The sequence below is a fragment of the Roseibium sp. RP-7 genome (assembly GCF_053005225.1).
The window spans coordinates 287,196-514,791 of sequence record NZ_JBRKQA010000001.1; the positions used below are offsets into that span (position 1 = coordinate 287,196).

The 227,596-nt window shown below is 59.9% G+C and carries 213 protein-coding genes, 1 tRNA gene and 1 other RNA gene (1 of these 215 running past the window's edge); 121 read left to right on the plus strand and 94 right to left on the minus strand.

Annotated elements, in window-relative coordinates; translation table 11 throughout:
• The 3 genes from ACVDG9_RS01245 to ACVDG9_RS01255 all read right to left on the minus strand — a co-directional run.
• Positions 1-646, minus strand: the 5' portion of a protein-coding gene (locus tag ACVDG9_RS01245; protein WP_447237108.1) for a hypothetical protein. It extends 374 nt beyond the left edge of the window; only the first 646 of its 1,020 coding nucleotides appear in the window; its start codon is at positions 644-646; its stop codon lies beyond the left edge, outside the window.
• Positions 643-1,218, minus strand: coding sequence for a LemA family protein (locus ACVDG9_RS01250; protein WP_447237109.1), 576 nt, complete (start codon positions 1,216-1,218; stop codon positions 643-645). The genes ACVDG9_RS01245 and ACVDG9_RS01250 overlap by 4 nt, the downstream gene beginning before the upstream one ends.
• 121 nt (positions 1,219-1,339) lie before the next feature.
• Positions 1,340-2,050, minus strand: a complete 711-nt coding sequence (locus ACVDG9_RS01255; protein WP_447237110.1) for an autoinducer binding domain-containing protein — start codon at positions 2,048-2,050, stop codon at positions 1,340-1,342.
• 193 nt (positions 2,051-2,243) lie between these two features.
• Here ACVDG9_RS01255 and ACVDG9_RS01260 point away from each other — a divergent pair, with 193 nt between their 5' ends.
• Together ACVDG9_RS01260 and ACVDG9_RS01265 are read left to right on the plus strand one after the other, a co-directional pair.
• Positions 2,244-3,542: a sodium:solute symporter family transporter gene (locus ACVDG9_RS01260; protein WP_447237111.1), complete on the plus strand. Its 1,299-nt coding sequence runs from the start codon at positions 2,244-2,246 to the stop codon at positions 3,540-3,542.
• A 95-nt stretch (positions 3,543-3,637) separates the two neighbouring features.
• Positions 3,638-4,105, plus strand: coding sequence for a hypothetical protein (locus ACVDG9_RS01265; RefSeq protein ID WP_055657093.1), 468 nt, complete (start codon positions 3,638-3,640; stop codon positions 4,103-4,105).
• 23 nt (positions 4,106-4,128) lie between these two features.
• Here the strand turns inward: ACVDG9_RS01265 and ACVDG9_RS01270 are convergent, their stop codons facing one another.
• The 5 genes from ACVDG9_RS01270 to ACVDG9_RS01290 form a co-directional block, all read right to left on the minus strand.
• Complete coding sequence (locus tag ACVDG9_RS01270; RefSeq protein WP_367020919.1) at positions 4,129-4,272, minus strand: hypothetical protein; 144 nt, start codon at positions 4,270-4,272, stop codon at positions 4,129-4,131.
• On the minus strand, positions 4,269-6,515 hold the full coding sequence (locus ACVDG9_RS01275; RefSeq protein WP_447237112.1) for a xanthine dehydrogenase family protein molybdopterin-binding subunit: 2,247 nt from the start codon (positions 6,513-6,515) through the stop codon (positions 4,269-4,271). The genes ACVDG9_RS01270 and ACVDG9_RS01275 overlap by 4 nt, the downstream gene beginning before the upstream one ends.
• Before the next feature lie 12 nt (positions 6,516-6,527).
• Positions 6,528-6,974, minus strand: coding sequence for a (2Fe-2S)-binding protein (locus ACVDG9_RS01280; RefSeq protein ID WP_447237113.1), 447 nt, complete (start codon positions 6,972-6,974; stop codon positions 6,528-6,530).
• Positions 6,975-7,268: 294 nt separating this feature from the next.
• A complete protein-coding gene (locus ACVDG9_RS01285; RefSeq protein WP_447237114.1) occupies positions 7,269-8,636 on the minus strand; it encodes an MFS transporter in 1,368 nt (455 codons plus the stop codon).
• Positions 8,620-9,333, minus strand: coding sequence for a RibD family protein (locus ACVDG9_RS01290; RefSeq protein ID WP_447237115.1), 714 nt, complete (start codon positions 9,331-9,333; stop codon positions 8,620-8,622). Before ACVDG9_RS01290 ends, ACVDG9_RS01285 begins: the two co-directional genes overlap by 17 nt.
• Positions 9,334-9,772: 439 nt before the next feature.
• Between ACVDG9_RS01290 and ACVDG9_RS01295 the strand changes: the two genes are divergently transcribed.
• Positions 9,773-10,615 carry an alpha/beta fold hydrolase gene (locus tag ACVDG9_RS01295; RefSeq protein WP_447238274.1) on the plus strand — a complete coding sequence of 281 codons (843 nt, stop codon included), beginning with the start codon at positions 9,773-9,775 and terminating at the stop codon, positions 10,613-10,615.
• Between the two features lie 48 nt (positions 10,616-10,663).
• Here ACVDG9_RS01295 and ACVDG9_RS01300 read toward each other — a convergent pair whose 3' ends face one another.
• The 3 genes from ACVDG9_RS01300 to ACVDG9_RS01310 are packed head-to-tail and all read right to left on the minus strand — an operon-like array spanning position 10,664 to position 13,798.
• A complete protein-coding gene (locus ACVDG9_RS01300) occupies positions 10,664-12,760 on the minus strand; it encodes a PAS domain-containing sensor histidine kinase (protein ID WP_447237116.1) in 2,097 nt (698 codons plus the stop codon).
• A 14-nt stretch (positions 12,761-12,774) separates the two neighbouring features.
• Positions 12,775-13,146, minus strand: coding sequence for a response regulator transcription factor (locus tag ACVDG9_RS01305; protein WP_022999083.1), 372 nt, complete (start codon positions 13,144-13,146; stop codon positions 12,775-12,777).
• Complete coding sequence (locus tag ACVDG9_RS01310; protein ID WP_022999082.1) at positions 13,136-13,798, minus strand: response regulator transcription factor; 663 nt, start codon at positions 13,796-13,798, stop codon at positions 13,136-13,138. Before ACVDG9_RS01310 ends, ACVDG9_RS01305 begins: the two co-directional genes overlap by 11 nt.
• Positions 13,799-13,962: 164 nt before the next feature.
• On the opposite strand from ACVDG9_RS01310, the gene ACVDG9_RS01315 reads away from it, so the two are divergent.
• From ACVDG9_RS01315 to ACVDG9_RS01340, 6 genes are all read left to right on the plus strand, one after another.
• A complete protein-coding gene (locus tag ACVDG9_RS01315; RefSeq protein WP_447237117.1) occupies positions 13,963-14,823 on the plus strand; it encodes an alpha/beta fold hydrolase in 861 nt (286 codons plus the stop codon).
• A 228-nt stretch (positions 14,824-15,051) separates the two neighbouring features.
• Positions 15,052-15,501 carry a DoxX family protein gene (locus ACVDG9_RS01320; protein WP_055657103.1) on the plus strand — a complete coding sequence of 150 codons (450 nt, stop codon included), beginning with the start codon at positions 15,052-15,054 and terminating at the stop codon, positions 15,499-15,501.
• A 127-nt stretch (positions 15,502-15,628) separates the two neighbouring features.
• Positions 15,629-16,738: an alpha/beta fold hydrolase gene (locus tag ACVDG9_RS01325; RefSeq protein WP_447237118.1), complete on the plus strand. Its 1,110-nt coding sequence runs from the start codon at positions 15,629-15,631 to the stop codon at positions 16,736-16,738.
• A gap of 102 nt (positions 16,739-16,840) precedes the next feature.
• The gene (locus ACVDG9_RS01330; RefSeq protein WP_447237119.1) at positions 16,841-17,728 is read left to right on the plus strand and encodes a DMT family transporter; all 888 of its coding nucleotides are present in this window, start codon (positions 16,841-16,843) and stop codon (positions 17,726-17,728) included.
• Between the two features lie 197 nt (positions 17,729-17,925).
• Positions 17,926-19,131: an efflux RND transporter periplasmic adaptor subunit gene (locus tag ACVDG9_RS01335; protein ID WP_447237120.1), complete on the plus strand. Its 1,206-nt coding sequence runs from the start codon at positions 17,926-17,928 to the stop codon at positions 19,129-19,131.
• A 15-nt stretch (positions 19,132-19,146) separates the two neighbouring features.
• Positions 19,147-22,314: a multidrug efflux RND transporter permease subunit gene (locus ACVDG9_RS01340; RefSeq protein ID WP_447237121.1), complete on the plus strand. Its 3,168-nt coding sequence runs from the start codon at positions 19,147-19,149 to the stop codon at positions 22,312-22,314.
• 118 nt (positions 22,315-22,432) lie between these two features.
• Here ACVDG9_RS01340 and ACVDG9_RS01345 read toward each other — a convergent pair whose 3' ends face one another.
• The 6 genes from ACVDG9_RS01345 to ACVDG9_RS01370 all read right to left on the minus strand — a co-directional run bounded on the left by ACVDG9_RS01345 (position 22,433) and on the right by ACVDG9_RS01370 (position 26,859).
• Positions 22,433-22,828, minus strand: coding sequence for a (R)-mandelonitrile lyase (locus ACVDG9_RS01345; protein ID WP_022999075.1), 396 nt, complete (start codon positions 22,826-22,828; stop codon positions 22,433-22,435).
• Between the two features lie 28 nt (positions 22,829-22,856).
• The gene (locus tag ACVDG9_RS01350) at positions 22,857-23,495 is read right to left on the minus strand and encodes an NADPH-dependent F420 reductase (protein WP_447237122.1); all 639 of its coding nucleotides are present in this window, start codon (positions 23,493-23,495) and stop codon (positions 22,857-22,859) included.
• A gap of 50 nt (positions 23,496-23,545) precedes the next feature.
• Positions 23,546-24,307 carry a carboxymuconolactone decarboxylase family protein gene (locus ACVDG9_RS01355; protein ID WP_022999073.1) on the minus strand — a complete coding sequence of 254 codons (762 nt, stop codon included), beginning with the start codon at positions 24,305-24,307 and terminating at the stop codon, positions 23,546-23,548.
• Between the two features lie 112 nt (positions 24,308-24,419).
• Entirely contained in the window at positions 24,420-25,316 is an 897-nt protein-coding gene (locus ACVDG9_RS01360; protein ID WP_055659269.1) for a LysR family transcriptional regulator, read from the minus strand.
• Positions 25,317-25,403: 87 nt separating this feature from the next.
• Positions 25,404-26,414, minus strand: coding sequence for a PQQ-dependent sugar dehydrogenase (locus tag ACVDG9_RS01365; protein ID WP_447237123.1), 1,011 nt, complete (start codon positions 26,412-26,414; stop codon positions 25,404-25,406).
• Entirely contained in the window at positions 26,404-26,859 is a 456-nt protein-coding gene (locus tag ACVDG9_RS01370) for a (R)-mandelonitrile lyase (protein WP_447237124.1), read from the minus strand. Before ACVDG9_RS01370 ends, ACVDG9_RS01365 begins: the two co-directional genes overlap by 11 nt.
• A 379-nt stretch (positions 26,860-27,238) precedes the next feature.
• Here ACVDG9_RS01370 and ACVDG9_RS01375 point away from each other — a divergent pair, with 379 nt between their 5' ends.
• Together ACVDG9_RS01375 and ACVDG9_RS01380 are read left to right on the plus strand one after the other, a co-directional pair.
• Positions 27,239-27,592: a cyclophilin-like fold protein gene (locus ACVDG9_RS01375; protein ID WP_197923149.1), complete on the plus strand. Its 354-nt coding sequence runs from the start codon at positions 27,239-27,241 to the stop codon at positions 27,590-27,592.
• A 185-nt stretch (positions 27,593-27,777) separates the two neighbouring features.
• Positions 27,778-28,530, plus strand: coding sequence for an SDR family oxidoreductase (locus ACVDG9_RS01380; protein WP_031268692.1), 753 nt, complete (start codon positions 27,778-27,780; stop codon positions 28,528-28,530).
• 63 nt (positions 28,531-28,593) lie between these two features.
• Here the strand turns inward: ACVDG9_RS01380 and ACVDG9_RS01385 are convergent, their stop codons facing one another.
• A complete protein-coding gene (locus ACVDG9_RS01385) occupies positions 28,594-30,072 on the minus strand; it encodes a winged helix-turn-helix domain-containing protein (protein ID WP_447237125.1) in 1,479 nt (492 codons plus the stop codon).
• Positions 30,073-30,314: 242 nt separating this feature from the next.
• Between ACVDG9_RS01385 and ACVDG9_RS01390 the strand changes: the two genes are divergently transcribed.
• Together ACVDG9_RS01390 and ACVDG9_RS01395 are read left to right on the plus strand one after the other, a co-directional pair.
• Positions 30,315-31,793 carry a pyridoxal phosphate-dependent decarboxylase family protein gene (locus ACVDG9_RS01390; protein WP_447237126.1) on the plus strand — a complete coding sequence of 493 codons (1,479 nt, stop codon included), beginning with the start codon at positions 30,315-30,317 and terminating at the stop codon, positions 31,791-31,793.
• A 154-nt stretch (positions 31,794-31,947) separates the two neighbouring features.
• Complete coding sequence (locus tag ACVDG9_RS01395; RefSeq protein ID WP_447237127.1) at positions 31,948-33,300, plus strand: amidase family protein; 1,353 nt, start codon at positions 31,948-31,950, stop codon at positions 33,298-33,300.
• A gap of 49 nt (positions 33,301-33,349) precedes the next feature.
• Here the strand turns inward: ACVDG9_RS01395 and ACVDG9_RS01400 are convergent, their stop codons facing one another.
• Genes ACVDG9_RS01400 through ACVDG9_RS01410 form a run of 3 tightly spaced genes read right to left on the minus strand, consistent with a single transcriptional unit; the run spans position 33,350 to position 36,050 of the window.
• Entirely contained in the window at positions 33,350-34,351 is a 1,002-nt protein-coding gene (locus ACVDG9_RS01400) for an adenosine kinase (protein ID WP_152508716.1), read from the minus strand.
• Between the two features lie 32 nt (positions 34,352-34,383).
• Complete coding sequence (locus ACVDG9_RS01405; protein ID WP_022999063.1) at positions 34,384-35,274, minus strand: prephenate dehydratase; 891 nt, start codon at positions 35,272-35,274, stop codon at positions 34,384-34,386.
• Between the two features lie 29 nt (positions 35,275-35,303).
• Positions 35,304-36,050: a 3-deoxy-manno-octulosonate cytidylyltransferase gene (locus ACVDG9_RS01410; protein ID WP_447237128.1), complete on the minus strand. Its 747-nt coding sequence runs from the start codon at positions 36,048-36,050 to the stop codon at positions 35,304-35,306.
• Positions 36,051-36,235: 185 nt separating this feature from the next.
• Between ACVDG9_RS01410 and ACVDG9_RS01415 the strand changes: the two genes are divergently transcribed.
• From ACVDG9_RS01415 to ACVDG9_RS01445, 7 genes are all read left to right on the plus strand, one after another.
• Positions 36,236-36,787, plus strand: coding sequence for a c-type cytochrome (locus ACVDG9_RS01415; protein ID WP_022999061.1), 552 nt, complete (start codon positions 36,236-36,238; stop codon positions 36,785-36,787).
• A 157-nt stretch (positions 36,788-36,944) separates the two neighbouring features.
• Positions 36,945-38,366, plus strand: a complete 1,422-nt coding sequence (locus tag ACVDG9_RS01420) for a diguanylate cyclase (protein WP_447237129.1) — start codon at positions 36,945-36,947, stop codon at positions 38,364-38,366.
• A 109-nt stretch (positions 38,367-38,475) separates the two neighbouring features.
• Complete coding sequence (locus ACVDG9_RS01425) at positions 38,476-40,356, plus strand: extracellular solute-binding protein (protein ID WP_447237130.1); 1,881 nt, start codon at positions 38,476-38,478, stop codon at positions 40,354-40,356.
• A complete protein-coding gene (locus tag ACVDG9_RS01430; RefSeq protein ID WP_447237131.1) occupies positions 40,353-42,248 on the plus strand; it encodes an extracellular solute-binding protein in 1,896 nt (631 codons plus the stop codon). The genes ACVDG9_RS01425 and ACVDG9_RS01430 overlap by 4 nt, the downstream gene beginning before the upstream one ends.
• A gap of 63 nt (positions 42,249-42,311) precedes the next feature.
• Entirely contained in the window at positions 42,312-43,436 is a 1,125-nt protein-coding gene (locus tag ACVDG9_RS01435) for a microcin C ABC transporter permease YejB (RefSeq protein ID WP_022999057.1), read from the plus strand.
• Positions 43,437-43,439: 3 nt separating this feature from the next.
• Positions 43,440-44,708: an ABC transporter permease gene (locus ACVDG9_RS01440; RefSeq protein WP_022999056.1), complete on the plus strand. Its 1,269-nt coding sequence runs from the start codon at positions 43,440-43,442 to the stop codon at positions 44,706-44,708.
• A 10-nt stretch (positions 44,709-44,718) separates the two neighbouring features.
• Positions 44,719-46,350, plus strand: a complete 1,632-nt coding sequence (locus tag ACVDG9_RS01445; protein WP_447237132.1) for an ABC transporter ATP-binding protein — start codon at positions 44,719-44,721, stop codon at positions 46,348-46,350.
• A 93-nt stretch (positions 46,351-46,443) separates the two neighbouring features.
• On the opposite strand, the gene ACVDG9_RS01450 is transcribed toward ACVDG9_RS01445, so the two are convergent.
• From ACVDG9_RS01450 to ACVDG9_RS01480, 7 genes are all read right to left on the minus strand, one after another.
• Positions 46,444-46,986 (minus strand): hypothetical protein, encoded by a 543-nt coding sequence (locus ACVDG9_RS01450; RefSeq protein ID WP_447237133.1) that lies wholly within the window; start codon positions 46,984-46,986, stop codon positions 46,444-46,446.
• Positions 46,987-47,172: 186 nt separating this feature from the next.
• Positions 47,173-47,787: a hypothetical protein gene (locus tag ACVDG9_RS01455; protein ID WP_447237134.1), complete on the minus strand. Its 615-nt coding sequence runs from the start codon at positions 47,785-47,787 to the stop codon at positions 47,173-47,175.
• 182 nt (positions 47,788-47,969) lie between these two features.
• Positions 47,970-49,235, minus strand: a complete 1,266-nt coding sequence (locus ACVDG9_RS01460) for a SulP family inorganic anion transporter (protein WP_447237135.1) — start codon at positions 49,233-49,235, stop codon at positions 47,970-47,972.
• A gap of 180 nt (positions 49,236-49,415) precedes the next feature.
• Entirely contained in the window at positions 49,416-50,630 is a 1,215-nt protein-coding gene (locus ACVDG9_RS01465; protein WP_229005502.1) for a lytic murein transglycosylase, read from the minus strand.
• 66 nt (positions 50,631-50,696) lie between these two features.
• Positions 50,697-51,275, minus strand: coding sequence for a histidine phosphatase family protein (locus ACVDG9_RS01470; RefSeq protein ID WP_447237136.1), 579 nt, complete (start codon positions 51,273-51,275; stop codon positions 50,697-50,699).
• On the minus strand, positions 51,275-52,225 hold the full coding sequence (gene nudC / locus ACVDG9_RS01475; RefSeq protein WP_447237137.1) for an NAD(+) diphosphatase: 951 nt from the start codon (positions 52,223-52,225) through the stop codon (positions 51,275-51,277). Before nudC ends, ACVDG9_RS01470 begins: the two co-directional genes overlap by 1 nt.
• 162 nt (positions 52,226-52,387) lie before the next feature.
• On the minus strand, positions 52,388-52,807 hold the full coding sequence (locus tag ACVDG9_RS01480) for an HIT family protein (protein WP_022999048.1): 420 nt from the start codon (positions 52,805-52,807) through the stop codon (positions 52,388-52,390).
• Between the two features lie 131 nt (positions 52,808-52,938).
• Here ACVDG9_RS01480 and ffs point away from each other — a divergent pair.
• From ffs to ACVDG9_RS01495, 3 genes are all read left to right on the plus strand, one after another.
• Positions 52,939-53,036: signal recognition particle sRNA small type (ffs, locus tag ACVDG9_RS01485), an RNA gene on the plus strand.
• A gap of 134 nt (positions 53,037-53,170) precedes the next feature.
• Positions 53,171-53,431, plus strand: a complete 261-nt coding sequence (locus ACVDG9_RS01490) for a hypothetical protein (protein WP_022999047.1) — start codon at positions 53,171-53,173, stop codon at positions 53,429-53,431.
• Positions 53,418-53,816 carry a hypothetical protein gene (locus ACVDG9_RS01495; protein WP_055657163.1) on the plus strand — a complete coding sequence of 133 codons (399 nt, stop codon included), beginning with the start codon at positions 53,418-53,420 and terminating at the stop codon, positions 53,814-53,816. The genes ACVDG9_RS01490 and ACVDG9_RS01495 overlap by 14 nt, the downstream gene beginning before the upstream one ends.
• Before the next feature lie 13 nt (positions 53,817-53,829).
• On the opposite strand, the gene ACVDG9_RS01500 is transcribed toward ACVDG9_RS01495, so the two are convergent.
• Positions 53,830-54,150: a hypothetical protein gene (locus tag ACVDG9_RS01500; protein WP_055657165.1), complete on the minus strand. Its 321-nt coding sequence runs from the start codon at positions 54,148-54,150 to the stop codon at positions 53,830-53,832.
• 164 nt (positions 54,151-54,314) lie between these two features.
• Here ACVDG9_RS01500 and ACVDG9_RS01505 point away from each other — a divergent pair, with 164 nt between their 5' ends.
• The 3 genes from ACVDG9_RS01505 to recR all read left to right on the plus strand — a co-directional run bounded on the left by ACVDG9_RS01505 (position 54,315) and on the right by recR (position 57,396).
• Positions 54,315-56,225, plus strand: coding sequence for a DNA polymerase III subunit gamma/tau (locus ACVDG9_RS01505; RefSeq protein WP_447237138.1), 1,911 nt, complete (start codon positions 54,315-54,317; stop codon positions 56,223-56,225).
• An 89-nt stretch (positions 56,226-56,314) separates the two neighbouring features.
• Positions 56,315-56,635: a YbaB/EbfC family nucleoid-associated protein gene (locus tag ACVDG9_RS01510; RefSeq protein WP_006935456.1), complete on the plus strand. Its 321-nt coding sequence runs from the start codon at positions 56,315-56,317 to the stop codon at positions 56,633-56,635.
• A 152-nt stretch (positions 56,636-56,787) separates the two neighbouring features.
• The gene (gene recR / locus ACVDG9_RS01515) at positions 56,788-57,396 is read left to right on the plus strand and encodes a recombination mediator RecR (RefSeq protein WP_022999043.1); all 609 of its coding nucleotides are present in this window, start codon (positions 56,788-56,790) and stop codon (positions 57,394-57,396) included.
• Between the two features lie 48 nt (positions 57,397-57,444).
• Here recR and ACVDG9_RS01520 read toward each other — a convergent pair whose 3' ends face one another.
• Complete coding sequence (locus ACVDG9_RS01520; RefSeq protein ID WP_447237139.1) at positions 57,445-58,191, minus strand: class I SAM-dependent methyltransferase; 747 nt, start codon at positions 58,189-58,191, stop codon at positions 57,445-57,447.
• Positions 58,192-58,374: 183 nt separating this feature from the next.
• Here ACVDG9_RS01520 and ACVDG9_RS01525 point away from each other — a divergent pair, with 183 nt between their 5' ends.
• The 8 genes from ACVDG9_RS01525 (at position 58,375) to ACVDG9_RS01560 (ending at position 65,584) form a co-directional block, all read left to right on the plus strand.
• The gene (locus tag ACVDG9_RS01525) at positions 58,375-59,055 is read left to right on the plus strand and encodes a sulfate transporter family protein (RefSeq protein ID WP_022999041.1); all 681 of its coding nucleotides are present in this window, start codon (positions 58,375-58,377) and stop codon (positions 59,053-59,055) included.
• Positions 59,056-59,185: 130 nt separating this feature from the next.
• Positions 59,186-60,121 (plus strand): glutaminase, encoded by a 936-nt coding sequence (locus tag ACVDG9_RS01530; RefSeq protein WP_022999040.1) that lies wholly within the window; start codon positions 59,186-59,188, stop codon positions 60,119-60,121.
• A 277-nt stretch (positions 60,122-60,398) separates the two neighbouring features.
• Complete coding sequence (sdhC, locus tag ACVDG9_RS01535; protein ID WP_055657171.1) at positions 60,399-60,797, plus strand: succinate dehydrogenase, cytochrome b556 subunit; 399 nt, start codon at positions 60,399-60,401, stop codon at positions 60,795-60,797.
• Positions 60,798-60,807: 10 nt separating this feature from the next.
• Positions 60,808-61,191: a succinate dehydrogenase, hydrophobic membrane anchor protein gene (gene sdhD, locus ACVDG9_RS01540; RefSeq protein WP_022999038.1), complete on the plus strand. Its 384-nt coding sequence runs from the start codon at positions 60,808-60,810 to the stop codon at positions 61,189-61,191.
• 5 nt (positions 61,192-61,196) lie between these two features.
• Entirely contained in the window at positions 61,197-63,023 is a 1,827-nt protein-coding gene (gene sdhA / locus ACVDG9_RS01545) for a succinate dehydrogenase flavoprotein subunit (RefSeq protein ID WP_055657173.1), read from the plus strand.
• A 12-nt stretch (positions 63,024-63,035) separates the two neighbouring features.
• The gene (locus ACVDG9_RS01550; protein WP_031268686.1) at positions 63,036-63,881 is read left to right on the plus strand and encodes an FkbM family methyltransferase; all 846 of its coding nucleotides are present in this window, start codon (positions 63,036-63,038) and stop codon (positions 63,879-63,881) included.
• A gap of 59 nt (positions 63,882-63,940) precedes the next feature.
• Positions 63,941-64,723 carry a succinate dehydrogenase iron-sulfur subunit gene (locus ACVDG9_RS01555; protein WP_031268685.1) on the plus strand — a complete coding sequence of 261 codons (783 nt, stop codon included), beginning with the start codon at positions 63,941-63,943 and terminating at the stop codon, positions 64,721-64,723.
• Positions 64,724-65,584, plus strand: a complete 861-nt coding sequence (locus ACVDG9_RS01560) for a nucleotidyltransferase domain-containing protein (protein ID WP_447237140.1) — start codon at positions 64,724-64,726, stop codon at positions 65,582-65,584.
• A gap of 27 nt (positions 65,585-65,611) precedes the next feature.
• Here ACVDG9_RS01560 and ACVDG9_RS01565 read toward each other — a convergent pair whose 3' ends face one another.
• The gene (locus ACVDG9_RS01565) at positions 65,612-66,436 is read right to left on the minus strand and encodes a class I SAM-dependent methyltransferase (protein WP_208993819.1); all 825 of its coding nucleotides are present in this window, start codon (positions 66,434-66,436) and stop codon (positions 65,612-65,614) included.
• Positions 66,397-67,587 (minus strand): Rossmann-fold NAD(P)-binding domain-containing protein, encoded by a 1,191-nt coding sequence (locus ACVDG9_RS01570; protein WP_447237141.1) that lies wholly within the window; start codon positions 67,585-67,587, stop codon positions 66,397-66,399. Before ACVDG9_RS01570 ends, ACVDG9_RS01565 begins: the two co-directional genes overlap by 40 nt.
• Positions 67,588-67,836: 249 nt before the next feature.
• Here ACVDG9_RS01570 and creD point away from each other — a divergent pair, with 249 nt between their 5' ends.
• From creD to ACVDG9_RS01595, 5 genes are all read left to right on the plus strand, one after another.
• A complete protein-coding gene (gene creD, locus ACVDG9_RS01575; protein ID WP_447237142.1) occupies positions 67,837-69,303 on the plus strand; it encodes a cell envelope integrity protein CreD in 1,467 nt (488 codons plus the stop codon).
• Between the two features lie 178 nt (positions 69,304-69,481).
• Positions 69,482-69,865 (plus strand): VOC family protein, encoded by a 384-nt coding sequence (locus ACVDG9_RS01580; protein WP_447238275.1) that lies wholly within the window; start codon positions 69,482-69,484, stop codon positions 69,863-69,865.
• Positions 69,866-69,899: 34 nt separating this feature from the next.
• Positions 69,900-70,277 carry a VOC family protein gene (locus tag ACVDG9_RS01585; protein ID WP_447237143.1) on the plus strand — a complete coding sequence of 126 codons (378 nt, stop codon included), beginning with the start codon at positions 69,900-69,902 and terminating at the stop codon, positions 70,275-70,277.
• A gap of 306 nt (positions 70,278-70,583) precedes the next feature.
• On the plus strand, positions 70,584-71,228 hold the full coding sequence (gene msrA, locus ACVDG9_RS01590; RefSeq protein ID WP_022999028.1) for a peptide-methionine (S)-S-oxide reductase MsrA: 645 nt from the start codon (positions 70,584-70,586) through the stop codon (positions 71,226-71,228).
• Between the two features lie 137 nt (positions 71,229-71,365).
• Complete coding sequence (locus ACVDG9_RS01595; protein ID WP_022999027.1) at positions 71,366-71,887, plus strand: hypothetical protein; 522 nt, start codon at positions 71,366-71,368, stop codon at positions 71,885-71,887.
• A 29-nt stretch (positions 71,888-71,916) separates the two neighbouring features.
• Here ACVDG9_RS01595 and recQ read toward each other — a convergent pair whose 3' ends face one another.
• The 3 genes from recQ to ACVDG9_RS01610 form a co-directional block, all read right to left on the minus strand.
• Complete coding sequence (gene recQ / locus ACVDG9_RS01600) at positions 71,917-73,806, minus strand: DNA helicase RecQ (RefSeq protein WP_022999026.1); 1,890 nt, start codon at positions 73,804-73,806, stop codon at positions 71,917-71,919.
• Positions 73,807-73,961: 155 nt separating this feature from the next.
• Positions 73,962-74,855 carry a lysophospholipid acyltransferase family protein gene (locus tag ACVDG9_RS01605; RefSeq protein ID WP_022999025.1) on the minus strand — a complete coding sequence of 298 codons (894 nt, stop codon included), beginning with the start codon at positions 74,853-74,855 and terminating at the stop codon, positions 73,962-73,964.
• 117 nt (positions 74,856-74,972) lie between these two features.
• On the minus strand, positions 74,973-75,350 hold the full coding sequence (locus ACVDG9_RS01610; RefSeq protein ID WP_022999024.1) for an MAPEG family protein: 378 nt from the start codon (positions 75,348-75,350) through the stop codon (positions 74,973-74,975).
• Positions 75,351-75,582: 232 nt separating this feature from the next.
• On the opposite strand from ACVDG9_RS01610, the gene ACVDG9_RS01615 reads away from it, so the two are divergent.
• From ACVDG9_RS01615 to ACVDG9_RS01625, 3 genes are all read left to right on the plus strand, one after another.
• Complete coding sequence (locus tag ACVDG9_RS01615) at positions 75,583-76,038, plus strand: arsenate-mycothiol transferase ArsC (RefSeq protein ID WP_447237144.1); 456 nt, start codon at positions 75,583-75,585, stop codon at positions 76,036-76,038.
• A 100-nt stretch (positions 76,039-76,138) separates the two neighbouring features.
• Positions 76,139-76,660, plus strand: coding sequence for a protease inhibitor Inh/omp19 family protein (locus tag ACVDG9_RS01620; protein ID WP_022999022.1), 522 nt, complete (start codon positions 76,139-76,141; stop codon positions 76,658-76,660).
• Between the two features lie 74 nt (positions 76,661-76,734).
• Positions 76,735-77,517 (plus strand): DUF7662 domain-containing protein, encoded by a 783-nt coding sequence (locus ACVDG9_RS01625; protein WP_022999021.1) that lies wholly within the window; start codon positions 76,735-76,737, stop codon positions 77,515-77,517.
• A 303-nt stretch (positions 77,518-77,820) separates the two neighbouring features.
• Here ACVDG9_RS01625 and ACVDG9_RS01630 read toward each other — a convergent pair whose 3' ends face one another.
• Positions 77,821-78,378, minus strand: a complete 558-nt coding sequence (locus ACVDG9_RS01630) for a GrpB family protein (protein ID WP_447237145.1) — start codon at positions 78,376-78,378, stop codon at positions 77,821-77,823.
• Between the two features lie 172 nt (positions 78,379-78,550).
• Between ACVDG9_RS01630 and zapE the strand changes: the two genes are divergently transcribed.
• The 11 genes from zapE (at position 78,551) to ACVDG9_RS01685 (ending at position 94,014) form a co-directional block, all read left to right on the plus strand.
• Positions 78,551-79,708 (plus strand): cell division protein ZapE, encoded by a 1,158-nt coding sequence (gene zapE / locus ACVDG9_RS01635; RefSeq protein WP_031268680.1) that lies wholly within the window; start codon positions 78,551-78,553, stop codon positions 79,706-79,708.
• Between the two features lie 173 nt (positions 79,709-79,881).
• On the plus strand, positions 79,882-80,844 hold the full coding sequence (gene mdh, locus ACVDG9_RS01640; protein ID WP_022999018.1) for a malate dehydrogenase: 963 nt from the start codon (positions 79,882-79,884) through the stop codon (positions 80,842-80,844).
• 75 nt (positions 80,845-80,919) lie between these two features.
• Positions 80,920-82,119, plus strand: coding sequence for an ADP-forming succinate--CoA ligase subunit beta (gene sucC / locus ACVDG9_RS01645; RefSeq protein WP_075281685.1), 1,200 nt, complete (start codon positions 80,920-80,922; stop codon positions 82,117-82,119).
• Positions 82,120-83,028 carry a succinate--CoA ligase subunit alpha gene (gene sucD / locus ACVDG9_RS01650; protein WP_077291000.1) on the plus strand — a complete coding sequence of 303 codons (909 nt, stop codon included), beginning with the start codon at positions 82,120-82,122 and terminating at the stop codon, positions 83,026-83,028.
• Positions 83,029-83,234: 206 nt separating this feature from the next.
• On the plus strand, positions 83,235-86,222 hold the full coding sequence (locus ACVDG9_RS01655; protein WP_022999014.1) for a 2-oxoglutarate dehydrogenase E1 component: 2,988 nt from the start codon (positions 83,235-83,237) through the stop codon (positions 86,220-86,222).
• 64 nt (positions 86,223-86,286) lie between these two features.
• On the plus strand, positions 86,287-87,813 hold the full coding sequence (odhB, locus tag ACVDG9_RS01660) for a 2-oxoglutarate dehydrogenase complex dihydrolipoyllysine-residue succinyltransferase (protein ID WP_447237146.1): 1,527 nt from the start codon (positions 86,287-86,289) through the stop codon (positions 87,811-87,813).
• A gap of 136 nt (positions 87,814-87,949) precedes the next feature.
• A complete protein-coding gene (locus ACVDG9_RS01665) occupies positions 87,950-88,564 on the plus strand; it encodes a LysE family translocator (protein ID WP_022999012.1) in 615 nt (204 codons plus the stop codon).
• A gap of 47 nt (positions 88,565-88,611) precedes the next feature.
• On the plus strand, positions 88,612-90,030 hold the full coding sequence (gene lfb1, locus ACVDG9_RS01670; RefSeq protein ID WP_447237147.1) for an LIC10280 family protein: 1,419 nt from the start codon (positions 88,612-88,614) through the stop codon (positions 90,028-90,030).
• Between the two features lie 22 nt (positions 90,031-90,052).
• Positions 90,053-90,811 (plus strand): SDR family oxidoreductase, encoded by a 759-nt coding sequence (locus ACVDG9_RS01675; protein ID WP_447237148.1) that lies wholly within the window; start codon positions 90,053-90,055, stop codon positions 90,809-90,811.
• Positions 90,812-90,853: 42 nt separating this feature from the next.
• A complete protein-coding gene (gene lpdA / locus ACVDG9_RS01680) occupies positions 90,854-92,257 on the plus strand; it encodes a dihydrolipoyl dehydrogenase (RefSeq protein ID WP_447237149.1) in 1,404 nt (467 codons plus the stop codon).
• Between the two features lie 407 nt (positions 92,258-92,664).
• Positions 92,665-94,014 carry a hypothetical protein gene (locus ACVDG9_RS01685; RefSeq protein WP_447237150.1) on the plus strand — a complete coding sequence of 450 codons (1,350 nt, stop codon included), beginning with the start codon at positions 92,665-92,667 and terminating at the stop codon, positions 94,012-94,014.
• Between the two features lie 99 nt (positions 94,015-94,113).
• Here ACVDG9_RS01685 and ACVDG9_RS01690 read toward each other — a convergent pair whose 3' ends face one another.
• Positions 94,114-94,533, minus strand: coding sequence for a MerR family transcriptional regulator (locus tag ACVDG9_RS01690; RefSeq protein ID WP_447237151.1), 420 nt, complete (start codon positions 94,531-94,533; stop codon positions 94,114-94,116).
• 84 nt (positions 94,534-94,617) lie between these two features.
• On the opposite strand from ACVDG9_RS01690, the gene ACVDG9_RS01695 reads away from it, so the two are divergent.
• A complete protein-coding gene (locus tag ACVDG9_RS01695; protein ID WP_447237152.1) occupies positions 94,618-95,256 on the plus strand; it encodes a cation efflux transmembrane domain-containing protein in 639 nt (212 codons plus the stop codon).
• A 22-nt stretch (positions 95,257-95,278) separates the two neighbouring features.
• Here the strand turns inward: ACVDG9_RS01695 and ACVDG9_RS01700 are convergent, their stop codons facing one another.
• The 3 genes from ACVDG9_RS01700 to ACVDG9_RS01710 form a co-directional block, all read right to left on the minus strand.
• Positions 95,279-96,232, minus strand: a complete 954-nt coding sequence (locus ACVDG9_RS01700; protein ID WP_209170401.1) for a metallophosphoesterase — start codon at positions 96,230-96,232, stop codon at positions 95,279-95,281.
• Between the two features lie 173 nt (positions 96,233-96,405).
• Positions 96,406-96,639 (minus strand): hypothetical protein, encoded by a 234-nt coding sequence (locus ACVDG9_RS01705; protein ID WP_447237153.1) that lies wholly within the window; start codon positions 96,637-96,639, stop codon positions 96,406-96,408.
• A gap of 119 nt (positions 96,640-96,758) precedes the next feature.
• Positions 96,759-97,163 carry a hypothetical protein gene (locus ACVDG9_RS01710; RefSeq protein ID WP_055657199.1) on the minus strand — a complete coding sequence of 135 codons (405 nt, stop codon included), beginning with the start codon at positions 97,161-97,163 and terminating at the stop codon, positions 96,759-96,761.
• Between the two features lie 124 nt (positions 97,164-97,287).
• Between ACVDG9_RS01710 and ACVDG9_RS01715 the strand changes: the two genes are divergently transcribed.
• Complete coding sequence (locus ACVDG9_RS01715) at positions 97,288-97,797, plus strand: GNAT family N-acetyltransferase (RefSeq protein ID WP_055657201.1); 510 nt, start codon at positions 97,288-97,290, stop codon at positions 97,795-97,797.
• On the opposite strand, the gene ACVDG9_RS01720 is transcribed toward ACVDG9_RS01715, so the two are convergent.
• The gene (locus tag ACVDG9_RS01720) at positions 97,794-98,753 is read right to left on the minus strand and encodes a tyrosine recombinase XerC (protein WP_447237154.1); all 960 of its coding nucleotides are present in this window, start codon (positions 98,751-98,753) and stop codon (positions 97,794-97,796) included. The two genes, ACVDG9_RS01715 and ACVDG9_RS01720, sit on opposite strands and share 4 nt — an antisense overlap.
• A gap of 262 nt (positions 98,754-99,015) precedes the next feature.
• Positions 99,016-99,669, minus strand: a complete 654-nt coding sequence (gene fsa / locus ACVDG9_RS01725; protein WP_022999000.1) for a fructose-6-phosphate aldolase — start codon at positions 99,667-99,669, stop codon at positions 99,016-99,018.
• A 277-nt stretch (positions 99,670-99,946) separates the two neighbouring features.
• Here fsa and ACVDG9_RS01730 point away from each other — a divergent pair, with 277 nt between their 5' ends.
• The 6 genes from ACVDG9_RS01730 to ACVDG9_RS01755 all read left to right on the plus strand — a co-directional run bounded on the left by ACVDG9_RS01730 (position 99,947) and on the right by ACVDG9_RS01755 (position 107,571).
• A complete protein-coding gene (locus tag ACVDG9_RS01730) occupies positions 99,947-102,142 on the plus strand; it encodes a primosomal protein N' (protein WP_447237155.1) in 2,196 nt (731 codons plus the stop codon).
• Positions 102,143-102,611: 469 nt separating this feature from the next.
• Positions 102,612-103,172, plus strand: a complete 561-nt coding sequence (locus ACVDG9_RS01735; RefSeq protein WP_022998997.1) for a F0F1 ATP synthase subunit delta — start codon at positions 102,612-102,614, stop codon at positions 103,170-103,172.
• Positions 103,172-104,701: a F0F1 ATP synthase subunit alpha gene (atpA, locus tag ACVDG9_RS01740; protein ID WP_022998996.1), complete on the plus strand. Its 1,530-nt coding sequence runs from the start codon at positions 103,172-103,174 to the stop codon at positions 104,699-104,701. The genes ACVDG9_RS01735 and atpA overlap by 1 nt, the downstream gene beginning before the upstream one ends.
• A 31-nt stretch (positions 104,702-104,732) precedes the next feature.
• A complete protein-coding gene (locus tag ACVDG9_RS01745; RefSeq protein ID WP_062490793.1) occupies positions 104,733-105,617 on the plus strand; it encodes a F0F1 ATP synthase subunit gamma in 885 nt (294 codons plus the stop codon).
• A gap of 25 nt (positions 105,618-105,642) precedes the next feature.
• The gene (gene atpD / locus ACVDG9_RS01750) at positions 105,643-107,067 is read left to right on the plus strand and encodes a F0F1 ATP synthase subunit beta (RefSeq protein ID WP_022998994.1); all 1,425 of its coding nucleotides are present in this window, start codon (positions 105,643-105,645) and stop codon (positions 107,065-107,067) included.
• Positions 107,068-107,160: 93 nt separating this feature from the next.
• The gene (locus tag ACVDG9_RS01755; protein WP_022998993.1) at positions 107,161-107,571 is read left to right on the plus strand and encodes a F0F1 ATP synthase subunit epsilon; all 411 of its coding nucleotides are present in this window, start codon (positions 107,161-107,163) and stop codon (positions 107,569-107,571) included.
• 161 nt (positions 107,572-107,732) lie between these two features.
• On the opposite strand, the gene ACVDG9_RS01760 is transcribed toward ACVDG9_RS01755, so the two are convergent.
• From ACVDG9_RS01760 to ACVDG9_RS01790, 7 genes are all read right to left on the minus strand, one after another.
• Entirely contained in the window at positions 107,733-111,107 is a 3,375-nt protein-coding gene (locus ACVDG9_RS01760; protein ID WP_447237156.1) for a PAS-domain containing protein, read from the minus strand.
• A 396-nt stretch (positions 111,108-111,503) separates the two neighbouring features.
• Positions 111,504-111,710, minus strand: coding sequence for a hypothetical protein (locus tag ACVDG9_RS01765; RefSeq protein WP_022998990.1), 207 nt, complete (start codon positions 111,708-111,710; stop codon positions 111,504-111,506).
• Positions 111,711-112,001: 291 nt separating this feature from the next.
• Positions 112,002-113,618, minus strand: coding sequence for an NTP transferase domain-containing protein (locus tag ACVDG9_RS01770; RefSeq protein ID WP_447237157.1), 1,617 nt, complete (start codon positions 113,616-113,618; stop codon positions 112,002-112,004).
• Complete coding sequence (locus ACVDG9_RS01775; protein WP_447237158.1) at positions 113,615-114,310, minus strand: XdhC family protein; 696 nt, start codon at positions 114,308-114,310, stop codon at positions 113,615-113,617. The genes ACVDG9_RS01770 and ACVDG9_RS01775 overlap by 4 nt, the downstream gene beginning before the upstream one ends.
• Positions 114,311-114,313: 3 nt before the next feature.
• Complete coding sequence (locus tag ACVDG9_RS01780) at positions 114,314-114,940, minus strand: LysE family translocator (RefSeq protein WP_447237159.1); 627 nt, start codon at positions 114,938-114,940, stop codon at positions 114,314-114,316.
• 17 nt (positions 114,941-114,957) lie between these two features.
• Positions 114,958-115,293, minus strand: coding sequence for an XdhC family protein (locus tag ACVDG9_RS01785; RefSeq protein WP_022998985.1), 336 nt, complete (start codon positions 115,291-115,293; stop codon positions 114,958-114,960).
• 244 nt (positions 115,294-115,537) lie between these two features.
• Positions 115,538-117,148: a phosphoenolpyruvate carboxykinase gene (locus ACVDG9_RS01790; RefSeq protein WP_447237160.1), complete on the minus strand. Its 1,611-nt coding sequence runs from the start codon at positions 117,146-117,148 to the stop codon at positions 115,538-115,540.
• 501 nt (positions 117,149-117,649) lie between these two features.
• Here ACVDG9_RS01790 and ACVDG9_RS01795 point away from each other — a divergent pair.
• The 15 genes from ACVDG9_RS01795 to ACVDG9_RS01865 all read left to right on the plus strand — a co-directional run bounded on the left by ACVDG9_RS01795 (position 117,650) and on the right by ACVDG9_RS01865 (position 138,397).
• Positions 117,650-118,348: a response regulator transcription factor gene (locus ACVDG9_RS01795; protein WP_031268674.1), complete on the plus strand. Its 699-nt coding sequence runs from the start codon at positions 117,650-117,652 to the stop codon at positions 118,346-118,348.
• A 103-nt stretch (positions 118,349-118,451) separates the two neighbouring features.
• Complete coding sequence (locus ACVDG9_RS01800; RefSeq protein ID WP_055657219.1) at positions 118,452-120,269, plus strand: sensor histidine kinase; 1,818 nt, start codon at positions 118,452-118,454, stop codon at positions 120,267-120,269.
• Complete coding sequence (locus tag ACVDG9_RS01805) at positions 120,266-120,733, plus strand: HPr kinase/phosphorylase (RefSeq protein ID WP_447237161.1); 468 nt, start codon at positions 120,266-120,268, stop codon at positions 120,731-120,733. Before ACVDG9_RS01800 ends, ACVDG9_RS01805 begins: the two co-directional genes overlap by 4 nt.
• Positions 120,734-120,869: 136 nt before the next feature.
• On the plus strand, positions 120,870-121,274 hold the full coding sequence (locus ACVDG9_RS01810) for a PTS sugar transporter subunit IIA (protein ID WP_022998980.1): 405 nt from the start codon (positions 120,870-120,872) through the stop codon (positions 121,272-121,274).
• A 7-nt stretch (positions 121,275-121,281) separates the two neighbouring features.
• Positions 121,282-121,566, plus strand: a complete 285-nt coding sequence (locus ACVDG9_RS01815) for an HPr family phosphocarrier protein (protein WP_022998979.1) — start codon at positions 121,282-121,284, stop codon at positions 121,564-121,566.
• Between the two features lie 105 nt (positions 121,567-121,671).
• Positions 121,672-122,979, plus strand: a complete 1,308-nt coding sequence (locus ACVDG9_RS01820; protein WP_447237162.1) for a class I SAM-dependent methyltransferase — start codon at positions 121,672-121,674, stop codon at positions 122,977-122,979.
• A gap of 205 nt (positions 122,980-123,184) precedes the next feature.
• On the plus strand, positions 123,185-124,573 hold the full coding sequence (ahcY, locus tag ACVDG9_RS01825; RefSeq protein WP_022998977.1) for an adenosylhomocysteinase: 1,389 nt from the start codon (positions 123,185-123,187) through the stop codon (positions 124,571-124,573).
• 312 nt (positions 124,574-124,885) lie between these two features.
• Positions 124,886-127,330, plus strand: a complete 2,445-nt coding sequence (locus ACVDG9_RS01830; protein WP_022998976.1) for a PAS domain-containing sensor histidine kinase — start codon at positions 124,886-124,888, stop codon at positions 127,328-127,330.
• An 8-nt stretch (positions 127,331-127,338) separates the two neighbouring features.
• The gene (gene tsaE, locus ACVDG9_RS01835; protein WP_447237163.1) at positions 127,339-128,865 is read left to right on the plus strand and encodes a tRNA (adenosine(37)-N6)-threonylcarbamoyltransferase complex ATPase subunit type 1 TsaE; all 1,527 of its coding nucleotides are present in this window, start codon (positions 127,339-127,341) and stop codon (positions 128,863-128,865) included.
• 39 nt (positions 128,866-128,904) lie between these two features.
• A complete protein-coding gene (locus ACVDG9_RS01840; protein ID WP_031268670.1) occupies positions 128,905-129,639 on the plus strand; it encodes a nucleotidyltransferase family protein in 735 nt (244 codons plus the stop codon).
• Between the two features lie 2 nt (positions 129,640-129,641).
• Positions 129,642-132,788 carry a double-strand break repair protein AddB gene (gene addB, locus ACVDG9_RS01845; RefSeq protein WP_447237164.1) on the plus strand — a complete coding sequence of 1,049 codons (3,147 nt, stop codon included), beginning with the start codon at positions 129,642-129,644 and terminating at the stop codon, positions 132,786-132,788.
• On the plus strand, positions 132,758-136,291 hold the full coding sequence (gene addA, locus ACVDG9_RS01850; protein ID WP_447237165.1) for a double-strand break repair helicase AddA: 3,534 nt from the start codon (positions 132,758-132,760) through the stop codon (positions 136,289-136,291). The genes addB and addA overlap by 31 nt, the downstream gene beginning before the upstream one ends.
• Positions 136,292-136,376: 85 nt before the next feature.
• Positions 136,377-136,697, plus strand: coding sequence for a thioredoxin (gene trxA, locus ACVDG9_RS01855; protein ID WP_022998971.1), 321 nt, complete (start codon positions 136,377-136,379; stop codon positions 136,695-136,697).
• A gap of 145 nt (positions 136,698-136,842) precedes the next feature.
• Positions 136,843-137,466, plus strand: coding sequence for a nucleotide exchange factor GrpE (gene grpE / locus ACVDG9_RS01860; RefSeq protein ID WP_022998970.1), 624 nt, complete (start codon positions 136,843-136,845; stop codon positions 137,464-137,466).
• A 310-nt stretch (positions 137,467-137,776) separates the two neighbouring features.
• Positions 137,777-138,397, plus strand: a complete 621-nt coding sequence (locus tag ACVDG9_RS01865; RefSeq protein WP_062490769.1) for a trimeric intracellular cation channel family protein — start codon at positions 137,777-137,779, stop codon at positions 138,395-138,397.
• Positions 138,398-138,810: 413 nt separating this feature from the next.
• On the opposite strand, the gene ACVDG9_RS01870 is transcribed toward ACVDG9_RS01865, so the two are convergent.
• The 5 genes from ACVDG9_RS01870 to ACVDG9_RS01890 all read right to left on the minus strand — a co-directional run bounded on the left by ACVDG9_RS01870 (position 138,811) and on the right by ACVDG9_RS01890 (position 142,536).
• Positions 138,811-139,719, minus strand: a complete 909-nt coding sequence (locus ACVDG9_RS01870; RefSeq protein WP_055657231.1) for an ornithine cyclodeaminase — start codon at positions 139,717-139,719, stop codon at positions 138,811-138,813.
• A 15-nt stretch (positions 139,720-139,734) separates the two neighbouring features.
• A complete protein-coding gene (locus ACVDG9_RS01875) occupies positions 139,735-140,100 on the minus strand; it encodes a lipopolysaccharide assembly protein LapA domain-containing protein (RefSeq protein WP_022998966.1) in 366 nt (121 codons plus the stop codon).
• Positions 140,101-140,164: 64 nt separating this feature from the next.
• The gene (gene ihfB, locus ACVDG9_RS01880) at positions 140,165-140,464 is read right to left on the minus strand and encodes an integration host factor subunit beta (protein WP_006940254.1); all 300 of its coding nucleotides are present in this window, start codon (positions 140,462-140,464) and stop codon (positions 140,165-140,167) included.
• Between the two features lie 15 nt (positions 140,465-140,479).
• On the minus strand, positions 140,480-141,466 hold the full coding sequence (sppA, locus tag ACVDG9_RS01885; RefSeq protein WP_062490767.1) for a signal peptide peptidase SppA: 987 nt from the start codon (positions 141,464-141,466) through the stop codon (positions 140,480-140,482).
• Between the two features lie 146 nt (positions 141,467-141,612).
• Positions 141,613-142,536 (minus strand): MurR/RpiR family transcriptional regulator, encoded by a 924-nt coding sequence (locus tag ACVDG9_RS01890; protein WP_055657235.1) that lies wholly within the window; start codon positions 142,534-142,536, stop codon positions 141,613-141,615.
• A 169-nt stretch (positions 142,537-142,705) separates the two neighbouring features.
• Between ACVDG9_RS01890 and ACVDG9_RS01895 the strand changes: the two genes are divergently transcribed.
• The 3 genes from ACVDG9_RS01895 to ACVDG9_RS01905 are packed head-to-tail and all read left to right on the plus strand — an operon-like array spanning position 142,706 to position 145,577.
• Positions 142,706-143,215, plus strand: coding sequence for a TRAP transporter small permease (locus ACVDG9_RS01895; RefSeq protein ID WP_022998963.1), 510 nt, complete (start codon positions 142,706-142,708; stop codon positions 143,213-143,215).
• Positions 143,212-144,495: a TRAP transporter large permease gene (locus ACVDG9_RS01900; RefSeq protein ID WP_022998962.1), complete on the plus strand. Its 1,284-nt coding sequence runs from the start codon at positions 143,212-143,214 to the stop codon at positions 144,493-144,495. Before ACVDG9_RS01895 ends, ACVDG9_RS01900 begins: the two co-directional genes overlap by 4 nt.
• A 35-nt stretch (positions 144,496-144,530) precedes the next feature.
• Positions 144,531-145,577: a TRAP transporter substrate-binding protein gene (locus ACVDG9_RS01905; RefSeq protein WP_296601659.1), complete on the plus strand. Its 1,047-nt coding sequence runs from the start codon at positions 144,531-144,533 to the stop codon at positions 145,575-145,577.
• Between the two features lie 160 nt (positions 145,578-145,737).
• Here the strand turns inward: ACVDG9_RS01905 and ACVDG9_RS01910 are convergent, their stop codons facing one another.
• The 6 genes from ACVDG9_RS01910 to ACVDG9_RS01935 all read right to left on the minus strand — a co-directional run bounded on the left by ACVDG9_RS01910 (position 145,738) and on the right by ACVDG9_RS01935 (position 151,541).
• The gene (locus ACVDG9_RS01910) at positions 145,738-146,166 is read right to left on the minus strand and encodes an FKBP-type peptidyl-prolyl cis-trans isomerase (RefSeq protein WP_022998960.1); all 429 of its coding nucleotides are present in this window, start codon (positions 146,164-146,166) and stop codon (positions 145,738-145,740) included.
• 235 nt (positions 146,167-146,401) lie between these two features.
• Positions 146,402-147,400, minus strand: a complete 999-nt coding sequence (locus ACVDG9_RS01915) for an isopenicillin N synthase family dioxygenase (RefSeq protein ID WP_168686492.1) — start codon at positions 147,398-147,400, stop codon at positions 146,402-146,404.
• 110 nt (positions 147,401-147,510) lie between these two features.
• Positions 147,511-148,914 carry an amidohydrolase family protein gene (locus ACVDG9_RS01920; protein ID WP_447237166.1) on the minus strand — a complete coding sequence of 468 codons (1,404 nt, stop codon included), beginning with the start codon at positions 148,912-148,914 and terminating at the stop codon, positions 147,511-147,513.
• Positions 148,911-149,762: an ABC transporter permease gene (locus ACVDG9_RS01925; protein WP_286189231.1), complete on the minus strand. Its 852-nt coding sequence runs from the start codon at positions 149,760-149,762 to the stop codon at positions 148,911-148,913. Before ACVDG9_RS01925 ends, ACVDG9_RS01920 begins: the two co-directional genes overlap by 4 nt.
• Positions 149,762-150,541 (minus strand): ABC transporter ATP-binding protein, encoded by a 780-nt coding sequence (locus ACVDG9_RS01930; RefSeq protein WP_062490764.1) that lies wholly within the window; start codon positions 150,539-150,541, stop codon positions 149,762-149,764. The genes ACVDG9_RS01925 and ACVDG9_RS01930 overlap by 1 nt, the downstream gene beginning before the upstream one ends.
• Positions 150,542-150,548: 7 nt before the next feature.
• Positions 150,549-151,541: an ABC transporter substrate-binding protein gene (locus ACVDG9_RS01935; RefSeq protein WP_447238276.1), complete on the minus strand. Its 993-nt coding sequence runs from the start codon at positions 151,539-151,541 to the stop codon at positions 150,549-150,551.
• A 397-nt stretch (positions 151,542-151,938) separates the two neighbouring features.
• Here ACVDG9_RS01935 and ACVDG9_RS01940 point away from each other — a divergent pair, with 397 nt between their 5' ends.
• The gene (locus ACVDG9_RS01940) at positions 151,939-152,433 is read left to right on the plus strand and encodes a nucleoside deaminase (RefSeq protein WP_447237167.1); all 495 of its coding nucleotides are present in this window, start codon (positions 151,939-151,941) and stop codon (positions 152,431-152,433) included.
• A gap of 43 nt (positions 152,434-152,476) precedes the next feature.
• Here the strand turns inward: ACVDG9_RS01940 and ACVDG9_RS01945 are convergent, their stop codons facing one another.
• Positions 152,477-152,956: a MarR family winged helix-turn-helix transcriptional regulator gene (locus ACVDG9_RS01945; RefSeq protein ID WP_447237168.1), complete on the minus strand. Its 480-nt coding sequence runs from the start codon at positions 152,954-152,956 to the stop codon at positions 152,477-152,479.
• Positions 152,957-153,224: 268 nt separating this feature from the next.
• Here ACVDG9_RS01945 and ACVDG9_RS01950 point away from each other — a divergent pair, with 268 nt between their 5' ends.
• Positions 153,225-155,156 (plus strand): FAD-binding monooxygenase, encoded by a 1,932-nt coding sequence (locus ACVDG9_RS01950; RefSeq protein WP_447237169.1) that lies wholly within the window; start codon positions 153,225-153,227, stop codon positions 155,154-155,156.
• A 67-nt stretch (positions 155,157-155,223) separates the two neighbouring features.
• Here ACVDG9_RS01950 and ACVDG9_RS01955 read toward each other — a convergent pair whose 3' ends face one another.
• The 4 genes from ACVDG9_RS01955 to aroA all read right to left on the minus strand — a co-directional run bounded on the left by ACVDG9_RS01955 (position 155,224) and on the right by aroA (position 159,652).
• The gene (locus ACVDG9_RS01955; RefSeq protein ID WP_447237170.1) at positions 155,224-155,520 is read right to left on the minus strand and encodes a hypothetical protein; all 297 of its coding nucleotides are present in this window, start codon (positions 155,518-155,520) and stop codon (positions 155,224-155,226) included.
• 183 nt (positions 155,521-155,703) lie between these two features.
• A complete protein-coding gene (rpsA, locus tag ACVDG9_RS01960) occupies positions 155,704-157,401 on the minus strand; it encodes a 30S ribosomal protein S1 (protein ID WP_031268654.1) in 1,698 nt (565 codons plus the stop codon).
• A gap of 272 nt (positions 157,402-157,673) precedes the next feature.
• Entirely contained in the window at positions 157,674-158,300 is a 627-nt protein-coding gene (gene cmk, locus ACVDG9_RS01965; protein WP_022998949.1) for a (d)CMP kinase, read from the minus strand.
• The gene (gene aroA, locus ACVDG9_RS01970) at positions 158,297-159,652 is read right to left on the minus strand and encodes a 3-phosphoshikimate 1-carboxyvinyltransferase (RefSeq protein ID WP_022998948.1); all 1,356 of its coding nucleotides are present in this window, start codon (positions 159,650-159,652) and stop codon (positions 158,297-158,299) included. Before aroA ends, cmk begins: the two co-directional genes overlap by 4 nt.
• 324 nt (positions 159,653-159,976) lie before the next feature.
• Between aroA and ACVDG9_RS01975 the strand changes: the two genes are divergently transcribed.
• From ACVDG9_RS01975 to ACVDG9_RS02010, 8 genes are all read left to right on the plus strand, one after another.
• Positions 159,977-160,375 carry a TIGR02300 family protein gene (locus tag ACVDG9_RS01975; RefSeq protein WP_062490752.1) on the plus strand — a complete coding sequence of 133 codons (399 nt, stop codon included), beginning with the start codon at positions 159,977-159,979 and terminating at the stop codon, positions 160,373-160,375.
• A 151-nt stretch (positions 160,376-160,526) separates the two neighbouring features.
• Positions 160,527-160,602 (plus strand) — tRNA-Ala (locus tag ACVDG9_RS01980).
• Positions 160,603-160,985: 383 nt separating this feature from the next.
• Positions 160,986-161,519 (plus strand): GtrA family protein, encoded by a 534-nt coding sequence (locus ACVDG9_RS01985; protein WP_447237171.1) that lies wholly within the window; start codon positions 160,986-160,988, stop codon positions 161,517-161,519.
• 10 nt (positions 161,520-161,529) lie between these two features.
• Positions 161,530-162,318, plus strand: coding sequence for a glycosyltransferase family 2 protein (locus ACVDG9_RS01990; RefSeq protein WP_022998945.1), 789 nt, complete (start codon positions 161,530-161,532; stop codon positions 162,316-162,318).
• A gap of 10 nt (positions 162,319-162,328) precedes the next feature.
• Entirely contained in the window at positions 162,329-163,267 is a 939-nt protein-coding gene (locus tag ACVDG9_RS01995) for a lysylphosphatidylglycerol synthase domain-containing protein (RefSeq protein ID WP_168686486.1), read from the plus strand.
• The gene (locus ACVDG9_RS02000) at positions 163,264-164,736 is read left to right on the plus strand and encodes a hypothetical protein (protein WP_447237172.1); all 1,473 of its coding nucleotides are present in this window, start codon (positions 163,264-163,266) and stop codon (positions 164,734-164,736) included. Before ACVDG9_RS01995 ends, ACVDG9_RS02000 begins: the two co-directional genes overlap by 4 nt.
• The gene (locus ACVDG9_RS02005) at positions 164,736-165,494 is read left to right on the plus strand and encodes a glycosyltransferase family 2 protein (protein WP_447237173.1); all 759 of its coding nucleotides are present in this window, start codon (positions 164,736-164,738) and stop codon (positions 165,492-165,494) included. Before ACVDG9_RS02000 ends, ACVDG9_RS02005 begins: the two co-directional genes overlap by 1 nt.
• Complete coding sequence (locus tag ACVDG9_RS02010; protein WP_447237174.1) at positions 165,491-167,158, plus strand: hypothetical protein; 1,668 nt, start codon at positions 165,491-165,493, stop codon at positions 167,156-167,158. Before ACVDG9_RS02005 ends, ACVDG9_RS02010 begins: the two co-directional genes overlap by 4 nt.
• Before the next feature lie 70 nt (positions 167,159-167,228).
• Here ACVDG9_RS02010 and ACVDG9_RS02015 read toward each other — a convergent pair whose 3' ends face one another.
• A complete protein-coding gene (locus ACVDG9_RS02015; protein WP_230057641.1) occupies positions 167,229-167,756 on the minus strand; it encodes an HAD hydrolase family protein in 528 nt (175 codons plus the stop codon).
• A 173-nt stretch (positions 167,757-167,929) separates the two neighbouring features.
• On the opposite strand from ACVDG9_RS02015, the gene ACVDG9_RS02020 reads away from it, so the two are divergent.
• From ACVDG9_RS02020 to ACVDG9_RS02050, 7 genes are all read left to right on the plus strand, one after another.
• Positions 167,930-169,300: an ABC transporter substrate-binding protein gene (locus ACVDG9_RS02020; RefSeq protein WP_022998939.1), complete on the plus strand. Its 1,371-nt coding sequence runs from the start codon at positions 167,930-167,932 to the stop codon at positions 169,298-169,300.
• A gap of 65 nt (positions 169,301-169,365) precedes the next feature.
• On the plus strand, positions 169,366-170,673 hold the full coding sequence (locus ACVDG9_RS02025; RefSeq protein ID WP_075284627.1) for a carbohydrate ABC transporter permease: 1,308 nt from the start codon (positions 169,366-169,368) through the stop codon (positions 170,671-170,673).
• Positions 170,674-170,686: 13 nt separating this feature from the next.
• Positions 170,687-171,514 carry a carbohydrate ABC transporter permease gene (locus tag ACVDG9_RS02030; RefSeq protein ID WP_022998937.1) on the plus strand — a complete coding sequence of 276 codons (828 nt, stop codon included), beginning with the start codon at positions 170,687-170,689 and terminating at the stop codon, positions 171,512-171,514.
• Positions 171,514-172,572 carry an ABC transporter ATP-binding protein gene (locus tag ACVDG9_RS02035; protein WP_447237175.1) on the plus strand — a complete coding sequence of 353 codons (1,059 nt, stop codon included), beginning with the start codon at positions 171,514-171,516 and terminating at the stop codon, positions 172,570-172,572. Before ACVDG9_RS02030 ends, ACVDG9_RS02035 begins: the two co-directional genes overlap by 1 nt.
• On the plus strand, positions 172,572-174,053 hold the full coding sequence (locus ACVDG9_RS02040; protein ID WP_447237176.1) for a glycerophosphodiester phosphodiesterase: 1,482 nt from the start codon (positions 172,572-172,574) through the stop codon (positions 174,051-174,053). Before ACVDG9_RS02035 ends, ACVDG9_RS02040 begins: the two co-directional genes overlap by 1 nt.
• A gap of 11 nt (positions 174,054-174,064) precedes the next feature.
• Positions 174,065-175,093 carry a LacI family DNA-binding transcriptional regulator gene (locus ACVDG9_RS02045; RefSeq protein WP_077290965.1) on the plus strand — a complete coding sequence of 343 codons (1,029 nt, stop codon included), beginning with the start codon at positions 174,065-174,067 and terminating at the stop codon, positions 175,091-175,093.
• A gap of 148 nt (positions 175,094-175,241) precedes the next feature.
• The gene (locus ACVDG9_RS02050) at positions 175,242-176,072 is read left to right on the plus strand and encodes a TolB family protein (protein WP_447237177.1); all 831 of its coding nucleotides are present in this window, start codon (positions 175,242-175,244) and stop codon (positions 176,070-176,072) included.
• Positions 176,073-176,091: 19 nt separating this feature from the next.
• Here ACVDG9_RS02050 and ACVDG9_RS02055 read toward each other — a convergent pair whose 3' ends face one another.
• The gene (locus ACVDG9_RS02055; protein WP_447237178.1) at positions 176,092-177,012 is read right to left on the minus strand and encodes a DMT family transporter; all 921 of its coding nucleotides are present in this window, start codon (positions 177,010-177,012) and stop codon (positions 176,092-176,094) included.
• 147 nt (positions 177,013-177,159) lie between these two features.
• Between ACVDG9_RS02055 and ACVDG9_RS02060 the strand changes: the two genes are divergently transcribed.
• Positions 177,160-178,011, plus strand: a complete 852-nt coding sequence (locus ACVDG9_RS02060) for a LysR substrate-binding domain-containing protein (protein ID WP_228870071.1) — start codon at positions 177,160-177,162, stop codon at positions 178,009-178,011.
• Positions 178,012-178,044: 33 nt separating this feature from the next.
• On the opposite strand, the gene ACVDG9_RS02065 is transcribed toward ACVDG9_RS02060, so the two are convergent.
• The 7 genes from ACVDG9_RS02065 to ACVDG9_RS02095 all read right to left on the minus strand — a co-directional run bounded on the left by ACVDG9_RS02065 (position 178,045) and on the right by ACVDG9_RS02095 (position 183,066).
• Entirely contained in the window at positions 178,045-178,395 is a 351-nt protein-coding gene (locus ACVDG9_RS02065) for a carboxymuconolactone decarboxylase family protein (protein ID WP_022998930.1), read from the minus strand.
• Positions 178,396-178,604: 209 nt separating this feature from the next.
• The gene (locus tag ACVDG9_RS02070) at positions 178,605-179,291 is read right to left on the minus strand and encodes a ZinT family metal-binding protein (protein ID WP_447237179.1); all 687 of its coding nucleotides are present in this window, start codon (positions 179,289-179,291) and stop codon (positions 178,605-178,607) included.
• 323 nt (positions 179,292-179,614) lie between these two features.
• Entirely contained in the window at positions 179,615-180,193 is a 579-nt protein-coding gene (locus ACVDG9_RS02075; protein ID WP_447237180.1) for a glutathione peroxidase, read from the minus strand.
• Positions 180,194-180,294: 101 nt separating this feature from the next.
• The gene (locus ACVDG9_RS02080; protein WP_022998927.1) at positions 180,295-180,861 is read right to left on the minus strand and encodes a DUF1190 domain-containing protein; all 567 of its coding nucleotides are present in this window, start codon (positions 180,859-180,861) and stop codon (positions 180,295-180,297) included.
• Positions 180,862-180,951: 90 nt separating this feature from the next.
• Positions 180,952-181,362: a DUF350 domain-containing protein gene (locus ACVDG9_RS02085; RefSeq protein ID WP_022998926.1), complete on the minus strand. Its 411-nt coding sequence runs from the start codon at positions 181,360-181,362 to the stop codon at positions 180,952-180,954.
• 20 nt (positions 181,363-181,382) lie between these two features.
• The gene (locus ACVDG9_RS02090; RefSeq protein WP_022998925.1) at positions 181,383-182,030 is read right to left on the minus strand and encodes a DUF2491 family protein; all 648 of its coding nucleotides are present in this window, start codon (positions 182,028-182,030) and stop codon (positions 181,383-181,385) included.
• Complete coding sequence (locus tag ACVDG9_RS02095) at positions 182,011-183,066, minus strand: ion channel (protein WP_447237181.1); 1,056 nt, start codon at positions 183,064-183,066, stop codon at positions 182,011-182,013. Before ACVDG9_RS02095 ends, ACVDG9_RS02090 begins: the two co-directional genes overlap by 20 nt.
• A gap of 163 nt (positions 183,067-183,229) precedes the next feature.
• Between ACVDG9_RS02095 and ACVDG9_RS02100 the strand changes: the two genes are divergently transcribed.
• Genes ACVDG9_RS02100 through ACVDG9_RS02110 form a run of 3 tightly spaced genes read left to right on the plus strand, consistent with a single transcriptional unit; the run spans position 183,230 to position 185,557 of the window.
• Entirely contained in the window at positions 183,230-183,670 is a 441-nt protein-coding gene (locus tag ACVDG9_RS02100; RefSeq protein ID WP_022998923.1) for a YjfI family protein, read from the plus strand.
• A 33-nt stretch (positions 183,671-183,703) separates the two neighbouring features.
• On the plus strand, positions 183,704-184,375 hold the full coding sequence (locus ACVDG9_RS02105) for a PspA/IM30 family protein (RefSeq protein ID WP_447237182.1): 672 nt from the start codon (positions 183,704-183,706) through the stop codon (positions 184,373-184,375).
• A 15-nt stretch (positions 184,376-184,390) separates the two neighbouring features.
• The gene (locus ACVDG9_RS02110) at positions 184,391-185,557 is read left to right on the plus strand and encodes a glutathionylspermidine synthase family protein (RefSeq protein ID WP_447237183.1); all 1,167 of its coding nucleotides are present in this window, start codon (positions 184,391-184,393) and stop codon (positions 185,555-185,557) included.
• Positions 185,558-185,720: 163 nt separating this feature from the next.
• Here ACVDG9_RS02110 and ACVDG9_RS02115 read toward each other — a convergent pair whose 3' ends face one another.
• The 3 genes from ACVDG9_RS02115 to ACVDG9_RS02125 all read right to left on the minus strand — a co-directional run bounded on the left by ACVDG9_RS02115 (position 185,721) and on the right by ACVDG9_RS02125 (position 187,723).
• The gene (locus ACVDG9_RS02115) at positions 185,721-185,903 is read right to left on the minus strand and encodes a hypothetical protein (protein WP_022998920.1); all 183 of its coding nucleotides are present in this window, start codon (positions 185,901-185,903) and stop codon (positions 185,721-185,723) included.
• A gap of 243 nt (positions 185,904-186,146) precedes the next feature.
• Positions 186,147-186,632: a flavin reductase family protein gene (locus ACVDG9_RS02120; RefSeq protein WP_447237184.1), complete on the minus strand. Its 486-nt coding sequence runs from the start codon at positions 186,630-186,632 to the stop codon at positions 186,147-186,149.
• Positions 186,632-187,723 (minus strand): LLM class flavin-dependent oxidoreductase, encoded by a 1,092-nt coding sequence (locus tag ACVDG9_RS02125; protein WP_022998918.1) that lies wholly within the window; start codon positions 187,721-187,723, stop codon positions 186,632-186,634. Before ACVDG9_RS02125 ends, ACVDG9_RS02120 begins: the two co-directional genes overlap by 1 nt.
• Before the next feature lie 121 nt (positions 187,724-187,844).
• On the opposite strand from ACVDG9_RS02125, the gene ACVDG9_RS02130 reads away from it, so the two are divergent.
• From ACVDG9_RS02130 to ACVDG9_RS02140, 3 genes are all read left to right on the plus strand, one after another.
• Entirely contained in the window at positions 187,845-188,375 is a 531-nt protein-coding gene (locus ACVDG9_RS02130) for a winged helix DNA-binding protein (protein ID WP_022998917.1), read from the plus strand.
• 208 nt (positions 188,376-188,583) lie between these two features.
• A complete protein-coding gene (locus ACVDG9_RS02135; protein WP_022998916.1) occupies positions 188,584-188,976 on the plus strand; it encodes a VOC family protein in 393 nt (130 codons plus the stop codon).
• A 96-nt stretch (positions 188,977-189,072) separates the two neighbouring features.
• Positions 189,073-189,588, plus strand: a complete 516-nt coding sequence (locus ACVDG9_RS02140; protein WP_447237186.1) for a GNAT family N-acetyltransferase — start codon at positions 189,073-189,075, stop codon at positions 189,586-189,588.
• On the opposite strand, the gene ACVDG9_RS02145 is transcribed toward ACVDG9_RS02140, so the two are convergent.
• Together ACVDG9_RS02145 and ACVDG9_RS02150 are read right to left on the minus strand one after the other, a co-directional pair.
• Positions 189,572-190,852, minus strand: coding sequence for a CynX/NimT family MFS transporter (locus ACVDG9_RS02145; RefSeq protein ID WP_168686471.1), 1,281 nt, complete (start codon positions 190,850-190,852; stop codon positions 189,572-189,574). The two genes, ACVDG9_RS02140 and ACVDG9_RS02145, sit on opposite strands and share 17 nt — an antisense overlap.
• Positions 190,849-191,526, minus strand: coding sequence for a FadR/GntR family transcriptional regulator (locus tag ACVDG9_RS02150; RefSeq protein WP_075284364.1), 678 nt, complete (start codon positions 191,524-191,526; stop codon positions 190,849-190,851). The genes ACVDG9_RS02145 and ACVDG9_RS02150 overlap by 4 nt, the downstream gene beginning before the upstream one ends.
• Before the next feature lie 373 nt (positions 191,527-191,899).
• Between ACVDG9_RS02150 and ACVDG9_RS02155 the strand changes: the two genes are divergently transcribed.
• Entirely contained in the window at positions 191,900-192,733 is an 834-nt protein-coding gene (locus tag ACVDG9_RS02155; RefSeq protein ID WP_077290953.1) for a hypothetical protein, read from the plus strand.
• Between the two features lie 64 nt (positions 192,734-192,797).
• Here ACVDG9_RS02155 and ACVDG9_RS02160 read toward each other — a convergent pair whose 3' ends face one another.
• Together ACVDG9_RS02160 and ACVDG9_RS02165 are read right to left on the minus strand one after the other, a co-directional pair.
• Positions 192,798-193,832, minus strand: a complete 1,035-nt coding sequence (locus tag ACVDG9_RS02160; protein WP_447237187.1) for an aldo/keto reductase — start codon at positions 193,830-193,832, stop codon at positions 192,798-192,800.
• Positions 193,833-193,848: 16 nt separating this feature from the next.
• Positions 193,849-195,036: an MFS transporter gene (locus ACVDG9_RS02165; protein WP_447237188.1), complete on the minus strand. Its 1,188-nt coding sequence runs from the start codon at positions 195,034-195,036 to the stop codon at positions 193,849-193,851.
• 100 nt (positions 195,037-195,136) lie between these two features.
• Between ACVDG9_RS02165 and ACVDG9_RS02170 the strand changes: the two genes are divergently transcribed.
• Positions 195,137-196,042: a LysR family transcriptional regulator gene (locus ACVDG9_RS02170; RefSeq protein ID WP_075284367.1), complete on the plus strand. Its 906-nt coding sequence runs from the start codon at positions 195,137-195,139 to the stop codon at positions 196,040-196,042.
• Positions 196,043-196,062: 20 nt separating this feature from the next.
• On the opposite strand, the gene ACVDG9_RS02175 is transcribed toward ACVDG9_RS02170, so the two are convergent.
• Entirely contained in the window at positions 196,063-197,610 is a 1,548-nt protein-coding gene (locus tag ACVDG9_RS02175; protein ID WP_447237189.1) for a COG3904 family protein, read from the minus strand.
• 410 nt (positions 197,611-198,020) lie between these two features.
• On the opposite strand from ACVDG9_RS02175, the gene ACVDG9_RS02180 reads away from it, so the two are divergent.
• Entirely contained in the window at positions 198,021-198,419 is a 399-nt protein-coding gene (locus tag ACVDG9_RS02180) for a hypothetical protein (protein WP_447237190.1), read from the plus strand.
• 48 nt (positions 198,420-198,467) lie between these two features.
• Here the strand turns inward: ACVDG9_RS02180 and ACVDG9_RS02185 are convergent, their stop codons facing one another.
• Both ACVDG9_RS02185 and ACVDG9_RS02190 read right to left on the minus strand, forming a co-directional pair.
• Positions 198,468-199,079, minus strand: a complete 612-nt coding sequence (locus ACVDG9_RS02185) for a ferric reductase-like transmembrane domain-containing protein (RefSeq protein ID WP_447237191.1) — start codon at positions 199,077-199,079, stop codon at positions 198,468-198,470.
• A gap of 19 nt (positions 199,080-199,098) precedes the next feature.
• Positions 199,099-199,587, minus strand: a complete 489-nt coding sequence (locus ACVDG9_RS02190) for a peptidase associated/transthyretin-like domain-containing protein (protein ID WP_055657313.1) — start codon at positions 199,585-199,587, stop codon at positions 199,099-199,101.
• Between the two features lie 548 nt (positions 199,588-200,135).
• On the opposite strand from ACVDG9_RS02190, the gene ACVDG9_RS02195 reads away from it, so the two are divergent.
• The 3 genes from ACVDG9_RS02195 (at position 200,136) to ACVDG9_RS02205 (ending at position 202,409) form a co-directional block, all read left to right on the plus strand.
• On the plus strand, positions 200,136-200,795 hold the full coding sequence (locus ACVDG9_RS02195; RefSeq protein WP_145915840.1) for a matrixin family metalloprotease: 660 nt from the start codon (positions 200,136-200,138) through the stop codon (positions 200,793-200,795).
• Between the two features lie 193 nt (positions 200,796-200,988).
• Positions 200,989-201,537: a PRC-barrel domain-containing protein gene (locus ACVDG9_RS02200; protein ID WP_447237192.1), complete on the plus strand. Its 549-nt coding sequence runs from the start codon at positions 200,989-200,991 to the stop codon at positions 201,535-201,537.
• 197 nt (positions 201,538-201,734) lie between these two features.
• The gene (locus tag ACVDG9_RS02205) at positions 201,735-202,409 is read left to right on the plus strand and encodes a DUF2161 domain-containing phosphodiesterase (protein WP_447237193.1); all 675 of its coding nucleotides are present in this window, start codon (positions 201,735-201,737) and stop codon (positions 202,407-202,409) included.
• 5 nt (positions 202,410-202,414) lie between these two features.
• Here the strand turns inward: ACVDG9_RS02205 and ACVDG9_RS02210 are convergent, their stop codons facing one another.
• Positions 202,415-202,810: a VOC family protein gene (locus tag ACVDG9_RS02210; protein WP_447237194.1), complete on the minus strand. Its 396-nt coding sequence runs from the start codon at positions 202,808-202,810 to the stop codon at positions 202,415-202,417.
• Between the two features lie 183 nt (positions 202,811-202,993).
• Between ACVDG9_RS02210 and ACVDG9_RS02215 the strand changes: the two genes are divergently transcribed.
• On the plus strand, positions 202,994-203,701 hold the full coding sequence (locus ACVDG9_RS02215) for a helix-turn-helix transcriptional regulator (RefSeq protein WP_447237195.1): 708 nt from the start codon (positions 202,994-202,996) through the stop codon (positions 203,699-203,701).
• A gap of 11 nt (positions 203,702-203,712) precedes the next feature.
• Here the strand turns inward: ACVDG9_RS02215 and ACVDG9_RS02220 are convergent, their stop codons facing one another.
• Both ACVDG9_RS02220 and ACVDG9_RS02225 read right to left on the minus strand, forming a co-directional pair.
• Positions 203,713-204,432: a spermine/spermidine synthase domain-containing protein gene (locus ACVDG9_RS02220; RefSeq protein WP_447237196.1), complete on the minus strand. Its 720-nt coding sequence runs from the start codon at positions 204,430-204,432 to the stop codon at positions 203,713-203,715.
• Position 204,433: 1 nt separating this feature from the next.
• Positions 204,434-205,432 (minus strand): aldo/keto reductase, encoded by a 999-nt coding sequence (locus ACVDG9_RS02225; RefSeq protein WP_447237197.1) that lies wholly within the window; start codon positions 205,430-205,432, stop codon positions 204,434-204,436.
• Between the two features lie 324 nt (positions 205,433-205,756).
• On the opposite strand from ACVDG9_RS02225, the gene ACVDG9_RS02230 reads away from it, so the two are divergent.
• The 3 genes from ACVDG9_RS02230 to ACVDG9_RS02240 all read left to right on the plus strand — a co-directional run bounded on the left by ACVDG9_RS02230 (position 205,757) and on the right by ACVDG9_RS02240 (position 209,416).
• Positions 205,757-206,131 (plus strand): hypothetical protein, encoded by a 375-nt coding sequence (locus ACVDG9_RS02230; RefSeq protein WP_447237198.1) that lies wholly within the window; start codon positions 205,757-205,759, stop codon positions 206,129-206,131.
• Positions 206,132-206,469: 338 nt separating this feature from the next.
• Complete coding sequence (locus tag ACVDG9_RS02235; protein WP_447237199.1) at positions 206,470-207,324, plus strand: HamA C-terminal domain-containing protein; 855 nt, start codon at positions 206,470-206,472, stop codon at positions 207,322-207,324.
• Positions 207,325-207,334: 10 nt separating this feature from the next.
• The gene (locus tag ACVDG9_RS02240; protein ID WP_447237200.1) at positions 207,335-209,416 is read left to right on the plus strand and encodes a DEAD/DEAH box helicase; all 2,082 of its coding nucleotides are present in this window, start codon (positions 207,335-207,337) and stop codon (positions 209,414-209,416) included.
• Between the two features lie 91 nt (positions 209,417-209,507).
• Here ACVDG9_RS02240 and ACVDG9_RS02245 read toward each other — a convergent pair whose 3' ends face one another.
• The 5 genes from ACVDG9_RS02245 to ACVDG9_RS02265 all read right to left on the minus strand — a co-directional run bounded on the left by ACVDG9_RS02245 (position 209,508) and on the right by ACVDG9_RS02265 (position 216,941).
• On the minus strand, positions 209,508-209,849 hold the full coding sequence (locus tag ACVDG9_RS02245; RefSeq protein ID WP_447237201.1) for an OB-fold nucleic acid binding domain-containing protein: 342 nt from the start codon (positions 209,847-209,849) through the stop codon (positions 209,508-209,510).
• Positions 209,850-210,137: 288 nt separating this feature from the next.
• Positions 210,138-210,806, minus strand: coding sequence for a hypothetical protein (locus ACVDG9_RS02250; RefSeq protein WP_447237202.1), 669 nt, complete (start codon positions 210,804-210,806; stop codon positions 210,138-210,140).
• A 352-nt stretch (positions 210,807-211,158) separates the two neighbouring features.
• Positions 211,159-214,548 carry an error-prone DNA polymerase gene (locus tag ACVDG9_RS02255; protein WP_447237203.1) on the minus strand — a complete coding sequence of 1,130 codons (3,390 nt, stop codon included), beginning with the start codon at positions 214,546-214,548 and terminating at the stop codon, positions 211,159-211,161.
• Between the two features lie 376 nt (positions 214,549-214,924).
• Complete coding sequence (locus tag ACVDG9_RS02260; RefSeq protein ID WP_022999625.1) at positions 214,925-216,391, minus strand: Y-family DNA polymerase; 1,467 nt, start codon at positions 216,389-216,391, stop codon at positions 214,925-214,927.
• Positions 216,345-216,941, minus strand: coding sequence for an ImuA family protein (locus ACVDG9_RS02265; protein ID WP_022999626.1), 597 nt, complete (start codon positions 216,939-216,941; stop codon positions 216,345-216,347). The genes ACVDG9_RS02260 and ACVDG9_RS02265 overlap by 47 nt, the downstream gene beginning before the upstream one ends.
• A 150-nt stretch (positions 216,942-217,091) precedes the next feature.
• Between ACVDG9_RS02265 and ACVDG9_RS02270 the strand changes: the two genes are divergently transcribed.
• From ACVDG9_RS02270 to ACVDG9_RS02295, 6 genes are all read left to right on the plus strand, one after another.
• Complete coding sequence (locus ACVDG9_RS02270; RefSeq protein ID WP_447237204.1) at positions 217,092-217,784, plus strand: glycosyltransferase family 29 protein; 693 nt, start codon at positions 217,092-217,094, stop codon at positions 217,782-217,784.
• Between the two features lie 508 nt (positions 217,785-218,292).
• On the plus strand, positions 218,293-219,603 hold the full coding sequence (locus ACVDG9_RS02275; protein ID WP_031268865.1) for an extracellular solute-binding protein: 1,311 nt from the start codon (positions 218,293-218,295) through the stop codon (positions 219,601-219,603).
• A gap of 270 nt (positions 219,604-219,873) precedes the next feature.
• The gene (locus tag ACVDG9_RS02280) at positions 219,874-220,755 is read left to right on the plus strand and encodes an ABC transporter permease subunit (protein WP_055657334.1); all 882 of its coding nucleotides are present in this window, start codon (positions 219,874-219,876) and stop codon (positions 220,753-220,755) included.
• 11 nt (positions 220,756-220,766) lie between these two features.
• Positions 220,767-221,609, plus strand: coding sequence for a sn-glycerol-3-phosphate ABC transporter permease UgpE (ugpE, locus tag ACVDG9_RS02285; protein WP_022999630.1), 843 nt, complete (start codon positions 220,767-220,769; stop codon positions 221,607-221,609).
• 13 nt (positions 221,610-221,622) lie between these two features.
• Positions 221,623-222,699, plus strand: a complete 1,077-nt coding sequence (locus ACVDG9_RS02290; RefSeq protein WP_022999631.1) for a sn-glycerol-3-phosphate import ATP-binding protein UgpC — start codon at positions 221,623-221,625, stop codon at positions 222,697-222,699.
• Between the two features lie 197 nt (positions 222,700-222,896).
• On the plus strand, positions 222,897-224,033 hold the full coding sequence (locus ACVDG9_RS02295) for a DNA alkylation repair protein (RefSeq protein ID WP_447237205.1): 1,137 nt from the start codon (positions 222,897-222,899) through the stop codon (positions 224,031-224,033).
• A gap of 7 nt (positions 224,034-224,040) precedes the next feature.
• Here the strand turns inward: ACVDG9_RS02295 and ACVDG9_RS02300 are convergent, their stop codons facing one another.
• Together ACVDG9_RS02300 and ACVDG9_RS02305 are read right to left on the minus strand one after the other, a co-directional pair.
• Positions 224,041-225,228 (minus strand): MFS transporter, encoded by a 1,188-nt coding sequence (locus ACVDG9_RS02300; protein ID WP_208997788.1) that lies wholly within the window; start codon positions 225,226-225,228, stop codon positions 224,041-224,043.
• Positions 225,218-225,577, minus strand: coding sequence for an MmcQ/YjbR family DNA-binding protein (locus ACVDG9_RS02305; protein ID WP_447237206.1), 360 nt, complete (start codon positions 225,575-225,577; stop codon positions 225,218-225,220). The genes ACVDG9_RS02300 and ACVDG9_RS02305 overlap by 11 nt, the downstream gene beginning before the upstream one ends.
• A 167-nt stretch (positions 225,578-225,744) precedes the next feature.
• Here ACVDG9_RS02305 and ACVDG9_RS02310 point away from each other — a divergent pair, with 167 nt between their 5' ends.
• The gene (locus tag ACVDG9_RS02310) at positions 225,745-226,563 is read left to right on the plus strand and encodes an RNA polymerase sigma factor (protein ID WP_022999635.1); all 819 of its coding nucleotides are present in this window, start codon (positions 225,745-225,747) and stop codon (positions 226,561-226,563) included.
• Between the two features lie 93 nt (positions 226,564-226,656).
• Complete coding sequence (locus ACVDG9_RS02315; RefSeq protein ID WP_145903640.1) at positions 226,657-227,145, plus strand: YybH family protein; 489 nt, start codon at positions 226,657-226,659, stop codon at positions 227,143-227,145.
• Positions 227,146-227,596 lie beyond the last annotated feature (451 nt).

A 227,596-nucleotide genomic window follows, 5' to 3' on the forward strand; every position in this document is an offset into this window, starting at 1 on the left:
CAAGTTTATAAGCTCCCAGGAGGGAGTAGAACACGCCGAAGCCTCCTCTGCCGCCACGGGCGTCACGCCTCAGGGCAGGATTCGCCGCAAGGCCGGCTTCCATTTCCATGGCACCGATTGCGACCCAGAACGGCAATCCGTCGTTGCTGCTTGTGCCCCAGAATTCGCCATCGAATTGGGCACCGACAAAGGATCCGACCTGAAGCCTGGTCAGTTCGGGGACGCGGTCTTCCACGGCAAGCGCCCTTTCGGATTTGACCAGGTGCGTTCGGCGATCCGCGCCGTCCGATGTCATGACAGTGCCGAATTCGCGCACGCGCTCCATGAGCTTGCCGGTGTAGCTCCAGCCTTTCCTGCGTGCGAGTTCGACCCGGCGCTTCAGCTGTCGGCCGTCCCTGTTTTCAAGCTCCCCCGCCAGAAACATGAGCGCGAACATCACGGTCGTGACCGCAACAGGCCCAAACGGAAAGCCGTCCGTCCAGAAGCCCTGCACCATGGTCCACAAAAGGGCAAGGATCGCCCCTATCGGCAGCATGCGCCGGACCGGAGCAGGCAGAACAACACCTGATCGGATGTCGGAGACATCAGGGGTCTCCACGGAGATTTCACCCTTGATCGGGTCCCAGTGCGTGACGCGCCCACTCATGACGGCGCTCTTGTCAGGTCGATTGGCGGTGCGGCTTCAGCGGATTTCAACTGGTCTGCATCGAGTGCGAAAAACGCTGCCCGTTCGAAGCCGAGGAGCGAGCCGACCCAGCACGAAGGGATGGCATCCAGCAGCGTGTTGTAGCGATCCACATTGCCGTTATAGAGCCGGCGTGCGGCACTGATCTGGTCCTCGGTTTCCTCCAGCTGTTTTTGCAGTTGAAGGATGTTTTCCGTCGAAGTCACATCAGGATGATGTTCCGTGTATCCAAGGAAGGTGCTCAGCCCTGCGGTCAGGTCGTTTTCGGCCCGTTCGATGTCTTCCAGGCTGCCCTGCCGGACCGCAATTGCCTTCTCCCGCACGTCCAGAAGACGGTCGAAGACATGGTTTTCCTGACGGATGGCGGAGCGGACCGCGCTCACCAGCCCGGGAACAAGGTCATGCCGCCGCTTGAGTTGAACCTGAATGCCCGAACGCCCGTTCGCAACGGCATTTCTGGCCGCTGCAAGGCGGTTCTGCAGGTAGACGAACCCGCCAAGGCTCATGATCAGTAGGATGAAAAGCGTCGTCATGCATGTCTCCGGAAAATCCATGTCCGGAAGACAACAGAACAGTTGGGGTGACACGCGCCCTCTCCCATTTAAGGGAGCTTGAACACGTGGAAGGCACAGGACACTTTTCCCACATTCCTGACTAAGGGGAAATCAGCCCGTTGAGCAGCGCGATGGCAATTGCCTGTTCGCGGGTCGCGGCGCGAAGTTTTGTGCGGGCGTTCTTGAGATGAAGTTCGACGGTAACCGGCCTGAGGCCGAGCTTGTCTGCGATCTGCTTGCTGCGCAGGCCTTGCGCGACCCAAAGGAGGCATTCCTTTTCCCGCGGGCTCAGCGCGATGTCCCTGTGCTCGTTTTCCAGCGCGGCCTGCAGGCGCTGGTGCGCAAAGAAGGCTGTCAGGCGGAGCAGGTCGGCATGTTCTGAAAATATCTTCTCGATTTCGTGGCGCGGCAGGCTTGATCCGAGGTTCCAGCCACCAGCTCCACCAGGGCCCGCTTGCCGCACGATACAGGACATGCCGGCACGCATGCCGGTTTCTCCAGCTTCCTGAATGAGTTGGCGCTGGGCGGTGCACAGATACGGATAGTCCGAAAGATAGTCGATGCCTGTCCCCATAGGAGTAGTCGAGGTGCAGCAGTAGGCAAAGAAGGGGTCGATCCGCTCATAGGCGGCGGCGCGGTAATGAGAGGTCCAGCTTTCCGGAAAGGTGGTGAACATCGACAGACCGGCCATCGTGCGGTCGATGTAAATGAGCTTGTCGAAGCCAAAGGATTCGAAGAATTGCGCACTGGCTGTCCAGGCACTGTCGGAAGAAATTCCTTCAGGCAATTTCTCGATCAAACTGGGCGGCACTGCGTCTGTCCAAGCATAAACTATGGTTTTCCATATATTGGAGATCATAGGGTGCCGGGTTACATCGGACAACGGTTAGAGTTCACGGGGATTTTTACCTGACCAGGGCCCGTCGGACGGAACACGTTTTCGAGAGGCTGCTTCTGGCGTGACAGGCACGGGATCACAGACAATCGTCCTTGGAACGCTTCTGTTGGGACCGCTGGTTTACGCCTTCTGGCGCAGCCGCAAGGGGACGCGAGCCGACTACATTTTCAACTCGGGTCGCACGGGTTTGCTGGCTACCGTTGCCGGTATCATCTGCGGCAATATCGGTATCGGTACATTTGTTGCCCTGGTGCTGTTTTCCGCGGCAAGCCCTGTCATCGGCCTGTCGCTCGCGCTGGCCTATGGCACCGGGCTGCTGATGTGTGCCCTTGTCGCTCCGGGTGTGCACAGACTGTCGCAAAAATACGGGGTAAGAGGACTGATCGACCTCATCGTGGTCACCCACAAGGTGCGGCACCCGATCCTGATATGGGTGCCGGTTGCCTTTGTCTTTCTTCTGCGGGCCTCGGTACAATTGATTGCCCTGGCCGTTATCCTGACGGCTGTCCTTCCAATTCCGCCGCTTGCGGCAGTCGTGCTCGCAACATTCGTTGCAGGGGCCTATACGGCGATTGGCGGCTACAGGGTGGCAACGGAAACCGACATTCCGCAGGCTGTGGTCATTCTCGTCGGCATTGCGATCCTCGGGATGTGGAACATGGAAGCGCCTACGCGGGAGCTCGTGTTTTTCGACCTTGGTCCCTACCGCTTTCCGATCCTGATCGGTATCTGGCTGTTCATACCGGCAAGCGCGGTTCTGGCCGTCGACAACTGGCAGCGGATGGCAACCGCACGTGAGCCGTCAATTGCCCGGCGCGCATTCCTGCTCGGAGCCCCGATATGCCTTGCGGGATACCTCGTTATCGTCTGGCTCGGGCTGCACAGCATGCCTGGCGGGGACGTGATGCAGATCCTGCACACGTCGGTGCCGCAGACCTGGATATGGCTTGTCGACCTGATGCTCATCGCCGTGGTGATGTCGACGATGGACACGTTCGTGATGCCGCTGATGGCCGGTCTGGAGCGGACAGAACTGTCGCTGGGGAGATTGCAGCTGATCGTTGCCGCGCTGTTCACGTTGCTCGGTCTTTCAGCGGCCTTGTTCGCGGATGTCCTGAACTCGATCATTTCCGCCTTCAGTTCGCTGGCGGTGTTCTTGCCGGTTGTCTGGGCGTCGGTTCGCGGCCGTCGCGTGAGCGCGCCGGCGGCGATCGTGTCCCTGAACTTCGGGATCGCGGTCACCGTGCTGCTGACAACGGTGGACCTGAATTCCGCGGCTTTGGTTGGCTGTCTTCTGTCCTGGTTGCTGTATGAGACAGTGTCACGCTTGCCCCGGGCCAGTCCCTGGCGCTTCGCAAGGTTGCTGAAAGAGACGCGAGAGCTTGATGCTTCGCTGCCTAAGTAACTGCGATTTCCGTTCAAGCTCTCCCATATGGGACATTTGCAGCCTGCAAGGATCGCCTACTCCTTGCCGAGTTTCGGTTCAAAGGAGACAATCTGATGAAATACGCCTACGCTCTTGCAGCTGGCCTTCTGCTGGGTCTGCCGGCAGAATTTGCGACAGCACAGTCGCGCTCCAATGAGGGAGTGACAGGTCAACCACAGGCCTGTCCGTTCAACCATCCTGTTGGTTGCTTCATCAAGACCGGTTCCAAGGGGCCGGTGAAGTCCGTCTACTTCTTCAACGACTACAAGCAAAACCGGTGCGGGGTTCATACGCAGGTCTGCCCCGAAGGGCGCAAATGTTTCACGCGCACGGAGAAACTGAGCCTGAACACAGCGACGGGAGAATTCTATTCAAGCCGGATCAATGGAGCGGTCACCGTGACGAACAGTTACGGGTTCTCGACCAAGACGATTGGCGCCGGTTACCCCGCCTTCATGCGGGCGAAGGTCAAATATGTCGGGAAAAACGGCAAGGCGAGAACCAGCACATTGTCCTTCAAGGCGTCGTCTGAAGGGTGCTGACGAGCGTTCATGGTTCGTCGCAATCAGCTCCTGCCAGCTTGAAGGCCAAGGTCCTGTTTCAAAAGGAGCGCTTGTTGTCCCGAAAGGTCACCTCCCTGCGCAAAAGCGCAGGGAGCACCATAAATCATCAGCGAGATGCCGATGGCTGCAATAATCTTGCTGATCATCCGTCTGCTCCCGAAAAATCAAACCTGGAAAGCGGCAGGCTCCGGATTCGTTCGCCGGTGAGAACAGCTACGGCATTTGCGACTGCCGGCGGTATGCCTGGAAGCCCGGGTTCACCGACACCTCCCATCGGCGCACCGCTCTCCACGATACGGACATGAACGCGCGGCATGCGCTCAGGAGGCAGGATCGGATACATGTCGTAATTGCGGGCTTCGGGCATACCATCGGTGTAGACGACCTCTTCCAGCAATGCGGAAGAAAGACCGAGTGCCACGGCGGAGTTTACCTGGGCTTCGATAATCGCTGGATTGACGATGCTGCCCGGATCGATAGCGACCCAGACATCGTGAACGACCACTTCGCCGCCATCCAGGGAGACTTCTGCAATCGTTGCCACCTCGCTGCCGAAAGGAGAGGCCATGGCAACACCGCGGGCGCGCCGCGTTCCGTCTTCCGCCTCAAAGGGCCCTCTTTTCCAACCGCCGGACAAGTCACCAACCGTCTGCAGGAGTGTCTTGTGGCGTGGGCTGTGGTCCAGCAACTTGAGACGCAGTTCAAAGGGATCCTGCTCGCCGGCATCAGCCATTTCGTCGAAAAAGGACTCATAGAAGAAATCATTCATCGAATGACCGACGGAACGCCAGAACCCGATAATGGCCGGATCATCGACATGGATCTGACCCACGCGCTTGTTTGCGATCGCGTAGGGCTTGCCGGCAATTCCCTCGACCGATGAGCTGTCGACCTTGTCCGGCTGACGACCGTACCAGCGTCCGGTGGGGCCTTCGCCGACGGCAACCGCGTCGAAAGCCAGGGGATGGCCATCCGGGCCGATCGCAGCCCTGAACCGCACCGTGCCAATTGGCCGAAGAGCGTCGCGCAGGAATTCTTCCTCGCGGCTCCAAAGGAGTTTTACCGGGCGGCCAGCCGCCTTGGACAGCAGGATCGCCTGCGGATAGGGATTTGCCGTCTGATAGAGGAAATGACGGCCGAAGAAGCCTCCGAGCATCGGGGAATGAACAATGACCTTGTCCGCAGATATCCCGGCCACCTTCGCGGCATCGGCCTGGAACATCTCTGGAGCCTGGTTCGGGACCCACATTTCCAGCGTGCCGTCGTCGTTCCAGCGTACAAGCGCAGAGGGCGGCTCAAGCTGACCATGTGCCAGATAGGGGGCGTCATAGGCGGCTTCGATCACCTTGGCGGAGGATGCTAGCGCGGCATCGGCATCTCCTTCGGCTTCAAACGCGATCCCTTGACCGGCCGTCGCCTTGAGCATTTCCTTGTGCGCTTCGGAGGAGAAGGTGTCCGGCATGGCGCGAGCGGTACCTGCGGGAGCTTCTGTCCACTCGACTTCCAGCTTCTCAACGGCCATCCGGGCGCGCCACCAGCTGTCTGCCAGAACCGCGACGGCTCCGGGCAATTTGTGAAGGGAATGCACGCCGGGCATCGCCTCGACGTTTGCCTCATTGGCGAATGCGCCAGGTTGCTGGCCAAGACGCGGTGCATGTTGTACCGCACCGTAGAGCATGCCATCGACCGAAAGATCGATCGCGTATTGCGCCCGTCCCGTGGACTTGTCGAGAACGTCCAGCCTGTCGTGCGGCTTTCCGATCCAGCGGAATTCATCCTTCGACCGCAATTCGACTGTTTCCGGCACCGGAAGGGCCGCCGCAGCTGTCGCAAGGTCTCCATAGGGGATCGATTGCCCGGAGGCCGGATGAACCACTTTCCCGGGTTCGGTCGTGAGGGTTTCAATCGGCACGCCAAGGCGCCCAGAAGCGGCTTGCAGCAGCATCTGACGGGCAGTCGCACCAAGCTTGCGCATGGCGTCATAGCTCATGCGCACGGACATGCTGCCGCCGGTAAAGCGAATTTGCCCGCCGATCAGCAGGTAGTCGGGTCCCGGGGGCGCCGTTTCAACTTGAAAGTTGCCCGGCTCGACATCCAGTTCCTCACCGACGATCTGGGCCATGGCGGTGTAGATACCCTGCCCGCCTTCCACAAAAGCGCTGCGGAATTTCACCGTGCTGTCGGCCAGAATTTCCAGGTAGGCATCGATCCGGGTACCCGGCGTGGTCAGGCCGGCCTGCGCAATCGCCCGCCCGGTTCCAGCAGGAAAAGATACGGTCAGAACCAGCGCGCTGATAGAACCGGCGAGAAAGCCACGGCGTGAGACGTTCAGCGGGCGCGCTGTGTTTATATCGGCGCGCGTGAAACCGGAATTTTCATCAATTTTCATGGGAGCGCCTCCTTAAACTTCAGCGGCCTGACGCACGGCTTTCGAAATCGCATTGTAAGTGCCGCATCGGCACAGATTGGTCATTGCTGCGGCAATGTCGTCTTCCGATGGGCTGGCGTTTTCCTTGAGAAGGGACGTGGCAGCCATGACCTGGCCAGACTGGCAATAGCCGCATTGCGGCACCTGGTTTTCCACCCAGGCGTCGACCACTTTCCTGCCGATCGGATCTTGTTCAATTGCTTCGATGGTCGTGATCTCGGAACCGGCGACACTTTCGACCGGGGTGACACAGGTACGGGTCGCGTAACCGTCGACAAGCACCGTGCAGGCTCCGCATTGGGCAAGGCCACATCCGTATTTGGTGCCGGTCATTCCGAGCGTGTCCCGCAATACCCACAGCAACGGGGTGTCGGGTTCAACGTCAACCTCGTGCCGGGATCCATTGATGTTCAGTTCCATGGTGCCTCTCCTCGAGTTTTCATGAAGGCGTGCCGACGGCTGATTGCGCAACGCGGCATCATGCTTGCGTCCGTTTCGCTTCAGGCAGCGTCATGCCCGGCGCGTCACGGGTAATATGAAGTCATCAGGCCGGGGGATTAAGGCACGTCTCTTGAAACGAGTTATGATCTGACCTCATGAAACGAACCGGGCGAACCAAGTGGATGTCCCTGGCCTGCACACAGCGACAGCCCACTGACAAAGCAGGCAAGGTCTGGTCATTGAGCGATGTCGAGGGCGCTTCTGCCGCCGGCGTCACACTGTCGGTCGGGTACCACGACGACTGACAAACAGCATGGCTGCAACGCCGATCAGGCTGCTGACGGTGCTGACAATGACCGCCCCATGCCAGCCGGCAAAAAAACCCTCGACCGTCGGTTCTCCAATCAGAAGGGAGACAAGTGCAATGCCGATGGCCGAACCGAGGTAGCGGGCCGTGTTGTTGGCGGCGGACCCCATGGCACTGCGTTCTGGGGGGACCGTCTGCACAGCTTCGTGGCCCAGGGAAGCGTTCAGGACGCCATTGGCCAGCCCGGCGATGAACAGACCGGGAAGAACGGCTGCCCAGGTCGTATCGGCATCAGCGGCAATCAGCAGGAACTGGGCAAGTGCACAACCGAGAATGGCCCAGATAACCCTTTGTCTAGAAGTGAACCGGTCCGGCAGCAGGCGTGCCGCAAGAGCGGCGATAACGGTGACACCGGACCAGGCGACAAGAACAACGGCAGCAAACAGCGGTTCCATTCCAAGGCCGCGGACCAGTACGGTCGGAACCATGGACATAAGGGCAAGCACACCCGCGCCCGAGGCGAAGGCCGCAATTGTGGCTCCCGTGAAATTGGCATCGCCGAAAAGATCCAGTGTCAGGATCGGATTTCTGACCCGTTTTTCGATCGCCAGAAAAATCGCGACGAGCAGAAGACCGGAAGCCGAAAGAGTTACGACCGTCATCGCTGACCCGACCCGCGCCTCGGTCAATGCCGAAAGAAGGCATCCGAGCCCGGCCATCAGAACGACGCTTCCCGCCAGATCGACCTTCTGACCGCTGGGTTGGCTTTCCGGAAGGCGTGCCCGGGCCGCGAGGGCGAGCAGGGCCGAGGTCACCGCTATCAGCCAGTGTATCGCGGCCCAGCCCGAAACCCCGAGCAGGAGCGATGCGATGATCGGACCTGCGGCCACACCACCGCCAAGTGCCGCCGCCCAGATTGCCGCTGCGTGCCGGCGAGCTTCGCCCTGGTAGATCTGTCCGAGCAACCCGAGGCCACAGGCCATGATGCCGGCACTTCCAAGGCCCTGTACGATGCGCATGAGGATCAAAAACAGGCCGTTGGTGGCAAGCGCTGCGGCAACCGACGACAGAACCGTGAGCCACAATCCGCCGGTGAACGTCATTCGCCGGCCGAGTGTATCGCCGAGGGCGCCTGCGGTCAGCAGGCCGCAGGCCGCACCCAGTGGCATGCCGCCCATGACCCACGCCTGACCGGCCGACGACAGGTGCAGTTCACGTGTCATCGCTTCCAGCGTCGTCAGCGGCGCGGTGAAGACGACGAGTGCAAGGAACGTCGCGAAGGCTATGATGATCAGGGCCCCGGCAGGGGGATGAGATTCAGATGTCACTGTCATTCCGGTCTCGATGGGACGTGTCCCGGATCACCTTGTGGCGGATCCAGATGGTTCCGTCGTCGAATGTGCTGGAGGAAATGAGTTCGAGCCTGCGGGCATCACACGGTTGCGTATGCTCGTAAATGGCTGGAATGCCGCTCTGTCCATCAATAACCGGGAAGACGAGTGTGCTGGTTTCATCGATCATGTCGGCTGCCAGAAACGCGCCGTTGAGAGTACCGCCGCCTTCCAGCAACAGACGCCGGCAATCGAAGGCTTCCGAAATCCTTGTCAGCGCACCGGACAGGTCGGTTCCCTCCGCACCGGCAAAGAAAACGGAAATGCCGCGGGCGTACAGGTCCTGGACATGGTCGTCCGCAACTCTTTCCGACAGCACGATCACGAGATGATCGCCGTCGAGGTCTCCGGTTTCGGGGCGTAGACGCCCGGAGCGGTCAAAGCAGATTGCGACCTTGTTTCCAGAAGAGCCGGCTATGAGATCCGGACGCGGAACCGGACCTGTAGAGATGCAGGGTTCAGCTGAGGCAATGAAATCTTCCATTGTGCGCCGACCGACAATCCAGCCGTCATTGTCCAGACGTTCGGCAGCGCGTTCATAGGCTGTCATGACTTCTTCCTCGCTGGCCGGCCAGCGACCGGGAAGGAGGCGGCCGTCGAGAGAGGTGATCATGTGGCAGATGATGAAAGGTCGTTGCATTTGATGCGTTGCTTCCGGTTTCAAGGCGCTTGGGAGGCAAGTCGAATTTGGAGCTGACACATTACCCCGCAGACCGGATGGAAAATATGCCCTGCGCCCAGCTTGCACTGATGAGAAGGACTCATGAAACAAGCCGGCTTTCGTCGACGAAATTGGCTCAGCACCAGCTTCAATCAAACACGAGGTTAAATACAACCATACCGATGTATGAGCGGTAAGACCTGCCGTACAATGGTTCCACGGTGCCCTTTCCCGCAGGCTGATGACGTCACCGCAGGCACCGCCTGCATTAGCTACGGGGAACAACATGTCCATGAAATCTGTCACGCGACGCTTCGTTCTTGAAGGACTGGCATCGGCCCCCGCGATCGGCGGGGCCGTATCCATCGTTATGCAACCGACCCCCGCCACGGCGGAAGAAATCAGGGGAACAAGCCAGATGACCGCGCAATTCGTTACCACCGCAGACGGCACCGAAATCTTTTACAAGGATTGGGGTCCGAAAAACGCCCAGCCGATCCTGTTTCACCATGGCTGGCCGCTTTCTGCCGATGACTGGGACGCCCAGATGATGTTCTTTCTGGCGAAGGGGTACCGGGTGCTGGCGCACGACCGGCGCGGCCACGGCCGTTCGACCCAGACCTTCGATGGCAACGAGATGGACACTTACGCCGATGACGTGAAGGCGCTGGTGGAAGCGTTGGACCTGCAAAACGTCATCCACGTCGGCCACAGCACCGGCGGTGGTGAAGTGGCCCGCTACCTCGGCCGTCACGGCACAGCCCGCGCTTCAAAGGCCGTGCTGCTGGGCGCTGTGCCGCCGCTGATGGTCAAGACGGCGGCCAATCCGGGCGGTCTGCCGCTGGAAGTGTTCGACGGTTTCCGGGAAACCTTTCTGGCCAACCGTTCGCAGTTCTTCCACGATATTCCGGCAGGTCCGTTTTACGGTTTCAACCGGCCGGGTGCCGTTGTCAGCCAGGGCATCGTCGACAATTGGTGGCGCCAGGGCATGATGGGGGGAGCAAAGGCTCATTACGACTGCATCAAGGCGTTTTCCCAGACCGATTTCACGGAAGACCTGAAAAAAATCGATATTCCGGTTCTGGTCATGCACGGCGACGACGACCAGATCGTCCCGATCGGGGCCTCGGCGCTTGAAAGCATCAAGCTGCTGCCGAAGGGCACGCTGAAGGTCTATGCGGGGCTGCCGCACGGCCTTGCAACGACCCACCCGGACATCGTCAATCCCGATCTTCTGGAGTTCTTCGTCCAGCCGGCGTGAGGACTAGGTTTCAGCCAGATAAACGGGAGGACGGCAGCGTCCTCCCGATCATGTTTGCACCGCTGCAGAGGCAACGGGCAGCTCCACCTGAAACCGTGCCCCGCCGAGCGGTGAACCGTCCGCCAGGATCCTGCCGCCATGACCTTCCACGATATTGCGGCAGATGGACAGGCCGATGCCAAGTCCGGTCTGTTTGGTGGTGTAGAAGCTTTCGAATATACGCTCGCGCATCTCCGCCGGAATGCCGGCACCGGTATCTTCCACGCGGATGACAACCCTGTTGTCCACCTGCGAGGTCGTGACTTCGATCAGCGGGAAGGGAATGTTCTTGCGGGCAAGTTCCTGAACGGCGTTGAGAATGAGATTGACCACCACCTGCTGGATCTGCACCCGGTCGACGAGGACATCCGGCAGGCCGTCCTTCAGCGCGGTTCGTGTATTTGTGCCGTGGGCTTGCAGCTCGTGGGAAAGAAAGACCAGAGCCTCCTCGATGATCCGATTGACTGATGCTGCAAGCTGCTGGGTCTCCCGCTTGGTGGCCATGGAGCGGATCCTGGACACGATGTCGGCCGCGCGCCTTGCGTCGCAGACCATCGCCTCGTTGATGGCCATCAGTTCCTCAAGATCGGGGTCGGGCCGCTTCAGCCAGCGGCCGGCGGCTGACCCGTTTGCGGCGATTGCCGCCAGCGGCTGGTTGACCTCATGGGCGATGGAGGCTGCCAGTTCCCCGAGCACCGAAAGCCGGGAAGCATGCGCGAATTCGGCCTGAAGCTTTTGCAAGGCGGACTTTGCCTCAACTTCATCCGTGATGTCGACGAGCCCGACAAGCGTCATCTTCCTTGCCCGCAGGATCGGCGAGGCATTGACCAGAAACATCGTGTCGAACTCGCTTCCGTCGAGGCGGCAGTTCCGGGCGCGGACTTCGAACGGGGTTGCCGAGGCGAAGCTGTGCTGAAGCACGGCCCGGAAGGCCTCATCACCGGACGCAGGCCAGAAGCGGGATACTGTCTGGCCTATGAGGTCCTCTGCCGCTTCCGCACCAAGTATCTTGAGAGCAGCTGTATTGACCTCGACGATGAGGCAGCCCTCCATTGCGCGCCTGAGATCCTCCGGATGGTCGTCAAGATGAGCGCCCATGTCGGTAATGCCTCGGGCATGCAAGTCGTCATAGAAGCCAAGCAAGCCCGCAGTGTCGAGCTGGAACAAGGCCGTGGACATGGCCTGGAAAAGATCGCGGAAACGCAGTTCCGACTGTCTCAGTTCCTCTTCCGCCTTGACGCGGTCGGTAAGGTCGATGACACCGACCAGAACCGAGCCACGACCATGATGGCCCTCCGGCCAACACACGGTGAAGAGAGCATCGATCAGCTGCCCGTCGAGCGTCGATAGCCGGGTTTCAGTCTGCAAGTTGGGTTCACGCCGCAGGGCGGCCAGCAAGGATCGGGCATAGATGGTCCGGCTTTCCTGCGGCCAGAATGGCGAGATGTTTCGGCCGATCATGCCGTCCCGGTCCTTGCCCCCGAACAGCCGCACGGTCGCATCGTTGACATCCAGGATCGTCGTGCGGGCAATGGCCTCGTCGATAAACTCGGGATGGTTTTGAAAATAGGCCGCGAAATCGGTGACGCCGGATTGCAGCAGGCCGCCGATCATCTGGCGGACTTCGGTGAAGTCCAGTTCCCAGAACGAGGCGGCCATGGCCTGGAACACGTTCGTGTACTGGTGGGTGAGTGTGCGGACGGAGATTTCCGCATCACTCAACGCGGTGATGTCGCGTCCGTATTCGATGAGCCACTCGGACTGCCCGTCTGCCGCAGGCACCATCGCCCAGGTCGTTTCGACGGTGAGAGTGTTGCCGGAGGCGGTGGTGCGTTCCAGATCACCGTCCCAGGCCCGGTGCCTTGAGAAAGTCTGCTGCAGGGCCTGGACGGGTTGGGGATGCCGGCTTTGCAACAGCGTGTTCAGCTCCTGTCCGAGTACTTGAGCTGATGTCCAGCCATAGAGCGTTTCGCTCGCCCGGTTCCAGTAGACGATGCGCCAGGTTCCGTCGCACAGGACGACGCTTTGCGGGGCATGGTCCAGAAGGGCGGTTGCTGCTGCGTCAGGGCGCTGCAATTCAGAAAGAGGGATAGGTCCTTCCAGCATGCGGCATCTCCCGTTCAGTCGGCAAGGGCCTGCTCGATCGTGTTGAGTAAGTCGTCGGTATCGAAGGGTTTCCGGAATACCGAGTAGGCTCCCGAGGCCTCCGCCCGGTCAAGCAGATTCTGCTCGGTCTTGGCGGTGATCATGATCACGGGGACCTGGCAGTCCAGATCGTCGAGCCGGTCTTTCAACTCGATGCCGGACATGCCCGGCATGTGAATGTCAGTAATGATCAGATCGGTGTCGCCAAGCACCGCACGGTTCAGGAAAAGGTCGGCGGTGGCAAAGGTTGAAACGCGCATTCCCACTGAACGCAGCAGCGACGAAATGGCGTTGCGCAGCGATTCATCGTCATCGATGACCGCCACGCAGGCTGCCTCAGAGGTCATGACTGTCGAGCCTCGCCAATCCGGAGGCATCCACATGAGGGTCTTTCAGACCGAGGATCTGGGCCATGCGCACAAGGTCGGCCAGGGTTCTGGCTCTCATTTTTTTCATCATCGTTCCACGGTGGATCTTTACTGTGATTTCGCTGAGGTCGAGATCCGCTGCGACCTGCTTGTTGAGGCGTCCGGCGCAGACACGCGTCATCACCTGCCGTTCGCGCCGGGTCAGGCTTTCGTACAGAGCCTGCAACTGGTCTTTTTCCCGATTGTCGGTCCGATTGCGGCTGTCGCGTTCGATTGCAATTGCCACCGCATCCAGAAGGTCCTGGTCGCGGAAAGGCTTCGGCAAAAAGTCGACTGCACCCGCCTTCATCGCGCTGACGGACATCGGGATATCTCCGTGGCCGGTCATCATGATGGCCGGCATACGGATCCCGAGATCCTCCAGTTGGCGTTGAAAATCGAGACCGCTCATGCCGGGCAAGCGCACATCGAGCAAAAGACACCCCGGAGTGTCGTTGTTGCCGGCCTCAAGAAAAGCCGCGACGGACACATAAGGCCTCGCCTCAAGACCAACGGACCGGAACAGCCGGACCAAGGCTTCGCGTAGCGAGGTGTCATCGTCGATGATGTGAACAATCGGATTGTCAGTCATGGCCAAGTCCTCGCATGGGCCTGCAGTCCGTTCAATCATACGCCAGTATGAGTGCAGCATCCTGGCAGATAATGGTTCCGGGACCCGTCTTGGCTCACCTTCTAGCCATCAGCCGGAAAGGCAAGCGATCCGGCGCAATTCGGCAAGGAGCAGAGGAGACGGACATGCTCGACAAGATTGCAGAAAACGATGCCCTGACGGCACCGATCCAATTCATCGAAACCGGTGGCAGAACTCTGGCTTACAGGTCCATCGGCAAAGGCAAGCCGATCCTGCTGGCAACGCGCTTTCGCGGCACTCTGGATCTTTGGGATCCGGCCTTCCTGAACGGGCTTGCCGAAAGAGGCTTTCGTGTCATCACCTTCGACTATTCCGGCCTTGGCCTGTCCACCGGCACACCCAGTTACAATCCTCTGGAGATGGCCGCAGATCCGCGTGATCTTATCCAGGCGCTGGGCCTGAAGGACGTGATCCTGCTCGGTTGGTCGATCGGCGGCATGGCGGCCCAGGTGGCGCTGACGCTTTATCCGCAGGAGATCAGCCACCTTGTGCTCTTGGGCTCGACACCTCCCGGCGATCTGGTGAAACCGGCAGAGCAGCTTTTTTACAACCTTGCCGGCAAGGACGTGAATGACTTCGAGGACGTGGTTGCCCTTTTCTTCGAACCGAAATCGGCTTCAAGCCGCGCGGCCGCAAGCCGGTCCCAGGCACGCATCGAAGCGCGTGAGGGCGATACGAGCCCGGCAGTTCCGATAGATTTTGCACGGGCTCGCATTGCCGGTGGTCCGGCCAATCCGGCTTTCCCGGCTCCGCCGGTGATGGAGACGCTGAAGACGACCAGCGTGCCGATCCTGCATATCGGCGGAGATCACGACATCATCTTCCCGGTCGAGAACTGGTACGCGCTGAACGGCGTCCTGCCGACAGTCACACTGGTGACTTACCCCAGCGCAGGCCATGGGCCCCAGCATCAGCATCCTGAACTGACGGCGGACATCATCGCCAGTTTTGTCAGCAACGCCTGATGAAGGTTGAAACTTCGGCGCCGGCAGATTTCGGTTCGAAATTGCCGTCGCTGAATCTCCCGGGCGCACAGATCTCATCCCGCCGCTTACGGCAAGTCGGATTGGATTGTTCAATAATCGATTACAATGTGATCCGATTTTGGTGACTTATAATCAGAAAAGTAGACGATATCTTTTAATCAGGCCCGGACGAATAAGGAAAGGTCCGGCAAAACAGGAGTACTGAAAATGGCAAATCTCGATGTATCGGCCGCACCTGAAGGCGGCTCCGCACTCACCCGCAGTCTGGACGGCGCCGTGCCGCTGGCCGCACGCCTGCTGATCGCCCCTTTGTTTCTGCTTTCCGGCATTTCCAAACTTGGGTCTGCAGAAGCTACCATCGCCTGGATCGATGCGGCAGGCCTGCCCTTCGCAACGCTCGCCTATATCGGCGCAGTTGCGGTTGAAATCATCGGCAGTCTTGCTCTGATCGCGGGTTATCAGACCCGTCTCGTTGCCGCAGTCATGGCACTCTTTACTGTGGCAGCAGCTCTGGCCTTCCACAATCAGCTCGGTGATCAGAACCAGTTCATCCACTTCTTCAAGAACATATCGATCGCCGGTGGACTGTTGCAGATCGTAGCCTATGGCGCTGGCCGCTTTAGCGTCGATGCCCGGATCGGAACTCGACTGCAGTAATCGCGTCCCTGTAAAAACTGAAAAACGCTTCACGGCCTCCGCCCATCCCGGAGGCCGTGCGCGTTTGTGCCGGGTGCAATGGGGTGTGAAATGAACAGCAATCGCGCCAAGGCAATACTGTGCCCCCATGCGAAGAGATGTAATACTCCTGCCCATGATGCGGCGTGGAGTTCCAAAACAAGACATCTTCTTTGTCACCGCCAAAGATGGTGCGCGCATTGCCTGCGCCTCGTCAGGGCGTGGGCCGACCATCGTTCGAGCCGCGCACTGGCTGACCCATATCTCCCGCGATCTTGACAGTCCCGTCTGGCAACACTGGCTTGCCGAGTTGACTGGCTTCGGACGTCTCGTGCGATACGACCTTCGCGGCTGTGGTCTTTCTTCGCGAAACATCTCCGAGATCAGCTTCGAGGCCTGGCTGTCGGACCTGGAAGCCGTGACCGAAGCAATCGACGAACCCTTTACCCTGCTCGGCATGTCTCAAGGTGCCGCGCTTTCCATCGCTTACGCGCTTCGCCATCCGGACAAGGTGGAACGACTGGTCTTGATCGGCGGTTACGCGCGCGGACTGTTGGCTCGCGACACCAGCGACAGGGCGAGACTGGAAGCGGCCACGCTGACCAACCTGATGCGGCTGGGGTGGGGCAGGGACGATACTGCTTTCAATCAGGTTTTTACGCATCTCTTCATTCCGGACGGAACGCTTGCGCAGCACAAATGGTGGCGGTCTCTTGAGCAAGACACCGCGTCGGCAGACATTGCAGCCCGCACCATGGAAACGCTGCATCGTATCGACGTCCTGAATCTGGCTGCGCAATTGAAAGTGCCGACGCTGGTGCTGCATGCAAATGGCGACGCACGCGTTCCCTTCGCTCAGGGACGCGAGCTTGCCATGACCATCCCCGATGCCAAATTCGTGCCCCTGGACAGCAACAATCACGTATTGCTGGACACGGAACCTGCATGGAACGTTCTTCTTTCATCCTTGCGGGACTTCCTCGGCACTTCCGACGATCTGGCTGTATCCGACACGGATTTCGGGCTCACCACCGCGGAGGAACAGGTGCTGACTTTGGTGGCGAAGGGGCTGAGCAATTCGGAAATTGCGGAGCTTCTGGACAAGAGCGAAAAGACCGTGAGAAATCAGGTCTCTTCGCTCTTCGACAAGGTCGGGGTGCACACCCGTTCCGAGTTGATCGTGCGCGTCCTGTCGGCACAGACAGGACAAACACCCTAGGCAATACGTCACTTTATCAAGCGCAGCGGGACATCGATCTCATGTGCGACGGTCGGTTTTGGCGTCTGATCTCCACAGATCAAGCCGAAGGATGACCGGAAGATGAGACAAGCAATCCAAAAAGACACCACGGCGGCAATTGCCGCGCTCGTTTTTGCGACCCTGTTCTGGTCGGGAAACTTTATCGCCGGGCGTGCGATCCGAGGTGAGATCACGCCGCTGGAACTCAACACGATCCGATGGGGTCTTTGCCTGGCGATGATGCTGCCTTTCACGTTGCGAGGCCTGATCTCCTATCGCCGGGAGCTTGTTGCCTCATGGCGCGTGGTCGCATTGCTTGGGATCACCGGCATCGCCGCGTTTCACACGATGGTCTACCAGGCGCTCTCGCAGACTGCCGCGGTGAACTGTCTCCTGATCCTGGCGCTGGCTCCGGTCGCGACTGTTGCCGGTGGAATGATCTGGAGCGGGTTCCGGCCGACCTTGTTCCAGATCGCCGGGCTGCTTGTGTCGCTGCTGGGTGCCTCGGTTCTGGTCCTGGCTGGCGGAACCGTCGGCGTGTCCCTTCTTCAGGTTGATACCGGCAAGGTCTGGATGCTCGGCGCGATTTTGATCTGGGCCTGGTATACGCTGTTGCTGCGTCACAAGCCGTCCGCCGTGCCGCAGAGCGTGACGCTGGTGGCAAGCATTCTGGTGGCGCTTTGCGTGATGGCGGCTTTTCTCCTCGTACGCGGGGTGGAACGGCCTGAGTTCACCGACGAGTCGCTGCTGGCTGTCGCCTATATTGCGGTTTTTGCGTCGGCGATCGGGTTTCTGCTGTGGTCCTACGGCATTGGCATCATCGGCCCGGAACGCGGCGGGCAATTTGTCCACCTGATGCCAATCTTCGGCAGCATCCTGGCAGTGCTCCTGCTGGGGGAGCAGCTGACTTTTTCACTCCTTGCAGGAGCGGCATTCGTCGTCGCCGGGATCGTACTTGTCAATCGATGAGTGACCCGAAACTTGGCGAAGTCCAGCCTTTGCACGGTGATGTGGCATGCGGAAAGTGACGGATTTGAAGAAGCCGAAATTTGTCCTTGACCTCAACTTAGGTTGAGGTCTTAAGAAGGCGTCCGGGTCTGCGTCTACAGGCTCATCGGCGTGCCAAAACCTGCCGCCGGTACCTCGTACTCATTACCGGATAACCAATGCACGTCAGGCTCTTTCCCGACTTACTCCCGCTCCTTGCGGTTCTGATAATACTCAGTGGCTGCAGTCCTTCCGAGGAAACTTCGCATGCCAGTTTCCCACCGCCGGCCGTGAAGACGATCACGGTGGCCGGCGAGGACATGCCGCTCAAGAAAGATTATCCGGGTCGACTGGTGCCCATTCGTCTCGCCGAAGTCAGGGCGCGGGTTTCCGGCATCGTACTGGAACGGCAATTCGAACAAGGTAGCGACGTCCACAAGGGCGACGTGCTGTTCGAAATCGACCCGGCCAAATTCGCGGCCGCCGTCGCTTCCGCAAAGGCGCAGCTTTCGCGGGCAGAAGCAGCGCTCAGCCTGGCGAACCAGCGGGCAGACCGGGTGAAGCGTCTGCTCGCGCGAAATGTTGCCAGCACGGAACAGCACGATGTTGCCCTGGCGGACCGCAAGCAGGCCCAGGCGGAAGTTGCCGTCGCCAAGGCCAATCTCCAGACCGCGGAACTTGAACTCAGCTATGCCTCGGTCCGCTCACCAATTGACGGTCATATTGGCGCTGCGCTGGTGTCCGAAGGCGCTCTGGTTCGCCAGGAGGACGGAACGCAAATGGCGATCGTGCGGGATATCAGTTCACTCTATGTGGACTTCATCGCGCCGCTCGCGGAATTGTCCAGGGTCCGCCGCGAAATCGATGCAGGCGACATGCAGCCGGTCGAAAGCAGCAATGCCATCGAGCTGATCCTTGACGACGGCAGCACCTATGAACATCCGGGCCGACTGCTGTTTTCGTCTGCCGTGGTCGATGAAACCACGGGTCAGGTTCTGCTCCGCGCCGAGTTCGAAAATCCGCAGGGCAAACTGTTGCCAGGCACCTATGTCCGCGTCCGTGTGACGGAAGGCGTCGCTCACCAGGCAGTGCTCGTTCCGCAAAGGGCCGTCCAGTGGGACACGCTGGGCCAGGCGAGCGTGATGACAGTCAGGGACGGCAATGCGGCCGCTCAGCCTATCCTGACAAGTCGTTCTGTCGGCAACCGTTGGCTTGTCACCCAGGGACTGAAGTCAGGCGATCAGGTGATCGTCGACGGCCTCGATCGTGCGATGCCCGGTCAGCCCGTCTCGGCCGCTCCGGCAGAGGCGGCTGCAGAAAAGGCCGCCGAACGCGGCACGGCATCAGACTGCAGTGCCGCAGAACCGTGCGATATCCCGAGCTAGAACAGGTCCTTCCAAATGCCGCAGTATTTCATCGAACGGCCCGTTTTTGCCTGGGTCATTGCACTTGCCATTGCCCTGGCAGGTGCGATCGCAATTCCGTTCCTGCCCATCTCCCAATATCCGAACGTGGCACCAACCACGATTGAGGTGACAACCAGCTATCCCGGCGCCACACCGGAAAATCTCTATGACAGTGTCACCAAGCTCATCGAACAGGAGATGAACGGCGCGACGGGGATGCTCTATTTCGATTCCGTCAGCGATGCGCAAGGCAGCGTGACCATCAACATCACGTTCGAAGCGGGCACTGATCCGCAGGTCGCGACCGTGGATGTGCAGAACCGGATCAGCCGTGTGGAGGCGCGCCTGCCGCCTTCGGTTCGCCAGCAAGGGGTGCGGGTCGAGGAAACGAGCAGCTCCTTTCTGCTCTTTGTCGGCCTTGTCTCGACGGACGGACGTTTGAATGCTGTCGACCTGGGCGAGTTCGCAGCCAGGAATGTCATTGATGAATTGCGACGTCTGCCTGGTGTCGGCAAGGCGCAACTGTTCGCAACAGAACGGGCGATGCGCGTCTGGATCGACACGAAAAAGCTCGTCGGCCTCAACCTGACAGCCAGGGACGTGACTGGCGCGATTGCTGGACAGAACGCCCAGGTGTCGTCCGGCAGCATTGGAGCCCAGCCGAGTGCGGCTGGCCAGGAAATTACGGCCACCGTCTCGACCACGGGTCAGTTGTCGACCACCGAGGAATTTGCGGAAATCGTACTGCGGGCCAACCCCGACGGATCCGTGGTGCGCCTCGGAGACGTGGCGCGCGTGGAATTCGGCGCGCAAAGTTATGCGATCTCCTCGAGTATCAATGGTCAGGAAGCCGCGATGATCGGCATCCAGTTGAATGCGAGTGGAAACGCGCTGGTGACCGCCGACGCTGTCAAGTCGAGGATGGCGGAACTGGCGGCAAACTTTCCCCAGGGCGTCAGTTTCGAGATCCCTTATGACACCACGCCCTTTGTTTCGATTTCCATCGAGAAGGTCATTCACACGCTGATCGAGGCGGTGGTGCTGGTCTTCGTCATCATGTTCCTGTTCCTGCAGAACCTCCGCTACACGCTGATCCCGTCACTTGTCGTGCCGATCGCCTTGCTGGGAACATGTGCCGCGCTGCAGTTATTCGGGTTCTCGATCAACGTGTTGACCATGTTCGCGATGGTGCTTGCGATCGGTATCCTGGTCGATGATGCGATCGTGGTTGTCGAAAACGTCGAGCGCATCATGGCCGAGGAAGGTCTTCCGCCGAAAGAGGCGACCGTCAAGGCGATGAAGCAGATCACGGGTGCCGTCATCGGCATCACGGTCGTCCTGATTGCGGTGTTTGTTCCGATGGCGTTCTTTCCCGGAGCCATCGGGATCATCTACAAGCAGTTCTCAGTGACGATCGTCATGTCGATGGTGTTTTCGGCCTTCATGGCTTTGACCCTTACGCCGGCGCTGTGCGCGACGATCCTGAAACCAATCCCCGAAGGTCATGCCCATCACAAGAACTGGTTCTTCCGTGGGTTCGACTGGTTGATCGGCAAGACGACGAATGGCTACGGCCGCGTCGTCGGCGGGGCAGTTCAACGCAATTACCGCATGATGGTGATCTACATGGCGATCCTGGCGGGCCTGGGTTACACCTATGTTCGACTGCCATCCGGCTTTCTGCCGGTGGAAGACCAGGGGTATGCTATCGCCGCAACGCAATTGCCGGCCGGGTCTACCGCGCAGCGGACCGCCGGTGTTCTTGATCAGGTCGATGACTTCTTCATGAACAGGTCAGGCGTCAGGAAAATCGTCTCGATCCTTGGCTTCGGGTTCAACGGCAACGGCCAGAACGCGGGGATCTCCTTCGCAACCTACGAGGACTGGTCGGAAAGAGGACCGGGCGATTCTTCCGAAGCCATCGTCGGTTCGGCCCTGGGAGCACTTGCCGGCATTCCGGAAGGCTCCGTGTTCACCCTGACGCCGCCGCCCATTGCAGCGCTCGGCAATGCCAGCGGGTTCAGTTTCCGTTTGCAGGACCGTGCCAATCACGGAAATGACGCGCTTGTGCAGGCTGCCAACGCCCTGTTGGGCATGGCCTGGCAAAGCCCGATCCTGCAATACCCTTACATCGAAGGTCTGCCGCCTGCTCCGCAGATCATGCTCGATATCGATCGACGGCAGGCGAACGCCTACGGGGTCGCCTTCGATGAAATCAATGCGGTGTTGTCCACGTCGATCGGATCAAGCTATGTCGCGGACTTTCCGAACGCTGGCCGGATGCAGCGTGTCATCGTTCAGGCAGAAGCGGCCGAGCGGATGGACGTTGCGAGCCTGCTTGACCTGAACGCCCGCAACAGCCGCGGCGAGATGGTGCCGCTCTCCGCTTTCGCGAGTGCGCGCTGGGAACTGGGGCCGACGCAAGTGGTCGGGTACAACGGTCTCCAGGCGATCAAGATCAGCGGCAGCCCTGCGCCCGGCCACACCAGTGGCGAGGCGATGGCAGAAATGGAACGGCTTTTCCAGTCTTTGCCGCATGGTTTCGGCTACGAATGGACGGGCTTGTCGTACCAGGAAAAGGCTTCAGGCAACGCAGCTCCCTTCCTGCTCGGCCTGTCGCTCGTCTTCGTGTTCCTGTGCCTTGCCGCGCTCTACGAAAGCTGGTCGGTTCCAATCGCCGTGATGCTTGTCGTTCCGCTTGGCGCAGTCGGGGCCATCGTTGCGGTCACCATGCGAAACCTGCCCAACGACATCTATTTCACGGTGGGGCTGATCACGATCATCGGACTGTCTGCCAAGAACGCCATCCTGATCATCGAGTTTGCCCGGGATCTCAGGAACGAGGGGCGTTCCCTGCTGGAAGCAACGGTCGAAGCGTCGAAACTGCGCTTCCGGCCGATCCTGATGACGTCATTCGCCTTCATTCTCGGCGTGGTTCCGCTTGCTTTTGCGACGGGCGCCAGTTCGGCCAGCCAGCGAGCAATCGGTACGGGTGTTCTTGGAGGAATGATATCGGCAACGGTGCTTGCAGTGCTTCTGGTGCCGACATTCTACGTCGTCGTTTCGAAGCTCTTCGGCCGCAGGTCCAAGGCCGCCGATTCCACTCCCCGGAGTACCGAAGACGAGGAATTGCCTGACGGGAACAGCCGGCAATCAGCGTGAATACGTGAACGTCCTCCAACCGTTGGTGAACAGCACGGGGGACGTCAGTCGCAGGTGTCGGAGAACGGACATTCTCCGAGGCATGGCAGCCGGGCCGTTCGGCCCGGCTGGCGGTTGTTCAGCCGGTGTAGTCTTCGTCCGAGACCTTCTCCATCCAGGTGACGGGGGAGCCGTCGATGCTTTCCTGAATGGCGATGTGGCTCATGGCCGTATCGGGTGCGGCACCGTGCCAATGCTTTTCTCCGGCCGGAAACCAGACGACGTCACCCTGGGAAATCTCTTCCACGGGGCCGCCTTCGCGCTGAACCCGGCCACGGCCGAAGGTCACGATCAACGTCTGTCCGGCCGGATGGGTGTGCCAGGCCGTGCGTGCGCCGGGCTCGAAGGTGACATGGGCACCGCCGGTCCGGCCGGGTTCTTCGGCCTGGAAAAGCGGGTCGATGCGCACAGTGCCAGTGAACCAGTCGTCTGGCCCCTTGACGGACGAAGCAGTCCCGGAACGGATGATTTTCATTTTCAACTCCCTGATGCTTGTTGCGCGGTCAGCCGCGCAGCTTTTCAAAACGGTAGGTTAGGGCAGGCCCCCCGGGTTGGCTGTAGGCCAACTCGGCGGTGACCATGGCAAAGGGTTCTGCGAAGCGGGCCGTGCGAAGTGGGCCGGCTTCAAGAGGATCGAAACCGATATCCCGGATCAGGAGACCGGCGACTTCCTTCGCACCGGCATCGTCCCCATAAACCAGGACTTGCGGCCTTGGTGTCCGTTCCTTTTGCGAAAAAACCGGCATGAAAGCCTCGGAGGGAACCGTGTTGAAACAGGAAACCCAGCGGGCCTGCGGCCGCATGGCAGCCAGCTCTTCGGCCCCGGACGACTGAATGCCGACCACCAGATCCGTGTTCGTCGGATCAAGGGGCACGCAGCAGTTCAGGACCACGGCTCCGGATAGATCCCCGGCTTGCGCGAGGACGTCGTTCACCCGCGACCAGTGAACGGCCAGCAGCAGCGCGTCCGCGTTCTCGACTGCATCCGCCACCGACCCGTGCGAAGCGCCTGCCGCCTGGGCGAGACGCTCGAGCTTCGAGCGGCTGCGGGAATAGGCGAAGGTCACTTCATGGCCGCAACGCGCCCAGAGCTGTCCAAGCTTGGCGCCCATCAGACCTGACCCCAGAATGCCTATCTTCATGTCTCAGTTCCGATCTTTCGTGCGGCAAGGCCGGCTTCGGCGGGAACCGGTCACTGTGCGCGTTTTTCGAACACGGCCTTGGCAACCGGCAAAGCCGAAAACACTTTCGGCCAACCGGCATAGAATGCCAGGTGAGAAAGCATGGCACCGGCTTCTTCCTGTGTCAGGCCATTGTCCATGGCGCGATTGAGGTGAAATGTCATCTGTTCGGGCTGACCGGCTGCAATCAAGGCGGCAACCGTCACGAGGCTCCGGTCGCGGGGCGCGAGATCGGGACGCAGCCAGAGATCGCGGAACAGCAGCTCACGCGTGTTGTCCACAACACCCATGCTCACATCCGCATAGTTGCCGCGTACGAGGTTTTCACGGGCAGCTTCGGCCTCTTCGTTGAGCGGCAGCAGGTCCGGGTCGGAGGCCGGCAGGTCTTCAATGGTGATCTCCCTTTCCTCAAACACCGGCGCGGCTGCTTCGGCGGCCGCGGTGGCATTGCCCCAGCCTGTATAGAAGGCGAGATGGGTGATGGTTTCGGAGATCTCTGCCGGGGTAACGCCTGAATCGAGAGCCAACGATACATGGCTTGCAAGATTTCCGGTCTCGTGCCGCGTCATGAGGGCAGCAAAGGTGACCAGTGCCCGGTCTCTCTTGGAAAGGCCTGCCCCGTTCCATTCCGCACCGAATAGATCATCCTTCGCATAGGCTTCAAGTGCCGGGGCAACGCGGCCAACGGCTGCAGGCAAGGTTCCTGCCGCGTCCTGAGCGGCTGCAGTCGTGGCCATCAACGCCAGACCGGCTGCGGTGAGAATGGATTTCATCGGGAGCTCCCTTTCGGCAAGTGGGCAATTACCCTGCTAATCTGGAGCGCAAAAAACGTATCTTAATAACCGGGTCTTTCAAGCCACTCATGACGTCACCTCATGAGTGGGCTCAACCGCGATCCCGCAGGGCATCCAGGACGACCTGGAAGGCGAACGAGGGCTTTTGCCGGCTGGGGTAATAAAGGTGAAAACCGGGAAACGACGGGCTGAAGTCATAAAGACATGTGCGCAAGGTTCCGGCCGCAAGATGTTCCTGCGCCAACCTTTCGGGAACCAGTGCCAGTCCATGACCGTCCACGGACGCACGCATGACCGGGTTGATCGTATTGAAGCAGGCTTGTCCTTTTACCTTCACCCGGATTTCGTTGCCGTCCTTGTCTTCGAATTCCCAGGCATAGAGTGCGCCATGGGTGGAAAGCCGCAGGTTGATGCAACTATGGTCCGCGAGATCCTGGGGTGTTTCCGGCTCGCCAACCCTGTCCAGATAGTCGGGTGATCCGACACAGACCATGCGCTCGTCCGGACCGATACGCATCGAGATCATGCCCTCGCTGACCTGTTCGCCATACCGCACACCTGCGTCACATTGGGAATCGGCAAGGTCCGTGTAACCGTAGTCCATGACGAATTCGACATTGACCAGCGGATGGGCCTTGAGAACCGGAGACAGCTTCGGCCAGAGGAGGCTTTCTATGGCGTATTCCGTGGCGACGATCCTCACTGTTCCGGTGGGCTGGTCACGTGCATCGTTGAGTGCCTGAAGCCGGGCTTCGATCTTTTCGAGGCATGGTGTCAAAGTAGCCAGAAGGTCTTCGCCTTCGATCGTGGGAGCGACCGACCGGGTCGTCCGCGTCAAAAGCCTCAGGCCCAGGCGTTGCTCCAGTCCCTTGATCGTGTGGCTCAGGGCGGACTGAGACACGTTCAACCGCGCTGCGGCCCGCGTGAAACTGCGTTCCTCCGCAACAGCCGCAAGCGCGATGAGATCATTGATATTTTCTCGGAGCATGTGGGAGGTCCCGTTCTGATCATCCAGAATCATCACTGTCTCTCCCACATATATGTGCCGGGCTCATGAGGTCCATCGATTATGCAATCAGGGATCAAGCCGGATCAGCCTGTCTTCAGAAGCCCCTTCCCGCCGGGGAGACCGGTTTGTGGTGATTGCATAGATCACGCCATCCGACACAAGCACGTCCCGGATACGTTCTCCGGCCTGGTAGGCTTCGGATACCCGGCCATCGGTGGTCACTTCCAGAATGCCGTTCACTCTCAAGCCCGCAAGAAGCAGCCGGTCACCGTCCGAGGTCAGGCCGGAAGGCGCCCAGGTGCTCTGGCCCGAATGCGCCAGCGGTGCGAGCAGGCCGTCGCGGGTTTCATCGCCCTGGATCAGCGGCCAGCCGTAGTTGCCGCCCCGCTCAATCCGGTTCACCTCGTCATGGCCGGACTGGCCGTGCTCGGCTGCGAAGAGCTGCCCGGAGGCGTCCCAGGCAAGGCCCTGGGGATTGCGGTGGCCGAGCGACCAGACCGGTGAACCCACGAACGGATTGTCCGAAGGGATTTCGCCGTCCGGCGTCACGCGCAATATCTTCCCGGCAAGGCTGCCGAGGTCTTGCGGACGCTCCCTGTTTTCGGTCCAACCGGTGGTGACATAAAGCATGCCGTCGGGACCGAAGGCCACGCGTCCGCCGTTGTAAAGCGGGTGGCCCGGAATGGCGTCGATAAGAACACGTGTCTCTTTCCATCGATCCCCGAGCCGTTCGGCCTCGATGACACGGTTCATCCGGGCGTCCGGGGTGCCGTAGTGCTGGTAGAGCACGATGCGGCCGGTGTCCGGGAAGTCCGGGCTGATGGCCAGACCAAGCAGGCCGCCGCCGCGGTCATCCAGGATCGGCTGACTGGTCTCGACGGGAAGGCGCGTGAAGGAACCTTCGGCAAGAATGCCGACTGTTCCGCTCTTCTCTGTCACATAGATCTTGCCGCCATGGGCTTCGATATCCCAGGGATAGTCGAGGCCGTTCAGCACGGTGTCCGCTGCAGAGGCGGACACCGGTACCAGCATCGCAAACAAGACGCCACAAAAGTGGACGGCAAGCTTACTGGCCATATTCTTCGTCCGTCACATGATCGCCCCAGGCAACGGCGGACCCGTCAACCGTCGCCTGAATTGCGTAATGGGAAACGGCCGTGGTGTCGGTCGCGCCGTGCCAATGCTCGACATCAGACGGGCACCAGACCACATCACCGGCCTGCATGATCTGCTTTTCCTGGCCGCGCTCCTGCACCCAGCCGGTCCCCGATGTCACGACCAGCATCTGGCCCGCAGGATGCGTGTGCCAGGCGGAGCGGGCTCCGGGCAGAAACGTGACGTGACCGGCGCTGACATCGTTCATGACAGGCGGGAAAACAGGGGCGACATAGGCTGTACCGGTAAAATAGTCGCCGCTTCCCAATTGGCCCGCCAGGGTTTCGGAGCGGGTTATTTCCATGGATTGTGCAAATGCAGCCGGAGCCGCAAGAACGAGTGCGAGCGTTGCAAGGGTGCGTTTCATCTCAGGTCGTCTCCATCAGTCGTGAGGCGGCCTTTCGGCCTTCCTCAAGAACGTAGGCAAGTCGCACGCGTGGATAATGGTGGCTCTGTCGGAAGCAGTCATGAGGATCACTCATGAACCCGGTGGAGCTGTCCGTCTGTCCACGAGCTCCACTCCTTCCGGTGTGACCTGGGTGCGGATTAATGAGTGCTGCTCATGAGAGGCAGTACCTGAAGGGGGCTTAATCCTTGTTGGTCTGACGCCTAGATTGGAAGCAACAGAACGGAGGAACCCCGCAATGCCCGCTTTCAGGTCAAGATTGCTCTCGTTGGCAATGACACTGTTTTGCGCCGGGGCAGGGGCTTCCGGAAACGCAACCGAACCATCGAACGAGGCTCGCATGATCCGCATCAAGGTGATCGTAGAAGACGTTGTGCTTCCGGCGACGCTTGACGATACGCTCGCCGGCAGGGACTTCGCGGCCCTGTTGCCACTCGACCTGACCCTGACCGACTATCACGGGACAGAAAAGGTCGCGGACCTGCCACGCAAGCTCGATATCTCCGAAGCCCCGGCAAGCTACACGCCGCGAAAGGGCGACATCACGCACTACGCGCCCTGGGGAAACATCGCGATCTTCTACAAGCCGTTTCAGAATTCCCGGGGCCTCGTGAGGCTCGGCGCATTCGACGGGTCGATCGATGCCCTTCTGGGTGATGGACCGCTTTCGGTCCGCATCGAAGCGGCCGACTGATACGGCCAAAGATCGGCAAATTCTGGAACGGGCTGTCCACCCGTCGGGATTGCCTGACTGCAGGTGTCTTCATTTTCGACACCTTCGAAAACGCTTTCGCTTCGGCAGAACGGATCTGTCTGGACCCGGTGAACCGGGCCATTCCTCTGCCTGAACAAGAACTCTCAGAACCCAAGGAGACTATCATGTCCGACAACATCAAGGGAAAAGTCGTTATCATTACCGGAGCCTCCTCCGGCATCGGCGAAGCAACCGCAAAGCTCCTGGCCAGCAAGGGGGCGAAGATCGTGCTTGGTGCACGGCGCACCGACAAGCTGGAAACCATCGCAAACGAGATCAAGGCTGCTGGCGGCGAAGCCATCTATCAGGCGCTGGACGTCACCGTACCGGCTGAAAACGAGGCTATCGTCAAACTGGCGAAGGACACTTACGGAAAACTCGACGTCATTTTCCTGAACGCGGGGCTCATGCCGTCCTCGCCGATTTCCGCACTCAAGACGAACGAGTGGGAGCAGATGGTCGACGTCAACGTCAAGGGCGTGCTGAACGGTGTTGCAGCCGTCATGCCCACCTTTGCCGAACAGAAGTCCGGCCATGTCATCGCGACCTCTTCCGTTGCAGGTCTGAAGGCTTATCCTGGCGGTGCGGTCTATTGCGGCACCAAGTGGTTCGTGCGCTCGTTCATGGAAGTCCTGCGGATGGAATCTGCCATGGAAGGCACCAACATCCGAACGGCAACCATCTACCCGGCGGCAATCAACACCGAACTTCTGAACACGATCAGCGACAAGGGCAGTTCCGAAGCGTTCCAGGCCCTTTACGACCAGTACGGCATCTCCGCCGACCGGATCGCGGCGGTCGTCGAGTTTGCAGTGTCGCTGCCGGAGGACACGACGGTCAACGAATTCACCGTCGGTCCGGCCAATCAGCCCTGGTAAGACCCGGTGAAATGACCGGTGGCGGCGGCAAATTTACGCTGCCGTCACCGGTCTCATACGCGGTTAAAAACCATGCGCATCCAATGAGGCATCGATACGGGCACGCCATTGCGGGTCCTTGAAGGGAAAAGCCTCCAGGAACATTTGCCTGGTCGCGTCGGCACGTCGGGACCGCACATCTTTCGCCCAACGCTCGGCCCGTTCGGTTTGTCCGGCCAGGGTTGCAAATGAAACGACGATCATGCTGACAAGGTAGTGGGCTCCTGGTGTCAGCGCACTGCGTTCGGCCATTTCGGCAGCCTCGGCAAGCCTGTGCTGATGCAGGAAACCCATGGCCTGCGTACCGAATGTTCCGTAGGCCAGCGGGTCAAGAGGGCTCAGGCGGTAGGAAAGACGGCCGCGCGAAATCGCCTCTTCCGCGTTTCCCGACAACCCCTGAAGAAAGCCGAGCGCATAGTGTCCTTGCGCGTAATTCGGGTTGAGGGATACGGCACGCTCGATGTGCACGATGCCGGTATCCAGCTCACCATCCAGCCAGAATGTCCGTCCCCAGACATAATTCGAAAACGGATCGAAGGAATCCGCTTCCATCGCTTTTGCCGCATGGGCCTTGGCCTGTGTGAGGGCCGCCTCTCGGTCGCCGTCGTAGTGTGCAAATGCGTCCTGGAACCGGGTAAACGACAGGCCTGCATGCGCACGGGCGAACTTGGGGTCGAGTTCGACGGCCCTGCGGAAATGCGTTGCGGCAACCGCATTGGCATTCGCGTTGAAGCGGTACATCTGCTGCAGGCCGAGGTGATAGGACGACCAGGCGTCGAGCTGGTCCGTTCCCGTTTTCTGGGCGTGGGCAGCTTCGAGCGCATGAATTCTGAGATCAATTTCCGCAGTGATCGCACTCGCAATGACAGCCCGCGCATGAAGAAGATCATCTTTCGCAAGCAGGTACCGTTCCGCCCAGACGACGGTGTCGCAGTCTGTGTCGAGCAACTGAACCGTTGCCGCAAAGTGTGTACCGTCTCTTTCAAGCTGACCGAACAGAAGGTAGCGGGCATCCAGGGCTGCGCCGATCGTCTCCGCCTTTGCCTCCGGCAGGGACCGGAAGCGAAATGTCGTGCCACGTGAAATGACGGTCAGCCAGCGCAAGCGCGACAGCTGCAGGATGAGTTCGTGCGGCAAGGCTTCGGCCAGAAGCTGAAGGTCCGGATCCGGTTTGTAGGTCTGAAGCGGCAGGATGCCGATCGAGGGCGGGCCTCGCTCGGTGCGCTCAGGACCTGCCTGCCCGAAAGTGACACGTCCCAGAAAGCGAAAACCTTTGCCGTGAACGGTGCGCACCAGCCGTTGTTCGCGCCCAGCATCACCGACGGCGGCACGCACGGCGCTGATGCGGCTGTCGATCGCGGCGTCGGAGATGGGCCGACCATCCCATATGCTTTCGACGATCTCGTCACGTGTCGTCAGCCGATCGCCGTTGGACACCAGCAACAGAAGCAATTGGTAGACTTGCCGTTCCAGAGGCACAGCCGTGCCGTCGGATCTTCTCAACTCAACCCGATCCGTATCCAGTTCGAAAGTGTCAAAACGGAATAGCATCCCTCGAGATTATCAAAAAATCGGGGGTTCTAAAGTTTTTCTGAAGGTTCTCTCCAAGCTTCCTGGCCACGAAAGGCGGAAGGTCAAACGAGCAGCGCCGCCCGCGTTGAAAGTCGCAGGCATCAGCTGGGCCGATGATCATAGCGGTCGCAATTCGCATTCCGTGCGTTCGTTCCAATCGAGGGAGAGCAGTAATGATAAACGAGGCTGGAGCCGTATCCCGCAAGGCCGAGGTAACGCTTGATCCCGATGATTGGGACCGGATGGAAGCCACGGCGCAAAAGGCGCTTGCGTATTCGCTCGCGCATATCCGCGACGTTCGCTCCAGACCACTCTGGCGCCAGATGCCGCCCGAGGTGCGCGCCAGATTTACCGGAGGTGTGCCCCATGCATCCACGTCGCTCGACAACGTCCTGGAAGAACTCAAGGAAGACCTGCTTCCCTACTCGATGGGGAACCTGCATCCGCGCTTCTGGATGTGGTTCATGGGATCGGGCAGCTTTACAGGTGCACTTGCAGACTTCCTGGCTGCTATCGACGGTTCCAATCTTGGTGGCGGCGACACGGCGGCTGCCCTCGTCGACAGACAGGTCGTCGGTTGGCTCAAGCAGATGGTCGGGTTTCCCGAGGATGCAAGTGGTACGATCGTCAGCGGTGGATCCATGGCGAACATGATCGGCCTGACCATCGCCCGCAACCAGATGGCGGGCGTGGATGTTCGAAGCGAAGGGGTGGCGGCAATCCCCTCGCAGTTGCGTTTCTACGCATCCGATCAGGTCCACTCTTGCCACCAGAAGTCGCTTGAAGCCTTGGGGCTTGGCAACAAGGCGCTGGTTCGTGTCGCAACCGGATCTGATGGAAAGATTGATCTTTCAGCACTGGAAAAAGCGATAGCCGGCGATCGTGCCGGCGGGAAGAAGCCTGCTTGCGTGATCGCGACTGCAGGCACAGTAAATACGGGCGCCATTGATGACCTGAATGCAATCAGTGCCTTGTGCAAACGCGAGGGGCTCTGGTTTCATGTCGACGGCTGCATCGGTGCCCTGATCGCGATTGCTCCGGAAAGCCGCGGGCTTGTTGCCGGACTGGAGACCGCGGATTCATTGGCGCTCGATCCGCACAAATGGCTGCATGTTCCGTTCACTGCAGGGTGCGCGCTGGTGCGCGATGCCCAGGCTCACCGAAAGGCCTTTACCCTGTCGCCGGAATACCTGGAGGAGAAACCTCGCGGGATCGCCGGTGCGCCGTTTCTGCACGATCTCAACATGGGCACATCCGCGGGATTTGCGGCACTGAAGATCTGGATGGCGCTGAAGGAAAACGGCGTCGAAAAATTCGGACGCCTGATCGATCAGAACATCTCTCAGGCAAAAGAGCTCTCGGCAAGGATCGAAAACGAACCGCGGCTGCAGCTCATGGCCCCGACCGTGATCAATATCGTGAATTTTCGGTACGACCCGGGCGGAATGGACGAAGCTTCGCTGAAAGCTCTGAATACGGAAATCATGCTTCGCCTTCAGGAGGAAGGTATAGCAGCGCTCTCGGATACCACTGTCAGGGGGCGCCATAGCCTTCGCGTCGCCATTTGCAACCACCGTACACGAAGCGAAGACCTCGAGTTGCTTGTCAGGGAAATTTTGCGCGTTACAGACGCGATTGAAGTTGCCGCTTAACCGGGTAGGCCAACTTCATTATTTTTGAGAACAGCAAGTGACAAGGGCTGCAAACCAGCGATGATATGAAGGTTCCGATGCTTGGGGTGAAACCGACATGGATTTTTGGCGGCTGACAGTTGTTGAAGCAGTGGAGATGTTTCGAGGCCGCAGAATGTCCTGCCGAGACTATGTCGAGGCGTTGATTGACAGATCAGAACGGTTCGTTGACCTGAATGCCTTCACCCAGTTTGCCCCGGAAAATATCCGCAGCGCTGCGCGCAAGGCCGATGAGCACCAGGCGAATGGTGGGTTTTTGGGACCGCTGCATGGCATTCCCGTTGCCATCAAGGACTGCATCGACATTGCCGGCATGGCGACGACTGCTGCAACGCCAAGCCTGAAAGATCACGTGGTCAACAGGACCGCATCGGTGGTCACGAAACTGGAAAAAGCCGGGGCACTGGTCTTCGGCAAGACCAACATGTACGAGCTTGCCTTCGGCATCACCAGCAACAACGATCACACTGGCCCCGTTCGAAACCCGCACGATCCTTCTCGCTCAGCGGGGGGAAGCAGCAGTGGTTCTGCCGCTGCCGTGGCCGCGGGTCTGGTTCCGGCTGCTCTTGGCACGGACACGGCAGGCTCGGTGCGAATTCCGGCATCATTTTGCGGGGTTTTCGGCTTTCGCCCCACAAGTGGCCGCTACAAGACTGACGGTGTCATGCCCTTGTTTCCAACGCGCGATGTGCCTGGTTCATTTGCGCGATCGGCAGAAGATCTGCTGCTTCTGGATGCCGTTTTGTGTGGGCAGAGTGAGCGGCCTGCCATCGACCTTCGAAGCCTGCGGCTTGGCCTTCCCGGAAAGTATTTCCTGTCCGGCCTGGAAAGCGGCGTCGCCCGGGCGTTTGAGGAAACCGTTGACCAGTTTGTCTCTTGGGGCATCACGGTCGTTGAGGCAGAGATGCCGGAGGTTTCAAGCTGGCTTGGCGAAATGTCGGAGCCAATCCGTGCGTGGGAGCTGGAAAGAGCGCTGGAAGAGTACTTGTCGGTTTCTGGCGCTGCCGTCGATGTTCGGTCGCTCGTTGCCGGCATAGCCGGGCAATACGTTCGTGAGGAATTTGACGGGGCTTTGCGTGGTGCGGACGCCAAGGACCTGGCAGCACGATACGAGCATGTGATTTCCGTGTCGCTCCCCCGGTGTTGCAAGCAATACTGCGTGCATTTGGAGCAGTACAAACTTGACGCGATCATTTTTCCAACGACACCGATTGCGGCAACCGCACTGGGTGAAGAAGGGCGAGTCGTCGTTGACGGCAAGGAAGTGTCTGTCTGGAAGACCATGCGCAACACGGTGCCGGCGACATTCTTTGGCGCCCCTGGCGTGAGTTTGCCAATGGCACGGAGTGTTCGCGGCGTACCCGCAGGCCTGGAAATCGATGGGCTACCGGGGGCAGATCGAAAGGTGCTGGCAATCGCGGCGGCGATTGAAGCAATGCAATCGAAGGAACACGGCATGCATCGATAGCAATTGCCGGTTCCGAAAAGGGCGGCCCGAAGGCCGCCCCTGAAAAGGTTCAGATCTCGAAGCCGCTCTGGCCGGCGATGTTTTTCAAGGCCCGTTCCGGCCGGGCGCCGACGTGGCTGATGACGCTCGCGGCGCACAGGCAGCCAAGCTCGGTGGCTTCCGCGAGCTTGTAGTCGCGGGCAAGGCCGAACAGGAAGCCGGAGGCAAACAGGTCGCCGGCGCCTGTCAGGTCAACCACGTTGTCGACAGTCTGCGCAGGAACCTTGACGGTTTCCTCGCGGCTGATTGCCATCGCACCGTTCTCGCCGAGGGTCAGGGCGGTCAGGGCACCGGAGTCCCGGGCCGCATTTACTGCAGTGTCCAGATCCGATGTCTCGTAAAGGGCCTTCAGCTCATGCTCGTTGGCGAACATCAGGTCGACGACACCATCGGTCAGAAGGGCCTGAAATTCGCTGCGGTAGCGGTCGACACAGAACGAGTCGGACAGGGTGATCGCCACTTGACGCCCGTTTGCATGCGCGATTTCCGCAGCTTTCAGGAACGCCTTCTTGGCGTCTGCCGGGTCCCACAGATAGCCTTCCATGTAGGTGACGGCTGCGGCGGCAACGACTTCCTCGTCAACATCGGCGATGCCGAATTCGGTGCATGCACCCAGATAGGTGTTCATCGTGCGTTCGCCGTCCGGCGTGATCAGGATCATCGACCGGGCGGTCGGCTTGCCTTCCTTGAGGCGGGGCGTGTTGAAATAGACGCCGGTGCCGTTCATGTCGTGATAATAGCTATCGCCCAGTTCGTCCTCGGCAACCTTGCCGAAATAGGCAGGGCGTCCGCCGAGCGAGGCAATGCCAGCCGCCGTGTTGCCGGCGCTGCCGCCGGAAATGCGGACGGTCTGTCCCATCTTGTCGAACAGGCGTACTGCCTCGTCGGTGTCGATCAGGCGCATGGAGCCTTTGACGAGGTTTTCCTGAAGCAGGAAATCCTCTTCGACATGGGCGAAGACGTCGCAAATGGCATTGCCGATGCACAGGGCATCAAATCTTGTTTCAGTCATAGAGTTCCTCTGGTGGTGTCGGGTAGCCGCCGTTACGAGTAGGGATTGGGCCGGAGAGCACGGTTGGATTCCGGCTCCCTGATCTTGTCCCTGAACGGGCTTGCCCGGTAGACGCCGAGCATGTTCAACTCGGCACAGAAGAAGGCCAGCTCCTCGAGCGCCAGGGCCACCTTCGGATCTTCCGGATGGCCTTCGACGTCCGCATAGAACATCGACGCGAAAAACTGCCCTTCAAGCTGATAGGATTCCAGCTTGGTCATGTTGACCCCGTTGGTGGCAAATCCTCCCAGGGCCTTGTAGAGCGCTGCCGGAACGTTGCGAACCCGGAAGATGAAGGTCGTGATGACCGGCTGGCCGTTGTGCGCGGCCTCCATCTTGTCGCGCGAGAGAATGACGAAGCGGGTCGTGTTGTGCGCCTCATCCTCCACATCCCGGCGCAGAATGTCCAGACCGTAGATTTCGGCGGCCATTTCCGGCGCAAGAGCGCCGACGCTGGGATCACCCAGCTCGGCGATCTGCCGGGCGGAGCCCGCGGTATCGCCGCCGACGACGGCCGTCAGGCCGAGCTCACGGATCACGTTCCGGCACTGGCCAAGGGCATGCACATGGCTTTGCACCTTTTTCAGGTCTTCGATCTTTGCGCCCTTGACCGCCATGAGCTGAAACCGGATCGGCATGAAATATTCGCCGATGATGTGCAGGTCCGATTTGGGCAGCAGATGATGAATGTCCGCGACGCGGCCGGCAACGGAGTTCTCGATCGGGATCATGGCAAGGTCTGCCGACCCGTCGGCCATGGCCGAAAAGCAGTCCTCGAAGGTGGCGCAGGGGATGGCTTCGTAATCGGGATAAACGCTCCGGCAGGCCATGTGCGAGTTGGCACCGGTTTCTCCCTGGAACACGATTCTTTTTCTGTCGGTCATATGTCTTTCCGCCTTTCGGCAGTCTTTCGTCAGTTTGTCTGATAGGCCGCCCGGGCTCGTTCCAGATCTTCGGGCGTGTTCACGTCCATCGGCGCGCTGTCGATGACGGAGGCATCAATCCGCATGCCCGCTTCCAGGGCCCGCAACTGCTCCAGCTTTTCACGCTGTTCCAGCGGCGAAGGCGGCAGCTGGACGAATTTCGCCAGGGCTGCCCTGCGGTAGGCATAGATGCCGATGTGGTGGTAGTACGGGCCGTCACCGTGCGGGGCGACGGCCCTGGTAAAGTAAAGCGCGCGATGATGGCCGTGGCCGTTGGGCGTGGTGACTGCCTTGACGAAATTCGGATCGTCCCGGAAGGCGGTATTGGTGAACTCGGTCATGATGGTGCCCAGGTCGACATCGGCGATGGCGAGCGGTGCAAAGGCCGCCCGGATGGCTTCCGGTGCGATCAGCGGCACATCGCCCTGCACGTTCAGGATGACATCGTGCTTTCCGTCCGGATCGACCAGTCCCGCTGCCTCGTGAATGCGATCGGATCCGGAAGCGTGGTCGGCACGCGTCATGACTGCCTTGCCGCCGTGGTCCTGCACCGCTTCGAAAATGTCCTTGTCGTCACAGGCAACGGCCACCGGACCGATATCCGCGTTGCGGGCCTGTTCCAGAACACGCACGATCATGGGTTTTCCGCAGATGTCGGCAAGCGGTTTGCGCGGCAGTCGGGTGGCAGCGAGGCGGGCCGGGATAATCACAAGAGCAGCGGTCAATCGGGTCTCCATGGAGCCGGACGGGCGGAAGAAATGCAAAAAAACACGTGCCGCGTCCGTTTGTCGTATCAGATGCCCTTTTAAAGCTATGGACAGCAAGGTCAAAAAATTTGTAGGTTCCGGCAAAATTCGAAAAGCTGATAGGGGTCGCAGCGACGCTGCGGGCCCGGACGCGTATGAGCTTGGAGCCGGAGAGAATGGATTCCTTCACGCTGAACAAGGCCGCTGGTGCGGTACTGATGGTTCTGATTCTGACTATGGGTGTCGGCATTGTCTCCGACATCATCTTCCATCCGACGATCCCGGGTAAACCGGGTTATGAAATCGTCGTGGCGTCTGCAGAGGATAGCACCTCGGAAGTTGGCGCGGTTCCGGAAGTGGTGCCGATCTCCGAGCGTCTGGTCGAAGCATCTGCTGAAGACGGCGCGAAGGTGGCCAAGAAATGCGCCGCCTGCCACGACTTCACGCAGGGCGGTGCCAACAAGGTTGGCCCGGGTCTTTGGGATGTCGTCGGCCGCAAGCCTGGTTCCCACGAAGGTTTCGGCTATTCTTCCGCAATGACCGCATTCGGTGAAGAAAATCCGGAGTGGACCTACGAAGAGCTGGACCACTTCCTGGAGTCCCCGAAGAACTTCATCTCCGGCACCACGATGGGTTTTGCCGGTCTGCGTAAACCGGAAGACCGGGCAGACCTGATTGCCTACCTTCGTGAACAGGCCGATTCGCCTGCACCGCTGCCGACCGAGTAAAATCACGTCGACATCGCAGACGTGACTTGAATTGTAGAGAAGCCGGGTTAGCTACCCGGCTTTTTTATTTGATTTATAAGAAAAATTAACAAATCTTACGTTACGTAGTTCTGTTGAAAGTGGGCTAAGGTCGGGCAAGGACCCTATGGGCATCAACTTGACGAGGAATGTATTTTCTAAGTCGAATGGAACGTGGATCGCTTCCATCGTTGCTGCCGTCTGTTTTCTCGCTGGTATCGCCGTCACTGCGCATGTCGGTCAACTGGTCCGCAACGAACTTGTTTCCCAGCACAAACGTCAGGCCGTCGCCTCGCTCTCCGAAGCGCGGGCGCGCCTTGAAGGCGAAATCAACCGGACAGTGGCCCACGGTCTCGGGATCCGGGCCTATGTGTCCCAGTTCGTCGAACAGCCATTCGATATGGAAGACTACCGGGAAATCGCGGTCGAACTGATCGAGGAAAATCCGTCCATCCGCTCTATCGGCCTGGCGCCCAACAACATTCTTCGCGCGGTGTTTCCGCTGGAGCCAAACCAGGCGGCGCTCGGTCTGAACTACCGCATGAACACGGCGCAGTGGCCCGCAATCCAGCAGGCGATGGTGACGCGTGAAGTCGTTATTGCAGGCCCACTGGAACTTGTGCAGGGGGGCAGGGCCCTCCTGATCCGAATTCCCATCTTTCCAGCCAGCTTCCTTGGGCAACCGCTCAAGGAGCGCAGTTACTGGGGTGTCGCCACCCTGGTGCTGGACGAAGAGGGCATGATGAAGACTGCCGGCATCACGGATGTCATCAACGGCATCCGCATCGGCCTTGTGAACCGGAGCGCGGTTGCCTCCAACAACATGATTTTCGGCAGCCCGTCTCTCCTTGAAAAGGACCATGTGTTCCTGCCTCTGCATCTTCCCGGCGGTCTGAACTGGGAGCTTGTCGGCCTTCCGGAGGCCGGCTGGTCGAGCACGGGCAACCAGGTCTGGATCACGCAACTCGTCGGCAGCCTGATCTCGCTCGTCTTTGGCGCCATGGCGTTTCTGTTGATCAGCGAGGTCTACAAGGTTCGCTCCATGGCGCTGCATGACCCGCTGACAGGACTGGCGAACCGGCGCCTGCTGGAAGACCGCATGCACCAGCTTGCCGCCATGTGCGAGCGCAGTGGCGCGGGCTTCGAGATTTTTTACGTCGATCTGGATGCCTTCAAGCCGGTCAACGACAACTATGGTCACGCAGTTGGCGATCAGCTTCTGATCGAGGTCGGGCAGCGGCTGCAGAACCAGATCCGGCAGACGGATACCGTCGCCAGGGTCGGTGGCGACGAGTTCATCGTGTTGACGCCAGGCAACATGCGGCGCCAGGAGAAGGACACCTTTCTCAATCGACTTGGTGAGCGTGTGACCGAGGCTTTCGAGTATTCGGGTGCCCGTATCGACGTGAAGGCCAGTATCGGTTCTGCAAGCTATCCCGGCGATGCCGCTACGGTGGAAGATTTACTTAGGGTTGCTGACGGTAGAATGTACGCGCAAAAGGCAAAGTCCAAGAGAAATTCACAGGATATTCCCGGAAACGGCCTCCCCCAGACAGGTTAAATTTCTGTCATCTCGGCAGCCAGCAGGTGACGCAGGGCCAACAGGTCCCTACACTGATTCTCTAAACCCGTGATTTGGGTTCAGGAACCGGAAGGGGACGGAGAAGCCGATGGTGTTCAAATGGCATGTAGGGAAGCGGGCCGCAGCTGGGTTTGCACTGGCAAGTGTGGTGGTGATGTCGGGGATAGGATCCGTGCCGGCTGTCGCGGCTGAACCGGAATGGCATCATGCGGCCGCCCTCAACGGAACACCCAAATACGGCACTGACGCCAGGCATTTCGATTACGTCAATCCCGATGCCCCCAAGGGCGGCACGGTTCGGCTAGCCGCCAGCGGCGGTTTCGATACGTTCAACATTCTGGCGCAGAAGGGCAATATCGCCCCCGGCATCCTGAATATCTACGAAAGCCTGATGGAGCCCTCTCTGGACGAAGAGGACATCAGTGCCCAATACGGTGTCTTGGCCGAAGCGGTCCGCTTTCCCGACGACTATTCCTGGGTCGAATATAGGCTCAACCCGGATGCAAGGTGGCATGACGGCGAGCCGGTAACCGCCGACGATGTCATCTGGTCGTTCGAAAAGTCCATCGAGCTGGACCCCCAGCGCAAGTACTACTTCCAGAATGTCCAGAAGTCCGAGATTGTCGGCGATGGCACCGTGCGTTTCACCTTTGATGTCAGCGGAAACCGCGAACTTCCCAAGATCATGGGCCAGCTGACTGTCCTGCCCAGACACTGGTGGGAAGGCACGAACAGCAAGGGAGAACAGCGTGACATCTCCCGCACCACTCTGGAGCCGCCACTCGGTTCCGGTGCCTACAAGATGAAAGAGTTCTCGCCCAACCGTCAGGTGATCTACGAGCGCGTGCCGGACTATTGGGGAAAGGACCTGCCGATCCGCGTCGGCACCGATAATTTCGAGGAGATCCGTTACATCTCCTTCCTCGATGATTCCGTGCAATTCGAAGCCTTCAAGGGTGACCAGTACGACTTCCATACCGAGCGCAGCTCGAGCCAGTGGGCCAAGCGCTACGACTTCCCAGCCATCAAGGATGGCCGGGTGGTGAAGGAAATCTTCCCGGACAAGTCCAGGGGCGTCATGCAGGGCTTCTTCCTGAACCAGCGCCGTGAAAAATTCCAGAACCCTGATGTCCGTCAGGCATTGAACTATGCCTACGATTTCGAAACCACCAACGAGATCGTTTCCGCCAATCTTCTCAAGAGGGTCAATTCCTATTTCGCCGGCACGGAGCTGGCATCCAGCGGTCTGCCGCAGGGCAAGGAGTTGGAGATTCTGGAGGAAGTGCGGGACATGGTGCCGCCCGAAGTCTTCACGGAAGAATTCAAGAACCCGGTTGGCGGCAATCCGCAGAACGTGCGCGCGAACCTGCGTGAAGCCGTCAAGTTGCTCCGCAAGGCCGGCTATGAGCTGAAAGACCGCAAGATGGTCGATCCGAAAACCGGCGAACAGCTCAGCATCGAATTCCTCTACCGTGACAAGGCCAGCGAACGCACTCTTCTGCCGTATTCGCAGAACCTGGAAGCCATCGGCATCAAGCCGATCCTGCGTCTGGTCGATACCTCGCAGTTCGTCAATCGTGTCCGCAGCCGTGATTTCGACACTGTGGTCCTGGCGATCGGTCAGTCCCTGTCGCCCGGAAACGAGCAGCGGGAGTACTGGGGGTCCGAATCTGCTGATAACGAAAGTTCGGCCAACTATGCCGGCATCAAGAACCCCGCGATCGACAAGCTGATCGACAAGGTCATCTTTGCCGAAGACCGGGAAACGCTGGTGGCTGCCACCCGCGCGCTCGACCGCGTGTTGCTGTGGAACCATTATGTGGTGCCGCAGTTCTATTCCGACGAAACTCGCACGGCACGGTGGAACCGCTTCGGCCATCCGCAACAGATGCCGGAATACAGCACCGGTTTCCCGACCATCTGGTGGTACGATGAGGCCCTGGCCGCCAAGACGGGAGCCGCGCGATGAGTGGGGCTCTGACGACTTCCCGGCGCCGTTTCCTGCAAATGAGCAGCGCCGCGGCGTTTGCGTCGGCAGCGCCCTGGCCGGTGTCCACGGCCTTCGCTTCACAAACCGCCTATCCGGATGGCCACGTTCACGGCCTGTCCGTGTTCGGCGATCTGAAATACGGACCGGATTTCACCCAGTTCGACTATGTCAACCGGCTGGCTCCGAAAGGCGGGACCTTCTCGTTTCAGGCGCCTTACTGGTACTTCAACCAGAATGTCCTGACCTACAACACTTTCAATGCCTTCATCCTGAAAGGCGATGCCCCGCCTCGCATGGAGCTGTGTTTCGACACCTTGATGGTGCGCGCTTACGATGAGCCGGATGCGGTCTACGGCCTGCTGGCGGAAACGGTAAAGGTGTCGGAGGACGGCAACGTCTTCACGTTCAGTCTGAGGCCTGAAGCCAGATTTCACGACGGCTCCAAACTGACTGCAGAGGACGTCGCCTTTTCGCTTCTGCTTCTGAAGGCCGACGGTCACCCCATGCTCAGCCAGCCGCTGTCGTCATTGAAGGACGCGGTCATTCTGGACGATCACAAGGTCGCGCTGCAGTTCGACGGCTCGCAGTCGCGCAACCTGCCGCTTGTCGTTGCGGCCGATTATCCGATCTTCTCCAAGCGGTATTACACCGCCTACGATTTCAAGCAATCGACCCTGACACCGCCCCTGTCCTCCGGTCCCTACAAGGTCGGAAAACATGCCGTCGGTCACTATGTCGAATACCACCAGGTCGAAAACTACTGGGCAAAGGATCTGCCGGTCAGGGTCGGGCACTGCAATTTCGCGGTTATACGCGTGGAGTTCTACCGTGAACGCCAGACGGCATTCGAAGCCTTCAAGAAAGGCAAGACGTTCTACCGCGAGGAATTCACGTCCAAGAACTGGGCAACGGAGTACAATTTTCCGGCTGTGGAAGAAGGCAAGGTCATCCGCCGCGAGTTTCCCGATGGCCGGCCGTCAGGGGCGCAGGGCTGGTTCATCAACACCCGGCTCGACAAGTTCAAGGACCCGCGTGTGCGCGAGGCTCTTGGATACGCCTTCGATTTCGAATGGTCGAACCAGAACCTGTTCTACGGGCTTTATACGAGAACCCAGTCGTTCTTCGAAAACTCCGACATGAAGGCGGAGGGGATGCCCTCGGCCGCGGAACTTGCTTTGCTGGAGCCCTTCCGGGACCAGTTGCCGGAGGCTGTCTTCGGCGAAGCGGTGATGCAGCCCGTCAGCGATGGATCCGGCAATGACCGCAAGCTGCTGAAACGGGCGAGCGAACTTCTGGCCGAAGCCGGGTTTACCCGGAAGGGGACCGACCTGATCGGCCCGGACGGAAATCAGCTGATGATCGAGTTCCTGAACAACACCGCCGCTTACGAACGGATCGTCAATCCGATGATCAAGAACCTGGAACGGCTCGGCATCAAGGCGAGCCTGCGGATCGTCGATCCGGCGCAATATGAGGCCAGGCTCAATGATTATGACTTTGATATCGCCAGTCGCAGGCTCAGCCTTTCGCCGACACTGTCGGATACCATTCGCGAGATGTGGGGCTCCAAGGCGGCGACAATTCCGGGCACCTACAACACATCCGGCATATCCAGCCCGGTTGTCGATGCACTGATCGACAAGGCCATCGCGGCGACAACGCGCGATGAGATGACCAACGCGGCGCGGGCCCTCGACCGCGTGTTGCGGGCCGGTCATTACTGGATCCCGCAATGGTTCAAGAACGTCCACACTGTTGCCATGTGGGATGTCTACGGCTTTCCCGAAGAAACTCCGCGCTACTTCTTCCCGGTTGAAGAACTGTGGTGGATAGACAAGGAAAAGGCGGAAAAACTCGGCAAAGCCGGGTAATATTTCCAGCGAAACCTCGGGCCCGCTCCAGAAGGCCAAGACAAAAGGGACTGCACACACTCCATGGGCGCCTACATCCTCCGCCGCTTGCTGCTGATGATACCGACGCTGGTCGGGATCATGGCAATCAACTTCGTCATCATCCAGTTTGCGCCAGGTGGTCCGGTCGAGCGGGTCATTGCCCAGTTGCAGGGAACGGACGTTTCGGCGACATCACGCATCAGCGGTGGTGGCAGCGACATGCTGGGGGGCGGCAACGACGCCTCCGGTGGCAGTGGTGGCGCAACTGCAGACTCGGCCAGTTCGAAATATCGCGGTGCCCAGGGGCTTGACCCGGAATTCATCAAGGAACTGGAAGCGCAGTTCGGTTTCGACAAGCCGCCGCTGGAACGCTTCCTGAAGATGCTGGGCGACTATGCCCGCTTCGATTTCGGCGAAAGCTATTTCCGCGACATCAAGATCATCGATCTGATTGCCGAAAAACTGCCGGTTTCGATCTCGCTCGGCCTCTGGATGACGCTGATATCCTATGCGGTGTCGATACCGCTCGGGATCCGCAAGGCCGTTTCCGACGGTTCGCGGTTCGACGTCTGGACCTCCGGTGTCATCGTCGTGGCTTACGCCATACCGGGCTTTCTCTTTGCGGTTCTCTTGATCGTGCTTTTCGCCGGCGGGTCCTTCTGGGATATCTTTCCCTTGCGGGGGCTGGTGTCTGACAATTGGGAACAGCTCTCGTGGCCTGCCCGGATCGCCGATTATTTCTGGCACCTTGCCCTGCCCTTGACGGCCATGGCCCTGTCCGCCTTCGCGACAACCACCTTGCTGACCAAGAACTCGTTCCTGGATGAAATCCGCAAGCAATACGTGATCACCGCGAGGGCAAAGGGACTGACGGAAAGCCAGGTGCTTTACGGACATGTGTTCCGCAACGCCATGCTGATCGTGGTGGCCGGTTTCCCGGGGGCCTTCATTTCGTCCTTCTTTGCCGGCTCGCTCCTCATCGAGACGATCTTCTCGCTCGATGGCCTGGGATTGCTCAGTTTTGAATCGGTGATCAACCGCGACTACGCGGTTGTTTTCGCAACGCTCTATATCTTCTCGCTCATGGGCCTTCTGGTGAACCTCATTTCCGACCTGACCTACACCTGGATCGATCCCCGGATCGACTTCGAAAGCAGGGAGGTCTGATCGATGGCGACCGATTCAGACAGTGATGCAGGAAGTGCAAACTACGAGACCGGCAGTGGCGGACATGAGGCTGGCGGATATGAAGCCGAAAGCCGCGAGCGGTCCAGGGCGGCCTACTTCGAAGCAGCTGTAACGGATGATCGCGAAGCGTTTGTCGTCCCGGCAAAGGGTTCCAAGGCACGCCTCTCGCCGATAAACCAGCGGCGGCTGGTGAACTTCAAGGCCAACAGGCGCGGATATTGGTCGCTCTGGATTTTCCTGGTGCTGTTCGTCATGGCCATGCTGGCCGAATTCCTGACCAACGACCGGCCGATCCTTGTTTCCTACAACGGCGAATTGCTGGCGCCGGTCTTCGTCGATTACCCGGAAGAAAAGTTCGGTGGCTTCCTGGCGGTGACAGACTACCGCGATCCGTTCATCCAGGAAGAGATCAGTGCCAACGGTTGGATGCTGTGGCCGCCGGTGCGTTATTCCTACCGATCGGTCAACAATGATATTCCGGTCCCGGCACCTGCACCTCCCTCCTGGACGATGGACAAGGAAAAGCGTTGCTCGCGCTATCCGCTTGGCGCGGAAGATCCCAATTGCGTCATGGGCAACTGGAACTGGCTCGGTACGGACGACCAGGGCCGGGATGTGCTTGCGCGTCTCGTCTACGGCTTCCGGATTTCCGTGCTGTTCGGTCTGGCGCTGACGCTGGCATCCTCCGTCATCGGCATCGCGGCAGGGGCCGTGCAGGGCTATTATGGCGGCTGGACCGATCTCCTGTTCCAGCGTTTCATCGAGATCTGGACAGCGGTTCCAACGCTTTACCTCATCCTGATCGTGTCGTCGTTTCTGGTGCCCGGCTTCTGGACCCTTTTCACCATTCTGCTGGCATTTTCCTGGGTGGCGCTCGTGGGTGTCGTGCGCGCGGAATTCCTGCGCGGCCGGAACCTGGAATACATATCCGCAGCCCGGGCACTCGGCGTTTCCAATCCGGTGATCATGTGGCGGCACCTGCTTCCCAACGCCATGGTGGCGACGCTTACCTTCATGCCGTTCATTCTCAACGGTTCGATTTCCACCCTGACGGCGCTGGATTTCCTCGGCTTCGGCCTGCCGCCAGGGTCGGCATCACTTGGCGAACTGCTGGCGCAGGGCAAGAACAACCTTCAGGCGCCCTGGCTCGGGATCACCGGCTTCATGGTCATTTCACTGATGTTGAGCCTGTTGATCTTTATCGGCGAGGCGGTGCGTGATGCGTTCGACCCGCGCAAGAGTCTGGGGTGAGGAACACAAGATGACAAAAGAAACGCTCCTCTCCGTAGAAGACCTGTCCGTTGCCTTTTCCCAAGGCGGCAGCAAGAACCTTGCCGTCGACCGGATCACCTTCGACATCAAGAAGGGTGAGACCGTCGCACTGGTGGGGGAAAGCGGCTCGGGTAAGTCCGTAACCGCTCAGTCGGTCTTGCGGCTTCTGCCTTATCCCGCAGCCTCGCACCCCTCCGGCAGGATCCTGATGAACGGTCAGGATCTTCTGGCGGTTGAAGAAGTCGAACTGCGCAAGGTGCGCGGCAACGGCATCTCGATGATTTTCCAGGAACCAATGACCTCGCTCAATCCGCTGCACTCGGTGGAAAAGCAGGTTTCGGAAATTCTGAAGATCCACCGGGGCATGAGCGATACAAAGGCACGTGAGCGCGTGCTGGAACTGCTCAACCAGGTGGGCATCCGCGATCCTGAAAAACGTCTCAACTCCTATCCCCACCAGCTTTCCGGTGGCCAGCGCCAGCGCGTGATGATTGCCATGTCGCTGGCCAACGAACCGGACCTGCTGATTGCCGACGAACCGACCACGGCGCTCGACGTCACGGTTCAGGCGCAGATCCTGGAGTTGCTGAAGGACCTTCAGCGCCGCCACGGCATGGCGATGCTGTTCATTACCCACGACCTTGGGATCGTGCGCAAGTTCGCCGACCGGGTCTGCGTGATGACCAAGGGCAAAATCGTCGAGCAGGGACCGGTTGCCGATATCTTCGACCGGCCGCAGCACGCCTACACCAAGCACCTTCTCACTGCTGAGCCCAAGGGCGAACCACCGGCGACGGACAAGAGCAAGCCGATTGTCGTTCAGGCAGACGATCTGAAGGTGTGGTTCCCGGTCAAGCGGGGCTTCCTGCGCAAGACTGTCGACCACATCAAGGCGGTGGACGGGATCGATGTGGAAGTGCGGCAGGGCCAGACGCTCGGGATCGTCGGCGAAAGCGGATCGGGCAAGACAACACTCGGGCTTGCGATCCTGCGCATGATTTCCTCCACCGGGCGGATTGCCTTCAACGGTGCCGAAATCCAGAAGAATTCCTGGAAGGAAATGCGCCCGCTGCGCCGGGACATGCAGATCGTGTTTCAGGATCCCTTTGGTGCGCTGAGCCCGCGCATGTCGGTGGCTGAAATCGTCGGTGAGGGCCTGCAGGTGCATTTCCCCGGTATTTCGGCCGATGAGCGCGACCGCAAGGTCGCCAAGGCCCTGGAGGAAGTCGGGCTCGATGCGTCCACCCGGCATCGCTATCCGCATGAATTCTCAGGAGGCCAGCGTCAGCGCATCTCCATCGCACGGGCCATGGTTCTTGAGCCGAAGTTCGTCATGCTGGACGAGCCGACTTCAGCCCTCGACATGAGTGTCCAGGCCCAGGTGGTCGATCTGTTGCGAGATCTGCAGAAGGCGCACGGTCTTGCCTATCTGTTCATTTCACACGACCTGAAGGTTGTCCGTGCCCTGGCCAACGAGGTTATCGTCATGCGGCAGGGCAAGGTGGTGGAACAGGGCGCCTCCGAACAGATCTTCGATGCGCCCCGGACCGATTACACCAAGGCCCTGATGGCTGCCGCCTTCCGCCTGGAAGCCGCACCGGAAGGTGTGGTGAGCGCGTAATCCTGACGGACCGGGCAGGGCACATGTGCTGCCTCGTCCAAAGGTGTGCCGTCTGCCGGTATCGAAAGACGGACAGTGCACTCGGTTGAGCCGTTATTCTTCGGTAGCGGCGCGGGCGTCCGTACAGCGCGGCAGGCCACCATCGATGCCGTTCTTGCCGTCAGCCATCTGTTCCTCAAGATCGACATCGCGCAGCAGTGGTATGTAGCCGCCCAGCTCATCCGCTTTCAGATAGGTGCTGACCAGGATACGCGCGGGCCGGTGCTCGAAAGCAAGGCAGCCGTCGACGCCGACTTCCATATTGCCTTCGATCTTGTCCCGTTCCGCCTTGTCCATTGTCAGAAGGTACGTCTGAAAGGCCTTGAAGGCGGGGATCCTGTCGTCCGGTAGCCGGTAGATCGCAATCCGCCGGCCTTCCTGCAGTTCGGCGCTCAGCTCCGCCCGCTCGGCTTTGGACGATACGCGGACGAAAGCAAGTTTCTCCTCCATAACCAGTTTGCCGGTCTTCTTGTCCTTCACCGTCAGCATCATGCGTGCTCCGCCTTCCGGGATACGGATGCTGGCCGGATATCTGACGGCAACCCGCAAGCCTGCCGGGTTGGTTTTCAGAAGGTCGAAGTTTGCCAGTTTGACCATGGTGGCAACTGGAACATGACTGCATGCAGCCAAAAGAAACAGGGGCAGGCAAAGCATAACCGCAAGCAGCGAGCGGCTTGAAAAGGGGGGCGACATGGGAAGTGCGTTTCGATCCGAAGACAGGAGAGTGTGATTGTCCATCGCAGGGGCGGGCAAGGTCTGGGGAGACCTTGCCCGCTTCCCCGGTCATGAACAGGGCGGGATCGAGCTCTCAAGGTCGTTGCGGCTTGAAGCCTGCGTGTTTCGCAGGTCGAAATTCTCCGCCAGAGCCACGAAGGTCTCCAGTTCCGATGTCTTGAGATAAGTCGAAATCAGCATTTCGCCAGTGTCGGCCGCATCGAGCTTGCAGCCGGTGACGTCGATCGACAGGGATCCGCCAATCGATTGCTGACGAGACTGGGGCATGGCCAGATACTTGGCCTGCAGTGCTCGCAATTCAGCTACCTGTTTTGCCGGGATCCGATACACAGTCACCACGTTTTCCGGTGCCTCCGTACGTACTTCAGCTGCCTGTTCGCCGGTTGTGGTCCTTTGCAGCTCGATCCGCTTTTCCTGGACAACGCGCCCCGTTTCCTTATCGGAAAGGACAACATGAACCGTTGCAGCTCCATCCGGAACTTTCATTCTGTCGGGATGACGGACCGCTAGCCGGAAGAGGTCCGGGTCGGTCGTGGCGGGATTGAACCGGTCGAGTGGGTCCGCAAAGGACGATGCGGTGCCAAAGGCCGTCAGAAAAAGAGCAATAAGAAGGGTTCTCGCGCGCACCCGAGGGTTCGCGCCGCAAGACGACAAAACAGACATGTGGAGTGGCTCCAATTTAAGTTGCAGCGATTAATTATCGTAAAACAATAAAAAATAAAAGCAGAAAATATATGCGACGCACACGGCATCAGGCCTTTGGCTGGTCGTAACCAAAGGGGAAACTGGGAATTCCAGCTGAAAACCTTGTGTTTTGAATGTCCTGCAGGCGGTGACCGGCCGTGTCAGCGTTCCGGCATCGACCAGTCGTCCGGCTGTTTCTTGCGTTCGCGCAGCCTGAGGGCAAGACCGATTGAAACGCCAACGCCGATGGCGACGGTCAGATCGATCAGGACCGTCAGGATCAGCGTGGTCAACAGCAACATGCGGTCGGCCATCGGGGCGCTCAGATAGGATTTCCACTTGTGCGGTTCGCTCATGCTCCAGGCAGTGAGAACCAGCAAGGCCGCCATGGCGGGCAACGCAAGGTATCCGGCCAGGGAGGCCGCAACCAGCATGATCAGCAAGATGGCAAGCGCATGCACCAGCCCGGATACCGGCGTCTTGCCACCGGCACGGACGTTTGTGGCCGTGCGGGCAATGGCACCGGTGGCCGGAAGGCCGCCAAAAAGGGCAGACGCGATATTGGCGGTTCCCTGTGCCAGCATCTCGGCGTTGGGGCGGTGGCTTCCTTCGATCATCCTGTCGGCCACCATCGCGGACAGAAGTGATTCCACGCCGGCAAGGAACGCGATCACGATGGCGGAGGGAAACAGCTCCACGACCCGCTCGACAGTGACGCTTGGCAGCGCCGGAAGTGGCAGCGTGTTGGGCAGGGCACCGAAGCGCGAGGCTATGGTCTCTACCGGCAGGGTGGCCAGAACGACAGCCAGCGAGGCCAGTGACACGGCAACGATCAGCCCCGGAAAGGCCGGAGCCATCCGGCGCAGAGTGACGATCATTACCAGCGTGACCAGGGCAAGTCCGCTGGCGGCCAGCGAGGCGGTGTCACGTGCCTCCCAGAGAACGGGAAGTTTTTCCAGAAAATCCGCCGGTACCTCGGAGATCTGAAGGCCGAAGAAATCCTTGATCTGGCTAGAGGCGATGATGATCGCGATGCCGATTGTGAACCCGTTGACCACGGCTTCCGGCACATAGCGGATCAGCCTGCCGATCCGGAAATACCCGCCGATCAATAGCAGTATGCCTGCCATGAAGGTTGCCAGCACCAGCCCGTCGTACCCGTGATCGGCAATGACGCCGTAAACCACCACGATGAAAGCGCCGGTCGGCCCGCCAATCTGCACCCGGCTGCCGCCGAGAAGCGAGATGAAGAACCCGCCGACAATCGCCGTTACCAGCCCTTTCGCAGGATCGGCCCCCGAAGCAATGGCGATCGCCAGGCTGAGCGGCAGGGCAACCATGGCAACGGTGATCCCGGCGACGAGGTCGGCACGGAAGAGCGGCAGGGAATAATCCTGCAATGTGGTAACGATCTTGGGGAGCCGCATGAAGGCACCGGAGAAGCAGTAAGGAAGGATGTGGACACAGTCTTCCGCACTGCACGCCCAAAATCAACTGTTTGTTGAAACGGGCATCCCGCGGCGCTTGGTCACGGCATACTTCTACCTGGAAACAGCAGTTTTACGGGCACCTTGAAACACAACCCAGGAGAGCGGCCAAGGTGTGTTCTAGCCGACCCAGCAAGTCGCGAAGAAGCCGTTCTTCTCCTGGTCCTTGCCGATGGATCGACGGGTCTTGAAGCCGATCAGGCCATCGGCGCCTCCCACGTCATGCCCCAGTCCCTCAAGCCTCTGCTGAAGGTTCCGTACCGCGCCTCTGGTTGTTTCCTTCATCGGTTTCCAGTCGCCGACAAAACCGCTGTTGTTGCCATACCTGTCCGCCAGGTGACCGACGAAGAGCGCATAGGTGTCGCTCTCGTTGTAGTCCTTGATGACGTAGAAGTTTTCCGTGGCAATGAAGGCTGGGCCGTAGCGGCCGGCAGGCAGCAGGATATTGCCCGGCCGGTTGACCTCGTTGGCCGGAAAAGGCTTGCCGCTGACGCGCTTGACGCCTTCACGCACGAAGTCGGAGATCTTCTGGCGGTTGTCCGGACCTTCCCGCGTACATGAGACGTTGTCGGGAAGGTGGACTTCATATCCCCAGTCGCGGTCAGCTACCCAGCCATGTGCCGAGAGATAATGGGCAATGGAGGCCATCGTGTCGATGTCGGAGGTCCAGATGTTGCGCTTGCCGTCACCATCGAAATCGACCGCGTACTTCCAGAAGGAAGACGGCAGGAACTGTGGTTGACCCATGGCTCCACCCCAGGAACTTTTCATGCCCTGCCTGGATACATCGCCATTTTGCAGGATCTTCAATCCGGCGATCAATTCGCCTTTGAAGAAGTCCGGCCTCTGGCCCATGAAGGCCTGCGTCGCCAGAACGCGGATCGCGTCATAGGGGATCTTGGCCCCGCCATAGCCTGATTCCCTTGCCCAGATGGCCAGGATGATCCGGCTGGGTACGCCGTATTTCGCTTCGATCCGCGACAGCACGGCCGCGTGTTTCTGCATCAGCGACCGCCCGCGTGGCACAAGGGCGTTGAATTGGCTGTCCCGGAAGTAGCGGCTTGGGGAACCGAACTCGGCCTGAAAGTTGATCTTGGGCGGCGTGCCCTTGCCGCCTGGCCCGACCAGCCCCGGCAGGGAGGTGTCGGGTGTCAGACCTTTCAGTTCCCGGTCGAGAGTTGCCTGGGAGATGCCTTGCTGGCGCGCCGCCGGAGCAACTTCTGAAGACAGGAACTGCCGGAATTGGGCATCATACTGGCCCGCGTTGGCGGGCAGTAAAGTAACGGCGAGGCAGCTCAGGGTCGCAAGAACAAGCTTCGGCAAACGGCAGATCACATCGGGCTCCCGGATCACGACAGGTCGGGGCAGCCTAACATGTTCCGGGTCTTCGTCCGACCGTGCTTAAAGCTCTGTCCAAGCCAAATTGCGCCCGGCCTGGCTCATCAGCCAGGATTTCTCGAAGCGGTACCAGCTGCCGCCGCGTCTCTGGTCATGATGGCGGGAAATCGGTGCGGCCATCAGATGGCACATCAGCAAGGTGCCGACGGCGCCATGGCCGACGAACAGGACCGGGTCTTCCTCGGGAATGTGGCGCAGGGCGCTTTTGACACCATTGACGATCCGGTCCTGGGCGTCGATCGCACGTTCCCAGCCGCGAACGGAATGATGCGGATCGGCAAAGAAAAGATCTGCGGTCCGCTCGAACTCTTCTGGTGGCAGAAAGCCGGTCGCGCTCCGGTCATTCTCGTGCAGGAACGGAAGCGACCGCTGAAAGACGCGGAGGCGGCCGGAGAAGACCTGCGCGGTATCAAGCGCCTTCTTTTCGGCACTGGAGATTACCTGTCGGATGTCCTTGGCAAACGGCAGGACGGTGGATTTCGCCGCACGCTCCCGGCCCGTATCCGACAGGCCCCACTCGGGAACGGGAACGTCCGGATCGATCAGGACTTCCGGATGGGTCAGGTACGCGCACCAGGTCATCAGAGCGTTCCGTCGAGCCAGCCCTTGATCAGTTCAAAGGCGATTGAAATCGAAGGCGGTATCTTGTGGCCCTCGGGATGCGTATCGGCCAGCATTTGCCGCACTTCGTCCCGGTCGCACCACTTGCAGGCTTCAAGCTCGTCGTCCTCGATAACGATGTCGAAGGACGTCGCCTTGCCGATACAGCCGAGCATCAGGTTCGCCGGAAACGGCCAGGGCTGGTTGGCAATCAGACGGACGTCGCCAACGACGATCCCGCTTTCCTCCAGCGTTTCGCGCCGCACGGCCTGTTCGATTGTTTCTCCCGGTTCCATGAAACCGGCGAGGGTGGTGTAAATGCCCTCCGGAAGTCGGGCCGGGCGGCCCAGCAGGGCCTTGTCTCCGCTCTCGTCGGTAATCAGCATGATCACACAGGGGTCTGTGCGCGGAAAATGCTGGCCGCCGCAGGACGGGCAATCGCGACGGTATCCGGCTTCGGACAGATGGCTTTTCTCGCCGCAGCGCGAGCAGAACTGATGGGTGCGATGCCAGTGGATCAGGGCGCGGGCCTGGGCAAGTGCGCCCATGTCCTGCGGTGCAAATGCGTTCTGCAGGGCAAGGGTGCGCAAGTCGATAAGCTGAAGGTCCGTGCGATCCGCAAGGTCTTCGTCTGTCGCGGGCAAGGCCGTTGCGAACAGGGCCTCGCCGTTTTCCGGGCGCAGTCCCAGGAAAATCATCTCCTCCCGCACGGCCCCGAGCGAAAGGGCGACCTCCAGACGATGCCCGACGGCAAGGTTTTCGCCCGCGGCAAAGACCAATGTCCGGTCCGTTGAAAGCACGATGCGCGTATCGGGCTTTTCCAGAAGACTTGCCAGATAGGCGGTATCGCCACGCCGTGTTGATTGCCGGTCAAGGGTGTTGCCGAGGAAACTCATTTCCATGGCCAGGGAACCGGCGGGGTTGGCGTTCATGTCAAAGTCCTTGGAAGAGAAAGGGGCGGGAGGTCAATAGGTGCTGGTTCTTCACGTAGTGCATTTTCCAGTTCGGAGAAACCGCTTCCTGCCGGTGCCGCCGATCACATCTGAATGCAGATTGAAACAGCTACGAGGCAGGATGTTGGACCGGTCCGGCAATCAGTCGTCGTCACCGGCAAGGGTATCCCGCAACTTCTCGATCAGGGTTTCCACCCTGTCGTGGGAATACTCCTGCGCCGGAACCGCACCCCAGACCGGCCCGGGCCAGGCCGGATCGTCCCGGTAACGGGCGATCACGTGGACATGCAGTTGGGACACCTGATTGCCGAGAGCGCCGACATTCAGCTTCTCGCAGTCGGTCACTTCGCGCAGCACCCGGCTGGCCAGGGCGATTTCTCGCATCAACTGCATCTGGTCGGCCTCCTCCAGATCGATGATCTCGACGAGGTCCGACTGGCGCGGAATTAGCAGAAGCCAGGGATAGTTGGCATCTTTCAGCAGACGGACGGTGCACAGCGTCAGATCGCTGACGAAGTAGCTGTCGCCTTCGAGACGGGCATTGAGGGCAAAGGATGACATGAAACACTCCGGGCAGAATTTCCCGAAGGCTACACGCTTCGTGGCGGGTTTGGGAGTGTGATTTCCCGGCGAACAAAAAACCGTGTTGCCCTCTTGCCAAACCCCATCCTTCTTCTGATATAAGGCCCTCGGGAGGTTGGTGGTGGACGAGCCACTCGCCAACCGGGTCAGGTCCGGAAGGAAGCAGCCCTAACGAGCCTCGGCACGGGTCGCCGTGCCAGCCTCCCACCCTATCCAAAGCATCAGCTTTACCAAAAAGCACCGCCGGTTCTCCGCGGTGCTTTTTTGTTTTTCAGGCTTGGGCTCTCCGCATCTCAAATCGACAAGTTGACTTACCTGGTACATTGGTACCATGATAGCAGCATGGAAAAATCAGTTGAGCGCGTTCAAACCGGTGTGCGCCTGGAAAAACGGTTGCTGAAGGTCCTGAAAGGGCTCGCCGAACATCTGGACATCAGTCTTGGCGACCTGATCGAGGGCATGGCGCTGCATGCTTTTGAGAACAAGCCGCCGTTTTCGAAGGAGACGCTGGACAAGATCCGGCAACTCAAGAGCGTTTACGACCTCGATCTGAGCGCGGCCGACAGCCACAAACTGAAGGACGAAACAAATGCCGGAGCTTAGGGATTACGCGCAGCTTTCCGATCGCTTCGAAGCTGGCCAGCTGGATGCAAAAGGCTTCAGCCATGTGGACCATATCGGCGTTGCCTGCCAGATGCTGCAGAAGTACGAGTTTCTGGAAGCGGCTTGCCGATATGGCAACGCCTTGCGTGGCCTCGCCTCCAGAGCAGGCGTGCCGGAGAAATACAACACCACCATCACCCTGGCCTTCCTGGGCATCCTGTCGGAGCGGATGGCCGAGACGCCGCATGAAACCTTCGGCGAATTTCTTGCCAAGAACCCGGATCTCAGCTCAAGGGCGTTGATGGCAACGTGGTATTCGGACGCGCGGCTTGGGTCGCCAGGCGCAAGGCAACGGTTTTTGTTGCCGGACAGATATCAGGGCTGAGGAAATCGGATAACTACCGCGGTTTCCTGCTCAGGCGCTTGGCGTTTGCGCGGACACGCTTCGCATAGGGCCGTGTGCCCTTTGCCGCGATTGATTGCCCACCCAGCCAGTACCGCTGAAACGACGTCATTCCATCACGTAGCAGCGCCCTGTTCATGGCAAACGCGCTTTCCGTCGCAGCTGCAGCCTTTTCGCTTATCATCCGATGAAGCTCCGGATTGGTCCAGGCCGTGCCCGCCGCAAGGTTTGCGGTCCAGTCCTGGCAGCGCAGGGCGATGACGACAGGCGCCTGGAACCAGAGGCTGAACAGGTCGTGCGAGAGTTTTCCAGACATATCGTCTCCCTGATGAAAACCGGCTGAAAATAACGGCCGGCAGTTACTCAATGCGTGGCTTGGGCAAAGGGTTCCCTGAAGGTATTGCGGCCCGGGGCAGTCCGACGCACAAAAACTTTCAAAAGCCCGTCCCACTTTTCGAAAAAATGGTTATGGTGCGGCTCATGGATGAGACAGGCTTTTCCGAAAGTGACGGCGGGCAGACGCCGGGGTTGATGGCGGATCAGGGCGCGGTGAAACCGGCGACCGACGATGGTGCTTACCGCGTTCTTGCGCGCAAGTACCGGCCGAAGACGTTTGAGGATCTGGTCGGCCAGGAGCCGATGGTGCAGACGCTGGAAAATGCGTTTGAAACCGGGCGGATTGCGCAGGCCTGGATGCTGACCGGGGTGCGCGGCGTCGGCAAGACCACCACCGCCCGCATCCTCGCGCGGGGCCTAAACTACGAAGTGCCGGGCGTTGCCGACAAGCCGACGGTGAAGCTCACGCAGGAAGGCACGCACTGCAAGGCCATCATGGAAGGCCGCCATGTCGACGTCATCGAGATGGACGCCGCCTCCCACACCGGCATCAACGACATTCGCGAAATCATCGATGCGGCCCGCTACCGCCCGGCAACGGCGCGCTACAAGGTCTACATCATCGACGAAGTGCACATGCTTTCGAACGCCGCCTTCAACGGTCTGCTGAAGACACTGGAAGAGCCGCCGGAGCACGTGAAGTTCATCTTCGCGACGACTGAGATCCGCAAGGTGCCGATCACGGTCCTGTCGCGCTGCCAGCGTTTCGACCTGCGCCGGATCGAACAATCCAAGCTGATCGGTCTGCTGCGCCGGATCTCCGATGCCGAGGGCATCCAGATTTCCGACGAAGCCCTGATGCTGATTGCCCGTGCGGGGGAGGGATCGGCGCGCGATTCCCTGTCCCTGCTCGATCAGGCCATGGCCCATGGCGCCGGCGCCATCGAGGCGGAAGACCTGCGTCAGATGCTGGGTCTTGCGGACCGTGCCCGGGTGATTGACCTCTTCGGCCACATCATGGCCGGCCGGATCGAGGACGCCCTGGGCGAACTGCAGGCGCAATATGAGGTCGGTGCGGATCCGGCCATCGTGCTGACGGACCTGGCGGACTTCACGCATCTTGTCACGCGCATGAAGGTTGCGCCGAAATCGGCTGACGAAGCGTCGGTGACCGAAGCTGAACGGGCGCGCGGCCGTGAGTTTGCAGAGCAGATTTCCGTTCGGCTTCTGTCCCGCGCCTGGCAGATCCTCTTGAAGGGTGTCCAGGAAGTTCAGTCCGCGTCCAAGCCACTGGCCGCTGCCGACATGGTGTTGGTGCGCCTTGCCTATGCCGCGGACCTGCCGGATCCGGGCGACCTGATGGCACAGATCAAGAATGGCCAGAACCCGTTTGGCGGTGCGGCACCATCTGGTGGCGGCGGAGCACCTGCCGGTGGTGGCGGTGGTACATCCGCCATGGCTGTCGGCATGAACTACGCGCCTGGCAGTTCAGGCAGTGGCCCGATCATGCAGGCAAGCGCCCGCCCTCAGCTCTCGGCCATCCAGGGCGGCAGGCCAGCGCCTCAGGGAGTGACGCAAGCCGCGCCCGAACCGCAGGCTCAGCCGGCGTATAATCTCAAGAGCCTCTACGATTGCGCTGCCCTTGCCTCCGAGAAGGGCGACATTCCGTTCAAGGTCAAGATCCAGCGCCTCATGCGTCTGGTGAAATTCGAACCCGGCAAGATCGAGATCCAGCCGACGGACGACGCCCCGGCCGATATCGCCGGCGAGTTCGGCCGCAAACTGACCGAATGGACCGGACAGCGCTGGTTTGTCGTGGTTTCCCGCAATCAGGGACGCCCGACCATCCACGAGGAGCAGGAGGCCAACCAGCAGCAACTCTTGTCCGACGCGAAGTCGCACCCAACCGTTGCTGCCCTGCTGGCGCAGTTCCCGGGTGCCCGTGTTGTCGACGTAAAGGTTCAGGTTACCGAAGAAGACGACGCTGCTCTGGCCGACCCGATGGTCAGCGATCCGCTCCTGAGCGAAGCGCTCGGGGATGACGAAGACGATTGATCCGCGCTTCTTGTTCTTCTAAATGCAGTTCCCAGATAGGTAAGGTCGCGGAAATCCGCGCCATGTGAGGGTTTGGAAGGAGTCGTTCCATGGATTTCCTCAAGATGATGAAACAGGCCAAGCAAATGCAGGAGCAGATGGGCTCGCTGCAGGAGCAGATCGTTGAGATCGAGGCCGAAGGCTCGGCCGGTGGCGGCCTGGTCACCGTACGTCTCAACGGCAAGAGCGATCTGAAGTCGCTGTCGATCGATCCGTCTCTTCTGAAGGAAGAGGAAAAGGAGATCCTTGAGGATCTGCTGATTGCCGCCCACACCGAAGCCCGTGCCAAGGTCGAGCAGGCAATTCAGGAAAAGACCCAGGAACTGATGGGTGGTCTGGGCCTGCCCGCCGGCATGAAACTGCCGTTCTGATACCAACTGAAGTGCGTGGCGGCTGTAAGAGCCTCGCGCCATGCCTCGTAAGCCGGCCACTTGGTCGCGTCCTGGAAATGAGGGGAGCGATCCGGCCGGTTTGACGCAGCAGGTCTTTCAGGTGGTCGTCAACGCGCGCTGAAGAGAAAACCATGGCACAGAAAAGTGTGGCAGGACCGGAAATCGAACGGCTGATCCAGCTCCTGGCGAAATTGCCGGGGCTTGGCCCGCGTTCGGCGCGCCGTGCCGCGCTGCATCTGATCAAGAAAAAGGATCAGCTGCTGGTACCGCTGGCGGACGCCATGGGCATTGCGGTTCGGGAAATCGGCATCTGCTCGACTTGTGGCACTGTCGATACGTCCGATCCCTGCACCATCTGTTCAGATCCGAAACGCGACCAGAGTGTTCTGGTAGTGGTCGAGGATGTTGCCGATCTGTGGGCGCTGGAACGTGCCGGCGCGGTCAATGCCCGGTATCACGTCCTGGGCGGTACCCTGTCGCCTCTCGACGGCATCGGCCCGGAGGATCTCAATCTCGCCTCGCTGATCGACCGTTGCGGGTCGGAAGGCTTTTCGGAAGTCATTCTGGCGATCAACGCCACCGTCGAGGGGCAGACAACGGCCCACTACATCATGGACCAGCTGTCCCATCTTGAGGTCAATGTCACCCGCCTCGCCCATGGGGTGCCCGTCGGCGGCGAACTGGACTATCTGGACGAAGGCACGCTGGCGCAGGCGCTGCGCGCCCGGACGAGGTTCTAGAAACACGCTGGAAACCAGGCACCTGGCACACTGCCGAAACCGACAGCCTCACTTCTCATACAAAAACGCGGCGCAAAACAGATCGCCGGGAAACCGGAAGATCTCTCGGCTTGATGTAAAACCAGCTGTCTCGCCCATCGCCAACCAGTCTTCCGGGGTCTCGGGAAAGTCGTGCGTGCTGATGTGCTCCCAGAGGTGGTCGTATTCGGCGTCGGTAAGTGAACGAAACCGGTGGCGCAGTTCTTTCTGCCAGCGGCGTGTATAATCGGCTCGTGTTTCGCCGGGCAGGCACACAGGCTCCGCGCAGACGAAGACGCCGCCCGGCTTGAGCGCGTTGCGGACCGCTGACAGCATTTCCTGCTTTTGCGCGCGCTGAAGATGATGGATGGAATAGCCGCACCAGATGAAGTTGGCGCTGGCCGGACGGCTCACGATACCCTCCACCATGTCCTCTTCGGCAAGTTCCACATCATAAGGCACGTCCTTCATCACCCGGGCGGCGCATTGCAGCGCCGGGCGTGACAGGTCGAGGCCCTCGTAGGTCGCAACCTTGCTGTCCTGAAGCACCGTCTGCGCAAGACTGGCGTCGCCGCAGGCCAGATCCAAAAAAGCGAAAGGCCTGTCAAAACGTTTGCCGATCTCGTCGCGCAAGAGCTGGCCGATTTCCCGGTGGTGCATTTCGTTGGCACGCACCAGCTTGTGATAGATGTTCCACTCGAACTGGAACATTTTCAAGGCTTCGGGTGCCAGCCCCTTGGTGATGTCGGTGTCGGGGGCGAAATGAAGATGCAGCATCGTGCGGTCCGAACCTGGGGTGTAAAGTACCGGCAACGAACAACCGTTTAACAAATTTTAGTTTCAGAAACGGGTTTATACAACAATAAGTTTAGTTTTCGGTCGCCTATCGTCCGCGGGCTTGCACATGATCGGCGCTGCACTTATGTCGAGGCGGTCGTTCACGAGAAATTTGAAGGTGTCATGTTCCAAGCTGCTTCCCGCGCCATGTCCGAGGTGTTCGAACCGCCGTTCCGGGCAATTTTCTGGAAGATGCTTGGCTTTACACTTGGCGTGCTGGTTGTCATCTGGATCGCCCTTCAGGGCGTGATCGCGGCCTTCGTCGCGCTGCCCTATGCCTGGATGGACACTGCAATATCCGTTCTGACGGGCATTGGTGCAATTTTCGTATTGGGCTTCCTGATTGCGCCTATTTCAGCGCTCTTTGCAGGCCTCTTTCAGGACGAGATCGCGGATATCGTCGACAAGAAGGACTATCCGCACGACCAGCCGGGCCGCGCACTGCCGCTGTCGCAGTCGATCGTGCAGACAATCAAGTTCACCGGCGTCGTGATTTTGGGCAACCTGTTTGCCCTGGTGCTGCTGCTTGTGCCCGGTGTCAATCTGGTCGCCTTCTTCATCGTGAACGGTTACCTGCTAGGCCGGGAATTCTTCGAATTCGCCGCCATGCGGTTTCTTCCGGCGGCCGAGGCGAAGGCGTTCCGCAAGGCACGGGGCGGAACCGTTTTTCTCGGTGGTCTCATCATCGCCGGCTTGCTTGCCGTGCCGATTCTCAACCTGGTGACACCGATCTTTGCGACCATCTTCATGCTGCATCTTTTCAAGCTGCTGGCAGCGCAGCGGCAGAATGTGGCGCGCGCCTGAAGACTGTCTCGCTCTTGCGGGGCGGGAGACGGCACCCTGCAATTGAGGCTGCCAGGATGGCGTCACGTCACCCGACACTTGCATATCCCATGGCAATCTGACCAAGTGCGCCTCCGAACCGGAGGAGCACATGCAGGAATTGCTGACGGAAATCGCGGAAGCCGCCGCTGCCAATCCCGACAAAGGCAATGTCGCGACCTATATTCCCGAACTGGCAGGCATCGATCCCAACCAGTTCGGCATAGCCGTCGCCCTGGCCGATGGCAGGGTCTTTACAGCCGGCAATGCCGATGTGCCGTTCTCCATCCAGTCCGTCTCCAAGATTTTTGCCCTTGCTCTGGCGCTCGGCCGGGTCGGAGATCAGCTCTGGTACAGGGTTGGGCGCGAACCCTCCGGGCTTTCCTTCGATTCGATCCTGCTTCTGGAGCGGGAAGACGGCATTCCCCGCAATCCGTTCATCAATGCCGGTGCGCTGGTGACGACGGATACCTATCTGGCGGGATCAACGCCACGGGAAGCTCTGGGCGAATTGCTGCGCTTTATTCGCGCCGCCTGCGACGACGACAGCATCCACATGAACGAGAAGGTCGCGAAGTCGGAACTCGCTACCGGACACCGCAATTTCTCGCTTGCCCATTATCTGGCGTCCTACGGCAACCTGCGGGCTTCCGTCGACAAGGTGCTTGGCACCTACTGCCATCAATGCGCCATTGAGATGTCCTGCCGGCAGCTTGCGCTTGCCGGCCGTTTTCTGGTGGATGCGCCCCGGATGCCGGGCCTTGTTTCGATCGAGCGCCGGAGGCGGATCAATGCCCTCATGATGACTTGTGGCCATTACGACGGTTCGGGCGATTTCGCCTTTCGTGTCGGCATGCCGGGCAAAAGTGGTGTCGGCGGCGGCATTCTCGTGATTTCACCAAGTCGGGCGTCGATCGCCGTCTGGTCGCCGGGTCTCAACAAGTACGGCAATTCCAAGCTGGGCACGGAAGCAATGGAGCATTTTGCTCACAAAACCGGCTGGTCGGTGTTCGGCGTTCCCCACGGGGGCGAAGGGGCTCACGTTTAGGTCACTTTCTGTCACCGGATGAATTTAAACGATATAGAAGTAGTTTCCTTGCAATTAGGCCTATAGGATATTTTGACCTTTTGAAGCGTTGGCGCTATTACGCACCTAGACAACGCTTTGATTTGCTTACGTTTGCGTAAACGTAAACTGGAGTGAGGTGAGTTGAGGTTGGGTCGTTTGGCCAGGAGGCTGCGCCGGTTCGTCCGGGGTCGGAACCAGGTTCAAACGGGTCATCTTAAGCGCATTTCGCTCTAGCGTCGTACGGGAGAGGAATTCCATGTCGAACGCCGATCTGCGGGGCAACCGCCCGCTGTCGCCCCATCTTCAGATTTACAAGCCCATTCTGACGATGGTCATGTCGATTCTGCACCGCATCACTGGCGCGGCGCTCTATTTCGGCACTGTCCTGCTGGCCTGGTGGCTGATCGCCGCTGCGGCGGGCCCCAGCTACTTCGATTTCGTCAACGGCATCTACGGCTCGATCATCGGCCGTCTGATCCTGTTCGGCTTCACCTGGGCGCTTGTGCATCACATGCTCGGCGGCCTGCGCCATTTCATCTGGGACATGGGTGCGGGCTTCGGCAAGGAAGCGCGCGAGTGGCTCGCCAAGGCGACCATCATCGGGTCCGTTGCCGTCACGCTGATCCTCTGGATCATCGGCTACGCGGTTCGCTAAGGAGAGTGTCATGACAGATATGCGCACACCCCTGAACAAGGTACGCGGCCTTGGATCTGCCAAGGAAGGCACCGATCACTTCTGGAAGCAGCGTCTGACCGCTGTCGCCAACGTGTTCCTGATCTCGTTCTTCGTGATCCTGGTGATCGCGATGCAGGGCTCCTCCCACGGCGACGTGGTCGAGACCCTCAAGAACCCGCTCGTTTCGATCATCCTGCTCCTGGTTATCCTCTCCGGCGTCTATCACATGAAGCTCGGCATGCAGGTGATCATCGAAGACTATGTGCATGGCGAAGGCATCAAGTTCCTCACGTTGATGGCGAACACCTTCTTCTGCGCCTTTATCGGTTTCGGCTGCGTCTTCGCAGTGCTCAAGATTGGCTTTGGAGGCTGACCCGAATGGCCAAGACCTATGAATTTGTCGACCACACCTATGATGTGGTGGTCGTCGGCGCCGGTGGCGCAGGCCTGCGGGCCACGCTCGGCATGGCCGAGCAGGGCCTGAGAACGGCCTGCATCACCAAGGTGTTCCCGACCCGCTCCCACACCGTTGCTGCCCAGGGCGGCATCGCCGCGTCGCTCAAGAACATGACGCCGGACTGCTGGGAATGGCACATGTACGACACGGTAAAGGGGTCCGACTGGCTCGGTGACACCGACGCCATGGAATACCTGGCCCGTGAAGCGCCGAAGGCGGTCTACGAACTGGAACACTATGGTGTGCCGTTCTCCCGGACCGAAGACGGCCGCATCTATCAGCGCCCGTTCGGTGGTCACATGCAGAACTACGGCGAAGGTCCTCCCGTTCAGCGTACTTGCGCTGCAGCCGACCGGACCGGACACGCCATCCTGCACACGCTGTACGGCCAGTCCCTGCGCAACAATGCCGAATTCTACATCGAGTATTTCGCGCTCGACCTGATCATGTCCGAAGACGGCGTGTGCCAGGGCGTGATCGCGTGGAACCTCGATGACGGCACCATGCACCGCTTTGCCGCCAAGATGGTGGTTCTGGCGACCGGCGGTTACGGCCGCGCCTTCTTCTCGGCAACCTCCGCCCACACCTGCACCGGTGATGGTGGCGGCATGGTGGCCCGTGCGGGCCTGCCGCTTCAGGACATGGAATTCGTCCAGTTCCACCCGACCGGTATCTACGGCTCCGGCTGCCTGATCACCGAAGGGGCACGCGGCGAAGGCGGCTATCTGGTCAACTCCGAGGGCGAACGCTTCATGGAGCGCTACGCACCGTCGGCCAAGGACCTTGCCTCCCGTGACGTGGTCTCGCGCTGCATGACCATGGAAATTCGTGAAGGCCGCGGCGTAGGCAAGGACAAGGACCACATCTTCCTGCACCTGGATCACCTCGATCCGGCTCTGCTGGCCGAACGTCTGCCGGGCATTTCCGAAAGCGCCCGCATCTTCGCCGGCGTGGATGTGACAAAGGATCCGATCCCGGTCCTGCCGACCGTTCACTACAACATGGGCGGCATTCCGACCAACTACTGGGGCGAAGTGCTGAACGCGGACGGCAACAATCCGAACCGCATCCAGGAAGGCCTGATGGCCGTCGGTGAAGCCGGCTGTGCATCGGTTCACGGTGCCAACCGTCTCGGCTCCAACTCGCTGATCGACCTTGTGGTCTTCGGCCGCGCGGCGGCAATCAAGGCAGGTGAGGTCGTCGATCCGAAATCGGCCGTTCCGGCGCCGAGCGAAGCTTCCTGTGAAAAGATCATGGACCGCTTCGACAAGCTGCGGAACGCTTCCGGTTCCATCCCGACCGCCGATCTTCGCGACAAGATGCAGCGCGCCATGCAGGAAGACGCCGCCGTCTTCCGGACCCAGGAAAGCCTGGAGCAGGGCTGCAAGCGTCTGACCGAGATCTGGGGCGAAATGAAGGACCTCAAGGTCTCCGACCGTTCGCTGATCTGGAACTCCGATCTGGTGGAAACACTGGAGCTGGAGAACCTTATGGCCAACGCCATCACCACGGTCTACGGCGCGGAAGCCCGCAAGGAAAGCCGCGGCGCCCATGCCCGCGAGGACTACAAGGACGGTCCGTTTGCCGGCCGTGATGACGAGAACTGGCGCAAGCACACGCTCTCGTGGGTCGACGAAGCCGGCAACGTCAAGCTGGACTACCGTCCGGTGGTGCTCGATCCGCTGACCACCCTTGAAGAGGGTGGCATCGATCCGAAGAAGATCGCGCCGAAAGCGCGCGTCTACTAAGGAGACGGCACGGTGAGCCAGGTGGCAACCCTTTTGGACACGAGAAGTCCGTTCGGCACATATCCCGCCGAGCGGATGGTCCGGGCTGCCTGGCGTCTTGCCGACCGGCACGACCTTTCCAAGGGCCTGCGCAAGCGTATCCGCTCCCTGGTGGCGCGCTTCTTCAAGGGCCCTTACGACCTGGAAGCCGACGGTCTGAAGTTCCGGATCTATCCGGGTGAAAACTATGACGACCGCAAGATCCTGGCCAAGGGCCGCCTGCCGGAGCGCGAAGAACACAAGCTGATCGAACCGCATCTGGGCAAGGGCAAGGTGTTTGTCGATATCGGCGCCAACATCGGCTCCTATTCGATCTTTGCCGCCGGTCTCGGCGCGGAGGTTGTTGCGATCGAGGCCAACCCGCAGACGGCAACGAAGCTCGGTTTCAACGTACGTGCAAACGACCTGGACACCGTTACGGTGGTCAATTCAGCCGTTGGCCCGCGCGACGATACGCTGCCGCTGTGGCAGGAACCGAGCAACTGCGGCTTTGCCACCTTCGTGAAGGACCTGACCACCGGCGAATGGGCTGGCGACTGGACACCAACCTTCGTCAAGGTTCGTCCGCTGACTGCCATAGCCGACGACCAGGGCCTCACCCGGATCGATGTTTTGAAAGTTGATGTGGAAGGCTTCGAGGACCGTGTGGTCCTGCCTTTCCTGAGGCACGCGGACCGGAGCCTCTGGCCCCGCGTGATCCTGCTTGAAACCAATTGCCGGCCCTACTGGACCGAGGATTGCCTGAGTGAACTGGCAAACCGCGGCTACGGGGTAACCGGCCAGACGAATGACAACATGGTCTTTGAGCTCTCTGCCTGAGCGAAAGACGATTTGGCCCTGGACGCGAAACCAAGGGCCCAACGCGGAGCAGTAACGAGATGGTTCAGCTGACGCTTCCCCGGAACTCCCAGGTGACGGAAGGCAAGGTGTGGGACAAGCCGGAAGGCGCCACCAACCTGCGTGAATACCGCATCTATCGCTGGAACCCGGACGATGGCCGCAACCCGCGCGTCGATACCTATTTCATCAATGCGGACGATTGCGGGCCGATGGTGCTCGACGGCCTCATCTACATCAAGAACAAGATCGATCCGACACTGACCTTCCGCCGGTCCTGCCGCGAAGGTATCTGCGGGTCCTGCGCGATGAACATCGACGGCACCAATACTCTGGCCTGCACCAAGGGCATGGACGAGATTGCCGGCGACGTCGTCAAGATCTACCCGCTGCCACACATGCCGGTGGTTAAGGACCTTGTGCCGGATCTGACCAATTTCTATGCCCAGCACCGCTCGATCGAGCCGTGGTTGAAGACAGTATCGCCAGCCCCGGAAAAGGAATGGCGCCAGTCGCATGAAGACCGGGTGAAGCTTGATGGCCTGTATGAGTGCATTCTGTGTGCCTGCTGCTCCACCTCCTGCCCGAGTTACTGGTGGAACGGCGACCGCTATCTCGGCCCGGCCGTCCTTCTGCAGGCCTATCGCTGGCTGATCGACAGCCGTGACGAGGCCACCGGCGAGCGTCTGGACAATCTGGAAGACCCCTTCCGTCTCTATCGCTGCCACACCATCATGAACTGCTCGCAAGCCTGCCCGAAGGGCCTGAACCCGGCGAAGGCCATTGCCGAGATCAAGAAGATGATGGTCGAACGCCGGGTTTGATTGACCGGTCAGATTTGTTCTGCGATTTGGCCGCCCTCGGGCGGCCATTTCTTTGGGAGGACATGGTCCAGGGATCCGCAAATTGTATCTGAAATTCAAGCTCGGCTGAAAGAGCTGGAGACTCGGGAGCGGATCACCATTCCGCTGGCCATCGAAAGCGGCAGCAGGGCATGGGGGTTTCCTTCAGCCGACAGTGACTATGACTGCCGCTTTGTCTACGTCCGCACAGTCGAGAAGACGGTGACACTGTTTCCGGTGCGCGACGTCATCGAGGAGCCGCTGACACCGGTCTTCGACATAAACGGCTGGGACCTGGCGAAGGCCCTGCGGCTCATGTATGTGGGCAATGCGGTGATTGTGGAGTGGTTGAAGTCGGTATTCGCCTATCAACTGCACGAACCTTTTCGCGACGCCGCGCTTGACCTAGCAGATGTCGTGTGTGACCGCAGACTAATCTGCAAGCACTACTATCATCTCGCCAAAGCACAGATCCATAGGCAGAATTTTTTCCAAGGCGATGTATCCCTGAAGAAGACGCTCTATTGCCTCAGGCCGCTCGCAGCGCTCATGTGGTTAAGTCACCATCCCGAGCGCGCGGTCGCACCGATGAATTTTCAGGATCTACGTCAGAACGCCGGTTTCCCGGATGTCGTTTCCCGCGAGATCGACATCTTGCTGGAACGCAAAGCGTTGAGTTCCGAAATGGGCTCCGAAAGGTTGAACCCCGTATTGTCTGGGTTCATTCTCGATACTTTCGACGGTTTCCAGTCCTTTGCCAACGCAGGCGAGCCCTGTGCGGTGCATCAGGGCCGAATAGATGATTTCTGGCGGCATTGGTCTGCCGAGCTTAGTCCTCGCTAGAGTGCAAGACCGGCTAGCCCTGAAAACTCACACCTTAGCCCGGCACACCAGAAGCGAGCTGTTGCACCAGCCCCTGAACCCGGGAACACGACCAAGCGTGCGGGTAAGGGCGATTTCAGCGGGTTTCAGCGGGCCCCATTCGAAGGTCTTTCCGCGCAGGTGGTGGAACAGTTTCCCGTGGCGGTTGGTTTCCTCGTACCAGGGGCTGAGCATCGGCAGATAGGGCAGGCACGAGAGATAGCCGATGCCGTGCACCGACTCGATCGTGACCGCGCGGCCGATGATCTCCGACCATTCGTTCAAGGTCATGCGGACCTGGTGCTCGGCGTAGTGCAGGTGGCTCAGCTTTAGCCGGTCGAGGCGGTAAAGCTGCGGGACCACGGCAAGGATCAGCCCACCCGGCGCAATGACCTCACCACATTGACGCATCACGGATTCGATCGCCGGCCCACGGCCTGGCAGATGCTCCAGCACGTCCAGAAGGGCGATCACATCCGGTTGCCAGGGCAGGTCGTCGCGGTGTTCGGAAAGACGGGTGGCATCCAGCACGATGTCCGGTTCGAACGCCGCTTCATAATCGGCACCGCAATAGTCGAAATCCAGGCCGGTGTCGGCGAGATATTCTTTCGAAATCGAGGTCGAGCAACCGATATCGAGAATACGCGGCGGCCGACCAAGGTCTTGTGCCCAGTCCCGGATGGTGCGGGCGACAATGTCGAACTTCACCGTTCCGTACAGGTTCCTCTGGGCGTTCGCGAGCTTCTTGACCAGATACTGCGAATGGACCGTAACTTCGGATTGCTCATCATCCGCTAGGTCTGGTCTCTCTGTTCGATCCAGAGTTTGGTGCACACTGCCTCTCCTTCTGTCGCCAAGCGGTGAATGCCGGGTTCGTAGGTGTAGGTGGTCAGGTCGGCCATCAGCACGATCAGTTCGCCGAGGATCAGCTCGACCACTTCATCGGCAACGCTGCCGGAGCCGGGAATGAAATTGGCCGGGTAGCCGTCGTTGACGAGGCAGATCTGCTTGTCCGCCCCCTGTTGGCCGGGAAGCTGGAAAGCCTTGATCGACGGATGAATGTCGCAGGCTGGCGACTGTTCCAGAAAATCGACGTCGATTTCGATACGCCGGGAACTGGCGCTCGCCACCAGGCAGCCGTTGCGAAGCTGCTGCAACACGTCCCCGGTTATCGACAAGCGCCCTGCTGCCCCGACAACCAGGTCGCATTGCTCGAGATCCGTGGGATGAAGGGTCGCCGGATAACCTGACAACCTTGCTTCTGCGATTTTCAGCGGGTCGACATCGATCAGCGAGACGATGACATCCAGCCGGCGCAGGGCCTTGGCCACGCCGAACCCGATCCAGCCCGCTCCGAAGACAGCAGCGCGCCGGCCGGCCAGGGAGTTGCCGAGATCGCGCATGAGCCCATCCAGGCACCGGGCAATGGTCTCGCCGCAACGTACCGCTTCCAGGCGCTTCAGCTCGCTGTCGGCACAGTGGAGCACAGGCACCCGCAGCCGTGTCTGCCCGGCCCGCCAGACGCCTTGCTTGGTGATCTCCACCACGCCTTCGACAAGGTGCAGCTGATCTTGAAACCGCTCGTGCAGCAATTCGACGGCATAACCGCCGACTTCCTGAATAACGAGCTTCTGGTCGGAGGCCCGGCAGGCATCCAGGCTCTTCTGCAAGGCCTTGGCCAAGACCTCTTTGAATTCTGGCTCGGTCTTCGGGCACTGGACCTTGTCGCCGTATACGGCCTGCCATTTCAGACGTGTCACATCACTGCCGGAGGAATACGGGATGCCGATGATTGCATCGAAATCCATGACCCCTTCCAGCGCATTGATCATGCGCCTTGTGTCGTCAAACAGATGCGCCACCAGCAGATACCGGTGCGCTTCACTCTTGAAGAGATCGAGCCGCTTGACCAGCGCCGGCAGATAGTCCGCACGTCGGGCATAGGCGGGCGCGGCCGCGGTAGATATGTCGCTTAATGGATGCATTGTTAGTTATTCCGAGGGTTCTGCCATTCTGGCACTGCGCCGCCGGTACGCACAAGTGCGAGTTGTGAAATAGACAGGAAAAATGAGGCAGCAATCCAACAACTTTTGAGCCACTGCACAGGAACTGCACAAACAATACTGAAAAGCCGCTCGGCCACGCCCTTTTGTGTCCTGTTCTGTCTTCAATGATCGCCCTGTTGACCGGGTGCCCGCCTGACGGGACATCCTTCTGGCAGAGGGTTGATTTGCATGACAAGCGATACTGAAAACGACACCATTGAACAACCGCAGGAGCGACCTCAATTTTCGCAGCCCCGCTCACCCCGTGAACAGCCGGTGCGCCGAACGTCTTTTCTTGGGTCTCCGGCAGTCAAGTTCGTGATCATCGGAGTGTTGACCGTGATGCTGCTGGTGCCGAGCCTGTTCGTCTGGGTGCTGGTGGAAGAACGTGCCGAAAGGGCCCGGGATGTCGCTCAGGACATCGCCCGGTCCTGGGGTGGCGTCCAGGAGATCAACGGACCCTACCTGGTTGTTCCGTTCAGCGAGACCTTTACTGTTTCCACCGGAGAAAACGCCAAGACCGAAATTCGCTGGCACACTGCCATCCTGTTTCCGGAAAAGCTGGATGTGAGTGGCGACATCTCCGTTCAGGAGCGCAGGAAATCGATCTATTCTCTGCCCGTCTATCATGGTGACGTGACATTGAAGGGCCGGTTTGCCGCAACGTCGTCCGAAAACTTTCAGCCGCAGTTCGGTGGGCAAATCGACATTGCCGGGGACAAGGCGGTTCTTGTGGTCGGCATCGGCGACATCGCAGCGCTGAAAAGCGAGGTCGCACTGGTCCTGAACGACATTGGTTCCGTGCCGTTCGAGCCTGGGCTCGGGCCGCTGACCATGGAGCCGATGCGGCGGTCTGTTGCCACGATCAACGCGTCCGGTATCAACGCACCTGTCGCTGCGGGTTTGTGGCGAAACGGGTTTTCTTTCGACATCCCCATGCAGCTGAACGGCTCCACCGCTTTCTACGTTGCCCCGGCCGGTCAAACGACCAGCGTATCCCTTCAATCCGACTGGCCGCATCCCGGTTTCACTGGCGCATTCCTGCCGGAGGCACGAGAAATCGGCGATGCCGGTTTCAACGCATCCTGGACCATCCCCTATCTTGCCCGTGGCATTCCCAAACTGGTGCTAGGCCCGCAAATGCCGTTGCAAAGCAAGGTCCTGGGAGTGCAATTCGTTGAACCCGTCAATTTCTATCAGACCATTTCCAGGTCGTTGAAATACGCAGTCTGCTTCATCAGTCTGACCTTCCTGGCGGTCTTCGTTCTGGAAATGCGCTCCGGATGGCGGGTCCATTGGATCCAGTATGGCCTGGTCGGATTGTCCCTGATCGTCTTCTACGTCATGCTGCTCGCCTTTGCAGAGCATGTTGGCTACGGCCTGGCCTATCTTGTGGCCGCTGCCGCCGCGACGCTGCTGAATGCGCTTTATATCGGGACTTCGCTCAAGAGCCGTCTTGCTGGAAGCGTGATGCTTGCGGTCCTGGCTGCGATATTCGGCGTGCTTTATGCGCTCATGCAGGAGCAGGACTACGCGCTCCTGATCGGTTCGATGATCGGGTTCCTGTCACTTGCCGTTACCATGTTTGCCACCCAGCGGATCGACTGGTCCGGGCAACAACAGGTCGGCACGAGGCCGCAAGCCGAAGCGGTCTGACGGTCATTCTGCCATTCCGGTATGTCGCCAATCCGGTCGGCGGTGTGGCTTCGCTGCGCCGCCGATTTTGCTTGGCATTTGCCGGTTGAGCGCATCGCAGCTCTAAAACGAGGCTTGCAATTTCTCCTTGAATGTTCTTATTTTGTTCTATTGAGGTGAGTGGGAGGACGTGATGTCCATTCTTGATCATATCGGTTTTGCGGTCAGCGATTTTCCGGCGTCTCGTGCGTTCTACGAAAAGGCCCTGGCGCCACTTGGCATCAAGGTGTTGATGGAAGTCACCGCTGAAATGACGGGTGGACCCGCCTATTGCGGTTTCGGCAAGGACAAGCCGGACTTCTGGATTGGTGAAGGCAAAGCCCTCGGAACACCGGTGCATGTCGCCTTTGCAGCTTCGAACCGGGCGCTCGTCGATGCCTTTTACGAGGCTGCGATCGCAGCCGGCGGCAAGGATAACGGCGCACCGGGTCTGCGGCCGCAGTACCACGAAAATTACTACGGTGCTTTCGTACTCGACCCGGATGGTCTGAATATCGAGGCGGTCTGTCACCTGCCTGAATAAGTCTTTGTTTCCTGCTTTCAATTTGGAGAAAAAAATGCACAAGAGCCGGCTGGGAGATCTGGTGATCGACTGTGATGGTGGCGATATCGACCGCCATGCGGAATTCTGGGCCGGTGCGCTCGGGCGCACTGTTGAAGCTGAGCCGAAAAACCCACGCTATCGCCGTCTGATCGGCACGGAAGATGAAATCGGCATCCTGCTCCAGTCGGTCGAGCATCCCTCCCGCGTGCACCTGGATATCGAAACCGACGATCCGGAAAAGGAAGTTGCCCGGCTCGAAGGTCTGGGCGCGACCATCGTTCAGAAACTGGACGGCTGGACAGTGATGCAGGCAACCAGCGGTCACCGGTTCTGCGTCGTCAAACCGCAACTCGCCGGTTTTGAGGAGGCTGCCAAGACCTGGGAGGCCTGAGAACGGCCTGATCAGTCATGGCTTTGGCTGCCCGAAATGAGGGGCCTCACGCCAGGCTCACGGGCATGTGCTGGTTTGGGGAGCGGAGTTGAGTTTGTCTCAGCCGCCGGGCGCGTTACCTCTTTCGGGTAGAATTCGAAGTGCCTTCACGGGTCTTCCAACCCATGAAGCGCATTTCAAAGTCGAAGACCACAGCTCGAAACCCAAGCGCGCTGGTCGTCTTTCCGGTCGGGGTTTCGCAATCATCACCAGGTTGTTGATCCCCCGGGAAAGGTCGACCACAACCAGCTCCCTGGAGGACCTGACATGAAACGCCTGCTCCCGCTCACTTTCTTTGCCGCGCTCGTGGCGTCGATGCCACCGGGTACCGCACAGGCCGAAACCGCGGTGCTTGCCGGAGGATGCTTCTGGTGCGTTGAATCCGATCTTGAGAAACTTCCCGGCGTGCGAGATGTCGTTTCCGGCTATGCCGGCGGGGAGACCCAGAACCCTACCTACAAGGATTATGATCGTGGCGGTCACCGGGAGGTCGTCAAGGTCGATTTCGACGAGAACAAGATCAGTTACGCCGAACTTGTCGGGATCTTCCTGCGCACCGTTGATGTGACGGACGCCGGCGGTCAATTCTGCGACCGGGGACATGCCTATTCCACCGCCATTTATCCTCTGGACGAAACCCAGGCGAAACAGGCCAGGGCGGAAATCGCGAAGGCGGAAAAAGCACTCGGCGGCAAGATCGTAACGCCGGTCGAGGCTCCGGCCGTTTTCTGGCCCGCCGAGGACTACCACCAGGCCTATTACAAGAGCCAGGTTCGTACGCTCACCCGCTTCGGCTACGTCACCCGCGCCGACGCCTACAAAGGCTACAGGAAAGGGTGCGGCAGGGATGCACAGGTCAAGGCTGTGTGGGGCAGCGAAGCCTTCAAGGGGCTGCCCAAGGCAGGATCATAACATTCGAAAATGGGCCGTTTCCGCGGGGAACGGCCCAAAAGAACAGCATTTTCGTCGAATTTTCAGGCATCAATTTGCCGTAGGGTAAGGTGTACACTACATACTTTCAGTGGGCTTACGTCTGAAAGGACGCTAACATGCTGAGCTTGTTTGGAAGTCGCGTTACAGCAGAGCCGGAATTTATTTCTGAATTGAGAGCCGTCGAGACGGAAGACCGCCTTCGAAGATCCACCGCCGCCATGCTGGAAGCAGCAGGGTTGGAGATCTGTGACACCAACACACCGACCGAATTTGCGGCAGCTGCCACCGTGTCGATCATGAAGCTCGTGCTGAAAGTGGTCGAGCGGGACTTTGACGAACTGTGCTTCGAAAACCGATTTGTCACCGGCCTGTTCGGGTTCCTGATTGCCCATAACCTGACGCGGCGCACCAATGCTGATCTTGGTGTCGTGTTGGGTATTGCGGGTCTGGACCTCTTCTCGCATGAGGAAATCGAACAGATCTACAAGCTCGGCTCGTCCTACAGGCGTCTGCGCCAGCACCGGAACATGCATCTGGCGCTCAGGGACATCATCGACAGTTTCCTGTCGCATCCTGATGAAGAAACCTTGTCGGACCTTGCCGGAGTGTATCAGCTCTGCCTGCAGCAGGACGGTTGACCGGATTTCATCGGCAACCATCGTGGCGGTCATACGCCGGCTTCAAATGCCTCGACCAGCTCGAGGAACGCCTCACCGTATTTTTCAAGTTTGGACTGCCCGACACCGGAAACGGCCAGCAGCGCATCTTCGGTCACCGGGCGCGCAGCGGAAATCCCGGCCAGCGTCGCGTCCGTGAACACCACATAGGGCGGTACGCCCTGATCGCGGGCAATCTGGGTCCGCAGCCTGCGCAAGCGTTCAAACAGCAGCCTGTCTTCATGGTCCAGTTCATCGGCGATGGAGGCCGTACGTGAAGAACTCGTCCGTTTCAGGCCAGCCGCGCTCCGGTCCTTGCGCAAGGCGAGCTTCTCGTCACCGCGCAGGACGCTTCGCGCCTTTTCCGTCAGAACCAGAGCACCGAACTGGGCATGGTCGACATCGACGTAGCCTGCGGCGACAAGCTGACGGGCAATCGATTGCCAGGTCTTCTGCGGCACGTCCTGGCCAATTCCGAAAACCGACAGCGTGTCATGGCCGAAGCGGGTGCTTTTCTCGTTGGTCTTGCCCAGAAGCACATCTATGACATGCGCCGTGCCGAAACGTTGACCAGTACGATAGATCGCCGACATCAGCTTTTGGGCAGCTTCCGTGCCGTCCCAGGTCTCCACCGGGGACAGGCAGGTGTCGCAGTTGCCACAGGGTTTGGGGTAGGTCTCGCCGAAATGGGCCAGCAGGGCCTGACGACGGCAACCGGCCGTTTCACAAATGCCGAGAAGCGCGTTCAGCTTGGCATTTTCCGCGCGCTTGACCTCCTCGGGCGCATCGCCCTCGGCAATCATGCGCCGGCGCTGCACCAGATCGGCCATGCCGTAAGCCATGAAGGCTTCGGATGGAGCGCCGTCGCGGCCTGCGCGGCCGGTTTCCTGGTAATAGGCCTCGACCGAAGAGGGCAGATCCAGATGCGCGACATAGCGCACATCCGGCTTGTCGATACCCATGCCGAAGGCAACCGTTGCCACCAGGCACAGCCCTTCTTCCAGCAGAAACGCATCCTGGTTGGCTGAGCGCTGTTCCGCGGGCAATCCGGCGTGATAGGGCAGGGCCCTGATGCCCTTAGAGGTCAGCCATTCGGCGATATCCTCGACCTTTGCCCGCGACAGGCAATAGACGATGCCGCTCTCGCCGGAGTGCTTCTTCAGGAAATCCAGCAGCTGCTGGCGCTGGTTGGTGCGCTCGACAATCTCGTAGCGGATGTTTGGCCGGTCGAAGCTGGTGGAAAAGACGGCGGCGTCTTCCAGCTGCAGGCGGGCCAGAATGTCTTTTTGGGTGTGCGGGTCGGCAGTCGCGGTCAACGCCACACGCGGCACGCCCGGATAGCGGTCGCGCAGACAGGACAGCGACATGTACTCCGGACGGAAGTCATGTCCCCACTGGCTGACGCAATGCGCTTCATCGATGGCAAAAAGGGCAATCTGCAGCGTGTCCAGGAACTTGCGGAAGCTCTCGGTGCCCAGCCGCTCCGGTGTCACGTAGAGCAGGTCGATTTCACCGCGGCGCAGGGCACTGCGAATGCCGTCCTGTTCTTCAGGTGACAGCGTGGAATTGAGGGCCGCGGCCTGAACGCCAGCAGCGCGAAGCGCACCGACCTGGTCTTTCATCAGTGCGATCAGCGGCGAGACGACAATGCCGACCCCACGCCGGCACAGTGCCGGGATCTGGTAACAGAGCGACTTGCCTGCGCCGGTGGGAAACAGAACGACAGCGTCGTTGCCGTCCACAAGCGTTTCGATCACCGCCTGCTGTTTGCCCCTGAAGCTGCTGTAGCCGAAAACCTTCTGCAGAACCGCAAGCGGCTTCGGCTCCGGACGCACGGTCGGAGCAACGGCATGCTGCACTGGAATGACTTCCTCCGCGGCAACAGCGGGCGAAACGGGCATGGGTGAGACGGGTCCTTTGATTCTCCCGCACAATGTCTTATTCGCGGAAGAAGGGCAATGAAGGCGGAACCGCGCCTGTGGATGACGTACAGGCCCTGGTCAGAGCATCAAAAAATCAGATGCTTAGGAGACGCGTGGAGGCGGTGTGTTGGCACCTAGAACTCGGCGTCCGGATCCGTCGCCAGCGTTTCGGCGCAGTGAATGCGCATCTGTTCGGTCAGATCGCCAAGGTCGCCTTCAAGTTTTTCCGGCCGGATCGGCTTGCCGAAATGCACGTTGAACTTGGCATGTTCCTTGTTGAGCAATTCGTTGAAGACCGTCATGTCGCGCAATTCGGTCGACACTCTCGCAAGGAAATAGAACAGGCCGGAATTGCGCCCGCCCATGTGCATGGGAATGATCGGGGCCTTGTTCTTGCGTGCCAGCGCCAGGGCTGACGTCATCCAGGGCCGTTCTGTCAGCTTGCCGTCGTGCCAATAGGCCAGGCGCCCGGAGGGAAACAGCACCACAACCCGCTCCTTGGCAAAGGCGGAGGAGGCGAGCTTGATCGTTTCCTTGGATTTTTCGCGGGTCTTGAAGTCAGCACGCCATTCGACCGGAATGATCATGTCGGCAAGGCGCGGGTTGATGCGGATGGCATCGCGGTTGGCAAAGATCGCAAGATCGTTCCGGCGGGACTTGATCGCATCATAAAGGACGATGCCGTCGGCAATGCCGGTCGGGTGGTTGGACACCAGAACGACGGGGCCTTCCTGCGGAACCCGTTCAAGGCCAAGCGTGGTGACGTCAAGCGACAGCAATCCGCTCAAATGGGCAAAAACCTCCAGCGCTTCCATCTGCGCAATGGTGTCGGCCATTTCGACGGCGGACTTGTAGCGAAGGATCTTGTGAGCGAAGGGTCTGATGAAGGGCCACCACGGGCTGGCCATCACCAGCTTGCCCCGTTCGGCAATCAGAAGGTCGACGATATGCTGCTCAGAAATCTGCCTCTGTGCCGCGGCCTGACGGCGCGTCGGCAAGGTGTCTGTCGTCTGGTCGGTCGTCCGCACAATGCACCTCTGCCCACGAGATTACTGCCTCACTCCGATGCATCGTTAACGAAATCAGCCTCTTGGTGCAAATGATCGTTGTACGAATTTCAGGATCGGAATCCGCCCATCGGCGGCTCAGCTCCATAGGGAACTGGTGAAAATTGCCAGCGATGTCAAGAAGGAGGCTGCCCAGGCAAGCGAGCGCGGCGAGGCGCGGTCGGCCCAGTAGCAGCCGATATAAATGATCCTCAGTAACACGAAAAGCACGGCGAGCCTGTCGATCCAGTGCGGGTCGCCGCCCTGGTTGAGGCCAACGAAAACGGCAACCGCAAACAGGGGAAATGCCTCGAAGCCATTCGCCTGTGCCCCCTGTGCGCGGGCGCGGAAACCGTCTCGCCAATAGTCCGGGTCACGTGGGCGGGCGTTGTCGAAGGACTTGTCCAGTTTTGCCGGAAAGACGGAAAGCAGCGGCAGGATGGCGGCGGCAAGGACACACCAGAAGGCGACGGGCATGTGGGCTCCTCAGGAACGTGTTGCAGGTCTTGCGCGAATACCCGGAATGAGGCTGCAGCGGGGCACCGGGCTGCACGCGAGCGTTTGTGCGCATATCTATCAGGCTCGTGGAAGATATCCTCATGATTTTCGATGTTGCCCCGGGTTTGTCATAAAGTCTTCCCGTCCCGGCGCTAGGGGGAGGCCGCCCATGACGTGATTGGCATGGGCTGCAGCCGCGAAGGAATGCCCCTTGTCGAAAACAACCGTTCTGTTCGTCTGTCCGGACAACAGCCTGCTGTCGCCCCTGGCCGAAGCCTATCTGAATTTTCGGGCAGGTGGTCTGATGCGGGCGTTCTCCGCAGGTGTGGCTCCTTCCCAGGAACTGAGCCGGCATGTGCGCCGGATACTGTCAGCACGGGGAATTGATGCCAAAGGGCTTGCGCCCAAGCCGATCGACATTTTCCTGATGCCGCATGCTGAAATTCCCGACAGGGTCGTCTATCTCGCTGACCAGGTGCCGGTAGCCCTGCCGCCGCAGTGGAAGACCACGACATCGAGTCATTGGTGGAACATTGCCGCAAAACCGCCTTTTCCGGATGGTTTTGGTGCCTGCGCCACTTATTTCGAGAAGATTGCGGAGGCGATCGACAGGCTTGTGGAGCCGCCAAAAACAGCAGGCAAAGTCGTCTCGAACCGGGTTGCCTGAGCGATCAGAAAACGGTCGATTCTCAGGATTTTGGATTTTCGACAAATTGTGGGCTAAGAGTTGCTCCCATATTGGGACGAAGGTGAGGGATTGATTCGTCATGATGCGCGCGGGAAAGTTTGTTTTGATCGTCGGCCTGGTGGTCCTGGCAGCTGGTTGCCAGAGATTGTCCGGAGGCCGGAATTATGCCGAACCGCTGCCGGCGACCCCGACTACACCCGTAGGCTCGGGACAGCTTGCACCGCTTGATCCCAACGCGCCGGCCGGCGGTCTCAACGATCCGTCGGCTCAGCCGACCGACCTGGCCAGCAACCCGGTTGCAGCGCCTGCCGATGCCAAGGAAGTTGGCCGGACAGACCTTCTGGGTGGCTGGAAAATCACCTCCGCTGGCGACAACTGCATGGCCTTCATGACGCTGACAACATGGTCCGGCGGCTACCGTGCAAATACCAGAGGTTGTGCTTCGCCTGTACTGTCCGGGATCTCTGCATGGGATCTGAGTGGCAATCAGGTGGTTCTGAAGGACGGCACCGGCCTGATCGTTGCACAGCTTTACTCCAGCGCTTCCGGCCAGTTCAACGGTCAGACCTCTACCGGATCGCCGATCTCGCTGTACCGTTAAGGCCCCTCCGTATTTATGCTGGACAGCTCGCGCTATAGGTGTATATTTGCATAGCTACCGGAAAGGCTGTGCAAATGTCAAAATATGAACCACTGCGGGAACACTTGGCACGACTGGAAGATGTTGTCTGGGCGGCCAAGCTGAACGAAGTCGAAGATATCATAGGCTCGTCGCTGCCCAAGAGCGCCCGGGAACACCGGACATGGTGGGCAAATTCCGGCGGCAGTCTCGTTCACCAGAACGCCTGGCTTGATGCCGGCTGGCGGGTAGAGCGAACCGATCTCATGCGCGATGTCATCGTCTTCCGCCGGTTGCGCATCGGCGGAACCGTGGCCGGGGTGTCCGCCCGTATGGATCGGACCGCCAAGAATCCGCAAAAAACTGCAGAAAAGCGGCTCACCAAGGAAATGGCGGCCCTTCGTCAGCCTGCAACCGTAACGTTGCGCTCCGAATGGACCACGCTTGGCGATGTCCAGCGCACACCCTGTTCCAATTCCATCATTCCGCAGGAAGGCGGCGTTGTGCGCTTTGCGGCCATGGAAGGCGACGAAGTCGTCACTGCCATCGTCGCAACCTTGTCGGTTCACAAGGCCTATCGCAGCCTGCGCATGGCGATGAAGGGTCTGGACGACGATACCGGCAGCCGTGTCGGTACGGAGCTGTTCAAGAAGGCCGGTTTCGATGCCGCCGCACCAATCGAATGCGATGTGGTCAAGTCCGGCAATGCCTGGCTGCTGACCGACGGTCGTGGCCGCAAGGCCAATCTGGACGACCAGTCCGAGTGTTATCTGGTTGCCCAGCTGCTCTATCTTCAGGAAGTCCAGAACGGTCGCAAGACGGCCCTTTACCTGCGCTAAGTGTTGTCTGAGTGCTTTTTGCGCTCAGCCGGGCACAGGCATGATGGCCGGGTCCAGTCAGGCCGAGCCGTTTGGGCGTTCATGATTGCGTTCCTCCCGCACAGGACCCCTCCCTGTGCCCTGCGCCCGTAACCCTCCCACCGGTTGCGGGCGCTGTTTGTTCAGAGGGCGTGCTGCCTTCCTGTTTCGAGTTCCTCAAGGCTTGGCCTGTGTTTTTCTGCCCATTATCAGTGAATTGCGAACCAGGCTGCTGGGTGCGGTGTTCCGTCAATGGGGGCAGTGATGGCGGGGCCGGAAGGAGCGTCATCGCTGGATCAGTCGCATACCTTCCCCTGAGAGCACGCCTTCGATGAAGGATGTCTTGCCGGAATTGTATGTTTCCCAGTCGGGGTTCGAACCGGCCTTGAGGGCAAGGTCCCGTTTCAACACGGCATAGCGCCCGGCAAGGCTGGCATCGCCGCGCAAGGCGTCGCGAAACTGGCGCCGCTGATCAGGTGAGGGGCAATCGGATGCACACAGACACAGCCGATGCGCGATAATCAGCTCGTGATTTTCCCTCTCGTTCGACCGGGGGGCTGGTCCGGCTGGCCGGGTCATTTGCACTTCGTCTTCCCGGAAGCGGGCGCCGAGATCATGGTAGCCATACAGCAGAAGGTCGTTGCTGAGTGCAGCCGGTGAAAATCCGGGAGCCAGCGTTACATCGATATGAAGTTTGGGTTTGGCAATCAGCCCAGGGACGGCCGTGGACCCGACATGGTCCAGGCGCAGGGTCCTTGCTCCCAGGAGATGTCCGAGGTCGTCGACCAGCAGGTCAGCCTGGCGAAACCAGTCCGGATTATGTGGGAGCAACGGAATGGACATGAGGTCTGAAATCCTTAAATTTCAAACGGTTGAAAAACAAATACGTAAGAATGTGTGATCGTATGCAACCATATCATGACTTGCATCTGCGACGTTTTGACCTTATTCCGCCGTGCAAATAGATACGTCCAAGACCCCATGAATTCTCATGGAGGGAGCAGCACCCTTGAAGATGGAACTGCCGGTCAACCGCGCCCTGAGCGCCCGCTACGACGCGCTCATCGCGTCGGGTGAGATCAAGGAAGACCCCGTGCAACGGGAGGCGGTGCGACAGCTCGATCTCCTGAACACCCGTCTTGCCGAAACCCGCCTGGCCTCCAAGAAAAGTTCACTTGGCTGGCTGTTCGCCAACAAGAAGAACCAGCTCTGGGCCTCCGTACAGGGGCTGTACATGTGGGGCGGTGTCGGGCGCGGCAAGACGATGCTGATGGACCTCTTTTACGAGGTCACGGTCATCCGCCGCAAAAGGCGTGTGCATTTCCACGAGTTCATGACCGACGTGCACGAGCGCATTCATGCCCACCGCCAGGCGCACAAGCGCGGCGAGGTCAAGGGTGACGATCCGATCCCGCCTGTGGCGAGCCAGATTGCCGAAGAAACGCGGCTGCTGCTGTTTGATGAGTTCTCGGTGACCGACATCGCCGATGCCATGATCCTCGGCCGCCTGTTCACCCAGCTTTTCGAGCGCGGCGTCATCGTTGTCGCCACGTCCAACGTCGAGCCGTCTCTCCTCTACAAGGACGGGCTCAACCGCCAGCTGTTCCTGCCCTTCATCAAGATGCTGACCTCCAAGGTGGAAGTGCTGCATCTGGACAGTCCGACGGATTACCGGCTGGAGAAGCTTGCTGGTGCGCCGGTCTATGTCACGCCTCTGGGCGAGAGTGCAAACGCCCAGATGGATGAGCTCTTTGCCAAGCTGACGCACGGCATGACACCGCATTCCGAAGAGCTGGAGAACAAGGGCCGCAAGATCGCCGTTCCCTGTGTCGCGGCCGGAGCGGCCAGGTTCACCTTCGACGACCTGTGCATGCAGCCGTTGGGGGCAAGTGATTATCTGCGCATCGCTCATGCCTTCGGCACGGTGTTTCTGGACAACGTGCCCGTGCTGTCCAAGGCGCGGCGCAACGAAGCCAAGCGCTTCATCAATCTGATCGATACGCTTTACGATAACGGCATCAAGCTGGTGGTATCGGCTGAGGCCGAGCCGCAGGATCTATACGTCGGCGAGGACGGCACGGAAGCCTTCGAATTCGACCGGACAGCCTCCCGGTTGATCGAGATGCGGTCCGAGGCGTACCTTGCGGGAGAAAGACGGCAAGTGCACGCATAGGTCTGCATTCCCTATAGGTGAATTATGCAGACGGGAAGATCTGAGAAAATTTGTCCGGCATCGCGCAATATTCTTTTGGCGAGGTTGCGCGGGCGGATCAAAGGGAGTAGTGCCATCCTCAGTCATCAGAGGATGGCATGGAGTTCCATCTTACGTAAAGGGAAACTTTCGAAATGGCGCGGAACAAGATTGCCTTGATCGGCTCTGGTCAGATCGGCGGCACGCTCGCACATCTGGCAGGTTTGAAGGAACTGGGAGACATCGTGCTCTTCGACATCGCGGAAGGTGTTCCGCAGGGTAAGGCGCTCGACCTGGCCGAGTCCTCCCCGGTCGATGGCTTCGATGCCAAAATGGCGGGTGCCAACAGCTACGAAGCCATCGAAGGCTCGGACGTTGTCATCGTTACCGCCGGTGTTCCGCGTAAACCCGGCATGAGCCGCGACGACCTTCTGGAAATCAACCTGAAGGTTATGGAGCAGGTTGGCGCCGGCATCGCAAAGTATGCCCCGAACGCATTCGTCATCTGCATCACCAACCCGCTCGACGCGATGGTCTGGGCCCTGCAGAAGTTCTCCGGTCTGCCGAAGAACAAGGTCGTCGGCATGGCAGGCGTACTTGATAGCGCCCGTTTCCGTTACTTCCTGGCAGACGAGTTCAACGTCTCCATCGAAGATGTGACCGCATTCGTTCTCGGCGGCCACGGCGACACCATGGTGCCGCTGACCCGCTACTCCACCGTTGCCGGCATCCCGCTTACTGACCTGGTCAAGATGGGCTGGTGCACTGCCGAGCGTCTGGAAGAAATCGTCCAGCGCACTCGTGACGGCGGCGCGGAGATCGTCGGCCTCCTGAAGACCGGCTCCGCTTTCTACGCTCCGGCGGCTTCCGCCATCGCAATGGCCGAAAGCTACCTGAAGGACAAGAAGCGCGTTCTGCCGTGTGCTGCTGCTCTCGACGGCCAGTACGGCCTGAAGGACACCTATGTGGGCGTTCCGGTCGTGATCGGCGCCGATGGCGTCGAGCGCATCATCGAGATCGACCTGCAGGGCGACGAAAAGGCCAACTTCGACAAGTCTGTCGCTTCCGTCGACGGTCTGGTCGAGGCCTGCAAGAAAATTCAGCCGGCGCTCGCCTGAACCGGGCCCGCCTAAGGGAATTTGCGGCCGTTCTTCCTGCCGGGAAGAACGGTCCTCCGACAACGGGGGAAACACATGAACATTCATGAATACCAGGCCAAGGCCGTTCTGAAGGAATACGGTGCACCGGTGGCCGAAGGCGTTGCCATCTTCTCCGCCGACGAAGCCGAAGCAGCCGCCAAGAGCCTTCCGGGCCCGCTCTGGGTCGTGAAGTCGCAGATCCACGCAGGTGGCCGCGGCAAGGGCAAGTTCAAGGAACTGTCCGCTGATGCCAAGGGCGGTGTCCGTCTGGCTTTCTCGCTGGACGAAGTCACGTCCAACGCCAAGGAAATGCTCGGCAACACGCTGGTCACCAAACAGACCGGTGCCGCCGGCAAGGTGGTCAACCGTCTCTACATCGAAGACGGCGCCGACATCGAGCGTGAGCTTTACCTCTCCATTCTGGTCGACCGGACCGTTGGCCGCCCGGCTTTCGTTGTCTCCACCGAAGGTGGCATGGACATTGAAGCGGTGGCCGAAGAAACCCCCGAAAAGATCGTCACCCTGCCGATCGATCCGGAAACCGGTGTGACCGAAGCCGATGCCGCCAAGCTGTGCGACGCGCTGGAACTGACCGGTGCGGCGCGCGAAGACGGCATGAAGCTGTTCCCGATCCTGCACACGGCTTTCGTCGAGAAGGACATGAGCCTTCTGGAAGTCAACCCGCTGATCGTCATGAAGGACGGCCGCCTCCGCGTACTGGATGCCAAGGTTTCCTTCGACGGCAACGCCCTGTTCCGTCATCCGGACATCATGGAGCTGCGCGACGTCACCGAGGAAGACGACAAGGAAATCGAGGCCTCCAAGTATGACCTCGCCTATGTCGCTCTCGACGGTGACATCGGCTGCATGGTCAACGGTGCCGGCCTTGCCATGGCGACCATGGACATCATCAAGCTCTACGGCGCCGAGCCGGCCAACTTCCTCGATGTTGGCGGTGGCGCTTCCAAGGAGAAGGTGACGGCCGCGTTCAAGATCATCACCTCCGATCCGAACGTGAAGGGCATCCTGGTCAACATCTTCGGCGGCATCATGCGCTGCGACGTGATCGCGGAAGGCGTGGTTGCAGCCGTCAAGGAAGTCGGCCTGCAGGTTCCGCTCGTTGTTCGCCTGGAAGGCACCAACGTGGAACTCGGCAAGAAGATCATCAACGAAAGCGGTCTGAACGTGATCGCCGCTGACGATCTCGACGACGCCGCCCAGAAAATCGTGAAAGCCGTGAAGGGGGGCGCGTAAATGTCCATCCTCGTCAATAAAGACACGAAAATCATCGTTCAGGGCCTGACCGGCAAGACCGGCACGTTCCACACCGAACAGGCGCTTGAGTATTACGGCACCAAGATGGTCGCCGGCGTGCACCCGAAAAAGGGTGGCGAGACCTGGTCTTCCGGTGTCGACAGCGCTGCATCCCTGCCGATCTATGCGACCGTAGGCGAAGCCAGGGAAGCAACCGGTGCCGACGCCTCCGTGATCTACGTTCCGCCGGCAGGCGCGGGCGCCGCGATCATCGAAGCTATCGAAGCGGAAGTTCCGTTCATCGTCTGCATCACCGAAGGCATCCCGGTTGCCGACATGGTCAAGGTCAAGGCCAAGCTGGAGAAATCCAAGTCGCGCCTCCTCGGCCCTAACTGCCCCGGTATCCTGACCCCGGAAGAATGCAAGATCGGCATCATGCCGGGCTCCATCTTCAAGAAAGGCTCCGTCGGTGTTGTTTCCCGCTCCGGCACCCTTACTTATGAAGCTGTCTTCCAGACCACCAATGCCGGCCTCGGCCAGACGACGGCTGTCGGTATTGGCGGCGACCCGGTCAAGGGCACCGAGTTCATCGACGTCCTGGAAATGTTCCTGGCCGACGACGAAACCCAGTCGATCATCATGATCGGCGAAATCGGTGGCTCCGCGGAAGAAGACGCGGCGCAGTTCCTGAAGGACGAAGCCAAGCGCGGCCGGTCCAAGCCGATGGCTGGTTTCATCGCCGGACGGACAGCGCCTCCGGGCCGCACCATGGGCCACGCCGGTGCCGTTATTTCAGGCGGCAAGGGCGGTGCAGAAGACAAGATCGCTGCGATGGAAGCTGCTGGCATCAAGGTGTCACCGTCTCCTGCGAAGCTCGGCGAGACCCTTCTCGAAGTCTTGAAGGGCTGATTCTGCAAGAATCTTTAGCGATGGGGACGGAAACTGTTTACGTTTCCTGTCGCATGATGAAAGGATGGGTTCCGGCGCGGTTGACGTGCCGTAACCATTTTTCGAGGGGTCGGTGGAAACCATCGGCCATTGTAGGGAAACCGGCCGCGGGTCAATTTTTCGGGCCCGCCTAAACAAAAGGGCGGAGGATACCTCCGCTAAAGGACATGGCACGGCAGGAAGCGAACAACGTATTCGCACTGACGTCGTTGCTTTACGGCGCCAACGCAGCCTATATCGAAGACCTCTACGCACAGTACAAGACAGATCCGAGCTCGGTCGACGCCGAGTGGCAGGACTTCTTTGCGGCCTTCCAGGACGAGAAGGAAGCAGTGCTGAAAGAGGCTCGCGGGGCGACCTGGAAACGCAAGGACTGGCCGATCGAGGCCAATGGCGACCTCGTCAATGCATTCGACGGCAACTGGGGCCCGATTGAGCAGAAGCTCGGCGACAAACTGAAAAAGAAGGCTGAAGCCAAGGGCGAGCCGGTTTCGGATCAGGAAGTTCATCAGGCGACCCGCGATTCCGTTCGCGCCCTGATGATGATCCGCGCCTATCGCATGCGCGGCCATCTTCATGCAGATCTCGACCCCCTCGGCCTGGCCGGCAAGGGCGACCACGAGGAACTGCATCCCTCCTCCTACGGCTTTACCGAAGCCGACTGGGACCACAAGATCTTCATCGACCACGTGCTGGGTCTGGAATACGCCACCATCCGCGAGATGATGGACATCCTGAAGCGGACCTATTGCTCGACGCTGGGTGTCGAGTTCATGCATATCTCCGATCCGGCGGCCAAGGCCTGGATTCAGGAGCGCATTGAAGGTCCGGACAAGCAGGTTGCCTTCACCACGGAAGGCAAGAAGGCGATCCTGAACAAGCTGGTCGAAGCCGAAGGTTTCGAAAAGTTTCTGGACGTCAAATACACCGGCACCAAGCGCTTCGGCCTGGATGGTGGTGAAGCGCTGATCCCGGCGCTGGAACAGATCATCAAACGCGGCGGCTCGATGGGCCTTAAGGAAATCGTGTTCGGCATGGCCCACCGCGGCCGCCTGAACGTGCTTTCCCAGGTGATGGCCAAGCCGCACCGGGCAATCTTCCACGAGTTCAAGGGCGGCTCCTACGCGCCGGACGATGTGGAAGGCTCCGGCGACGTGAAGTATCACCTCGGCGCGTCTTCCGACCGGACGTTCGACGGCAACGACGTGCACCTGTCGCTGACGGCAAACCCCTCGCACCTGGAAATCGTCAACCCGGTGGTTCTGGGCAAGGCGCGCGCCAAGCAGGATCAGCTGGCTGCCGACGAGAACGGCAACTTCGTCGACACGACCGAAATCGACCGCGGCACGGTTCTGCCGCTGCTGCTGCACGGCGACGCCGCATTCGCCGGCCAGGGTGTTGTTGCGGAATGCTTTGGCCTGTCCGCGCTGCGTGGCCACCGCACCGGCGGTTCGGTCCATGTAATCATCAACAACCAGATCGGCTTCACCACCAACCCGCGTTTTTCGCGGTCTTCGCCCTATCCGTCGGATATGGCGAAGGTGATCGAGGCGCCGATCTTCCACGTCAACGCGGATGATCCGGAAGCCGTCGTCTTTGCAGCCAAGATCGCGATTGAATATCGCCAGACGTTCCATCGTCCGGTGGTCATCGACATGATCTGCTATCGCCGCTTCGGCCACAACGAGGGCGACGAGCCGGCGTTCACGCAGCCGATCATGTACCGCAAGATCCGCAAGCATGCGACGACGCTGCAGCTCTACTCGGAACGCCTCATCAAGGAAGGTGTTCTGACGCAGGACGAAGTCGAGCACATGAAAGCCGACTGGCGCAAGCATCTGGACGACGAGTTCGATGCCGGCCAGGCCTTCAAGCCGAACAAGGCCGACTGGCTGGACGGCAAGTGGGCAGGCATGAAACGGGCCGACGACGAAGACGATCCGCGTCGCGGTGAAACCGGTCTGCCGATGGATGAACTGAAGTCGATCGGCCGGGCTCTGACCCACGTGCCGGACGGTTTCAACATTCACCGCACGATCGCGCGCTTCATGAACCAGCGTGAGCGCATGATCGAAACCGGCGAAGGCATCGACTGGGCAACCGCTGAAGCGCTTGCCTTCGGTTCGCTGCTGAAGGAAGGCCACCCGGTGCGCCTGTCCGGTCAGGATTGCGAACGCGGCACGTTCTCGCAGCGCCATTCGGTTCTGTACGATCAGGAAGACGAGAGCCGGTACATTCCGCTCAACAACGTCTCTCCCGATCAGCAGCGCTACGAGGTCATCAACTCGATGCTCTCGGAAGAAGCCGTGCTCGGCTTCGAATATGGCTACTCGCTGGCAGAGCCGCGTGCTCTGACACTCTGGGAAGCCCAGTTCGGCGACTTCGCCAACGGCGCCCAGGTGGTGTTCGACCAGTTCATCTCTTCGGGTGAGCGCAAGTGGCTGCGCATGTCCGGCCTCGTCTGCCTGCTGCCGCATGGCTACGAAGGTCAGGGACCTGAGCACTCTTCCGCCCGTCTGGAGCGTTACCTCCAGCTTTGCGCCGAAGACAACATGCAGGTTGCGAATTGTTCGACGCCGTCGAACTACTTCCACATCCTGCGTCGTCAGCTGCGCCGCGATATCCGCAAGCCGCTTATCCTCATGACGCCGAAATCCTTGCTGCGTCACAAGAAGGCGGTATCCACGCTGCAGGAACTGGGTCCGGAATCCTCCTTCCACCGTCTGTTGTGGGACGACTGGGGGCCGAACCTGAATTCGGAAGGCAAGCTGGTTTCAGACGACAAGATCCGGCGCGTCGTGATGTGCTCGGGCAAGGTCTACTACGATCTGTTCGAAGAGCGCGAAAAGCGCGGCGTCAACGACGTCTACCTGCTCCGCGTCGAACAGCTCTATCCGTTCCCGAAAAAGGCGCTGATGCTGGAACTGGCGCGCTTCCCGCAGGCCGAAATGGTCTGGTGTCAGGAAGAGCCCAAGAACATGGGCAGCTGGTTCTTCGTCGAGTCCTACATCGAATGGGTCCTGGAGCAGATCGACGCCAAGCACAAGCGCCCGCGCTATGCTGGCCGCAATGCGATGGCATCGACCGCAACCGGCCTGATGTCCTCGCATCTGGCGCAGTTGCAGGCGTTCCTCGAAGAGGCTCTGGGAAGTTAGTCACAAGAGGGCCTTCGGGCCCTCTTTCAAAAATTTGGCCAGGTAATTTTAAGAGAAGGCGACCATGGCAACCGAAATTCGCGTCCCCACGCTGGGTGAATCCGTTTCCGAAGCGACTATTGCGCAGTGGTTCAAGAAACCGGGCGACGCCGTCAGCCAGGACGAGCCCCTTGTGGAACTGGAAACCGACAAGGTAACCGTCGAAGTTCCGGCACCGGCCGCGGGCACGCTGGAAAGCATCGTGGTCAAGGAAGGCGACACCGTTGAAGTTGGCGCCCTGCTCGGTCAGATCGCAGAAGGCACCGGTGCTCCGGCCGCGAAGGCTGAAGCGGCTCCGGCAAAGGCTGACGCCAAGGCCGAAACCAAATCCGAAAAGGCTCAGCTGGTCGATGTCGTCACGCCGAGCGCAGGCGAATCCGTCACCGAGGCGGAAGTCGGCGAATGGAGCGTGAAGGTCGGTGATGTCGTCAAGGCCGACGACACGCTGGTGGAACTGGAAACCGACAAGGCAGCCCAGGAAGTTCCGGCCCCGGTTGCCGGCACCATCGTCAAGATCGCAGTCGAAACCGGTACGACCGTGGAACCCGGCGTTCTGCTCTGCCAGATCGATCCGTCAGGCGAAGGTGCTGCCGCCGCTCCGGCAGCCGCTGCACCGGCACCGGCTGCGTCCGCTCCGGCCGCAAGCGGCGGGTCTTCCATGCCGCCGGCTCCGTCTGCTCAGAAGATGATGGCTGAAAACAACCTTTCCGCCGACCAGGTTGCCGGGTCCGGCAAGCGTGGTCAGGTGCTGAAGGAAGACGTCATCAACGCGATCGCCTCCGGTGCAACCTCTTCGTCGGCAGCCCCGTCGGCTGCTCCCGTTGCCCGTGGCCCGGTTGCCGCCCAGGACGAAATTCGCGAAGAACGCGTTCGCATGACCAAGCTGCGCCAGACCATTGCGCGCCGCCTGAAGGACGCACAGAACTCCGCGGCCATGCTTACCACCTACAACGAAGTGGACATGGGCCCGGTCATGGAACTGCGCAAGCAGTACAAGGACCTGTTTGAGAAGAAACACGGCGTCAAACTCGGCTTCATGGGCTTCTTCACCAAGGCGGTGACCCATGCGCTGAAAGAGATCCCGGCAGTCAATGCCGAGATCGACGGCACCGACATCATCTACAAGAACTTCTGCCACATCGGCGTCGCCGTCGGCACGGACAAGGGCCTTGTGGTTCCGGTTGTGCGCGATGCGGACCAGATGTCCATCGCCGAGATCGAGCAGGAAATCGGCAATCTCGGCCGCAAGGCGCGCGACGGCAAGCTGGGCATGGCTGATATGTCCGGCGGCACCTTCACCATCTCCAATGGCGGGGTATATGGTTCGCTGATGTCTTCGCCGATCCTGAACGCGCCGCAGTCCGGTATCCTGGGCATGCACAAGATCCAGGAACGTCCGATGGCTGTGAACGGCCAGGTGGTTATCCGCCCGATGATGTATCTGGCGCTCTCCTATGACCACCGGATTGTCGACGGCAAGGAAGCCGTGACCTTCCTGGTTCGCGTCAAGGAAAGCCTGGAAGATCCGCAGCGTCTGGTTCTGGATCTCTGATCCGGTTCAGTGCCTAGCTTGTGCCTTGCCGGGAACGCCCCGGCAGGGTACCCGGACATTTTAAGGTTGCCTGGCCAGCGGCGTTCCAGCTCTCGCGGTTGAATGCCCGTCGGTCTGGCCCAGGAGGAGCCGCATTGTGAGCCTGGAATTTCTGATTACTGCTCTTGTCGTGGTGCTCGTTCCGGGCACCGGTGTTGTTTATACGGTTGCCGTCGGACTTGGCAGAGGCCGTCAGGCATCCGTTGCCGCGGCCTTCGGCTGCACCCTCGGTATCATTCCCGCAATTCTGGCGTCCGTCGTGGGCCTGGCGGCGCTGATGCACACCAGTGCCCTGGTGTTCCAGGGCGTGAAATACGCCGGTGTCGCCTATCTTCTCTACCTTGCCTGGCAGACGCTGAAAGACAGCGGACCGATGGAACTGAAAGCCGACAGGGGATCGCGCAAGAGCTTCCTTGCAACGGCGCGCACCGGCTTCCTGATCAACATCCTCAATCCCAAGCTGACGGTATTCTTCCTCGCCTTCCTGCCGCAATTCGTCAGCCATGATGCCGTCAATCCAACGCTCGACATGCTGCTGATGGGCGGCGTCTTCATGGCAATGACCTTCGTTGTCTTTGTCATCTATGGCGCGTTTGCTTCACTGGTCGGCGAGAAGGTGTTGAAGAGCGATCGCGTGATGGTCTGGATGCGCCGGACCGTGGCTGCAACCTTTGCCGGGTTCGGCTTGCGGCTGGCTCTGGCGGAGCAATAATCGGATCATCGCCGACACGGTGTGAGACGGTCAGGAGGAACAGGAATATGAACGCCATAAAGCGTTATGCCCTTTCGGTTGTTCTTGTCGTCTGGACCGTCCTCGGACTGATAGTCTCTTCGCACGCAAGCGAACAACGCACTGCGCTTGTGATCGGAAACGCGCAATATGGTTATGGCCCGCTCGCCAATCCGGTCAATGATGCTCTGGCCATCGCCCGCGCCCTCGACAAGGCGGGTTTCGAGGTCATCCTTCAGACTGACGCCAACCGTGATGCCATGGAACAGGCGATCCGGGCCTTCGGTGATCGGCTGAAAAAGGAGGGTGGTGTCGGCCTGTTCTATTACGCCGGCCACGGTATCCAGATTAAGGGCGAAAACTACCTGCTGCCTGTGGCAGGGGATGCGCCGGCGGACGAGGTCCTGCAGCAGCAGTCGGTCGCGGTCAGCGAGGCCGTGGAAGTAATGACGTCGTCCCATGACGGGCTCAACATCGTCGTGCTGGACGCTTGCCGCAACAATCCCCTCGGTGGGGCATCGTCCGGCCTGTCGCGGATCGACAGCAATGCGCGCCTGTTCGTCTCGTATTCGACGTCACCTGGCTCCGTGGCTCTGGACGGGCAGGGCAGCAACAGCCCTTTCACCAAGCATCTTGCCAGCGCCATCGCGACCCCGGCGCTCAATCTGGAAGAAACCTTCAAGCGCACGCTGAAGGGCGTTTTTCAGGAAACGAACGGCCAGCAAACGCCCTGGATTTCCTCGTCTTTCTTTGGAGATTTCACCTTCGTTGACGGCGGCACGGATAATCCGGCAGGATCGGTGCCCAAGATGGCCGCTCTTGCGGCAATCGGAACCGCGCTCAAGGAGAGCACCGCGCGCACCGGTCCGGCCCGCCAGATCTCGGGTGTCTACCGGGTCGAGGGAACCAACCCGAACGGAACGACCTACGACGGCATGCTGGCAATCACGCCGGAAGACCGGAATGTGCGGCTCACCTGGTGGATTGGGACCGACGTCTTCACCGGCGTCGGCGAGTTCGCCGGCCGCATGCTGGTGGTCAACTGGGGAGACAAGCACCCTGTCGTCTATTCCTTCACTGGCGCGGAAACGCTGGACGGTGAATGGGCGGACGGCTCGGCCAGCGAAAAGCTGACGCTCTATTCGCGCACTGCGCCGGTCGAGGCGGAAGGGCTGACTGGCAACTATTCGGTTGCCGGCCGAAACCCGGACGGTACGACATATGACGGTACGGTCGTGTTGACGCAGCAGGGCCGGACATTCACGCTGATCTGGACAGTCGGCACCGACAGCTATCGCGGCGTGGGTGAACTGGACGGCAACGTGCTGACGGTGGACTGGGGCGACAAGACGCCGGTGGTTTACGCGGTCATGGCGGACGGGCATTTGAAAGGCCTCTGGGCCGCGGGCCGCGGCGCTGAAGAACTGACGCGCATTCAAGGGCAATAGGAACGGGAGCCGGTGGGAATTCATGACTGACACGGTTGTATTGGTGACGGGCGGGAGCCGGGGGATCGGCGCTGCCGTCAGCCGCAAGGTTGCGGCGCTCGGTCACAAGGTGATCGTCAACTACACGCACAACCAGGCTGCCGCTGATGCTCTCGTCGAGGACATCAAGGCGGCCGGCGGCGAGGCCGTGGCAGTTCAGGGTGACGTCCAGAACGAAGCCGACGTGCTGCATCTTTTCGCCGAAGCCGACAAGCTCGGCACCCTCAAGGGCCTGGTCAACAATGCCGGTGTTGTCGACTATTCCCAGCGCGTCGATGAAATGACCCTGGAACGTCTGACACGAATGTTCTCCATCAACGTGATCGGCGCCTTCCTGTGTGCCCGCGAAGCGGTCAGGCGCATGTCGACCAAGCATGGCGGCACCGGCGGTGTGATCGTCAATCTCGGGTCTGCAGCCTCCAAGCTGGGGTCACCTTCCCAATATGTCGACTATGCAGCCTCCAAGGGGGCTATCGATACCATGACTGTCGGATTGGCGCTGGAAGTTGCCGACGAAGGTGTTCGCGTCAACGGTATTCGTCCCGGCATTATCGACACCGATATCCACGCCTCGGGCGGCCATCCTGACCGGGTGGCCCAGCTCAGGTCCAAACTGCCGATGAAACGTGCCGGAACCGCCGACGAGGTGGCCGAAGCGATTCTGTGGCTTCTCTCCGACCAGTCCAGCTATACGACCGGTGCCATCCTCGATGTCTCCGGCGGCCGGGCAATCCTTCCCTAACCCCCATTCAAACCAGAAATGAAAGAGGCAAAGGCGACCAAAATGTCCCAATATGATCTCGTCGTCATCGGAACCGGTCCTGGCGGCTACGTCTGCGCGATCAAGGCTGCGCAGCTCGGCCTGAAAACGGCTGTCGTCGAAAAACGCGCAACGCTTGGCGGCACCTGCCTCAACATCGGCTGCATTCCGTCCAAGGCGCTGCTGCATGCCTCGGAAATGTTCGAGGAAGCCGGCCACGGTTTCGAAAAACTCGGCATCAAGGTCGCGAAGCCCAAGCTCGATCTGCCGGCGATGATGGAACACAAGACCGGTGTGGTCGATGCCAATGTGAACGGCGTTGCCTTCTTGATGAAGAAGAACAAGATCGACGTTCACACCGGTACCGGCAAGATCCTGGCCAAAGGCAAGGTCGAAGTTACCGATGCCGACGGCAAGGCAAGCGTACTGGAAACGAAGAACATCGTGATTGCCACCGGTTCCGACGTCATGCCGCTGCCGGGTGTCGAGATCGATGAGAAGCAGGTGGTCTCTTCCACCGGCGCTCTGGAACTGGACAAGGTGCCTGGCAAGCTGCTCGTCGTTGGTGGTGGTGTCATCGGCCTTGAGCTCGGCTCCGTCTGGAACCGTCTCGGGTCGGAAGTGACCGTGGTGGAGTTCATGGACAAGATCCTCGGCCCGATGGACGGTGACGTTTCCAAGAACTTCCAGCGCATGCTGAAAAAGCAGGGCATGGAATTCAAGCTGTCCTCCAAGGTCACGGGCGTCGAAAAGAAAGGCAAGGGCCTGGCCGTGACTGTCGAGCCGGCAAAGGGCGGCGATGCGCAGGTTCTCGAGGCCGACATCGTTCTGGTTGCCATCGGTCGCCGTCCATACACGGAAGGCCTGGGCCTTGATGGGGCAGGTGTTGCCCTGGACGAGCGCGGCCGCGTCAAGATCGACACCCACTACAAGACCAATGTCGACGGCATCTACGCCATCGGCGATGTGGTCGTCGGTCCGATGCTGGCCCACAAGGCCGAGGACGAAGGCGTTGCCGTTGCCGAATTGCTGGCAGGCCAGGCTGGTCACGTGAACTATGATGTCATCCCGGGTGTTGTCTACACCCAGCCGGAAGTCGCTTCCGTCGGCAAGACCGAGGAAGAACTGAAGGCGGCCGGCGTCGAGTACAAGACCGGCAAATTCGTCTTCTCCGCAAACGGCCGCGCGCGCGCCATGAACAAGACCGACGGTTTTGCCAAGGTTCTGGCGGACGCAAAGACCGACCGCGTGCTTGGTGTTCACATCGTCGGCTTCGGTGCCGGTGAGATGATCCACGAAGCTGCTGTCCTGATGGAGTTCGGTGGATCTTCCGAAGACCTTGCGCGCACCTGCCACGCCCACCCGACCATGTCGGAAGCGGTCAAGGAAGCAGCTCTCGGCGCATTTGCGAAGTCGATCCACGCGTAATCAACGCTTGAACGATGTCTTTTCGATATCGGTCGGGGCATCCGGACACCGGGTGCCCCGTAACATTTTTGTTGGATCGGCCGTCCTGCGGACCGGCTGACGCCATTCAAGTTTGAAGTTCTGCAAGTAAACGTAAAAAATGCCGCGCATCTGCAACTAATGCGCTAGAGTGTTGTCCTGTCAGGGGTGGTGCATTTCAACAAAAGGCAGGAGATGCTTTGCTTGAAAGGCAACGGGGCAACAATCAAAATCTGAATCTCACCCGCGGCTGGCTGCCAGTCGTTGCAGGGGGCATATTGCCGTTGGTTTGCGGCCTGGTGTTTTTCTGGCCGGAGCGAACCATTCCCTACGTGGATGACCTCTTCTTTATTCCGTGGGCATCCGAATTTGCGCAAACGGGCCGTCACTTGAATCCGCTTCTTGCGGTCCAGTTCCCGGGGCTGGAATCCTATCATCTCCAGCCAAGGCTTCATTTCATTCTGTCCGGATGGTTTTTGAAAGCCGCGGGGATCAGCACCGCGACAATCGTCCTGTACGAATTCCTCTGTTACGTGGCGACCAGCCTGGTCTTCGTGGTGTTCTGCCTCAGATTGAACCTTCGCACCGCTGCGCTTTTCACACCGTTGATCTTTGCGCCCATGTATGTCGTTTCCGGCTTCCGGCTGGAACTGACGGGTTCATTCATCTGGATGCTCGGGCTGCTGCTGGTCCTGCCGGTTGTCGTCAGGGCTGGTACGGGTGACACGCGGCAGACCGGTCGGGAAACTGTTTCCGCCGTTGCGGGTACCGCGCTTTTGGGAATTGCTCCGCTGACTGCACTGTCCATGCTTGCCTGGAGTGTTGGCGTCATTGCCGTTCTTCAGATCTGGAGGCTCAGGACGTGGCAGGCAAGCCTCGTTCGTGTGCTGAGTGAAGGCCTTGTCGCCCTCGCTATTGCCGTTGCCCTGTTTGCGGTCTCGGTGAACTTCGAGTTCGCCGAATTCTTCCGGCAGATCGCCTATCATTCCAGCCGGTCACATGGCTCCGGCAAGTTCAATGTGGAAGCGATCTTCCGGGCTGCCATGTTTGCAGGCGTATCTTGGGTTGTTTTCCGCAAGTCCCGCACCGCCGGGATAATCGGCTTTTGCCTTGCCGCTGGACAATTCTTCGGCGCCTTCGTGCATGACAGGCCGCTGATCCGGAATCTTGCGGCCGCAATGTTGTTTCTGCTGGCGGTCGACGTGCTGTTGAAAGACCACTGGCACAGGGTGAAGCTTGGCCTTTGCGCCGCATTGGTGCTGGCGCTTTCCTCCAACTTCATCGTTTTCTATGTGCTGTCGGAACCTTTGCCGAACAGGCAAGCGGTGGTCGAGGCCTACCGGCAGGATCTGGCGGATGGAAAGCGGGTCTTTATCGACGAAACGATGGCCCACCATTTTCTGGATCAGAAAACGTCCGGTGCCCTGTCCTGGACCTGGGGAGGCACTTTTCCAAAGGGGCGGCCGACCAGTATGGGAGACCTGAAGGAAGGCGACGTCTGGTATGTCAGCGAATATACCCTGCTCGGATACCTGAAGGGCAGGCATGACGTTGCTGAAAGGGTTTGGCCGAAGAACGACTATCCCCACGTCCTCCAGTTCTCCTGCATTCTGGGCCGTCATTCCTGTAATCTGCCTGCCAAACGCTGGACAATGATGCGTCTGGAAAGGCTAGGGGGAACGGTGATGGCAACGGAACTCGGCTCAGGCGCCGAACCAAGACCGATAGACGAAAGCTAGCAGCACGCTCCCTGGCGGCTGCCACCGGAACGAACATGCGTGCCGTAGGGGAGACACGGGACTGGACAAGGCTTGCCTGAAGCCGGGCAAAAAGGCTTGTCAGTGCTCCTTCAGGCAGAGGCCATGGTCGCCGAAAGCCTTCAGAACGTTGCATTCGGTCACCGTGTGGTCGCCTTCGCAGCTTGTTGCGATGCGCTTCAACTCCGCCTCCAGTTTGCGCAGGTGGGCAATCCGCTGGCGCACTGCCTTCAACTGATCTTCGGCAATCCGGTTGGCGGTTTCGCACGGTTTGTCTGGATGTTGGCTGAGGTCTATCAGGTCGCGGATGGCCGGCATTGGCAGGCCGAGGTCGCGGCAATGCTTGATGAAGCCAAGCCTTTCCAGGTCGCTGGACCGGTAGCGCCTCTGGTTGCCCTCGCTGCGGATCGGCGTTTCCAGCAGGCCTTCCTTTTCGTAATAGCGAATCGTCGGAACCTTCACGCCGGTCCGTCTTGAAAGGTCGCCAATTGAAAAATCCATAAAAAGCCTCTTGAAGCTCTAGTCGCTATAGCAATTACAAGGGACAGGAACCGAAAATCAAGCGACTCGAACAAGGAGTGCATCATGGGTGCCTGTTGCGGACATTCCCACGGAACATTTGACGGAATGTCGAAGGACTATCGCCGCCGGCTCTGGCTGGTGATCGCGTTGAACGGTGGCATGTTCATCGTCGAGATGTTTGCCGGCCAGGCAGCCGGCTCAAAGGCGCTGCAGGCCGACGCCCTCGATTTCTTCGGCGACGCGGTCACCTACGGCATATCATTGGCTGTCATTGGCGCATCGCTGAAGACCCGGGCCCTGGCTGCGCTTGCAAAGGGCACAAGCCTGTTTCTGATGGGCGTCTGGGTGGCTGCCACCACGCTCTATCAGGTGTTCGTGCTTGGCGTACCGCAGGCCGCAGTGATGGGCTCCATCGGCTTTCTGGCGCTGGCCGTAAACCTTGCCAGTGTCCTGCTGCTGGTCCGATACAAGGATGGTGATGCCAATGTGCGCTCCGTCTGGCTGTGTTCGCGCAACGATGCCATAGGCAACGTCGCCGTCATGCTGGCGGCCGCCGGTGTCTGGGGAACGGCAAGCGCCTGGCCGGACCTGATTGTCGCCGGTCTCATGGCGGCTCTCTTCGTCAGTTCCTCGGTCCAGATCCTGAACCAGGCCATAAAGGAATACCGGCACAAGACGGAGCACGAAGTGGCGGCTGAATAATTCGCCCTTTCCGGAACATGACTCAAGCGGTGGTGCTTCCCAGATGCACCACCGTTATTTCCGGAGGAACACCGAATCGGACCGGCAGGATCGAGCAGCCAAGACCTCCGGAAACGATGAGGTGGCGGGGCTCCGTTTCAAGGCCCAGGTGCCTTGCCAGCTTCGTCCCTTCCGTTTCAACGATGTGGCCATAGGCGTAGCTTTTGACGCTGCGTTTGGGAAAGGCCGGTTTGTAGCCGAAACAGTTGACCTGCCCGCCATGGGTGTGACCGCTGAGCGTCAGGCTGACGCGGCCCGGCACTTCGCGGATGATGTCGGGCTCATGTGCCATCAGCAGCACGGGCGCATCGTCCGTCACCTGGGCAAGCGTGCCGGTCAGGTCATCCAAACCTTTCCAGCGGTGCCGCTTGATCTTGCGGTGCGGTCTCAGCGCCAGCTGGTCGTCGATGCCGGCAAGCCAGAAAGCCTGGCCGTCCTTCTCGAACCGTTGAGCCCGGTTCTGGTAAAGGGGAATGCCGGCGTTCAGCAGCGCCTGACCATATCTGGTCGGCCCACCGCCAGTCAGCTGCGCGTCCGCGTCGTCCCACCAGTCGTGATTGCCGAGAATGGCGTGGGTCCCGAGCGGGGCCGACAGATCACCGAAGAGATCAGCCCACGCCTGTGGCGGGATCGGGTCGTATTGCCATTTGTGGCTGGCCACATAGTCGCCCAGCATCAGGATGATGTCGGGCTTCAGAGCGTTGGTCTGCCGGACGATGGAGCGAACCCGCTCCAGCCCCATCCAGGGATCGCAGACATGCGGGTCGGCTATCAGCGCGGCTTTCAGTTTCAGCCCTCTGGGCCATCGTGGAGGCGTCAGGTGATAATGCTTCAGGCTGAGCCGAAAAGGCTCAACGCCAATCGCGTAGGCAGGAGCGGAAACGGCACCCAGCATTGCGATGCCACAGGTTTGCAGGAAACGGCGTCTGGAAATCATGAGACTGTATCAACCGGTTCTTCAGGATAATCCCGAGTGAACCGGGTTATTGAGGCGTCGATACGGCCCGATGAAGGCAGGTTTCAGCAGATTTCGTGCAGACGGCATTCAGCCGAAAAAAAGCCCGCTGCGGAGCAGCGGGTCTTGGTCTGGAGCTTGTTTACCGGTGGGGGTCACTCCGACACGGTTTCGCCGGTGGTCGGCTGAATTACGGTCTCGCTTACGATTGCATTGCTGAGATCGTTGGTGGCGATGGCCACATCCGAGTCGGTGTCCGGGAGGACGGGCGTTTCCGCCACTGTCATCTGTTTGGACTGGGCTGTCTTGTTCCAGCTGCATGCAGCGGCCGGTGCAATTGCAAACGCGGTTACGGCAAGGGCCGCAATGCCGGTGCTCAATAGGCGCATGTTACATCTCCGTCCGTTGGCCTGCGCTACACTTGCGCAGTCTTACGTAAGGTAAGGGAAAACGGAGGTCTGACAAGGAAAAAGCGAAAGGCGATTGTCGTCGCACTGCCCCTGACCGGTTACTCGCGCTGGAGATTGTAGGTGGTCTCGGTTCGCGGTTCGGACAGATCGTTGACGACGTTGATCACGTGAACATCCAGAAGCTCGCCAAAGGCCCGCAATGTCAGTTGCTTGCTGCTCAAGAAACCGATCAGCAGCACCTGGATGGCACCATCTGAGCGCATTTCCCCTTTGGTCCAGCCCCACTTGCAGTCACGCGGGATGCAGGAGGTGAATGCGCGTACGCGCACATGCACCGCTTCATTCTCGCAGCGGCTTTCCACCTCGACGCGCGAGATTTCCTTCGGTTTGGCATTCGCATTGACCCAGACGCCGTCTTCGGGAAGTGGACAGTAGACGCGCTGCGCCAGCGAGGGCGCTGCCGACAGTAGAAGAAGACCGGCTGCGAGTAGTATCAGACGCATTCGTTATCTCCCGGCGAAACAGGCTGTTTCAGCAACCTAACCGTTTGTGGCGGAAGCGGCTACAACGGAGTTGGAACTAACATGGGAATCGAATGAAATTCCCCGCAAACAACAGAGACTTATCATGCAATCACTCGAAACGTCGCGGTTTCGTCTGCGCTTGCCGGAAGAACCGGACTTTCCAGTCTACAAGGCGTTCTTCGAGAACGGCGAGGCCTCACACTTCTATGGTGGGCCGTTGCGCGCGGACTCTGCCTGGCGCGTGCTGGCAAGCCACCTCGGCCACTGGCAACTGCGCGGCTATGGCATGTGGGTTATCGAACCGAAAACGGGCGCAGATATCATCGGCGGTTGCGGCTTCGTTTGGCCCGAAGGCTGGCCAAGACGGGAGTTGACCTGGTGGCTGATGCCCCAGGCACGCGGCACCGGTGCAGCCGTGGAAGTCTCGCAGGCGGCAATCCGCCATGCTTACGAAGTGTATGGCTGGCCTCTGGTTGAAACGCATATGAAGGATGACAACGAGGCAGCAAGGGGACTGGTGCGCAAACTTGGCGGCGAGCCGATTGCGCGCGAGATGTTTCCTGATGGCAAGGAACGGACAGTCTACGGATTTCCGAAACCTGACGGATCCTAACGGCGCGGATGAGCCTTGTCGTAGGCAGACAGGAGATGGGCGCTGTCGATTTCCGTATAGATCTGCGTTGAGGCAAGACTGGCGTGGCCGAGCAGTTCCTGGATAGTCCTGAGATCACCGCCGCCAGCCAGCAGATGTGTGGCAAAGGAATGGCGCAGGGCATGCGGGGTCGCGCTGTCCGGCAGGCCCAATGCACCGCGCAGGCGTGCCATGGCCAGCTGGATCATGCGCGGGTTCAGCGGACCGCCGCGGGCACCGAGAAACAGGGGGCCATCGGGCGAAATCGCGTAAGGGCAAAGTTTCAGATAGTGCTCCACCGCCTGGCAGATCGCCGGCAGGATCGGGACAATCCGCTCCTTGCCGCCTTTGCCGACGACACGAAGTGTCTTCGTCCCGTTTTTGGGGGCCATGGCACCGGTCAGCGACAGCGCTTCCGAAATCCGCAGGCCGCAGCCGTAGAGCAGGGTCAGGACGGCGGCGTTGCGGGCTTCCAGCCACGGCTCGCGTTCCATCGCCAGGTCACCGCTGGTCACGTCGATGGCGTCCTTGGAGGAGACGGGTTTCGGCAGGGATCGGGCCTGCCGTGGTGGCCGCACGGCGGAGGACGCGGCAGCGTTCACTTCGCCGCGCCTCTCCAGGTACCTGAGGAACGACCGGATCCCGGCAAGGCCGCGGGCGAGCGATCGGCTCTGGGCACCGTCACGACGGCGGCTTGCCAGGAAGCCTCGAAAGTCGGCCGGGCGGAGCGCCGCAATTTCCTTGAGGTCCGGTGCCCCGCCCAGATGGTTGGTCAGGAAGCGCAGGAACTGGCGCAGGTCGCGTTCGTAGGCAAGCAGGGTCTTGTCGGAAAGGCGTCGCTCATCGGACAGGTGGTCAAGCCACTGGTCGATGCGGCGGTTGAGCTCCGGCCGGGCGGTGACGAGCAGCGATTCGGATTTGGAGGATGCGGCACACATGGTGCCAATGTGATGCCGGATCCCCAACGGTTCCGTTAACATCGCGCCACATGGCGGCTATTTTTCGTCAAACCGGCCGACAGATGGTCCTCCCCCCATCAGGAGGTGAACAGGACCGTCGAGATCTCCGAGCCTGACCGACTTGTCCCGCAACACGAGGCAAAAGGAATTGGAGCGTCCTGTTACCTTTGGCAGGCGCCGGTAACGGCAAACAAAAACGGCCCGGAAATCCGGGCCGTTCGTTCGTCTTAAAGGTCGGTGATCAGAGAATGCTCTGGCCGGTCTTGGCCCAATCGGCCAGGAAAGCTTCAAGGCCCTTGTCGGTTAGCGGATGCTTGACCAGTGCCTTCAGCGTTGCCGGCGGTACGGTCGCGACGTCGGCGCCGATGATGGCGCAATCCTTCACGTGGTTCGGCGTGCGGATCGACGCAGCCAGAATTTCCGTGTCGAAGCCGTAGTTGTCGTAGATCACGCGGATTTCGCGGATCAGCTCAAGCCCGTCGGCATGAATATCATCCAGACGGCCGATGAACGGCGAAATGTAGGTTGCACCGGCCTTGGCTGCGAGCAGGGCCTGGTTGGCCGAGAAGCACAGGGTGACGTTGGTCTTGGTGCCTTCTTCGGTCAGCTGCTTGCACGCCTTCAGGCCATCGAACGTCAACGGCAGCTTGATGACCACGTTGTTTGCGATCGCGCCAAGGACGTGCGCTTCCTTCATGATCGTGTCGAAATCGGTTGCAGCCACTTCGGCGGAAACATCGCCTTCGGTGATGGCGCAGATTTCTGCGATGACTTCCTTGAAGTCCCGACCGGACTTTGCGATCAGCGAGGGGTTGGTGGTGACACCGTCAAGGAGGCCGGTTGCTTCCAGTTCCTTGATTTCAGCCGTGTCGGCCGTATCGACGAAGAATTTCATCTGTCTTTACTCCCTGTAGGGCTACCGGAGCGTCGCCGGAAACCTGGTCCCGGCTAGCGGGACAAAACGATTGCGTGGTCAGCTGGGCTCTCTTTACCCTAGGATGATGACAAGAAGAACCCCTGATTCTCTGGTGGACGAAATTTTTGCGGTACGTACCTCAAGAATGGCGAGACTTGATCCCGGCGACCGGACGGGCAATGTCACGCCAGGGTTCGGGCCGTGCCTGGCGCATGGTTTCGCGGCCGTTCCCGGAGCGATGAGGACCTGACACCCAGTGCTGTTCGACGATCCAGACTTCCAGGAAACCATTGCCAGCGTGCTGGTGCCGGTCGCGGTTGCGGGCGCCTATACCTACAAGGTGCCGCCCGGCCAGTCCGTGGTTCCGGGCACCATTGTCAAGGTACCGCTCGGCCCGCGCGAGGTGATCGGCGCTGTCTGGGATATCCAGCCGGACGCGGCCATCAATCCAAAGAAACTGAAGACCATTTCCCATGTCTACAACAAGACGCCGCCGCTTGATGATGATCTGCGCCGGTTCGTCGACTGGGTAGCGAACTGGACACTTGGCGCTCCGGGGATGGTGCTGCGCATGGTGTTGCGGTCCGAAGAAGCGCTGGAGCCGGAGGCACCCGTTCCCGGTGTCCGCCGTATCGAAGGCGCCGAGCCTGATCGTCTGACGCCGGCACGCGGGCGCGTTCTGGCGACCATGGAAGACGGCTTTGCCTGGACGAAGAGCGGCCTTGCCCATGCTGCCGGCGTATCCGCTTCCGTCATCGACGGCCTGCTTCAGCAAGATATCCTGGAAACCGTCCTGATGCCGGCGGCTCCTCCGCCGCCGAAACCGCAACTGGACTATGCGCAAAAACCGCTGACCCCGGCGCAGCAGGCCGCGGCAGACGGCCTGACCGCCTGTTTCGGCAAGGGTGGGGCCGTTGCCCTGATCGACGGTGTCACCGGCTCGGGCAAGACGGAAGTCTATTTCGAGGCGATTGCCGAAGCCTTGCGCCGGGGAAAGCAGGCGCTGGTGCTGCTGCCTGAAATCGCACTCACCGAACAGTTCCTGCGGCGCTTCGAACAACGCTTCGGGGTCTATCCGGCCGAATGGCATTCCCAGATCACGGTCAAGAACCGCTCGCGGGTCTGGCGCGGGGTGGCCTCCGGTGATGTGCGGGTGGTGATAGGGGCCCGCTCCTCGCTGTTTCTGCCGTTCAAGGAACTGGGCCTGATCATTGTGGACGAAGAACACGATGCGGCCTTCAAGCAGGACGACCGGGTGCCTTACAGCGCACGCGACATGGCTGTTGTCCGCGGCCATCTCTCCGGCTTCCCCGTTGTTCTGGCGTCGGCCACTCCATCCGTGGAAAGCATCGTCAACGCAGAGGTCGGCCGCTACAAGCTGTTCGAGCTGCCCGAACGGGCATCCGGTGCTGCCCTGCCGGACCTCATGGCCATCGATATGCGCCAGGACGGGCCGGAACGGGGACGCTGGCTGGCACCTGGCCTGGTCCACGGCATCGCCGGCACCTTCGCCGAAGGGGGGCAGTCGCTACTGTTTCTCAATCGGCGCGGTTATGCACCGCTGACCCTTTGCCGCACCTGCGGCCACAGGTTCCAATGCGCTCATTGCAGCGCCTGGCTGGTGGAGCATCGTTTTCAGAAAAAACTCGTCTGCCACCACTGCGGCCATCAGGAGCCGGTTCCCAAGGCCTGTCCGTCCTGCCAGTCGGTAGACAGTCTGGTTGCCTGCGGTCCCGGCGTGGAAAGAATCGCCGAGGAAGTGACCGAGCTCTTTCCGCAGGCGCGTGTGCTCGTGCTTTCGTCGGATATTGCCGGCGGGCCGGATCGGCTGAAGCGCGAAATGAAGATTGTCGAGGAAGGCGGGGCCGACATCGTCATCGGCACGCAGCTGGTCGCCAAGGGGCATAACTTCCCGCTGATGAAACTGGTTGGCGTGGTGGATGCGGACCTTGGCCTTGCCCATGGCGATCCGAGAGCTGCGGAAAAAACCTTCCAGCTGCTTGCCCAGGTGACAGGCCGTGCGGGCCGCGTCACCGGCGGCGGCAAGGGGTTCCTGCAGACCTACAATGCCGATCACCCCGTCATCAAGGCGCTGCTTTCAAGCGACAAGAAGGCGTTCTACCAGGCCGAGATCGAAGCAAGGCGGGCAGCAGGTCTGCCGCCGTTCGGGCGTCTTGCCGCCGTCATCGTCTCCGGACCAGACAGAGGATTTGCGGAAGGCTTCTCAAGGGCCCTTGCCCGTGCCGCACCGCCGGATCAGGCCGTCACGCTCCTTGGGCCTGCGGAAGCCGCCCTTGCCATGGTGCGCGGACGCTATCGTTTCCGCCTGCTGGCAATGGCCCCCCGCCAGTACGATCTGCAGGCCTATCTGCGGCATTGGCTGAGCATCGGCCCGAAGCCCACGAAGGGGCTGCGCCTGCAAGTGGACATCGACCCGCAGCATTTTCTCTAGGTGGTTTTTGCGTTCATCGGAAAAAGCGCCTGCCGTTCATACGAGTTCGGCGTGGGAGAATCGGGTGGAACCGCAAGGTCATTGTTTGCAATTGTGGCAACGCTGCTGACGGCAATAATCCCGCTGTCCGCGCAGCTGCGGCAAAAACGCCCTCCTGACTTGCCCCTTTCAGCCCTGCGCAAAGGCCTTTTTGCCTGCTCTGCAGAAAACCGTCTAAAGGTTTATGACGGTGCGGAGACGTTGATCTGAAACGTTTTTTATCGACCTTTGACAAAAAACACCGAGGAATCGGCAATAACAGTCTTTAGGCGAAGTTGCACACTGAGAAACCCTGTGCTAATTGAGGCGCGGCTTTGGGGGCAGCGGTTTAACCGTCATACCTTCTGACCTTGAAATCATTCATTTTTTCAATGCTTTGCGAGCGCTAGCCGTTTCGCGGGCATGAAAAACGTCAGAGAGCACGGACCTGGTGACTGACAACGTATCTCTCGTATCCGGCGTGGCACAGCGTTATGCGTCCGCCCTTCTCGACCTCGCCGAAGGCGAAGGTGTAACGGCTGACGTGGAGCGGGATCTGACAGCTTTCGAAGGCATGCTTGCCGAAAGCGAAGATCTCGTCCGTCTCGTGAAAAGCCCGGTATTCAGTGTGGAGGAGCAGCTTGCAGCGCTTACCGCACTTCTCGACAAGGCAGGCATCAAAGGCCTGGCTGCTAATTTCGTGAAGCTGGCAGCCCGTAACCGGCGCCTCTTCGTTCTTCCCGGCATGATCAAGGCATTCCGCACCCTGCTTGCGCAAAAGCGTGGTGAGGAAACGGCTGAGGTAACCTCCGCAGCTGCCCTTTCCGACGATCATGTCGCTGCCCTGAAAGAAGCTCTCTCGGCTTCCACGGGCAAATCTGTAAACATCGTGGCAAAGGTTGATCCTGCCCTGATCGGTGGCCTCGTGGTCAAGGTCGGCTCCCGCATGATCGACACGTCGCTGCGTACCAAGCTCAATTCACTCAAGTTCGCGATGAAAGAGGTCGGCTGATGGATATTCGGGCCGCGGAAATCTCCGCAATCCTCAAGGACCAGATCAAGAGCTTTGGCCAGGAAGCCGAAGTTTCTGAAGTCGGTCAGGTGCTCTCCGTCGGTGACGGTATCGCCCGTGTTTATGGTCTGGACAAAGTCCAGGCTGGTGAAATGGTCGAATTCCCGGGTGGTATCAAGGGCATGGCCCTGAACCTGGAAACCGACAACGTTGGTGTCGTTATCTTCGGCTCCGACCGTGACATTAAAGAAGGCGACACCGTCAAGCGGACCGGCGCCATCGTGGAAGTGCCGGTCGGCAAGGGCCTCCTGGGCCGCGTTGTTGACCCGCTCGGTAACCCGATCGACGGCAAAGGCCCGATCGAGGCAACCGAAAAGCGCCGCGTGGACGTCAAGGCGCCGGGCATTCTGCCGCGCAAGTCCGTGCATGAGCCGATGTCTACCGGCCTGAAAGCCATCGACGCCCTGATCCCGGTTGGCCGTGGTCAGCGCGAGCTGGTCATCGGTGACCGTCAGACCGGCAAGACCGCGATCATTCTCGACACCTTCCTGAACCAGAAGCCGCTGCATGCTTCTGACGACGAAGACGCCAAGCTGTACTGCATCTACGTTGCTGTCGGCCAGAAGCGCTCCACCGTCGCTCAGTTCGTGAAGACCCTGGAAGACGCCGGCGCGCTGGAATACTCCATCGTCGTCGCAGCGACCGCTTCCGACGCTGCTCCGCTGCAGTTCCTGGCACCGTTTGCCGGCTGCGCGATGGGCGAGTTCTTCCGTGATAACTCCATGCACGCCGTGATCGGCTACGATGATCTGACCAAGCAGGCTGTGGCCTACCGTCAGATGTCCCTGCTGCTCCGTCGTCCGCCGGGACGTGAAGCTTTCCCGGGTGACGTTTTCTACCTGCACTCCCGTCTGCTGGAACGTGCTGCGAAGCTGAACGAAGACCATGGCAAGGGCTCTCTGACCGCGCTGCCGGTTATTGAAACCCAGGGCAACGACGTGTCCGCGTTTATTCCGACCAACGTGATCTCGATCACCGACGGTCAGATCTTCCTGGAAACGGACCTGTTCTACCAGGGTATCCGCCCGGCCGTGAACGTCGGTCTGTCGGTGTCCCGCGTGGGTTCCTCCGCTCAGATCAAGGCGATGAAGCAGGTTGCCGGCCCGATTAAGGGTGAACTGGCTCAGTACCGCGAAATGGCGGCCTTTGCACAGTTCGGGTCCGACCTCGACGCCACGACCCAGCGCCTCCTGAACCGTGGTGCACGTCTGACCGAACTTCTGAAGCAGCCGCAGTTCTCGCCGCTGAAGACCGAAGAACAGGTTGCAGTCATCTATGCCGGCGTGAACGGCTACCTGGATGCAATCCCGGTCAACCGCGTGAAGGACTTCGAAGAAGGCCTGCTTCTGTTCCTTCGTGGCGAGCACAAAGCGCTGCTCGACGCCATCTGGGAGAAGAAGGCACTCGACGACGAGCTGACTGGCAAGCTGAAAGCTGCCATCGACGCGTTCGCCAAGAACTTCGCTTAAGACCACGCCGGGATAAGGAGCAGGGGCGGCCATGCCGAGCCTGAAGGACTTACGAAACCGCATCGCTTCCGTTAAGGCGACGCAGAAAATCACCAAGGCCATGCAAATGGTGGCCGCGGCGAAGCTGCGTCGTGCTCAGGAAGCTGCGGAGGCCGCGCGCCCCTATGCGGAACGCATGGGTGCGGTGCTGGCCAACCTCGCGGTGGCCTTCGAGGGGCGCGACGACGCTCCGAAGCTCATGTCCGGCACCGGCAATGACCAGGTTCATCTCCTGCTCGTTGCCACGGCCGAACGTGGACTGTGTGGGGGCTTCAACACCAACATTGCCAAGCTTGCGCGTGAAAAAGCGCGCAGCCTGCTGAAGCAGGGCAAGACGGTCAAGATCATCTGTGTCGGCAAGAAGGGCTACGACTCCCTGAAGCGCGAGCTCGGCCAGCACATCATCAAGACCATCGACCTGCGCAGTGTTAAGAACGTTGGCTTCAGCAACGCGGACGACATCGGCCGCGAAGTGCTCTCCATGTACGACAATGGCGAGTTCGACGTTTGCACGCTGTTCTATTCGACTTTCAAATCCGTGATCGCGCAGGAACCGACTGCAACTCAGCTGATCCCGGCCCATTTCGAGGCTGGCAGCACTGATGCAGGCGCAGGTGCCAACGCGGTTTACGAATATGAACCGGAAGAGACAGAGATCCTTGCGGATCTGCTGCCGCGCAACATCTCCGTTCAGATTTTCCGGGCACTTCTGGAAAATGCTGCGTCTGAACAGGGTGCACGTATGTCCGCAATGGACAACGCGACCCGCAACGCCGGCGAGATGATCGACAAACTGACGATCAACTACAACCGCCAGCGCCAGGCTCAGATTACGACGGAACTGATTGAAATTATCTCGGGCGCGGAAGCGCTCTAACGGGATCGAGACGAGGATTAGGGATATGGCTGACAAAAAGGTCGGACGGATCACCCAGGTCATCGGCGCCGTTGTCGACGTCAAGTTCGATGACCACCTGCCGCTGATCCTGAACGCTCTTGAAGTTGACAACCAGGGCACGCGTCTTGTGCTTGAAGTTGCTCAGCACCTTGGCGAAAACACGGTACGTACCATCGCGATGGACTCCACCGAGGGTCTGGTGCGCGGTCAGGAAGTGGTCGACACCGATGCACCGATCGTGGTGCCGGTTGGCGACGGCACCCTGGGCCGTATCATGAACGTGATCGGCGAGCCGGTCGACGAAGCCGGTGAGATCCCGCACGAAAGCAAGCGTGCGATCCACCAGGACGCTCCGGAGTTCATCGAACAGTCCACCGAAGCAGAAATCCTTGTGACGGGCATCAAGGTCGTTGACCTTCTGGCTCCGTACGCAAAGGGCGGTAAGATCGGCCTGTTCGGCGGCGCCGGCGTGGGCAAGACCGTTCTCATCATGGAACTGATCAACAACGTCGCCAAGGCGCACGGCGGTTACTCCGTGTTCGCAGGTGTTGGCGAGCGTACTCGTGAAGGTAACGACCTTTACTGGGAAATGATCGAATCCGGCGTGAACAAGGAAGGCGGCGGAGAAGGCTCCAAGGCTGCCCTGGTCTACGGCCAGATGAACGAGCCCCCGGGAGCCCGTGCACGTGTTGCTCTGACAGGTCTGACCGTTGCAGAACACTTCCGTGACCAGGGCCAGGACGTGCTGTTCTTCGTGGACAACATCTTCCGCTTCACCCAGGCAGGTTCCGAAGTGTCCGCACTTCTCGGCCGTATCCCGTCCGCTGTGGGCTACCAGCCGACGCTGGCCACCGACATGGGCGGCATGCAGGAGCGCATCACCACCACGAACAAGGGCTCGATCACGTCCGTGCAGGCCGTGTACGTTCCGGCCGATGACTTGACCGACCCGGCACCGGCTTCGACCTTTGCTCACTTGGACGCAACGACGGTTCTTAACCGCTCGATCGCTGAAAAAGGCATCTACCCGGCTGTGGATCCGCTGGACTCCACTTCCCGTATGCTTGATGCCCGCATCATCGGCGAAGAGCACTACGAAACGGCTCGTGCGGTTCAGGTTACTCTGCAGCGCTACAAGGCTCTGCAGGACATCATCGCCATCCTGGGCATGGACGAACTGTCTGAAGAAGACAAACTCACCGTTGCCCGCGCACGTAAGATCGAGCGCTTCCTGTCCCAGCCGTTCTTCGTGGCCGAAGTCTTCACCGGTTCTCCGGGCAAGCTGGTTGCCCTCGAAGACACCATCAAGGGCTTCAAGGGTCTGGTCGAAGGCGAATACGACCACCTGCCGGAAGCTGCTTTCTACATGGTTGGCTCCATCGATGAAGCCATCGAGAAAGCACAGCGCCTGGCTGCTGAAGCCGCTTGATCGGCGAATTGACCGGACGCCCGTTATCGGGCGTCCGTCTTCTTCATGCTTGATGGCTTGCCATCAGAATTAGACTGACAAGGAAGACGCCAAATGGCTGAACTTTTCCAGTTTGAGTTGGTCTCGCCGGAGCGCCAGCTCCTCTCCGAACAGGTCGCAGAGGTCGTTGTACCGGGCGCCGAAGGCGAGTTTGGCGTTCTGAAGAACCATGCCCCGTTCATCTCCACCATCCTGCCGGGCATCCTGAAGGTGCGCAGCAGCGAAAACGGTGGCTGGGACGAATATTTCGTCCGCGGCGGTTTTGCCGATGTTGCTGCAGGCGGTCTCACCGTTCTGGCCGAACAGGCCGTTCCGGTTGGCGAGATCAGCCGTGAGCAGCTCGACCAGGCGATCCAGGATGCGCAGGAAGATGTTTCCGACGCCAAGGACGATGCCTCGCGGCAGAAGGCCGAAATGACACTGGCTCAGCTCAAGGACGTCGCAGAAGCCCTCACCAAGGCCTGATACGACCCCCTCAAGCTTCATTCAATGACGCGGTCCGGCACAACGGACCGCGTTTTTTGTTTTTGGGGGAAGCGATCGGTCAAGTATGCAAAGAGGCACGGTTCCGACGTATCTGGCAGGCTACCTCTCAAACATTCGGCTCTCGATCTGAAAGCCGAACGTCAGGCGCGAGCAAACCGCGCGACGTCTTCTTCTTCGAAGAACTTGAACCCGTTACGCCCGTTATGCTTGACTTCGTAAAGCGCCATATCTGCGCGTTTTATCACTGGACGAGGATCCAGTTCCGTGCCCGTTATAGGAGAAATTCCGACGCTGACACCAACCGAAATAATGTGATCCTGGACAGCGAACGGTGCCCCGATCTTGCGGACGATACGATCGGCGATCTCTGCCGTACTGGCGTTGCCGGAACCTGTTCCTGTCAGGATAATCCCGAATTCGTCGCCGCCGAGACGCGCGACCAGATCTGAGGACCGGACACACTCGCGCAGTCGCTGCGCGACTGTTTTAAGAAGTTCGTCGCCGACATCATGACCGAAACTGTCATTCACCGGTTTGAACTTGTCGAGATCAAGCAGCATCAGGTCGCCTGCAATGCCATTAGCCGATGCAGCATTCAGGGCTTCGTCCAGCTTTGCATTGAATAGCGTTCGGTTGGCGAGCCCGGTCAGGGTGTCATGGTGAGCGGCAAACTGGATCTTTTCAGCCGCCAGTTCACGCGAAGTGACATCTTCATGCGTACCGATCCAGCCGCCTGCCGGCAAGGGCGCATGGACCGCGCTGACAATCCTGCCGCTGGGATGTTTGAACTTGGAACGGACCACTTCGCCAGCTGAGAGACGGATCATCAGATCCATGACGTGTTCCTGAACGTCGCCTTCGAATTCGCCGCGCTCCTTCTCGGCCTGGATCAACTCGATGAGGCTGACACCCTCGTAAACATCGCCCTCAGGCTTGTTGAAGATCTCGATGTACTGCCGGTTCCACAATGACAGCCGTCCACGCGCGTCGAAGACGCTGACACCCTGGCGCATATTGGCGAGAATGGCTTCCAGTTCCTGCGAGCGATGCCGTGCCAGCCGTTCGTTCGCGGCAAGTTGTTCTTCCAGGTTCTTGCGGTCGGTGATGTCGTAAAAATTATGGATCAGACCACCTGACGGCAGTGGTGTGCTCCGGGTTTCGATGTAGGTGCCGTTCGCGGCGCGCCGTTCGAAGACCTGCGATTTTTTCAGGTCGTACTTCCGATACCGCTCAAGAGCGAGAGCCTCTGGGTCGCCAGGGCCATAGTCACCTCTTCGAGCGTTGAAGAGAAAGAAGTCGTAAAGATAAGGCCGCCCTTCAATCAACTCATCGGAATATTCGAGAAGGTCGCGGAACTGCTGATTGCTCGAAGCGAGCCGGAGCGTTTCGTCGTAGTGAACGATCCCACCCGGAAAGTTGTCGAAAATGCTTTGCAGCGTGTCGGCCTGCTGCTTGGTCTCGGTAATGTCCGTCAGAGAGACGACGACACCGTCAAGATCGAACTCCTGATCGTCGTCGATTGGCATGGCGCTCAGGCGAAGCCACTTCCTCGGACGCCCGTTGGTGGGGGAGAGACGGGCGATGACGTCCCTCAGGGATCCCGGGTCACGGGCAGCAAGCTCCAGCGGTGCATCGCATGGACCCTTGCCTTCAAGATCACAGCGAAGGCCAAAATCAATGTCGGTTACGTTCAACCCAACCAGCTCCCTCCCGGTCACGCCCAAGAGGTCGATCGCAGCAGGGTTGGCTGACTGGATTTCGCCGGTATGTGTCAGCAGAAGAATACCCTCGCTGAGAGACTCGAGCGTTGTCCGTTGGACGGCCTCGGAATAACGCAAGACGTTCTCTGCCCGCTTGCGCTCCGAAATATCAAAGAAACTGGTAATAAGGCCGCCGCTCGGCAGAGGGATCCCACGGACTTCCAGATGTGTCCCATCGGGGCTGACGCGCTCGTAGATATGCGGTTTGGGGTCATCGAAATACCTGAACCGTTCTTCCAGAAGCTTGTCCGGGTCTCCCGGGCCGTAGTCTCCCCGCTTTGCCAGATATGTCGCCACTTCCAGCAATGGCGCCTTGCGATCAATAAATTCCTGCGGCAGTTGCAGCAGGCGCTGAAAATCCTTGTTGCAGACCGCAAGCCGTCTGTCGGGATCATAATAGACAAGGCCACCTGGCAGGTTGTCGAAAATGGCTTGCAGAGCGATGAGCTGCCGCTTGGTCGCGGTGACGTCAGTCAGGGAAAGGACAACGCCGTCGAGGCCATACGCATTGTCGTCGCCAATCGATTTCGCATTCAGCCGCAGCCAGACGGATTGGTCGGTCCCGCGACGGGTTACGTTCGCAACGACGTTACAAACCTTGTCCGGATTGACCGCTGCCTGTTGCAGGGGATTGCAGCCGGAAACGTGGCCGTCTTCTTCGCATTCGATATCGAGGTCGAGATCCTGAAGCTTTTGACCTTTCATTTCCCCGACGGTGTAGCCGAGCAATGCAGCTGCTGCAGGATTGAAGGACTGGATCTGTCCGGCTCTGTTGACGAGGAGAATCCCTTCGCTCAGGGATTCCAGGGTGGTGCGATGGACCGCTTCGGAATGAAGCACGGCCTGTTCGGATTGCTTGCGTTCGGTAATGTCCTGGAAGGCGCCGATCAAACGGGTCGCGCGACCATCTTCGATGATGGGCCTGCCCGCGGTGCGAACCCAGATCTCACGCCCCCTGGCGGTCACGAACGGGAGTTCAAGATCCCAGGCGATACCTTCCTTGATACTCTTGATGACGGCATCCGATATCTGGCGACGGCAATCCGGTGCGTAGAAGGAAAGCGCCATATCGACAGTTGGAACGAAGTCGTCATCCACTTCATGGATTTCGCAGGTTTTTTCCGTCCAGGTTACCGTGTCGGTATCAATATCCACTTCCCAGCCGCCAACACCGGAAACGGCCGTGATCTCTTCCAGCAGATCGCTCTTGCGCATCGCAAGCCGTTGCTGTTCTTCGGCCGCCCGCAGGGCAGATTGCGTATCACTCTGGGCGCGATGAGACTTCATCAGACCGAGGACGATCGATCCCATACGCTGCAGTTGGCGGAGCTGTGTTTCGCTTGGCCGCCGTGGTTTGGTGTCGACGACGCAGAGTGTCCCAAGGATGTGCGTGCCATCCAGGCACAACGGCAAACCTGCATAAAAGCGTGTGTAGGGTGGACCGGCAACGAGGCTCGTATCGCGGAAGCGGGGGTCTTCAAGGGCGTTGGGAACGACCATCAACTCGCGCGAGAGGATCGCCTGATCGCAAAAAGTGCCTTTTCTTGGAGTGCCGTCGACGTCTATGCCGATCTTGGCCTTGAACCAGAGGTCATCCTTACCGACGATGGAAATGAAGGCCATCGGGGCATCGAAGATCGTGGCAAGGGTCTCCACGAGATCGTCATATTCCGGCAGGCGTTCAGAATTGAGAATCTGAAGGGTCGCCAGTGCGTCCAGGCGGTCCTGTTCGCTGTCTCCCTGCACAGGGGTCATGATGCACTGTGCCTCTCTGCCGAACGCGTCACTATCTCGGTTTTAGTTTGTTTACTCTTAGGTATAGAACTAAAACAAAGTATTAACTTTGCGAGATTGAATTAAATTGTCCATAAAGGCAGGGTTGTTTTGCGTGGTGAGGGTGATTGTATTTTAACGAAGAATCGCCTCTAGGTAATATTCAGTAAGAATATTTGCTTAGATCGAAAAAATCGCATGAAGTCTTCTATTCACGCAGAGGTTGCTCGATGTTGACATGCCTTTTGTCCAGCCTTGCAGGCTTGAAATCCAGCACGGGAAAATCCGGACAATAAAAAACCCGGCCTGGGGGCCGGGTTTCGAGGTACGTGGTGTTCCACGGTATGTCTGCTTTTTTAGTTCAAGCAGCTTGTATTCTTATGCCGCGCGGCGGAAGGACAGGCTCATGCCACCACCGGAACGGTTGCGGCGGCGCTCTTCCGGCGGGATGTAGACGATGGCGCTATGTTCGGTGCAATAGGAGACACCTGCTTCGACGCGCGTGCTGCACGGGAAGATGTAGTTACCAGAATCACCTTCTGCCCATTTGCAGCAGCCCGGGCGCGGGAGAGACAAGTCAGCCATGACGTTTTCCTTCGTTCTTCTTTTAACCAAGCGACAAAAGCGCTCGAGCATCCTCGGGGGGGAGGATCCGAACAGCTTTCGACAGGAATCGGATGTAAGCGGCGCCCGGGACGTCATCCGTTGTCCAACCCAATTGGGTGCCCTTCAGCAAGCGCAGGCATTACATAAGCGGCATGTCACAAAATTGCAATAGAATAGCTGGCAATTCCGGCCTGCATTCAGTGCATACCGGGTTAATGTAATGTTATCGTTTGGCTTTATTGCTTCGGCTTACTTTGCCAGGCCAAAGGTTTAGCCTTTTGGCTCAGGCAACTTGCCTCCAGCCTGCCGAAGCGCATCGGGTGTATCAAGATCCAGTCTTGCAGCGGATCCGATCTCGACCTCGGCCACGAACCCGGGGTTTTCGCCAATGATGTGGCGCGCTCCAACGTCGCCGCTCAAGGATTTCAGGGCTTCGAAGAAGCGCCGGTCCCACAAGACCGGATTGCCCCGTTTCCCATCCGCTGTTGCGGTGACGATCAGACTGTTGTCGTTTTCGCGGTAAGTGCCGATCAGCCTCTTCAGAATATCGCTGCCGATGCGTGGCATGTCGCCCAGAAGTACGATCACCGCATCGGTATCTGCGGAAAGAGCATTCATGCCGGTGCGGATGGAACCGGCCATGCCGTCTGCAAAATCCGGGTTGTGCACCAGCGTCACGTCCAGATCTTCCACCTGCGCGCCGACCTCTTCAGCCAGATGCCCGGTTACCAGAACGGTCTGTGACAGATCGGCGCCGACGGCAGCTTCCGCGGCATGCCGGATCAGGGTCTTGCCGTCCAGCGTCGCAAGCAGCTTGTTCGGACCGCCCATGCGGGATGACTTGCCAGCGCCAAGGATCAGCGCCGCGATCCTGGCAGCTTCGCCCTTGCGTTTGCCTTCGCGAGGCTGCGGCCGTGTCCCGATTTCCATCAGAAGGCCTCCAACACCCATTGCGGTAATGTCATCGGGGTGTACTTCCAGTCCGGCAAGCAGGCGGTCCAGAACCCAGTCGAAACCGTTCTCCTTCGGGCTTCGGGCGCAGCCCGGTGCGCCCAGCACGGGAATGCCGTCGAGACTTCCGAGCATCAGCAGGTTGCCGGGATCCACCGGCATACCCAGGTGGTGCACCGTCCCCCCGGCAAGATCCAGACCCGCAGGCAGCACGTCCTGCCTGTCAACTACGGCAGAGGCTCCGAACAGGATCAGAAAATCAGCGCCTTCTTCCTTCAGCGACCGCAAGGCTTCGGCAACGGCCTCGCTGCTGTGGGCAACCCTGTGCTCACTCAGGACGATTGATCCGCTCGGCAGCAGCCTGTCTTCCAGCACGCGGCGGGTCTTGTCCATGGTCGAGGGCTTGAGATGCGGCAGTTGCGTTGCGACAAGGCCAACCTTGCGCGGACTGAAACCGGCAACGCGGACAGCACCCTTGAGGGCGCTTTCGGCAGCTCCCAGTTGTTCTTCTGGAACGGCAAAGGAAATGATCTTCGCGGTTGCAACCATACGGCCGGCCAGAACCTTGCTGTAATTCGGCAGGGTCGCGAAGGTGATGGCCGGATCAATCCGGTTGGCCGCGGTAACCGCATCCGCATCAACCACCAGGACGCCGTTGGTGGCGGCATAGAGGTTCATGCGCCCCGTAAAGGCGGTGTCGGTCTCAAGGCCCGCACCTGCAGCGGCGGTGGCGAGTTGCTCAGCCGCGGCATCCTCTCCGGTGTCGCCGGGCTCTATTCGGGCAACCATGAGGCTGTCGATACCGGCGGCGGCCAAGTCGGCGCAGTCTTGTCCTGTCAGGCGGTGGCCTTTTTTCAGCACACGCTTCGGCAGGGCTGTCCGGTGCGCGAGAATACAGCCTTCGGCATCTTCCGGCGGACAGGGGCCGAATATCATGCGGCAGCTCCCGGAGCCGTCCGCAACGCCTTGATGATGGCGCCCAGCACGGCAACCGCAATTTCCTCCGGTGAAGCCGCACCGATATCGAGGCCGATCGGAGCATCGATCCGGTCAAACAGCTCAGGTGCCAGTCCGGCTTCGGTAAAGCGTTCCAGACGCTTGCCGTGTGTCTTGCGGCTGCCAAGCGCCCCGACATAGAAACATCCGGTCTTCAGCGCTTCCATCAGGGGGAAGTCGTCTATCTTCGGATCATGAGTGACAGCGGCAACGGCCGTGAAGGCATCAAGGGGCGCGTCCTTCAAGACCTCTTCGGGCCAGTCCGCCTTGAGTGAGCTTCCGGGAAAGCGGTCATCGGTGGCGAAGGCCGTGCGCGGATCAATGACGGTCACATCGAGCCCCGCAATCTCCGCCATCGGAACAAGCGCCTGGCTGATGTGCACTGCGCCGATGATGACCAGGCGCGGCGCAGGCAGGGATACGTTCAGGAAGACTTCGCCTCTTTCTCCGGTGATCATGCCGGATTTGCCGGAGCGGAAACGCCTTGCAAGTTCCTCAGACAGGGGATCGCCGGAAAAATCGTCGGATTTGCGGACGAGGCGTTGCCGCCCGTCCACCATGTCGGTCACCAGGATGGCCGCACGGCGCGCGGCACGGTCCTTGTTGAGGTCACTGAGCAGGGAAAAGTCCATGGTCTATGCGCGGTCCGTTGCCAGTTTCAGTCCAAGTCCCACCAGAAGAGATCCTCCAAGCCAGCGTGTGAGGCTCTGGAACCTCGATGTCCTGGTCAGTCGCTTTTTCACTTGGCTTGCAAAAAGTACGGTGACGATATCTGCCGAGGTGAAAGCGAAGTTGACGAGCGTTCCCAGGATCAGGAACTGCGCCCAGATCGGCAGGCTTGCGTCAGGTGAAACGAACTGCGGCAGGAAGGCGATGAAGAAGATGGCGACCTTGGGATTGAGAACCTCCACCAGCACGCTGTCTGCAAAGGCTCGCTTTTCGGATTTTTGGGGCAGATTGGGTGTCGGTCCGGCCACTACGCGGGTCCGGATCATCTGGATGCCGAGAAAGATCAGGTAAAGCCCGCCAACCAGCTTCAGCGCAAAATAGAGTGTCGGCACGACACTGAAGATCGCCGACAGGCCAAAGGCTGCGGCAAAGACATGCACATAACAGCCCAGGTGAATACCCGCGGCAGCCATGAAACCGGCCCGCTGTCCGCGGGCGATCGTCTGTGCGGCGGTATAAAGCAGGGCCGGGCCAGGCATATAGGCGAAAAGAGCCGTAGCGGCGACAAAGGCAAGCAGGGTTTCCGTGGTCATCGAAATCAGATCCGGGATCAGGTGACGGGTTCGACGTAGACGCGAATGCGGCCGCCGCAGGAAAGGCCGACACGCCAGGCAGTTTCATCGGCAACACCAAATTCCAGCGTGGTCGGCTTGCCGGTCTCGATGACGTCGATTGCCTCGGACACCACCGCCCCTTCGACACAGCCGCCGGAGACGGAGCCTTCGAAGTTGCCTTCGGCATCAATGACCAGATGAGACCCAACCGGGCGTGGCGCGGAACCCCAGGTCTCGACCACTGTCGCCAGTGCAACGGAACGTCCCGCACCGCGCCAGCTTTCGGCGGTCTTCAAAACGTCGGGAATGGAAGTCGTCTCTGTGGCCGTCATGAGGTCGCCCCTTCAAGGTAGGACCTTCAATATAGATCTTTCTGAATTTGATGAAAGAGAGCAGGCGAGGGAAAGCAAGCGCAGCATCACCCTGTGCTCCTCGCGCCGCCGGCGGACTTTCTCAGCGATCATCCATCCGGCGGGACATCGCGATTGGGAAGGACAAGAGCGTTGTCTACCCACGAAAAAACGGCTCCTCGAGGGGGAGGAGCCGTTCAGGTTTTGCGGGGTATTATTGTCGGGCTTATTCGGCAGCCATACGCACGGCGGGAGCGGCATTCAGCACCGCACCGTCGACATGGGCTTCAAAGGTCGCGAAGTTCTTGACGAACATTTGCACCAGCTTGGCGGCCTGAAGATCATAGGCATCCTTGTCCGTCCAGGTTTCGCGCGGGGTCAGGATCGTATCGTCGACACCTTCGACGGAAACCGGAACATCGAAGCCGAAGTTCGCATCGGTGCGGAACTCGGCGTCCTTCAGGCTGCCGTTCAGTGCGGAAGTGAGCAGCGTACGGGTGGCCTTGATCGGCATGCGCTGACCGGTGCCGTATGCACCGCCGGTCCAGCCGGTGTTGACCAGCCAGCAATCCACATTGTGCTTGGCAATGAGGTCCTTCAACAGGTTGCCGTATTCGGACGGATGCCGCGGCAGGAACGGCGCGCCGAAGCAGGTCGAGAAGGTTGCCTGCGGCTCGGTAACACCCTTTTCCGTGCCGGCCACCTTGGCGGTGTACCCGGACAGGAAGTGATACATCGCCTGGGCCGGTGTCAGACGCGCGATCGGCGGCATGACGCCGAAGGCATCGGCCGTCAGCATGATGATGGTCTTCGGCATCGGCGCGCAGCCGGTGTCGCTGGCATTGGAGATGAAGTGGATCGGGTAGGCGGCGCGGGTGTTCTCGGTTTTCGAACCGTCGTCGAAATCCGGCACCCGGTTCTCGTCCAGAACCACGTTTTCCAGAACAGTGCCGAAGCGCTGGGTGGTGGAGTAGATCTCCGGCTCGGCTTCCGCGGAAAGCTTGATGGTCTTGGCGTAGCAGCCGCCTTCGAAGTTGAAGATGCCGCTTTCACCCCAGCCGTGCTCGTCGTCGCCGATCAGCGTGCGGGACGGGTCGGCGGAGAGCGTGGTCTTGCCGGTGCCGGACAGGCCGAAGAACACTGCGGTATCGCCTGCATCGCCCAAGTTCGCCGAGCAGTGCATGGACATGACGCCCTTTGCCGGCAGCAGGTGGTTCAGCATGGTGAAGACGGACTTTTTCATTTCGCCTGCATAGGAGGTTCCGCCGATCAGGACGATCTTGCGGGTCAGGTCGCAGGCGATCACGGTTTCGGTCCGGCAGCCGTAGCGTTCCGGATCCGCCTTGAAGCTCGGCAGATCGATGATTGTCATGTCCGGCGCAAAGCCTTCCAGCTCGGAAGTCTCGGGCCGGAGAAGGAGGTTGCGGATGAACAGCGAATGCCAGGCATATTCCGTGTAGACGCGCACCGGCAGGCGATGGGTCTTGTCAGCGCCGCCGTAAAGGTCCTGTGCGAACAGCTCCATGCCCTCAGCGTGGGCAAGGAAATCGGAAAGCAGCAGGTCGAAATTGGCTTTCGACATCTGGGCGTTGTTGTCCCACCACACTGTGTCGCGGGTCTCGTCGTCCAGAACCACGAACTTGTCTTTCGGCGAGCGGCCGGTGTGAACACCGGTTTCAGCAACAATCGCGCCGCCGGCAGCTAGCTGCGCTTCGCCGCGGGAGAGGGAATATTCATAAAGAGCAGGCTCGTTCTGGTTCCAATAGAGCGCTTTCAGGCCTTTGAAGCCGAAAGTTTCGCAACCAATTGAGGGATTCCTGACACCTACTTCTTGCATGTTCCCGCAGTCCTCGTGATGGGGGCTAGTTTTGTCACGGCCGGAGAAAGTTAAGAAAAGCTAAATCTGGCTGTGAGGGCTGCGAACGTAGTGGAATGACCAAAAGGCAGCAAGACTACCAAAGGTGCTATGTAATTGTTTAATCGATTAAAAATCACCATTAAATTGCCAATGATTAATTTGGACATCGAACTAAAAATCGAAACTTTCGGAATGTTCGAAATGTTGATTGAATCGAAAGAAAGTGCGTTCATTTCGCACTTGTAATAGAGACTCGACTGAGCCTCGCCACCAATGTACGAGACTTGACGTTAAGTTGGTCTCTTGAAATCTTTTACAGTGATCCCCACCAATGCAGCCGGCTGGGCGGTCTTTGTGTCATGCAAGCATATCCGGAGGCGGATTGCCTTAATTTATGCGCATTTAGCAGGCCAAAGGCTGTGTGTTACATTAATGCCGATGCGCGCCATCGGTGCGTTGCCGGAAATGGAAAAACAAAGCATGCCGACAATTGCCCTGGTCGATGACGACCGCAACATTTTGACTTCGGTCTCTATCGCATTGGAAGCGGAAGGCTATCGCGTTCAAACCTACACCGACGGTACATCGGCGCTCGACGGCCTGCAGAGCGACCCGCCGGAACTCGCGATTTTCGATATCAAGATGCCACGTATGGACGGCATGGAACTGCTGCGCCGCCTGCGCCAGAACTCCGATCTGCCGGTAATCTTCCTGACCTCCAAGGATGACGAGATCGACGAACTCTTCGGCCTGAAGATGGGCGCCGACGATTTCATCCGCAAACCCTTCTCGCAGCGGCTTCTGGTCGAGCGTGTGCGAGCGGTGCTGCGCCGGGCGCAGCCGCGTGATGCATCCACGCCGCGCGACGATGCCGACAAACTGCTGGAACGTGGCCAGCTGGTAATGGACCAGGAGCGTCACACCTGCACCTGGAACGGCAAACCCGTCACGCTGACCGTAACCGAATTCCTGATCTTGTCCGCGCTCGCGCAGCGGCCCGGTGTCGTCAAGAGCCGTAACGCGCTCATGGACGCGGCCTATGACGATCAGGTCTATGTGGACGACCGCACCATCGATAGCCACATCAAGCGGCTGCGCAAGAAGTTCAAGGTTGTTGATGACGACTTCGACATGATCGAAACCCTCTACGGCGTCGGGTATCGTTTCCGGGAAGTCTGAAACGGACCGGTAGAGCGACTGTCCCGGTAAAACCTGGAAACGATCTGCTTTTGGCTGTTCAGTCGGTTTCGATTGAACAGCCTTTGATCTAATGTGAGCCCGAATGGCGGTGGAAAGCGAGAGCGCGGAAGAGATTGGTGCCTCTGAACCTCAGAACGGTTCGGATCGCTCCCGTCTGCGCCGACTTGGCAACAAGCGCATCCGTCGCCGTCTGCTCAGCCAGTTGGGCCGTATCTTCGGAACCTATGTTCTCTCGTCGCTGACGCGGCGGATCATCGCCATCAACCTCGTGGGTCTGCTGGCACTGGTGATCGGTATTCTGTACCTCAATCAGTTTCGCGCGGGTCTGATCGATGCACGGGTGCAGAGCCTTCTGACCCAGGGTGAAATCATTGCCGGCGCCATTGCCGCTTCCGCCACCGTCGATACGGGCACGATCACCGTCGACCCCGAACGCCTGTTGCAGTTGCAGGCGGGCGAAAGCATTACCCCGACCCAGGAAGACCTCGACAGTCTCGATTTTCCGATCAACCCGGAACGGGTCGGTCCCGTGCTGCGCCGCCTGATTTCGCCGACCAAGACCCGGGCGCGGATCTATGATCCGGAAGGCATTCTCATCCTCGACAGCCGCCACCTTTATACCAGCGCCCAGATCCTGCGCTTCGATCTGCCGCCTCCGACGGCGGAGGAGGAAGGCTTCTGGGATTCGACCTGGCAATGGGTCAAGCGCTGGCTGCGCCAGGGTGACTTGCCGATCTATCAGGACGTAGGCGGCGGCGATGGCCGCGCCTATCCGGAAGTGGAGGCGGCGCTTGCCGGATCTCCGGCCAGCGTGACGCGGATCTCGCAACGGGGCGAGCTGATCGTTTCCGTTGCCGTGCCGATCCAGCGGTTCCGCGCGGTCCTTGGGGCCTTGCTCCTGTCGACACAGGGCGGTGACATCGACGCCATCGTGCGGGCCGAACGTATCGCTATCATTCGCGTGTTCCTGTTTGCCGCCACAGTGACCATCCTTCTGTCGATCCTTCTGGCCGGGACGATTGCCGGCCCGGTCCGGCGCCTTGCGGCTGCCGCGGACCGCGTGCGGCGAGGCTCGACCTCTCGCGAGGAGATACCGGACTTTTCGGATCGGCAGGACGAGATCGGCCACCTGGCGCGTTCGTTCCGGGAAATGACCCACGCGCTCTACAACAAGATCGATGCAATCGAGCAGTTTGCCGCCGATGTCGCGCACGAATTGAAGAACCCGCTGACATCGCTGCGCAGTGCCGTGGAAACCCTGCCGCTGGCCAAGTCCAAGAATTCGCAGGACCGGTTGATGGAAGTGATCCAGCATGACGTGCGCCGCCTCGATCGTCTGATCAGCGACATCTCCGATGCTTCCCGCCTTGATGCGGAACTGGCCCGGATCCAGGCCGAGCCGATCGACCTGGCCGAACTGCTGCGCAACATGGCCGATGCCGCCAACCAGCGGTCCGGAGCGGAGGAGGCAAGTGTCAAGCTGGCCGTTGCAGATGCTCAGGGCAGCAAGCCCTATCAGATGCAAGGCCATGATATTCGCCTCGGACAGGTCGTCAGCAACCTTCTGGACAACGCCAGGTCCTTCTCGCCCGCCGGCGGAACGGTTCGGGTGGATCTCAGCCGGGACGGCCGGATGATCAAGATCATCGTGGACGATGACGGTCCCGGCATCCGTGCTGAAAACACCGAGCGCATTTTTGAACGCTTCTATACCGACAGGCCGGAAGGCGAAGGCTTCGGCAACAATTCCGGTCTGGGTCTGTCGATCTCCCGGCAGATCATCGAAGCCCATGGCGGGACCATTGTTGCCACCAACCGGCTGGTGCCCGGTCGGGACGGCAAGCAGAAGATTGCAGGTGCTCGTTTCACCATCTATCTGCCGGCAGGGCGGGGCAAGTGACGCCTCCGGCGGTTCATGCCAACTGCGCGGTGGTGGGCACAGCCGGCCTTCTGATCCGGGGCGGTGCCGGAAGCGGCAAGACAACCCTTTCGGATATTCTCGTCGAGGCGGCACGGGCCAAAGGCAATCTCGGCCTTCTGGTGGCTGACGACTACACGCATGTTGCTGCAGCCGATGGACGGCTCGAGGCGCATGCGCCGCGGACGATCGAAGGCCGCATGGAAGTCCGCGGTTTCGGTGTTGTCGAAACGCGCTTTCTGCCGCACGCGCAAGTGCATCTGTTGGTCGAACTGAAGCAGGCCGACGCCATCGAGAGGATGCCGGTGCAGGCTCTTGCGACGACCTGCCTGGAAGGGGTGCATTTGCCGGTGGTTATGTGCCCGCAAAACGACCCTGAGCACAGCCTGCGCCTGATCCGCTGGGCGTTACGGCACCTTTTCCCCAAAGGACCGGATTATATTTGAGGCAGCAGGGGCGTTTTTTGCTTGCAACTGACGAAGCGGTTGAAGAGAGTGCATCAGACTGATAAACGCCCGGCTCTTTCCGGATCTCTTTTGGGATCCTGAGCTTAACGCACTCGATAATCAGGCTAACTGACGCATGATCGGACTTGTACTTGTTACGCACGGGCGCCTTGCTGAGGAATTCAAAGCGGCGCTGGAACATGTTGTCGGTCCACAGGAACAGGTTGAAACCATCTCCATTGGTCCGGATGACGACATGGAGCAGCGGCGCCAGGACATTCTGGCCGCTGTGGAAGCTGCCAATTCGGGCAAGGGTGTGGTGCTTCTGACGGACATGTTCGGTGGCACACCTTCCAACCTCGCAATTTCCGTGATGGACAGCAAATCCGTTGAAGTGGTGGCCGGTGTCAATCTGCCGATGCTGATCAAGCTTGCCAGCGTGCGCGCAGATCGCGAACTGGCCGATGCTGTCGATGAAGCCCGTCAGGCCGGCCAGAAATACATCTCGGTTGCCAGCCAGGTGCTGTCGGGACAGAACTAAAACAACAATGACAGCGCAGACCGTGTTGGAAAAAGACCTGACAATCGTCAACCGCCGTGGCCTGCATGCCAGGGCTTCCGCAAAGCTGGTGAAGCTGGTGGAGACGTTTGACGCAGACGTCCAGGTTTCCAAGGACGGCCAGACCGTCGGCGGAACGTCGATCATGGGTCTCATGATGCTCGCTGCCAGCCCGGGTTGCTTTATCACTGTCAGCGTCACCGGCTCTGATGCAGGAGACGCCATGGCGGCGATTGCCGAACTCGTCGAAAGCGGCTTTGGCGAAGAAGATTGATTTTGACATTTCGTGCCGCCACCCTGCGGTGCACATTCCTGCTGCGGTCGATCGAGTGAATTCCGGGCATCGGCCACACCCTTCCAAACCGAACCGGGGGCCGACATGGCGAGCCACACTCAGGACCGACTGATTTCCGCCGCGCGCACTGCACTTACCCATGTCCATGAGGCGTTGGAACTTCAATTCGCGTTCGAACTCTGGGACGGATCCCGGGTACCTGCCGATGCGCGGGCGGACGGTCTGCGGCTTGCTCTTTCCGAAACGGCGCTGACGCGTCTTCTTCGCCGTCCCGGCATCAAGACGCTGATCGATCTCTATGCAAATGGCGACGTCGACCCGCGCGGTGGCAGCATTTTCGACTTTGCCGAAAAGCGGCCGACACTCAAAAGCCGGGAAATTCGCAAACGCCTCAACAAGACCCTGCTGCTGAAAACCGGATTTTCGCTCTGGCGCGGTTCTGGTCGCAAGGCTGAAGCCAACCCGGACGGGCTTGATGCCGGTCAGTCAGCGGACCGAAGCTCCGGCAGCCGCAAGGACGACATCGCGTTCCATTACGACGTTTCCAACGACTTCTACCGGCTCTTTCTCGATCCGGAGATGGTCTACACCTGCGCCTATTTCTCCGACTGGTCGAACGATCTGGCGACGGCGCAGAAAGACAAGCTCGACATGATCTGCCGCAAGCTGCGGCTGAAGCCGGGCGACCGGATGCTCGATATCGGTTGCGGCTGGGGTGCCCTGATTTGCCACGCCGCCGAACATTATGGCGTGACAGCCGTTGGGGTCACGCTGGCGGAAGAACAGCTGAAGCTTGCCGAGGAGCGGATCAAGGCGCGTGGCCTTGAAGACAAGGTCTCGGTCAAGCTGATCGACTATCGCGACATGGACGGCAAGTTCGACAAGATCTCATCCATCGGCATGTTCGAGGCGGTCGGGCTGGACAATTACGATAATTATTTCCAGAGCGTGCACCGCCTGCTGAAACCGCGGGGTGTCTACCTGCACCATGCGATCACCCGCCGCGGAAAAAAGGATCTGAAGGCATTCCGCCGCAAGAAGCCGGAATACCAGGCGCTGGTACGCTACATCTTCCCGGGAGGGGAGGTCGACCACATTGGCTGGACGCTGACCAATCTGGAAGCGCACGGCTTCGAGGTTCACGACGTGGAAGCCTGGCGCGAGCACTATGCCCGCACGACACGGCTGTGGGCGGAAAACCTGATGAAGGTAAAGGATGCGGCTGTCGCGGAAATAGGCGAGCACAAATATCGTCTGTGGCTGGCCTATCTCATTGGCGTCTCGCTCGGCTTCGAACGCGGCTCCATCGGCATCTTCCAGACGGTCGCGACGCGCCGCACCAAGGGTCCGTCGGGCATGCCGCCGTCACGCGCGGATCTCTACCGGACGTGATTGGGATATATGATATAAAGAATTCTTTATATCTTTATTGCGTGATGACCCTGCTGACGCTATAACCCCTTCCAACGATTTCCGGAGCCTTCCGGATTTCGGCTGTCGCCCGCCCCTGGTGCCGTTTTGGCACTGGTTCACGAGATGGCGGCGACACTCAAGGGGCCTTGCGCCTGAAGCTGGCTCAAAACAGCAGGACTTATTCATGACCGACTACATCGTTAAAGACATCGGGCTCGCAGACTGGGGCCGCACCGAAATCGAGATCGCCGAACACGAAATGCCGGGCCTGATGGCCTGCCGCGCCGAATTCGGTGACTCCAAGCCGCTCAAGGGCGCCCGCATTGCCGGTTCCCTGCACATGACCATTCAGACCGCCGTTCTGATCGAAACGCTGGTTGCACTGGGTGCGGAAGTCCGTTGGGCGTCCTGCAACATCTATTCCACGCAGGATCAGGCAGCCGCTGCGATTGCAGCTGCAGGCATTCCGGTTTTCGCAACCAAGGGCGAAACCCTGGAAGAATACTGGGATTATGCCGACAAGATCTTCGACTTCCCCGAAGGTGCGAACATGATCCTGGACGATGGCGGCGACGCCACGCTCTACATCCTGCTCGGTGCACGGGTCGAAGCCGGTGAAACCGGTCTGATCGATAACCCGAAGTCGGACGAGGAAGTGTGCCTGTTCGCGCAGATCAAGAAGCGCATGGCCGCCAACCCGGGCTGGTTCACCAAGCAGAAAGAGCTGATCCAGGGCGTTTCGGAAGAAACCACCACTGGCGTTCTGCGTCTTTATGAAATGCAGAAGAAGGGCGACCTGCCGTTCCCGGCGATCAACGTCAACGACAGCGTCACCAAGTCCAAGTTCGACAACCGTTATGGCTGCCGTGAGTCCCTGGTCGACGGTATCCGCCGCGGCACCGACGTGATGATGTCCGGCAAGGTTGCCGTTGTCTGTGGTTACGGCGACGTCGGCAAAGGTTCCGCTCAGTCCCTGGCTGGTGCCGGTGCCCGCGTGATCGTCACCGAAATCGACCCGATCTGCGCCCTGCAGGCTTCCATGGACGGTTTCGAGGTCAAGACCATCGAGCAGGCTCTTCCGGAAGGCGATATCTACGTCACCGCGACCGGCAACAAGGACATCATCACCTTCGACCACATGCGTGGCATGAAGGACATGGCGATCGTCTGTAACATCGGCCACTTCGACAACGAGATCCAGGTTGCTGCCCTCAAGAACACCAAGTGCCGCCCGGTCAAGGACCAGGTCGACATGTATGTGTTCCCGGATGGCAAGCGCATGATCCTGCTCTCGCAGGGCCGCCTTGTGAACCTCGGCAATGCCACCGGCCACCCGAGCTTCGTGATGTCCGCAAGCTTTACCAACCAGGTTCTGGCGCAGATCGAACTCTTCACCAAGGGCGATCAGTACAAGAACGAAGTCTACGTGCTGCCGAAGCATCTGGATGAGAAGGTTGCCCGCCTTCACCTGGAGAAGCTGGGCGTCACGTTAACCGAATTGTCGGACGAGCAATCTCAATATCTGGGGATTAATAAGGCTGGTCCGTTCAAGTCGGAACACTACAAATACTGATTCCGGCGAGGCGGCCCACTAGATGTGGTGATCGCCTCGATTCGGGTCTGTGAACAAAAAAATGCAGGACCCTTTAATTTTAAGGGTCCTGTTAACTTTTCAATAACGGACTCTTCTGCGTGATTCTCAAAAAGGTTATGGTTTAGGCGAATCAAAGGCCACGAGGCGGATGTCTTTGATTTGCTCCCAGAAACCGGGAGCTGCGGCCCGCAAGAACAGGGCAAGGCGGCACAAGGGGATCACAATATGCCGATAAGCGGCAGGAACGACGCGCGGCCACGCGCGGCGTGGCGAGATTGGAGTCTGAAATCGGTGAAGCTCGGCGGAACGGCGCTGGCAGGCTGGAGCCTGTCTTGCGGTTCAGCGGCAGCCGACATGCTCGCCGACACGACTGCTGCCATTTCCCCCGATAACATGATTCTTTTTGGTGCGTTAGGCGGAATGTGCGCCTTTGCCGTCACCGCATCTGTCGCTCTCGTGCGTCATCGCAAACAATCCGGATTGCTGACCGACGCGCTGGAAAAGGAAAAGAGCGATCTCAAATTCCGGGTCGACCGCCTGGAGGCGATGCTCAATACCGATGAGCAACGCGTCATCGTCTGGACCGGTAACGGCGCCATGCCCCAGATCTGGGGCATCCTTCCCGAAAAATCTGGCGTGCCGCGCCCCCCGGCGCAACTTCTTGCGTTCGGCAGCTGGCTGACGGCGAAATGCGCCGGCGACCTGGAACGTCATCTGGACATGCTGTTCCGCACCGGCGAAGCCTTCACCACCACCTTGAAGACGCGCACCGGCACCTATGTGGAAGCGCTGGGGCGCACCACCGGCGGTGCTGTGGTCCTGCGTCTGCGCGATCTGACCGGCGAACGTCAGATGCAGGCGGAACTTGCTGCCCGCAATGCCAAGATCTCCGGCGAACTGCATATGCTGCACGCGCTGCTGGATGCGATGCCGGCACCGGCCTGGCAGCGCGATGCGGAAGGAAATCTCATCTGGGCCAACCAGGCCTATGCGGAAGCGGTCGACATGACCGACGCAGATCTTGCGATCAAGGAAGGGGCAACCTTCCTCGACGCTGCTGCGCGTACCGCCATGGCCGTCCAGCGGAACGAAGACGGCTGTTTCAACGCACGCATTCCCATCGTTGCCTCCGGTGAACGCCGGGTGTTCGAAGTGACCGATGTCAATGCCAATGTCGGCGGAGCCGGCATTGCCGTGGACATCAGCGAACTGGAACAGGCCCAGAAGGAACTCGGCCGCGCCGAGGACTTCCACGGCCGCACGCTGGACCAGCTGGCAGCTGCGGTTGCCATCTACAGCGCCGATCGCAAGCTACAATTCTACAACGCGGCCTTCCGCCAGCTGTGGGATCTCGATCCCGCTTTCCTCGAAAGCCGGCCGGAAGACAGCGCGGTTCTGGATGCCTTGCGCGCGGCGCGCAAGATCCCGGAACAGGCGGACTATCGCGTCTGGCGCAACAAGATGATGGAGAGCTACCAGTCTCTGGAAGCTCGCGAAAGCTGGTGGCATCTTCCCGATGGCCGCACCCTGCGCGTCATTGCCAATCCGCACCCGCAAGGCGGCGTCACCTATATCTATGAAAACGTCACCGAGCAGCTCGATCTGGAAAGCCGCTACAACGCGCTGACCCGCGTCCAGGGGGAAACCCTCGACAATCTGTCGGAAGCCGTTGCCGTGTTCGGGTCAGACGGGCGCCTGCGCCTTTGGAACCCGGCTTTCGGTCGCATCTGGGGTCTGGAAGAGGATCAGCTTTCCGAACTGCCGCACGTCAAGGAAGTCGTCTCCGCCTGTACGCTCAATGAAACCGAGCGCGATGCCTGGGAACAGCTTGCCGGCAACGTGACGGGACTTCTCGACAATCGCACCCAGAAGGTCAGCCGTCTGGAACGCCACAACGGCGATGTCGTCGACTATGCCACTGTTCCGCTGCCCGACGGCGGTACGCTGGTGACCTTTGTCGACGTAACGGACAGCGTCAACGTCGAGCGGGCTCTTCTGGAAAAGAACGAGGCGCTGGAACAGGCCGACCAGATCAAGAACGCCTTCATCCAGCATGTTTCCTATGAGCTGCGCTCGCCGCTGACCAACATCATCGGCTTCGCCCAGTTGCTGGCAGATCCGAAATTCGGAGAGCTCTCCGACAAGCAGAGCGAATATGCGGACTACATCCAGTCGTCCTCCTCGGCGTTGCTTGCCATCATCAACGACATTCTGGATCTGGCAACGTTGGATGCCGGCATCATGGAACTGGACCTGGGTGAAGTCGACGTCGCACCGACCGTTGCGGCCGCCGTCGAAGGGCTGAAGGACCGGATCGCCGAAGCACGCATCAACCTGCGGACCCATGTGCCGGGTGATGTCGGCATGATGGTTGCCGACGAAAAACGCCTGCGCCAGGTCCTGTTCAACCTCATCTCCAATGCCGTGCGCTATTCCGAGCCCGACGGCGTGGTCGATGTCAGCTGCAGCCGCGAAGACGACAAGGTGACCTTCGTCGTTCAGGATCATGGCTATGGCATTCCCGCTGAAATCCTCACCCAGGTCTTCAACCGCTTTGTCGGGCATGACACAGGATCGCGCCGTCAGGGCGCAGGTCTCGGCCTTGCCATCGTCAAGAGCTTTGTCGAACTCCATGGCGGCACGGTCGACATTCAGTCCGCCGAAGGCAAGGGCACGACGGTGACCTGCGTTTTCCCCGCACGGCCCGAACTGGCGGACCAGGCGGCGGCCGAGTAGGACGCCGGATGGCAGACCACCAGCTGCAAGCCCTGTCGGGCGCCTTTCAGACAATCGAAATTGCCGACGAACACGGCACGCGGCAACTTGCCAACGACATCGCGATGGTCCTGAAGCCCGGCGATGTCATTTGCCTGTCGGGCGATCTTGGCGCCGGGAAGTCCACGTTCACCAGGGCGCTGATCCGGGCTTTTGCCGGTGAGCCGGAGCTGGAAGTGCCGAGCCCGACCTTCACGCTCGTGCAGACCTACGATTTCCCGCGTTTCGACCTGTCCCACTTCGATCTTTACCGGCTTGAAGAGCCCGAAGAACTGGAAGAGCTCGGGCTGGATGACCTTCTGGAAACGGGAGCCGCGCTGATCGAATGGCCGGAGAAGGCGAACGAGCTGCTGCCCGGTAATGCCCTCTGGATCCAGATCACCCAGCCGACTGAGAGCGATGACCATCGCCGGTTCAGCCTCTATTCGGACGCCCCGCACTGGCAGAACCGGATCGGGCAATCGCTGGCAACGCGGTCCTTTCTGGGGACCGCTGGTCTGCCGGATGCCGAGCGCCGTTTCCTGGCAGGTGATGCCTCCCTGCGAACGTTCGAGACGGTTGCAACAGGGTCTTCGACAGCTGTTCTGATGCGCTGGCCTTTCCAGGGGGACGCGGTGCCGGAAGCTGTCCGCGCCTACATGGAAAAGGTGCATCTGGCGCGCGACTGCCGGGCGATTGTCGCGGTGGGAACGGAACTCAGGAACCATGGTCTTCGCGCGCCCGATCTTATGGCGAGCGACCTGGAAAACGGGCTGATCCTCTCGTCCGATCTTGGCCGGGATACCATCGTGGTAGACGGCAAACCGGTGCGCGAAAGATATTTTGCCGCCGTCGATGTCCTGGCGAAGATGCATGGTGAGGCCTGGCCAAAAACGGTCTCGCTCGCTGATGGTGGGCTGTATCGGGTCCCCGACTATTCAGCGGACGCGCTTGTTGCCGAAGCGGCGCTGTTTCTGGACTGGTATGTCCCGAAGGTGTCCGGAAAGCCGGCCGACGAGAGCACGCGCTCGGATTTCGAACGGCTATGGCGCGAAGCACTTGAAGACATAAGCGAGGCCCAGACAGGTTGGGTGCTGCGCGATTTTCATTCGCCGAACCTCCTTTGGCAGGCGGGTGCTGAAGGAACCGACAGGATCGGCCTGATCGATTTCCAGGACACGGTCTATGGCCCGGTTGCCTATGATGTTGCTTCCCTGCTGCTGGACGCCCGCACGGACATGGACGAAGCTCTGGAAACGGCGCTCTACGATGCTTATCTCTCGGCAAGAAAAATGCAGTCCGCAGAGTTCGATGAAGTCGGTTTTTCGAAAGCCTATGCGGTCATGGCGGCGCAGCGGATCTCCAAGATCCTCGGCATCTTCGTCCGTCTGGCCGAGCGCGATGGTAAGCCGGCTTACTTGAGCCATTTGCCGCGCATGCTAGGCTATCTCGACCGGGTGCTTGACAGGCCGTTCCTGTCGGATTTGAAAGACTGGTACGCACGCTACCGGCACTGAACGCGCCGCGTTCAACCGGTCGCACATTTGAGACAGATGATGACAGACAAGCGGTTTCGCCCTTCCAAAGCCATGATCCTGGCCGCAGGCCTCGGCAAGCGCATGCGCCCGCTGACGGCAACGACGCCCAAGCCCCTGATCGAGGTCAACGGTCAGGCCCTGATCGACCATGGCATGGACCGGCTCGCAGCAGCCGGCGTGAAGACCTGTGTGGTCAACGTGCATTACCTTGCCGATCTGGTGGAGGTTCATGTCCGCCGCCGCCCTGATATGGAAATCCTGATTTCCGACGAACGCGACCAGCTTCTGGAAACCGGGGGCGGTATCAAGAAAGCGCTGCCGCTACTGGGCGAAGAGCCGTTCTTCCAGCTCAACGCCGATACCTGCTACTGGATCGAAGGCGTCAAACCCAACCTGGAACACATGATCGAAGCCTGGGACGAGAGCCGCATGGACGCCCTGCTTCTGGTTGCCGAAACCGTGAAAGCGGTCGGCTATTCCGGCCGTGGTGATTTCGACATGGCAAAGGACGGCGCGTTGACCCGGCGGCAGGAAAAGGGCGTGACGCCCTTTGCCTATGCAGGAGCAACCATTTTGCACCCGCGCCTGTTCGAAGATGCCCCGGACGGGCCGTTCTCCATGAACAGGCTTTTCGACAGGGCGATTGAAGCCGGGCGTCTCTACGGCGTTCAGATGGAAGGCCTGTGGCTGCATATCGGAACGCCGGAGGCCATCCGTGCCGCCGAATATGCCGTTCGCGAGAGTGCCGCCTGAGGATGGCCCGCAGCGCGCGCCTCTGGTCTGTCCCGCCGTCCGTCCCTTTCCTGAAAACGCTGGTCGACTCACTGGTCGACGGCACCCTGATCCCTGGCTTTCGCCCGCTGGACGATCCACTGCTGCTGCCGTCGGTCACGCTGTATCTGCCGACGCGCCGCGCCGCGCGCCTGCTGCCGGAGCTTTTCCAGCAGCGGTTTGGTGGCCGGCCGGTTCTCCTGCCTGCCATCCGCCCGGTGGGCGATGCCGACGAGGATGCGCAGAGCCTGACCGCCAATGCGGATCTGGAACCTCTGCCGCCGGCAATGCCCCTTCTGGAACGTCATCTTGCGATGACGCGGCTGGTGAAGGCCTGGAAGGGCATGCTGCGCCGGGAAGCGCTCAGTCTGAGGTCCGACGAACCTCTCGGCCTTCCGGCGTCGACGGCCGATGCAGCCTGGTTGGCGGCAGACCTGCTGACGCTGATGGACGAGGTTGAAACGGAAGAAGCCGACTGGACGGAACTGTCCGGTCTGGTGCCGGAGGACCATGCCCGGTACTGGCAGATCACGCTCGATTTCCTGCAGATCGTGCGGGAGGCCTGGCCCGCGCATCTGGCCGAACTGAAAATGATGGACCCGAAGGCACGCCGCTCGGCCCTTATCCGGCGCGAGGCCGAGCGCCTGGAACGGACACCTCCTCGTGGCCCGGTCATTGTTGCGGGTGTCACCGGCTCGGTTCCGGCCACCGCCGAATTGCTGAAGGTTGTCTCCCGGCTTGAATCCGGCGTCGTCGTGCTGCCTGGGCTGGACCGCTATCTGGACAGCCGCTCCTGGGCCGTATTGGGAGAAAAGACGGGCAAGGCCTCAGCCCGCAAGGGTGTGATGCACAATGACGCGGCAACCCTGCCTTCACATCCGCAGTATTCGCTGAAACAGTTGCTTGATCGTCTGGGTGCCGGGCGGGAAGAGGTTGCAACACTCGGGCCGGACCCGGACCGTGGGCTCCTGCTGCGTGAGGAACTTGTCTCCGAAGCTTTGCGTCCCGCCGATACCTCCGATGGCTGGACAGCCTATCTGGACGCCCGTCCCGAAACGGACAGGGCGGAGGCATTGGATGGTGTCTCGATCATGACTGCCCGCAACGAGGCGGATGAAGCCTTGAGCGTCGCGATTGCCTTGCGCGAAGCGATCGAGCGGCAGGAAAGTGCGGCCCTCATTTCGCCGGACCGCATGTTGACGCGCCGGGTTGCGGCAGAGCTTGCCCGCTGGAACATCCAGGTGGACGACAGTGCCGGCCGTCCGCTCGACCAGACCGCACCGGCCATTCTGGCGATCCTGGCTGCGAAACTCGCCCTTGGTGGCTGCGAGCCTATCGATCTTCTGGCGCTTCTGAAGCACCCGCTGACACGGTTGGGCCTGCCGGTGAAAGACATCCGGTCTGCCGCCCGAGCGCTGGAGCGTGGCGTGGTTCGCGGACCGCGGGCCCGGCCGGGAACGGCAGGTTTGCAACTGGCTGTCGAGGCGAGCCGGGAAGATGCGGGCAAGGCACATACGCCACGCTGGAAAAAGATCCACGACGAAGACTGGGACGTCATCGCGAACCTTGTCGACCGTCTGGCGAACGCACTGAAACCGCTGGAAGATCTTGCCGCAGAAGGCGGCACGATCCTTCTGACCGATCTCGCACGGCGGCATGTCGATGTGATCGAGGCGATCTCGATCGATCACGAAGGTTCGGTGGCAGAACTTTACGCCGGTGAGGCGGGCGAGGCGCTGGCCCAGTTCCTGACCGGTCTTCTGGAAGCAAGCTCCAGCGGACTGGAAATTCCCGCCGGCGAATGGCCGTCGGTACTGCCTGCGCTGATGTCCGGTCAGGCCGTACGGCGCAGGTTGCCGGGCGACCAGCGGGTGCAGATCCTCGGCCCCATGGAAGCACGGCTTCAGACCTTTGATTTTGCGATCCTGGGTGGCCTCAATGAGGGCGTGTGGCCTCAACGCACGCGCAATGATCCGTGGCTGAACCGGCCGATGAAGCGCGACATGGGGCTGGAACCCCCGGAACGCCGGCTCGGTGCGGCCGCACATGACTTTGCGCAAGGCATGGGTGCACGGCGGGTCCTTCTGTCGCGTGCCGCACGCTCCGACGGCGCTCCCACTGTCGCATCGCGCTGGCTGCAGCGCCTGACCACGCTTGCCGGGCCTGACCTGACGAAGAAACTGGAAGCGCAAGGGGCGGTATATTCCGCCCTTGCAGCACAGCTCGATCGGCCGGAAGGCGCGGTGCGGCCCGCGTCCCGGCCTCACCCTCGTCCGCCCTTGGCAGCGCGCCCGAAATCGCTCTCCATCACCGAAATCGAACGCTTGATCCGCGATCCCTACGCGATCTTTGCCCGTCATGTGCTCGAGCTGCAGCCGGTCGACCCGATCGGCGGCGAACCCGGTGCGGCCGACAAGGGCAACCTCATTCACGATGCGCTGGCAGATTTCCTGCTGACCTGGACCGGCGCATTCGACGACAGTGCCGTAAAGGCCCTGACAGAGATCGGCGAGGAGCTGTTTGAGCCTCTTGATGCGTTTCCGGCGATCCGGGCGCTCTGGTGGCCGCGTTTCCAGAAGATCGCGGCTGGCTTCGTTGCCTACGAAGCGAGGCGGTCGCAACACGTCAGTCAGCGGTTCCTGGAAATCGGCGGCGGTGTCGAATTGAAGTTACCCGGCTTCGATTTCCGCCTGCGCGGCCGGGCAGACCGGATCGACCTTCTGAGTGGCGGCGGGCTGTCCGTGGTCGACTACAAGACAGGGCAGGTGCCCTCGCAAAAGCAGGTCGACGCGCTCCTGTCGCCGCAATTGCCGCTGGAGGCCGCGATGGTCCGGCGGTTCGGGTTCAAGGATGTGCCAGCTGATGCGCCCATATCCGAGCTTTTGTATCTGCAGCTGAAGGGCGGCAGCGAACCTGTGATCGAAGCGCCGCGAAACCCGAAGGATACGCCGCTGGAAGATCTGGTGGAAGACGCCTGGACGCGGCTGGAACAGTTGATCGCCCACTATGTCAGGGAAGACATTGGTTACCTGTCCCGTGCCCGCGTCATGCGCGAGCGGCAGATGGGCGGTGACTATGATCATCTTGCCAGAACGCAGGAATGGGCACTTGGATCGGAGGAGCCTTCATGAGCTTTCAGATCCCTGAAGTGACAAGGCAACGGCAGGACCTTGCCTCCCGCCCACGGGCTTCGGCCTGGGTGAGTGCCAATGCCGGATCGGGCAAGACCTTCGTTCTGTCCCGCAGGGTGGTGCGGCTGCTGCTGGATGGCACCGATCCCTCTCGTATTCTTGCGCTGACCTTTACCAAGGCCGCTGCTGCCGAAATGGCGACCCGCGTTTTCAAGATCCTCGGCGAATGGGTCACCAAGGATGATGCCGCACTCGCGGCCGAATTGCAGGACATTGAAGGCCGCAAACCAGATGCCGCGCGCCTGGCAATGGCGCGTCGCCTCTTTGCCCGGGCACTGGAAACACCGGGCGGGTTGAAGATCCAGACCATTCACGGTTTCTGCGAATCCCTGCTGCACCAGTTTCCGCTGGAAGCAAACGTCGCGGGCCATTTTGCCGTACTCGACGACCGGGTGGCAGCGGAACTCATGGCGGCCTCGCGCGCGACCGTGCTTCATGTTGCCGAAACCGAGCCGGAAAGCGCCTTTGGCAGGGCGCTGGCATCTGTCATTGATCTGATGAGCGACGGCGGCGCCCAGAAGGCGCTGGACGAGTTGATCCAGAGCCGCGACGCCTTCCGCCGCTGGACGGTTGATGCCGGCGATCTGGAAACCGCGTTTGCCGAGCTTGCCGGTCTTCTGGAAACCGATCCGTCCCTGCGGCTGGCGGATTTCGATGAGCAGTTTCGGTCCGCATGCCCGTTTGATCTGAACACCTGTCTTGCCTATGCCGAGGCACTGCGAACCGGCACCAAGACCGATCAGGCGCGTGCGGACGATCTGGTTGCCGCCGCGAGGCTCACGGACATAACCGCTTTCCGCGAGGCCTGGCAGGCGATTTTCCTGACAGCCAAGCTTGAGCCGCGAAAGTCGCTCGCCACCAAGAAGGTCGCTGAAACGTTCCCCCAGATTCTTGAGGCGCTGGAGGCGGAACAACATCGCCTGCTGGAGCTGCTGGACCAGCGCCGGAAGGTGGCGACCTATGAGGGAACCACAGCCCTGCTGCGTCTCGCCGACGCGGTGATCGGTCATTATGAGCGCGCCAAGACCGCCCGCGGGTATCTTGATTTCGAGGATCTGGTGGTCAAGACGGCAACACTGCTGCAGAAGTCGGACGCCGCACTCTGGGTGCAATACAAGCTCGACCAGGGGCTTGATCATATCCTCGTTGACGAGGCCCAGGACACCAGCCCGCGCCAATGGGAAGTGGTGACTTCGCTTGCCTCCGAGTTCTTCGCCGGGACTGGTGCAAGAGACCGGGTGCGCACGCTGTTTGCGGTGGGCGACGAAAAACAGTCGATCTACTCATTCCAGGGCGCTGTTCCGGCCTATTTCGATGCCATGCGCCGTGCCTTTTCCGGAAAGGCCGAGGCGGCCGAGCTTGAGTTTCATTCCGTCAATCTGCAGCTCTCCTTCCGCTCCACGCCGGATGTTCTTGGAGCGGTCGACAAGGTGTTTCACGACGAAAGCGCCCACAAAGGCCTGTCGCAGGACGTGAAAGCGCCGGTCCATGAAGCCATCCGGCGCGATCCGGGGATCGTTGATCTGTGGCCACTGGAGGCCGAGGCGGAGATCGAGGAGCCGGACGACTGGCGCCAGCCGATCGACCACGTCGGTTCGGGCAGCCCGATGCTGAAGGTGGCCAGGCGCATCGCGGCAGAGATCGCCCAATGGATGCGCGATGGCACGGCAAATCCCGGCGACGTGATGATCCTCGTGCGCAAGCGCGGGCCTTTTGTCGAAGCGCTCAACCGGGAACTGAAGGAGCTGGACATCCCGGCTGCCGGCAGTGACCGCCTTGTTCTGACGGACCATATCGCTGTTCAGGATCTTGCCGCTCTCGGCAGGTTCCTGTTGCTGCCGGAAGACGACCTGTCGCTTGCCTGCGTGTTGAAGAGCCCGCTGTTCGACCTGACGGACGACGACCTGCTGGAGGTTGCCCGGGAAACGCCGGAAAAGGTGCGCCCCGGAACGCTGTGGCAGATGCTGGTGAAACGGTCGGACAGTTCGGACAAATGGAAGGCCGTGCGCGCAAGGCTGGAAGACTGGCGCGCACGCGCCGACTTCGTGCCGCCTTACGAATTCTATGCCCGGCTGCTGGGGGCTGATGGTGGCCGGAAAGCTTTTCGCGCTCGCCTCGGCGTGGAAGTCGATGACGTTCTGGACGAGTTCCTGGCGCTCACCATTGCCTATGAGCAATCCGGCACGCCGGGACTGGAAGGGTTCCTTGCCTGGATGGCAGCGGCACCGACCGAGATCAAGCGTGAGTTGACCAATACCAAGGGCATGGTCCGCATCATGACCGTGCATGGTTCCAAGGGGCTGGAAGCGCGGATCGTCGTTCTGGTCGATCCGGGGGCAGCCCCCGTCAGCGCAATCCACGATCCGGCCTTCCTGCCGCGCAAGCGTCTGGAAAACGATCTTCTGCCACCGGCTCTGGTCTGGCTGCCGCCCAAGGCGGACCGAACACCCTGGCACGACGCGGCGGTGGAAGCCCTGCGAGACGCGCAGGAGGAAGAATACCGGCGCCTGTTGTATGTGGCTCTGACCCGCGCCGAAGACCGGCTGATCGTCTGCGGCTGGGAACCGAAACGCGGTGCCCACGAGAACTGCTGGTATTCGATGGTCTCGCGTGCGTTGAAACCCGAGGCGCGTGAACTGACCGCGACGGATGGATCCGTCTCCGCCTGGCGCTGGCAGAAGGACGGCGTCATCGCCGAGCCCGAGGCAGGCGCGGCGCCGCATGCCTTCGCAGAGCCGCGCAGCGAAGAACCGCCGTTGCCGGACTGGCTCTCCAGTCCCGTCCGTCCGCTTGCCAGGAAGAAACGCCTTCAGCCCTCACGGGCATTCGAGGCGATGGAGGAAAAGGAAGGCATCGAACCGGTGCCTGCGGTATCTCGCTTGCAGGCAGGCAGGGATCTTGCGTCCTGGCCCCTGGAGCGCGGTCGCCTGATCCACCGGCTTCTGGAGCTGTTGCCGGACTTGGCTGAAGACGCCCGCATGGCAGCGTCGGAAGCCTACCTCAAGCAGGCCCTCAAGCCGGAATTTGCCGAGCGCATGCCTCACCTTCTGCGCGAAGTGGCTGCGATTCTCGAGATGCCTGAATTCGAGACGTTGTTTTGCGGTCATGCCCGCGCCGAAGTTCCGCTGGTCGGGACGATTCGGGCAAGCGACGGCACGGAAGTCGAGATATCCGGACAGATCGACCGGCTGGTGGTTGAGGATAACCGGGTGGTGATTGTGGATTACAAGACCAATTTCCATCCACCGGCATCAGTTGCCGAAATCCCGCTCGAGTACCGCGCACAGCTTTGTGTTTACAGGGAAATGCTGAAGCAGATTTATCCGGACAGGGAAATTTCCGCCCAGCTTCTGTGGACCGCGGTGCCGAGCCTGATGGAAATCCCCGAAAAGGTGCTGGAAGAAACCTTCGCCGGACTGCGTCCTGACGGCACATCGGCTTGACGGCAGGCCCTCGGCTTCCTACGTTCTTGCCAACTGACGCGCTTACATCGGGTAGGCGCGATCCTGAGACCTACGAGATCTAGTTATGGCTACCACACAAGTTACCGACTCTTCGTTTGAAGCCGAAGTCCTGAAATCCGACGGCCCGGTCGTGGTCGACTTCTGGGCCGAATGGTGCGGTCCGTGTAAGATGATCGCTCCGGCTCTTGAAGAAATCTCCGAAGAGATGAACGGCCAGGTGAAGATCACCAAGCTCAACATCGACGAGAACCAGGACATGGCCATGAAATACGGCGTTCGGTCCATTCCGATGCTGATCCTGTTCAAGGACGGCGAGCCGATGGCAACCCAGATTGGTGCAGCGCCGAAGGGCAAACTCTCCGACTGGATCAAGAGCGCCCTTTAATTCCGAAATATATCTGCGGCTGACCGGCTGCGGTTCATATGAGCGCATCCGGCGGGTAAGCGAAAGCCTATCCGCCGATGCTCTTTGAAAAAACGCCAACCGGTCGTATAAGCACCCGCAAACAGTCTGAGCAAACGGATCATTCATGAGCGACGAAAACAAAACCCCGGAAGAGCAGCCGGCAGAAGCAACGCCGGAAACCGCAGCAGCGGAACAGCCGGAAGCTGTCGAGGCGGCCGGTGTCGATCCGATCGAAGTTCTGAAAGCCGAAAACGCGGATCTGAAGGATCGCGCGCTTCGCGTCATGGCGGAAATGGAAAACCTGCGCCGCCGCACGGAAAAGGAAGTCAAGGACGCCCGCCAGTACGCCGTGTCAGGTTTTGCCCGTGACATGCTGACGGTTTCCGACAACCTGCGCCGCGCACTTGAGGCGTTGCCGGAAGATGACCGCAAGAACGCCGATGCGGGTGTTGCTTCGCTGATCGAAGGCGTCGAGATGATCGAGCGTGATCTGCTCAACCAGCTTGAAAAGAATGGCGTCAAGAAACTGGACCCGGAAGGCCAGAAGTTCGACCCGAACTTCCACCAGGCCATGTTCGAGGTGCCGAACACCGCAGTGCCGAACAACACGGTTGTACAGGTCATGCAGGCCGGCTACGTCATTGGCGACCGCGTGCTGCGCCCGGCCATGGTCGGCGTTTCCAAGGGTGGCCCGAAGGATGTTGCGGCGTCGGCTGAAGCCGGACAGACGGTCGACAAGAACGCCTGAGTTCAACCGACCCCAGAGCTTTGAAGGGGCTGCTCCGCATCCAGCGGAGTGGCCCCTTTTCTTTGGGGCAACCCTTTCGTCAACACAGCTAACCGGGGCCAGTCCTGCCGTCGATGCGACGCGAGAGGACGACAGTCTGGAACGATCGGTGTTTTTCCAGAAAGCGGTCTGGTCGGACTTCCCTAATCCCTTGAGCGAGACATGCAGGCCCTCAGACGTAGGGCCGAGCGCCGGCGTGGCATGCTACGGGATGACAAAGACCCGGACCTCAGGTACTGCCTTCGGAAAGAAAGTGGCCATGGGGGACGGAATGCTGCTGCAAATGCTGGACTATCTCGGGGTGGCGGTATTCGCCATTACCGGCGGCATCGTCGCTTCGCGCAAGCAGCTGGATATCGTTGCCCTGCTGTTCTTTGCCACGCTGACGGGGATCGGTGGTGGTACCCTGCGTGACCTTTTGCTGGGTGTACCGGTCTTCTGGGTGGAGAACGAATGGTATCTGCTGGTGTGCTTCGTCGTCAGCGCGCTGGTCTGGTATTTTGCCGAGTGGATCGAAAAGCTCAGCAAACCCTTGAGATGGGCCGATGCCATCGGTATTGCGGCCTATTCTGTCATGGGAGCTGCCAAGGCCCTGACTGTCGGTGACACGATCCTGGTGGCGATCCTGATGGGTGTCTCGACGGCAACTTTCGGCGGCATCCTGCGGGACACCATCGCCCGTGAACCTTCCTCCATCGTGAAGCCGGAAATCTATGTCGGTGCGGCCTTTGCCGGTGCGGGTGGATTTGTTGTGCTGGTGCAATTGGGCGCGCCGCAAATCCTTGCCGCGATCCTTGCCGCAAGCTGTGCGCTGATCTTGCGCGGCGGAGCGATCCTGCGTGGCTGGACCTTGCCCGGACACCGTTTTGGAACAGGTTCAGATCCCAGCTAAGCCGGGATGGCTTTCCGTCTCTTGGCCTCAGCGGACGGTCCAGGAACGACAAAAGCCGGCCCACGGGGAACCGGCTTCACGATTATCGTATAACGGGTTTGGCGCGATCGGCCGAACGTGCCAAACCCTTGGAGGCAGCCGGTCTCGCCCGTAGGGTCGAACGGCCAGGGTGCCATCAAGGCACTAGTAGACAAGCCCCGAGCAGGCCGACACATAGTACATCAGCCCAATTGCGATTGCCGGAAGGCTTGCCGAATAGGCAAGCGTCGTCAGCATGATTTGCTCCTTCAAGATACCAATGAGAAACCCACGGCGGCTAAGCCGTCATCCGGGCGACCCTTTTCGGGCGCTCGCTTTCATGGATTCCCCCTGCTGTTCCGGGATATGGTGTGCGCAGGCACGAGTTCCAGAGGTCACGTCCTCAAAAAAACGTGTGCAGCCAATGCGTAGTCTGCGAGCCCGGTGCGCGGGGCAGGCAAAAACAGCGTGCGCTGGCCGTAGTAACGCCGGCCGGCTTTCGTGCCCTGTGTGAGGTCTTTCAGGTCGGCAGCCCATTCAAGATCCGGCCGCGGCGGTTCGCTCAAGTCAGTGGTGAACAGCCGTGCTTCCTGCAGCAGTTCTGTCGGCAATTGTGCTTCCGGATCCAGCACATCTACGTGACAGCCCGCAGGAGGATCCAGGTAGGTGAGGGCGTGATGGGTGCCTGTTTCGTTTTCCGGACCGGCAATGCAGATCATGTCCGCGCCTTCCTGCGCGGCATAGATCTCGTTCGTGATGCCGACATTGACCCCCTTGAGCGCGGGCAAGGCGGCGATCCTTTTCTGGATTTCCGGCGACACGCCGGCCAGAAGGATCGACGTCAGGTTGCGTACGGCTGCATAGCCGCACACCAACCGGGGCAACCTCGGGTCGTCGCCGATGACCAGCAGGCGGGACGTGTCTTCGCGGGACAGGTAACTTGCCCCGAGCGCATGGAGACCAGCCGTGCGCCAGACTGTAAGGCGCATGCCATCCAGAAGGGCGATCGGTTGTCCGCCGGAACCGGAAAACAATAGGTAGAGACTTGAGGACAGGCCCGTTTGTTCGGGTAGATCCAGCGCCAGGGAGCAGCCGATATAGCCGCGCTTGACGTCGCCTTGTTGGGTAAAGTCAGTCCAGGCCGGCTGTACGGTGAGCGCGCCTTGCTGCTGGTTCAGCCGGCCGATGGGCAAGGGGGAAGCCTTGGGCGCGACTGTGCTTGAGCGATAGGCCCGGCGCAGCGTTTCAAGAACGGCCCTGTCTTCCAGGCAGGCATCGATCTCGTCGCTGGAGATAATACGCATGGTAATGTCGGCCGGTCAGGCGGCGTTGCGGTTGCCCGGTCCTGCCAGTCCCTTGAGATTGGATGCCGGCTGACCTGCGGTGTTCATTTCCCGCAGCTGGTCGGCTTCCTTGTGCCATTTCGCGGCTTCCCGGCGCTTCACGCGTGCTTCCTTGCGCCAGCGGCCCTGTTTGGCCCATGCGCCAAGTCCACCGACGATGATGCCGACGCCCAGACTTGCGAAGATGATCCAGAACAGCGGAATGTCCGGGATCGTCAGGCGCGGGTCCTGCGGGTCGAGGGGATTGAGCGACAGGGAGACCGTGTGCCGGTTCGCCACCGACAACGGGATCAGGACAACCGCGATAACGAACAAGATCACGTTCTTGAGGAAACGGGTCACTGGGTTCTCCCGGTTTTGGCCAGATCAGAAGTCGATTTTAAATGGCGTGCCGTGGCAAACGCAATCAGTCGTCGCCGTGGTCCACACCATCGTTCAACCGTATACGCATTTCCTTGCCGGTTTTGAAGAAGGGCACGAACTTTTCGTCCACTTCCACCTTTTGACCGGTTCGCGGATTGCGGCCGACGCGCGCGGGGCGGTTCTTGACGGAAAACGCGCCGAAGCCGCGCAACTCCACCCGGTCGCCGCGCATGAGCGCTTCGGTAACCTCATCCAAGATGGCGTTGACGATGTTCTCAACGTCCCGCTGATAGAGATGCGGATTTTGTTCGGCGATATGCTGAACCAGCTCAGATTTGATCATGAAGTGCCCCCTCGCTTACGGATTATTGTCTGCCGCGTCAGAAGCCTGCCAAACGGATACGAGCCCGTCAAGCGTAAGCCCTCGTGGAATCAGCCCCTTAGCTTCACTAACCGGCTCGAGAAGGGCCGATCCGATGCCTTTTCCGAACTCTCGCGAGACCCGGGAGGAAAACGGCAGCTCTTCCAGATTTTCGTTGGCGCTCCAGGTGACGACTGGAAGATCTTTCGGAACGCCCTTCTCGCTTACTAGCCAGTCGATTGCGACATCTTCGCCGCCAATGGCATCGATCAGCTTTTCCGTTTGGGCATCGTGGCCCGTCAGAATGCGGCCGTCTGCAAGTTCCTTGGCCCTGGGCATGTCGAGAGATCGCCGCTCGGCGACCAGTGAAACGAACCAGTCATAGGAATTGTCGACGAGCTTTTGCAGCATGGCGCGTGCCTCGGGGCTCGTCTGGGAATAGAAGTCGGGCTCGGCCTTCAGCGGAGCACTCTTGACCGCATCCATTTCCACGCCGACCGTTTCCATCAGTTTGCTGATATTGCCGAACTGGAACAGCACGCCGATGGAGCCGGTGATGGAATTGTATCTCGCGACGATGTGATCGGAGGCAAGGGCGATCATGTAGCCCGCGGAGGTTCCGATGGTGCGGATTTCGGCAACCACCGGCTTCTTTTCGGAAAGCTTGCGCAGCGCTTCATATAGCGCTTCGCCGCCGGTTGTGCTGCCACCTGGAGAATTGATGGAGATCACCACGCCCTTGACCGCATCGGACTTGCCGATCTTCTCGATCATCTGCAGGGTCTTGCGGCTTTCGAGGATGACGCCTTCGATCGGGATGCGCGCGATATGCGCCGTCCGCTTGGACAATTCCGAAGCCCCGGAGACGTAGATAAGCCCCCCGATCAGTGCCGCGGCGATGACGACAAATGTCGCGATCCGCCAGAAGGTCACTTTGCGTCTGAGGCGCCGTCTGTCTACCAGCGCGTCAACATCTACCGACATGAATACGATGTCCCCGACAAGAGCTTATGAAAACCAATAACATACATAGGGTGACCGTTGTAAGAAATGCAATCGGCTTCTCTCAGTTTCACATCAGATTGCGGCAGTTTCTGGCAAGCCGGCGCAGTTTCGTGTGTTCATGAGGCTTAATCGCCCAGAGGTTGAGGTCCGGTGCGGCCATGGAAGGCGGTCAGGGAAGAGCGGATCCGGCGCAGGTTTTCGCTTGTGGTGGCGGCCCGGACTTGCGCGACCGTCATGGCGATGGCGTCGACAATCACCAGGTGCGCGTATCGCGAGGCGGTGGGCTTGAAGATGTCCGGGTCCTCGGGAAGATCGACCAGGATGGGGATCTTGGAAATCATTGCAAGGCGGGAGCCTTTCGGTGCGATCGCGATCGTGGTGGCCCCATAGCCGCCGGCAATTTCGGCCGCACTGACCAGTTCATCCGCTTCGCCGCTGGCGGAGACACACAGCAGAACGTCTTCAGGCCCGAGCGTCGCCGCGCGCATCTGCAGGAGATAGCTGTCGTGCAGGGCGACGGACGGGATGCCAAGGCGGAAAAAGCGGCTTGCCGCTTCACCGGCCACCATCGTCGACCCACCGCCGATCCCGGCGGTGAGAAGCTGCCGGCATTTGGCGATCTTTTCGACGGCCCGCTCGATAACGGCCGGATCGACCTGCTGCCGCATGACATTGGCGGTCGCATAAAGCGCGCCCAGAACGCGGTCGATCGCCGTTTCGCTGGCAACCTGCTCGGTGGTCGATGGCGCGGAAATATACTGCAGGCTGACGGCCAGGTTTTGCGCCAGACGCAGCTTGAATTCCCGGAAACCGTCACAGCCGAGTGTCCTGCAAAATCGAACGACGGTCGGTGTGCTGACGCCACAGGCTTTTGCCAGTTCGGCGATCGTCATGTCCGAAATCGCGGACAGATGCTTTTGCACGTAGTCCGCAACCTTTTGTTCCCGCGCCGGAAACTGGCCGGCGTGATCGCGGAGTGCGGAAATGAGATCGATAGCGGCATGGCCGTTTGTATTGTCGCCGGTCGGGGTTCGGATCTTTGCCTGCACACATGTCTCCCTGGTTGCGGGATTTGTAATTTGATTACACAAAATCGTCAATCAGCGCCTGATCATAGCCTCATTTACGCGAGAAATGTAATTTAAAAACAAAATACGCTTGACGAAACGCAATTTCTGCTCTGAAAATGTAATTAAGGTACATTTCGGTGGAGGGATTATGCGCGAGTGGGCTGCCAGAACCAGTGCCAGGCTGAATACGGGCGTCGAGGCTGTAATAGCCTTGCTGATGGCACTGCTTGTGCTTGATGTCTGGCTTGGCGTGGTTGATCGCTACTTCTTTCATTGGCAGTTGCCCTGGCCGGAGATCCTGGCGCGCTACCTGATGATCTGGGCAGCTATGCTGGCCGTCTCATCCGGCATCGCCAGACGGGACCATATCGGACTGACGGCTGCCATCATGCGCGTGCCGGTGTCGTTGCGCCGCATTGTGCTGATGGCGATTGATCTCTGCGTCCTGGCGCTGTTTCTCTACGTGCTGTGGTACGGGCTCGGTTTCGCGCAAAGCGGCGCCAAGCGGCAGGCCATGATCTTCGGTATCAGTCTGCAGCCGTTCTATGCGGCAATCCCGGCTGCTGCAGCCCTTGCCTCGATCCAGACCGTTCTGGCGATGATCCGGGACAACGGCACCCATCTCGACAATCCTCCGTTTGCGGAGGCCGCAGCATGATCGTTGCCGCTGTCTTCATCGGATTTGTCCTGCTCGGCATGCCTATCGGCTTTGCCATTGGCGCGGCCGGCGTCATCGGCCTCATTCATATGGGCGGTGACCAGTTCCTGGCCATCGGGCCGAGCCGTATCTTCAACGGGTTGAACATCTTCCCCTTTCTGGCGATGCCGTTCTTCATTCTGGCCGGCGAAATCATGAACCAGACGGGTATCACCGACCGGCTGGTGAAGCTGGCCCAGGTGCTGGTCGGCCATTTCCGGGGTGGGCTGGCCCATACAAATATGCTCGCCTCCGTGTTCTTTGCGGGGCTAACGGGTTCGGCAACGGCAGATGCGGCGGCCTTCGGGCGCACCTTGGTGCCGGCAATGGTCAAGGAAGGCTACAAGCGCGATTACGCGTGCGCCGTAACGGCGGCCGGTTCGATCATCGGACCGACCATCCCGCCGTCCGGTCTGATGGTTGTCTACGGCTCGCTCATGGGCGTTTCCATTGGTGGGTTGTTCGCCGCAGGCATTCTGCCGGGTCTCGTCATCTGCGGTGTCTGCATGGCCGTCATTACCCTTGGTGCGGCCCGCAACAGCCTGCCCAAGGCGGAGCGCCGGGCCAACCTGAAGGAAATCTGGCAGGTCTTCGTTTCCTCAATTACCGCACTGCTGATGCCGGTGATCATCCTGGGAGGTATTCTCGGCGGTGTCGTCACGCCGACGGAAGCTGCTTCCATTGCAGTCGCCTATGCACTCTTCATCGGTGCATTCGTCTACCGCACGCTGACCTTGCCCGCGCTTTACCAGATGCTCGTGCGCACAGCGCGCATCACCGGCGTGATCTTCGTCATCATCGCCTTTGCCGGCATCCTCGGCTGGTGGATGAGCTTTGAAAAAATCCCCCAGATGCTGGCCGAGACCATCCTGGGTCTGGCCGACAACCGCTATGCGGTCATTGCCATCATCATCGGACTTCTGCTGATCGTCGGCATGGTCATGGATATCACCGCCATCCTGATCATCCTGGCACCGGTTCTTGTTCCGCTCACCGCTCAGGTGGGTCTGGAGCCGATCCATGCGGGGATCATCTTCGTTCTGGCACTCAACATCTCGCTGATGACGCCGCCTGTCGGCGCGTGCCTGTTCGTTCTCTCATCGGTCACCGGTGAGAAACTGGAACGGATTGCCATCAAGCTGGGGCCGTTCCTGGTCGCAGAGGTGGCTGTGCTGTTCCTGTTCGCCTTCTGGGAAAGCGCGGCGATGATGCTGCCGCGTGCTCTCGGGTTTGCCCAATAACAAAAAAACAACCTGACAGAGGAATGGAGAAAATCATGAAGAAGTTCGCAAAGGGACTGGCGGTCGGGCTGACCGCTGCGCTTATGGCCGGCAGCGCGCTGGCAGATGGAAAGGTGTTGAAGTTCGGACACGACAACAAGACCGATCCGTTTGAAAATCCGGCTCATGCCTGCACTGCGGTGTTCTCCAACATCGTCAACGCAGACACCAACGGTGCCGTCGAAGTGGAGGTCTTCGGTTCCAACCAGCTCGGCTCGGCTGCCGAGCATGTGCAGCATGTGCGCGACGGCATCATCCAGGCAACACTGACGTCCACCGGCGCGCTGGCAAGCTACTACCCACGCATCGACGTTTTGAACCTGCCGTTCGCCTTCGCCGACAACGCCGCCACCTACGCGGTTTTCGACGGTGATTTCGGCAAGGCTCTGGCTGCCGACATCGAGGAAGCCCTTGGAGATGTTGTGGTGCTCGGTTTCCCGGACACGGGCGGGTTCTTCGCTGTTACCAATTCCAAGCACCCGATCGCGTCGCTCGACGATTTTGACGGCATCCGCATCCGCACCATGACGCTGCCGTCTCACCAGACCATCATTCAGGCGCTTGGCGCGCAGGCCTATCCGCTATCCTGGGGCGAGGTCTATTCCGGTCTGCAGACCGGCGTCATCGACGGTCAGATGAACCCGGTGCCGATCATTTCCTTCGCGAACTTCTCCGAGGTTCAGAAGTACATGACGCTGACCAACCACCTGTTCTCGCCCTACACGTTCATGGTCAACCGGGACTTCTTCGAAGGATTGAGCGAAGAGCAGCAGAAGACCCTGCGCTATGCCGCGGAAAGCTGTGTAACCGCCAGCCGTGGCCTATCGCGCATCATCGAAGCCTCCGACAGGGGATTGGCGGGCCTGATGGACAAGATGGAAGTGACCGCTCTCACCGCCAACCAGCGCGCGTCCATGGCTGCAGCGGCCCAGCCGGCTTTCGAAACGCACGTGGCTGAAAACCTCGACCCGAAAGCCAACGAACTGCTTGGCCTGTTCAAGACCGAGGTCCAGAAAGCCAACGACAGCGTCTATATGGACTGAAGCATGGTCTGATATTTTCGCGCGCCGGCTTGCAGCGCCGGTGCGTGAAAAAAGAAGCCCCGCGGCGAACCGCGGGGCTTTTGTCTTTTCAGCGTTCAGACCTCATCAGGGAGCCGAAATCGGCTTCTGACTTTGCCACCGCCACCTAAACCCGTGGGCCTCAGTTGATCCCTGTCAGCTGGATCTCGAACGTCAGCACCTTGCCGGCCAACGGGTGGTTGGCGTCCAGAATGACTTCGTTTTCGGAAATCTCGATCACGGTCACGGTCATCATCTGGCCGTTCTCTGTCTGCGCCTGCAGCTGCATGCCGACTTCCAGCGGGATGTTGGCCGGAATGTTGGTCCGCGGAACAGCCTGGCGTGCGGCCGGATTGTGGGGACCGTAGGCGCTGTCGGGTTCGATGCGGACCGTCTTCTCGTCGCCAACCTTCATGCCGGGAATGGCCTGGTCGAGACCCGGAATGATCTGGCCGGATCCGACGGTGAATTCCAGCGGGTCGCGTCCTTCGGAGCTGTCGAAGACGGAGCCGTCGTCCAGCGTGCCCTTATAATGAAGACGAACCGTGTCGCCGCTTTTGGCTTCGGTCATGGAGCGTTTCGCAATTCTGTCTGTTGGGTGAGTTTTGAGGCCGCGTTTCGTTGGCGGGTGCTCGTCGTGAAACCAAGCCTAAAGGACGGGCAGCAAAAGTAAAGTCTGCCGGATCGTCAGCTTCTGGATAGTTTCGCGGACAAATCATGGCTGAAATGGTGCAGCCACGACGCCGATCGTTTCAAACGATGGCCCCGGCGCCGTGGTTCTTCTTTGTCGGATGGCGATTGCGCCGCTATTTCTTGCCGAAATTTGCACCTAGCCGCATCTGGATATAGTCATGCGCCGTCATCGGCTCATATTTGCCTTCCGGCCCTGCAAGCACCGTATCCATGTTGGCCTGGGCGAAATAGGCCATCGAGTAGCGAGGACCGAGATATTCCTGCGGCTTGGGCATGCGCACCCGGTGAAGGTTTGACAGAAGCTTGTCGTCCGACCAGCGCATCAGCATGTCGCCGATGTTGCAGGTGATAACGCCTTCCAGCGGGGGCACGTCGGTCCAGGCAATCGCCCGGCCCTGGCTGTCCTTGCCCGGGCAAAGCTGTAACCCGCCCTGGCCTGCCTTCTGGTGCAGCAGTGTCAGGCAGTCGAAGTCGGTGTGGGCACCGGCCCGCCAGAACTTGAAGTCCTCTGGCTTGGCATCTTCCATGCCCAGATAATGGATCAGCCGGAGGGTCGACTGGTATTCCGGTGTCAGGGGATCGTGCCCGTCGGTGAAGAAGTCCGGCGGAAACTGCAGCTTGTCGGCAAAGCAGGACAGAACCTTCATCGCCAGCGCCCAGTTGTGACGCTCGAATGCCAGCATGGTCGCCTTGAAGCCGGACAGTTCTTCGCCGGTCGGCCAGAGACCCGTCATGCGCGGCAGGGTGATCTGGTAGCTTTCCTTCTGGTCGGCAGTACCGGTTGAAGGGCGGACCTGCGCCTTGAATTCCCAGCCTGCGTTGGTGCCGGGCCGAAGCGGATATTGTTCTTTCGTCTCTGCCGGCAGGTCGAAGAAGCCGGCCGACAGTCGAAAAGCCTCGTCGATCAGTTCCTGCGGGATGCCGTGGTTGCTCAGCTGGAAAAAGCCGATGTCCGTCGCGGCAGCCCACAGATCCTCGGTGATCTCTGCCTTGCGCGAAAAGAAATCCGACATGTCGACCTGGGGAATTGACCGGTCGACCGTCTCACCGACGCCGCCGAAGCCTTTTTCCTTTTCCAGTTCAACGAGACCATAAGATGCGGAGGTGCTCATATTTCCGTTCTCCTTGAGAAAGAGGTCCGGGAGCAATGACCCGTGCTCATGGGCACTGACAGCTTCTACTCCACATAAGAATGTGCCTGCCCGACGCAGGCGATTTGCCATCAGGCCTGGGCGGCGCGGGCCCGGTGAGGCGCCGTCATTTCCTTTCTGCGTTCGATCAGTTGCCGGGTAACACGCCTTGCGTCCGAACCGAGCCCGGCCAGGTCCAGTCCGGGGATGGAACCGTCCTGGACGATCTGCCGCCCGCCGACAAAGCTGTGGCGCAGGCTTGCGGCACCCGTCAGCACGGGAGCAAGGGCCGGATCGTGAAGTCCCATGTTGCGAGGGGCGGAAATGTCGAAAACGGCAATGTCGGCGATCATGCCGGGACGCAGCACGCCGATCTCCTCAAAGCCGAGCACCTTGGCGCCGCCTTCGGTTGCCCAGTTGAGCAGGCTTTCGGCTTTCAATGCCTGCACGCCCTTTGTCGCTCGGTGCAGCGCGAAGGCACTGTAGAGGGCAGCGCCCATGTCGGCGGCCTCGTTCGCGCCTGCGCCATCAACAGCCAGCGAAACTCTGCCGCCAAGGTCGTGCAGGGCGTCAGCTGGAGCAATGCCTGAGCCAAGCCTTGCATTTGCTTGCGGACAGTGCGCCATCCCGGTTCCGGTTTCCGCGAGCATGCGCACCTCGTCCCGGTCGCATTCCACCAGATGGGCAAACCAGACATCCGGCCCGAGCCACTCCTGCTCGGCAAGCCAATCAACCGGTCGCTTGCCGTATTTCGCCAGGGTGAAGTCGACGTAGGTCCGGTTTTCCGAAAGATGCGAATGAAGGCGCAGGCCTTTGCCGCGAGCAAAGCGGGCGATGTCGGCAAGCTCTCCCGCATCGACGTTGAACGTCGGCGTGGTCGGTGCGACGGCTACCCGCCTGCTGGAACCTGGGGAGGGGTCATGCCAGCGGTTTGCAGTCCGCTCGATGCTTGCCAGAAATTTGTCCAGTGGCTCGCTTGGTGACGGTGGCAGGCTCGGATCGGGAAAAGACCGGCCTTTCGTTCCACCACCCCGGGCCAGGACGAAACGGATGCCAAGCGCTTCCGCCTCTTCAAAAAGCACGTCCGCAGGATCGTAGTCATAATGGTCGGAATAGACGTAGTGATGATCGCAGACCGTTGTCGTTCCGGTGAGAAGCAGTTCTGCCAGTCCGATCCTGGCCGATACGCGAAGGGTTTCCTCGTCGATCAGCGGCCAGTAGCTGTAGGGAACGTTCATGAGCCAGTCGTCTAGTGGCGCATTCATGCCTTCCGGCACGGCCTTCAGGACAGACTGGAATAGATGGTGATGGGTGTTCACCAGACCCGGTGTGACCACGCATCCGCTTGCATCGACAATCCGTTCGCCTTGGCGGGGTTGCAAGTGGCCGATTTCCGCAATCCTGCCGTCGTGAACGCGGATTGCACCACTGAGGCGGTCTCCCTCCCGGGTTCCGGTGAGGCCGTAGTCAATGTTGTTGATCAGGAAGCTCGTCATTTCTGTCCCTTCGGCAGCGACCAGGGAAAGAAGATCCGCTGTGCGAGGCTGACAAGCTGGAACAGGACCAGCGACATGATCACGAGGATGACCAGTCCGGCCCAGGCCTGGGGCAGTTTGAACATTGACGTGGAGAACTGGATGAAGTAGCCGATGCCTTTTTCGGCGGCGACGAATTCGGAAACGACAGCGCCGATGACCGAAAGCGTGATCGAAATCTTCATGCCCGAAAAGATGTAAGGCGTCGCATAGGGCAAGCGGATCTGCGTGATCTCCCGGAAGGAGGGCGCGCGCAGCGACCTGGACAATTCGATCAGTTCAGGCGGCGTGGCGGCCAGACCCGTCGTCATGGAAACGACCAGCGGAAAGAAGGAGATCATGAAGGTGATCACGACGCGTGGAGCATCACCGGTGCCCAGCACCACGATGATGATCGGGGCAACGGCGACGACGGGGACAGACTGGATGACCACCAGCAACGGGTAGAACGCCCCGGAGAGCAGCCGTGATTTTGCAAGGCCGACGGCAATCGGAAGCGAGATGACAAACGAAACGGCATAGCCGATGAGGGCGACCCGAAGTGTTGCCCAGATATGCTCCATCCAGCGTCCGGCTGTAACGCTCTCAAATCCGCCCAGAATGCGGGAAGGGGCGGGCAGCACGAAAGAGGGAACGGAAAACAGCCGTGTCCCGGCTTCCCAGATGACCAGGATCAGGAAAAAGGTGATCAAGGGAAGTACGACAGGCATCCGGAGCAGCTTTTCGGAAACCGGCAACGGCCGTTCCAGACGCTCGGGCTTTGGGGTGGTCTTCGCCGCGGCAGTGTCCTGTGTTTCGCTGACAGTCATCAGGCGGCCTCCTTTCTGATCAGCAGCGAGCGGAGTTCGGCCGAGAAATCCTGCATCTCCGGCGTTCTCAGCGCGCTTTCGTCTCTCGGACGGGCGGTCGGCACCTGCAGGTCCGCGATGATGCGGCCGGGGCGCTCGCTGAGCACAAGGATCCTGTCGGCCAGCAGCGCGGCTTCCGGAATCGAGTGGGTGATGAAAAGGACTGTCTTCGGACTTGCTTGCCACAACCGAAGAAGTTCAAAGCCCATGGCATCGCGGGTCAGTGCATCAAGCGCTGAAAACGGTTCGTCCATCAGAAGAATGTCCGGATTGAGAAACAGAGCCCGGGCAATGCCGACCCGTTGCTGCATGCCGCCGGAAAGTTCCGACGGCAGCCGCTTTTCAAATCCTTTCAGGCCGACGGTCTCGATGATGGTGCGGGCCTGTTCGCGGTCCTCCGTCGTCACCCGTCCGTATTTGTGGCGAACCGGAAAGACGACGTTGTCCTCTACGTTGGCCCAGGGAAGCAATGTCGGTTTCTGGAAGACGATGCCGACATCGTCCCTCGGCATCGTCACCTCTTTGCCGAAGACACTCACCGTTCCCTTTGAAGGTTTCATCAGTCCGGCGGTCAGCCTCAGCAAGGTCGATTTTCCGCATCCGGATGGACCGAGCACTGCTACAAACTCATGCTGAGCAATGGTCACGGTGACCCCGTCCAGGGCGGTGACGGATCCCGAGCCGGTCAGAAATGTCTGACCGACCGAGGAAAAGCTGATCGCGTTGTTGGTGAGTGCCACTTGAGGGTTACTCCGCTGTCGGCAGGAACGAGCGGTTGACAGCGTCTTCAGGTTTTAGGGATGCCGGGTCCAGATCCTGCGCCGCTGCAACGCGGGTCCATGTCGCCGCCAGCCGGTCGGCATCGATTGTGCCGAGGGGGAATTTTTCGGTGACATCGTTGAACGCGAGCTTGGACGCATCCAGCCAGGATCCCTTGACGTCTTCCGCCGAAAGTTCCGGCACCTGTGCGGAAACTGCCGCAGCCGCCTTGTCCGGGTTTTCATAGGCAAATTCGAGGGACTTCTTGAAGGCCGCAACAAAGCGCTTGGCGACGTCCGGGCGCTCCTCCAGGAACGTGTCGCCCGCAACTAGCGATGCGGAATAAAGCTCAAGACCTGCGTCAGCCCAGGGCAGCACGACCAGTTCCTTGCCGGCCTCCGTCGCCTGGCCAGAATAGCGCGAGACATCGGTCAGCCAGGCGATGATCGCGTCCGACTGGCCGGTCATCAACAGCGGGCCCAACGCGCCAGGGTCGGATTTGGTCAGGGTGATATCTTCTTCCGACAATCCGTTGTCGGCCAGAACCAGCGGCAGGAACACGTTGGAAGAGGTGAAGGGCGAAGTCGCGATCTTCTTGCCTTTGACATCCTTGATCGAGGCGATGCCGCTGTCCTTGGTGGTGTAGAAGGCGTGCGGTCCCATGTTGAAGATGGTCATGACCGCGGTCACCGGCACGCCTTCGGTCGCCTTGGCTGCCATCAGGGCGCCCATGCCCGCGGAACCGATGTCCGATGCCCCCGTGGCGATCTTGGTGATGGCCTCGGAAGACCCGCGCCCCGGTTCGATCTTGATCTCGAGACCGGCTTCTTCGCAGAAGCCTTCCTGAATGCAGACATAGATCGGCGCCTTGTCACCGCCGGGCAACCAGTCGAGCTGATAGGTCACGAGATCGGCCGCAGCCGCCGGAAACGACCCAACCATTGCCGCCATGGCAACAACCAACGACTTACCGTCAAACATGCGCATCGGCACACCCTTTCGCTGTACTTTCTCTGGAAGGTTTTCGAGTGGCGGGAGCGTTTTGTTGTCTTCGGCCGGCATTCTCATCTCCTGGTCTTGGATGCGGGCGCGTTCGTGCCGGGCATCGTCGATCAACTGAAAGATGAGCAATGTCGGAACCGTTGGGCTCCACCGCTTCTACTCGACCTCTACGGGAAACCGGTGCGCGATTTTTGTCAAGAAAGCCTCAAGATGAAACCGCGAGAATAGTGATCAAGAGGCCAATATTTCAGCAGTTGCCTTTTAAATCGCCAGTCTTTTGATGTGTTTCTGTTCAACGTGACTGACTGTTTGCAAAGTCTTGCGGGGTGCGCGTGTTCATGCTCCCTTCAGGGGGAAGAAATCAAAGGAGCCTTGCGTGACTGATACTCATGACGACAAAGATATCGCGCTGTTGCGCCGGGCATTCGAAATCGCGCGGCAGGCGCGGGAAACGGGCGATCACCCATTTGGCTGCCTGCTGGCAGGTCCGGACGGTGAGGTTCTGATGGAGCAGGGTAACGGTTATTCCGCCGAAGGGCAGGACATGACCGCCCATGCAGAAAGGCTGCTGGCGACACGGGTAAGCAAGCGCTGGCGCCCGGATTTTCTGGAAAGCTGCACCATGTACACGTCGGCAGAGCCGTGCGCCATGTGCTCCGGCGCTGTCTACTGGGCGGGCATTGGTCGGGTCGTCTTTGGCCAGACCGAAAAGTCCCTGAAGGAACAGACGGGCGATCACGAGGAAAATCCGACACTCGATCTGCCCTGCAGGACGGTGTTTGCCGCGGGGCAACGCAAGGTGGAGGTTGTCGGTCCGCTTCTGGAAGAGGAAGCGGCCGGCCTGCAGGCGGATTTCTGGGCAGGGAAATAGTCACCGCTTGTTGCGGTCTTGATGCTGAACCTTCGCAGGCCAGTCAGTCTTTTTCCGCAGCCTTTGAACCGGAACGCAGTGGCGCGCGGCTGAGGTCGTTGACCGCCTCTGTTGCCTTTTGCAAGAGACGCATGAAATCGTCCGCCTCTTGGCGGTCGAGCCCGCTTAGCATCACCTGTTGCGCCTTGTCCACCGCAGGGCCAAGCCGCGACAGCGCATCGGTTCCGGCGTCCGTCATGTGAAGCACCTTCGCGCGCCTGTCCTTTTCGCTCACGGCGCGTGACAGGAAGCCCTTCTGCACCAGCCGGTCGACTACGCCGGCAATCGTGGTCCGGTCATAGGCAATCAGGCCTGCCAGCGTTATCTGATCGATGCCCGGGTTTTCCGCCACCCGGACCAGCGCCGCGAATTGCACCGGCGTCATGTCGAATCCGATGGCATCCACTTCCGTATGAAACACCGCCACTGCGATCTGCTGCAAACGGCGGATCAGGTGTCCGGGCATCTGTTCAAGGTTTCGCATCGCCGCCTCCAGGGATTTCAAAAAAGGAAGTATGCTGATTACATTTGACAGCATGCTGATAATCAGTATGCTTTCTAATTAATCCGTTGTCGATGTTTGTTTGGACATCGCGGCGGAATTGTCAAACGCGAAAGACCCGCAATGCGGCAAGGAAGTCCGGGCTTGAACACCGGCAGCTTTCGCGTGGCCCCATCATGCTGGCGCCGGCCTCTCCCAAGAAGGAGGGCCGGTTGCCAAACTGCCGGAATGTGGCGGAGGAGACGGTTTCATGCAATTTCATCTCGACGGCTTCAAGACCGGTGATCCGGTCATTCATGAACCTAATTCCGACGCCACTGCCCTGGCCAACACAGACAGCCTGCCGGAAGAAGTCGATGTCCTCATTGTCGGTTGCGGTCCCGCGGGCCTGACGCTTGCCGCTCAACTTGCGGCATTCCCGGACATCCGAACCCGTGTCGTGGAGCAGAAAGCCGGCCCCCTGCAGCTTGGCCAGGCGGATGGTGTCGCCTGCCGGACAATGGAAATGTTCGAGGCGTTCGGCTTTGCCGAGCGACTGGAAAAGGAAGCTTACTGGGTCAACGAGACCACTTTCTGGAAACCGGACCCGGCGTCTCCGGACACGATCGCCCGCAGCGGCAGAGTTCAGGATGTCGAGGACGGTCTGTCCGAGTTTCCGCATGTCATTTTGAACCAGGCACGCGTTCACGACTTTTATCTCGAGATCATGCGCAATTCGCCAAACAGGTTGGAGCCCAACTACTCCCGCCGGCTGGTCGATCTGGATATGGCGGCCGAAGCAGGGCAGGAGTGGCCGGTTACGGTTCAGCTGGAACGCATGGACCCCGGACACGAAGGTGAAACGGAAACGGTACGCGCAAGATACGTGGTCGGTTGCGACGGCGCCCGCAGTTCCGTGCGCAAGGCGCTGGGCCGCGAGTTGAAGGGCGACAGTGCCAATCAGGCCTGGGGCGTGATGGACGTTCTTGCCGTGACGGACTTCCCGGATATCCGCTTCAAGGCGTTGGTGCAGTCGGCCAGTGAAGGCAGCATCCTGATCATTCCGCGTGAAGGCGGATATCTGGTCCGCATCTATGTCGAACTTGACAAGTTGCGGCCGGACGAACGGGTCGCGAACCGGAACATTACGGTCGATCATCTGATCGCCGCAGCCGGACGCATCCTTCATCCCTATTCTCTCGACGTGAAGGAAGTCGCCTGGTGGTCGGTCTACGAAATCGGTCAGCGGCTTTGCGACAAGTTCGATGATGTTCCGGCAGAAGGTGCTCCGGGCCGCTTGCCTCACGTTTTTATTGCAGGCGATGCCTGCCACACGCACAGTCCGAAGGCAGGGCAGGGCATGAACGTCTCCATGCAGGACACGTTCAATCTTGGCTGGAAACTCGCCCACGTACTGAAGGGACTGAGCGAACCGGAGCTGCTTGCCAGCTATTCGGCCGAACGCCAGGCCATTGCGCAGAACCTGATCGATTTCGACCGGGAATGGGCAAAGCTTGTCAGCGCGCCGGTGAAATCGGAAAGCAATCCCGATGGCGTCGAACCGGCTGAAGTTCAGAAATACTTTGTGCAGCATGGCCGTTATACCGCCGGCACAGCCTCGCGCTATCTCCCGTCCCTGTTGACGGGGGACGGCGCGCATCAGCAATTGGCGGAAGGTTTCCAGATCGGCATGCGGTTTCATTCCGCCCCTGTCGTTCGTCTTGCCGACGCCAAGCCGGTACAGCTGGGCCATGTCGTAAAGGCGGACGGTCGCTGGCGGATCTTCGCCTTTGCCGATAAAGGCGACCCGGCAGCGGAAACGTCGGCTATCCGTCGTCTATGCAACTTTCTGCAAGACGATCAGAGCTCACCGGTTTTGCGTCATACGGCGGCGGGTGAAGATATCGATGCGGTTATCGATCTTCGCGCAGTCTTCCAGCAAAACCATCGCGATCTGACCCTTGAACGCATGCCGTCACTGCTGCTACCGGCAAAAGGCCGCTACGGGCTGAGGGACTATGAAAAGATGTTCTGCCCGGATCTCAAAAGCGGCAACGACATTTTCGAAATGCGCGGTATCGACCGGGATAAAGGCTGTTTGGTCATCGTCCGGCCCGATCAATACGTCGCCGAGGTATTGCCGCTGGATGCCCATGAAGCATTGTCGGGCTATTTCCAGGGCATTCTGAAAGAGCGGCGCTAAGTCTGCGTTTCCCAGCATAGGCGCAACGCGCCAGGCCGGTTTGACGTCATCCGTGTGGAACTTGGTATCAGCGTGCGCCGATACGCCAGGCGACGGCCATGGACTTGAGCGCGGCGAGAACGGCGAAATAAGGCATGATGACCAGAGGCTCGGCAAACGAGCTCAGTGCGAAGGCCATCACGAGATAGAACAGGGAAACGATTGTCGCAAAGAGGCTGGCTGAAACAGCCTTGAACCCGCCGCCGCGGGCCTGGACGAACACGACCACCGCCCAGACAATGGCAATTGCGAAGGCAATGCCGACGAATATGCTGACGATCAGATTGTCTTCCAGGAAATTACGCAGGTCATACCAGTCGAACATGCTCTTGCTCCGGGTGATGGCATAGCCGGAAGCTAGTGCACGTCGGAGCAGGCCGCATTCCCCATTTGGGGCGTAAGTTGAGGAGCGCGTTTCTTGCTCTAACCCCCTCGCAACGCAGAAACAAAAAGCCCGGCATTGCTGCCGGGCTTTTCGCTTTCAACTCTCGTGAGAGAGACGAAAATCTTAGTCTTCGGACTGCTGCTTCAGAGCTGCACCGAGGATGTCGCCGAGGGACGCACCGCTGTCGGAAGAGCCGTACTGAGCGACAGCTTCCTTCTCTTCTGCGATCTCGAGAGCCTTGATCGACACGGTGACCCGACGGGTCTTCTTGTCGAACTGGGTGATGCGGGCATCGAACTTGTCGCCAACGGAGTAACGCTCCGGACGCTGTTCCTCGCGATCGCGGGACAGGTCGGCGCGACGGATGAAGGCAGTCAGGTCGCTGTCTGCGATCTTGACGTCCAGGCCGCCGTCTTTGATTTCGATGACTTCACAGGTCACGACGGAATTCTTGCGCAGTTCGCCAGCTGCACCCGATTCCATCGGATCGCCGGAAAGCTGCTTGATGCCGAGGGAGATACGCTCCTTGTCGACGTCAACATCCAGAACGACGGCCTTGACCATGTCGCCCTTCTTGAACTCTTCGATAACCTGCTCGCCCGGGCGGTTCCAGTCGAGGTCGGAGAGGTGAACCATGCCGTCCACGTCGCCGTCGAGGCCGATGAACAGGCCGAATTCGGTCTTGTTCTTGACTTCGCCTTCGACTTCGGTGCCGATCGGGAACTGCTCGGCAAATGCATCCCACGGGTTCTGCAGGGTCTGCTTGAGGCCCAGGGAGATGCGGCGCTTGACCGGGTCGACTTCCAGGATCATCACTTCGACTTCCTGAGAAGTGGAAACGATCTTGCCCGGATGGACGTTCTTCTTGGTCCAGGACATTTCGGAAACGTGGATCAGGCCTTCGATGCCCGGCTCCAGTTCCACGAATGCGCCGTAGTCGGTGATGTTGGTCACGCGGCCAGTGAACTTGGCTTCGATCGGGTACTTGGCTTCGATGCCATCCCACGGATCGGTTTCAAGCTGCTTCATGCCGAGGCTGATGCGATGCGTGTCCTGGTTGACGCGGATGATCTGCACCTTGACGGTCTGGCCGATGGTGAGAACTTCCGACGGATGGTTGATGCGGCGCCACGCGATGTCGGTGACGTGCAGCAGGCCATCGATACCGCCGAGGTCGACGAACGCACCGTAATCGGTGATGTTCTTGACCACACCTTCCACGGTATGACCTTCTTCCAGGCTCTGGACCAGTTCCGAACGCTGTTCGGCGCGGGTTTCTTCCAGAACGACACGGCGAGACACGACGATGTTGCCGCGGCGCTTGTCCATCTTCAGGATCTGGAACGGCTGCGGGGTGTGCATCAGCGGGGTCACGTCGCGAACCGGACGGATATCGACCTGCGAACGCGGCAGGAAGGCTACAGCGCCATCCAGATCGACGGTGAAACCACCCTTGACCTGGTTGAAGATCTGGCCGTTGACCTTTTCGTTTGCTTCGAAAGCAACTTCCAGGCGGACCCAGCTTTCTTCGCGGCGAGCTTTTTCGCGCGACAGAACAGCTTCGCCAAGAGCGTTTTCAACGCGCTCCAGGTAAACCTCGACTTCGTCGCCGACCTTCATTTCGCCGTCACGGCCTTTTGCGCCGAATTCCTTCAGCGGCACGCGGCCTTCGACCTTCAGACCGACGTCGATGACTGCCAGGTCTTTTTCGATCGCGACGACGGTGCCCTTTACGACGGCACCTTCATACAGGTCGTTCTGAACGAAGGACTCTTCGAGAAGAGCGGAGAAATCCTCCATGGAGGGATTGTAATCAGACATATATGCTCCTGGCGCCTTCAGGCGCGCCGCCGGCGGGTTGGTGTTGCACTCCGGATCTGTCCTTCTCCCGGGATCGCGGTTTCCGCTGATCCTGCCGCTATCGAAAGCGGGCCGGCGGGGCGAGAGGCGGAAAATCCGGTCTCGTCACAGGTCGCCGGAAAAGGCGCCCTGCCGAAATTCTCTGGTCGTTCCGTAAAGAACTGATGGCCTGAGGCCACATGCGTTCCGGATGCACAAACAGGGGCGCACCGGTGGTGAACCCCTTGTCCTTATCAGGCACCCCTGGCGCGGGAGATGATATCCACAGCCGCCTGGAACGCGGTCTCTATATCCATTTCTGTCGTATCAAGCAAGACCGCATCGTCCGCCTGGCGCATTGGAGCCACGGTTCGCTTGGAATCGCGTTCGTCCCGACGCTTGAGATCCTCCAGAACGGCGGCATATTGCGCGTCCTGCCCCTTGGAGACCATCTCGTCGGTCCGACGCTTTGCGCGGGCCTCGGGAGAGGCGGTCACGAACAGCTTCACTGTTGCATCGGGGCACACCACCGTGCCGATGTCGCGACCGTCGAGAACGGCGCCGGGAGGCGTCTGGGCGAAACGCCGCTGCAGCTTCACCAATTCGTCGCGAAGGCCGCCGAGAACCGCGATGCGTGAAGCCGCTTCGCCGATCTCGTGCGCCGACAGGACAGACTTGTCCATCTGGGCCAGATCGAGATTATGCGCAATCTCTATGGCAACACCTTCGTCGCCAAGCGGCAGGCCATTGGCCAGAAGCGCGGCCGCAACCGCACGATAGGTCAGCCCGGTGTCCAGGTGCCGCAGTCCGAAATGATCTGCCAGCCGGCGGGAGAGGGTCCCCTTGCCGGAAGCCGCCGGTCCGTCGATTGCGATGATCATGCGGCCTCGCTGGTGTTTGCGGAAATCTTAGCGCCAAGGCCGTCGAAGAGACCGGTGAAGGTCGGAAAGCTGGTCGCGATCACAGCGCCGTCGTCAACCGTCACCGGCTTGTGGGCAGCCATGCCCAGCACCAGGAAGGACATGGCGATGCGGTGGTCGAGATGGGTCACCACCGTGCCGCCACCGATCGCATCGGCACCACCGGTCACGGTCAGCGTGTCCTCGGTTTCAACACAAGGGATGCCGTTGGCTTCCAGCCCGCGGGCAACAGCGGCCAGGCGGTCGGATTCCTTCACGCGCAGCTCCTCGAGCCCCGGCATGAACGTATCGCCTTCGGCAAATGCGGCAGCAATGGCCAGCACCGGATATTCGTCGATCATCGACGGCGCCCGGTCGGCCGGAACAGTAATGCCCTTCAGCTTGCTGGCCTTCACATGCAGATCGCCCACTTCCTCGCCGCCCGTCTCGCGGCGATTGACGATCGATATGTCGCCGCCCATTTCGATCAGGGTGGTGATGAGACCGGTGCGGTGCTCGTTCAGGAGAACGTTTTCGATGACGACGTCCGAACCCGGCACGATCAATGCCGCCACCAGGGGGAAGCCCGCCGAGGAAGGATCGCCAGGCACGTCAATGTCCTGCGGCTTCAGTTCAGGCTGGCCCTGCAGCTTGATCACGCGCTCGCCGGCCTCGTTCACGGATACGGAAATGTCGGCGCCGAAACCCTTCAGCATCTTTTCCGTGTGGTCGCGTGTCGGGATCGGTTCGATGACGGTGGTTTCGCCAGCGGCATTGAGGCCGGCCAGCAGAACGGCCGATTTGACCTGCGCCGAAGGCATGGGTACCCGATAGGTGATCGGCAGTGCCTGCTCCGGGCCGCGAATGGACGCCGGCAGTCGGTCGCCGTCGCGGGCAATCACGTTGGTACCCATGTCGCGCAGCGGATTGAGCACACGGCCCATCGGTCGTTTGGACAGGGAAGCGTCGCCGACAAATGTAGCGGCGATGTTGTGGCTTCCGAAGATGCCCATCGTCAGGCGCACGCCGGTGCCGGCATTGCCGAAGTCGATGACATGCTCCGGCTCAAGCAGGCTGCCGAGGCCGATCCCGTCGACTGTATAGCTGCCGTCCTCGAGCTTGGTGATGGTTGCGCCGACAGCACGCATGGCGTCAGCCGTGGCCAGCACGTCTTCCGATTCAAGCAGACCCTTCACGGTGGTGCGGCCGACGGCAAGCGCGCCGAACATCAGGGATCTGTGGGAGATGGACTTGTCGCCGGGCACGCGGATCGTGCCGGTCAAGGGGCTGCCCAGGCTGGAAGTCAGAGGCTTGGGCGCAGAATCGTGTGACATTTTCAATGTCCGCAAATTGGATCGGTTGTCAAAAGGTGACACGTCCTATCATGTGGATGCGCCTGCGTCATCCGTTCAGACCACCCGAATCCGAACTTCGCAAAATTTCCCGGCATTGGCAGAACGACAAGCAGATTCAAACGTGTGCCGGTCTGCAGGGCGTGTGGGTGACGCGGTCAGGTGCTTGAAATTTGAGTCACAACGTGCAGAACAATAATCCGAAGAATGTTTTTCGATTGATTTGCCTTTGACACCGGAACGGCTTGAGGCTATGGGGCGGCCCACGAATTCAAGTCGATTGCATAACGAAGAAGGGTGAGCACAGTGGCAAAACCTGAACTTGGCACAAAGCGGCTCTGCCCGAGCTGCGGCGCCAAATACTACGATCTCAACCGGAACCCGGTCACCTGCCCGAAATGCGGCACGGTGTTCGAGGCGGTCATGACCTCCCGTGCCGCGAAGGCTGCGAAGGTCGAAGAGACGCCGGAAGACGATGAAGAAGAAGACGATGTCGCAGCTCCGGAAATCGTGACCTTGGAAGAGGCCGATGCGGAAGCGGAAGGCGGCGACGACGATGTGCCGGATCTGGAAGATACGGACGTCGATCTCGACGACGACGAAAATAGTGACGACGACGATGACGTCTTTATCGACGATGAAGATGAAGACGAAGAATCCGTCCCGGGCATCCGCGTCGAAATCGACGAAGATACGGATCGCTAAGCTATTGTCCGGACAGGCTTTTCAGTCTGTCCGGGCTTTTCCACAAGCGGCAGAAAAGATCCTGATATTTTCTGCTTGATCTTGTGTGGAGGTGTGACTATAACCCGCCTCCATCGACGCCGGCACCCAAACCGGCTCTCATATGGAACATGGGGCCATAGCTCAGTTGGGAGAGCGCTACAATGGCATTGTAGAGGTCAGGGGTTCGATTCCCCTTGGCTCCACCATTCCAGTCTTTCTTCGAAAAATTTGCATTTTGAGCCGACCAAGGCAGTGGGCCGTGTGCGGTTTGTGTTTGCCGCGAGCGATCGCCGATTGACTGTTCTGCTGCCACCGGGAAGCTGTTCCCGAACCCTTGCATCGCGCCCCAGCGGGCGTTGGCACGGACACCTTCCACATATCCAGACCCATTGTCAGATTCGCCGATTAACGGCATTGAAACAATTCACCGCTAGTGTTTCCCGGCATGAGATAAGGTCGTTTCGGTCAGACAGCTCGACGGAAACGGCTTCTTTGTTTTCAGGATGTGAACAGGTTTTTCCGATGCCGGCCGAGCGCAATTTCAGCATATGGATCGACCGTCTTTCCAGCGGTTGCTGACGGTGGTTTCATGAAGGACGCCGGGAGCGCATCTACCGTCGTGGAACGCGACGGCAAACAAAAGTCAGGGTCGTCTTCCTTGAACCGTTTCAATGCGATCGCAAAGCGCTTCTCGGGATTTGCCCTGATCTCCGGCATAGGCTGGTGCCTGGATTTCCTGACCATGGCAACGCTCACGCAAAGTGGCCTGCCCGTGTTCTGGGCAAACTTTATCGGTGCCTTCTGCGGCGTGACCTTCGTTTTCTTCGTTGCCGGCAAGCACATCTTCGAGAAGGCCGGCAACAGGTCGACGACAGTGCTCCTGGCGCTCTACTGGATCTGGCAGCTTGTCGCGGTAACCGCCGCCTCGGCTCTGACGGCCGGGTTGAGCTGGGCTTTGATGTCGTTGCTGGTCACAGTTGACGGCACTGCCTTCGTTGCCGGTCTGGGACTGAAGCCAGTGACCTTGTGCGGGGTCACGGCCAAGATGCTGGTCACGCCATTCACCCTTGTCGCGAATTTCTTTTTCATGCGGTTTCTGCTCGAACACCGCAAGTCAGATTGAGGTGGCCTTCATGACCGGCCGGGTTCTCGTTTTCATTCCCTGCTACAATTGCGAAGCGCAGATCCCGCGTGTGCTGAAGCAACTGGAGGCACCGGAAGTTCAGGCTGTCGTTGATGGTGTCCTGTGTGTCGACAACCGGTCGACGGACGGCACGCGCGAGGCGGCACAGGCTGGGTTGGCGAAACTCGGATATGCCGAAACGGCCTTGCTGCACAACGACGACAATTACGGTCTCGGCGGTTCGCACAAGGTCGCGATCAACTTCGCGATGGTGAACGGCTACGACTATCTTGTGGTGCTGCATGGTGACGATCAGGGCGCGATTGCCGATCTGGTGCCGCATATCGCGGCCGGCCGTCACAAGGATCTCGATTTCCTGATGGGCGCGCGCTTCATGAAAGGCTCCAAGCTGGAGGGCTATTCCTTGCTGCGCACGGCGGCCAACCACACCTTCAACCTGATCTTTTCGGCAATCAGCGGCCAGCGTCTCTTCGACCTCGGCTCCGGACTGAACCTGTTCAAGGTAGAGGCCTTCAAGTCCGGCTTTCACCTGAAATACGCCGACGACCTGACGTTCAACTATTACCTGATCCTGGGTGTTGTCCGGAACCGGTTCCGGCTGGGGTTCTTTCCGCTCACCTGGCGTGAAGACGACCAGATATCCAATGCCAAGCTGAGCAAGATGGGCTTTCAGCTTCTGCGCATTGTCAGCTTCCGTCTGTTCAAGCCGGCCGCTTTCTTTGCGACCGATCACCGGCAGACACCGCGCGCCGCCTATCCCTCGACACGGATTGCCTGAGGTGAGGTCTGTGCGGACATCCTCACGCTTGCGGCAGGCCAGGTTGCCGGCCGGCCTCGCCCTGCATTACGCGGTCCTGTTCCTGCCGTTCGGTCTCGCGATCTGGTGGCTGGCCGAGCAGGGGCTGGGTGAGCTTGCGGGCAAGCCGTGGCAGGCGCTCTTTGTTGCAGGCGGCATCTATCTCGGCTCGCATTGTGTGCGGGCTGTTCGTCTTGCGATCATGGCCTCGCGGCTGCTCGGCATTTCCGGGCGCTCCAGCGCGCTGCTGCATCTGGTGACCAGCCCGGGTGCCCTCGTCATTCCCTTCAAGCTTGGCGAGATCCTGAGGCTGCACCAGCTCTGGTATCTGGGCAAAAGCTTTCCCGGCGCGCTGATCATCATCCTTCTGGAGCGGTTTTTCGACGGATTGATGATCCTCGTCCTGCTCGTCGTCGTTTATGCCTACCACGGTCCGCTGGCCACCGGGCCTATGGTCCTTCTGGCCGTCACCAGCCTTGCAGTGCTGGCGGGCCTTGTCGTCTTCGTGCTTGGCCCCGGCATCCTGCGGGCCGTGCAACATTATGTGGTTCTGAACCACCGGAACCCGAATTCCCTGCGGCACCTGGGTCAGCTGGACGGATTGCGTCAGATCACGACACGAGGGGCCGATCTTTTCCGCGTACAGGGACCGGTGCTGCTGGTCATGTCCATGGTCATCTGGGGCCTGGAAGCCCTGGCGGCGACTGTGCTGGCATACACCTCCGCCAATTTTGTCGAAACCAGCGGGATCGTGCTTCTGGCCGAGCGGGTGTTCGAGGGGCCAGTTGCCAGTTTCCAGGGCGCCATCGGCGCCTGGAGCAGCCTGTGTCTTCTGTCCCTTGCGCTGGTCTGGCCGCTCGCCATGTGGATCTATCTTCCGCGAGTGCGCAACGAACCGCTACGTGCCCAGAACAGGACCGGTGCCTTATGACGAAAGCACTTTCCGTAATCCTAGACGACCGGGATCCGCCGGCAGAAAGCGTGCGGGCCGCGCTTGGCGAAGTCCGGTTCTCCGACATCATGCGCCGCCGCCAGACACTGGCGAAGGAACTGACGGCCATGTCCCTGGAGGCCGGTGCGGAAACGGTGGAACACCTGATGTCGCCTGAAAGCGGTGTCGAGCTTGCAGACCGCATCCGCGACCGGGGCGACGCCGCAATCTATCTGCGCGTGCCGCTCTGTCTGCCGCCGCTCGATCCGGAAGGCTTTTCGGTGCTTGTGCGCAAGGCCGGATACGCCTTGAAGACCATGCTCGCCAGCCCGGTCATCGACGATGAGGCCGTCGCCGTTCTGTTCCATGCCGAAGCCGCGTCGCTTCTATGTGCGGAAACGCCTGAGGCCCGCCGTCTCCTGCTGCTGTCGTTGCGCGATCGTACCGAGATCATCACGGACCACGCCCGCTTCATCGATATCCGCGAACCGCGCAACCTGATGCTGTTTCTGTCCGGTGCGACAGAACTTCGGCATTTCAATTCCGCCCGTTCGGAAGATAGCGTCTTTCACAAGCAGTCCACCGACATTGCAAAAATGCGTGCCGAGCACGGCTTCTTCCATGCCGCACCGCCTGAACTGCAACGTTTCCTGCTGCCCACGTTCGGGTTCTGGGAAGACGGCAAGAAGGCCGGCTACCAGATGGAGCATCTGGCGATCCCGGATGCGGCGTTGCAATGGGTGCATCACTCGTTCACGGAAGGTGATTTCAAGGTCCTGCTCGATCAGATCTTCAACTACCTGAACGCCAGAACGCCGGGAAAGAAAGACCGGGCGCGGGCCGAAACCCAGATCCTGGAAAAACTGGACAAGCGGCTGGCGGGATTCCTGGAGACGGAGCGCGGCAGACAGACCAGCCAGATTCTGGAAAAAGCCGGCCCGCGCGGTGGTTTGCCCGACATGCTGGAGCAGGCACGCCCCTTCATTCGAAAGGCGGTCGGCACGACGGATCAGCTGGTGTTTTCCCACGGCGATCCGTGCTTTTCCAACGTCCTGTTCGACAGGCGGATCGGGCTGATGCGGCTGATCGATCCGCGCGGAGCGTTGTCCGCGGATGATGCGATGATGCATCCGCTTTATGATGTCGCCAAGATCAGTCACTCCATTCTGGGCTGCTATGACTACGTCAACAACGGCCTGTTCCGCGTCTATCTGAACAAGGAACTGCGGTTGGAACTCGACTGGACGATCGCGCCTCCCGCGGATTGGGCCGAGCGGCATTTCTGCGACAGGCTGGAGGCGGAAGGCCTCGACATCGCCCATGTACGTGCGGTCGAACTGTCACTGTTCCTGTCGATGCTGCCGCTTCACACCGACCACCCCGACAAACTTGTCGGTTTTGCGCTGATCGCGGCCTCGATCCTCGATCAGCTTGAAAGCGGACAGAAACGGCAGAGAAAGGCCAGCTGATGAGCGGCGTAGTAGCGATTACGATGGCCGGGATGGGCAGCCGTTTCACCAAGGCGGGCTACGACAGTCCGAAGTATGAAATCGAGGCGCTCGGCCGGCCCCTGTTCGACTGGTCCATGCTCTCGATGGAGGCCTACCGCGAGGCGGGCTGGTCGTTCTGCTTTGCCGTGCGCAGCGGATTGAACGCGCCGGATTTCCTGACAGCCCGCTGCAAGGCGCTCGGTATTCAGGTTGACGGCATCGTCGAGCTTGACGAACTCACCGACGGCCAGGCGACAACAGCTCTGGAACTGGTTGCCACGGCTTCGGAAAACCAGCCACTCGCCATCTTCAACATCGACACTTACGTGGCGCCGGGTGCGATGAAGCCGGCAGACCCGGCGGTTTGTGCCGGGCATGTGCCGTGTTTTCCCGGACCGGGTAACGGCTGGTCCTTCGCACGCACCGATGCGGATGGACGTGTGGTGGAGCTTCGCGAAAAGGAACGCATTTCCGATCATGCGACCGTCGGCCTCTACTGGTTCGACAGCGTCGCCCGCTACCGGGACGTCTATGCCCGCTTCTTCCGCAACAGCGGCGAGGAGAAGGGCGAGCGCTACATCGCGCCGATGTACAACCAGATCATCGCGGACGGGGCGGCTGTCTCCATCAGTCAGCTGGCGTTCGAGGATGTCGGAATGCTCGGTACGCCGGAGCAACTGGAGGCGTTCATCGCCTCTCCTCCGCCTTCCGCAGCAAAGTGGACGATTGCCAAATGATTGCCCTTTCGACTTATGCCTTTGCCATCTTGCTGTTTCCGGTGCTTGTCGCAGTCTGGTATTTGCGAAAAGACTATGCCTCCGGCTTTATCGGCTTGCTTGGCCTGTTGGCCGCCGGTGTGCTGATTGCCGTCAGCGCGACGCTGCCGCACCTGTTCTTTGATCACGAGCGTTACCTGCACGACCTTTGGACCGCCTTCGATACGGCAAACAAATCTGCCAGTGGTCAAGCCTCCAGCGTCGATTATTTCAGTCCGATCGGACCGGTCTATGACTGGGTTTTCCGGATCGCGGTCGAGCTGCGCCCGCAGGATGCGACTTCGGTTCCCCTGGCAAGTGCCATATTCGGGCTTGGAACCTTCGTTCTGGCGGTTCTCACTCTGACGCGACAGGTGAGTTTCGGCACGCTTGGCCTCGTTCTGCTGGTCGCGGTCGCGACAGTCGTGACACCGCGCGAACCGGACATGATCTTTGCCCAGACGAGCATGAGCTGGCTTGCCCCCTATAACCGTTGGGCGGCGGCCCTTGCAGCTGTCGTAACCGTGGCCTTTTGCTGTCCTCCGGGACGCAGGGGCGTGCTGGAGGCTTTTCTGCTGGGCTTTTCGATTGCCGTCGTCTTTCTGATCAAGGTCACATTCGGTGCCGCCCTCGTGGGCTTGCTGGTCGCGGCAACGGTGTTCCGGAACGTCTCGATCAAGCATGCTGTTGTGGTCTTGATCGGCCTTGCGGCGTCGCTTGCAGCCGCAGAGCTGGTGACTGGCCAGGTCAGCGCGAACCTTGCGGACATCAAGACCGTCTCCGGATTTGCCAAGGAAACCTGGCGCATCATCAAGCTGATTACCCAGCTTGGGGAGGCTGCGGTCTGGGCCATCGGCAGCGCTGTGCTTTATCTCCTGCTGTGCGAAAACAGTGCTGAACCCAAACGCTTCACACCCGTGGTCCTGATCCTGGTCGCCGCTGCCATGGCCTGCGTCATTCTCATGCAGAACCATTGGCTGTCGGAAAGCCCGGTCTATGCCATGCTTCCGATCATCGCCGCACAGTGGGCCGGTCTTTTCCGCAAGGGGGAAACAGCGGCGGTCTCCGTCGAAAGACAGTCGAAGGCCCTGACGCTGAAGATCCTGTCGGTCCTCACCATTGCAATCGCCCTCATCTATCCGGCCCGTGATGGCGGTGCCATGGTCGCGCAATTCCTGCAAAGCCGGCAGTATCCGGCAGACGAACGGCTGGCCAATACCGGGCAGGCAGGCTTCGTGCTGCATCCGCGCTGGCTCGAGCAGCCTGATGAGGAAGTAACCGTCGACTACAACAGGATGCTGGATGGTTTCAGCCTGCTGCAGGAAGTCGGGGCTGCAGATCCGGATGCCGGGCCGGTACTGGCACTCAACTTCGCCAATCCGTTTCCGGCCCTTCTCAACAAGCCTTCACCCGCCAGGGTGCCGATCTGGTTCCACAATGGCAGAACCTTTTCCAAAGAGATCCACCAGCCGCAAGAAGAGTTCTTCTCCGATGCGGAATTCGTGATCCTGGGTCATGGCGACCCGTCCGGAGAAGCGCTTTGGGAAATCTACCGGCCTTATGTGCAGGAGCACTACGAGGAAGCTGCCAGCAGCCCTTCCTGGACCGTCTACCGAAAGAAAGGTCAGGACGGTCAGAACCTGTAACACCGATAAATCGGTTGGCTCAAAGATAGACAGGCTTCGCGGTCAGCCGGCTGCGAAGCCTGTTTTGACGTCAGTTTTTCGGTGCGTTGTCGAGCAGGGTGTCGATCTCCGATTTTGACATGCGGACGAACTCGTCCGGCCGGATGGCGCGGTCGTCTACATAAAATCCTTCATGTCCGCACCAGGGCTTGCCGACGAAGATCTCGTCGTAGGGAATGTCGTGCTTTTGCAGCCACTCGATGATGATCGGCACCGTGTGCGCCGTGATCTTGCCGACATTGTTCTCATGAGTCCGCATGTTGCGTGCAGTCTGGATCACGATCTCGAAGCCCTGCTCCTTGTACTCCCGCAGCTTCTCGATGAGGGGCAGGTTCGGTGAGACGTTCCTGTAGTCGGACGTGTCTGCCAGGGTCAGGGTTCCGTCCAAATCGATAACAAGGCGCTTTATGGGTTCAACTCCCCGCTGGTCCGGCTTCTCAGAAGCCGGAAGGTCATGAAAATTGTTGTTCGGGGTGTTGCTATAGCCAAAAATCATCAAGGCCGAGTAAAGCGCCCCACCGTCTGTCGTCTCGCCGTCGTGATCGGCTTTTATGATCAAGATGAAGCCAGGGTCGTCGCATAGTCCGGCTCCTGAAATTCGCAACGCTGTCACATGCCCGTAATACCCGCCCGCTAGAACCCGCTTTGCACACGTGTGCAAAACATGTTTATTCTTTCCACATGGCACTTCCGGGAGGGAGGTGTCGCAACACAGACAGCAGGCGAAATACGATGAGCATTCTCGTTTCCAAACTGCGCCAGTCCACAGCGGCTGCCGTCCTGGCTCTCACCACCGCGGCTTTTGCCGGAGACGCCCTGGCAAAAGACCTCACCATCACCGTCTGGGCAGGCGGTTCCAACGACAGCGACGTCTACCGTCTCGATGCCATCGAGATGGCGGCGGACATCCTGTCCCGCGAATATGCGATTGCTGGTGAAGACCTGAACATCACTGTCGAAAAGAAGCGTGACTTTGCCGGTTGGGAGGAATTCAAGCAGGCCGTGACCCTGGCCGCTGAAGCCGGCAGCGCCCCGAATATTGTTGTGACCAGCCACCTGGATATCGCTCCCTGGAGCCAGTCCGGCCTGATCGTTCCTGTCGAGGATTATGTCGACATGGACACCTGGCCGATCAACAACATCTACGAAAACCTGCTCGATATCACGACCTACAACGGCGTCGTCTACGGTCTGCCGCAGGATGCCGAAAGCCGTCCGTTCTTCTTCTGGCGCGAAACCATGAAGAAGATCGGTTACACGGATGAAGAGATCGACGCGCTTCCGGCCAAGGTCGAAGCCGGCGAATATACGCTCCAGAACGTACTGGAAGACGCCAAGAAAGCCGTCGACATGGAAATCGTCGAAGAAGGCTACGGCTTTTATCCGCGCGTTTCCAACGGTCCGGATTATGCCCAGTTCTACCAGTCCTTCGGCGGCGAACTGATGGACAGCGAAACCGGCAAACTGATCCTCGACAAACAGGCGATGACCGATTTCTACCAGTTCTTCGTGGACGCTGTCGAAGCGAAGGTGACCCGCAAGAACCACATCGGCACCGAGTGGGACCAGTGGTATGCGGAAGTGGCATCCGGCAAGGCGGCCCTGTGGCACGGCGGCACCTGGCACTATGCGCGCTATACCGGTAAGGAAGGCCTGGACGATTTCTTCGGCAACATCCAGTTCTCGCTCATTCCGGCAGGCAATGAAAACGGCCAGGCCAACACCATCACCCATCCGCTGGCCTATCTGCTCACCAAGCAGGATGACGAAGACGATATCGAGATCGCCGCACAGCTGATCAAGATCGCGTCCGAACCGCGCATCAACACGCTGCACGCGATCAAGTCTGCACACCTGGGCATTGCCCGGGAGCAGTCCAACATCGAGCTTTACGCCAACGATCGTTGGGCAGCCGAAGCGACCCGCCGCCTGCTGCCGCACGCCAATGCACAGCCGAACAACCCGAACTACGGCAAGTTCTCGGAGATCATGTTCAAGGGTCTGGAAACAGCCTGGACCGGCACGAAGTCTCCGGCTGACGCAGTTGCCGAAGTGGAAGCGGAAATGACGGCCGTGCTCGGCGACGACCTGATCGTCCGCTAAGCCATCCATCCTCCATCTGCCTTGCCGGGCGGTCCGCCGCCCGGCTCACATTTCAAGGGGACAAGATGCGACGCGCGCACCTGCTCGGGCTGGGGTTCATGGCCCCTGCGCTCTTCATCATTGTGTTTCTGTTTCTGGCGCCGGTGGCGCTGACAATGATGTTTTCCTTCACCAGCATGAGTTCCGGTACCGGCATTTCTTCCGGCGGTGCCTATGAGGTTACGGAACGCACGATCCGGATGCTCAAGGACCAGGGGTTTCCGGAAGCCACGGCAGATCGTCTGGCCGAGGACACCTACAAGATCGACGCGGCCGGTATCGCAGCCGTCGAAGCCGAATACGGCAAGGCTTTCGCGCAGGAGATCGAAGCCAGCTTGTCCGGCAAGAGTTTTGCCGGCCGGCGTGACCTGGAGCGCGAACTGAAGCGCCTGAAGGAACGCCCGCGCTCGACACGCGATCTGAAGAAAGCTGCCGATCTCTTCAAGCGCTCGATCCTCAACACACGCTTCGAAACGGAAGAAGCCTTCATGACGGGCATTGGCGAGCTGGGGCTCGGCCTTCCGGAAAGCGAAACCGACCAGCTTGCAAGGACCGCCTACACCGGCTGGGTCTGGACGACGGAAAACTACAGCCTGATCGCCTCGCTGCCGTCTTCGCTCCGGGCGGCCGGTAACACGCTGATCTACGTATCGCTGACGCTGTCCTTCAACATCGGATTCGGTCTCTTCCTGGCTGTGACGACCTTCTATCTGCCGGCCGCGGCCGCAACCACATTCCGGACGATCTGGTTCCTGCCGCGCATCCTGCCGCCCGTCATCTACGTGATGATGTGGAAGTGGATGGCATGGGACACCGGTTTCCTGTCCAGCTTCCTGGCCAATTTCGGCGTACCGCCGCGAAACTGGATGCTGCATTCGGACATCAATGCCTGGGTGGTTGTCATCCTCATCAACGGTTTCGTCGGGGCGTCGCTCGGCATGATCCTGTTTTCCAGCGCCATCAAGGCGATTCCCGAAACCATGCTGCATGCAAGCGAGGTGGATGGCGCCAATCGCCTCCAGCAGATCCGCTACATCATCCTGCCGCAACTCAGATGGCCGATCCTGTTCACCACCGCCTATCAGACGCTCTCGTTGCTGACGTCCTTCGACTACATCTACCTGTCGACGGACGGCGGACCGGGCAAGGCAACCGAAGTGTGGGCGCTCTACACCTTCCACACCGCGTTGAACAACTATGGCGGTGTTCTGCAATACGGTCTCGGGGCTGCGCTGGCGATGGTCCTGGTGGTCATCGGCATTGCCGCATCGCTGATCTATCTGCGCCTCTTCAATTTTAACGAACTCGTGGCCAAGCCGCGTATCGAGCAATAGGGGAGAGACGGACATGAGACCCAACTTCCGCGTCTGGCCTGTCCTGGTGCTGCTCAGCATCCTGTCGCTGCCACTGGTGCTAATGTATTTCTACCTGGTAGTGGACACATTCACCGACACCACGGCAGGTTCACTCCTGCCGGACAGCTTCACCCTCGAACACTGGAAATTCCTGTTCGAAACGCCTGAAACCGGACGGGCAAGCATCTGGCCGGTCACGGCCAACACCTTCCTGTTTGCCGGTTCCACCAGCCTGATCGTGGTGATGGTGTCGCTGACGGCAGGCTACGCTCTGTCCCGATTGAACATGCCCTTCCGCAAGTTCTTCCTTGGCGGCGTCCTGACCCTGCACGCCTTCCCGACAGTGACCCTGATCATCGCCATCTTCCTGATGCTGCAGATGAGCGGCCTCTACAACACGCTGATCGGCGTGATCCTTGTGAAGACGGCTCTGGAGCTGCCGCTCGGCATCTGGATCATGAAGGGCTTTTACGACACCGTGCCATGGGAAATCGAAATGGCGGGCATCACCGACGGCGCCAGCCGCTTCACCGTGTGGTGGAAACTGGTTCTGCCTCAGGTGCAGCCCGGCATCGCTGCTCTGGCGCTGTTCTCCTTCCTGGAAGCCTGGAAGGAATTCATCCTGCCGCAGGTTCTGGCCCCCAGTGGTGCGTCGCAGGTGCTGGCGACCTATCTCCAGAACATCATCGCGGACGACCGCAAGCCGGACTTCAACCTCTTCAAGTCCATCGGGCTGTTCTACGCCCTTCCGGTCATTTTCATCTACGTGGTTTTCAACCGCAAACTCATGAACATCTACGGCGGAGGCACGAAAGGCTGATGCGTATCGCACTTGAAAACTTCACCAAGAAATTCGGTGAGACCACCGTCATCGACAACATGTCCCTGACGATCGACAGCGGCGAGATGCTGGCCCTGCTCGGGCCTTCCGGCTGCGGCAAATCCACGACGCTGTTTGCCGTGTGCGGCATTCACCGCATGGACGGTGGCCGTCTTCTGTTTGGCGAGAGGGACGTCACGACTGTTCCCTCGCAGCAACGCAACGTCGGCGTCGTATTCCAGAACTATGCGCTCTACCCGCACATGACCGTCCACGAGAATATCGCGTTTCCGCTGAAGGTGCGCCGGGAGAACAAGGCCGATATTGACCGCAAGGTCCAGGAGATCGCCAGTCTCGTTCAGATCGGAGAGTTGATGGCGCGCCGCCCCGTGCAGCTGTCCGGTGGTCAGCAGCAGCGCGTGGCCCTGGCACGGGCACTGGTCCGTGAGCCCGACATTCTGTTGCTCGACGAGCCTCTGGCAAACCTCGATGCTAAACTGCGTCTGGAAATGCGCTCGGAGATCCGGCGCATTCAGCAGGAAACCGGCATTACCGCGGTGCTTGTCACACACGATCAGGTCGAAGCCATGTCCATGTGCGACCGGATCGCGATCATGAAGAAGGGCGAGATCGTTCAACTGTCCAGCCCCTCGGAAATGTATGACAACCCCTCGTCGGACTTCGTCGCAGGCTTCCTCGGTAATCCGCCGATCGCGTTTCTGGACGGGGCAACGGAAGATGGTGGTTTCCGCCTGGCAAACTCGAAGGTCAAACTGCCGATCCCGTCCGGCATTGCAGCCCCCGGTCACGGCGCGTCGATGCGTCTCGGCATTCGTCCGGAGTTCTTTCAGCCGGACCACCCGCTGAAGGTGACCGGAAAGGTCAGCTTCGTCGAGATCCAGGGCCGGGAAGAGCTTTACGACGTCACCCTGGAAAACGGTGCCGTGCTGCGGTCGATCCAGCCGCATGGCGGCAATTACAAGCTGGGTGACGAGGTCACCTGGGGCATTGCGGAAGACCGCATTCTTGCCTTTGGTCCGGACGGCGGCAGGCTCTGATGGAAACGGCATTGCAAGCTTTCAAGCCGGGCCGTGCCTGGCTCGGCGAACCGAGATCCGTTCCGCTTTCCATCGCCCACCGTGGTGCCAGCGCCTATGCCTTCGACAACACCTTGCGGGCATATGAAATCGCCCATGAGCTTGGGGCGGACATGTGGGAAGTTGATGTTCGGCTGACCGCGGACAGGATCCCGGTTGCCTTTCACGATGAAGATCTCAAGGCAATCTGCGGACTTGACCTCAAGGTTGCCGACGTGACCGCCGCCCGGCTGCAGGCTCTGACCGCCGAGTCTGGCCGTGAAGCCCCCCTGTTCTCGCAGATTGCCGGGCTTGCAGCCCGTCTCGGCGCGGGCATCTATCTGGATGCCAAGGAAGGCGAGGCGGCATCGCTGGCCATCGCGGAGCTTCTGGACCACCGGATCGAGCGGGTAATCGTTGGCGCAAACACGCCTGACTATGCATCCGAATTGATCGCTGGCGGCTGTCCCTATCCCGTGTCTATTCTGGTCGGGGTGGGCACGGATCCTTTTCCGATTGCCGATCAGTGCGGCGCCGAAATCGTCCATCCCTGCTGGGAGCGTGCGGGGCAACGGCCGGACCGTTTGCTGGATGAAGCTTTCTTTGCCAGGGCAAGAGAGCGCGGACTGCCGGTCGTGACCTGGCATGAAGAGCGTGTCGATGTGGTCGAAGCTCTGGTGAAGATGCCGATCCTCGGTATCTGTTCGGATCAGCCGGAAATGGTCGCAAGGTTCGCCCGCTCGGCTGTCACAAGCCCGGAAATCGTCTGCCATCGCGGGGCCTGCAAGGTGGCTCCGGAAAACACGCTGGCTTCGGCAAAGGCAGCCTGGGCAGCAGGCTTCGACTATGTCGAGATCGATGTCCAGGAAACGGCGGACGGACAGCTTGTTGTCCATCATGACGCCACGCTGGACCGAACCACCAGTGGCAGTGGAGCAATCACGGAAAAGACGGGTGCGGAGTTGGCATTGCTGGATGCCGGCTGCAAGTTCGATCCGTTTTTCGAAGGAGAGAGCATCCCGCCCCTGTGTGCGGTTCTGGAAATGGCACTGCGAATGGGCGGCAAGCTCTATGTCGAGCTGAAACAGGCGGATCCGCATCATACGGTGTCCAAGGTACTGCGAATGATGGCGGCCGAAGACGTGTTCTTCTGGGCCCACGATGTCGGGAGACTGCGAGCCATTCACGATGCCTTTCCGCAAGCGAAACTGATGGTGCGGGCGGAGGATTTCGAGTCCCTCGACACGTGCCTCTCCACCTTCCGTTCCGGGATTGTCGAATTCAATGCGACGAATGCCGGTCCGGCAGCCTTTGAGGCGGTGAGGGCGGCCAGGCGCAAGGCGATGATCGCCTACATGGGCAACGACCCTTCCGAGATCAAACGCCTGCTGGCCTTGAAGCCGGATCTCTTCAACGTGAATGAGCCCTTTCTCGTCGCCCGGATGCTCGGTAAAAGCATATAAACGGAAGAAACATGCCTGACGCTCCTGGTCACAAGAAAACAGTCAATTCCTTCGACGTCGCTCGCCTGGCGGGCGTGTCACGGTCGGCTGTTTCCAGAACCTTCACCGACGGTGCCAGCGTCTCCAAGGAAACCCGGGACAAGGTGATCGCAGCCGCGCGTGAACTCGGTTATCGGGTCAACGTGCTGGCCCGCTCGCTGCACAAGCAGAAGTCCGACCTGGTGGGCGTCGTCGCCGCCGATCTCGACAATCCGTTCCGCTCGGAGCAGATAGACCTTCTGTCCAAGGGGCTGCTGGAATGCGGGTTCAGGCCGATCCTGCTGCGGGGAGAAAAGTCGACGGATGTTGCCGACCTGATCGGGTCCCTGCTGCAATACAGTGTCGCCGGGGTCATCGTCACGTCCGATACCCCGCCGGAAGAGATCTGCATCGAATGTCTTGAAAACGGTGTGCCTCTGGTGGTGGTCAACAAGCGTGACCCGGGAGCCCCGGTCGACCGGGTCGTAACCGCCTTCGAGGACGGTGGCCGGAAAGCGTATGAACACCTGATCGCAAGCGGGTGCCGAAAGCTGGCGGTCGTCACGCCGGAACGCTCGTCCTTCTCCATCAACGGCCGCGCGCTCGCATTCGAACAGGCGGCCAATGACGGTGGTGTTCCGGTGATACGGATCGCCTGGGGCGCGCAGACCTATGACGGCGGACTGGCGGCCGCGGAATTCGTTCACCGGGTGCGCAGCGAGGTCGACGGCGTCTTTTGTACAGCTGACTACCTGGCGCTGGGGGTACTTGACGGCCTGCGCCACATCCACGGGCTGCGCGTGCCGCAGGACATTCAGGTGGTCGGCTACGACGACATTCCCCAAGCCGCGTGGAAGGCTTACGACCTGACCACCTTCTCCCAGAGCCGTCATGACCTGTGTGAGGCGACGCTCGATCTGCTGATGCAACGTCTGGAAAACCCTGACCTGCCGCAGCAGGTCAGGGTATGCGATGTACATCTTGTTCAGCGGGCAACCTCCCGGGGGCCAGCTGGCGATTGAGCGAGGTGCTGGTTCAGGGGTGCCAATCGAACTGCTGCTGCCCAACAGCATGTTGGATTAGCAGCGCCGGTCAGCTGTTGGGCACCATGTCCGGCCTTTCTCCGAAGGGCTGTCCCGTGCCAAGCTCCGGAGAAATCTGGAGCAGATGATGAAAAGCATTCTTGCAACGATCGATATTGAAACCGGGACGGAAACCGTTTTGTACGAAACGGACCGCCATCTGGAAGCGCCCAACTGGACGCCTGACGGGTCCGCACTGATTGTGAACGGTGGTGGCCGGCTCTACCGCTTCCCGCTCGACAATCCGGCGTTGATGGAGATCGGCACAGGCTTTGCCAAAGCCCTCAACAATGACCACGGCCTGTCACCGGATGGAACGATGCTGGCGGTCAGTGACGGGACAGGGACAGGGGAAAGCTGCATCTACACGTTACCGGTAACGGGTGGCGTGCCACGGCGGATTACTTCGCAGACACCATCCTACTGGCATGGCTGGTCACCGGACGGAGCGACACTTGCCTACGTCGGCAAAAGGCCGGAAACCGGCGACACCTTCCAGGTTTTCACGGTTGGCCTGAACGGTGGCGCGGAAAAACAGGTCACCCGTGACTTCGACCATTGCGACGGACCGGACTATACGCCTGACGGCAATTGGATCTGGTTCAACGGTGAAAGATCGGGATCTGTTCAGCTCTGGCGCATCAGGCCGGACGGCAGCGACTTGCAGCAGATGACAAGCGACGAGCGGGTCAACTGGTTTCCGCATCCTTCGCCCGACGGCAGGTTTGTTGCCTATCTTGCCTATGAGGCTGGCACTGCGGGACACCCTGCCAATCGGCCGGTCGAGCTTCGCCTGATGTCTGCCGACGGTGGTACTCCGCGTATCCTGCGGTCACTCTTCGGCGGGCAGGGAACGCTCAATGTTCCCTCTTGGGCCCCGGACAGCAGGCGCTTTGCCTATGTGAAATACGAGCCGTGACGGGACAGGTGCGCGAGCGCTAGCGGGAGGTGGGCGGCACAAGCTGTGCATCGGCGGCTGTGGTCAGTCTCCGGACGCCCCACCGCAGCGTAACCGCAAGGCTGGACAGGATGATGAGCCCCAGGCCGACAAGTTGCAGTGCGCTGATCAGATGGCCATAGGCAAGAGCATCCACCAGAACCGCACTGGCCGGATAAAGGAACAGCAGCACGGCAATGACTGGCGTCGTCAGTTTCGGCAAGGCCTTGTAGAGTACGACATAAACACCGCCTGTATGAACGAGGCCGATGATTGCCAGCCATCCCCATTGGTCTGCCGATAGGGTCAGCGGACCGTCCGGGCTGAAGGCTGCCAGCATCAAGGTGCCGGTGGCAAACTGAACGGTGGCAAGTTGTGGAGCGGAAATTCCCGTCAGTCCCTTGGCGATGATTGTCACGCCGGCATAAAGAAATGCGGCCGCCAGGGTTGCGGCGAGGCCAAGGAAATAGGACCGGTCTGCCGTCAGTTCCATTCCGCTCAGCCCGGTGGCCAGCGCAAGGCCGACCAGAGCGAGACCGATCCACAGAAGAGTGGCCGCCTGTAGCCTTTCCCGAAAGACGAAGGCGCCCAGAACCACCACGAGAAACGGTTGGATGTGGAACGTGATGGTGGCAACAGCAATACCGGTTCTCTGAATACCTTCGAAGAACAACACCCAATTGCCTGCCATCAGAACGCCGCTGGCAACAGCCATGGCCAGGATGCGTGGCGATAGTCTGGCAAGCCGGGCTAGATCACCCCGATACCAGCAGTAGAGAGCCAGGGCCAGGCCTCCGATAGCACATCGATAAAAGGCGACGGTAACGGGGGTCGCACCACTTTCCAGAACACACAGTCCGATTGTACCAAGCAGGGTCTGCGCCGCGATAAGGCCGATCATGCCTTCCGTCTGTCTGGTCATGGGACGTGTCCTGACTGGCGGCGATTGCACACCGCAAACTGATACAACATCGACGCATTTCCGCCGCTGGTCTGTAAATTGAGGCCTCTTTCATTGTTTGGTCAAACGATATAATCTGAAGATACTTGTTGAAAAAATTGAAGAATAATGCAGCTCGATCACGCTCTTCTGCGAACCTTTCTCGCCTGTGTCGACGCGATGAGCTTCTCTCGCGCGGCAACGCGCGTGCACAAGTCACCTGCAACCGTGTCCATGCAGATCCAGCGGCTGGAAGACCGCATCGGCAAGCCGTTGTTTGTGCGCGATACACGCAACCTCGCGCTCACGCGTGCTGGAGAGGAGCTGGAAGGTTACGCCAGACGGATCCTGCGCCTGCATGATGAGGCGGTGGAAGCCTTTCGCAGGCCAGACATGGAAGGCACGGTCACCATCGGTGCGCCGGACGATTACATTGCCGCCATGCTGCCGGATGTTTTGCGACGGTTCGCAAGCCTGTTTCCACGTGTGGAGCTGAATGTCGTCTGTGCCCAGTCGACGGCACTGCTGCCGCAGGTCGATGACGGCAAGATCGACCTGGCGATCGTTACGCGTACGGGCGGCACGGAAGGGCGTCTGATCCGCCGGGAGCCGATGGTCTGGATCAGCTCTCGCGATGGTCAGGCGCTGGAGCGAGACCCGCTCCCCGTAGCCCTTTACGAGCCTGGCAGCCAGGCTCGGACAGTGACCCTGGCGGCGCTGGGCCGCAGCGGCCTGCGATACCGCTCCGCCTATTCCAGTTTCAGCCATTCCGCGCTGGTCACGCTAGTCGAGGCGGGCCTTGCCGTTGCCGCCGTCGTGCAGATGGCGGTTCCCCCAACAGTGGAACATGTCGATCAGGATCGAGGTCTGCCGCCACTGGAGCCGCTGGACATCATCCTGGTACGCAGCAAACGGGCTGAATCCAGAGCTTGTGAAGCCCTTGCAACAGCCCTCCTGGAAGGGGAGGTGAAAACGAGATGAACGGATGTCCTGAACGCACAGGACAGGCATCGTTCAGTCGTCGTCCTTCAGCCCGTCAAAAGCGGCCAACGCTTCAGCGCCGTAGATCATGGACGGACCTCCGCCCATATAGACCGAGACGCCGATCACTTCGAGGATCTCGTCCCTGTTCGCGCCGAGGCGTGCTGCGGCACGAGCGTGGTAGGCAAGGCAGCCGTCGCAGCGCGCGGTAATGCCGATGGCCAGCGCGATCAGTTCCTTGGTTTTTGCGTCGAGCGCGCCGGGAGCAGTCGCGGCTTTCGCCAGGGATCCGAAGCCTTTTGCGACCTCCGGAATGCCTTTGCGCACGGCGGCCATGCGTTCATCGGTTTGTGCAACGAATTCGTTCCAGTCGGAAACGGCCATACATCATCTCCATGTTGCCGGAAATCACGTCAGGCAGCCTAGGCTCGGACCGCAATGCAGGCGTTGATGTGGCTCAAGCTTTGGTTGGCAGAGGATGACTTTGTCAGCCAGACAGCAAACGCCGCCCGAAACCGGGACGAAGCGATGGGCGCGGAGCCGATGTTGGTGACCAGACGGCGCCCATCGTCAATTTCAGCTCATGCGCAGTCTCAGTGAGCCGTCATTTCATGGACGATCTCGTCTCCGTTCAATGCCGCCGGATAATAGGTCGGCCAGTTGGTCAGCTCCTTGAGGATTTGCTGCCGGTCTTCACCCCAGTAAAGATGATAGTGATCGGACTTCGACGGTGCGATCCGGTGATCGCTGAACTGGATGAAGGTCGGGGCACCGTCATCACCTGCGGTTTTCCTGAAAATGAAGCGGACGCCGCGATTGCCTTTTTTGTAGTTCAGGATCTCGAAGCCGTCGGCAATGTACTGCCCTTCGAAGGCACCGGCTTCGGTCTGGAAGGTCACGCTGTCCGCGCCGATCACGATCCGGTCGACATCGGTGCGATAGCCCGTCTCGTAGTAGGCTTTGTACTCTTCAGCCGACTTGCTGCCATGTTCGGCCTTGTGCGCCATGACAGGATCGAGCGTTCCATCCTGAAGGTATGGATAGACGGATTGCCATTCGCCTTGCCAATCGGTGAGTTGACGCGGCTGGATCTGGCTGTCCTCGAAGTAACCCTTGTAAATCTGCCGCTCGGCATCACTCGAGTGATCATGTGAATGCTTGTGCGAATGGTCGTGTTTAGCCGAGTTGTCCTTGGCTTCCTGCGCCTGGATGGGAGCTGCCACGAGAAACGACGCTATGAGCGCACATGCGCCCGCCAGCCTGCCAAACCGTGATTGCATGGATCTGATCCTCTGCTGATTGGGGGAGGGAAAGTATCAAATTGATTCGTAATGTTATTACATTACTAAAACTGCCTAACGCAATCCACGTGGCCAGGCAATGTCAAAGTTACAATTTCCAACCAGCCAGCCGTCAGCCAGCCAGCCAGACAAGCAGCCACGCCACGGAGTGGTAGATAATCAGAAGGGGGAAAGAGTGGGGTGTTCTTCTTGGGAAGACGTGCGTTCTGAAGGACAGCTGTCCGCAAGAGGGCGTGAAAGCCTGATAGCGAGTTGTTCGCTTCGTTTGAAAAGGTGCTGTAGATCGCTTCCGGGGATCAGGATCAGGATCCGGGCAGGGCCTTCTCGATCGCGGCGGTCACGTCCGATGAAGTCGGCGGCACAGGCGTCGGGAACCAGGCAAGGATGCTGCCGTCTGGCCCGACGAGATACTTGTGGAAGTTCCAGTAGGGGCGTGCCGTGGGGCCAAGCTCGCTTGCGGCCCATCGATAAAAAGGATGGGCCTTTTTGCCCTTCACGACCGTCTTGGCGGCAAGTGGAAATTCGGCACCGTACTTGGCTTCGCAGAACTTTGCGATGTCGCCGTCGGCGCGCGGTTCCTGGCCGCCGAAATCGTTGGACGGAACCCCGAGCACAAGCAAGCCGCGGTCCGAATAGGTTTCATGCAGCTTCTGCAAGCCGGCCAGTTGCCCGCTGAAGCCGCATTCCGTTGCCGTGTTGACGATCAGAATGGCCTTGCCGGCATAATCCTTGAGCGCAATCGGTTCGCCATAGGGCATTTCGAAGGTGAAGGCATGGGCCGACTGAGCTGCTTCGCTTTGGCCCTCAAGGTCCTTGGCTTGAGCAACGGCACAAAGGCACGTTGCCGCCAGACACCAGACGAAAGAAAGAAGCCGGTACATTTCAACACCCTCACGCTTTGGCAATGATACGCGCCGGGGCTGGCAACAGATCACCGCGTGTGTGCCGCAGTACCTGAATGCCGGTTGCCTTCTGTCGGCCGTTACCCGCCGCGGAACCCGGAACTCGACCGACTGCCGAACCCGCCACGTGAAGCGACGGAAGTCCTTGTCTGGACTTTTGCCGGCTTGGGTGGCGTCTTCACCGCATCGTCATAGGTACGCCAGCTGCCGCCGCCATAACTGCCGACGTAATAGCCGCCGGATGTGTAGTAGCGTTTGCTGCCGCGTTCCGGATAGACCGGGCGGACGTTGCTCTGGATCAGTTGGTTGGTAACGGCACCGGTCAGTGCCCCTGCCAGGAAATAACCTGCCGGAAACGGCGTGTAGTAGGAAGAGCCGTCGGTGGCACTGTCGTAGGCGCAAACGTTGTTGCCGTGTTGCTCGTTACACAGGTTGACGGTGTCATAGCGTGGTCCGGAGGCCTTGTGGATTGACTTGCCGGCGGTAATTGCCTCGACGCAAACCTCGTCCGGGACGTAGCTGTCGGCGACACATTCCGCCTCGGTCTTGTAGACCCGGCCATCCAGCGTCGGTTCGTCCGAGCAGCCTGCAATGGTCACGGTCGTCGTTGCCATGACCACCAGCTTGATCGACTTGGAGCGTTTCATGAATTTTCTCCCGACCTTCAAACGGTCTGATGAAATGCTTTGCGTGATACGGTTCGGGGCATCAGCGCAGGGCGGCCCGTACCGCCTCGGTCAGTAGGTGATGCAGGCGGCGTTCAGCAGGCCGACCGTCAATGAAATGGCAGCAAGATTGGTGCTGATCGCCATTTCACCACCCTTGATCCGGTCCGTGACCTTCGGGAAGAACCTGCGGAAGACCTGGTAGACCACAAGCTGTGCGGCACAGGCGATGATGCCCCAGATGATGAAGTCGATGATACTCACGGAATTCGCCGCGGCGCTGGCCAGCGGCAGCGAAAAGCCGAGGAAGGCCGCGCTGAAGACCACCGAAGCGGCAACGTTGTTTTCCTTGATCAACGCCATTTCGTCATGCGGGGTCATGACGGTATAGATTTTCATGAAAATCAGCAGCATGACGATGGCTGTAATGAAATAGGCAATAAAAGGAACGATGCCTGAAAGGGACGCCTGAAGGTCTGCCATATTGGTCTCCACTATTCAGTTCAGACAGAAAAATTGTGCCGCTCAAGCGGGAAGCCTAGCATGAACGCGACGCTGCGTTCCGCATTTTCCGGCTCTTCCATGTTGACGAGCAGCATTTCGTCCCGGCCGTCCTGCAGGGGGCGGGCAAAAAGCATGGCGGTCTGGAAGATCTTGCGCCTTCCGCGGCCTTCGCGGTCGTCGCACACTTCCTCCCAGTAGGTCATCGGATCTTCCGGCGCAGTCGACGTATCGAACCAGGCCCGCTCGAAACGGTAGTCGCGATCTTCGCCCGGCAGTGAAAAGCTCGTCTGGCGGATCGCGGATTTCACCCGGTTCCACTCGGTGTCGCCGGTCGGGTACTGCACGTCATAGAAGTACCACAGCATGATCTCGTCGACCCGCTCGTCGTTCTTGCCGTCGCCGCCCTGAAACTGGATCAGGAAGCGGTCGTCGTCAGGATAGAAACGATGCATGTGCGATTGTTCGCCAAGGTCGCAATGCCCCTGGGCGGTGATCATCAGGGTGGTGTCGGGACGTTCGATCAGACTGTCGGCAGGCAGCAGGCGAAGCGCGATCGGATCGAAGGAAATGCCTCTGCCGATGGTCAGACCGAGAACTTCCGGCGGCTGCCAGCCTTTGTCCTTCTTGTTAAACAGTGATCCGAACATCAGCTCCCCCCAGACCGGCCGTGATCTCGCCCGCCGCGAGACGTTTGTTGGCGAGATAATAGATCGAGCCGCCAGTCTTCAACGTCTTGGGGAAAGGTCTGAACAGGAAATCCGGATCGTCAGGCTGGGAAACCGCAATCAGCGTGCCTTCAGCGCCTGAAAGGGCCTGGTCCAGTTTGTCGGTTTCGGTGCCGCCCCCGCTTTGGACGATGGCCGAATAAATGGTTGCGCCGAGGCCCGCTGTGGACAGGGCCATCAGGATCTGACCCGCGCCGGGGTCCTGCGCGGCGCGTACCAGTGCTTCGCAGGCGTTCGACACCACCGGTTCGATTCGCGCAAGGTTGCCTGCGCGCCGGGCGGTGTCACGGTCCTCGAAATAGGCCGCAATGTGAACGCTCTCGTTAAGTTCGCGAATGGCAAGGCAGGTGTTGAAGGTTTCCGCATCCGAGCCGGCGTAGACCAGCACTTTCTGCGCGCCTGGAATGGCCGCACGGCGCAGCGACTGCAGGGCGTCCATGCGTTCGGCCCGGATCAGCCGTACGCCCTCCGGCACTTCCACGTTCTTGGAATCCGCAAGCAGAATGATCTTGTCGTCTCCGTCCTGGCCGGCAACCAGGTTCTCCACCATCAAGGGTGTCTTGTCCCGGTGATAGCCGACAATCACCGTGGCGTTCTGCACGCGCTCATAGTTTCCGTTGCCGTCAGCCATACGCCTCACTCCTTCCACAAGGACACCCGTCAACCGGCCCAGGACGGCCGAGAAAATCAGCAACGCACCCGGAAAGAACCAGAAGGCGGCCACCATCCGGCCTGCTTCCGTCGACGGAGACAGGTCGCCGTAACCGACCGTCGAGGCGGTTGTCGCGGCAAAATAGATGAAGGTCAGCGGATTGCCCGTCAGGCCTGTTTCACCAGCCAGGAAAAACAGGATCCACGAGATCACCATATAGGCGCATATCAGCGTCGCAAGCAGCCAGAGCTTGAGCTCGAGGACGTGTTGGTAGAGCCGAGAAATGATGAGTTGCAGGATTGGCACCGCTGAAATTTGCCCCCTGTTTCGGTCGCCGGCTACTCTGACCAGAGCCTGCCCTATTGTCAATTCGGCATAGCTTTCCGAATAATCGCTTGAAACGGCTAGACGGGGCTTCTACTTGTTCGAGGCCGGATCCCGGCACCGGATTTGAAATGGAGGGCTTTGGATGAGTACGCGGCAATCTCCCTGGACACTTGCGGAGCTGAAGGAAGCTCTGGAGCAATCGGATTCCTTCGCGGCAGGTGAAATCAGCTGCACGGTGAGTTCCGATCAGGCCGGCGTGCTGGAAGTCCAGCTTCACTCGGCCGGTGAAATCACTCTGTTCATGGTTGTCGGCGAAACCCAGATCCTGACGTCCACGGTTCTGTGGCCTTGTGATGCCCAGGAGGACCCGGCCTCCTTCGAGGCGATGATGCTGCGCAATCACAAGAAGCTGCTGCCGCTCTGCGCCCTGTCCATCGATATGATCGACGGACGCGAATATTACGAGCTCTTCGGCGCCATGTCCGTGCGCTCGACACTGGATTCGGTCGAGACGGAATTGCGCACCATCGCCAACAGCGCTCTGGAGCTGGCCGCCGACGTCGGTCCCAAGGCCGCTGCCTGATCCCGCCGCCAATTTGAAGAAGGACATTTGAAAATGAGTGTTTGGGGCAAATTGATTACGGCGTTCAAGGGCCACGCCCACAATGCCGCGGAATCCGTTCAGGACGCCAACCTGATGACGATCCTGGAACAGGAAATCCGCGAAGCAAAACAGGCGATCGGTGCAGCCAAGGACGAAAAGGCGCGCATGGCAGCCAACCGCAAGCTGAAGGAAAAATCCGTCGCCGAACTGATGACCGAAATCGAGCGGCGCACGGAAGCAGCCCGCAGTGCCAAGGCACAGGGCAACGAGCCGCTGGCCATCGAGATCATCGAGAGCGTGCTGAAACTGCGCGACAAGGCGGAAGCCGACCAGGCTCTGTTCGATCAGTACAAGTCGACCGAAGAGCGCATGGACAGCACCATTCGGCAGTCGATGAACAAGATCGAGACCCTGCAGCGCAAGATGGAAAGCGCAAAGGCCAACGAAGCGTTGATCAAGGCCCAGAAGGCGGCCTCCACCAACACCACGGCTTCCGACGGCCGGCTGGCCAGTGCGGTCGACAGCCTCGCACGCCTGGAACAGCGCCAGGCGGAACAGCAGGCCATGCTGGAAGCGGCTGAGGAAGACGCTCGCCTGGAAAGCGGCGCCGATCTGGAAGCCAAGATCAAGGCCCTGGAAAATCCGGCCCGCAACGACGTGCAGGCTCTTCTGGCGAAGCTCTGACGCCCCGCTTGCACCATGAAGCGGATCGCAGTTCCTGAAAGACCGGGGTGGAAGGACGAAGCCGAGCGCCTCGGCTTCGGCTTTCATACCATGTACGGCGCACCGTACTGGGACGAGACCCACGCCTATCAGTTCACTCTGCGCGAGATCGAGGACGACCTCGAGGACCCCTCGCAGGAGCTCTACGGCATGTGCCTCGATCTGGTCGATCGGGCTGTCCGTGACGACAGTCTCATGGACAAGATGGCGATCCCGCAAAAGTACCGCTCCTGGATCCGCAATTCCTGGGAGCAGCAACAGCCCTCGCTTTATGGCCGCTTCGATTTCTTCTACGACGGCAGCGGGCCAGCAAAGCTCCTCGAATTCAATGCCGACACGCCAACGGCGCTTTACGAAACCGGCTTCTTTCAGTGGATCTGGCTGGAGCAGCAGATGGCGGCTGGCGTTCTGCCGACCGACAGCGATCAGTTCAACTCCGTTCAGGACCGCCTGATCGAGCGGTTCGCCGCCATGTTCGCGCCCGGCTATCACATTCACTTCGCCTCATCGAAGGATCACGACGAAGATCGTGCAACCGTGCGCTATCTGGAAGACTGCGCGCGGCAGGCGGGGCTGATACCGCATTTTGTTGCTGTGGAAGAGATCGGGCTCGACGGCGAGGGCCGGTTCGCCGACGCCGACAGTTTCGTGATCGACGCCCTGTTCAAGCTGTATCCCTACGAAGACATGCTGCGCGAGGATTACGGCCCCTATCTGCCCGATGCGCCGATACAGTTGCTTGAGCCACCCTGGAAGGCCGTGCTTTCGAACAAGGCAATCCTGCCGCTGCTCTGGCAGATGTTTCCGGACCATCCGAACCTGCTGCCGTCCTACTTCGAGGGGGAGGCGGATGAGACATTCCTGAAGGGCCCGCATGTGCGCAAACCTTTCTTCAGTCGGGAGGGTGCCAACATCACGGTGCGCGGTCTCGGATCTGAAGCACTCAGCACACCCGGCGGGTATGGCGAGGAAGGCCACATCCTGCAGGCCTATGCGGAACCGCCGAAATTCGGCGACGACTACGTCATGATCGGTTCATGGATTATTGGCGGCCAGGCATCAGGCATCTGCCTGCGCGAGGACAAGGCACCGGTGACGCAAGACCTGTCGCGGTTTGTGCCGCATGTCATTCTGGAAAGCTGATTGCCGAAAACGCGCTGGTTGACGGGGTATGGTTGGATGTGAAACCGACCCGGCGGCCGGGCGCGACCGTTTTTTATGGGTCGTTCTTGTTTTCGTGCGCCTCACGGCCGCCGGTCGGTTCACAGGCAGGCTGTGTCAGCCCGCCCTGAAGCGGAACCCGGTATCAGGACCGGCCGGCGGCAACTGATCTCGGCGGTGCCATGCCGTCATCCTGTTCCTGTCCGAAAAACGTTCCACCAAGCTGTCCGCCGGCGTTGGACTTGTCAGCGACCCGCTTGATCTTTTCTGCCTCCTGTTCGGCTTCCTTGCGAAGCTTCGGGCTGAGGTCGTTCATGGAAAGGTCCATCTGGTCCTCCTGTGTTGGTTATGGGTCCATGGAATAAACGGAGCGCACACAGGATGGTTCCTTGTCCAGCCCGGAGAGGGGAGCGGCGGACCGGATTTCTGGACGGACAGAAACTCTGTAAATCGCGAAAAAGCGGGCTGTCTGGACGGTTCGTGTTCGAGGCAAATTTTTTGCGGAAAATTTAAGTCGCGGGATGGAGAGACGCAGCTCCTCAAGAAGCTGCGTCTCTCGGCAAAAGGCCGTTTACAACGGTTGGAACGCTCCGTTCCAGTAAACCAGCGCGCCCGATGACTGGCTTTGCCGGATTGCACGCACCTTGCCGATGACAATCGAATGGGTTGCCCGGTCGATCATCTCCTCGACCTCGCAATCGAAAGCGGCCGGAGCATCTTCCAGCAGAAGTGCCCCGGTTTCCGCCGTGCGCCATGTGGCTCCGGCATAACGTTCCGGTCCCTTGACGCCGCCGAACCCCGAAAAGTTTTCGGCAACCTTGCGGTGCTCGGGCCCAAGCGAAGACCAGCCGAATTTCGGATACTTCTTCAGCAAGGGCCAACTGGAGGAAGCCTTGTTGACGCAGGCAAGCACCAGCGGCGGATCGGCGCTGAGAGACATTGCCGATGTGACGAGGAGGCCTGAAATGTCCTCTCCCTCACCGACTGTGATGACGGAACAATTGCCCACCAACGCCCGCATGGCGTTGGTGAATTCTCTGGACGGTATGGGGTCCATCACCGGATACCGGCTTCCGCAAGCAGCGGCAGAACATTGTCACGGAAATACGGGAACTCCTCGACATAGTCGACAAAGGAGAGCGTCGTTCCGGCAAAGCCTGTTTCGTGCAGTTTGAGGATGCCGTCGGCCACCTGCCGCGGAGTTCCAACCAGCGGGAACCCGCCGTGGCCCATGGCGAACAGGTTCTTGATCTGGGCCAGCAGGTCGTGCGGAAACGACTGCGCATGCGCGAACTGCAGATTGACCAGATTGTCCACCGCTTCCCAGTCTGCCAGATCGCCCATCAGCCGGTCTCGAAGGGCGGTCGCCTCTTCCTCAGTTTCCCGGCAGATGACGTGGCTGAAGGTCAGAACACCCACATCGCGCCCCTTCTCCGCCGCCTGCGCCTTCAGTTCCTTGATTTCGTCGACGGACCGGTTGAGATCGATGGCCGGCGTGAACAGGTAGTCCGCGTTGTCGGTGGCAAAGGTCCGTCCGGTTGCCGAACCTGCCGCGTTCAGGATCGGTGGCCGGCCATTGACGGGCTTGGGGTCGCCAGCAACGTGCTTCAGGTTGAAGTATTTGCCCTCCCAGTCGAAATACTCCTTCGAGGTCCAGAGCTTCTCGACCACATCGAACCATTCCTGGGCGTAGCCGTAACGGGTTTCATGATCGTCGGGCAGGGTCAGGCCCAGGGCTTCGTATTCCGGCTTGTTCCAGCCCGCGACAATGTTCAGTCCCGCGCGGCCATTGCCCACCTGATCCATCGTGGCAATCTGCTTGGCCACGACCACCGGATTGTTTGCAGCAGTATGCACCGTGGCGAACACAGTGATGTTTTTCGTTGAGGCCAGCAGCGCGGTTGCCCAGGTGACCGTTTCCAGCACGCTGCCGTGAAAGTCGGTCTCGCCGCCGTAACCGATCCAGCGGGCGATCGGCAGCATGAAGTCGATGCCGGCATCATCCAGCATCTGGCCGAGTTTCAGGTTGTTTTCCCAGCTATTGACCCATCTGGACGGCGATTTGGTGACCGTCATCCCGGACGAGCAATTGGACGAAAACGTCCCGAGTTTGAAGCCGTTCTTGTCTTTCATCATGTTGGTAGGCATGGATCCCCTCCATTTAGGATAGATTTTCAATTGTATTTTTTATTTAAAACTATGTGCAAAAACGCCCTTACGTCAAACTGAATCGCAGCTATATTCGATCTGAAAAAACGAAGAGGGACCGATGACCGGCAAGTCGGACGATCAGAAGCTCAACTATCACTGGCACCTTTCGGAGAACGATGCGGAGGTCGTCTGCACCGAGCTGGAATTCGCGTTGATGCGCTGTTTCGAGGCGTTCGGGCGATGGCAGACAGAATGCCTGGCGTCTGTCAGCGACGTTGGGGCGACCGGCCCGGAAAACGCACTGCTGCATATCGTGCGCATGAACGACCGGGCAAAAAGCATCAAGGAACTGGCCCGGCTTACCAACCGCGACGACATTCCGAACATCCAGTATTCGATGCGAAAACTCGTGGCGGCGGGGCTGATTGAAAAGCAGGGCTCGGGCCGCACGGGCGTGACCTATCAGGCGACACCGGAAGGCAAGAAGATCACCGATGATTACGGCGCTGTGCGCAAACGGCTGCTGATTGAGCAGATCTCAAGTCTGCCCGAATTTGACAAGCGCCTGAAAGAAGCAGGGCAAAGCCTCAATATCCTGGCAGGCATCTACGAAGAGATATCCCGCATCGCCGCGACCTACCGCCGGTAACGGTGGTTCCATATCACTGACGTGTATGGCCAGGCTCGTCGCATTGTTCCAGCGAGGAGCCGTCTCGCTGCGGCTCTGCTGCGGTTGGTGAGGTAAGTTTGCGCACTGTTGCGTTACGGCTCTGGCAAGCGGGAGGAACTGTGATATGAGCGGGCCAAACGGCCTGGCCGAGACGGGCCACACCTTCAGCGCGGGTTAATTTTCAAAAATGTTGTCAGGGGTTTGTATCGGCGCCAACGATCTTTCGGCTGCCGGCCGGTTTTACGACGAAGTGCTTGCGACAATTGGCATGAAGCGGGTTTTTTCCGATCCCCGCGAGCTTGGCTATGCAGGTGCCGATGGCCGTATATCGTTGTTTGTCTTGTTGCCGTTTGACGGGCGGGCGGCCACATCGGGCAATGGTACGCAGGTCATGTTCTATGCGCCGGATGCCGAGGCCGTCAGGGCGTTTCATGCTGCTGCACTGCGGTGCGGTGGACGTGATGAAGGGGCACCCGGCCCTCGTTCCTATCACCCGGATTATTTCGGCGCTTATGTGCGTGATCTCGACGGTAACAAGCTGAATGTCTCCGTCAGCCTGGAAAACGGCACCACCGCCTGAACACGCAGTGTTGATCATCAGGCAAAGGAGTTGTCTTGATCGGGCCGGCCATTTTGGGTGCAAGAGGCGCTGGCCAGTTTCAGGAGATGCCAGCCCATGCCCAGATCAAGTCAGCCGATAATCGAGTTTGTGCGCCTGCCGGACATCCCGCTGGAAGAGCTTGTCGCGCATATGTCCGACCCCCGTGTCGGAACGCATATGCCGCTTCTGACCTTCTCATGGGATCTCGAGATGGCTGCGAAGTTCGTCGCGGCCAAGGAGGCTTGCTGGCTGCGCGACGGACTTGGTCACTGGGCCTTTCTGGCAGACGGACGCTATGTCGGCTGGGGTGGTTTTCAGAAAGAAGGCGAGGAGTGGGATTTCGGGCTGGTGCTGCACCCGGCAGCCTTTGGCCTCGGCACGCCGATCACCAGAAAGGCGCTGGCCTTTGCCAGTGAAGACCCGCGCATTCCATTCGTTACCTTCCTGCTGCCGCCGTCCCGACGGAACCTCGGTGCACTGCGGCGGATGGGGGCTCGTTTCATCGGCGAGACCGATTATGACGGCACGCGTTTCCTGAAATACCGCCTGGAAACATCAGGCCCCGTTGGCGCGGTCAACCGGACAGCTTGACCGTCTCCACATTGACGTGACTTGCCTTTCCGGCGAACCAGCCGTTGATGGCGGCGCCAAGTCCAAGCGCCACGAACAGCACCGCACTCCAGGCAAAGCTTCCCGTCCAGCTTCGGATGAGGCCGACGATCAGTGGGCCGATGGCGGCAAGCGTATAGCCGACGCATTGGGCCATGCCCGAAAGCTGTGCAGCGGAATGGGAATCCTGTGTCCGCAACACGATGACCGTAAGCGCCACCGCAATCAGTCCGCCCTGGCCGATGCCCTGCAGCACCGCCCAGATCCAGACGGTGGACAGTGGCGCAAATTGCAGGCCGAGCAGGGCTATAACCGCTATGGCGCAAAGTGCGACGTTGATCAGCCGCTGGTCCTTGCCGCGAACGGCAAGATGCGGCGCTATCAGGCAGGCGGCAGCCTGCACCATCACCGACACCGACACGATTGCGCCGGCAGTGACGCCGTCCAGCCCGCGGGCGCGGAGGATCGGTACCAGCCAGCCGAAGACGCAATAAGCAAGTGCGGATTGCAGACCCATGAACAGGGTCACGTGCCAGGCCAGCCTGTCACCCCACATGCCCTTCACCACATAAGTCGGACCCTTGGGACGTTTGCGCGTCGCCATGACCTGCGGAAACCACAGGACGGCCACCACAAGAGCCGGCACGGCCCAGATAGCAAGCGCGCCCTCTATCGAACCACCGAGGGCCGCTTCAAACGGAATGGTCAATCCCGCACCGGCGGCAGCGCCCGCGCAAAGTGCCATGGTATACCACCCGGTCACCAGTGCGGCCTTGTCGGGGAAATCGCGCTTGACGAGCCCGGGCAGAAGTACGTTGCCAACCGCGATACAGGCACCCGCCAACGCTGTTCCAAGAAACAGCAACGGCACGGAGGACGTTCCTCGTGCTGCCGTTCCAATGGCCAGCAAAACCACGACAGCAAGCAATGTGCGTTCCGTGCCGATGCGGCGGGCAAGGCGTGGAGCCAGCGGTGAGAACAGGCCGAGACATACAACGGGCAATGTCGTCAGAAGGCTTGCGCCCGTTGGCGTGAGGCCAAAATTTTCGCGGATTTCCAGAAGCAGCGCCGACGCGCTGGAAAAGACCGGACGCAGGTTGAAGGCAATCAGTACCAGACTTGCGCCCAGCAGAAACCGCACCAGTCCGCTCTGCGTCGCCGGCTGGGATTGCTCAGCGGAAACGTCAATGTCTTCGGCATCGATCAGTTCGATCGAGCCGGGATCGATTTCGGATGCCTGTGTCATGAGCCGAGCAGTCGCTCCAGGTCTCTCAGGACAGGGGCCATGAACCGGCGGACAGCGGCCTCGGCCAGTTCCGGGTCGCCTGTCTCGATGGCATCAACAATGGCCGCGTGGGCCGCCATATCGGGTTCCTGCAGGTCTTTTCCAAGCGTAGCCTCAATGGTCTCGCCGATCAGACTGGAGAAGAATTCGTACATGTTGACCAGAACGGAGTTTTGCGAGGCCGCGACAACAGCCCGGTGAAAGGCAAGGTCGCGCTCCACGAAACCGGCCTTGTCGTGACCGTCATAGTTTCCGCGCTCCGTGAGCAAGCGGCGCAGCTCCGAAATCACCTCTGGTGTCTGGCGATGAGCGGCCAGCCTGGCGGCCTCCGCATCCAGCGCCAGTCTGGCCTCGAACTGGTCACGCAGGGTTGCGCGACGCGCCATGGTCAATGGCCCGATGGCATCGACGACCGACAGCACATAGGTGCCCGAACCCTGCCGGGTTTCCAGGTAGCCTTGCGAAACAAGCACGCGCACGGCTTCGCGCACGGTGCCACGGCTGATGGAAAGCTGCGCCGAGAGCTGAGCCTCGTTGGGCAGCTTTTCCCCCACGGGCCAGCGATTGCCCACGATTTCCGCCCGGATCGCCTCGGCTGCGCTGTCAACCAGGCTCGTTTTTGCCAGAGATTGCATTTGAAGTCACCAAATCATCAGATGACTTGATCATAAGGGTGATGATGCGGCTTGTCCATCGACGATATCGCGTGAGGGAAAGACGCCTTTTCAGGTGTTGTCCCTGTCGAACAGTTCATGTGCGGAGTCTCGGGGTTGTCGGGGCATCCGTCGCCTCGCACAGGGCGCATCACCTTGATCGCATCTTGCTGACCGAGATCCCTCAAAAGGTGTGATGCTGCGCATTGCAACAATGACAAATAATGTGACGTGGAAGACAGACGCATTCGCCGGGGACGTGGCTATTTGGCTGCACCGGCAAGCCTACGAAAGACGCCGATTACGCATACAGCTTCAGGGGCCATTGAGGGGGCCTAACCAAGGGAGAGTGAATGTGGCCGAGTCTTTTTTTCTGCCTTACGAATACGTCGACGTTCTGACAAATCCTGGCCTGCAGACCAGCGCCGGCCGGGTCAAGCTTACGCAGTATCTTTGCAAGGACCGTGGTAACGGCGGCAACGACAGCGCGACCAGTTTTTTCAAGAATTTCCGTTGGATCAAGGATCCCCACGGCATCACGCTGAACCAGCATGTCGGCGGCCGCGAGATCGACCTCGCGCTGAAAGGCCAGGGAAACGACAAGACATTCGTCAAGATCTGGAACTTCATGCTGAAGAACAAGGATCTTTTGGACAAGTACAAGGTTGAGGTCTGCGGCCGCGCAAACAAGGACGGCTCCAAGGATGTCGAGCAGACCGGCAAGATCAAGAAACTCTACTTCGACAAGATGTCCGATCAGGCGGCACTGCAGCAGATGGTGCAAGACCGCTTTTTCGGTATGGACTGCATAGGCTTTATCGCCAATTTCCTGATATTCACTGGTGAGTGGGACAAATATTACGGTGTTTCACCCCGGCGGTATCCGGATCATGTCGCCAAGACCAACATCGACGACATCAACGAGGTCAAGCCACTCGATTTCATGGTCTGGAACGGACATGTGGCGATGATCGACTGGGTCTGGGAAGTTCTGGACGAGAAACGCGCGCGCATCGACATGTGCCAGAGCTCCAGCGGTGGTCCGCAATGCAACGAATACGTGATCCTGCGCCGTACCGGCGGCAAGGGTCTCAAGGGCGGTTGCGAATTCACGATTGACGGTGGCACCCCGGCCCCACCGGTGCGTGGCCATTTCACCATCTGGCGGCGGGAAGGGTTCTGGTATTGAGCACCAAGGTCCATTGGCGCGACAGGTTCATGTTGTCACCTGCCGCGCCGTTCAGGATTGCCCGTCAGACCAGGGTTGGGTTGAGCTGTGCGAAAGCCTCCTGCCTCTGATAGGGAAAATGCGGATAGGGAGCAGTGCGCGCGCTCGAGGCATCAAGACGGGCAATCTGCTCGTCCGTCAGCGCCCAACCCGTTGCTCCCAGATTGTCGCGAAGTTGCGCTTCGTTGCGCGCCCCGATGATGACCGACGCGACAGTGGGGCGTTGAAGCAGCCAGTTGATCGCCACTTGCGGCACTGTCTTGCCGGTTTCTTCGGCAATCGCATCCAGGACGTCGACGACCGAATAGAGCAGATCGTCCTCTACGGGAGGTCCGAAACTTGCGGTCTCATGCAGTCGGCTGCTCTCGGGGATCGGATTGTTCCTGCGGATCTTGCCGGTCAGCCGACCCCAGCCAAGCGGACTCCACACCATGGCGCCCAGGCCCTGGTCTGCGCCGAGAGGCATCAGGTCCCACTCGTAGTCCCGTCCGACGAGAGAATAATAAACCTGGTTTGCGACATAGCGCGACCAGCCGTGTTTCTCCGCAACAGCCAGCGATTTCATGATCTGCCATCCGGAGAAGTTGGAAACGCCGATATAGCGGATTTTCCCGTCGCGGACGAGCTGGTCGAGCGTCGACAGCACCTCTTCCACCGGGGTGAAGGCGTCGAATGCGTGCAGTTGCAGAAGATCGATATGGTCCGTTCCAAGGCGCTTGAGTGCAGCCTCGACACCCCTGATCAGCCTGAAGCGTGAAGACCCTGCCTCATTGGGGCCATCCCCCAGGGGGAGGCTCATTTTCGTGGAGAGCAGCACCGCGTCGCGGCGGCCCTTGATTGCTTCACCGAGCACTTCTTCCGAAGCACCTTCGGAGTAGTTGTCCGCGGTGTCGAACAGGTTGACGCCGGCCTCGAGGCAGATGTCGACGAGGCGGCGCGCTTCTGCGACGTCCGTTGTGCCCCAATGACTGAAGAGTGGGCCGGAGCCGCCGAATGTGCCGGCGCCGAAGCTGAGGGCGGGAACCTTGAGTCCGGAGTTTCCAAGATAGCGATAGTCCATGTCGGTGATATCCTTTCTAGCTGGCAGTCTGGTGAGTGGAGATCGGGGAGGGCACGCTCCGCCGCTCAATCGCGAAGGAGGCAAGCGCGACCACGATGGCGAGGAGGGGGAAACTCGCGGCGACCAGAGGCAGGTTTTCAAGTCCGGGCCCACGGGAGATGGCCAGGCCGCCGGCCCAGGCCCCAAGTGCGTTGCCGAGATTGAAGGCGGCAATGTTCAGGCTGGACGCAAGGCTTTCTCCGGCGCCAACGGCCTTCGACAGAACCCAGGACTGAAGCGGCGGAACCGTTGCGAAACCCGCCACGCCGAGCAGTCCCGTCAGCACCACGGCCGCGGTCTGGTTTCCAAACGCGGCGGACATGATTGCCAGCACGAGTGCAAGGGCTGCCATGCTGCCGATGAGAGCGGTCTTCAGTCTGATGTCGGCAAGTTTTCCGCCCAGGAGATTTCCGGCGACCAGCCCCCCACCGAAGATCAACAGGATCGGGGATACCGCCGTGTCGGCAAATCCACTGACCTGCGTCAGCAACGGGGCGATGTAGGTGAACAGGGTGAAGACGCCTGCAAACCCCAGGACCGTGGTCAGGAAACCGAGAAGGACAGAGGCGCGCGACACGGCCTTCAGATCGGCCCGCCAGCCGGATTGTGCGGCGCGCGAACGATCCGTCGGAACGAGCAGAATGAGCACGGCCAGTGCGGCCAGGCCGATCAGCGTCACGGCCCAGAAGGTCATGCGCCAGCTGAATTGCTGGCCAAGCCAGGTTCCGGCAGGCACGCCGAGGATGTTGGCAAGCGTCAACCCCGTGAACATGATGGCAATTGCGGACGCCTGCTTGTCCTTGCCGACCATGGAGGCGGCAAAGACCGAGCCGACACCGAAGTAGGTTCCATGAGCGAGGGCCGTGAGGATACGGGCTGCCATCAGCAGGTCGTAGCTGGGCGCAAGCGCGCAGGCGGCGTTCCCGATGATGAAGATCACCATCAGGCCGATCAGCACGCGCTTCCTGTTCCAGGTCGTGGTGAAGACGGTCAGTATGGGCGCGCCGACCACGACCCCGAGGGCGTAGCCGGAGATGAGCATTCCTGCTGCAGCGATCGAGACACCAAGATCGCGGCTGACCTCTAGCAGAAGGCCCATGATGACGAATTCTGTGACGCCGATGCCAAAGGCTCCGGCCGCCAGTGCATAAAGAGCAAGGGGCATTTTGGATTCGGTCCATGAAATTTCGATGGACGGAACCTAGGCAGTGCTCATATCATGAACTATACGCCCGAAATGAATATAATAAGTGAATTGAAGTCATATGTCGCGCGCCAGCATAAACCGCAGCGGTGAGATGGAGGTCTTTGTTCAGGTTGTTGAACTGGGCGGGTTTTCCCACGCAGCCAGGCACCTGGGGATGACCCAGTCTGCAGTCAGCAAGCTTATTTCCCGGCTCGAGACACGGCTTGGCGCACGGCTTTTCAACCGGTCCACCCGGCGTCTGGATCTGACGGCCGAAGGATGTGTCTTTTACGAGCGTGCGCGAGAAATTCTCTCAAGCATCGATGAAGCGGAACGGCAGGCAGGGTTGGGCGAGCAGCCGGTCGGCCGCATTCGGCTGAACACCAGCGCCTCCTATGCGACCCACATTCTTGAGCCTGTCCTGCCTGTGTTCCTCGAGCAGTACCCCGACATCTCTCTCGAAATCGTTCTGACCGACGCCTTGATCGACCTTCTCGCGGAGCGGACGGATGTTGTGGTGCGGGCAGGGCCGCTCAAGGACTCCAGCCTGGTAGCACGCAAGCTCGGCGAAACGCCGATGCTGATCGTCGCCTCGCCTGACTATCTTCAGCGTGTCGGGGAACCTGCCTGCGTCGCGGATCTGGAGGGGCACAGAAAAATCGGGTTCAACTATCCGCGGGAAGTCGATACCTGGCGCTTTCTGCGAGACGACGAACCGATAGCAGTCTGCCCGCCCGGGCGCGTTCAGGCGAGCGACGGCGAGGCCATCCGCCGGCTGGCGATCAACGGCCTTGGGCTGGCGCGTTTGGCCGCCTTTACAGTCCGTGCTGACATCGTCGCGGGACGTCTGAAGCCGGTTCTTGAAAAGTGTTATGCAGACGACAGCGAAGCCTTCCACGCGGTCTACACCGGCCAGGGCGGTCCTTTGCCTGCACGTGTCCGCGTGCTGCTGAATTTTCTCGCTGAACATGGCGCCGTGTCCTGACGCGCGGTTTTCGAACCGCCTTACTTGAAACACCCCAGATGAACGCCTTCGAAATCGCTTGAGCAGGCCACCAGGCTCATGAGGGATTTCTGGGCGTTGGTGAGGCCCGCTGCCGGAACGGGCGCTTCAACGCGAATGGTGGCGGCCCGGTTGCCGGCGCGAAGGGCGAGCCAATAGTAGGAGGTGCCGGTTTCGGTGTCCTCGCCGGACCGTACCAGAGTGTCCGGCTTGTCCTGGCTATAGAGAATGCTGGTTCCTTCCGCCTGCTCGGCCAGCTCTTCAAAGAGCTTCGCCGGGCCGGTCTGTTCGACAATCGTCAGTCCTTCGCCAAGGTAACTGCGCGACCATTGTGTGGCAGCCATGGTTTCCACGGGCCAGGGGCGGCTGTGGCTCGGCAGGTGCGGGTTGGCGACCCGGCCTTTGGCGGCTTCTATTTCTTCCCAAACCACGCGTGGCAGGTCGTTCAGCTTTTCGTCCGGAGCCATCAGCACATGGTTGAGCGGCCCCAGCTTGATGAAAGCGTCCGTTGCCCGTCCTCCCCGATAACCAAGCGACGACCAGCCGCCGTCTTTCGAATTGTGAAACGATAATAGCGGCTCGAAGATTTCGCCGTCGCTGACCAGCCGGTAGAGAGACATGGTATCGATGGTGCCGGACTGCTTGTCACGCGGAACGCCGCAGCCAGCAACGTTGAGCGGCCGGTCGGCAAGGTCGTAGAGCCTGATCCTGTCGCCCTCCGGTGTGCGGCCGTCGTTGGTATCTGCCAGCAGCGACGCATCGAGCAGGCCCAGGGGTTGCTCGTAGTGCAGCGCGGCCAGGCGGCTGCACACGTTCAGGATCTGGTTGTCAAACGGGATGTTCAGAAGGGCCGGGTCGAAGCTGGGCAGTTGCGCCCTGATCGCAAAGAGCGCGGCGGGCGTATCGACTTCATAAAATCCTTCCGGGCCCATGCTGATGATCCGGTCCAGCACATGCTGACTGACCGAGTAGCGTGTCAGGTTCTTGACGATGTCGGCAATGGCAAGCCGGGTAAGCTCGAGCAACTGGCCCAATTGACCGCTGCGGACGGCGGCAACCGCAGTCTCTTCGGTAAAATAGGGCGAGTGGAAACCGACCCTCGCACCCGGTTCGATGGTGCGGTCGATGAAGGTGCCGATGCCGCCGGTCGGCCAGAAGGACGAGCCGCCCAGAAACGCCATGGCACAGGCCGAAACGCAGCTGTCTCCGGCTTCGACCACTGTTGCGATGGTGTTGTTTCTGAAGAAGTCCGCCAGCTTTACCCCGGCTGAATAGGAACCGCCGGGGCTCGACAGCGAGACGACGGCACGCGGCCCGCCAAAATCGTTGTTGCAGGCCGCACCTGAGCAGCGCGCCAGTTGCGCGAAAGCCTCCTCCATGCGCTCGCCATCCTCCGCCCGTATTTCCCCTTCCAGCCGCAGATGCACCACCGGTGCGGCATCACTGTAGCGGAAGGAGACAAGCGTCAACTCAGCGGATGAGGCGCTCTGGGCGCACAGCAGCAGTGTGGCAAGAAAGAAAAAGGGCCGGGCAGGAAAACGGAAGGGCATGGCAAATCAGGCTTTCGAAAAGGGCGCAGCAGCTCCACTGGTCCTCTGGACGAAATTCCTCAGGCGAGACAACAGGCGGGCTGCTCTTTCGTTTGAAACATAATTCCGGAAAAAACATAGCACGGGAACGGCCGTTCACACACGGCTTGAGACGCGGCGCTCCGGCGCAAAAATTACATTAGAAATTGCGGAAAAAGGCAGACAAGCGACGTGCGGCGCTGCCATTTCGAACTGAGTACTTACGCAACGTGAAATGATGAACCTCGACGTATCCTCTCTTCGCCAGAGGCCCTTCCGGTGTGGTCGTCAACGAACTTTTACGTGTTGATTTGCGAAAGACTTCGGGACTATTTTCTTCAACGAGAAGTTTTTTCGATGGTTGTATTTGATACTTTTTGTTGGGGGGTAAAATGGCCGGTAACCTGAATTCAGTTGACGACCCAAACAGCGTGTCTTTGTTTGATTTGTCGTGCAAAGGCCTCGGAGCTGCTATCTCCGAAGTTCCCTTTGCGGAGTATGCCGTTGATGTCATTTGCGGTCGCGTACTAGCGCGTGAAGACTATTTAAAAATCTATCCGCTCCTGATGGAAAACGTGGATTTAAAAACTCCAAGCACCAGAACGGTTCTGTATCTTTGCGAACAGATTATCCGCACGGCGGAATTCGGTGCGTGCAGGCAGAATTTTCGGCGCCATTACATCGATGGAAAGAACAGCGGCCCTCTGACGAACCCGCAAACAGGGTTGATCAAGAAATTGCCACAGGATCCGAAAAACATAACCTTCGGCTACTGGGCATCCCAGTTCTAGGGTTCATGAGCTGATAAATTGAAGCCTGGCCCGCTGCGCGAGGGAGTTTCAGCTTTCCCCGCGTGAACGCCTCGCCCAGATTTTCAGGTCAACGATCACTTTCACCGTCGCGGCCACTGCCAAAGCACAAAGCGCAGCCTTGGACAGTGTCTCCATCGTGCCTTCGATCAACAGCGCATGGGCGGCGCTGCCGATAACGATCATCATGGCAAGAAGGGTGTGGAGGCGGCGCCAAAGACGCGGGGGGATTGGCAGGCGCCGTCGGACTGCGGCGAGCAATGCTGCGGCAAAGACGGCCCACATGGCAAGCACACCCCAGACGGAAAAGGGTGTCGGTGATCTGAAGAGAAGGGCGTCGATGACATCCGGCGGACTGGTGATCCAGAGCCCGCCGACATGAAGGATGATCGCCAGCACCAGCAACGAGCCGGTCCAGCGGTGCAGGCGCCTGCCTTGCAGGCCTTCAGCGCCAGGGAGATAACCTCCAGCCAGCAAGGGCTGCAACAAGAGCAGTGCCATCGCTGTGATACCGGCAAAGCCTGCAGCGATATAGACCGGCTGGCGCCATTGCAGCAGCGGGCTTGCCGCCGCCGCGAGCAGGGGCAAAGCAAGGGTCGTTGCCAGGATGGCCCATTTCAGAAGAGCACGAAGGCGGTTCATGCCGTCGGGCAAGTCCGGGTCAAGCAGGCTGCAGCACGAAATGTGCTTCCAGGCTGGTGTCGGCCGAGCTTCTCATCACCGGCCGCAGAAAGACGGTTTCGAACTCTCCGCTGTCATAGGCCAGATGCCCGTGGGGCTGGCCGAAGGCCGGAACGATCTGCGGCATTTCCAGGCGGAAGACGCCATTGGCATCGGTGAGCGTCGCGCCATGGCTGCGCTGGTCGCGTTCGTTCCCTTCGGTCGTATGTGCCCAGATCTGAATGCGCTGGCCTGCCAGAGGGGCACCGTCACCTGCGCGCCGCACGGTTCCGCTCATCCAGAAACCGCCACCGCCAATCCTGTCGACAATGGGCGCACCGGGCCGATAGTTGTTGGACCCGCCCCGCATCGACGCTGTCGGCGCCACGCCTTTGGCCTGTGCGGGAACACTCAACCCGGATGCACCCGACACCAGCAGGGCGGTTCCGGTGACAAGCAGGTTTCGGCGGGTAATGAGACCGGATGTCATGAGTAATCTCCTGTCGGGCGTTTGGGCCCGGCTCCTCGTGGGCACCGGGCGCGTCCGATGTTCAAGTATAGGGTGTTTCCGGGCATTTCCGAGGCATCGGGACGTTTCATTCAGCGGATCGTGCTCACACCTGCGTGAGCAAACAGCATCACTTTCGGGTGGTTGGACTGTTGCAATTTTTCAATCGCTTGAAATTTTCTCGGGATTTCGCGTCTGCATGGGATTTTTCCGGATTTTCTTCGCCGGCAATGTGACGTAACGTTCGGCGCAGATGCAAGAAGCCGAGAGTTGCCTTGATGTTGGCTCTTGGATGCAGGCCTGAGGGCCTTCGCAAGGCGCGGTAAAGCTGCCGCATTGTAAACTGATCCAGGACGCGGCCTTGGCGTTACGGTCAGCAGTCTTACCCGACCCTTGAACGACCAAAGAGTGAGACATTGAAGACCGGCTTCATTTTCCTCATCGCTGCAATTGTGACTTTTTGTTCATTGGTTCCTTCACTGGCAGGCAACGCTGCAGGTTTTGCCCCGCTCAAGCTGGAAGGACATCTCGTGAAATGGGGAAAGGCAGAGCTCGGCACGCCGGCTCACGTCACCTATGCCTTCGTGCAGCAGCCCATCGTGCAGGAGAAAGCGCGAAATTGCGGAGCGATGGACAGCCTTGCGCGCCTTGCGCGCTTGAGTTCCCTGGGCCTTGAGGACGTGCGGCGCCAGGCGTCGCTTGCCTTCCAGCTTTGGCAAAATGTCAGCGGGCTCACCTTCGAAGAGATTGCGGACGTGAACGCGGCAGATATTCTGCTGGGTGTGCAGTCCATTCCAAGGGGATTTGCGTTCACCAACGTCAGGTTTCAGTCCGACTTTGCAGATCGTCCGAAGTCGAATGTGACCGACGTTTCGGACCGGGGTCTCGGAAAACCCGGTCGGCAACCGGAAGCACGGTCAGGTGCCACGGCGGCGGCCAAGCTTGCCCGCATCACCCGGTCTGCCGTTTGTCTCAATCCGGTCCACAAATGGAAGATCGGCTTCGACGGCGATTTGAAGACCTACGATTTGCAGTACACCTTTGCCCATGAAATCGGTCATGCGATCGGCCTCGATCACTACCTTCGCAAGAGCTCGATCATGCACTTCAAGTACCGGGAAACCTTCGAGGGTCTGCAGCCGAGCGATATCGAGGGAGTGCGGTGGCTATACGGTGCCCGTATAGATTGAATCAATCATCAAATTGACACGTTTTGCGGGTATGTCCCGTCACGTGTCAATGGGTAACCTGCTGATATTTAATAGCTAATTTTATTCGGCCTTTGCCCGAAAAGGCCAATTTTGCTTCCTATCTGTTTGTCTACGCATCGGTGAGGGCGAACGGGTTGTCTGCTCTGCCGGCGCGGCAACAAGGGAGTGAATCATGAAACGCAACTTCGTTCCGGCCACAATCGCCGCCCTGGCGCTGTCGCTCAGTCCCGCGCTGGCGCAGGAGACCTCTCAACCCCGCGAAGCAGACCCGATGATCCAGGAAACTATGCCCGAGGGCGATGCGCCTGAGATCGCGTTCGAAGGCGTGACGCCGTTCCTTGCCCAGCAGGAATCCGGCCATTGGCTTTCCAGCAACCTGATCGGGCAGGAAGTCACCAATCCGGCTGGTGACACGATTGGCGAGGTGGCCGCGCTTGAGATCGATGGCGAAGGCAAGGTCGTTGGTGTCGTGATCGAGGCAGGAGGCTTTCTGGGTCTCGGCACCAAGCTGATCGGCGTTCCCTATGATGCGGTCGAGCACAGCAAGGTGGAGCCGGGTGACCAGACGCTGGTGATCAAGGCCTCTCTGGACGAGGTTGATGCAGCTCCTGCGTTTCTGACGTCTCTGCAGATACGCCAGGCGGAAGAAGCTGCAAAGGCACGGCAGGAGGCTGAGCAGCTGAATGCCCCCGCAGTGGGCGAACCTCAGACGGCGCAGTAACCATGGCTGCCTGCGTTCTCATCTGGAACGCGCAAGGACGGATCGGACCGGGTCACACAATGTGGTCCGGTCTTTTTTGAAAGTGTCAGCTTCCGGCTCCGTCCCTGAGGCGCCACACCTGGTCAATTCGTTGGATTTCGCGCAGCTGCCCCGGCCGGAAGATTGCCCGCCCATGGCTTCGCACGTAGGATGCCTCCATGGGGCGCATTCTGGAAACCGAGCTCTATCCGCCGGTCAAATCTTTTCTTGTTGAGCAGGGATATGAGGTGAAGGCCGAAGTCGGTTCGGCCGATATCGTCGCGTGCCGCGAGGGTGCGGATCCTGTGATTGTCGAACTCAAGACCGGGTTCACCTTGAGCCTGTTTCATCAGGCGGTCGTGCGCCAGTCGGTGACCGACGCAGTCTATGTCGCGGTCGTCCGGGGCAAGGGGCGGCAGTTCCTCCAGTCCCTGAAGAAGAACCTGCAGCTTGCCCGAAGGCTGGGCCTTGGCGTGATCACCGTCAGGTTGCCGGATGGCGTTGTCGAGGTGCACCTGGACCCGGCGCCTTTCACCCCGCGCAAGTCCAAGCCGCGCAAGGATCGGCTCCTGCGGGAGTTTGCCCGCCGGGTCGGTGACCCGAACACCGGCGGTTCGACGCGCACCACGCTCGTGACGGCCTACCGGCAGGATGCGATCCGCTGCGCGGAACATCTTTCCACCAACGGCCCCAGCCGCGGCGCGGATGTGGCCAGGGCAACAGGCGTTGCCACCGCAACCCGCATGATGGCCGACGATCACTACGGCTGGTTCGAGCGGGTGGAAAGAGGCATCTACGCCCTGACGCCCAAGGGACTGGCGTCTCTGGGCACGCCGGATGAAGCTGCCGAGTAGCTGTTCTAGAGTCCGTCGATCGGCATGTTGAGCGAATAATATTCAAGGATGTTGCCATCCGGATCGGTGACCTTGAACAGACTGATCGGCCCTTCGCTGATCAGGCCGGGGGCCTTCAGCGCATCGGGGGCGATTGTCTCGACAAGCTGCAGGGCCGCCTGAATGTCGTCGACCTTCAGATAGGGCACTGTGTTGCCGCCGAGCTTCGCATCCGGCGCGAAGGCCTGTTTTGAAATGACGGCAAACAGCCCACCGGCCACATCGAAGCCGATGAAGACGTCCGTCTCCACCGTGGGGGTGGCACTGAAGAGGTCCTGGTAGAACTCACGTGAACGGCGCAGGTCGCTGGACAGCACATAGACGCCAAGTCTTTGAACGGCTGCTGCTTGTGAATTTGTCATGTCTGTCTCCTGCGCATGAAGCGCGGTTCCGCTGGTCAGAAAAAGGATCGCGAGGATCCACAAAAGGTGTCTTGTCAGGTTTCGGGTCATGGTCTTCCGGACGCTTTTCAACTCTGGTGTCCGGGTCCTATAAAGGCCCCCTGCTGACACCGTGTTGGCAGCATCGTGCCGGGGAGACGGGCCATGCGGCGCGCGGACAGACTGTTTGAAATTATCCAGATCCTGCGACGGGTGCGCCGGCCGGTGTCGGCGCAGACGATCGCGGATGAACTGGAGGTTTCCAAACGCTCGGTCTATCGCGACATCGCCACCTTGACGGCGCAGCGCGTGCCGATCCGAGGCGAGGCCGGTGTCGGCTATGTTCTGGAAGAGGGCTTCGACATGCCGCCCCTGATGCTGACAGCCGAGGAAATCGACGCCGCCGTTCTGGGCGCCTTGTGGGTTTCCACCCGCGCCGAGCCGGAACTTGCCAGGGCAGCGGAAAACCTGATCGCCAAGATCGAGGCCATCACGCCCAGGCCCTTGCGCCGCCACATCGCGGCAGCCGCGATGAGCGTGCGGCCCGTCGGCCCGGCATCAGAAGACAAGGTCGATGCGGCCATGCTGCGGCAGGCCATTCTGGAAGGCAGGAAGGTGTCGCTGGGGTACCGCGACGGTGATGGCAAGGAGAGTAAGCGCGTGGTCTGGCCCGTGTTGCTGGGCTACCGGGACGAAGGCCGCATCCTTGCAGCCTGGTGCGAGCTGCGCCAGGGCTTCCGCTATTTCCGCACCGACCGCATGACCTTTGCCGAGGCGCTGGATGAACGCTATCCGGAAAGCCGCGGCTCTCTAAAGGACCGCTGGCGGAAGGCCATGGATGCCGAGCGGGAAAGCTATTTCCCCCGCGCCTGAGCGCAAGCAACTCACCCCTTGCGCCCCAGATAGACGGCCTGGGTCACCTCGCGCCCGTCCTGCAAGGGGTTTGCAAACACCACCGGCTCGGCCCAGGCCACGTCAAACGCCTGGCCAAGCAGGGCCGTGATGGCCTCGTCCGGGGCTTCATCCGACCACAGCCCGACGATCCCGCCCGGCTTCACGAAACGTTGCACGGCGCGCAGGCCCTCGGGCGTGTAAAAGCCTTTGGATCCGCCATGCAGCAGCCGCTCCGGCGTGTGGTCTATATCGATCAGCAGGGCGTCATACTGGCGGCCGGGCTGGTCTATATCAAAGCCGTCTTCCGAGGCTGCCATGGCGAAGAAATCGCCCTGCACCAGCCGGCAGCGCGGGCTGTCGGCAAGCTCGGTTTTCATCGGCACGAGACCTTCCTCATGCCAGCGGATGACAGGCTCCAGCAGGTCGACCACGGTAAGGTCGGCAACGCTCTCATGCGCCAGAACGGCCTGCGCGGTGTAACCAAGCCCAAGTCCGCCCACCAGCACGTCCAGCTTGTCGCCGTCGAGGGCCGCAAGCCCCTTGTCCGCCAGCGCGATTTCCGACGCGGTAAAGAGGCTCGACATCAGGTGTTCCTCGCCAAGGAGGATTTCGAAGACGTCGGTTTTCAGCGCCAGGATATGCCGGCGGCGCAGGGAAATCGCGCCGATCGGTGTCGGCGCGTAGTCCAGTTCTTCAAACAGCTTGCTCATCTCAGCAATAGCGCTCCGGCCCGATGCTTTGCACGTCCGAGTAGCGGTCGCCGTGGGCCCAGCCGACGGGCAGCACGGCCTCGATACGCTCCAGATCCGCTGCCGTCAGGTTCAGCGCCGCGCCCGAGATGCATTCCCGCAGGTGCTCCACGGAGCGCGTTCCCGGGATCGGGATCACATGCGGTCCGCGGGTCAGCAGCCAGGCGTTCGCCAGCCCCGCCGCCGTCGTGCCCATCTCCGCGGCAAGCTTGCGGAAGCCCTGCATGATGCGCAGGTTCTCCGTCAGGTTCGGCTCCATGAATCGCGGGTTGGTGCTGAGGAACGGCAGCTCGGCGATCCGCTCGCGCGGGATCGGATGGTCCGTCAGCAGCGAGCGGCCCACGGGCGAAAAGGCCACCATGGCAACACCAAGCTCGGCGCAGGCCTGCACCAGCCCGAGGTCGGGCGCGCGCGTGGAAAGCGAATATTCCGATTGAACGGCCGCGACAGGAAACACCTTCATGGCGCGCCGCAGGGTAGACGGCGCGATTTCCGACAGGCCGATGGCGCGGGCCTTGCCCTTTTCCACCAGCCGGCCGAGATTGGCCGCCGTTTCTTCCGGGGTAAAGCGCGGGTCGCGGCGATGGGCATAGAACAGGTCCACGCACTCCACTCCAAGCCGCTGCAGAGACTTGTCCAGCTCGGCTTCAAGGTGCTCCGCCGAATTGTCGAAGCTGCGGTTGCCGTCCGCATCTTTGGTGATCGTGGCCTTCGTCGCGATCACGAATTCGTCCCGCGCACCCGGGTTGGCTTTCAGATAGGTGCCGATGGCGCTTTCCGATTTGCCCATGCCATAGACATTGGCCGTGTCCAGATGCGTGACACCCAGATCGCGGCAGGCATTCAGAATGGCATGGCTTTCCGTTTCGTTCGTCGGCCCGTACATGTCGGAGAAGGACATCGCCCCATAGCCGATAGCACCCACTTCCGGCCCGTTGGCACCCAATCTGCGTTGTTCCATGTGTCCCCTCTACGCGCTCACAAAAGCTGACGAGTTCTTTTCTTAAGCCATTGTCCCGGGCGCTGAAAGGGCGGAAGTGGCAGCTCGGTGGGTGTTGGTTTCCTGGTCAAGCGTGGCGAGGCCTTTTGGGGAGGGTCTTCTGCTTTTGGTTCGGAGCTGACTTCCGGACCAACCTGAAAAGCACCTGTTTCGCGCAGCTTTCACCGAAGCGGCCAATTATGCAGGATGCAGAATCATAGACGGTTGAGTGACTGCAACGCGCGACAGATAAACATCTCCAGTGGACATAATGCGTTTGAGTTCGAAGACGAAGGATAGTGATTGATGCGTGCACTCGGACTGATGTTGGCGGGCGTGCTGCTTGGTGGGGTAATGACGTATCTTGTCATGGAAGGGGCAGATCAATTGGACAAAGGCATTTCGCACACCTACCGGTGCGACCAACTGGCTCGAGAGGCTGATGCCCTGAGAAGTTCTGAGAAGCTTTTACAGCAATTCCTGCGTGATAAGTCTTTGTCGGATTTGGAAGCCATGATTTCAGCTTCCGGACTGCACAGGAGCAAGTTCGAAAAAGGTGACTACACTGTCGTCGTCGTCGGCAGCAGCCCTCAGACAAAGGCATTGGAATTCGAAGTGTCCCAGACAGGCGAAATAGCACTCCGCCCAATCCCCGGAAGTAAGCCATGTGCTCCAAAATGAACCTGTTTGCCTGCTGACCGCTCCGGGCTCCAGGTGGCGGTGCGGCGCTCCAATCCTGACTTTAGCTGGTGCTTGGTGGACACAAACGGCCCTTTGCTGCCGTTCATTCAACCTATGCTCGGATGCTGCATCGCAATATTCGCGAGGCTGCCATTACCTTCTCGAACCACAATTGCAGAGGCGGTCGCTGCAAGAAGGGACTGATGTCGTTCTGTTGAGCAGCCTGATCCGAGCCATCGAAACGGGGTGCAGCGCAGCAGGGCGCGCAACCCTAGAGAGTTGCCGGGTTGAAGGTTTTACGGCAGAGTCTAGTTAAATGACCAAGAACAGCGTGCTGAATGTCGAACCCTTACGAAATTGCCCCCAATTGCATTCTAACTAGACTCACCGAATCGAATGAAAGCTTGGAGAGCTATTGCGCAGGCTTCGAACTATCCGAGTGGCGTTGCTCTGGGCTCGCTGACAATCTGATAGAATGGATTATTGACTACGCTCTAAAGTCTGACGAACTGCGCGACACGAACCATACGAACACCTTTGTTCGCCTCAAGCAGGCAGCTTCCAGAGTTTACACCAGTGAAAAATATGAACGGCGTGGCGAGGTGGGCGAGATTGCTGCTCACGCCGTTTGCCGGACCTATTTCAATACAATACCCGTCGCGGCTAGAGTTAACTATCTAAGTGCTTCAAACGATCCAGTAAAGGCATTTGACCTGGTTCATGTGCTGTACGTCGGAGTTGACGATATAGAACTTTGGTTGGGCGAAGCGAAGTTTTTCAAAGACCGGAATGACGCGATTAAGGATGCAATCGCATCCATCAAAGGGCACATCACGGCGGGTTTCCTCAAGAACGAGAAGTTATTGCTTGGACCACAGGTATCCAACGACATTCCACACAGTGCAAAGATCAAGAAACTTCTGTCTGCGGAAGCTTCTTTAGACGATCTAATTGCAAGTGCAGTTTTCCCCGTTTTGATCGCCGCGAATAGCGATGCGACAGCGAGCCACGTGTCAGCAAGCGAAGACTACAGCGCGGAGGTGGACGCCGAGATGAAAACTTTGTGGGCAAAATTGAGTGCATCAGGGCTGACTGAAAAAATAAAACTCAAACTCATTTACGTCCCCTTGGGTGACAAGGATGCGCTCAACAAAGCCTTCGATGACCGCCTTAAAGGGTTGCAAATTGGATAAGGTGTAACAAATGCCTGTTCTGGATATTAACTGGAAGGCCCTAAATTCGCTTTCTGGCTCAGATTTGAAGCGCGAAACGTTTCGAGTGCTGCAAGCCGCGTCCTTCGCCATTCAGTCAACCGATGCCGATGACCCAAACTTGCTTGAGGTTGTTCCCAGACTTGCCGACCTCTTAGACACCCACCCAGACGAACTCCTAAGCTATCGGCCCCTAGTAAGCTCTTTGGCCCGTTCAACAGGGCTGTGGAACTATATCGAAACGGAGTGGGCAGACGAGACAGACGCACTTGTCGCTGAAGCTGTAACTGCTCCCGAATTAGGAGGGGTAACGTTTCATCGCGAACAAATCAAAGCTCTGGATGCTCTCCTTGCGGGCCGAAATCTCATCTTGAGCGCCCCAACCAGTTTTGGAAAGAGCCTGCTGATCGACGCTCTGCTCTCGACTGAACGTTATCGTCGTGTGGCTGTTGTGCTGCCGACGATTGCGCTACTCGACGAATTCAGAAGGCGCTTTCGGGATCGTTTTTCAGAAAAGTTCAAACTGGTGATGCACCAGAGCGAAACATCGACGGATGATCCGACCATTTTCCTTGGGACCCAAGAACGACTGATATATCGAGAAGACTTGGGAGCTTTGGACCTCACCGTTGTTGACGAGTTTTACAAACTTGATCCGGACAGGCGTGACGAGCGAAGCATCACACTTAACGCTGCGGTCTACCGTTTGCTCAAGCGGTCGAAGCAGTTCTTCTTTCTTGGCCCCAATATCGACAAGATATCTGTTGCACCAGATTCCCGCTGGAATTTTGAATTTCTGCGAACTCGGTTTTCTACGGTCGCAGTAGAGACCTTGGACCTTCGAACGGTATCGGACAAGCGTGAGCGCTTGATCGAAGAAATTGGCGAGGATAATAACTGGCCAGCACTTGTCTTTATCTCGTCACCGGGCAAAGCCAACAAACTTGCAATCGAGCTTTCTGAAAAGATGGCCGTGGCAGAAGACACAAGCGACTTCGCCGTTTGGTTGAGGAACAATATTGGGCGAAACAATTTCCTATCTTTGGCAGTTTACTATGGGTTTGGTGTCCATCATGGCCGCATTCCGCGAGCAATTGCTGCGCAAATGGTTCGCCTCTTTAATCAAGGTAAACTGCCCATACTGCTTTGCACCTCAACGCTCATTGAAGGCGTCAACACGGCGGCAAAGACAGTCATGATCTTTGACAAAAAGATTAATCGGGATTCGTATGACTTCTTCACCTATTCAAATATCAAGGGGCGCGCTGGGCGGCTCGGACAGCATCACGTCGGCCAAGTTATGGTCTTCAATGATATCCCTGAGTACACCGAACTGGAAGTCAGCCCAACACTGTTTTCAGAGGATGACGAGCTACCCGACGAGTACATCGTACATATCGACAAACCGGATAGGTCAAAGCGGTCAGATGACAGGTTTCGTTACTACTGGGATAGGTTAGGTCTTGAGGGCGATGAACTTAAATTGGCGTCTTCGATCGGGTTGGAAACAGCCATAGCCATAAAAGAGCAAGTAATCAGCTCCCTTGAAGAGAGCGACAGATTGATTTGGGCAAACTGGCCAAGTTGGCCCGAGATTCTCGAAGTCTGTGATGTATTCTGTTCTCAACAGAAGGTTGGTTCCTTTGGAGCGTTCAATACCAGACAACTTGCTACACTCATCGACAGACTTCGAAAGGCAACAAGCCTAAAAAGTTTCCTTCTGATTCAGGATCTAAGCTACAAGGGGCAACCCGAAAACCGAGACAACATCTTCAAATTCTTGCGGGCTTGCGAGTATGGTTTGCCGCAAAACTTTGCATTGGTAGAGCTATTTGTACGCCAGTCGTCGCCACAAGCCGACTACAGTCTGTTTCTTGGCAGCATTGGTAGCTGGTTTCAGCCGGAAATTCTCAAGGAATTGGACGAGGAAGGCGTGCCCATTCAGATTTCGCAGGCGTTCTACGTTGACGGTGACACCAAGAATACTTTGAGGAACCGCTTGTACGAAGCCATTCAGGATCCAAACGGAGCGCTATCAGAATTTGAGCGTGAATGGTTACAGCAAGCCTTGTGAAGGTGGTTAGGCTCAAAGCATAGGCAGTTTACGTGCCGGTTCTCGCATTTGCAGCAAACGCCCACTCCCCACCCATCTTACACATCCCCACTCAATGAAAATCCCGGCTCGGGAACAGCCGCTTGGCCTGTTCTCTCGGGTGCATGGCGCGGGTGCGTTGTGCGTCTGATTTCAGATGAACCGGCACGTCGTCGGTCTTGGTGGTCGTCTGGCCCAGAACGTCGTCGTTGGGGTGGCCGAGAAGCGACAGGTCGCGGGAGCGGTCCTCGATGTGGTCGGCGATCAGGTGAACGACCATGCCTTCGCGCTCCAGACGCCCGGTGACCTTCAAGAGCCGTCCGCCGAGAACGGCGGGCCGGAATTTTTCGTACATCTTCGGCCAGACGACCACGTTGGAAACGCCGGTCTCGTCCTCCAGCGTCAGGAAGATCACGCCCGAGGCCGTGCCCGGGCTGGAAGTGGCAAGTCAGTCGGCATTGATTTCCTAGCCAAGAGTGGCCAGCCCTTTCGAGGCAGTCTCGTGCTTTTGACCCGAAGCTGCTGCTCGTTCTTTATGCGGGGAAGGACTGCAACGAGCCCAAAGTTCCGGGTTTCTGCGAGATGGCTAATGACGGCTTTCCGGAATTGTGCGCAGCCTGCAAATACAAGAGCTTATGCGACTTAAGCTTTGAGAACGCGTCCCAGTTGGCTTTTGGCCGACCGTCACAAACGCAAATACTTTCTACTCTGCGCTTTCAATGTCGAGTCTAAGTGGACCAATGTTCTCGGCGAACCATTTCATCGCCTCGGAGCAAGTTCCATTTACCGAGCCTTCCGCGCCGTCAATATTGCTGGGAAAGTACCGCCGCGATGTAAAATACACATCGACCTGACAGTGCAGATTATTACCGAAGCTTGCTGCACCATATAGGAATTTGAGAGAGAATGGCTCTTCCGTGTTTTCGGATGTGGTCCAGCTTGTAAAGCTAGGCACAAAACTTGAGTATTTGACCGAAAAGAGCTGATTTCCTCCCGGCGGTATCTGGGCAGGAGGGATAGTAAAGCCAGCTCGAACGACGTGCGTACCTTCCCCCTGGTTTAGACTAATTCTTAGATCGAAGTCTCTTACCAGCGTTGGAAGTTCACCTAAGTTAGTGACGAAGAAAGAAAAACCACTTTGGGTGAAGCGATCTACCTGAACGAAGAGTCGTGGGCTGGCAGGTTCCTTCACTGTGCTGAAATATAAAGCAGCAAAGGACACGAGCAGGGCTAATAAAGAAACAACAAGTGTCCCAAGATTGGCAAAGGAATTAATCCAGTAAAGAAATCTATTTTGACTTGAGTTGCATTGTCTGCAGACTTTTGCATTCTCTGAAATTTCTTCGCCACAGGCATGGCACTGATTTTTCATACAATATCCTGTGTTGTTTCAGATACCCATGTGGCTTGATTTTCAACGCTCATCAATACGAAAACAGATGGCCACGTTGCAACAGCATCCCGCCTTTTCAAGGTTGGAGTCAAACGCACAATCCAAATTAGCCTTGGTGCACATGTCATGACCAATACGCAAGTTCGGAACCAAACGAAAACACGCACCCTTTTAGGTGCATGAATCTGCTGCGGGTCGTGGGCCTATGGGGTGCCGACCTATGACAGCGGACATCGAATCTGACAATTTCAACGGCGCCTTCGTCCGCTCTGCTACTGCCAGTTCAAAGCGCAGCGATCTTTCACTTTTCGCCCATCTTACACACCACCCCTCAATGAAAATCCCGGCTCGGGAACAGCCGTTTGGCCTGTTCGCGCGGGTGCATGGCGCGGGTGCGTTGGGCGTCTGATTTCAGATGCACCGGCACGTCGTCGGTCTTGGTGGTCGTCTGGCCCAGAACGTCGTCGTTCGGGTGGCCCAGAAGCGACAGGTCGCGGGAGCGGTCTTCGATGTGGTCGGCGATCAGGTGAACGACCATGCCTTCGCGCTCCAGCCGCCCGGTGACCTTGAGGAGCCGTCCGCCGAGAACGGCGGGCCGGAATTTTTCATACATCTTCGGCCAGACAACCACGTTGGAAACGCCGGTCTCGTCCTCCAGCGTCAGGAAGATCACGCCCGAGGCCGTGCCCGGGCGCTGGCGGGTGATCACCAGCCCGCAGACGGAAACGCGGCGCGCCTCGCGCGGGGTCAGGGCCGCCAGCCGGTCATGCGGGGTCAGATGCGGGATATGCGGGCGCAGCAGTTCCATCGGGTGGGCACGCAAGGTCAGCCGGGTGGACAGGTAATCCTCCACCACTTCCTGCCCCAGATGCATGGTGGGCAGGAGGACATCCGGCTCGAAGATCGCCTCGCCGTCGATGGGGTCGTTGAAGAGCGGCAGCGGTTTGGGGCTGCGGATGGTCTTCACCTGCCAGAGGGCGGCCCGGCGGCTGAGCCCCATGCCGGCAAAGGCATCGGCTTCGGCCAGCCGCTCCAGCGTGGCCGGCATGACGCCGGTGCGCAGCCACAGGGTTTCCGTGTCCGGATAGCCGTTGCCGCGGGCCGCGACGATCCAGGCCGCGTCTTCCTCGCGCAGGCCCTTGATCTGGCGGAAGCCCAGGCGCAGCGCCAGCGCGCCGTCGCTGCGCCGCTCCAGGGTGTTGTCCCACAGGCTGGTGTTGACGCACACGGGGCGCACCTCCACCTGGTGCTCGCGGGCATCGCGCACGATCTGCGCCGGAGCATAAAAGCCCATCGGCTGGGCATTCAGCAGCGCGCAGGCGAACTCGGCCGGGAAGTGGCATTTCAGATAGGCCGAGACATAGGCCAGCATGGCAAAGGCGGCCGCATGGCTTTCCGGAAAGCCGTATTCGCCGAACCCCTCGATCTGGCCGAAGCAGTTCTGGGCGAATTCCAGCTCGTAGCCGCGCTCCAGCATGCCGGAGATGAACTTGTCCTTCAGCTGCCCGATGGTGCCCATGCGCCGGAAGGTGGCCATGGAGCGGCGCAGCTTGTCGGCTTCCGACGGCGTGAACCCGGCGGCGACCACGGCGATCTGCATCGCCTGTTCCTGGAACAGCGGCACGCCAAGCGTCTTGCCCAGCACCTCCTCCAGCGCCTTTGAGGGGAAGGTGACCTTCTCCCGGCCCTGGCGGCGGTTGATGTAAGGGTGCACCATGCCGCCCTGGATCGGGCCGGGGCGCACGATCGCCACTTCGATGACAAGGTCGTAGAACTGGCGCGGGCGCATGCGCGGCAGGAAGTTCATCTGCGCCCGGCTTTCCACCTGAAAGACGCCGATGGCATCGGCCACGCACAGCATGTCATAGGTCTTCCTGTCGGCCTGGGGCACGGTGCCGAGGGTCAGTTCCTGGCCATGGTGGGTGTCGATCAGCTCGAAGCACTTGCGGATGCAGGTCAGCATGCCGAGGCTGAGCAGATCCACCTTCAGGATGCCGAGCGCGTCGATATCGTCCTTGTCCCATTCGATCACCGTGCGGTTTTCCATGGCCGCGTTCTCGATCGGGCAGAGCGCGTCGAGCCGGCCCTGCGTGATCACGAAACCGCCGACATGCTGGCTGAGATGACGCGGAAAGCCGATGATTTCGCGGATCAGCTCGATGGTCTGGCGAACGCGCGGATTGTCGAGATCGAGCCCGATCTCCTTCATCCGCGTTTCTTCCGGCCCCTTGCTGGAACTGCCCCAGATCTGCCCGGCCAGCGCGGCGGTGACATCCGCATTCAGGCCCATCACCTTGCCGACCTCGCGGATCGCCGCGCGGGTGCGGAAGTGGATCACCGTGGCGCAGAGCCCGGCGCGGTGGCGGCCGTATTTTTCATAGACATACTGGATCACCTCCTCGCGGCGCTCATGCTCGAAATCGACGTCGATGTCCGGCGGCTCGCCCCGATGCTCGGAGATGAAGCGCTCCGACACCATGGTGATGGTTTCCGGCCCCACATCGGTGATGCCGAGCGCATAGCAGATGATGGAATTGGCCGCCGAGCCGCGCCCCTGGCACAGGATGTTCTTGCTGCGGGCAAAGCGGATGATGTCATGCACGGTCAGGAAATAGGCGGCAAAGGCAAGTTTGCGGATCAGCTTCAGTTCCTTTTCCGCCAGCGCCAGCGCATGGTCCGGCACGCCCGCGGGATACCGTCTTTCCAGCCCCTCGTAGGTCAGCCGTTCCAGCCGCTCCTGGGGCGGTTCGTTGCCCGTGATCTCGTCCGGATATTGGTAGGAAAGTTCGGAAAGATCGAAGCTGCAGCGGGTGGCGATCTCAAGCGTCCGGCGCAGGGCTGCCGGATGATGACGGAACAGCCTGGCCATATCCTCCGGCGCCTTCAGCCGGCGTTCGCCATTGGGCAGGGCGCGTGTGCCGATATCGTCGATGGTGCAGCCTTCGCGCAGGCACGTCAGCACGTCGGCCAGCCGGCGCCGGCCGGCATGGTGCATCATCACGTCGCCGACGGCGACCATCGGTGCGGCAAGCGAATGCGCCGCGCGGGCGCAGGTGCGGAACCAGGCCTGGTCGGTGCCGTCATAGCGGGGTGCCGCGCCCAGAAACACATGTCCCGGCGCTTCCTGGCGCAGGCGGCGAATGTGATCCTTAGCCGTCTCACAAATCGTCTCGCGCGCCATCTCCGGCTGCGGCAGGGCAATCAGGATCATGCCCTTGCAGGCGTTCATCAGGTCGGAGAAATTCAGGTGACACTCGCCCTTTTCCGCGCGTCGCTTGCCGAGGGTAAGCAACTGGCTCAGCCGCTCATAGGCGGCGCGGTCGGTCGGCAGCGCCACCCAGTGCAGCGGGCTGTCCTGCAGGCAAAGCCGCGCGCCGACGATCAGCCGCGGCAGCTTCAGTGTCTGCGGCGCAGGCAGGGGCGGGCTCGTGTTCGTCTCCTTGCGGGAGGAGGTGTCGATCTGCGAATGCGAGCGGATCTGAACGCCTTCCTCGGCCGCCGCACGCTTGATCTCCTTCAGCGCCGAATAGGCCCGGACAACCCCGGCCAGCGAATTGCGGTCGGTAATGGCAACCGCATCGAGATTGAGCATGGCGGCACGGGTCACCAGTTCCTCCGGATGGGAGGCGCCCCGCAGGAACGAAAAATTCGACGTCACGGCCAGCTCCGCATAGCGGACCGGCTCGGGCTGGAAATCGTCAGGCGACGGAAGCACGCTCACCGAAGGGCCTCCCTGTTCTTTCCGATGATGTTCTTGCAGGACAGATGCGCGGGATCCCCGTGTCCCCGCGTGCCGTCCTGGCAAAGCAAAAGCGCAAAGCCCGGTCCCAGCCGCCGGTCCGCTTGCCCTGCAGGCACCGGAAGCCCCTGCCGGCACCGCTCTGCAAATGAGTGCACCCCGGATCTCGCGATGCCCGTCCGGAGTGACACCGGGCAAGGGGCGGGGAGAGCCGGAACAACAACCGTCCCCTCCATCGTCATCCCGGACGCAGCGCAGCGGAGATCCGGGACCGGGGAGCCCAGGATCTGCGAGCCCAGGATCGGGGAGCCCAGGACCGGGAAGGCGATAGAGGCGGGGCGCAAACTGCGGAAACCCATCAGCCGAACTCCCCTTGCACGAACCAGGCCGGGTGCTGGGGCGTGTGGAACAGCCACAGGCGCTGGCCCTGATGGGTGGCGATGCGCCAGTAGTCGCGCAGGCCCTTGGCCCAGCTGTCGTCCAGGTCCCACCAGGCGGGGGTGATCCGTTCCGGCCCCTCGGCCTCGAACACGGTCAGGGCCCGGCCGCGCCAGCGGAAGCGCCGGGGCGGTTCGAAGCCGGTGCCGGAAATCGGCTCGGGCGCGAACAGGCGGATCGGGCGCGGCCGGTTGGCGGGCCAGGCTTGCGCCGGGCGGCTGTAGGCGGCGGGCACCAGCTTGAAGCTGCGCTCGGGAATGTGGCTGTCGACCGGCTGGAACCGCAGGATGTTGTCGAGGCCCACCCGGTTGCCGAGCTGGGTGATGAGATCGTCGAGCCCGTCCTTCTCCAGGCCCTCGGTGCGGTCCAGCTGGCGCATGCCGAGCGGTTCCACCTCTGTTGCCTCCAGGCGGATCATGTCGATGCCATAGCCCGCATCGACTGCGCTGACCCCGCGCTCGAACAGGGCCAGGATCCGTTCCGGGTCGCGCATCGGCCGGGCGAGTTTCAGTTCCACCGCCTGGTTTTCCTGATCGACCCGGCGAAAGGTCAGCTTCAGGCTGCGTGCGCCCTTCTGCGCGGTGTCGAGCCGCTGGCACAGATGCGCGGTCAGCCGGCGCGCGGCGGCCATGACATCGTCCAGAAGGCCGATCGGGTCGGGCAGGGTCATGCGCACGGCAAAGCCCGGCTCCTCGCCAAGGGGAGAAATCTGCTCGGGCAGCGCCCCCAGCGCCTGATCGAGGCGGCGCAGCACATCGGGCTCGTATCGCCGGGCAACAGTGGCGCGCGGCAGATTGTAGAGCTGCGAGACCGTGGCGATGCCGAGCCGTTCCAGACTGGTGCAGGTCTGGTCGGATAGCCGCAGGGCGGACAAGGGTAGCGGGCCGATGCGGGCAAGGGTTTCGCCGGTCCCGGCAATGCCTTCGGCAAACCGGGACAGCGCCCAGGCCGTTCCCGGGGTATCGGCAAGGCCGAGCCGGGCGGTCAGCCCCGCCCGGGCGAGCCGGGCACGGATATCGTCCAGCAGCGGTTCCTCGCCGCCAAGCAGATGAGCCGAGCCGGTGATATCGAGAAAGAGGCCGTTGCGCCCGTCAAGGCCGACCCAGGGGCAGTAGCGGGTCGCCCACCGGGCCAGCAGCCTCAGGAAACGCTGGTCGGCGGCCGGGTCCGCCGGGCGGGTCAGTAGGCCGGGGCAGAAGCTGCGCGCGTGAACCAGCGTCATGCCGCGGTTGAGACCGAAACTTTCGGCACGCGGGCACAGGTCGTAAAGGCGTTCGGAATTGCGGTCGAAGAGGCTCAGCGCAAAGGGTGCGTCGACGGGCCGGGCACGCAGGGAGCGCTCAGCCGCCAGCCTCGGAAACCACAATGACACGATGCGCCGCTGCATCCCAACGTACTACCCATTCCGACAATGTTCCTATTTTGTTCTTTATAAGCGACCAGCGCCAATGAGTCGAGTCGTGACCATTTTGACGAGGCTCCGGAGCAAGACCGGAAGAGGGGGCGGATTGGGCCGGAAGACAGGTGCTGCGCCAGCGGGTTTCGGCGGCATTGCTGCCCGCGCCTTCCGGGATCAGCAGGATGGCCGTGGTGCGCCCGGCCTCGGCCGCCAGCTGCAGCCGGCGGCCCTCCGTCAGTCCGACCGTGCCGGAAAGTTCAGCCACCACCAGCCCGGCGGCGCCGGACCTGAGCGCGGTTTCCGCACTTGCCAGAGCAGTCAGCTGGTTGCCGGCGCGGGTCAGAAGCAGCCGGCCCGGATCGCAGTAGGCCGCAAGGCCTTCCGGGTTCACCGTCGGGCGCCAGTCTTCCGAAATCCACACGACGGCCCCCTTGGCCATCCCGGCGGCGATCGCAGCAAAGCTCAACGCGCTGTCGCCGCACACTTCGTGCGCGCGGGCGTGTTTCAACGGAAAGACGGAGGAGAATTTCAAGGACATGCAAGGATCGTCTGTAGCAATCGGTTGAGCAAAGCCTAACTCATGGAAGCTGTTTGCGGAACCGGATACGGTCAGTATCCATTCCAAACAGCCGTTGCCGGGCACGACCCGGGTTGCTATACGCCCGGCACAACAGGCAGGAAAGCACCAATGACCAGCAGCCTTCTGGAGGGCCGGAAGATCAGGACGATTTCCATCGTCGGCAACGGACCGATTTCCGAGGCCGATGCGCCGGAAATCGACAAGGCGGACCTTGTGCTGCGCTTCAACAGTGCGCCGGCCCTCGGGGTTGCGGGCCAGCGGGTCGACATCCTGATGCTCAACCGGGCCCGGGTCTATATGTCGAAGCGGATCAACCCGCTTGCCCTGGAACGCGCGCCGGAAGTCTGGGTGAACGACATAAAGGAGAACGGCGAGGTCGACTGGCTGTTCGCGCGCGAATGCAAGCCGCGCTATCTGGGCTTCGGCCCGACGAACAAGGCGCGGGAACACCTGAAGAGATTCGATCCGTTCGACCGCAGCAACCCGACATCGGGCGCGTCGATCATCGCCGAATTCCTGGATGTTCTGCCGGACGCCGAAATTCACCTCTTCGGCTTCACCCATCAGGGCAAGCAGCACACCCACGACTGGGATGCGGAAAAGCAGTGGGTCCAGCAGCTCTGCGACGAGGGGCGGATCCACAAACATCTGACACCAGGGCCGAAGCCCCGGCGGAGCCTCAAGGGCAAGCTGGAATACGCCTTCCGGTTTCTGGAGAAGCGGGCCAAGCATTATCTCCACAACAAGATCCTGCATTCTTCCGAAAGCACGAAACGCCGGATCTTCGGACAGGACGCCTGAGGCGCCAAAAGCATCATCAAGGTATCTGACAAGCACCCGCAAAGTGCCTTGCCGGGTCCGCAGCTCCGGCTTCGGGCCTGCAAGCGATTGAAAAAATCTGCACTTTCCACAGGCCGGTGAATGTCACCAAGAGTTCATATGAACGACTGAACAGTTTCATATGAGCCAACTAAATTCTGCAAAAAGTCCAGCATTAGCCGGGATTGCGGCAAGGGTGGAGCCGTGTCCGGGGGCACGCTTTTGCTGTCGGACGAGAACTTGGCTTCCGCCGGAAATGCAGCCCTGGATCCCATCAAGGGTCGGGATTCTTCAAATTTCCTGCGTTCCCTCTTGCGGACGCGGTCAAGGCGTCTTTTAATGTTCATATGAGCGTCATATAACGTTCATATGAAAACAATACGAAACGCAGGCGTTATCGTTTCGGGTGCCGATGAAGCCATTTCGGCACCGAGAGAGAACCAACTGCTGACCGGGGCAAAGACGCCCTGCTAGATGGGAGCAAATGAACATGGCTTATCGCAAGACCGTCGCCAGCCTCGTGGCTGCGGCCGCCCTCCTGGGCACGTCCTCCGCTTCTTATGCGGCCACTGACATCACCTGGTGGCACGCCATGGGCGGCAAGCTCGGCGAAGTGGTTGTCGAAATTTCCAACGGCTACAACGGATCCCAGGACGCCTGCCAGATCACGCCGGTATTCAAGGGCACCTACGAAGAAACCCTGACCGCCGGCATCGCAGCGTTCCGCGCTGGCGAACAGCCGAACATCCTTCAGGTGTTCGACGCTGGCGCCGCCACCATCATCGGTGCCAAGGGTGCTGTCGTTCCGGTTGAAGACCTGCTCAACGAGAGCGGTGCCGAGTTCAACATCGAAGATTACATCGCCGGTGTCCGTTATTTCTATGCCGACAGCAACGGCAAGATGATCGGCATGCCGTTCAACTCCTCCGCTCCGATCCTCTACATCAACGACGATGCGATGAAGAAGGCCGGTGTCGAAGCTCCGAAGACCTACGAAGAGTTCGAAGCAATCGCTCCGAAGCTGAAGGAAGCCGGTTACGTGCCGCTCGTTCAGTCGCACCTGCCGTGGGAATTCGTCGAGAACTTCAAGTCCCGTCATAACCTGCAGTTCGCAACCAACAACAACGGTTACGACGGCGCAGAAGGCACCGAGCTGGTCTTCGGCGAGCCGATCAAGAACCATTTCAAGGCTGCCAAGAAGTGGCTCGACGAAGGTCTGTTCGGCTACTACGGCACCGGCTGGGGTGACAACCAGACCCCGTTCAACGAAGGCAAAGTGGCTCTGTGGATCGGTTCTTCCGGGTCCTTCGGCGGCATCGCCGACACGGTCGACTTCCCGTTCTCCGCAACCTACCTGCCTTACTGGGAAGCAGTTGAAGGCGCCAACAAGGCTTCCTTCATCGGTGGCGCGGCTCTGTTTGCAATGTCCGGCAAGCCGGCTGAAGAAAACAACTGCGTTGCATCGTTCTTCGAATATCTGACCTCTCCGGAAGTCCAGTACATGTGGCACAAGGAAACCGGTTACGTGCCGGTCACCGAAGCTGCCTATGAGCTGGCCAAGAAGGACGGCCACTACGAGCGCACCCCGGCAGCTGAAGTCGGCATCCAGCAGCTGTCCCTGGAAGGCGGCGAGTGGACCAAGGGCTACCGCATGGGCTTCTACGTCCAGATCCGCGACGTCATGAACCGCGAACTCGGCAAGGTCTTCTCCGGTGAGACCAGCGTTGACGACGCATTCGCGACCATCAAGGCGGACGGCGACAAGCTCCTTGAGCGTTTCGCCAAGACCACCAGCAACTAAGCTCGACTTAGTCGCCAGACCGATAGGGGCGCCTTGCGCCCCTATCGACCTTTGAGCGTGGCTGTATACGCATACCAATTCAGTCGAATATCATGCGTTTATGGCCCGGATCGACCGACATTCAGCCAGAGGGGTCTGGGTGGTCGGATGTCGATCCGCAGCGAAATGAATGAAGCCTCCGGCATTAGATCCAATGCCTGATGTTTCGGGCAGGTCGTCCCACAAGGGGAGGCCGGCGCCAATCGTTCCCGGTGGTCGAGAAACGAAATAATGAAAAAAGTCCAGTTTCAGTCTCCGTGGCTGCCTTACCTGCTGCTTCTGCCGCAGCTCGGCATCGTGACGGTTTTCTTCCTGTGGCCGGCCGCGCAAGCGATCCAGTCCTCCTTCTATCTCGAAGATCCGTTCGGTTTCGGCTCGACCTACGTCGGGCTCGATAATTTCAAGGACATGATCACCTCGACCGACTACGGCCGGGTGGCGCGGTTCACGGCGGTCTTCACCTTCTTCGTGACATTCCTGTCGCTTGGGCTTGCTCTTCTGCTGGCGGTCAAGGCAGACAAGGTTCTGCGCGGTGCGTCTTCCTACAAGACCCTGCTGATGTGGGTCTATGCGGTTGCGCCGCCCGTCGCCGGCCTGATCGGCGTGCTTCTGTTCGACCAGCATGTCGGCCCCATCGTTGACTTGTTCGCCCTGTTTGGCTGGAAGATGCAGATCGGCGTAAGCTATTTCGACACCAGCTTTGCCATGATCGTCACCGCCGTCTGGAAGCAGATCCCGGTGAACTTCATCTTCTTCCTGTCCGGTCTGCAGGGCATTTCCAAATCCGTTCAGGAAGCCGCCAGCATCGACTGCCGGTCCGGCTTCCGGCGTTTCTGGACCGTTACCTTCCCGCTGCTGGCTCCCACCGGCTTCTTCCTGCTGATCATCAACATCACCTACGCCTTCTTCGACACGTTCGGCATCATCGACGTCATCGTGAAGAATGAGCCCGGCAACAACCCGGTGACCCTGGTTTACAAGGTCTACCTGGACGGCTTCCGCGGCAACGACCTCGGCGGGTCCTCGGCCCAGTCCGTGATCCTGATGCTGATGGTGTTCATCCTGACAATCATCCAGTTCCGCCTGATCGAGCGGCGCGTGCACTACACGTAAGGGAGGCGACGATGAAAAAACTGCAGATCTCGGATCACGTCATTCTTCTTCTCGGCGTCTTCTTCATGGTCACTCCGGTCGTGCTGGCGTTTCTGACCAGCACGCACGATGCGATCACCATCTACAAGGAAGGGATCCAGTTCACGCCGGGTGGCAAGTTCTTCGAGAACTATCAGACGGTCCTGTTCGAGGCCGGTGGCTTCACCAAGGAAGTCGACGGCTTCGTCATGCTCAAGAACTCGATGATCCTCGGCCTTGGCTTTGCCATCGGCAAGATCGTCATCTCCATGCTTGCGGCCTATGCCATCGTCTATTTCCGCTTTCCGATGGCAACCCTCTGCTTCTGGGTGATCTTCGCAACGCTCCTGCTGCCGCTGGAAGTGCGCATTTTGCCGTCTTACGAAATCGTCCAGTCCCTCGGCATGGTGAACACCTATTCCGGCCTGATCGTGCCGCTCATCGCTTCGGCAACCGGCACCTTCTTCTTCCGGCAGTTTTTCATGTCGGTACCGGACGAACTTCTGGAAGCCGCCCGCATCGACGGAGCCGGTCCCTGGAAGTTCTTCAAGGACATCCTGGTACCGCTGTCGCAGACCATGATCGCGGCAATCTTCATCATCATGTTCGTCTATGGCTGGAACCAGTACCTCTGGCCGACGCTGATCACCACCGACGAGAGCCTGTTCACCCTGGTTCGCGGCATCAAGCAGATCCTGCAGGTCTGGGTCGGAGCCCAGATCCCGGACTTCAACGAGGCCATGGCACTGGCGATTCTCGCCATCGTGCCGCCGGTGCTCATCGTGGTGATTTTCCAGAGCTGGTTCGTCAAAGGGCTCGTCGAGAGCGACAAGTGAGGTTTTTAGATAAATGGCAACGATAACTCTCGACAAGGTCCGCAAGGTCTATGGCGGCAGTGTGGAAGCGGTCAAAGGCGTTTCCATCGACATCGCGGACGGTGAATTCATCGTCCTGGTCGGTCCGTCCGGCTGCGGCAAGTCCACACTGCTGCGCATGATGGCAGGCCTTGAGGAAATCACCACCGGCGACATCAAGATCGGCGACCGCGTCGTCAACAACGTCGATCCGGCGGATCGCGATATCGCGATGGTGTTCCAGAACTACGCGCTCTATCCGCACATGTCGGTTTACAACAACCTTGCCTACGGCCTCAAAAACCGCGGCATGGCCAAGGACGAGATCGACCGCCGGGTCAAGGAAGCCGCGCGCATCCTGGAAATCGGCGACTACCTGGAGCGCAAGCCGCGGGCACTTTCCGGCGGCCAGCGCCAGCGCGTTGCCATGGGCCGCGCCATCGTGCGCGAACCGGCGGCCTTTCTCTTCGACGAACCGCTGTCCAACCTTGATGCCAAGCTGCGTGTGCAGATGCGCGTCGAGATCAAGCGCCTGCAGCGCTCGCTCGGCACCACCAGCGTCTACGTCACCCACGACCAGCTGGAAGCGATGACACTGGCAGACCGGCTCGTGGTTCTGAACGGCGGCAACATCGAGCAGATCGGTGCGCCGATCGATGTCTACGACAAGCCTGCCTCCACCTTTGTGGCCAGCTTCATCGGTTCGCCGGCCATGAATTTGCTGAAGGTCAAGGCGGATGGGAACGGTCTTGCTCTTGCAACCGGCACCGGCCTCAAGGGCGCCAATGCCAAGGGCCGTGATGCCTACACCATCGGTATCCGGCCGGAGCATCTCGAAGTGGTGACTGCACCCGGTGAAGGCGAAGGCCTTCATCTGGAAGCCAGCGTCAACGTGCTCGAGCCGGTCGGCGCGGAAAGCTATCTCTATTCCAGCTTTGCCGATGGCGGCGACGAGATCCTGGTTCGCGTGTCGAGCCATGCCCGTCATGAGCCGGGCGAGAAGCTTTATCTGCGGGCGGCTCCGGAAAACGTTCACTACTTCGACGCTGAAACCGGACGGCGGATCGACTGATCAGGAAACGTCAGGCGAGGCGGTTTAACGAGGGCCGCCGGACCAGGACAGAGCCACCCCGGGCAACCGGGGTGGCTTTTTGTTTTTGGCCATTCGAACATCCTCCTGACGGTGCTTGTCAGGAGAGCGGCAGGAGATGTCTGGAACTCCTTCCGAAGCTCTGGCAAACACCTTGAAACCGCTTCAGGGAGAAACCTTTGGAACCCTTCAAGAACAACATTTCACCGGATCTGGTGCGCTGCATCGGCGGCCATGTTGCGCAACATCATGCCGATTTTGACCGGTTGGGCTTTGAAGCGGATATCCTGGAAGAGCTGGACAGTCTGGAACTCAAGCAGCGTGCTGCGCTGATCGCAAGGCATCTGGATCATCATCTGCCACGGGAGCTACCTGCCCGCTTTGCCATCCTGCAGGCCATGCTGCATCCGATGACGGAGGTCGCCTTCGACAGGGGCAGCGACGAGCAGGGTATCCGAGGATGGGGCATGATGCCGCTCGGAATGGTCGTTGCGGCAAGTGGCCTGGAGGATTTCGAGGCTTCGTTCGTGCTGCTGAAGGAAATGACCAAGCGGGCGACGGCCGAATTCGACGTGCGCCCCTTCCTGGCCAGGGATCAGGACCAGGCACTCGCCATCATGGCGCCCTGGGTGAAGGACGAGAGCGTCCATGTCCGCCGGCTGGTTTCCGAAGGAACCCGGCCGCGCCTGCCGTGGGGCATGCGGCTGCAGGCTCTGGTGGCAGACCCCACACCCACTCTGCCGCTTCTGGAAGCCCTGAAGGACGACCCGGAGGACTATGTTCGCCGGTCCGTAGCCAATCACCTCAATGATATCGCCAAGGACCATCCTGAACTGGTGGCCGATATCGCGAAACGTTGGCTGAAGGGGGCGGACAGGAACCGTGAAAAACTCGTACGTCACGCCTGCCGGTCGCTGATCAAGCAGGGCCACACGGCAACACTGGAAGCCTTCGGGCTCAATCCGCCGGAGATCCTGGTCGAAGGCCCGCAGGTCCTGACGGCCGAGGTTGCTTATGGAGACACCGTCGGCTTCAACATCGAGCTGGTTTCGACCAGCAGTAAAACGCAGGATCTGGTGATCGACTACCTGATCCATTTCAAGAAGGCCAACGGCACGCTGGCGCCCAAGGTGTTCAAATGGACCAAGCTGACACTGGCTCCGGGGGCACGGCTGACCCTGTCCCGCAGCCACGCCATCCGGCCGATCACAACGCGGGTCTATTACGGAGGCACGCAGGCGGTCAGCCTCCGGATCAACGGGAAGGATTTCGGATTTTCCGAGTTTGAGCTGGTGATGCCGACGGCAATGAACTGATCGCGGTTCAGGAAAGCCGCTTAAGCCTGAGCATCCCCAAAATTCCGAGCGCCGGGCCGATGGCCATCAGGACAAACACGCCGGGCCAGCCGATCAGCTCAGCGCCAAGCGGCGTCAGTTGCACCGTGAAGAAAGTCAGCGCGAAGCCGAGGGCGGTCTGGAAGCTCATCAGGCTGCCGGCCTGGTCGGGCGGAGCGTAGTCGGCGACAAGGGCCGAGAACTGGGCCGAATCCGGCAGGATGGAGGCGCCCCAGATGAGGACGCACAGGATTGTCAGCCAGACGGGACCGCCGAAGGTGAGGGCCGAGGCGAGCGCGGCGGTGCCACTGATGACCATGGCGGCAATCGCGATATTCGCCTTGCCGACGCGGTCGGCCATGATCCCCGCGACAACGCAGGCAGCACCACCCGCTGCAATGGTCAGAAACGCGATCAGGCGAGACAGCGGGATCGCGGTTTCTGCGGGCATATGGGCGGAGAAGGAAACGGCAAGGGCAACGCCGATCCAGGCCCACATGGCGTAAAGCTCCCACATGTGGCCGAGATAGCCTGCATAGGCGTAGCGGATCTTTGGGTTTGTCCACGCGGTGAAGATGGCCTTCATCTTCATGCGGGGCGCCTTGGCATGGAACGGCCCGAGGCCGGCAAAAAGGCACAGCACGCCTCCTGCAGCGGACGCAAGAGAGGCAACGCTCAGGCTCCAGCGCCAGTCGGTGCCTCCAAGCAAGGCCAGAAGATGAGGGGCGGCGGACCCGAAGGTGAGCGCGCCGACAAGCGTGCCGACCAGAAACCCGCGATCCTTCTGGCCCCAGCCGACGGCGATCTTCATGCCGACCGGATAGACGCCCGCAAGCAGCACGCCGGTTGCAAAACGCGCAAGGATAGAGGCCAGGCCACCCGGCTCGACCACCAGCAGGCTTGCGTTGAACAGGGCAGCGGTGATCGCGCTGAAAGCGAAGAACCGCCGAGGGTCGATCCTGTCGGCGAGGCCAAGAAAGGCCGATGCGACGGCGCCGAACACGAAGCCGATCTGGACGGCGCTGGAGAGAGCGGCCTGGGCAAAGTCGGATATGGGAAATTCACGGGTCAGATCGGGCAGGATCGCTGCGGACATGAACCACAGGCTCATGGCGGCGATCTCGGCCAGCATCAGCAGGCCGAGTGATCGCCATTTGCCCGCCATCTCACCCGGCAAGACCCAGTTCCTTCTGCTGCTTCCCGGTCAGCTTGGCCGCGATGATCTTGTGCGCGGCTTCGATATAGGCCTTCAGGTCCGCATCGGACAGCGCGCCTTCTTCTTCCATCTGCACCCATTTGGCACGGGCAAGATAAGGCGCGGGGATCATTCCTTCCTGCTGGGTGAGCAGGGAATAGGAAATATCGGAGCATTTGAAGCTGAACCGTGGAAAATCGCCTTCCCCCCAACCAGAGCAGATGGCGAAGATCTTGCCGCCAACCTTCCAGACCGATGCATTGCCCCATTGGATCACATGCGTGGTTGCCGGAAGCTTTTTGCAGAAGGCGTCAAACTCGTCGCGGGTCATTGGCGTGCTCGTAAAGTCGTGGGACCGGAAACGGGGTCCGTCGGCAGGAGCGGCAGAGTGGCTTTTCCAGCTGAATCACGCAAGCTGCATCGCAATGAAAAAAACGTGTCACACATTCCAGCCCCGCGCTCTCTAACATTACGAGACACCAAGAGACGGAACACGACATGACGGCAATCAGCGTAAAAACGGAAACGGTCCAGGCGGCCCAGGAAGGTGACAGGATTGCTCTGGAACGGGTTCTGGAGGGCGTACAGGACCAGATCCATCATCTGGCCCGCCGCATTCTGGTCAATCCGGAAGATGCACGCGAGGCGACGCAGGAAATTCTCATCCTGATCCTGACCAAACTTTCAACCTTCAAGGGCGAGAGCCGGTTTTCGACCTGGGTTTACCGCGTGGCCGTTCGCTACCTGGTGAGCGCCAAGAAGGTTCGCGACCGGGATCTCGGACTGACATTCGATGCCTTTGCCGCCGATCTGGAAGACGGCCTGGTGGCGGAACCGCCCAAGGCGCCGGACGATGTGCTTCTGCTGAATGAACTCAGGATTTCCTGCACCATGGCCATGCTGCTTTGTCTGACCATGGACCTGAGACTGGCCTATGTGCTGGGCGATATCCTGGAACTGGAACACGGCGAAGCCTCCAGCATTCTGGAAATTGCTCCTGCGGCCTACCGCAAGCGGTTGTCGCGGGCACGGGAGGAAGTGATGGCGTTTACCTCGCGCCACTGCGGCATCGTTTCGGCAAAGGCGAAATGCAATTGTCCGAAGCGGCTTCCTGCAGCCGTCGCTTCCGGCCGAATTCAACCCGGATCCTATCCCAATTCTGCCGGAGGGGCGCAAACCTATCACGACGCCCGGCGGCAGGTCGCATCGGTGATCGACGGTCTGAAGGCCTTTGAACTCCAGAATGCGGTTCCCCGGCAACGTTGCCCTGAAGACATCCGCGTTCAGCTGACCGAGATCCTGTCCCCCGGCCACTGACGCAACCAGACCCGCCAGTAATCGCACAATGCATCAACCAGCCCGGCAACGGGCGGGACTGGCACCGCCTTGCCGATCGAAAGGAAGACCTCCGTGACCCAGTTGAAACACCTTGCAGCCATGGCGGCCACCGTTGCCGTCGTCACCTTTTCCCAACCCAGCCTCGCAGAAGGAACGAAAGACATGAGCCCGGAACAACAGAACGTCATCACCCTTATCGAAAAAATGACGACCTCCTTTGAAAAGGGAGACATCGATACGGTGATGCAGACCTATGAACCAAGCCAGAGCATTGCGTTCGAGCCCGGAAACCCGGTGTCCGACAGCACCCTGGCGCGCGAACTGTTTCACCAGTTCCGCTCCGTTTCGCCGAAATTCACCTATTCCGGCCACGAAGTGATCGTGGAAGGCGATCTTGCTGTCCACATTGCGCCCTGGACGATGACCGGCACCGATCCGGAAGGAAAACCGGTGGCCGGCGAAGGCCTTTCCATCGCCGTGTTGCGGCGGCAGCCCGATGGCAGCTGGAAGATGGTGATCGACAATCCTTATGGCAGCCGCCTGATCCCGGTCGCGAACTGAGCCGCGTCAGGTAGCCGGTACTGCCGGAGAAACGGTGACACGGGCCTGGCCTGCGCAACCGCGATCTGTTGCGCGCTTGCCAGGCGGGTCGCCGCAAGGGGCCTCGGAGATACTCCGGGGCCTCTTCCGTTTGTGGGGATGACCAAGGCACATCCTCAGGAATCTCATCACGGCCAGCCGGCGTCGTTTACGGGCCAGCCTCTTTCCGAGTTTGAGCAGCCGGACATGTTCCGGGATCTGCTGCGGCCAGAATTCCGCATGATGCGGATAGAGTGATCTGACTGGATCGTCCCAGGCGGGCAGGCGGCTCACGCAGTGTTTTTTTCGCAATGGCAAGGAATAGGGAATGAGCATCTGCTGCTCCCTTCAATTTTGATTTTGTTGAAGAGGTATTTGCAGATAGTCTCACGAGACGCGCCTATTCCCATGTTTTCTAATTGAAAACGAGATT

Bases quoted from the DNA above. Each gene is read 5' to 3' on its own strand.
- ACVDG9_RS02140 (WP_447237186.1), top strand. From the start codon at position 189,073: ATGCCCAGATCAAGTCAGCCGATAATCGAGTTTGTGCGCCTGCCGGAC.
- ACVDG9_RS02305 (WP_447237206.1), bottom strand. From the start codon at position 225,577: ATGACCCGCGACGAGTTTGACGCCTTCTGCAAAAAGCTTCCGGCAACC.
- ACVDG9_RS02050 (WP_447237177.1), top strand. From the start codon at position 175,242: ATGAAAAGCATTCTTGCAACGATCGATATTGAAACCGGGACGGAAACC.
- ACVDG9_RS01610 (WP_022999024.1), bottom strand. From the start codon at position 75,350: ATGCCCGTCGCCTTCTGGTGTGTCCTTGCCGCCGCCATCCTGCCGCTG.
- ACVDG9_RS01320 (WP_055657103.1), top strand. From the start codon at position 15,052: ATGGCAAATCTCGATGTATCGGCCGCACCTGAAGGCGGCTCCGCACTC.
- ACVDG9_RS02010 (WP_447237174.1), top strand. From the start codon at position 165,491: ATGATTGCCCTTTCGACTTATGCCTTTGCCATCTTGCTGTTTCCGGTG.
- ACVDG9_RS02115 (WP_022998920.1), bottom strand. From the start codon at position 185,903: ATGGACCTTTCCATGAACGACCTCAGCCCGAAGCTTCGCAAGGAAGCC.
- ACVDG9_RS01310 (WP_022999082.1), bottom strand. From the start codon at position 13,798: ATGACTGACAATCCGATTGTTCACATCATCGACGATGACACCTCGCTA.
- ACVDG9_RS02005 (WP_447237173.1), top strand. From the start codon at position 164,736: ATGAGCGGCGTAGTAGCGATTACGATGGCCGGGATGGGCAGCCGTTTC.
- addA (WP_447237165.1), top strand. From the start codon at position 132,758: ATGGGCACTTGGATCGGAGGAGCCTTCATGAGCTTTCAGATCCCTGAA.
- ACVDG9_RS01775 (WP_447237158.1), bottom strand. From the start codon at position 114,310: ATGGACTTTTCCCTGCTCAGTGACCTCAACAAGGACCGTGCCGCGCGC.
- ACVDG9_RS02130 (WP_022998917.1), top strand. From the start codon at position 187,845: ATGACCGGCAAGTCGGACGATCAGAAGCTCAACTATCACTGGCACCTT.
- ACVDG9_RS01405 (WP_022999063.1), bottom strand. From the start codon at position 35,274: ATGACCGACAGAAAAAGAATCGTGTTCCAGGGAGAAACCGGTGCCAAC.
- ACVDG9_RS01450 (WP_447237133.1), bottom strand. From the start codon at position 46,986: ATGGTCAAACTGGCAAACTTCGACCTTCTGAAAACCAACCCGGCAGGC.
- ACVDG9_RS01790 (WP_447237160.1), bottom strand. From the start codon at position 117,148: ATGCAAGAAGTAGGTGTCAGGAATCCCTCAATTGGTTGCGAAACTTTC.
- ACVDG9_RS01715 (WP_055657201.1), top strand. From the start codon at position 97,288: ATGCAATCACTCGAAACGTCGCGGTTTCGTCTGCGCTTGCCGGAAGAA.
- ACVDG9_RS02275 (WP_031268865.1), top strand. From the start codon at position 218,293: ATGGCTTATCGCAAGACCGTCGCCAGCCTCGTGGCTGCGGCCGCCCTC.
- ACVDG9_RS01745 (WP_062490793.1), top strand. From the start codon at position 104,733: ATGCCGAGCCTGAAGGACTTACGAAACCGCATCGCTTCCGTTAAGGCG.
- sdhC (WP_055657171.1), top strand. From the start codon at position 60,399: ATGTCGAACGCCGATCTGCGGGGCAACCGCCCGCTGTCGCCCCATCTT.
- ACVDG9_RS01315 (WP_447237117.1), top strand. From the start codon at position 13,963: ATGCTCGACAAGATTGCAGAAAACGATGCCCTGACGGCACCGATCCAA.
- ACVDG9_RS01950 (WP_447237169.1), top strand. From the start codon at position 153,225: ATGCAATTTCATCTCGACGGCTTCAAGACCGGTGATCCGGTCATTCAT.
- ACVDG9_RS01265 (WP_055657093.1), top strand. From the start codon at position 3,638: ATGAAATACGCCTACGCTCTTGCAGCTGGCCTTCTGCTGGGTCTGCCG.
- mdh (WP_022999018.1), top strand. From the start codon at position 79,882: ATGGCGCGGAACAAGATTGCCTTGATCGGCTCTGGTCAGATCGGCGGC.
- ACVDG9_RS01455 (WP_447237134.1), bottom strand. From the start codon at position 47,787: ATGTCTGTTTTGTCGTCTTGCGGCGCGAACCCTCGGGTGCGCGCGAGA.
- ACVDG9_RS02150 (WP_075284364.1), bottom strand. From the start codon at position 191,526: ATGCAATCTCTGGCAAAAACGAGCCTGGTTGACAGCGCAGCCGAGGCG.
- ACVDG9_RS01555 (WP_031268685.1), top strand. From the start codon at position 63,941: ATGGTTCAGCTGACGCTTCCCCGGAACTCCCAGGTGACGGAAGGCAAG.
- sucC (WP_075281685.1), top strand. From the start codon at position 80,920: ATGAACATTCATGAATACCAGGCCAAGGCCGTTCTGAAGGAATACGGT.
- ACVDG9_RS01810 (WP_022998980.1), top strand. From the start codon at position 120,870: ATGATCGGACTTGTACTTGTTACGCACGGGCGCCTTGCTGAGGAATTC.
- ACVDG9_RS01395 (WP_447237127.1), top strand. From the start codon at position 31,948: ATGTCCTGCCGAGACTATGTCGAGGCGTTGATTGACAGATCAGAACGG.
- ihfB (WP_006940254.1), bottom strand. From the start codon at position 140,464: ATGATCAAATCTGAGCTGGTTCAGCATATCGCCGAACAAAATCCGCAT.
- atpD (WP_022998994.1), top strand. From the start codon at position 105,643: ATGGCTGACAAAAAGGTCGGACGGATCACCCAGGTCATCGGCGCCGTT.
- ACVDG9_RS01760 (WP_447237156.1), bottom strand. From the start codon at position 111,107: ATGACCCCTGTGCAGGGAGACAGCGAACAGGACCGCCTGGACGCACTG.
- ACVDG9_RS02290 (WP_022999631.1), top strand. From the start codon at position 221,623: ATGGCAACGATAACTCTCGACAAGGTCCGCAAGGTCTATGGCGGCAGT.
- rpsA (WP_031268654.1), bottom strand. From the start codon at position 157,401: ATGTCTGATTACAATCCCTCCATGGAGGATTTCTCCGCTCTTCTCGAA.
- ACVDG9_RS01370 (WP_447237124.1), bottom strand. From the start codon at position 26,859: ATGAAACGCACCCTTGCAACGCTCGCACTCGTTCTTGCGGCTCCGGCT.
- cmk (WP_022998949.1), bottom strand. From the start codon at position 158,300: ATGATCATCGCAATCGACGGACCGGCGGCTTCCGGCAAGGGGACCCTC.
- ACVDG9_RS02100 (WP_022998923.1), top strand. From the start codon at position 183,230: ATGAGTACGCGGCAATCTCCCTGGACACTTGCGGAGCTGAAGGAAGCT.
- ACVDG9_RS01675 (WP_447237148.1), top strand. From the start codon at position 90,053: ATGACTGACACGGTTGTATTGGTGACGGGCGGGAGCCGGGGGATCGGC.
- ACVDG9_RS02280 (WP_055657334.1), top strand. From the start codon at position 219,874: ATGAAAAAAGTCCAGTTTCAGTCTCCGTGGCTGCCTTACCTGCTGCTT.
- tsaE (WP_447237163.1), top strand. From the start codon at position 127,339: ATGGCAGACCACCAGCTGCAAGCCCTGTCGGGCGCCTTTCAGACAATC.
- sdhD (WP_022999038.1), top strand. From the start codon at position 60,808: ATGACAGATATGCGCACACCCCTGAACAAGGTACGCGGCCTTGGATCT.
- ACVDG9_RS01355 (WP_022999073.1), bottom strand. From the start codon at position 24,307: ATGAAATCCATTCTCACCGCAGCCGGTCTGGCGTTGATGGCCACGACT.
- ACVDG9_RS02040 (WP_447237176.1), top strand. From the start codon at position 172,572: ATGGAAACGGCATTGCAAGCTTTCAAGCCGGGCCGTGCCTGGCTCGGC.
- ACVDG9_RS01340 (WP_447237121.1), top strand. From the start codon at position 19,147: ATGCCGCAGTATTTCATCGAACGGCCCGTTTTTGCCTGGGTCATTGCA.
- ACVDG9_RS01295 (WP_447238274.1), top strand. From the start codon at position 9,773: ATGACCGCGCAATTCGTTACCACCGCAGACGGCACCGAAATCTTTTAC.
- lpdA (WP_447237149.1), top strand. From the start codon at position 90,854: ATGTCCCAATATGATCTCGTCGTCATCGGAACCGGTCCTGGCGGCTAC.
- ugpE (WP_022999630.1), top strand. From the start codon at position 220,767: ATGAAAAAACTGCAGATCTCGGATCACGTCATTCTTCTTCTCGGCGTC.
- ACVDG9_RS01500 (WP_055657165.1), bottom strand. From the start codon at position 54,150: ATGTCTGGAAAACTCTCGCACGACCTGTTCAGCCTCTGGTTCCAGGCG.
- ACVDG9_RS02070 (WP_447237179.1), bottom strand. From the start codon at position 179,291: ATGCAATCACGGTTTGGCAGGCTGGCGGGCGCATGTGCGCTCATAGCG.
- ACVDG9_RS02035 (WP_447237175.1), top strand. From the start codon at position 171,514: ATGCGTATCGCACTTGAAAACTTCACCAAGAAATTCGGTGAGACCACC.
- ACVDG9_RS02240 (WP_447237200.1), top strand. From the start codon at position 207,335: ATGCCTGTTCTGGATATTAACTGGAAGGCCCTAAATTCGCTTTCTGGC.
- ACVDG9_RS01435 (WP_022999057.1), top strand. From the start codon at position 42,312: ATGGGCGCCTACATCCTCCGCCGCTTGCTGCTGATGATACCGACGCTG.
- ACVDG9_RS01440 (WP_022999056.1), top strand. From the start codon at position 43,440: ATGGCGACCGATTCAGACAGTGATGCAGGAAGTGCAAACTACGAGACC.
- ACVDG9_RS01920 (WP_447237166.1), bottom strand. From the start codon at position 148,914: ATGACGAGCTTCCTGATCAACAACATTGACTACGGCCTCACCGGAACC.
- ACVDG9_RS02110 (WP_447237183.1), top strand. From the start codon at position 184,391: ATGAAGCGGATCGCAGTTCCTGAAAGACCGGGGTGGAAGGACGAAGCC.
- ACVDG9_RS02205 (WP_447237193.1), top strand. From the start codon at position 201,735: ATGGGGCGCATTCTGGAAACCGAGCTCTATCCGCCGGTCAAATCTTTT.
- msrA (WP_022999028.1), top strand. From the start codon at position 70,584: ATGAAACGCCTGCTCCCGCTCACTTTCTTTGCCGCGCTCGTGGCGTCG.
- ACVDG9_RS01380 (WP_031268692.1), top strand. From the start codon at position 27,778: ATGTCCGACAACATCAAGGGAAAAGTCGTTATCATTACCGGAGCCTCC.
- ACVDG9_RS01290 (WP_447237115.1), bottom strand. From the start codon at position 9,333: ATGCAACGACCTTTCATCATCTGCCACATGATCACCTCTCTCGACGGC.
- ACVDG9_RS01985 (WP_447237171.1), top strand. From the start codon at position 160,986: ATGAAGGACGCCGGGAGCGCATCTACCGTCGTGGAACGCGACGGCAAA.
- atpA (WP_022998996.1), top strand. From the start codon at position 103,172: ATGGATATTCGGGCCGCGGAAATCTCCGCAATCCTCAAGGACCAGATC.
- ACVDG9_RS02090 (WP_022998925.1), bottom strand. From the start codon at position 182,030: ATGTTCGGATCACTGTTTAACAAGAAGGACAAAGGCTGGCAGCCGCCG.
- ACVDG9_RS02210 (WP_447237194.1), bottom strand. From the start codon at position 202,810: ATGACAAATTCACAAGCAGCAGCCGTTCAAAGACTTGGCGTCTATGTG.
- ACVDG9_RS02230 (WP_447237198.1), top strand. From the start codon at position 205,757: ATGCGTGCACTCGGACTGATGTTGGCGGGCGTGCTGCTTGGTGGGGTA.
- ACVDG9_RS01755 (WP_022998993.1), top strand. From the start codon at position 107,161: ATGGCTGAACTTTTCCAGTTTGAGTTGGTCTCGCCGGAGCGCCAGCTC.
- ACVDG9_RS02185 (WP_447237191.1), bottom strand. From the start codon at position 199,079: ATGAACCGCCTTCGTGCTCTTCTGAAATGGGCCATCCTGGCAACGACC.
- ACVDG9_RS01785 (WP_022998985.1), bottom strand. From the start codon at position 115,293: ATGACGGCCACAGAGACGACTTCCATTCCCGACGTTTTGAAGACCGCC.
- ACVDG9_RS01955 (WP_447237170.1), bottom strand. From the start codon at position 155,520: ATGTTCGACTGGTATGACCTGCGTAATTTCCTGGAAGACAATCTGATC.
- ACVDG9_RS02145 (WP_168686471.1), bottom strand. From the start codon at position 190,852: ATGACACAGGCATCCGAAATCGATCCCGGCTCGATCGAACTGATCGAT.
- ACVDG9_RS01945 (WP_447237168.1), bottom strand. From the start codon at position 152,956: ATGCGAAACCTTGAACAGATGCCCGGACACCTGATCCGCCGTTTGCAG.
- ACVDG9_RS01870 (WP_055657231.1), bottom strand. From the start codon at position 139,719: ATGCGTATTATCTCCAGCGACGAGATCGATGCCTGCCTGGAAGACAGG.
- ACVDG9_RS01710 (WP_055657199.1), bottom strand. From the start codon at position 97,163: ATGCGTCTGATACTACTCGCAGCCGGTCTTCTTCTACTGTCGGCAGCG.
- ACVDG9_RS01705 (WP_447237153.1), bottom strand. From the start codon at position 96,639: ATGCGCCTATTGAGCACCGGCATTGCGGCCCTTGCCGTAACCGCGTTT.
- zapE (WP_031268680.1), top strand. From the start codon at position 78,551: ATGGAACTGCCGGTCAACCGCGCCCTGAGCGCCCGCTACGACGCGCTC.
- trxA (WP_022998971.1), top strand. From the start codon at position 136,377: ATGGCTACCACACAAGTTACCGACTCTTCGTTTGAAGCCGAAGTCCTG.
- ACVDG9_RS01275 (WP_447237112.1), bottom strand. From the start codon at position 6,515: ATGAAAATTGATGAAAATTCCGGTTTCACGCGCGCCGATATAAACACA.
- ACVDG9_RS01400 (WP_152508716.1), bottom strand. From the start codon at position 34,351: ATGACTGAAACAAGATTTGATGCCCTGTGCATCGGCAATGCCATTTGC.
- ACVDG9_RS02215 (WP_447237195.1), top strand. From the start codon at position 202,994: ATGCGGCGCGCGGACAGACTGTTTGAAATTATCCAGATCCTGCGACGG.
- ACVDG9_RS01365 (WP_447237123.1), bottom strand. From the start codon at position 26,414: ATGGCCAGTAAGCTTGCCGTCCACTTTTGTGGCGTCTTGTTTGCGATG.
- aroA (WP_022998948.1), bottom strand. From the start codon at position 159,652: ATGTCACACGATTCTGCGCCCAAGCCTCTGACTTCCAGCCTGGGCAGC.
- ACVDG9_RS01630 (WP_447237145.1), bottom strand. From the start codon at position 78,378: ATGTCCATTCCGTTGCTCCCACATAATCCGGACTGGTTTCGCCAGGCT.
- ACVDG9_RS01865 (WP_062490769.1), top strand. From the start codon at position 137,777: ATGCTGCTGCAAATGCTGGACTATCTCGGGGTGGCGGTATTCGCCATT.
- ACVDG9_RS01390 (WP_447237126.1), top strand. From the start codon at position 30,315: ATGATAAACGAGGCTGGAGCCGTATCCCGCAAGGCCGAGGTAACGCTT.
- ACVDG9_RS01695 (WP_447237152.1), top strand. From the start codon at position 94,618: ATGGGTGCCTGTTGCGGACATTCCCACGGAACATTTGACGGAATGTCG.
- ACVDG9_RS01530 (WP_022999040.1), top strand. From the start codon at position 59,186: ATGCAGGAATTGCTGACGGAAATCGCGGAAGCCGCCGCTGCCAATCCC.
- odhB (WP_447237146.1), top strand. From the start codon at position 86,287: ATGGCAACCGAAATTCGCGTCCCCACGCTGGGTGAATCCGTTTCCGAA.
- ACVDG9_RS01410 (WP_447237128.1), bottom strand. From the start codon at position 36,050: ATGGAGACCCGATTGACCGCTGCTCTTGTGATTATCCCGGCCCGCCTC.
- ACVDG9_RS02025 (WP_075284627.1), top strand. From the start codon at position 169,366: ATGCGACGCGCGCACCTGCTCGGGCTGGGGTTCATGGCCCCTGCGCTC.
- ACVDG9_RS02225 (WP_447237197.1), bottom strand. From the start codon at position 205,432: ATGGAACAACGCAGATTGGGTGCCAACGGGCCGGAAGTGGGTGCTATC.
- ACVDG9_RS02180 (WP_447237190.1), top strand. From the start codon at position 198,021: ATGGCCGGTAACCTGAATTCAGTTGACGACCCAAACAGCGTGTCTTTG.
- ACVDG9_RS01505 (WP_447237138.1), top strand. From the start codon at position 54,315: ATGGATGAGACAGGCTTTTCCGAAAGTGACGGCGGGCAGACGCCGGGG.
- ACVDG9_RS02105 (WP_447237182.1), top strand. From the start codon at position 183,704: ATGAGTGTTTGGGGCAAATTGATTACGGCGTTCAAGGGCCACGCCCAC.
- recR (WP_022999043.1), top strand. From the start codon at position 56,788: ATGGCACAGAAAAGTGTGGCAGGACCGGAAATCGAACGGCTGATCCAG.
- sucD (WP_077291000.1), top strand. From the start codon at position 82,120: ATGTCCATCCTCGTCAATAAAGACACGAAAATCATCGTTCAGGGCCTG.
- ACVDG9_RS01800 (WP_055657219.1), top strand. From the start codon at position 118,452: ATGGCGGTGGAAAGCGAGAGCGCGGAAGAGATTGGTGCCTCTGAACCT.
- ACVDG9_RS02030 (WP_022998937.1), top strand. From the start codon at position 170,687: ATGAGACCCAACTTCCGCGTCTGGCCTGTCCTGGTGCTGCTCAGCATC.
- ACVDG9_RS01460 (WP_447237135.1), bottom strand. From the start codon at position 49,235: ATGCGGCTCCCCAAGATCGTTACCACATTGCAGGATTATTCCCTGCCG.
- addB (WP_447237164.1), top strand. From the start codon at position 129,642: ATGGCCCGCAGCGCGCGCCTCTGGTCTGTCCCGCCGTCCGTCCCTTTC.
- ACVDG9_RS01300 (WP_447237116.1), bottom strand. From the start codon at position 12,760: ATGCTGGAAGGACCTATCCCTCTTTCTGAATTGCAGCGCCCTGACGCA.
- ACVDG9_RS02265 (WP_022999626.1), bottom strand. From the start codon at position 216,941: ATGTCCTTGAAATTCTCCTCCGTCTTTCCGTTGAAACACGCCCGCGCG.
- ACVDG9_RS01325 (WP_447237118.1), top strand. From the start codon at position 15,629: ATGCGAAGAGATGTAATACTCCTGCCCATGATGCGGCGTGGAGTTCCA.
- ACVDG9_RS02135 (WP_022998916.1), top strand. From the start codon at position 188,584: ATGTTGTCAGGGGTTTGTATCGGCGCCAACGATCTTTCGGCTGCCGGC.
- ACVDG9_RS01470 (WP_447237136.1), bottom strand. From the start codon at position 51,275: ATGACCTGGTGCGCGTACCTGACCCATCCGGAAGTCCTGATCGATCCG.
- ACVDG9_RS02250 (WP_447237202.1), bottom strand. From the start codon at position 210,806: ATGAAAAATCAGTGCCATGCCTGTGGCGAAGAAATTTCAGAGAATGCA.
- ACVDG9_RS02125 (WP_022998918.1), bottom strand. From the start codon at position 187,723: ATGCCTACCAACATGATGAAAGACAAGAACGGCTTCAAACTCGGGACG.
- ACVDG9_RS01910 (WP_022998960.1), bottom strand. From the start codon at position 146,166: ATGACCGAAGCCAAAAGCGGCGACACGGTTCGTCTTCATTATAAGGGC.
- ACVDG9_RS01820 (WP_447237162.1), top strand. From the start codon at position 121,672: ATGGCGAGCCACACTCAGGACCGACTGATTTCCGCCGCGCGCACTGCA.
- ACVDG9_RS01765 (WP_022998990.1), bottom strand. From the start codon at position 111,710: ATGGCTGACTTGTCTCTCCCGCGCCCGGGCTGCTGCAAATGGGCAGAA.
- ACVDG9_RS01490 (WP_022999047.1), top strand. From the start codon at position 53,171: ATGGAAAAATCAGTTGAGCGCGTTCAAACCGGTGTGCGCCTGGAAAAA.
- ACVDG9_RS01375 (WP_197923149.1), top strand. From the start codon at position 27,239: ATGATCCGCATCAAGGTGATCGTAGAAGACGTTGTGCTTCCGGCGACG.
- ACVDG9_RS01305 (WP_022999083.1), bottom strand. From the start codon at position 13,146: ATGACCTCTGAGGCAGCCTGCGTGGCGGTCATCGATGACGATGAATCG.
- ACVDG9_RS02220 (WP_447237196.1), bottom strand. From the start codon at position 204,432: ATGAGCAAGCTGTTTGAAGAACTGGACTACGCGCCGACACCGATCGGC.
- ACVDG9_RS01925 (WP_286189231.1), bottom strand. From the start codon at position 149,762: ATGACTGTCAGCGAAACACAGGACACTGCCGCGGCGAAGACCACCCCA.
- ahcY (WP_022998977.1), top strand. From the start codon at position 123,185: ATGACCGACTACATCGTTAAAGACATCGGGCTCGCAGACTGGGGCCGC.
- ACVDG9_RS02075 (WP_447237180.1), bottom strand. From the start codon at position 180,193: ATGTACCGGCTTCTTTCTTTCGTCTGGTGTCTGGCGGCAACGTGCCTT.
- ACVDG9_RS01415 (WP_022999061.1), top strand. From the start codon at position 36,236: ATGGATTCCTTCACGCTGAACAAGGCCGCTGGTGCGGTACTGATGGTT.
- ACVDG9_RS01520 (WP_447237139.1), bottom strand. From the start codon at position 58,191: ATGCTGCATCTTCATTTCGCCCCCGACACCGACATCACCAAGGGGCTG.
- ACVDG9_RS01280 (WP_447237113.1), bottom strand. From the start codon at position 6,974: ATGGAACTGAACATCAATGGATCCCGGCACGAGGTTGACGTTGAACCC.
- ACVDG9_RS02060 (WP_228870071.1), top strand. From the start codon at position 177,160: ATGCAGCTCGATCACGCTCTTCTGCGAACCTTTCTCGCCTGTGTCGAC.
- ACVDG9_RS01690 (WP_447237151.1), bottom strand. From the start codon at position 94,533: ATGGATTTTTCAATTGGCGACCTTTCAAGACGGACCGGCGTGAAGGTT.
- ACVDG9_RS02065 (WP_022998930.1), bottom strand. From the start codon at position 178,395: ATGGCCGTTTCCGACTGGAACGAATTCGTTGCACAAACCGATGAACGC.
- sppA (WP_062490767.1), bottom strand. From the start codon at position 141,466: ATGTCGGTAGATGTTGACGCGCTGGTAGACAGACGGCGCCTCAGACGC.
- lfb1 (WP_447237147.1), top strand. From the start codon at position 88,612: ATGAACGCCATAAAGCGTTATGCCCTTTCGGTTGTTCTTGTCGTCTGG.
- fsa (WP_022999000.1), bottom strand. From the start codon at position 99,669: ATGAAATTCTTCGTCGATACGGCCGACACGGCTGAAATCAAGGAACTG.
- ACVDG9_RS01335 (WP_447237120.1), top strand. From the start codon at position 17,926: ATGCACGTCAGGCTCTTTCCCGACTTACTCCCGCTCCTTGCGGTTCTG.
- creD (WP_447237142.1), top strand. From the start codon at position 67,837: ATGACAAGCGATACTGAAAACGACACCATTGAACAACCGCAGGAGCGA.
- ACVDG9_RS01345 (WP_022999075.1), bottom strand. From the start codon at position 22,828: ATGAAAATCATCCGTTCCGGGACTGCTTCGTCCGTCAAGGGGCCAGAC.
- ACVDG9_RS02310 (WP_022999635.1), top strand. From the start codon at position 225,745: ATGACGGCAATCAGCGTAAAAACGGAAACGGTCCAGGCGGCCCAGGAA.
- ACVDG9_RS01625 (WP_022999021.1), top strand. From the start codon at position 76,735: ATGTCAAAATATGAACCACTGCGGGAACACTTGGCACGACTGGAAGAT.
- ACVDG9_RS01495 (WP_055657163.1), top strand. From the start codon at position 53,418: ATGCCGGAGCTTAGGGATTACGCGCAGCTTTCCGATCGCTTCGAAGCT.
- ACVDG9_RS02120 (WP_447237184.1), bottom strand. From the start codon at position 186,632: ATGGACCCCATACCGTCCAGAGAATTCACCAACGCCATGCGGGCGTTG.
- ACVDG9_RS02045 (WP_077290965.1), top strand. From the start codon at position 174,065: ATGCCTGACGCTCCTGGTCACAAGAAAACAGTCAATTCCTTCGACGTC.
- ACVDG9_RS01270 (WP_367020919.1), bottom strand. From the start codon at position 4,272: ATGATCAGCAAGATTATTGCAGCCATCGGCATCTCGCTGATGATTTAT.
- ACVDG9_RS01905 (WP_296601659.1), top strand. From the start codon at position 144,531: ATGAAGAAGTTCGCAAAGGGACTGGCGGTCGGGCTGACCGCTGCGCTT.
- ACVDG9_RS01900 (WP_022998962.1), top strand. From the start codon at position 143,212: ATGATCGTTGCCGCTGTCTTCATCGGATTTGTCCTGCTCGGCATGCCT.
- ACVDG9_RS01815 (WP_022998979.1), top strand. From the start codon at position 121,282: ATGACAGCGCAGACCGTGTTGGAAAAAGACCTGACAATCGTCAACCGC.
- ACVDG9_RS01510 (WP_006935456.1), top strand. From the start codon at position 56,315: ATGGATTTCCTCAAGATGATGAAACAGGCCAAGCAAATGCAGGAGCAG.
- sdhA (WP_055657173.1), top strand. From the start codon at position 61,197: ATGGCCAAGACCTATGAATTTGTCGACCACACCTATGATGTGGTGGTC.
- ACVDG9_RS01350 (WP_447237122.1), bottom strand. From the start codon at position 23,495: ATGAAGATAGGCATTCTGGGGTCAGGTCTGATGGGCGCCAAGCTTGGA.
- ACVDG9_RS01770 (WP_447237157.1), bottom strand. From the start codon at position 113,618: ATGATATTCGGCCCCTGTCCGCCGGAAGATGCCGAAGGCTGTATTCTC.
- ACVDG9_RS02020 (WP_022998939.1), top strand. From the start codon at position 167,930: ATGAGCATTCTCGTTTCCAAACTGCGCCAGTCCACAGCGGCTGCCGTC.
- ACVDG9_RS02175 (WP_447237189.1), bottom strand. From the start codon at position 197,610: ATGCCCTTCCGTTTTCCTGCCCGGCCCTTTTTCTTTCTTGCCACACTG.
- ACVDG9_RS01250 (WP_447237109.1), bottom strand. From the start codon at position 1,218: ATGACGACGCTTTTCATCCTACTGATCATGAGCCTTGGCGGGTTCGTC.
- ACVDG9_RS01935 (WP_447238276.1), bottom strand. From the start codon at position 151,541: ATGTTTGACGGTAAGTCGTTGGTTGTTGCCATGGCGGCAATGGTTGGG.
- ACVDG9_RS01585 (WP_447237143.1), top strand. From the start codon at position 69,900: ATGCACAAGAGCCGGCTGGGAGATCTGGTGATCGACTGTGATGGTGGC.
- ACVDG9_RS01425 (WP_447237130.1), top strand. From the start codon at position 38,476: ATGGTGTTCAAATGGCATGTAGGGAAGCGGGCCGCAGCTGGGTTTGCA.
- ACVDG9_RS01720 (WP_447237154.1), bottom strand. From the start codon at position 98,753: ATGTGTGCCGCATCCTCCAAATCCGAATCGCTGCTCGTCACCGCCCGG.
- ACVDG9_RS01840 (WP_031268670.1), top strand. From the start codon at position 128,905: ATGACAGACAAGCGGTTTCGCCCTTCCAAAGCCATGATCCTGGCCGCA.
- nudC (WP_447237137.1), bottom strand. From the start codon at position 52,225: ATGAACGCCAACCCCGCCGGTTCCCTGGCCATGGAAATGAGTTTCCTC.
- ACVDG9_RS01430 (WP_447237131.1), top strand. From the start codon at position 40,353: ATGAGTGGGGCTCTGACGACTTCCCGGCGCCGTTTCCTGCAAATGAGC.
- ACVDG9_RS02190 (WP_055657313.1), bottom strand. From the start codon at position 199,587: ATGACATCCGGTCTCATTACCCGCCGAAACCTGCTTGTCACCGGAACC.
- ACVDG9_RS01360 (WP_055659269.1), bottom strand. From the start codon at position 25,316: ATGCTCCGAGAAAATATCAATGATCTCATCGCGCTTGCGGCTGTTGCG.
- ACVDG9_RS01620 (WP_022999022.1), top strand. From the start codon at position 76,139: ATGATGCGCGCGGGAAAGTTTGTTTTGATCGTCGGCCTGGTGGTCCTG.
- ACVDG9_RS02085 (WP_022998926.1), bottom strand. From the start codon at position 181,362: ATGGCAGACCTTCAGGCGTCCCTTTCAGGCATCGTTCCTTTTATTGCC.
- ACVDG9_RS02165 (WP_447237188.1), bottom strand. From the start codon at position 195,036: ATGCCCCTTGCTCTTTATGCACTGGCGGCCGGAGCCTTTGGCATCGGC.
- ACVDG9_RS01570 (WP_447237141.1), bottom strand. From the start codon at position 67,587: ATGCATCCATTAAGCGACATATCTACCGCGGCCGCGCCCGCCTATGCC.
- ACVDG9_RS02055 (WP_447237178.1), bottom strand. From the start codon at position 177,012: ATGACCAGACAGACGGAAGGCATGATCGGCCTTATCGCGGCGCAGACC.
- recQ (WP_022999026.1), bottom strand. From the start codon at position 73,806: ATGCCCGTTTCGCCCGCTGTTGCCGCGGAGGAAGTCATTCCAGTGCAG.
- ACVDG9_RS01285 (WP_447237114.1), bottom strand. From the start codon at position 8,636: ATGACAGTGACATCTGAATCTCATCCCCCTGCCGGGGCCCTGATCATC.
- ACVDG9_RS01780 (WP_447237159.1), bottom strand. From the start codon at position 114,940: ATGACCACGGAAACCCTGCTTGCCTTTGTCGCCGCTACGGCTCTTTTC.
- ACVDG9_RS02270 (WP_447237204.1), top strand. From the start codon at position 217,092: ATGACCAGCAGCCTTCTGGAGGGCCGGAAGATCAGGACGATTTCCATC.
- ACVDG9_RS01595 (WP_022999027.1), top strand. From the start codon at position 71,366: ATGCTGAGCTTGTTTGGAAGTCGCGTTACAGCAGAGCCGGAATTTATT.
- ACVDG9_RS01330 (WP_447237119.1), top strand. From the start codon at position 16,841: ATGAGACAAGCAATCCAAAAAGACACCACGGCGGCAATTGCCGCGCTC.
- ACVDG9_RS01525 (WP_022999041.1), top strand. From the start codon at position 58,375: ATGTTCCAAGCTGCTTCCCGCGCCATGTCCGAGGTGTTCGAACCGCCG.
- ACVDG9_RS02080 (WP_022998927.1), bottom strand. From the start codon at position 180,861: ATGAAACGCTCCAAGTCGATCAAGCTGGTGGTCATGGCAACGACGACC.
- ACVDG9_RS01895 (WP_022998963.1), top strand. From the start codon at position 142,706: ATGCGCGAGTGGGCTGCCAGAACCAGTGCCAGGCTGAATACGGGCGTC.
- ACVDG9_RS02200 (WP_447237192.1), top strand. From the start codon at position 200,989: ATGAAACGCAACTTCGTTCCGGCCACAATCGCCGCCCTGGCGCTGTCG.
- ACVDG9_RS02170 (WP_075284367.1), top strand. From the start codon at position 195,137: ATGTCGCGCGCCAGCATAAACCGCAGCGGTGAGATGGAGGTCTTTGTT.
- grpE (WP_022998970.1), top strand. From the start codon at position 136,843: ATGAGCGACGAAAACAAAACCCCGGAAGAGCAGCCGGCAGAAGCAACG.
- ACVDG9_RS02000 (WP_447237172.1), top strand. From the start codon at position 163,264: ATGACGAAAGCACTTTCCGTAATCCTAGACGACCGGGATCCGCCGGCA.
- ACVDG9_RS01480 (WP_022999048.1), bottom strand. From the start codon at position 52,807: ATGTCATCCTTTGCCCTCAATGCCCGTCTCGAAGGCGACAGCTACTTC.
- ACVDG9_RS01915 (WP_168686492.1), bottom strand. From the start codon at position 147,400: ATGAGCACCTCCGCATCTTATGGTCTCGTTGAACTGGAAAAGGAAAAA.
- ACVDG9_RS01655 (WP_022999014.1), top strand. From the start codon at position 83,235: ATGGCACGGCAGGAAGCGAACAACGTATTCGCACTGACGTCGTTGCTT.
- ACVDG9_RS01795 (WP_031268674.1), top strand. From the start codon at position 117,650: ATGCCGACAATTGCCCTGGTCGATGACGACCGCAACATTTTGACTTCG.
- ACVDG9_RS01700 (WP_209170401.1), bottom strand. From the start codon at position 96,232: ATGATTTCCAGACGCCGTTTCCTGCAAACCTGTGGCATCGCAATGCTG.
- ACVDG9_RS02235 (WP_447237199.1), top strand. From the start codon at position 206,470: ATGTCGAACCCTTACGAAATTGCCCCCAATTGCATTCTAACTAGACTC.
- ACVDG9_RS02160 (WP_447237187.1), bottom strand. From the start codon at position 193,832: ATGGACTATCGCTATCTTGGAAACTCCGGACTCAAGGTTCCCGCCCTC.
- ACVDG9_RS02260 (WP_022999625.1), bottom strand. From the start codon at position 216,391: ATGCAGCGGCGCATCGTGTCATTGTGGTTTCCGAGGCTGGCGGCTGAG.
- ACVDG9_RS01990 (WP_022998945.1), top strand. From the start codon at position 161,530: ATGACCGGCCGGGTTCTCGTTTTCATTCCCTGCTACAATTGCGAAGCG.
- ACVDG9_RS01445 (WP_447237132.1), top strand. From the start codon at position 44,719: ATGACAAAAGAAACGCTCCTCTCCGTAGAAGACCTGTCCGTTGCCTTT.